Source organism: Pseudoalteromonas obscura (assembly GCF_030135505.1).
Classification (GTDB): Bacteria; Pseudomonadota; Gammaproteobacteria; order Enterobacterales; family Alteromonadaceae; genus Pseudoalteromonas; species Pseudoalteromonas obscura.
Genome location: NZ_JASJUT010000001.1, coordinates 59,143 through 289,828, shown reverse-complemented (window position 1 = coordinate 289,828; position 230,686 = coordinate 59,143). Strand labels below are relative to the sequence as shown.

At 40.5% G+C, this 230,686-nt stretch carries 204 protein-coding genes and 2 pseudogenes; 119 read left to right on the top strand and 87 right to left on the bottom strand.

The features are described 5' to 3' along the window. Nucleotides 1–107: 107 nt before the first annotated feature. Entirely contained in the window at nt 108–983 is an 876-nt protein-coding gene (locus QNM18_RS01295) for an NAD(P)-dependent oxidoreductase (RefSeq protein WP_284136084.1), read from the bottom strand. 155 nt (nt 984–1,138) lie between these two features. Beyond that, a complete protein-coding gene (locus QNM18_RS01290) occupies nt 1,139–2,473 on the bottom strand; it encodes a dicarboxylate/amino acid:cation symporter (RefSeq protein WP_211012276.1) in 1,335 nt (444 codons plus the stop codon). A gap of 209 nt (nt 2,474–2,682) precedes the next feature. Between QNM18_RS01290 and QNM18_RS01285 the strand changes: the two genes are divergently transcribed. The 5 genes from QNM18_RS01285 to QNM18_RS01265 all read left to right on the top strand — a co-directional run bounded on the left by QNM18_RS01285 (nt 2,683) and on the right by QNM18_RS01265 (nt 14,422). After that, nucleotides 2,683–7,908 (top strand): beta strand repeat-containing protein, encoded by a 5,226-nt coding sequence (locus QNM18_RS01285; protein ID WP_284136083.1) that lies wholly within the window; start codon nt 2,683–2,685, stop codon nt 7,906–7,908. A gap of 256 nt (nt 7,909–8,164) precedes the next feature. Next, on the top strand, nt 8,165–10,801 hold the full coding sequence (topA, locus tag QNM18_RS01280) for a type I DNA topoisomerase (RefSeq protein WP_211012274.1): 2,637 nt from the start codon (nt 8,165–8,167) through the stop codon (nt 10,799–10,801). Between the two features lie 261 nt (nt 10,802–11,062). Further along, on the top strand, nt 11,063–12,562 hold the full coding sequence (locus QNM18_RS01275) for an alpha/beta hydrolase (RefSeq protein ID WP_284136082.1): 1,500 nt from the start codon (nt 11,063–11,065) through the stop codon (nt 12,560–12,562). Continuing rightward, nucleotides 12,555–13,289 (top strand): ABC transporter ATP-binding protein, encoded by a 735-nt coding sequence (locus QNM18_RS01270; RefSeq protein WP_284136081.1) that lies wholly within the window; start codon nt 12,555–12,557, stop codon nt 13,287–13,289. The genes QNM18_RS01275 and QNM18_RS01270 overlap by 8 nt, the downstream gene beginning before the upstream one ends. After that, a complete protein-coding gene (locus QNM18_RS01265; RefSeq protein WP_284136080.1) occupies nt 13,286–14,422 on the top strand; it encodes an ABC transporter permease in 1,137 nt (378 codons plus the stop codon). The genes QNM18_RS01270 and QNM18_RS01265 overlap by 4 nt, the downstream gene beginning before the upstream one ends. A gap of 311 nt (nt 14,423–14,733) precedes the next feature. On the opposite strand, the gene QNM18_RS01260 is transcribed toward QNM18_RS01265, so the two are convergent. The 3 genes from QNM18_RS01260 to QNM18_RS01250 all read right to left on the bottom strand — a co-directional run bounded on the left by QNM18_RS01260 (nt 14,734) and on the right by QNM18_RS01250 (nt 21,152). Next, complete coding sequence (locus QNM18_RS01260; protein ID WP_284136079.1) at nt 14,734–16,719, bottom strand: diguanylate cyclase; 1,986 nt, start codon at nt 16,717–16,719, stop codon at nt 14,734–14,736. A 78-nt stretch (nt 16,720–16,797) separates the two neighbouring features. Beyond that, nucleotides 16,798–19,971: an efflux RND transporter permease subunit gene (locus tag QNM18_RS01255; protein WP_284136078.1), complete on the bottom strand. Its 3,174-nt coding sequence runs from the start codon at nt 19,969–19,971 to the stop codon at nt 16,798–16,800. A 5-nt stretch (nt 19,972–19,976) separates the two neighbouring features. Then, nucleotides 19,977–21,152 (bottom strand): efflux RND transporter periplasmic adaptor subunit, encoded by a 1,176-nt coding sequence (locus QNM18_RS01250; RefSeq protein WP_284136077.1) that lies wholly within the window; start codon nt 21,150–21,152, stop codon nt 19,977–19,979. A 319-nt stretch (nt 21,153–21,471) separates the two neighbouring features. On the opposite strand from QNM18_RS01250, the gene QNM18_RS01245 reads away from it, so the two are divergent. Then, nucleotides 21,472–22,074 carry a TetR/AcrR family transcriptional regulator gene (locus QNM18_RS01245; protein ID WP_211012267.1) on the top strand — a complete coding sequence of 201 codons (603 nt, stop codon included), beginning with the start codon at nt 21,472–21,474 and terminating at the stop codon, nt 22,072–22,074. Here the strand turns inward: QNM18_RS01245 and QNM18_RS01240 are convergent. The 3 genes from QNM18_RS01240 to QNM18_RS01230 all read right to left on the bottom strand — a co-directional run bounded on the left by QNM18_RS01240 (nt 22,058) and on the right by QNM18_RS01230 (nt 25,584). Then, on the bottom strand, nt 22,058–23,902 hold the full coding sequence (locus tag QNM18_RS01240) for an ABC transporter ATP-binding protein (RefSeq protein ID WP_284136076.1): 1,845 nt from the start codon (nt 23,900–23,902) through the stop codon (nt 22,058–22,060). The genes QNM18_RS01245 and QNM18_RS01240 overlap by 17 nt on opposite strands. A 167-nt stretch (nt 23,903–24,069) precedes the next feature. Next, complete coding sequence (locus QNM18_RS01235) at nt 24,070–24,531, bottom strand: DUF3010 family protein (protein WP_023398353.1); 462 nt, start codon at nt 24,529–24,531, stop codon at nt 24,070–24,072. A 51-nt stretch (nt 24,532–24,582) separates the two neighbouring features. Beyond that, on the bottom strand, nt 24,583–25,584 hold the full coding sequence (locus QNM18_RS01230; RefSeq protein WP_211012265.1) for an endonuclease/exonuclease/phosphatase family protein: 1,002 nt from the start codon (nt 25,582–25,584) through the stop codon (nt 24,583–24,585). A 235-nt stretch (nt 25,585–25,819) separates the two neighbouring features. Between QNM18_RS01230 and thrS the strand changes: the two genes are divergently transcribed. From thrS to rplT, 4 genes are all read left to right on the top strand, one after another. Beyond that, nucleotides 25,820–27,730: a threonine--tRNA ligase gene (gene thrS, locus QNM18_RS01225; protein WP_284136075.1), complete on the top strand. Its 1,911-nt coding sequence runs from the start codon at nt 25,820–25,822 to the stop codon at nt 27,728–27,730. Nucleotides 27,731–27,791: 61 nt separating this feature from the next. Continuing rightward, nucleotides 27,792–28,355: a translation initiation factor IF-3 gene (gene infC / locus QNM18_RS01220; RefSeq protein ID WP_081216365.1), complete on the top strand. Its 564-nt coding sequence runs from the start codon at nt 27,792–27,794 to the stop codon at nt 28,353–28,355. A 216-nt stretch (nt 28,356–28,571) separates the two neighbouring features. Beyond that, nucleotides 28,572–28,772 carry a 50S ribosomal protein L35 gene (gene rpmI / locus QNM18_RS01215; RefSeq protein ID WP_023398350.1) on the top strand — a complete coding sequence of 67 codons (201 nt, stop codon included), beginning with the start codon at nt 28,572–28,574 and terminating at the stop codon, nt 28,770–28,772. Nucleotides 28,773–28,787: 15 nt separating this feature from the next. Then, a complete protein-coding gene (gene rplT, locus QNM18_RS01210) occupies nt 28,788–29,147 on the top strand; it encodes a 50S ribosomal protein L20 (RefSeq protein ID WP_023398349.1) in 360 nt (119 codons plus the stop codon). A 110-nt stretch (nt 29,148–29,257) separates the two neighbouring features. On the opposite strand, the gene QNM18_RS01205 is transcribed toward rplT, so the two are convergent. Continuing rightward, nucleotides 29,258–30,085 carry an SDR family oxidoreductase gene (locus QNM18_RS01205; protein WP_211012263.1) on the bottom strand — a complete coding sequence of 276 codons (828 nt, stop codon included), beginning with the start codon at nt 30,083–30,085 and terminating at the stop codon, nt 29,258–29,260. Between the two features lie 141 nt (nt 30,086–30,226). On the opposite strand from QNM18_RS01205, the gene QNM18_RS01200 reads away from it, so the two are divergent. From QNM18_RS01200 to QNM18_RS01180, 5 genes are all read left to right on the top strand, one after another. Further along, nucleotides 30,227–32,017 carry a M14 family metallopeptidase gene (locus tag QNM18_RS01200; protein WP_417714758.1) on the top strand — a complete coding sequence of 597 codons (1,791 nt, stop codon included), beginning with the start codon at nt 30,227–30,229 and terminating at the stop codon, nt 32,015–32,017. A gap of 1 nt (nt 32,018) precedes the next feature. Then, a complete protein-coding gene (locus QNM18_RS01195; RefSeq protein ID WP_284136073.1) occupies nt 32,019–32,660 on the top strand; it encodes an MBL fold metallo-hydrolase in 642 nt (213 codons plus the stop codon). Between the two features lie 47 nt (nt 32,661–32,707). Continuing rightward, nucleotides 32,708–33,169: an Lrp/AsnC family transcriptional regulator gene (locus QNM18_RS01190; RefSeq protein WP_023398345.1), complete on the top strand. Its 462-nt coding sequence runs from the start codon at nt 32,708–32,710 to the stop codon at nt 33,167–33,169. 113 nt (nt 33,170–33,282) lie between these two features. Then, nucleotides 33,283–34,839 (top strand): SulP family inorganic anion transporter, encoded by a 1,557-nt coding sequence (locus QNM18_RS01185; RefSeq protein WP_211012260.1) that lies wholly within the window; start codon nt 33,283–33,285, stop codon nt 34,837–34,839. 143 nt (nt 34,840–34,982) lie between these two features. Further along, nucleotides 34,983–35,405 carry a cupin domain-containing protein gene (locus QNM18_RS01180; RefSeq protein ID WP_284136072.1) on the top strand — a complete coding sequence of 141 codons (423 nt, stop codon included), beginning with the start codon at nt 34,983–34,985 and terminating at the stop codon, nt 35,403–35,405. A 42-nt stretch (nt 35,406–35,447) separates the two neighbouring features. Here the strand turns inward: QNM18_RS01180 and QNM18_RS01175 are convergent, their stop codons facing one another. Beyond that, nucleotides 35,448–36,344, bottom strand: a complete 897-nt coding sequence (locus tag QNM18_RS01175; protein WP_211012258.1) for a LysR family transcriptional regulator — start codon at nt 36,342–36,344, stop codon at nt 35,448–35,450. Between the two features lie 141 nt (nt 36,345–36,485). Here QNM18_RS01175 and QNM18_RS01170 point away from each other — a divergent pair, with 141 nt between their 5' ends. Together QNM18_RS01170 and QNM18_RS01165 are read left to right on the top strand one after the other, a co-directional pair. Continuing rightward, a complete protein-coding gene (locus QNM18_RS01170) occupies nt 36,486–37,031 on the top strand; it encodes a cytochrome b (RefSeq protein WP_211012257.1) in 546 nt (181 codons plus the stop codon). Between the two features lie 43 nt (nt 37,032–37,074). Beyond that, on the top strand, nt 37,075–37,650 hold the full coding sequence (locus QNM18_RS01165; RefSeq protein WP_023398340.1) for a YceI family protein: 576 nt from the start codon (nt 37,075–37,077) through the stop codon (nt 37,648–37,650). Between the two features lie 511 nt (nt 37,651–38,161). Here the strand turns inward: QNM18_RS01165 and QNM18_RS01160 are convergent. Beyond that, nucleotides 38,162–38,740 (bottom strand): nucleoside deaminase, encoded by a 579-nt coding sequence (locus QNM18_RS01160; protein WP_284136071.1) that lies wholly within the window; start codon nt 38,738–38,740, stop codon nt 38,162–38,164. A 319-nt stretch (nt 38,741–39,059) separates the two neighbouring features. Between QNM18_RS01160 and QNM18_RS01155 the strand changes: the two genes are divergently transcribed. The 4 genes from QNM18_RS01155 to QNM18_RS01140 all read left to right on the top strand — a co-directional run bounded on the left by QNM18_RS01155 (nt 39,060) and on the right by QNM18_RS01140 (nt 41,809). Beyond that, nucleotides 39,060–39,212 (top strand): hypothetical protein, encoded by a 153-nt coding sequence (locus tag QNM18_RS01155; RefSeq protein WP_211012255.1) that lies wholly within the window; start codon nt 39,060–39,062, stop codon nt 39,210–39,212. A 221-nt stretch (nt 39,213–39,433) separates the two neighbouring features. After that, on the top strand, nt 39,434–39,751 hold the full coding sequence (locus QNM18_RS01150; RefSeq protein ID WP_211012254.1) for a DUF1330 domain-containing protein: 318 nt from the start codon (nt 39,434–39,436) through the stop codon (nt 39,749–39,751). Between the two features lie 122 nt (nt 39,752–39,873). Then, complete coding sequence (locus QNM18_RS01145) at nt 39,874–40,881, top strand: DUF2235 domain-containing protein (RefSeq protein WP_284136070.1); 1,008 nt, start codon at nt 39,874–39,876, stop codon at nt 40,879–40,881. Nucleotides 40,882–41,263: 382 nt separating this feature from the next. After that, complete coding sequence (locus QNM18_RS01140; RefSeq protein ID WP_284136069.1) at nt 41,264–41,809, top strand: hypothetical protein; 546 nt, start codon at nt 41,264–41,266, stop codon at nt 41,807–41,809. 256 nt (nt 41,810–42,065) lie between these two features. Here the strand turns inward: QNM18_RS01140 and QNM18_RS01135 are convergent, their stop codons facing one another. Beyond that, entirely contained in the window at nt 42,066–42,857 is a 792-nt protein-coding gene (locus tag QNM18_RS01135) for a tetratricopeptide repeat protein (RefSeq protein ID WP_284136068.1), read from the bottom strand. A 478-nt stretch (nt 42,858–43,335) separates the two neighbouring features. Between QNM18_RS01135 and QNM18_RS01130 the strand changes: the two genes are divergently transcribed. The 6 genes from QNM18_RS01130 to QNM18_RS01105 all read left to right on the top strand — a co-directional run bounded on the left by QNM18_RS01130 (nt 43,336) and on the right by QNM18_RS01105 (nt 50,897). After that, a complete protein-coding gene (locus tag QNM18_RS01130) occupies nt 43,336–44,589 on the top strand; it encodes an efflux RND transporter periplasmic adaptor subunit (protein WP_284136067.1) in 1,254 nt (417 codons plus the stop codon). Nucleotides 44,590–44,607: 18 nt separating this feature from the next. Beyond that, entirely contained in the window at nt 44,608–45,345 is a 738-nt protein-coding gene (locus QNM18_RS01125) for an ABC transporter ATP-binding protein (RefSeq protein WP_284136066.1), read from the top strand. Further along, nucleotides 45,342–47,774 (top strand): ABC transporter permease, encoded by a 2,433-nt coding sequence (locus QNM18_RS01120; protein ID WP_284136065.1) that lies wholly within the window; start codon nt 45,342–45,344, stop codon nt 47,772–47,774. Before QNM18_RS01125 ends, QNM18_RS01120 begins: the two co-directional genes overlap by 4 nt. A gap of 69 nt (nt 47,775–47,843) precedes the next feature. Further along, the gene (locus tag QNM18_RS01115; RefSeq protein ID WP_211012247.1) at nt 47,844–49,169 is read left to right on the top strand and encodes a sigma-54-dependent transcriptional regulator; all 1,326 of its coding nucleotides are present in this window, start codon (nt 47,844–47,846) and stop codon (nt 49,167–49,169) included. 2 nt (nt 49,170–49,171) lie between these two features. After that, nucleotides 49,172–50,482 (top strand): sensor histidine kinase, encoded by a 1,311-nt coding sequence (locus tag QNM18_RS01110; protein WP_284136064.1) that lies wholly within the window; start codon nt 49,172–49,174, stop codon nt 50,480–50,482. A gap of 67 nt (nt 50,483–50,549) precedes the next feature. Next, nucleotides 50,550–50,897, top strand: coding sequence for a VOC family protein (locus QNM18_RS01105; RefSeq protein WP_284136063.1), 348 nt, complete (start codon nt 50,550–50,552; stop codon nt 50,895–50,897). 196 nt (nt 50,898–51,093) lie between these two features. On the opposite strand, the gene QNM18_RS01100 is transcribed toward QNM18_RS01105, so the two are convergent. Both QNM18_RS01100 and QNM18_RS01095 read right to left on the bottom strand, forming a co-directional pair. Next, complete coding sequence (locus QNM18_RS01100) at nt 51,094–51,795, bottom strand: hypothetical protein (RefSeq protein WP_284136062.1); 702 nt, start codon at nt 51,793–51,795, stop codon at nt 51,094–51,096. A gap of 180 nt (nt 51,796–51,975) precedes the next feature. Further along, entirely contained in the window at nt 51,976–52,974 is a 999-nt protein-coding gene (locus QNM18_RS01095; RefSeq protein WP_284136061.1) for a ChaN family lipoprotein, read from the bottom strand. A gap of 204 nt (nt 52,975–53,178) precedes the next feature. Here QNM18_RS01095 and QNM18_RS01090 point away from each other — a divergent pair, with 204 nt between their 5' ends. Further along, complete coding sequence (locus QNM18_RS01090; protein WP_284136060.1) at nt 53,179–54,063, top strand: hypothetical protein; 885 nt, start codon at nt 53,179–53,181, stop codon at nt 54,061–54,063. 656 nt (nt 54,064–54,719) lie between these two features. Next, entirely contained in the window at nt 54,720–55,172 is a 453-nt protein-coding gene (locus QNM18_RS01085; RefSeq protein ID WP_284136059.1) for a hypothetical protein, read from the top strand. A 150-nt stretch (nt 55,173–55,322) separates the two neighbouring features. Here the strand turns inward: QNM18_RS01085 and QNM18_RS01080 are convergent, their stop codons facing one another. Next, nucleotides 55,323–56,306, bottom strand: a complete 984-nt coding sequence (locus QNM18_RS01080) for a response regulator (protein ID WP_211012241.1) — start codon at nt 56,304–56,306, stop codon at nt 55,323–55,325. Between the two features lie 210 nt (nt 56,307–56,516). Here QNM18_RS01080 and QNM18_RS01075 point away from each other — a divergent pair, with 210 nt between their 5' ends. Beyond that, on the top strand, nt 56,517–57,599 hold the full coding sequence (locus tag QNM18_RS01075) for a helix-turn-helix domain-containing protein (RefSeq protein WP_284136058.1): 1,083 nt from the start codon (nt 56,517–56,519) through the stop codon (nt 57,597–57,599). A 76-nt stretch (nt 57,600–57,675) separates the two neighbouring features. Here the strand turns inward: QNM18_RS01075 and QNM18_RS01070 are convergent, their stop codons facing one another. From QNM18_RS01070 to QNM18_RS01060, 3 genes are read right to left on the bottom strand one after another with little or no spacing between them, the layout of a single operon-like run. Beyond that, nucleotides 57,676–58,521, bottom strand: a complete 846-nt coding sequence (locus tag QNM18_RS01070; protein ID WP_284136057.1) for a hypothetical protein — start codon at nt 58,519–58,521, stop codon at nt 57,676–57,678. Between the two features lie 29 nt (nt 58,522–58,550). After that, nucleotides 58,551–59,345, bottom strand: a complete 795-nt coding sequence (locus QNM18_RS01065) for a hypothetical protein (RefSeq protein WP_284136056.1) — start codon at nt 59,343–59,345, stop codon at nt 58,551–58,553. 25 nt (nt 59,346–59,370) lie between these two features. Further along, the gene (locus QNM18_RS01060; protein WP_211012237.1) at nt 59,371–60,228 is read right to left on the bottom strand and encodes a hypothetical protein; all 858 of its coding nucleotides are present in this window, start codon (nt 60,226–60,228) and stop codon (nt 59,371–59,373) included. A gap of 307 nt (nt 60,229–60,535) precedes the next feature. Between QNM18_RS01060 and QNM18_RS01055 the strand changes: the two genes are divergently transcribed. Next, a complete protein-coding gene (locus QNM18_RS01055) occupies nt 60,536–60,895 on the top strand; it encodes a hypothetical protein (protein ID WP_284136055.1) in 360 nt (119 codons plus the stop codon). Nucleotides 60,896–60,984: 89 nt separating this feature from the next. Here QNM18_RS01055 and QNM18_RS01050 read toward each other — a convergent pair whose 3' ends face one another. Beyond that, on the bottom strand, nt 60,985–62,490 hold the full coding sequence (locus QNM18_RS01050) for a hemolysin (protein WP_284136054.1): 1,506 nt from the start codon (nt 62,488–62,490) through the stop codon (nt 60,985–60,987). A gap of 203 nt (nt 62,491–62,693) precedes the next feature. Further along, entirely contained in the window at nt 62,694–62,903 is a 210-nt protein-coding gene (locus tag QNM18_RS01045; RefSeq protein WP_211012234.1) for a hypothetical protein, read from the bottom strand. Nucleotides 62,904–62,981: 78 nt separating this feature from the next. On the opposite strand from QNM18_RS01045, the gene QNM18_RS01040 reads away from it, so the two are divergent. Next, entirely contained in the window at nt 62,982–63,461 is a 480-nt protein-coding gene (locus QNM18_RS01040) for a GNAT family N-acetyltransferase (protein ID WP_284136053.1), read from the top strand. 15 nt (nt 63,462–63,476) lie between these two features. On the opposite strand, the gene QNM18_RS01035 is transcribed toward QNM18_RS01040, so the two are convergent. The 9 genes from QNM18_RS01035 to ald form a co-directional block, all read right to left on the bottom strand. After that, entirely contained in the window at nt 63,477–63,722 is a 246-nt protein-coding gene (locus QNM18_RS01035; protein ID WP_211012232.1) for a DUF3862 domain-containing protein, read from the bottom strand. Nucleotides 63,723–63,735: 13 nt separating this feature from the next. After that, nucleotides 63,736–64,578 (bottom strand): CsiV family protein, encoded by an 843-nt coding sequence (locus QNM18_RS01030; protein WP_284136052.1) that lies wholly within the window; start codon nt 64,576–64,578, stop codon nt 63,736–63,738. Then, a complete protein-coding gene (gene mfd / locus QNM18_RS01025; protein ID WP_284136051.1) occupies nt 64,575–68,048 on the bottom strand; it encodes a transcription-repair coupling factor in 3,474 nt (1,157 codons plus the stop codon). The genes QNM18_RS01030 and mfd overlap by 4 nt, the downstream gene beginning before the upstream one ends. A 17-nt stretch (nt 68,049–68,065) precedes the next feature. Further along, complete coding sequence (locus QNM18_RS01020) at nt 68,066–68,956, bottom strand: carbon-nitrogen hydrolase (RefSeq protein ID WP_284136050.1); 891 nt, start codon at nt 68,954–68,956, stop codon at nt 68,066–68,068. Further along, nucleotides 68,946–70,001, bottom strand: a complete 1,056-nt coding sequence (locus tag QNM18_RS01015; RefSeq protein WP_284136049.1) for an agmatine deiminase family protein — start codon at nt 69,999–70,001, stop codon at nt 68,946–68,948. Before QNM18_RS01015 ends, QNM18_RS01020 begins: the two co-directional genes overlap by 11 nt. A 57-nt stretch (nt 70,002–70,058) precedes the next feature. Further along, on the bottom strand, nt 70,059–70,655 hold the full coding sequence (locus QNM18_RS01010; protein WP_211012227.1) for a PilZ domain-containing protein: 597 nt from the start codon (nt 70,653–70,655) through the stop codon (nt 70,059–70,061). Between the two features lie 87 nt (nt 70,656–70,742). Continuing rightward, on the bottom strand, nt 70,743–72,611 hold the full coding sequence (locus tag QNM18_RS01005) for a methyl-accepting chemotaxis protein (RefSeq protein WP_284136048.1): 1,869 nt from the start codon (nt 72,609–72,611) through the stop codon (nt 70,743–70,745). A gap of 123 nt (nt 72,612–72,734) precedes the next feature. Beyond that, nucleotides 72,735–73,577: an HDOD domain-containing protein gene (locus QNM18_RS01000; RefSeq protein ID WP_211012225.1), complete on the bottom strand. Its 843-nt coding sequence runs from the start codon at nt 73,575–73,577 to the stop codon at nt 72,735–72,737. A gap of 156 nt (nt 73,578–73,733) precedes the next feature. Next, complete coding sequence (ald, locus tag QNM18_RS00995; RefSeq protein WP_211012224.1) at nt 73,734–74,855, bottom strand: alanine dehydrogenase; 1,122 nt, start codon at nt 74,853–74,855, stop codon at nt 73,734–73,736. Between the two features lie 138 nt (nt 74,856–74,993). Between ald and lrp the strand changes: the two genes are divergently transcribed. From lrp to rmf, 7 genes are all read left to right on the top strand, one after another. After that, nucleotides 74,994–75,473 (top strand): leucine-responsive transcriptional regulator Lrp, encoded by a 480-nt coding sequence (gene lrp, locus QNM18_RS00990; protein WP_023398863.1) that lies wholly within the window; start codon nt 74,994–74,996, stop codon nt 75,471–75,473. A gap of 68 nt (nt 75,474–75,541) precedes the next feature. Continuing rightward, nucleotides 75,542–78,196, top strand: coding sequence for a DNA translocase FtsK (locus tag QNM18_RS00985; RefSeq protein WP_284136047.1), 2,655 nt, complete (start codon nt 75,542–75,544; stop codon nt 78,194–78,196). 1 nt (nt 78,197) lies between these two features. Further along, the gene (gene lolA / locus QNM18_RS00980) at nt 78,198–78,827 is read left to right on the top strand and encodes an outer membrane lipoprotein periplasmic chaperone LolA (RefSeq protein WP_211012222.1); all 630 of its coding nucleotides are present in this window, start codon (nt 78,198–78,200) and stop codon (nt 78,825–78,827) included. Then, complete coding sequence (locus tag QNM18_RS00975; protein ID WP_284136046.1) at nt 78,820–80,175, top strand: replication-associated recombination protein A; 1,356 nt, start codon at nt 78,820–78,822, stop codon at nt 80,173–80,175. Before lolA ends, QNM18_RS00975 begins: the two co-directional genes overlap by 8 nt. A 6-nt stretch (nt 80,176–80,181) precedes the next feature. After that, nucleotides 80,182–80,562 carry a fluoride efflux transporter CrcB gene (crcB, locus tag QNM18_RS00970; RefSeq protein WP_284136465.1) on the top strand — a complete coding sequence of 127 codons (381 nt, stop codon included), beginning with the start codon at nt 80,182–80,184 and terminating at the stop codon, nt 80,560–80,562. Between the two features lie 10 nt (nt 80,563–80,572). After that, on the top strand, nt 80,573–81,862 hold the full coding sequence (gene serS, locus QNM18_RS00965) for a serine--tRNA ligase (RefSeq protein WP_211012220.1): 1,290 nt from the start codon (nt 80,573–80,575) through the stop codon (nt 81,860–81,862). 525 nt (nt 81,863–82,387) lie between these two features. After that, nucleotides 82,388–82,558 carry a ribosome modulation factor gene (gene rmf / locus QNM18_RS00960; protein WP_023398857.1) on the top strand — a complete coding sequence of 57 codons (171 nt, stop codon included), beginning with the start codon at nt 82,388–82,390 and terminating at the stop codon, nt 82,556–82,558. A gap of 76 nt (nt 82,559–82,634) precedes the next feature. On the opposite strand, the gene fabA is transcribed toward rmf, so the two are convergent. After that, a complete protein-coding gene (gene fabA / locus QNM18_RS00955) occupies nt 82,635–83,150 on the bottom strand; it encodes a bifunctional 3-hydroxydecanoyl-ACP dehydratase/trans-2-decenoyl-ACP isomerase (RefSeq protein ID WP_211012219.1) in 516 nt (171 codons plus the stop codon). A gap of 191 nt (nt 83,151–83,341) precedes the next feature. Between fabA and QNM18_RS00950 the strand changes: the two genes are divergently transcribed. From QNM18_RS00950 to QNM18_RS00930, 5 genes are all read left to right on the top strand, one after another. Then, on the top strand, nt 83,342–84,196 hold the full coding sequence (locus QNM18_RS00950) for a 6-carboxytetrahydropterin synthase (protein ID WP_284136045.1): 855 nt from the start codon (nt 83,342–83,344) through the stop codon (nt 84,194–84,196). Then, on the top strand, nt 84,189–85,007 hold the full coding sequence (locus QNM18_RS00945; protein WP_211012217.1) for a M23 family metallopeptidase: 819 nt from the start codon (nt 84,189–84,191) through the stop codon (nt 85,005–85,007). The genes QNM18_RS00950 and QNM18_RS00945 overlap by 8 nt, the downstream gene beginning before the upstream one ends. Then, nucleotides 85,007–85,438, top strand: a complete 432-nt coding sequence (locus QNM18_RS00940) for an acyl-CoA thioesterase (protein ID WP_211012216.1) — start codon at nt 85,007–85,009, stop codon at nt 85,436–85,438. The genes QNM18_RS00945 and QNM18_RS00940 overlap by 1 nt, the downstream gene beginning before the upstream one ends. A 520-nt stretch (nt 85,439–85,958) precedes the next feature. Continuing rightward, nucleotides 85,959–86,252, top strand: a complete 294-nt coding sequence (locus tag QNM18_RS00935) for a hypothetical protein (RefSeq protein ID WP_284136044.1) — start codon at nt 85,959–85,961, stop codon at nt 86,250–86,252. 232 nt (nt 86,253–86,484) lie between these two features. Continuing rightward, on the top strand, nt 86,485–87,528 hold the full coding sequence (locus QNM18_RS00930) for a CHASE3 domain-containing protein (RefSeq protein ID WP_284136043.1): 1,044 nt from the start codon (nt 86,485–86,487) through the stop codon (nt 87,526–87,528). Between the two features lie 121 nt (nt 87,529–87,649). On the opposite strand, the gene QNM18_RS00925 is transcribed toward QNM18_RS00930, so the two are convergent. The 3 genes from QNM18_RS00925 to azu form a co-directional block, all read right to left on the bottom strand. Then, nucleotides 87,650–88,000 carry a hypothetical protein gene (locus QNM18_RS00925; protein ID WP_284136042.1) on the bottom strand — a complete coding sequence of 117 codons (351 nt, stop codon included), beginning with the start codon at nt 87,998–88,000 and terminating at the stop codon, nt 87,650–87,652. A gap of 145 nt (nt 88,001–88,145) precedes the next feature. Further along, nucleotides 88,146–90,089 carry a S41 family peptidase gene (locus QNM18_RS00920; protein ID WP_284136041.1) on the bottom strand — a complete coding sequence of 648 codons (1,944 nt, stop codon included), beginning with the start codon at nt 90,087–90,089 and terminating at the stop codon, nt 88,146–88,148. Nucleotides 90,090–90,272: 183 nt separating this feature from the next. Beyond that, entirely contained in the window at nt 90,273–90,722 is a 450-nt protein-coding gene (gene azu / locus QNM18_RS00915; protein ID WP_211012211.1) for an azurin, read from the bottom strand. Nucleotides 90,723–91,394: 672 nt separating this feature from the next. Between azu and QNM18_RS00910 the strand changes: the two genes are divergently transcribed. Continuing rightward, nucleotides 91,395–93,395 (top strand): S8 family serine peptidase, encoded by a 2,001-nt coding sequence (locus QNM18_RS00910; RefSeq protein WP_284136040.1) that lies wholly within the window; start codon nt 91,395–91,397, stop codon nt 93,393–93,395. 61 nt (nt 93,396–93,456) lie between these two features. On the opposite strand, the gene QNM18_RS00905 is transcribed toward QNM18_RS00910, so the two are convergent. Both QNM18_RS00905 and QNM18_RS00900 read right to left on the bottom strand, forming a co-directional pair. Continuing rightward, nucleotides 93,457–96,825, bottom strand: a complete 3,369-nt coding sequence (locus tag QNM18_RS00905; RefSeq protein WP_284136039.1) for a hybrid sensor histidine kinase/response regulator — start codon at nt 96,823–96,825, stop codon at nt 93,457–93,459. A gap of 203 nt (nt 96,826–97,028) precedes the next feature. Continuing rightward, a complete protein-coding gene (locus QNM18_RS00900; protein ID WP_284136038.1) occupies nt 97,029–98,123 on the bottom strand; it encodes a response regulator in 1,095 nt (364 codons plus the stop codon). 152 nt (nt 98,124–98,275) lie between these two features. Here QNM18_RS00900 and QNM18_RS00895 point away from each other — a divergent pair, with 152 nt between their 5' ends. Both QNM18_RS00895 and QNM18_RS00890 read left to right on the top strand, forming a co-directional pair. After that, nucleotides 98,276–98,971: a response regulator transcription factor gene (locus QNM18_RS00895; protein WP_211012207.1), complete on the top strand. Its 696-nt coding sequence runs from the start codon at nt 98,276–98,278 to the stop codon at nt 98,969–98,971. A gap of 246 nt (nt 98,972–99,217) precedes the next feature. Beyond that, nucleotides 99,218–100,207 (top strand): CHASE3 domain-containing protein, encoded by a 990-nt coding sequence (locus QNM18_RS00890; RefSeq protein ID WP_284136037.1) that lies wholly within the window; start codon nt 99,218–99,220, stop codon nt 100,205–100,207. Between the two features lie 131 nt (nt 100,208–100,338). Here QNM18_RS00890 and QNM18_RS00885 read toward each other — a convergent pair whose 3' ends face one another. Both QNM18_RS00885 and QNM18_RS00880 read right to left on the bottom strand, forming a co-directional pair. Then, nucleotides 100,339–101,406 (bottom strand): response regulator, encoded by a 1,068-nt coding sequence (locus QNM18_RS00885; protein WP_284136036.1) that lies wholly within the window; start codon nt 101,404–101,406, stop codon nt 100,339–100,341. Nucleotides 101,407–101,410: 4 nt separating this feature from the next. Continuing rightward, nucleotides 101,411–102,613: an EAL domain-containing response regulator gene (locus QNM18_RS00880; protein WP_284136035.1), complete on the bottom strand. Its 1,203-nt coding sequence runs from the start codon at nt 102,611–102,613 to the stop codon at nt 101,411–101,413. Between the two features lie 230 nt (nt 102,614–102,843). On the opposite strand from QNM18_RS00880, the gene QNM18_RS00875 reads away from it, so the two are divergent. Both QNM18_RS00875 and QNM18_RS00870 read left to right on the top strand, forming a co-directional pair. Next, nucleotides 102,844–103,794: an ABC transporter substrate-binding protein gene (locus tag QNM18_RS00875; RefSeq protein ID WP_284136034.1), complete on the top strand. Its 951-nt coding sequence runs from the start codon at nt 102,844–102,846 to the stop codon at nt 103,792–103,794. Continuing rightward, complete coding sequence (locus tag QNM18_RS00870) at nt 103,791–106,952, top strand: PAS domain S-box protein (protein WP_284136033.1); 3,162 nt, start codon at nt 103,791–103,793, stop codon at nt 106,950–106,952. The genes QNM18_RS00875 and QNM18_RS00870 overlap by 4 nt, the downstream gene beginning before the upstream one ends. Here the strand turns inward: QNM18_RS00870 and QNM18_RS00865 are convergent. Next, nucleotides 106,949–109,186 carry a TonB-dependent siderophore receptor gene (locus tag QNM18_RS00865; protein WP_284136032.1) on the bottom strand — a complete coding sequence of 746 codons (2,238 nt, stop codon included), beginning with the start codon at nt 109,184–109,186 and terminating at the stop codon, nt 106,949–106,951. The genes QNM18_RS00870 and QNM18_RS00865 overlap by 4 nt on opposite strands. A gap of 380 nt (nt 109,187–109,566) precedes the next feature. On the opposite strand from QNM18_RS00865, the gene QNM18_RS00860 reads away from it, so the two are divergent. Next, nucleotides 109,567–110,637, top strand: coding sequence for a sensor histidine kinase (locus QNM18_RS00860; protein ID WP_211012200.1), 1,071 nt, complete (start codon nt 109,567–109,569; stop codon nt 110,635–110,637). 4 nt (nt 110,638–110,641) lie between these two features. Then, a complete protein-coding gene (locus QNM18_RS00855) occupies nt 110,642–111,466 on the top strand; it encodes a LytR/AlgR family response regulator transcription factor (RefSeq protein WP_211012199.1) in 825 nt (274 codons plus the stop codon). Between the two features lie 90 nt (nt 111,467–111,556). Here the strand turns inward: QNM18_RS00855 and pyk are convergent, their stop codons facing one another. Next, on the bottom strand, nt 111,557–112,990 hold the full coding sequence (gene pyk / locus QNM18_RS00850; RefSeq protein ID WP_211012198.1) for a pyruvate kinase: 1,434 nt from the start codon (nt 112,988–112,990) through the stop codon (nt 111,557–111,559). Between the two features lie 436 nt (nt 112,991–113,426). Here pyk and gndA point away from each other — a divergent pair, with 436 nt between their 5' ends. Further along, complete coding sequence (gene gndA / locus QNM18_RS00845) at nt 113,427–114,800, top strand: NADP-dependent phosphogluconate dehydrogenase (protein ID WP_284136031.1); 1,374 nt, start codon at nt 113,427–113,429, stop codon at nt 114,798–114,800. 41 nt (nt 114,801–114,841) lie between these two features. Here the strand turns inward: gndA and ansA are convergent, their stop codons facing one another. Further along, entirely contained in the window at nt 114,842–115,852 is a 1,011-nt protein-coding gene (gene ansA / locus QNM18_RS00840; protein WP_036975831.1) for an asparaginase, read from the bottom strand. 84 nt (nt 115,853–115,936) lie between these two features. Further along, entirely contained in the window at nt 115,937–117,805 is a 1,869-nt protein-coding gene (sppA, locus tag QNM18_RS00835) for a signal peptide peptidase SppA (protein ID WP_284136464.1), read from the bottom strand. Nucleotides 117,806–118,044: 239 nt separating this feature from the next. Between sppA and QNM18_RS00830 the strand changes: the two genes are divergently transcribed. From QNM18_RS00830 to upp, 4 genes are all read left to right on the top strand, one after another. Next, on the top strand, nt 118,045–120,006 hold the full coding sequence (locus QNM18_RS00830; protein WP_284136030.1) for an NADPH-dependent 2,4-dienoyl-CoA reductase: 1,962 nt from the start codon (nt 118,045–118,047) through the stop codon (nt 120,004–120,006). A 114-nt stretch (nt 120,007–120,120) separates the two neighbouring features. Further along, the gene (locus QNM18_RS00825; RefSeq protein WP_284136029.1) at nt 120,121–120,810 is read left to right on the top strand and encodes an HvfX family Cu-binding RiPP maturation protein; all 690 of its coding nucleotides are present in this window, start codon (nt 120,121–120,123) and stop codon (nt 120,808–120,810) included. An 81-nt stretch (nt 120,811–120,891) separates the two neighbouring features. Next, nucleotides 120,892–121,440, top strand: coding sequence for an NAD(P)H nitroreductase (locus tag QNM18_RS00820; RefSeq protein ID WP_284136028.1), 549 nt, complete (start codon nt 120,892–120,894; stop codon nt 121,438–121,440). 19 nt (nt 121,441–121,459) lie between these two features. Beyond that, a complete protein-coding gene (gene upp / locus QNM18_RS00815) occupies nt 121,460–122,092 on the top strand; it encodes a uracil phosphoribosyltransferase (RefSeq protein WP_211012193.1) in 633 nt (210 codons plus the stop codon). Between the two features lie 54 nt (nt 122,093–122,146). Here upp and QNM18_RS00810 read toward each other — a convergent pair whose 3' ends face one another. From QNM18_RS00810 to QNM18_RS00800, 3 genes are read right to left on the bottom strand one after another with little or no spacing between them, the layout of a single operon-like run. Continuing rightward, nucleotides 122,147–122,806: a TVP38/TMEM64 family protein gene (locus tag QNM18_RS00810; RefSeq protein ID WP_284136027.1), complete on the bottom strand. Its 660-nt coding sequence runs from the start codon at nt 122,804–122,806 to the stop codon at nt 122,147–122,149. A 22-nt stretch (nt 122,807–122,828) separates the two neighbouring features. Next, nucleotides 122,829–123,224 carry a DUF2141 domain-containing protein gene (locus tag QNM18_RS00805; protein ID WP_284136026.1) on the bottom strand — a complete coding sequence of 132 codons (396 nt, stop codon included), beginning with the start codon at nt 123,222–123,224 and terminating at the stop codon, nt 122,829–122,831. 47 nt (nt 123,225–123,271) lie between these two features. Further along, complete coding sequence (locus QNM18_RS00800) at nt 123,272–124,006, bottom strand: SDR family oxidoreductase (protein ID WP_211012190.1); 735 nt, start codon at nt 124,004–124,006, stop codon at nt 123,272–123,274. A 193-nt stretch (nt 124,007–124,199) separates the two neighbouring features. Between QNM18_RS00800 and QNM18_RS00795 the strand changes: the two genes are divergently transcribed. The 5 genes from QNM18_RS00795 to QNM18_RS00775 all read left to right on the top strand — a co-directional run bounded on the left by QNM18_RS00795 (nt 124,200) and on the right by QNM18_RS00775 (nt 129,349). After that, nucleotides 124,200–124,718, top strand: coding sequence for a Crp/Fnr family transcriptional regulator (locus QNM18_RS00795; protein WP_211012189.1), 519 nt, complete (start codon nt 124,200–124,202; stop codon nt 124,716–124,718). Between the two features lie 497 nt (nt 124,719–125,215). After that, complete coding sequence (locus tag QNM18_RS00790) at nt 125,216–125,527, top strand: hypothetical protein (protein WP_211012188.1); 312 nt, start codon at nt 125,216–125,218, stop codon at nt 125,525–125,527. A gap of 1,153 nt (nt 125,528–126,680) precedes the next feature. Next, nucleotides 126,681–127,331 carry a hypothetical protein gene (locus QNM18_RS00785; RefSeq protein ID WP_211012187.1) on the top strand — a complete coding sequence of 217 codons (651 nt, stop codon included), beginning with the start codon at nt 126,681–126,683 and terminating at the stop codon, nt 127,329–127,331. A gap of 112 nt (nt 127,332–127,443) precedes the next feature. Continuing rightward, complete coding sequence (locus QNM18_RS00780) at nt 127,444–128,358, top strand: phosphatidylinositol-specific phospholipase C (protein WP_211012186.1); 915 nt, start codon at nt 127,444–127,446, stop codon at nt 128,356–128,358. A gap of 523 nt (nt 128,359–128,881) precedes the next feature. Then, nucleotides 128,882–129,349: a hypothetical protein gene (locus QNM18_RS00775; RefSeq protein WP_284136025.1), complete on the top strand. Its 468-nt coding sequence runs from the start codon at nt 128,882–128,884 to the stop codon at nt 129,347–129,349. Between the two features lie 41 nt (nt 129,350–129,390). Here the strand turns inward: QNM18_RS00775 and QNM18_RS00770 are convergent, their stop codons facing one another. Next, nucleotides 129,391–129,912 carry a flagellar protein FlhE gene (locus QNM18_RS00770; protein WP_284136024.1) on the bottom strand — a complete coding sequence of 174 codons (522 nt, stop codon included), beginning with the start codon at nt 129,910–129,912 and terminating at the stop codon, nt 129,391–129,393. A gap of 546 nt (nt 129,913–130,458) precedes the next feature. Between QNM18_RS00770 and QNM18_RS00765 the strand changes: the two genes are divergently transcribed. Beyond that, nucleotides 130,459–130,683 carry a hypothetical protein gene (locus tag QNM18_RS00765; RefSeq protein ID WP_284136468.1) on the top strand — a complete coding sequence of 75 codons (225 nt, stop codon included), beginning with the start codon at nt 130,459–130,461 and terminating at the stop codon, nt 130,681–130,683. Between the two features lies 1 nt (nt 130,684). Here the strand turns inward: QNM18_RS00765 and QNM18_RS00760 are convergent. Continuing rightward, nucleotides 130,685–131,683, bottom strand: a pseudogene (locus QNM18_RS00760) (integron integrase). A gap of 249 nt (nt 131,684–131,932) precedes the next feature. Here QNM18_RS00760 and QNM18_RS00755 point away from each other — a divergent pair. The 17 genes from QNM18_RS00755 (at nt 131,933) to QNM18_RS00675 (ending at nt 147,534) form a co-directional block, all read left to right on the top strand. Continuing rightward, the gene (locus tag QNM18_RS00755; protein WP_284136023.1) at nt 131,933–132,322 is read left to right on the top strand and encodes a hypothetical protein; all 390 of its coding nucleotides are present in this window, start codon (nt 131,933–131,935) and stop codon (nt 132,320–132,322) included. Nucleotides 132,323–132,453: 131 nt separating this feature from the next. After that, nucleotides 132,454–132,846: a hypothetical protein gene (locus tag QNM18_RS00750; protein WP_284136022.1), complete on the top strand. Its 393-nt coding sequence runs from the start codon at nt 132,454–132,456 to the stop codon at nt 132,844–132,846. Nucleotides 132,847–132,850: 4 nt separating this feature from the next. Continuing rightward, nucleotides 132,851–133,141 carry a hypothetical protein gene (locus QNM18_RS00745; protein ID WP_284136021.1) on the top strand — a complete coding sequence of 97 codons (291 nt, stop codon included), beginning with the start codon at nt 132,851–132,853 and terminating at the stop codon, nt 133,139–133,141. Between the two features lie 85 nt (nt 133,142–133,226). Further along, nucleotides 133,227–134,276 (top strand): SH3 domain-containing protein, encoded by a 1,050-nt coding sequence (locus QNM18_RS00740; RefSeq protein WP_284136020.1) that lies wholly within the window; start codon nt 133,227–133,229, stop codon nt 134,274–134,276. Nucleotides 134,277–134,354: 78 nt separating this feature from the next. Next, nucleotides 134,355–134,837 carry a hypothetical protein gene (locus QNM18_RS00735; protein WP_211012180.1) on the top strand — a complete coding sequence of 161 codons (483 nt, stop codon included), beginning with the start codon at nt 134,355–134,357 and terminating at the stop codon, nt 134,835–134,837. Between the two features lie 134 nt (nt 134,838–134,971). Then, nucleotides 134,972–135,142 carry a hypothetical protein gene (locus QNM18_RS00730; RefSeq protein ID WP_211012179.1) on the top strand — a complete coding sequence of 57 codons (171 nt, stop codon included), beginning with the start codon at nt 134,972–134,974 and terminating at the stop codon, nt 135,140–135,142. 438 nt (nt 135,143–135,580) lie between these two features. Continuing rightward, on the top strand, nt 135,581–136,078 hold the full coding sequence (locus QNM18_RS00725) for an RrF2 family transcriptional regulator (protein ID WP_211012178.1): 498 nt from the start codon (nt 135,581–135,583) through the stop codon (nt 136,076–136,078). Between the two features lie 66 nt (nt 136,079–136,144). After that, the gene (locus QNM18_RS00720; RefSeq protein ID WP_284136019.1) at nt 136,145–136,561 is read left to right on the top strand and encodes a DoxX family membrane protein; all 417 of its coding nucleotides are present in this window, start codon (nt 136,145–136,147) and stop codon (nt 136,559–136,561) included. A 99-nt stretch (nt 136,562–136,660) separates the two neighbouring features. Beyond that, the gene (locus QNM18_RS00715; protein WP_349774882.1) at nt 136,661–137,518 is read left to right on the top strand and encodes a transposase; all 858 of its coding nucleotides are present in this window, start codon (nt 136,661–136,663) and stop codon (nt 137,516–137,518) included. Between the two features lie 940 nt (nt 137,519–138,458). Continuing rightward, nucleotides 138,459–139,301: an alpha/beta hydrolase gene (locus QNM18_RS00710; RefSeq protein ID WP_284136018.1), complete on the top strand. Its 843-nt coding sequence runs from the start codon at nt 138,459–138,461 to the stop codon at nt 139,299–139,301. Nucleotides 139,302–139,341: 40 nt separating this feature from the next. After that, the gene (locus QNM18_RS00705) at nt 139,342–140,835 is read left to right on the top strand and encodes a flavin monoamine oxidase family protein (protein WP_284136017.1); all 1,494 of its coding nucleotides are present in this window, start codon (nt 139,342–139,344) and stop codon (nt 140,833–140,835) included. Nucleotides 140,836–140,871: 36 nt separating this feature from the next. Next, nucleotides 140,872–142,566: a thiamine pyrophosphate-binding protein gene (locus tag QNM18_RS00700; protein ID WP_284136016.1), complete on the top strand. Its 1,695-nt coding sequence runs from the start codon at nt 140,872–140,874 to the stop codon at nt 142,564–142,566. Nucleotides 142,567–142,620: 54 nt separating this feature from the next. After that, nucleotides 142,621–143,547: a hypothetical protein gene (locus QNM18_RS00695; RefSeq protein WP_211012172.1), complete on the top strand. Its 927-nt coding sequence runs from the start codon at nt 142,621–142,623 to the stop codon at nt 143,545–143,547. Between the two features lie 5 nt (nt 143,548–143,552). Next, a complete protein-coding gene (locus tag QNM18_RS00690; RefSeq protein ID WP_284136015.1) occupies nt 143,553–144,569 on the top strand; it encodes a hypothetical protein in 1,017 nt (338 codons plus the stop codon). A 243-nt stretch (nt 144,570–144,812) separates the two neighbouring features. After that, nucleotides 144,813–144,986: a hypothetical protein gene (locus QNM18_RS00685; RefSeq protein ID WP_211012170.1), complete on the top strand. Its 174-nt coding sequence runs from the start codon at nt 144,813–144,815 to the stop codon at nt 144,984–144,986. Nucleotides 144,987–145,839: 853 nt separating this feature from the next. After that, a complete protein-coding gene (locus QNM18_RS00680) occupies nt 145,840–146,616 on the top strand; it encodes an HTH domain-containing protein (protein ID WP_211012169.1) in 777 nt (258 codons plus the stop codon). A gap of 594 nt (nt 146,617–147,210) precedes the next feature. After that, nucleotides 147,211–147,534, top strand: a complete 324-nt coding sequence (locus QNM18_RS00675; RefSeq protein WP_211012168.1) for a DUF5992 family protein — start codon at nt 147,211–147,213, stop codon at nt 147,532–147,534. 124 nt (nt 147,535–147,658) lie between these two features. On the opposite strand, the gene QNM18_RS00670 is transcribed toward QNM18_RS00675, so the two are convergent. After that, nucleotides 147,659–148,870, bottom strand: coding sequence for a serine hydrolase domain-containing protein (locus tag QNM18_RS00670; RefSeq protein ID WP_284136014.1), 1,212 nt, complete (start codon nt 148,868–148,870; stop codon nt 147,659–147,661). 408 nt (nt 148,871–149,278) lie between these two features. On the opposite strand from QNM18_RS00670, the gene QNM18_RS00665 reads away from it, so the two are divergent. From QNM18_RS00665 to QNM18_RS00650, 4 genes are all read left to right on the top strand, one after another. Continuing rightward, nucleotides 149,279–151,744 (top strand): FAD-dependent oxidoreductase, encoded by a 2,466-nt coding sequence (locus QNM18_RS00665; protein WP_284136013.1) that lies wholly within the window; start codon nt 149,279–149,281, stop codon nt 151,742–151,744. 259 nt (nt 151,745–152,003) lie between these two features. Next, complete coding sequence (locus QNM18_RS00660; protein WP_284136012.1) at nt 152,004–152,933, top strand: alpha/beta hydrolase; 930 nt, start codon at nt 152,004–152,006, stop codon at nt 152,931–152,933. A 174-nt stretch (nt 152,934–153,107) separates the two neighbouring features. After that, nucleotides 153,108–154,001 (top strand): hypothetical protein, encoded by an 894-nt coding sequence (locus tag QNM18_RS00655; RefSeq protein WP_284136011.1) that lies wholly within the window; start codon nt 153,108–153,110, stop codon nt 153,999–154,001. A 316-nt stretch (nt 154,002–154,317) separates the two neighbouring features. After that, on the top strand, nt 154,318–154,503 hold the full coding sequence (locus QNM18_RS00650) for a YqaE/Pmp3 family membrane protein (protein ID WP_211012164.1): 186 nt from the start codon (nt 154,318–154,320) through the stop codon (nt 154,501–154,503). Between the two features lie 258 nt (nt 154,504–154,761). Here the strand turns inward: QNM18_RS00650 and QNM18_RS00645 are convergent, their stop codons facing one another. Beyond that, entirely contained in the window at nt 154,762–157,320 is a 2,559-nt protein-coding gene (locus QNM18_RS00645) for a TonB-dependent receptor (protein ID WP_284136010.1), read from the bottom strand. Between the two features lie 149 nt (nt 157,321–157,469). On the opposite strand from QNM18_RS00645, the gene QNM18_RS00640 reads away from it, so the two are divergent. Continuing rightward, nucleotides 157,470–157,994, top strand: a complete 525-nt coding sequence (locus tag QNM18_RS00640) for a YaeQ family protein (protein ID WP_211012162.1) — start codon at nt 157,470–157,472, stop codon at nt 157,992–157,994. Here QNM18_RS00640 and yfaE read toward each other — a convergent pair. The 5 genes from yfaE to QNM18_RS00615 all read right to left on the bottom strand — a co-directional run bounded on the left by yfaE (nt 157,986) and on the right by QNM18_RS00615 (nt 162,996). Further along, nucleotides 157,986–158,258, bottom strand: coding sequence for a class I ribonucleotide reductase maintenance protein YfaE (gene yfaE, locus QNM18_RS00635; protein WP_211012161.1), 273 nt, complete (start codon nt 158,256–158,258; stop codon nt 157,986–157,988). The two genes, QNM18_RS00640 and yfaE, sit on opposite strands and share 9 nt — an antisense overlap. Continuing rightward, a complete protein-coding gene (gene nrdB / locus QNM18_RS00630; protein ID WP_211012160.1) occupies nt 158,258–159,388 on the bottom strand; it encodes a class Ia ribonucleoside-diphosphate reductase subunit beta in 1,131 nt (376 codons plus the stop codon). Before nrdB ends, yfaE begins: the two co-directional genes overlap by 1 nt. A 631-nt stretch (nt 159,389–160,019) precedes the next feature. Then, nucleotides 160,020–161,999, bottom strand: coding sequence for a hypothetical protein (locus QNM18_RS00625; protein WP_211012159.1), 1,980 nt, complete (start codon nt 161,997–161,999; stop codon nt 160,020–160,022). Nucleotides 162,000–162,181: 182 nt separating this feature from the next. Then, nucleotides 162,182–162,649: a nuclear transport factor 2 family protein gene (locus QNM18_RS00620; RefSeq protein WP_211012158.1), complete on the bottom strand. Its 468-nt coding sequence runs from the start codon at nt 162,647–162,649 to the stop codon at nt 162,182–162,184. 41 nt (nt 162,650–162,690) lie between these two features. Further along, nucleotides 162,691–162,996 carry a hypothetical protein gene (locus tag QNM18_RS00615; RefSeq protein WP_247687479.1) on the bottom strand — a complete coding sequence of 102 codons (306 nt, stop codon included), beginning with the start codon at nt 162,994–162,996 and terminating at the stop codon, nt 162,691–162,693. 121 nt (nt 162,997–163,117) lie between these two features. Here QNM18_RS00615 and QNM18_RS00610 point away from each other — a divergent pair, with 121 nt between their 5' ends. The 3 genes from QNM18_RS00610 to QNM18_RS00600 all read left to right on the top strand — a co-directional run bounded on the left by QNM18_RS00610 (nt 163,118) and on the right by QNM18_RS00600 (nt 169,064). Next, entirely contained in the window at nt 163,118–164,698 is a 1,581-nt protein-coding gene (locus QNM18_RS00610) for a sensor domain-containing diguanylate cyclase (protein WP_284136009.1), read from the top strand. A 121-nt stretch (nt 164,699–164,819) separates the two neighbouring features. After that, nucleotides 164,820–166,226: a YfcC family protein gene (locus QNM18_RS00605; RefSeq protein WP_211012156.1), complete on the top strand. Its 1,407-nt coding sequence runs from the start codon at nt 164,820–164,822 to the stop codon at nt 166,224–166,226. 273 nt (nt 166,227–166,499) lie between these two features. Beyond that, nucleotides 166,500–169,064: a putative bifunctional diguanylate cyclase/phosphodiesterase gene (locus QNM18_RS00600; protein WP_211012155.1), complete on the top strand. Its 2,565-nt coding sequence runs from the start codon at nt 166,500–166,502 to the stop codon at nt 169,062–169,064. Between the two features lie 36 nt (nt 169,065–169,100). Here the strand turns inward: QNM18_RS00600 and hemH are convergent, their stop codons facing one another. After that, nucleotides 169,101–170,120, bottom strand: coding sequence for a ferrochelatase (gene hemH / locus QNM18_RS00595; protein WP_284136008.1), 1,020 nt, complete (start codon nt 170,118–170,120; stop codon nt 169,101–169,103). 226 nt (nt 170,121–170,346) lie between these two features. On the opposite strand from hemH, the gene QNM18_RS00590 reads away from it, so the two are divergent. Continuing rightward, nucleotides 170,347–171,897: a methyl-accepting chemotaxis protein gene (locus tag QNM18_RS00590; RefSeq protein WP_211012153.1), complete on the top strand. Its 1,551-nt coding sequence runs from the start codon at nt 170,347–170,349 to the stop codon at nt 171,895–171,897. Between the two features lie 300 nt (nt 171,898–172,197). On the opposite strand, the gene QNM18_RS00585 is transcribed toward QNM18_RS00590, so the two are convergent. Together QNM18_RS00585 and yddG are read right to left on the bottom strand one after the other, a co-directional pair. Then, nucleotides 172,198–173,406, bottom strand: a complete 1,209-nt coding sequence (locus QNM18_RS00585) for a tyrosine-type recombinase/integrase (RefSeq protein WP_284136007.1) — start codon at nt 173,404–173,406, stop codon at nt 172,198–172,200. Nucleotides 173,407–173,452: 46 nt separating this feature from the next. Then, a complete protein-coding gene (gene yddG, locus QNM18_RS00580) occupies nt 173,453–174,388 on the bottom strand; it encodes an aromatic amino acid DMT transporter YddG (RefSeq protein ID WP_284136006.1) in 936 nt (311 codons plus the stop codon). Nucleotides 174,389–174,562: 174 nt separating this feature from the next. Between yddG and QNM18_RS00575 the strand changes: the two genes are divergently transcribed. After that, nucleotides 174,563–175,075: a peptide-methionine (S)-S-oxide reductase gene (locus QNM18_RS00575; protein ID WP_284136005.1), complete on the top strand. Its 513-nt coding sequence runs from the start codon at nt 174,563–174,565 to the stop codon at nt 175,073–175,075. Nucleotides 175,076–175,367: 292 nt separating this feature from the next. Here the strand turns inward: QNM18_RS00575 and QNM18_RS00570 are convergent, their stop codons facing one another. Continuing rightward, nucleotides 175,368–175,709 carry a hypothetical protein gene (locus QNM18_RS00570; RefSeq protein WP_284136004.1) on the bottom strand — a complete coding sequence of 114 codons (342 nt, stop codon included), beginning with the start codon at nt 175,707–175,709 and terminating at the stop codon, nt 175,368–175,370. A gap of 555 nt (nt 175,710–176,264) precedes the next feature. Next, nucleotides 176,265–176,582 carry a hypothetical protein gene (locus tag QNM18_RS00565; protein ID WP_211012149.1) on the bottom strand — a complete coding sequence of 106 codons (318 nt, stop codon included), beginning with the start codon at nt 176,580–176,582 and terminating at the stop codon, nt 176,265–176,267. A 730-nt stretch (nt 176,583–177,312) separates the two neighbouring features. Here QNM18_RS00565 and QNM18_RS00560 point away from each other — a divergent pair. From QNM18_RS00560 to QNM18_RS00545, 4 genes are all read left to right on the top strand, one after another. Further along, entirely contained in the window at nt 177,313–177,651 is a 339-nt protein-coding gene (locus QNM18_RS00560; protein WP_023398774.1) for a hypothetical protein, read from the top strand. Between the two features lie 139 nt (nt 177,652–177,790). Then, entirely contained in the window at nt 177,791–179,791 is a 2,001-nt protein-coding gene (locus tag QNM18_RS00555) for a hypothetical protein (protein ID WP_284136003.1), read from the top strand. 250 nt (nt 179,792–180,041) lie between these two features. Further along, nucleotides 180,042–180,608 (top strand): DinB family protein, encoded by a 567-nt coding sequence (locus QNM18_RS00550; RefSeq protein WP_284136002.1) that lies wholly within the window; start codon nt 180,042–180,044, stop codon nt 180,606–180,608. A 480-nt stretch (nt 180,609–181,088) separates the two neighbouring features. Continuing rightward, nucleotides 181,089–181,484: a hypothetical protein gene (locus QNM18_RS00545; RefSeq protein ID WP_284136001.1), complete on the top strand. Its 396-nt coding sequence runs from the start codon at nt 181,089–181,091 to the stop codon at nt 181,482–181,484. 64 nt (nt 181,485–181,548) lie between these two features. Here the strand turns inward: QNM18_RS00545 and QNM18_RS00540 are convergent, their stop codons facing one another. The 5 genes from QNM18_RS00540 to QNM18_RS00525 all read right to left on the bottom strand — a co-directional run bounded on the left by QNM18_RS00540 (nt 181,549) and on the right by QNM18_RS00525 (nt 184,205). After that, the gene (locus QNM18_RS00540) at nt 181,549–181,905 is read right to left on the bottom strand and encodes a DUF1428 domain-containing protein (RefSeq protein ID WP_211012145.1); all 357 of its coding nucleotides are present in this window, start codon (nt 181,903–181,905) and stop codon (nt 181,549–181,551) included. A 274-nt stretch (nt 181,906–182,179) separates the two neighbouring features. Further along, complete coding sequence (locus QNM18_RS00535) at nt 182,180–182,395, bottom strand: hypothetical protein (RefSeq protein ID WP_211012144.1); 216 nt, start codon at nt 182,393–182,395, stop codon at nt 182,180–182,182. A 215-nt stretch (nt 182,396–182,610) separates the two neighbouring features. Continuing rightward, nucleotides 182,611–182,775 carry a BBE domain-containing protein gene (locus QNM18_RS27290; RefSeq protein ID WP_417714757.1) on the bottom strand — a complete coding sequence of 55 codons (165 nt, stop codon included), beginning with the start codon at nt 182,773–182,775 and terminating at the stop codon, nt 182,611–182,613. A gap of 12 nt (nt 182,776–182,787) precedes the next feature. Beyond that, entirely contained in the window at nt 182,788–183,012 is a 225-nt protein-coding gene (locus QNM18_RS00530; protein WP_284136000.1) for a hypothetical protein, read from the bottom strand. A 68-nt stretch (nt 183,013–183,080) separates the two neighbouring features. After that, a complete protein-coding gene (locus tag QNM18_RS00525) occupies nt 183,081–184,205 on the bottom strand; it encodes an FAD-binding protein (RefSeq protein ID WP_284135999.1) in 1,125 nt (374 codons plus the stop codon). A 116-nt stretch (nt 184,206–184,321) separates the two neighbouring features. Between QNM18_RS00525 and QNM18_RS00520 the strand changes: the two genes are divergently transcribed. From QNM18_RS00520 to QNM18_RS00505, 4 genes are all read left to right on the top strand, one after another. Continuing rightward, complete coding sequence (locus QNM18_RS00520; RefSeq protein WP_211012142.1) at nt 184,322–184,522, top strand: DUF1737 domain-containing protein; 201 nt, start codon at nt 184,322–184,324, stop codon at nt 184,520–184,522. Nucleotides 184,523–184,986: 464 nt separating this feature from the next. Continuing rightward, nucleotides 184,987–185,910: a GGDEF domain-containing protein gene (locus QNM18_RS00515; RefSeq protein ID WP_284135998.1), complete on the top strand. Its 924-nt coding sequence runs from the start codon at nt 184,987–184,989 to the stop codon at nt 185,908–185,910. A gap of 328 nt (nt 185,911–186,238) precedes the next feature. Continuing rightward, nucleotides 186,239–187,141 carry a tetratricopeptide repeat protein gene (locus tag QNM18_RS00510; protein WP_284135997.1) on the top strand — a complete coding sequence of 301 codons (903 nt, stop codon included), beginning with the start codon at nt 186,239–186,241 and terminating at the stop codon, nt 187,139–187,141. 4 nt (nt 187,142–187,145) lie between these two features. Beyond that, nucleotides 187,146–187,355, top strand: coding sequence for a hypothetical protein (locus QNM18_RS00505; RefSeq protein WP_284135996.1), 210 nt, complete (start codon nt 187,146–187,148; stop codon nt 187,353–187,355). Nucleotides 187,356–187,387: 32 nt separating this feature from the next. On the opposite strand, the gene QNM18_RS00500 is transcribed toward QNM18_RS00505, so the two are convergent. Then, nucleotides 187,388–187,723 (bottom strand): hypothetical protein, encoded by a 336-nt coding sequence (locus QNM18_RS00500; protein WP_284135995.1) that lies wholly within the window; start codon nt 187,721–187,723, stop codon nt 187,388–187,390. Nucleotides 187,724–187,788: 65 nt separating this feature from the next. On the opposite strand from QNM18_RS00500, the gene QNM18_RS00495 reads away from it, so the two are divergent. Beyond that, entirely contained in the window at nt 187,789–188,013 is a 225-nt protein-coding gene (locus QNM18_RS00495) for a hypothetical protein (protein WP_284135994.1), read from the top strand. Continuing rightward, nucleotides 188,010–188,330, top strand: a complete 321-nt coding sequence (locus QNM18_RS00490) for a hypothetical protein (RefSeq protein WP_284135993.1) — start codon at nt 188,010–188,012, stop codon at nt 188,328–188,330. Before QNM18_RS00495 ends, QNM18_RS00490 begins: the two co-directional genes overlap by 4 nt. Nucleotides 188,331–188,351: 21 nt before the next feature. Here QNM18_RS00490 and QNM18_RS00485 read toward each other — a convergent pair whose 3' ends face one another. From QNM18_RS00485 to QNM18_RS00470, 4 genes are all read right to left on the bottom strand, one after another. After that, nucleotides 188,352–188,873, bottom strand: coding sequence for a YcxB family protein (locus tag QNM18_RS00485; protein WP_284135992.1), 522 nt, complete (start codon nt 188,871–188,873; stop codon nt 188,352–188,354). A gap of 405 nt (nt 188,874–189,278) precedes the next feature. Further along, entirely contained in the window at nt 189,279–189,440 is a 162-nt protein-coding gene (locus tag QNM18_RS00480; protein ID WP_284135991.1) for a hypothetical protein, read from the bottom strand. 62 nt (nt 189,441–189,502) lie between these two features. After that, a complete protein-coding gene (locus QNM18_RS00475) occupies nt 189,503–189,994 on the bottom strand; it encodes a hypothetical protein (RefSeq protein WP_284135990.1) in 492 nt (163 codons plus the stop codon). Nucleotides 189,995–190,353: 359 nt separating this feature from the next. After that, nucleotides 190,354–190,656, bottom strand: coding sequence for a hypothetical protein (locus tag QNM18_RS00470; protein WP_284135989.1), 303 nt, complete (start codon nt 190,654–190,656; stop codon nt 190,354–190,356). 172 nt (nt 190,657–190,828) lie between these two features. Here QNM18_RS00470 and QNM18_RS00465 point away from each other — a divergent pair, with 172 nt between their 5' ends. The 5 genes from QNM18_RS00465 to QNM18_RS00445 all read left to right on the top strand — a co-directional run bounded on the left by QNM18_RS00465 (nt 190,829) and on the right by QNM18_RS00445 (nt 196,105). Continuing rightward, on the top strand, nt 190,829–192,025 hold the full coding sequence (locus QNM18_RS00465) for a Shedu immune nuclease family protein (RefSeq protein WP_284135988.1): 1,197 nt from the start codon (nt 190,829–190,831) through the stop codon (nt 192,023–192,025). A gap of 209 nt (nt 192,026–192,234) precedes the next feature. Beyond that, nucleotides 192,235–192,438: an AAA family ATPase gene (locus tag QNM18_RS00460; protein WP_284135987.1), complete on the top strand. Its 204-nt coding sequence runs from the start codon at nt 192,235–192,237 to the stop codon at nt 192,436–192,438. A gap of 7 nt (nt 192,439–192,445) precedes the next feature. Then, complete coding sequence (locus QNM18_RS00455; RefSeq protein WP_284135986.1) at nt 192,446–193,945, top strand: ATP-dependent nuclease; 1,500 nt, start codon at nt 192,446–192,448, stop codon at nt 193,943–193,945. Nucleotides 193,946–194,270: 325 nt separating this feature from the next. Further along, on the top strand, nt 194,271–195,890 hold the full coding sequence (locus QNM18_RS00450) for a tetratricopeptide repeat protein (RefSeq protein ID WP_284135985.1): 1,620 nt from the start codon (nt 194,271–194,273) through the stop codon (nt 195,888–195,890). Between the two features lie 5 nt (nt 195,891–195,895). Next, nucleotides 195,896–196,105, top strand: coding sequence for a hypothetical protein (locus tag QNM18_RS00445; RefSeq protein WP_284135984.1), 210 nt, complete (start codon nt 195,896–195,898; stop codon nt 196,103–196,105). A 32-nt stretch (nt 196,106–196,137) separates the two neighbouring features. Here QNM18_RS00445 and QNM18_RS00440 read toward each other — a convergent pair whose 3' ends face one another. Next, entirely contained in the window at nt 196,138–196,371 is a 234-nt protein-coding gene (locus QNM18_RS00440; protein ID WP_284135983.1) for a hypothetical protein, read from the bottom strand. Here QNM18_RS00440 and QNM18_RS00435 point away from each other — a divergent pair. The 5 genes from QNM18_RS00435 to QNM18_RS00415 are packed head-to-tail and all read left to right on the top strand — an operon-like array spanning nt 196,366 to nt 198,543. Beyond that, nucleotides 196,366–197,184: an AAA family ATPase gene (locus QNM18_RS00435; protein ID WP_284135982.1), complete on the top strand. Its 819-nt coding sequence runs from the start codon at nt 196,366–196,368 to the stop codon at nt 197,182–197,184. The two genes, QNM18_RS00440 and QNM18_RS00435, sit on opposite strands and share 6 nt — an antisense overlap. A gap of 47 nt (nt 197,185–197,231) precedes the next feature. Further along, the gene (locus QNM18_RS00430) at nt 197,232–197,567 is read left to right on the top strand and encodes a hypothetical protein (RefSeq protein ID WP_284135981.1); all 336 of its coding nucleotides are present in this window, start codon (nt 197,232–197,234) and stop codon (nt 197,565–197,567) included. Next, complete coding sequence (locus QNM18_RS00425) at nt 197,564–197,950, top strand: phage protein GemA/Gp16 family protein (protein ID WP_284135980.1); 387 nt, start codon at nt 197,564–197,566, stop codon at nt 197,948–197,950. Before QNM18_RS00430 ends, QNM18_RS00425 begins: the two co-directional genes overlap by 4 nt. Further along, complete coding sequence (locus QNM18_RS00420; protein ID WP_211012128.1) at nt 197,943–198,134, top strand: hypothetical protein; 192 nt, start codon at nt 197,943–197,945, stop codon at nt 198,132–198,134. Before QNM18_RS00425 ends, QNM18_RS00420 begins: the two co-directional genes overlap by 8 nt. Beyond that, a complete protein-coding gene (locus QNM18_RS00415) occupies nt 198,127–198,543 on the top strand; it encodes a Mor transcription activator family protein (RefSeq protein WP_284135979.1) in 417 nt (138 codons plus the stop codon). The genes QNM18_RS00420 and QNM18_RS00415 overlap by 8 nt, the downstream gene beginning before the upstream one ends. Before the next feature lie 331 nt (nt 198,544–198,874). On the opposite strand, the gene QNM18_RS00410 is transcribed toward QNM18_RS00415, so the two are convergent. Next, nucleotides 198,875–199,309, bottom strand: a complete 435-nt coding sequence (locus QNM18_RS00410) for a hypothetical protein (RefSeq protein ID WP_284135978.1) — start codon at nt 199,307–199,309, stop codon at nt 198,875–198,877. A gap of 157 nt (nt 199,310–199,466) precedes the next feature. On the opposite strand from QNM18_RS00410, the pseudogene QNM18_RS00405 reads away from it, so the two are divergent. Continuing rightward, a pseudogene (locus tag QNM18_RS00405) lies at nt 199,467–199,658 on the top strand (hypothetical protein); the annotation flags it as partial. A gap of 110 nt (nt 199,659–199,768) precedes the next feature. Here QNM18_RS00405 and QNM18_RS00400 read toward each other — a convergent pair. After that, a complete protein-coding gene (locus QNM18_RS00400) occupies nt 199,769–200,728 on the bottom strand; it encodes a hypothetical protein (RefSeq protein WP_284135977.1) in 960 nt (319 codons plus the stop codon). Nucleotides 200,729–201,223: 495 nt separating this feature from the next. On the opposite strand from QNM18_RS00400, the gene QNM18_RS00395 reads away from it, so the two are divergent. The 4 genes from QNM18_RS00395 (at nt 201,224) to QNM18_RS00380 (ending at nt 205,198) form a co-directional block, all read left to right on the top strand. Beyond that, nucleotides 201,224–201,706, top strand: coding sequence for a hypothetical protein (locus tag QNM18_RS00395; protein WP_284135976.1), 483 nt, complete (start codon nt 201,224–201,226; stop codon nt 201,704–201,706). A 4-nt stretch (nt 201,707–201,710) separates the two neighbouring features. Next, on the top strand, nt 201,711–202,325 hold the full coding sequence (locus QNM18_RS00390; protein WP_284135975.1) for a DUF3164 family protein: 615 nt from the start codon (nt 201,711–201,713) through the stop codon (nt 202,323–202,325). 1 nt (nt 202,326) lies between these two features. Beyond that, on the top strand, nt 202,327–203,469 hold the full coding sequence (locus QNM18_RS00385; RefSeq protein ID WP_284135974.1) for a phage head morphogenesis protein: 1,143 nt from the start codon (nt 202,327–202,329) through the stop codon (nt 203,467–203,469). Between the two features lie 766 nt (nt 203,470–204,235). Beyond that, nucleotides 204,236–205,198 carry an endonuclease/exonuclease/phosphatase family protein gene (locus QNM18_RS00380; protein WP_284135973.1) on the top strand — a complete coding sequence of 321 codons (963 nt, stop codon included), beginning with the start codon at nt 204,236–204,238 and terminating at the stop codon, nt 205,196–205,198. A gap of 263 nt (nt 205,199–205,461) precedes the next feature. On the opposite strand, the gene QNM18_RS00375 is transcribed toward QNM18_RS00380, so the two are convergent. From QNM18_RS00375 to QNM18_RS00360, 4 genes are all read right to left on the bottom strand, one after another. Then, nucleotides 205,462–206,034, bottom strand: coding sequence for a MiaE family protein (locus tag QNM18_RS00375; RefSeq protein WP_023397553.1), 573 nt, complete (start codon nt 206,032–206,034; stop codon nt 205,462–205,464). A gap of 70 nt (nt 206,035–206,104) precedes the next feature. After that, nucleotides 206,105–206,740, bottom strand: coding sequence for a sulfotransferase (locus QNM18_RS00370; RefSeq protein ID WP_211009955.1), 636 nt, complete (start codon nt 206,738–206,740; stop codon nt 206,105–206,107). Next, nucleotides 206,737–207,111, bottom strand: coding sequence for an MAPEG family protein (locus tag QNM18_RS00365; RefSeq protein ID WP_211009956.1), 375 nt, complete (start codon nt 207,109–207,111; stop codon nt 206,737–206,739). Before QNM18_RS00365 ends, QNM18_RS00370 begins: the two co-directional genes overlap by 4 nt. Nucleotides 207,112–207,180: 69 nt before the next feature. Continuing rightward, on the bottom strand, nt 207,181–207,879 hold the full coding sequence (locus QNM18_RS00360; RefSeq protein ID WP_284135972.1) for an SIMPL domain-containing protein: 699 nt from the start codon (nt 207,877–207,879) through the stop codon (nt 207,181–207,183). A gap of 280 nt (nt 207,880–208,159) precedes the next feature. On the opposite strand from QNM18_RS00360, the gene QNM18_RS00355 reads away from it, so the two are divergent. After that, nucleotides 208,160–212,302, top strand: coding sequence for a hybrid sensor histidine kinase/response regulator (locus QNM18_RS00355; RefSeq protein ID WP_284135971.1), 4,143 nt, complete (start codon nt 208,160–208,162; stop codon nt 212,300–212,302). A gap of 100 nt (nt 212,303–212,402) precedes the next feature. On the opposite strand, the gene QNM18_RS00350 is transcribed toward QNM18_RS00355, so the two are convergent. From QNM18_RS00350 to ggt, 4 genes are all read right to left on the bottom strand, one after another. After that, the gene (locus tag QNM18_RS00350; protein WP_284135970.1) at nt 212,403–213,209 is read right to left on the bottom strand and encodes a hypothetical protein; all 807 of its coding nucleotides are present in this window, start codon (nt 213,207–213,209) and stop codon (nt 212,403–212,405) included. Nucleotides 213,210–213,719: 510 nt separating this feature from the next. Beyond that, nucleotides 213,720–214,538: an ABC transporter substrate-binding protein gene (locus QNM18_RS00345; RefSeq protein WP_284135969.1), complete on the bottom strand. Its 819-nt coding sequence runs from the start codon at nt 214,536–214,538 to the stop codon at nt 213,720–213,722. A 342-nt stretch (nt 214,539–214,880) separates the two neighbouring features. Then, complete coding sequence (locus QNM18_RS00340; RefSeq protein ID WP_284135968.1) at nt 214,881–216,575, bottom strand: NAD-dependent malic enzyme; 1,695 nt, start codon at nt 216,573–216,575, stop codon at nt 214,881–214,883. Nucleotides 216,576–216,747: 172 nt separating this feature from the next. Next, nucleotides 216,748–218,511, bottom strand: coding sequence for a gamma-glutamyltransferase (gene ggt / locus QNM18_RS00335; protein ID WP_284136463.1), 1,764 nt, complete (start codon nt 218,509–218,511; stop codon nt 216,748–216,750). Between the two features lie 90 nt (nt 218,512–218,601). Between ggt and rrtA the strand changes: the two genes are divergently transcribed. Continuing rightward, entirely contained in the window at nt 218,602–219,198 is a 597-nt protein-coding gene (gene rrtA / locus QNM18_RS00330) for a rhombosortase (protein WP_284135967.1), read from the top strand. 213 nt (nt 219,199–219,411) lie between these two features. Here the strand turns inward: rrtA and QNM18_RS00325 are convergent, their stop codons facing one another. The 5 genes from QNM18_RS00325 to QNM18_RS00305 all read right to left on the bottom strand — a co-directional run bounded on the left by QNM18_RS00325 (nt 219,412) and on the right by QNM18_RS00305 (nt 225,210). Beyond that, on the bottom strand, nt 219,412–221,895 hold the full coding sequence (locus QNM18_RS00325) for a prolyl oligopeptidase family serine peptidase (RefSeq protein ID WP_284135966.1): 2,484 nt from the start codon (nt 221,893–221,895) through the stop codon (nt 219,412–219,414). A 280-nt stretch (nt 221,896–222,175) separates the two neighbouring features. Then, a complete protein-coding gene (locus QNM18_RS00320; protein ID WP_284135965.1) occupies nt 222,176–223,114 on the bottom strand; it encodes a YeiH family protein in 939 nt (312 codons plus the stop codon). Nucleotides 223,115–223,172: 58 nt separating this feature from the next. Beyond that, the gene (locus QNM18_RS00315; RefSeq protein ID WP_284135964.1) at nt 223,173–224,321 is read right to left on the bottom strand and encodes a 5-(carboxyamino)imidazole ribonucleotide synthase; all 1,149 of its coding nucleotides are present in this window, start codon (nt 224,319–224,321) and stop codon (nt 223,173–223,175) included. Nucleotide 224,322: 1 nt separating this feature from the next. Continuing rightward, on the bottom strand, nt 224,323–224,805 hold the full coding sequence (gene purE, locus QNM18_RS00310; RefSeq protein WP_023397540.1) for a 5-(carboxyamino)imidazole ribonucleotide mutase: 483 nt from the start codon (nt 224,803–224,805) through the stop codon (nt 224,323–224,325). A gap of 189 nt (nt 224,806–224,994) precedes the next feature. Next, the gene (locus tag QNM18_RS00305; RefSeq protein ID WP_284135963.1) at nt 224,995–225,210 is read right to left on the bottom strand and encodes a hypothetical protein; all 216 of its coding nucleotides are present in this window, start codon (nt 225,208–225,210) and stop codon (nt 224,995–224,997) included. A 136-nt stretch (nt 225,211–225,346) separates the two neighbouring features. On the opposite strand from QNM18_RS00305, the gene QNM18_RS00300 reads away from it, so the two are divergent. Next, nucleotides 225,347–225,871 (top strand): TetR/AcrR family transcriptional regulator, encoded by a 525-nt coding sequence (locus QNM18_RS00300; RefSeq protein ID WP_211009966.1) that lies wholly within the window; start codon nt 225,347–225,349, stop codon nt 225,869–225,871. Nucleotides 225,872–225,961: 90 nt separating this feature from the next. After that, nucleotides 225,962–227,749, top strand: a complete 1,788-nt coding sequence (locus QNM18_RS00295) for a sensor domain-containing diguanylate cyclase (protein WP_284135962.1) — start codon at nt 225,962–225,964, stop codon at nt 227,747–227,749. Nucleotides 227,750–227,786: 37 nt separating this feature from the next. On the opposite strand, the gene QNM18_RS00290 is transcribed toward QNM18_RS00295, so the two are convergent. The 3 genes from QNM18_RS00290 to QNM18_RS00280 are packed head-to-tail and all read right to left on the bottom strand — an operon-like array spanning nt 227,787 to nt 229,975. Beyond that, the gene (locus QNM18_RS00290) at nt 227,787–229,406 is read right to left on the bottom strand and encodes a PepSY-associated TM helix domain-containing protein (RefSeq protein ID WP_284135961.1); all 1,620 of its coding nucleotides are present in this window, start codon (nt 229,404–229,406) and stop codon (nt 227,787–227,789) included. Next, the gene (locus tag QNM18_RS00285; RefSeq protein WP_284135960.1) at nt 229,403–229,714 is read right to left on the bottom strand and encodes a hypothetical protein; all 312 of its coding nucleotides are present in this window, start codon (nt 229,712–229,714) and stop codon (nt 229,403–229,405) included. Before QNM18_RS00285 ends, QNM18_RS00290 begins: the two co-directional genes overlap by 4 nt. A gap of 6 nt (nt 229,715–229,720) precedes the next feature. Further along, nucleotides 229,721–229,975, bottom strand: a complete 255-nt coding sequence (locus QNM18_RS00280; RefSeq protein ID WP_284135959.1) for a hypothetical protein — start codon at nt 229,973–229,975, stop codon at nt 229,721–229,723. A 387-nt stretch (nt 229,976–230,362) separates the two neighbouring features. Here QNM18_RS00280 and QNM18_RS00275 point away from each other — a divergent pair. Beyond that, the coding region (locus tag QNM18_RS00275; protein ID WP_284135958.1) for a hypothetical protein at nt 230,363–230,686 on the top strand (324 nt) is incomplete at its 3' end.

The window sequence follows — 230,686 nt, the reverse complement described above, 5'->3', positions numbered from 1 at the left end:
GTCAATTTTATGTCAAGGGAATTTAAATTTAACCAAACGTACACAAATGATAGGTGAAGCAGGGCTTTAGAGAGAAGTGCCACGAGTGTGGCACAAAAAAGAAGAGTCTAAACAAGGCGCTTTAATAAGCTGGAGGTATCCCAGCGATTACCGCCCATCTTTTGAACATCTGCGTAGTACTGATCTACCAACGCGGTCACAGGCAAAGTGGAGCCATTCTTTTTTGCCTCATCAAGGGCAATAGACAGATCTTTTCGCATCCAGTCTACCGCAAACCCGTGTTCGTAATGGTCATCTAACATGCTTTTATGGCGGTTTTCCATCTGCCAGCTTCCAGCAGCACCTTTGGAGATTACTTCAATGACGGCTTCGCAGTCTATGTTGGCATTTTGACCAAACTGTAGTGCTTCTGCGAGACCTTGTACAACACCTGCGATACAAATCTGATTCATCATTTTTGCTATTTGACCTGAACCGACATCGCCGAGCAATTTAGAAAAGCGAGCGTAAGCGGCCATTACAGGCTCAACGGCCTTGTAGATGTCTGCTTTACCACCACACATAATGGTAAGCTGGCCGTTAACTGCGCCAGCTTCCCCGCCAGATACTGGTGCATCAACAAAGCCAATCTGCTTAGCTTCGCAGGCTTTGAACAATTCTCTGGCTACATCTGCGGAAGCTGTTGTGTGATCAACTAGTGTAGTATTTGCGCGCATAGATTGAAGAACGCCATCAGTTCCAGTGGTTACTTCTCTGAGGTCATCGTCATTACCAACGCAAATAAATACGATATCCGCATTCGCAGCTGCTAAAGCTGGGGTTGTAGCAAGTTGACCGGAATAAGTCTCCATCCAAGTTTGTGCTTTGCTCGTAGTGCGGTTGTATACAGTGACGTTATAGCCTTGATTTGCTAGGTGACCAGCCATCGGGAATCCCATTACACCAAGGCCAATAAAAGCTACATTTTTGTTATTTGATGTCATATTTAACAATCCAGTTGTGACAAGTGACTCGATTGTAACTTAAGTGGGGGAGTTTTGGCTGAATATTTTGCATGATAATGAACTGTTTTCATGCATTTATTTTGAAAGGTTTATAACAGAGTAACTTGGTGTCCAAGCTACTCTGTACTGTGCAATTAAACTTTAGAAGTAGTTAAGTTTTCTTCAAGGTCTTTTGCTGCGTTAGGGTCGTTAAACACATCATGATTTAACTCACCTTCAGATTTTGCGACGACACAAGTAACCATACAGTCACCAGTAACGTTAACAGCTGTACGGGTCATATCGAGTAGCCTATCAACACCCATGATAATAGCGATCCCTTCGACAGGAAGACCAACCTGGTTTAACACCATTGCAAGCATGATCAAGCCAACACCTGGTACACCGGCTGTGCCCACAGAAGCCAACGTGGCAGTTAAAATCACCATTAGGTAGTCGCTAAGAGTTAAGTCAACAGCAAATACCTGAGCGATAAAGACGGTAGCAACACCTTGCATAATGGCTGTACCATCCATATTGATTGTTGCACCTAAAGGTACCGTAAAAGAGGCGACGGTATTGTTTGCGCCTAACTTTTTGGTCGCGGTTTCAAGTGTGACAGGCATCGTTGCACTAGAGCTAGAAGTACTGAATGCAAACATGCAAGCATCTTTCATTTTAGTTAAGAAGGTCACAGGGTTAAGGCCTGTAAGCACTTTAAGTAAAATGGTGTAGTTTACTAAAGCGTGGAAAAACAGTGCCGCTACTACAACTAAAAAGTATTTTCCAAGCTCAACGATTAAACCCATTTTAATATCGGTAAACAGTTTTGCCATTAAACAGAACACACCATATGGCGCTAAGTTCATTAATAGAGTAACTAATTTTAAAATTACCGTATTTAAATCATCAAAAACAGCCGCGATTCGTTTGCCAGGCTCTCCACTTAATGCCATAGCAATTCCGAATAGCAAAGCAAATACGATAACTTGAAGCATATTGCCACTGGCCATTGCATCGATTGGGTTAGTTGGGAACATACCAATGATAACTTGAGCGAGAGTCGGGGCTTCTTTTGCATCAAAGCTACTTGTTGTTGGCATATCAATTCCTGCACCTGGACTCACCAGCAGAGCAAGAGATATTGCAACTGTGATAGCGATAGCAGTAGTTGTTAAGTATAGCAATATGGACTTACCACCTAAACGACCTAACTTTTTAGGATCACTTAGGCTACAGGTACCACAAACCAATGATATAAATACCAGCGGAACAACCAGCATTTTCAAACTGGCGATAAAGATTTGGCCACCGACGTGGAAAAGACCATCGACAAAGAAGCCTCTTAATGGAAAGTCGACAAATCCAAGGGGAATTAAGAACTCAGGCTCACCGGCAAGAATTTGTTGGAAAATTATACCCACACCAATACCCGCGATCATGGCTATCATGATACGTGTAGTCAGGCTAAATTTATTATTATCAGTCATTGTTTTGGACACGCCCTAAAACTATTCGTTGTTAAAATCGTTATAGCCTAACAGGATGGTTCAAAATGAACAAAAAAAAATGCCAAGACTACGAAAAAATTGTGATTTTTTATCTTGGTTTGGGTTAACATTGTGCAAATAACTCTAATTTTAAATTGTGCGAGGGAGAACTGCGGATGTTTTCAATGCGTTGGTTTAGCACCATATTTATGATATTCCTTCTAACAGCCTGTGGCGGAGGGGGGTCGATAGAAAAAGACACCTCCGGTGATGGTGGTAATGATACAGATGAATATGCAATTGCATTAAGTCTCAATTCTCAAAGTGGTTCCTCCGAACTCAGCGTTTCCAACCCGATTCAGGTCCAAGCCAAAATTACAAAAGATGGCCAAGCTCAAGCAGATAGGCTTGTTAAATTTGTAGGCGATGAATTTTCCGAATTTAATGGCTCAACGTCTGCGCTCACAAATAGTGAAGGTATTGCAACAGTTGGGATCGTTGCGAATAACAATCAAGGCGCAGGTACCATAACAGCGTCATTTGATGTTAATAGTGAAACACTGACCAAATCAATCGAATATGCGGCAATGGGCGATGGTGGTACTCAAATTGCGCTAGCTATCACTGATGCCAATGGTAATGCAGTCGACACAACCAATAGGCTAGCTGGTGAAAATCCAGCAACAGTTATGGCGACATTAACTAGCAACGGGACGCCCTTAACAGGCCAAATTCTGACCTTCACATTTGATGAACTAATCAGCACGGCAAGTAATGGCAAAATAGTCACAGATGCGAACGGGCAGGCTAGTTTTCAAATTAATGCAACTAGGCAAACTGGTGCAGGGTCAATCGTCGTTACTTATGGTGACATAACTAATAGCACGAACTTCGTTTCAGATGGATACGAATTCTTTGGGCTACAAGTCTATGCCTTATCTGTTGTCGGCTTAGACCAACAGGGCAATGAAACAAATGACTTGTCGTTTTCTTCGCCGATAGCTGTCAGAGCAACCTTAACACTAAACGGTAAACCGCTTGCCAATGAACCTCTTGTGTTTACCGTTAATAAGGCACTGATTGGTTCAGCAACCAATGTCTTGAAAACAGATGAGCAGGGTGTAGTCACCTTCAATCTGATTGACAACAATGAATCCGGCGTTGGACAGTTAAATGTGACCTATGAAACTCCGGGCACTGAAATCGAAGACGTTTCGTCATCTATAAGTTTTGAAAGTGAGGGTGACGGCGGTTTGCAGATGCAGGTGCAAATCACTGATCCTCAGGGTAATGTAATATCTGAACAAAACCCGTTAGATACAGGCAAAAACGGCTCGGTTTCAATTAATTTGTTAGATAACGGTCAGCCACTGTCTGGCGCAATTGTATCTGTTAATGCGGGCACAAAAGGCATTACATTACCATCGGATGGCCGCGTAGAGACAAATAGTAGCGGTCAAGCTACATTGGCACTTATTCCAAACATGGAGTCGGGCGTTGACACGCTAACGGTGACATATACGACTGAAACAGAGACTGTAACCAACACAGTTAATTATCACTCAAATGGAGATGAGTTTTTTGGTCAACAGACGTATGAACTTGCAATTGTCGGTGAGACGGCCGCAGGAGCATCTTCAAATCAATTATCTTTTGCGACACCGTTGACGGTAAAGGCGACACTTACATTAAACGGTTCGCCTGTATCAGGGCAAAATGTGAACTTTTCGGTTGATGACAAAGGTTTGCTGGCGAGCAGTGTGGTAGAAACTGGCTCTGATGGTATTGCTCCGGTTGTGCTAACTGAAAACAATGTAGACGGTGCGGGTGTAGTCACGGCAACTTATACGACTGAAGATAATCAGGTGATCAGTAAATCTTTCAGCTTTATTAGTGCTGGTGACGGTGGCTTACAGATGGTACTCACTGTTACAGATAAAGAAAACGGCGATCCAATTAGCCAAAGCAATCCGCTCAGTGGTACGACTAAAGGCTCGGTAGAAGTCACGCTTTCCAACAATGGTACATTGGTCAGTAATGCTATTGTCAATGTCTCTACGGGTGGTAAGGCAGCCACTGTACCCTCTGATGGCCAGGCTGCAACTCAGGCAAACGGTAAAGCATCATTAGAGCTGGTTGCTAACAATGAAACTGGCGTTGGGCAACTGTCAGCGACTTATACAGATCCAATGACATCTGAAACCGTGACACAGCAATATATCTACTACACCGAGGGAGATCCTGACTTTGGCGACTCGGCATTTGAGTTATCAATTGTTGCAAGAAATGCGTCTGGTCAAATAACTAATGAGCTGTCTGGTAATTCAGAGCTGACTTTGAGTGCAACGCTGTTACAAAATGGTTCTGCATTTGAAAATCAACAAATTCAATTCACGGTCAACGCGTTTGGGACATTAGACCCGCAATCTGGTTCGGTTTTAACTAATTCTTTGGGTGTTGCTACTATTCAACTTAAAGATAACTCCGTTAAAGGAGCTGGTAGAGTTACAGCGACGTTTACTGCAAGTAACGGGGAAGAAGTATCACGCAACTTCAACTTTAATAGCCAAGGCGATGGTGGCTTATTACTGATTATTGAATCTATCAAGGACGGCAACGGTACTGACATTAGCGAAGGCAACCTGTTGACAAAAGATAATAAAGCGGAAGTCATCGCTGTGCTTACAGAGGACGGCAGCCCCGTTCAAGGTGCTTTAGTGACTTTTACGGTAGATGATGTTGGGACAATGTCTCCGGAAAATGGCAGAGCGGTGACAGATAGCCAAGGTAAAGCTTCAATAGATTTATTTGTTACAACGGTGTCAGGCGTTGGAGAAGTTACGGCGGAATATGAGGGCATCACAACAAACCCAGCAGTGTTTAACTCTAAAGGTGATGCGGTTGTTATTGATGGCAATTATAGTTTTGACATTCGCCTATTAATCAACTGTGCACCTGATTGGGACGCAGTACGCAATGACACTTCCAACCCAGTTGACCCAAGTGATTGTACAGAAGTAACCAGTGTCGATTCCAGTGTAATTCCTGAACTATTTATTGAATTGGGTAAGGTGACCAGCGCCGGTGAGAGTGTAGAGAACCAAATTATCGAAGTTACGACGGATAAAGGACAAGTTCTGCCAAGCTCAGGAAAGGTATTGACGGATGTAAATGGCATTGCAATCTTAAAGCTGCAGCCCGGTGATAGTGACGGCGCTGGCACAATCAGTGTTAGCTTTGACGGAGAAGATGCAAGCGAAAATTTCTCTGTTGGTATACAGCAGCTTTACTTGCAGTTGTCTGCAGATTTACCCGCTTCGACTAACCCAGATCAACCTCTGCCTGAATTAGACTCCGGCGATAGCTTTATCGTGACTGCAAGAGTCTTTACAGATGAAGCTTTAACTAGCTTATATGAACAGCCTGTAGACATTGGCTTTTCGTCTATTTGCGCAAGCCAACAGCCAGCTGGTACATTGGCAACAATTGACAGCCCAGTACGAACTCAAGCTGGAGTAGCAACTTCTACGTATCGCGCCAGTGGCTGTAATGGCAATGACACTATAACAGCGAGTATTTCTGCCGCGGATCCGGTTAACTATGCTTTCTTTGTAAAAACAGCCCCTGTGCAATCATTGAAGTTTATCAGCGCAAGCAACCGTTTTATTGGGCTACCTCCTGCAACCGGCAGTGTGGCTGTTACGTCAACCATTACATTCCAGTTAATTGACACGGATGATATCCCGCTAAGGCAAAAGCAGATTGAATTCAGGTTTGCGGATTTAACGGGTGAGGCCAGCCTAAATACGTATAAAGGTAATACGGATAACGATGGTGAAGCAAAGACCTTGATCGAGGGTGGGGTTGTACCTGGAGGCTTAGTAGTAGAGGCTTGTTACCTTCCTGATGAAACAATCGCACAGGCAGCTCAGACCAACCTGTTTCCAACGTGCTGGCAGTCTAAAATTGATCAATGTACTGCGGACCCAAGTTTAGAGTTTTGCGAACTTCCTGCTGGTATTACAGGCTACACATTAATTCCAGCGAATGACCAGATCAACGCGGTGTCTTCTGGCGTTGTCCTATCGTCAGGTGTTCCTGATCAAGATAGCTTTGATGCGGCACCCGAGACGTATATTCTTAACACGCAAAATTATGTTGGTATAACCACGACCATTAATGTGTTCTTTGGTGATCAGTTTAATCAACTTTCAAAAGATGACCTAGTTGCGAATGTTCAAACAGAAGCAGGGGTTGTAGGAAATATAGATGGCTCGGGTGGAGATGAGTCTTATCAATGTTTTGCTGACAAAGGACGTTGTCAGGTCCAGTGGCGATCTCAAGGGGAGTTACCTTTTACCGCGGACAAGTGGCGCAATAAGATTAACGACGTGTGTGATACCTACCAAGGACAACCAGTCCCTTGTATTGGAGATTACCCTACCACGGTAACTGAGAATATTGACGGTGTTGATGTAACAAGAACGGTTGTACGTGGTGCTCGTGTTACGGTTCTTGCGACAGCAAAAGGCCAAGAAAACTTCCATGATAAGCCTTCGACAGATACCATTACGCGTAAAAATGGTTTATTCGATATCGGTGAATTTCAGCCACTAAACGACGATTTACCTGAAGCTTTCATTGATTTTAATGGCAATAACCAATTTGACGCTGTAGATTGTGACCCAAGTAATGGGGAAGCAAACGACCCATGTGAACCGACTTTGAGTAATGGTGGTCACAATGAACCTTATTTAGATGCCAACAATAATGGCCGCTACGACGGCTTACCTGCTGATCCAACAACTGGTATTTACAATGGTCTCTTATGTGGACAGGCTGCCGAAGAAGCCGGCCAATGTAGTAAAGATCTCGTTGATATTAGGAAGCAGTTTGAAATTGTTGCGTCAAGCGACGTAGTATATGCTCGTTTCGTCGTCAATAAATCACATATTGGCGGCGTTGGTGAAGCGTGCAGCAATCCAGTCGGTCCAATAGATCCTGAAGATCCTGATTCCGAAGTAGTTACGCTACCTGTCGAAGGTCTATTTGGACTTGAGGATACTGAAAACGCTAATTATTGCGATATAAATCGTATAATGATAGGGGACTTCAATGGTGATGGTGAAAATGAAACTGCGCAGGTGATGGTAGAGATATATTACTCTGATCTGTACGGTAACACGTTACCAGAAGGCACCACGGTGAGTATCTCGACTCAAAACGGCTCAATAACCGTACAGGAGTTAACTGGTACTATATATGCCAGTGGTGGTTTTGATCGTGGTAAAGCTGTCGTTTTAGTCACGCCTGAAAATGCAGCCAATAATTTAAGTTCTGGAAACTTAATAGTGACATTCACGATTCCAGATCCAAATAACCCTGGTGAAACTATAGTCAGAACCAAAACACTGACGATTCAAGATAATGGTTAAAATTTCGTAGTCAAAGGGCCTTTTTTAAGGCCCTTTTTTATTAACGCTTGAATTTCCTCACATATCCGCTATATTCGCCTCTTTAACGAGTCACAAAGATGTGATTGAGTAAAAATGAAGCAATAATTGCTTAATTAATCACTGTTCAGATAAAAGTTAGAATGAAAAGCTTGTAACAATAGGTGTTTGTGGATATACCTATAAATAATAACGCCCAAGAGGGCACAACAGACAAAATTAGTCAAAATAGGCAAATATGGGCAAATCGCTAGTAATCGTAGAGTCTCCCGCAAAGGCCAAAACTATTAATAAGTATTTGGGAAAAGACTACATTGTGAAATCCAGTGTAGGTCATGTTCGTGATCTACCAACGTCAGGAGCGGGTAAAACCAAAGGGGTTGCTACCAAGTCTCCGGCTGAAGTACGTAAAATGTCACCAGAAGAGAAGGCGGCATATCGCAAACAAAAGGACTACGCTAATTTAGTTGCAAGAATGGGTATTGACCCAGAGAAGGGCTGGGAGCCTCACTATGAAGTGTTGCCTGGCAAGGAAAAAGTTGTTCAAGAGCTTACAAAGCTTGCGCAAGATGCAGACCATATCTATCTCGCAACCGATTTGGATAGAGAAGGGGAAGCAATTGCTTGGCACCTTGAAGAAATAATCGGTGGTGATGCGTCAAAGTATAAGCGAGTGGTATTTAATGAGATAACCAAAAACGCAATTACACAAGCATTTGAGGCGCCGGGTCAGCTCAATACTGATATGGTGTATGCGCAACAAGCTCGCCGCTTTCTAGACCGAGTTGTAGGATTTATGGTTTCACCTTTGCTGTGGCAAAAAGTCGCGCGAGGGTTATCAGCTGGTCGAGTTCAATCGGTTGCTGTGCGTTTGCTGGTTGAGCGAGAAAGAGAAATTAAAGCGTTTATCCCTGAAGAATTTTGGGATATTCATGCCGATACAAAACTGGCAGCAAGCGATGTTCGTTTTGCTGTGACTAAGTATCAAGGTCAAGCGTTTAAGCCCGTTAATGAGCAAGAAGCATTAAAAGCAGTTGCGGATATTGAAAGCGCAAGTCTTTCTGTTGTTAAAGTTGAAGAGAAGCCAAGTAAGAGTAAGCCGAGTGCACCTTTTATTACTTCGACCATGCAGCAGGCTGCGAGTACCAGATTAGGTTACGGCGTAAAGAAAACCATGATGTTGGCGCAACGTTTGTATGAAGCTGGTTACATAACTTATATGCGTACTGACTCCACAAACTTGTCAAATGATGCCGTTGAAATGTGTCGCGAATATATTCAAGGGAACTTCGGTGACAAGTATTTACCAAAAGCACCTATAAAATATAGTGCTAAGGGAAATGCACAGGAAGCGCACGAAGCAATTCGACCGTCTGATGTAAATGTATTATCAGGACATGTCGAGGGCGTTGACGCGGATGCTAAGAAGTTATACGAACTTATTTGGCGACAGTTTGTTGCTTGTCAAATGACTCCTGCTGAGTATGACCTGACCAATATCACTCTTGGTGCAAACGACTACACCCTAAAAGCACGTGGACGTGTATTGAGGTTTGATGGTTGGACTAAAGTACAACCAGCAGTGCGCAAAAAGAACGAAGAAGAGCAAGCATTGCCTGCTGTGGCCGTAGGTGACAACGTTGACTTAGTGAGTCTAGATCCTAAACAGCACTTCACTAAGCCACCGGCTAGATACAGTGAAGCAAGCTTAGTTAAAGAATTGGAAAAGAGAGGGATCGGACGTCCGTCTACTTACGCGGCAATTATCTCAACAATACAAGAACGCGGATATGTACGTGTGGAAAACAGACGTTTCTTCGCTGAAAAAATGGGAGAGATAGTTACAGATCGCTTAGTTGAGAACTTTAATGATCTAATGAACTTTGACTTCACAGCAAAAATGGAAGGTCGTTTGGATGACATTGCTGAAGGTGAAAGGGAATGGACTCATGTTCTTGATAAGTTTTATGCGGACTTTTCACAGCAGCTTGAATTGGCAGGTCAAGATGAAGCCGAAGGCGGCATGCGTCAAAATGTGATGGTCGAGACAGACATTGACTGTACAACTTGTGGCAGAAAAATGGGTATTCGTACAGCATCGACTGGTGTGTTCTTAGGTTGTACCGGGTATAGCTTGCCACCTAAAGAACGTTGCACAACAACAATGAATTTGATCTCTGGTGATGAAGCCATTGATGCTGAAGATGTTGAAGATGCTGAAACAGAGAGTTTAAGACAGAAAAAACGCTGCCCAATCTGTGAAACGGCAATGGACTCATACCTGATAGATGAGACACGCAAGATCCATGTGTGCGGTAATAACCCTGCATGTGGTGGTTATGTTGTTGAACAGGGAACATTCAAGATAAAAGGTTATGATGGACCTGTTATTGAGTGTGACAAATGCGGCGCTGATATGCAGCTCAAGTCAGGGCGATTTGGTAAGTACTTTGGCTGTACAAAAGAAGATTGTAAAAATACGCGTAAACTACTGAAAAGTGGTGAGCCAGCGCCACCAAAAGAAGATCCAGTTCCGCTACCTGAATTGGAATGTGAAAAGTCGGAAGCACACTTCGTCCTGAGAGACGGTGCATCGGGCATTTTCTTGGCGGCGCATACATTCCCTAAATCGAGGGAAACTCGTGCGCCAAAAGTGGCAGAGTTGAAGAGATTTAGAGATCGAATTTCTCCTAAGTTTTATTATCTTGCGGATGCGCCAGAGCAGGATAACGACGGGAACTTAGCGGTAGTTAGGTACTCTCGAAAAACGAAGACTCAATATGTCATGACAGAAGTTGAAGGAAAAGCCACAGGCTGGAAAGCAACTTTTGTTGATGGTAAGTGGGTTGAAGAAGAGAAAAAACGTAAGAAATAACTAAAAGGCCAGCATTTGCTGGCCTTTTTATTGGACAGATGTTTTCAAAGTAACGTCAATCAAATAAACCTGCCGACGGGCAAATATCACAGTCATGCTGAATTGATGATTGCTCACTCTATGCATCTAAATTAGAAACGTGAACAGTTGACTTGCCACAATCGGCCCTCTATTCTAACGCCCTCTGTATTAATCGACTAATACAAAAAATATCAACAACGAATCTAAAAACAGGTGTTGATTTACATAAGGAAAACAGTAATGAATAAGTACGGCAGCCACTTTGTTAAGCTGTTTAGTTCTGGCTTAGCGACTCTTGCCATTGCCTGTTCTGGGATAGCCACTGCGCAACAAAATACACCTCTTGAAGCGTGTTATGTTGAAGGGCTTCAAGACCGATTAATGTGTGGCTCGGTTAGCCAACCGTTGTCAAAGAATTCGTCTTCGGAAAAAGTGGAAATTCATTTCGCCGTGATCCCGGCGATAAAACAATTGCACCCAAATGAGGCTGTATTAGCATTCGCTGGTGGTCCTGGACAATCAGCGATTGAAGTGGCGGCAATATTTGCACGTAACTTAAAGTATGCAAGAGAGAACAGAGACATTATCCTTGTGGACCAGCGTGGAACAGGAAAATCTCAACTTTTACAATGTGACAGTGGCAGTATAAAAGAGCAATTTGCATTCGACGATCAAGCCCTGTCGTTTATTACTTTTACGCAAGAAGAAACCAATAAGTGCAAAGCGCAACTACAAGTCGACTTATCAAACTTTACAACCGTAGCCGCCGCCAGCGATTTTGAAGCTGTGAGAATCGCGCTTGGGTATGACAAATTGCACCTGTATGGTGCATCTTATGGTACTCGCATAGCACAAGAGTATTTGCGTCAATACCCAGAGTCGGTCGCCAGTGCAACACTTGACGGTGTCGTACCGATGCAGCAAAGTTTAGTTGCGATCGGCGACGCTATTGATGGTGCGCTAAATGAAGTGTTTTTGGATTGCATGGCTGACAATGCGTGTTTAAAACAGTATCCAACGCTGGCCAATGACTATGCAGAGCTTATCGCGTCGCTTAAAGATAAACCGATTACTGTAAAAGTCAGGCATCCTCGCACCTTTGAAGAGATCAAACTTGTAATCACCGAAAGTAAACTGCGAGGCGCGGTAAGAATGGCTCTATATAGCCATACTACACGTTCATTGATCCCGCTGGTAATAGACTCGGCTAAGCGTGGAAACTATAGCCCACTGGCTGGATTACTTGGCAATGAAACAACATTAGGTGGCATTGCAATGGGTATGCACAGCGCTATCACATGTGGTGAAGACTGGCCAAACCTGACCGAACCCGACCGAATTCAATATAGCCAATCCTATTTTGGTAAAATGATGATTGAGTCGCTAGATGCCATCTGCCCAATATGGCAAGTAGAGCCAGTGGATGAGTCATTTTATAAACCAGTAAAAACAGATTTACCTATTTTACTTCTCTCTGGTGGGCTAGACCCCGCAACTCCACCAAGCTGGGCAGAGCTTGCCATGGTTAACTTGTCCAATGCAAAACATCTCGTAGCGCCATCTGCAACTCATGGCGTTGCGGCACAAACCTGTGCCAACAAAGTGATAGGGCAATTCATTAATACCTTGACGTTTTCTGAGCTGACTACTGATTGTTTAGATAAAGACAACCGAAAGCAGTACTTCATGAATATTAATGGCCCAGTTGCCAACCAGAGTAAAGGGAAAACTAATGATTGAAGTAACTGACTTAGAGAAAAAGATTGGCACGGTGCAAGCTCTGGATAAACTAAGTTTTCGCGCTGATGATGGCAAAATAACAGGGCTTTTGGGCCCCAATGGGGCAGGCAAAACCACATGCTTGCGAACTGTATTTGGCCTTCTTCAAGCCGATAGCGGGTTTGCCAAGATAGACAATATTGATGTGGCGGCCGAACCGATGCGTGCCAAGCAACAGCTAGGCTTATTCCCTGACCCGTGTGGTTTGTACGAGCGTTTAACCCCTAGAGAGTATGTCCAATTTTTCGCAGAGCTTAGTGGGATGGAAAAGCAAGATGCGATCACAGCTACAAATGATGTACTTGAAAAACTTCAAATGGAAGATATTGCTGATCGCAAGTGTCAAGGCTTCTCACAAGGGCAGCGTATGAAAACTGCGCTGGCCCAGGCCATTGTTCATCAGCCGACAAATATTATTCTCGATGAGCCTACCCGTGGGCTCGATGTGATGAGTACACGCATTTTGCGAGACTTGTTACTTATGCTCAAAGAGCAGGGACATTGCGTCTTGTTTTCTAGTCATGTGATGCAAGAAGTTGCAGCATTGTGCGACCATGTTGTTGTTATGGTCAGCGGAAAAGTGGTTGCCGAAGGGTCTCCACAAGCATTATGTCAACAGACTAAAAAAGAAACACTGGAAGAAGCTTTTATTGCATTAATAGGATCAGATGAAGGGCTTGCAGCATGATGAAACTCGTTCAAGTTCTGTATAAAAAAGAAATGCTGGATGCTAGTCGAGATAAACGCTCGGTAATGGCAGGTCTTTATTACGCGATTGGTGCGCCCATCGTGATGTGCTTGTTGTTTACTATATTATTGAAACAATTGAGCTCTCCAGAAGCACTCGAAATTACGATAGAAAACTCAGATGCTGCCCCTAGTCTTGTAAGCTATTTAGAGGCTTATGATATTAGTCATGGCCAAGAAGGCAATACAAAAGCGATTACACTCATCATAGATGAAGACTATGAGCTAGATATGTCTGAAGGTCGCAGTGCGCGTGTAACGATCGTTGCCGACAAATCTGATAATAAACTGATTAAGTCAGTTCGTCGATTAGAAGCAGCACTTGCTCGATATAATTCTGAGGTAGCAGGACTTAGGCTGATTAGCCGAGGCATTGACCCAAGTATTATGCGTGCAATCAATGTACAAACTCATGATCAGGCAACGCCAGATTCAAAAGGGGGTATGTTTTTAGGTATTGCAACTCTGTCTATAATCATTGCGCTATTCTATTCTGCGATGAACTTAGCCATTGACACCAGTGCAGGTGAACGAGAGCGGAATTCATTGGCGCTCCTATTAAGCCACCCATTGAGTAGCACGCAAATAGTGTTAGCAAAAGTGGCTGCCATCGCCAGTTATTCGATGATAGGATTGGTTTTAGTCTTGATTGTTTCCAAGTTCGCATATGGCATGGTGCCATGGGAGCAGCTTGGTTTTAGCATCAATTTAGACGTTATGTTTATACTATTTTGCACTATTATAGGATTACCTATTGCCTTGATGTCGGCGAGTCTACTTGTGTTTGTCTCCTTTATGGCGAAGTCGTTCAAAGAGGCTCAGTCTTACGTTGCTTTTGTGTTATTTGTACCCATCGGTTTGAGTATGATGACAACCTATGATATTGCGACCGACTATGTACAATGGATCCCCATTGCAGCGCAGCAGTACGCCATGATTGAGGTTATCAAGGGTAATGAACTCCCTCTGATGCAAGTGATATTATCGTCTTTTGGCACATTGGCCTTGTTTGCTATTTTCACTATGTTGAGCAGCAAAATGTTGAAGAGTGAAAAGGTTGTATTTGGCCTTTAATTAATATTGTTCTAAATGGGTTGAGCAAGCTTCAGTGCTCAACCCACTGCAGATCAGCACGAACAGTTTTAGTTTTGAACTCAATCACAACACCTGACGATGTGCCACAGATAACCAAGGCACAATGACTTGGAATGAGGCAATCACCACTTACTTTAAATGTATTTAAGTGCCCCAGTTTTTGTTGCTGTTTTAACGTGTTGACAGTGCGTTTTGTAGCGTAATTATTGTGCTCACGATACAATAGTGTAAGCCTGATTTATTCGCTCTGCGACAATAATTCATGTATGCCCTGTATGTAGCTATAAAAGCTAAAGTGCGCACACAACACGGTTTCTACCTGACTTTTTAGCTTGATAAAGCGCAACGTCGAGTTTGCTGTAAATTTTGTCTAGGCTTTGAGGTGAGTTTTGGTAATAGTAACTCGAAAAGCTTGCGGTTATGTTGATTTCCTCTCCAGACTCTGTATCTATTGGTGTGTTGCTAAGTTGAACTCTGAATTGCTCAATAATATCCACACAACTTGAACGCGCCAAGTTTGGAAGGAACAGCATAAACTCCTCTCCGCCAAAACGAGATAAAAGTGCGTTGCTTCCGAAAAATTCTTTTGCCAGCAATGCTGTTTGTTTTAATGCACGATCTCCTGTTGGGTGTCCGTACACATCATTGACTTGTTTAAAGTGATCTAAGTCGAATAATACAAGGCAGTGTTGTTTGCCGATCGCCGGCAAGTTTGTACGCGACACCACAGATAAAAATGCACTGCGAGTCAAAGCGCCGGTTAGGTTGTCGTGTTGCGCTCGGTATTTGTGTTTTGAGTATCCGCGCAAACTAATGAATAGAAGTAGCAGCGAGAACAAAATTATTATTGCTTGGAATTGTTGTCGCTCCTCTAACTGGGAGATCTGGTCCAACTGCAAATTATTATGCTTTTCTAAGCGAATATTTTCTAGCTGTTGTGCTGTCACTTCAAGTTCTGACTCGAGTGCAATCATCGCTTGCATCGTTCTTTGGCTATTAAATTGTTCTTTTTCAGTAATGAGTTGGTTTTGCAATGTATAGGCTTGTTCGTAGTTTGATTGCTGTGCATATAAGTCTGACAACAGTTCTAGACTTTGAATAAGGTGCGTTTTGTCACTGGCATTTCGAGATAGATCTTTAGCCTGAGAGGCTTGCTGAACAGCTTTCTCTATTTGGCCAAGTGCACGCATATTTTCTGCTGCCTGTAGTCTTATATCAGTGATTAGATTAATGTTATTCGACACGCTAATTTTTGACAGGGCGAGATCTAAGGCTTGTGTTGCGAGCTCTGTTTTCGCCGTGTTGGTATAAACTTTGGCTTTTTGAACAAGTGCGTAGGCTTGGCGATAGGCGTTATCAGACTGTACGTAGTATTGATATGCTTTATCTAACCATTGCAATGAGAGGTCATAATTTCCCGCTTTGTTGGCAACAATCCCTAAATTGAGCATGGCCAATGCAACTTTAAATTGGTTTTTTTGTGCTTTTCGTAGCATCAATGCCTTTTCCAAATACTTTGTGGCATCGTTATAATTTCCAATTTCTAGATACGTGAGAGCCAGGTTATTGTAATAGGGGGCTTTATTTCCTTCATATTTTGAGTTGGCAATAACTTGTTGATACATCTCAATTGCTAAAGCATGGTCCCCTAAAAAGTTAGCGTTCAACGCCTTCGCATTTTGTAAAGCGTTTAAGCCCCAAAATGGTTTTTTCAGCACGCTGGCATTGCGCTCAACCTCTTGGATATGATGGTCTAATTGAATGTAGTTCGCTAATGTGATTTTTGCATTGATATAAAAGAGCTCGACAGTAGCAGTGAGTGCAGGGTCCTCCATGGTGTACGCGCGTGTTATAGCCAGCTTAAAAGCCTGCATTGTTTGCTCGTATTCATTATTATGTGCACTTATTAGGGCCATAACCAGATGTTGCAAAATAACGTCGTACTCACTGTTGCTATACTCAATTAGCGTGTTTAAGGTTGATCCTTGCTTAAGCGCTAATGCCGTTCGAGTCAGTGTTGCGCCGATATAGACACGTTTTGCACTGGGCTGCGTAATGTTGACTTGCTCTACTAAATAATCAAATGCAGTACGAGTATTTTGTGCACGAAGTATATCGTAGGTTTGTTGCCAAGAACTTTGTGTTGAGCTGTAAACCGGGGAGGCACCAAATAATAATAGTGATAATGCTAGAGCAACATAAAAACGCAAAGAGATAGCCTTTGGGAGTAAATAATTGCGAATAATAACATAATAGTTTGGCGCTTTTACAGCCATTAAGGTGTTATGATTTGTAATCGAGGATCTACAGAAACAAAAAATGCCAGTGTTACTGGCATTTTTTATGTTTGAAAATTAAGCGAGGTCTTCCTGTGTATCGGTATGATCTCGTTTATGATGTGTCGCTATCTCATTGGCAAGTTCTTGTTTTGATCGCTTTTCTGTTAATTTCCTGGTGGTTAGCCAATAAAAAAACAGGGGAACAAAAAACACTGCTAAGAAGGTTGCGGCCATCATGCCACCCATAACGCCTGTGCCTACACTATGTCGCGCACCAGCTCCCGCTCCTGAACTTAACACTAGAGGTACAACGCCTAAGATGAAGGCCATTGACGTCATAATGATAGGACGGAATCGTAGCCGCGCCGCTTCGAGAGCCGCTGCACTCGCACTCCAACCTTGCTGATGTTTCATCAAGGCGTATTCAACGATCAGGATGGCATTTTTACTCGCAAGACCTAGCAGGGTAACTAGACCAATCTGGAAATAGACATCATTCGTTAATCCTGCAACCCAAATTGAAACCAGTGCACCAAAGGTACCAAACGGCAGTGCAAGTAGCACAGAAATAGGCAGAGACCAACGCTCATAAAGTGCCGCCAATATTAAAAATACCATGACAACGGCAAGCCCTAACGCAAGCCCTGTAGTGCCAGAACTACGCTTTTCTTGGAAAGCAGATGCTGTCCACTCGAAGGTCATGTCAGGTGGTAGCACTTCTGCTGCGATGCGTTCAATTTCTGCTATTGCTTGCCCCGAGCTGTATCCCGGTGCTGCGTTACCCATCAGCTTTACCGCTGATAAGTTGTTGTAGCGGTGTAAGCTTTCAGGCCCTCTAGAAAATTCAATGTCGGTGAAGGCAGAAATTGGAACCATATCACCTTGGTTATTCTTAACGTAAATGCGGCCAACATCTTGTGGCGTCATTCTAAATTGCGCTTCAGCGGACATAATGACCTGCCATGAGCGACCAAACTTATTGAAGTCATTGACGTAATAGTTACCTAGGTTTGCAGCAAGCGCATTAAAGGCAGAGTTGATATTGACGCCCATTGCACGTGCTTGCTCTCTATCCATATGAACTTTGAGCTGTGGAGCATCGGCTCGCCAAAGTGTTTGTAAGCCGCCTAAAATAGGGCTTTGTTGAGCGGCATTCATCATTAACTGCATGCCTTGCTTCAGCTTCTCAGGATCCGCACCAGTTTTATTTTGCAAGTAGAACTCAAACCCGCCAGTACTACCCAAACCAAATATAGCAGGGGGGTTAAAGGCTAGTACCAGTGCTTCTTTGATGTGCGCGGTTTTCATAAATAGCTCGCCAACCAGAGATTTAGTGTCTACCTCTCGTTCATCCCAATGTTTTTGAGTGATGAAAAGTGTTGCTGCGTTATTTTTGTAACCACCGCCTAAGAAGTCAAAGCCAGTAAAAGCAACAACATTTTCATTTGCCGGGTTTGACTGTGCAGCTTCTATAACTTGTTTTGTGACTTCAGTGGTCCTTTCTAAAGAAGTACCATCAGGTAAAAAGACGGCACTGATATAAAACCCTTGATCTTCGTCAGGAACGAGAGAACCTGGCGTTTTTTGCCACATAAACAGAGTCGCTCCTACCATAGCAGACATCAATAAGAAGCCGAGGGCACCGCGACGGATCATGAAGCTGACCGACCCAACATATTTACCTGTCATACGAGTGAACCAATCATTAAACCACAAAAAGAATCGGGCAGTTTGTTTGTGCTCGTGTTTTAGGATAAGTACGCAAAGTGCTGGAGTCATCGTCAAGGCAACAACACCTGATAAACTGACTGAAATTGAAATTGTAATCGCAAATTGTCTAAAGAGCTCGCCTGTTAACCCACCAAGAAACGCGATTGGGATAAATACTGAACACAGTACCAGTACGATAGCAACAACTGGACCACTGACTTCTTCCATAGCTTTATAGGCTGCTTCTCTTGCGCTGACGTGTTGCTCATGCATGATCCGTTCAACGTTTTCCAATACCACTATGGCATCATCGACGACGATACCAATTGATAACACCATGCCGAACAAGGTTAAGGTATTGATTGAGTACCCGAGCATATATAGGCCAGCAAATGTACCAAGTAGTGATACAGGCACTGCCAGTGTTGGGATTAAAGTTGCACGCCAGTTTTGCAAAAACAGATAAACCACGAGGAAAACAAGCACCATTGCTTCACCCAGTGTGATTAACACTTCGCGAATAGACACCTCAACAAAGCGCGTAGTGTCATAAGAGTTAATATGTGAGAGCCCTTGTGGAAACTGGGTTTTGAGTGATTCAATTTCCGCCTCAACCTCTTTCGCGACATCTAGGGCATTTGCGCCCGGTTGTAAGAAGATACCGAGCAGTACTGCATCTTTGCCATTGATGGTACCGTTGAAGTTGTAATCTTTTGATCCAAGTTCAACACGTGCAATATCCTTTAGTCGTAATGTTGAACCGTCAGTGTTAGCTCGGATGATAATATTGTCGAATTCTTCAGGGGTTGAGAGCCGCCCTTGTGCGGTGACACTGTATACCAGTTCTTGTGGGCTCGCTGAAGTGGGTGTTGCGCCAATGCTACCCGCCGCATATTGTGAGTTTTGTTCACGAATAGCACTAGTTACTTCTTCTACTGTAACTTTCAGCTGACTCATGATGTCTGGTCTTAGCCAAACCCGCATTGCATAATCACGCGCGCCAAATATCTGCACATTTGTGGTGCCAGGGATACGCTTAATATTATCCAATATATTCATAGTGACGTAGTTGGATGTCCACAAGCTCGAACGGCTATTGTCAGGCGAGTAAAAAGCATGAACTTGTAAGAAGCTTGATGAACCTTTAGCAACGACAACACCTTGACGACGAGTTTCTTCAGGCAATCGGGCTTCGACTTGCTTAACTCGGTTATTCACATCAACTGCGGCTTGGTCCACGTCAGTGCCAATTTCAAATGTCACCGTAATCGTCGTTGCACCAGCGCTACTGCTGATCGACTCCATATACATCATGCCCTCAACGCCAGTGATCGCATTTTCTATAGGTGCAGCTACCGTTTGCTCTAAGACATCGGCAGAAGCACCTGGATATACGGCAGTGACTTGTACTTGTGGCGGAGAGATCTCAGGATACTGTGCAACGGGCAGGGTACGCATAGCTGCAAGGCCCGCAAGCACAATAACTATTGAAATCACAAAGGCAAAAATAGGCCTATCTATAAAGTATTTTGAAAACATAGGGCTTACTCTCCTTCAGCCGCTATATTTACAGGCATGCCCGGAAAGAAAATTCGAGCCATACCTTCGACAATGACTGGCTGATCTGGTTGAAGGCCTGAACGAATAATCCACATGTTTTGGCCATTCAAATTCACCCATTCTCCAACTTCTACAGGGGCAGGAAGTGCTACTTTCATCCCTTGCTCATTGTCAGCGGCCACATACACGAATTTACCAGTACCATTGTCCAATACGGCTCTTTGAGGGACGACAATCGCTTGATTTCGGACTGCTCCACTGAGTTGCACACGAACAAACTGGCCTGGACGCAGCTCACCATTGGGGTTGGCAATTCTGGCTTGAAGCTCTGAGGTGCCTGTGAAACGGTTCACTCGGACATCAGAAAAGTTTACTTTGCCTTGCTGAGAGTAAGTTGAACCGTCTTGCAAAATGATGGTCGCGTCAAACTCGTTGTTGTTTGGCAAGGTCAGTTTGCCAAGCTCAACATCCTTACGCATAGCGAGCTGTTCTCGTTCTGAAAAACCGAAGCGTGCACGCATTGTGCTGGTGTCAGTTAATTCCGTGAGTAATACGGTTGGACCTGAAATATAGCTGCCTTGAGATTCTCTTTCTCGACCAATAATACCTGATACCGGCGCTTTGACTTGAGCGTAATCTAAGTCAAGCTTTGCTTCATTGAGAGCAACAGTTGCGGATTCTAGGTTTGCCAAAGAAATATCGTAAGCTGATACAGCATTGTCGAAGTCTCGTTTCGACACTGAGCGTTCATCTTTCAGTCTTTCTAATCTGTTTTTCTCTCGCTTTGCTTGGGCAACATTGGCTTCTGCTGCGTGCAAATCTGCTTGCGCTTTTTCTAACTCAAGTTCGAATGGTTTAAGTTCAATGGTAAAGAGTGAGTGGCCCGCCTTTACATATTGGCCTTCGTCAAAGTTTCTTGACTCAATAAGCCCGGGTACCCTTGCGCGGATCTCTACTTCTTTATCGCCCAGAAGAGTTGCTGGCAATTCGATGTTAAATGGTACACTTTGCGTTGAAACGTGTGTAACACTGACATTAGCAGGTTGCATACCAAAACCGGCCTGTTGCTGTGGTGCTTCCGAGCAAGCACTTAATGTACCTGCGGCAAATAGTGCCAAAGAGAGGTGTTTAACTTTGCTTTTGAATGATGCTGGATACATGAACACTCCAAATCCTATTTAATATCGTGCTTTCTAAACCGCTGCATTAAATCAATAATAACAGTTTAGCTTACTGCCTTGTATAAAATATTCCACTGGAAAAAAATAGCGGTCACTTTGTCATGTCATACCTTTCTCACACCAAAGCTAAGGTTATAAACTCGACAATTATACAAGTAAACGCTAGTGTATACTTATTTGAAATGAAGGTAAACGGATCCGTGTACTTTTTTGGGTTAAATATAAACGCTGTCGTATACTTTTTATTGTCCCTATTTTTAGTTAAACTTATGTTAATTATCAAAAGAGAGAAAGATTGATGACGCAATTGTCAGCCAAGCAGCAAGCAATACTGGGTGCTGCGATAGATCAGTTTGCGCTTATGGGCTTGCAAGCAACAACTATGGAGGCGATTTGCCAAAAAGCGGAAGTATCAAAACGGACTTTATATAAACATTACCCCAACAAAGAAGCTTTGTTTGATGCAGTGGTTATTTTACTTATTGAGAGAATTGAGCCTCTAACAGCAATTCAATTTATTCCAAATTATGACTTTGAAGTGCAACTAAAACATCTTGCATCAAGTGTGGTTGGCTTACTCTGTGACCCCGATTATATAAGACTTTCTCGAATTGTGATGATTGAATCTATGCGCAGTGAGGCTCAGGCTAAGCGTCTTAACGAAAAATTTAGCCATTGTGAACATTCTATGGTGGTGTGGTTTGAAGAAGCGTCATTGGCTGGGTGTTTAGGAGACCATGACGCACACTTTGCAGCTGCTTTTTTCTGGGGTGGCTTAAAAAGGCTTACCTTTTGGGAGATGGCTATTCGATGGCAACCACCAGTCGACGAGCAGCAACTTGCAGCCTTTATTGAGCAGGCGTGTAAGTTGTTTTGTGGGGGAGTTAATCCACGCCAATAAAGCCGCCTGTTTGGTGAGCCCAGAGCTTTGCATAAATGCCATTTTTTGCCAGCAACTCTCGATGAGAACCTTGCTCGACGATGACGCCTTGCTCTAGCACAATTAGTCGGTCCATTTGCGCTATGGTCGATAGCCGATGCGCGATGGCAATAACGGTTTTTTGTTGCATAAGCTCATCTAAGCTGGCCTGAATGGCATGCTCTGATTCGGAATCCAAGGCTGAAGTAGCTTCGTCGAGAATTAGTATCGGAGCGTCTTTTAACAGCACTCTAGCAATTGCTATGCGCTGCCGTTGACCACCAGAGAGTTTGACGCCGCGCTCTCCAACTTGTGCTTCTAAGCCTTGATTCCCGTGGCTATCTTCGAGATCCTTGATAAAAGTATCGGCTTGGGCTTTAGAAATGGCTTGCTTTAGCTCTTGCTCAGTTGCGTCTGGTCTGCCGTACAAAACGTTATCTCTAATACTGCGATGCAACAGAGCTGTATCTTGTGTCACCATCGCAATTTGCTTTCTTAAACTTTCTTGGGTTATATCATTGATATTTTGCCCATCTATAGAAATAGCCCCATTTTGAATATCGTAAAACCGCAACAGCAGGTTTACCAGCGTCGACTTACCAGAGCCAGAGCGCCCAACAATGCCTATTTTCTCACCGCTTTTAATCTTGAATGAAAGAGATGAGAAGACATTGTTAGGTAAATTCTCATCATATCGCTTGTAAGCAAAAGTTACGTTGTCAAAGCTGATGGCGCCAGCGGTCACGATAAGCTCGTTCGAATTTGGACTATCAGTTACCTCAACAGGTCGTGACAAGGTGTTCATACCGTCGACTACTGTGCCGATATTTTCAAATAAGCTGCTAATTTCCCACATGATCCATTGAGACATACCATTAAGTCTTAGGGATAGACTAATTGCAATGGCAATCTCGCCAGCGGAAATAACATTTTTCGACCAAAGGTATAAAGAGAGTGCAGCAATGGTGAAAACTAATAAATAGTTCAAAGCTTGAATACAGACATTGAGACTGGTTACTAGGCGCATTTGGCGGTAAACCGGTTGCATGAACACATCCATGCTGCTTTTAGCATAGTGTTCCTCACGGCGAGTGTAAGAAAAAAGTTTTACAGTTGAGATATTGGTATAGCTATCAACAATACGTCCGGTCATTTCAGAGCGGGCATTGGCTTGTTCCGCAGCGACTTGCTTGAGACGTGGTAAAAAATAAAACTGTAATCCGATATAAAGCAGTAACCAAACAAAAAGCGGCAATAATAAATTGAGGTCGCTACTGCCTATCAGCACCAATGTGGCACCAAAATACACCACGATGTATACCAATACGTCTAGCAACTTCATTACGGCTTCTCTAATGGCCAATGAGGTTTGCATGAGCTTGGTTGCAATTCTGCCTGCGTAGTCGTCTTGATAGAACGACATACTCTGTTTTAATAAATAGCGATGCGCAAGCCACCTAATAGACATGGGGTAGTTACCGAGTAAGCTCTGATGCAAAAATGCACTATGCACAAATACCAAAATTGGGATACCAATGACGGTTATTCCAGCCATCGCAATCAAGGCCTCACTTTTGTTGCTCAAAAGTTGGGATGGAGTCATGGTTTGCATCCAATCTACCAGCGTTCCCATAAAGCTGAATAACACGACTTCTAACGTCGCCAGCGATGCAGCACATATAGACATAATGATAAGTGGGTATTCCATGCCTCGGCTGTAATGACGACAGAAGGCATAGAGCGAATTGGGAGGTTGATCCGCATTGCGATTTGGAAATGGGTTAGTAATTTTTTCAAACAACTTATACATCAAATGTCCTTATAAATGCCCAAGTGTCTTATTAACCATATATAAGATTACGGACATTGACAGAAATTAATGTCTTTAAGTGTATTTTAAAAAAAGAGAAGTGTGTAAATGGTGGAGTAAGATTTCGACGGTGAGCAAGTTGACTCACCATCGCTAAGGCCGAATGTTTAAGCTTGTTCGTCTTCTACATCGTGGCCGTATGTTTTGCGCATGATAAGTACATAGGCGTTTGTAAACGCTTGTTGTTGGTACTTTCTCAAACCTGTCTCTTCATAGTCAACAGGCACAGGGTTACGCTTAAGTTGTTCTTTTACTTCAGTTGCATTTAAAAGGTGAACTTCTGTATTTGGAATTAATTGTAAAGCCGCTTCCATTTTGAAACCAGCAGCACTACCTGCAAACTTGCCTTTATGCGCTCTTTGACGAATCGCGATAGTGTCAATTTGGTAGTCTTCCACAAGTTTTGATAAGTCGAAGTGAAACTTGCGCATTGCTTCATGATCTTGGCCAATATTTGGCAAAGTGAAACGAGTTTGTCGAATATCCCTAATATCGAAAACGTCACTTTCTTTCGTTAAAAGACAAAGCATCGCTTCGCTGCCGGTAATTTCAACACCTAATGTTCTCATTGTATTTTCCAATCTATACCTAATGGCAGGGATAATAGCATAGCTTTTTTGTTAAATAGTAATTTCTATCGCAATTGCTGCATGATCTGAATATCTTATGTCCTCTTCATCTCTTTTTGGGTCCAAGTGGCTGGCGTAATTGTGATAAGTTAGCGAATTGACCTGCGAACTTGGGTGACGAGGAGAAAACTCTTTGGACGTTAAAATGTAGTCCAATACATTACCTTCTCCCTGAAAGTAATGAGTCGGGGGCTTGATACCTAGTTCAGGTTGGTTGTCTGCAATTGCAAAGCTCTCATACAGGCCGACACTTTCAATCAGACTGGATTCACTTGCAACGGGAAATTGCTCAGTCATAAACGACAGTGCTGGGCTTGTAATATGTGCGTTAAAATCACCCATCACTAAGGTCGCTGAGTTTTTTTCTCGCTGTGTTTTAAGTGCATCGTAATACACAATGGAGGCTTCAAGAGAGCGCGATATTTGAGATTGCATTGCGCCGACTGTTTGATTGAGCATAGTTAAGAAGGGATCTTCTTGATCTGGATCTCCGAGTAACTGGGCCATTGAATGAACTCGTTGGGATTTAAAATGAACTGCGTAGAGGGTTAATAAGCCAAAACCATCTAATTCAAATGTACACTTTATCGGTGTCCGGTTGAACTTGAAGTGGGCGAGGTTGTTTAAATATTCTAACAACTCGTGGCTGGGCTCTAACGGTTTACACTGTTTAAATGGCAGTTTAGATGCGATTGCTACAACTGGGTTAAAAAGTACATTGGAGTAGACAGCATCTGGCTTAGGTGAATCCACCGTGGCAAAGTGAGTGAGCCCTAAATCTTCACACAGTGATGCGAGAGTGTCTGGATTGAACACTTCTTGAAATACGATAACAGTGGGGTCAATGTGTTGGATCAGCCCTGTGATAAACTGTGTTTTAGTGGTCCATTGAGTGTCTGAATACATTTCTTCAGGTTGGTAAAATGCATACGGAGGCTCTGCAAAATTCAAAAGATTGAATGACGCAAATTTGAATGTTGTTCGCTGCTCCATATAATTCCCTCAATTTTCCATTAATAACGACTATTTTATCTTAGTCTTTTCCTTGCAACTCGTCACGCATCAGGTCACAATAGCGCCAGGATTGAAAGACCCCAGTCAAATTTAGCATATCACTGAATAACCAATGCTTATTCGTAAAAGCGTTGATGGGCAACACTAACACTTAAAATTGATAATAGATACATGTGACGCGGCGTAGGTGTCACCACTGTAAATAGGATTAAAAATGCCAGTAATTACTCTTCCTGACGGCAGTCAGCGTATTTTCGAAAACCCTGTTACTACTCTTGATGTTGCTAAAGACATCGGCCCTGGTCTTGCAAAAGCAACCATCGCTGGCCGTGTAAACGGTGAGCGTGTAGATGCATGTGACATCATTGAGCAAGATGCCAATCTTGAAATTATTACCGCAAAGGACGAAGACGGTTTAGAGATCATTCGTCACTCTTGTGCGCACTTAATTGGTCACGCGGTAAAGCAACTTTTCCCTGAAGCGAAAATGGCGATAGGCCCAACTATCGACAATGGCTTTTACTATGACATCGACATGGAGCATTCATTAACTCAAGAGGACCTTGATGCTATTGAAAAGCGGATGTTACAGCTTGCAAAAACAAACTACGATGTTGTTAAAAAGAAAGTAAGCTGGCAAGAGGCTCGAGACACATTTGAATCTCGCGGTGAAAGTTACAAGATGGAAATCTTAGACGAGAATGTTGCTAAAGATGACCGTCCGGGTTTATATCATCACGAAGAATACGTTGACATGTGTCGTGGCCCTCACGTACCAAACATGAAGTTCTGTCAACACTTCAAAATTATGAAGGTGGCAGGCGCATATTGGCGTGGTAATGCAGATAACAAAATGCTTCAGCGTATCTACGGAACCGCTTGGGCAGATAAAAAGCAGTTAAAAGCCTACCTAAAACGTTTAGAAGAAGCTGAAAAACGCGACCACCGTAAAATTGGTAAAGCGCTAGATCTATGGCACTGGCAAGAAGAAGCGCCAGGCATGGTATTTTGGCACAACGACGGTTGGAGCATATACCGTGAGCTAGAAGACTTTGTACGTGAAAAATTACGTGAGTACGACTACGAAGAAGTAAAAGGCCCATTGATGATGGACAGAGGGCTTTGGGAAAAGTCTGGTCACTGGGATAAATACTCAGATGCAATGTTCACCACAGAGTCTGAAAAGCGTGAATATGCTATCAAACCAATGAACTGCCCAGGTCACGTACAAATCTTTAACCAAGGCCTGAAGTCATACCGTGATTTACCGCTTCGTATGGCTGAGTTTGGTTGTTGTCACCGTAATGAGCCGTCAGGTGCACTACACGGTCTTATGCGTGTACGTGGCTTTACACAAGATGATGCCCATGTATTCTGTACAGAAGAGCAGATCATGGATGAAGTATCATCTTGTATCAAGATGGTCTACGATACATATGAAACGTTTGGTTTTGAAAAGATTGTTGTAAAACTTTCTACTCGTCCTGAAAAGCGTATCGGTGAAGATGAAATGTGGGACAAGGCAGAAGCAGCACTAGCTGAAGCGCTGAAGTCTAATGACATTGAGTTTGAATACCTACCGGGTGAAGGTGCGTTCTACGGACCTAAGATTGAGTTCACATTGTACGATTGCTTAGAGCGAGCTTGGCAATGTGGCACAGTGCAGCTAGACTTTGCGTTACCGGGTCGTTTGGGCGCTACATATGTAGCTGAAAATAACGAGCGTAAAACGCCTGTTATGATTCACAGAGCGATTTTAGGTTCGATTGAACGTTTCATCGGTATTTTAACTGAAGAGTATGCTGGTTTCTTCCCAACATGGTTAGCACCGAAACAGGTTGTTATCATGAATATCACGGATAAACAGGCTGATTATGTCCAAGAAGTTGTGCAAAAACTAAATAAACTTGGAATAAGAGCTTGTGCTGACTTGAGAAATGAGAAGATTGGCTTTAAAATCCGCGAGCATACTTTAAAACGTATACCTTATTTACTTGTTGTTGGCGATAAAGAAGTTGAGCAACAAGAGCTAGCAGTAAGAACGCGCAAGGGCGAAGACCTTGGCAAATTCTCTGTAGATGATTTTGTCGCTAAAATTAGCGAAGAAATTAAAAACAGAGCTTAACTTTTGAAACCCGTGCGGCAAACATATTTACAACAGTGCCGCACGTTTAATTTTGGATTTTTTGGAGGAACGTACCATTAGAGGCGGCAAAAAAGGGCAAACTACTGCTCAAAAGAATCGTATCAATGATGAAATCACAGCGAAAGAAGTTCGCTTAATCGATGCTGAAGGTGAGCAAGCGGGCATTGTCTCTACGAGAGATGCGCTAGCGCAAGCAGAAAACGCAGGTTTAGACCTTGTTGAAATCAGTCCAAACGCTGAGCCACCAGTGGCCAAGGTAATGGACTATGGTAAGTTCGTTTTTGAAAAAGCAAAATTACAAAAAGAACAGAAGAAAAAGCAAAAGCAGATCCAGGTTAAAGAAATTAAATTCCGTCCTGGTACTGACGAAGGTGACTACCAAGTTAAACTTCGTAACTTGCGCAAGTTCTTAGAAGGTGGCGACAAGGCGAAAATCACCATCCGTTTCCGTGGTCGTGAAATGGCTCACCAAGAAATCGCAATTGACATGCTTAACCGCTTAAAAGCAGATTTGGAAGAGATCGCTCAAGTTGAGTCTTTCCCAAATCGTGTTGAAGGTCGCCAGATGGTTATGATGATGGCACCTATTGCAAAAAAAGCATAAGTCAGGCATAATTCGCGCCGATTTTTGAAAGAATTTAGCACAGGTATACAAAGTACTGAGATTTTTAATCTTGAGTCACCTGTGTTAACCGGTTATAAGTAAGCATTTTGTTTTCATTTTGCTTCACCGGAACAGGGTGTAAGCTGGGCCTTAAAAGAGATGTTCGCATCCGCCTACTTGCATATATTAAACGCAATATCATTTGGAGTTATTGCAATGGCTTATAAGCTAAAAACACACAGAGGTGCTGCAAAGCGCTTCAAAAAGACTGCTTCAGGCGGTTACAAGCGTAAACAGTCGCATCTTCGTCACATTCTGACTAAGAAGTCTTCAAAGCGTAAACTACACCTACGTGCTAAGTCTATGGTTCATAAGAATGACCTAGGTCTTATCGATCGTATGTTACCATTCGCTTAATAGAGGATATCAGAAATGGCAAGAGTTAAACGCGGTGTTATCGCACGTGCACGTCACAAAAAAGTATTAAAGCAAGCTAAAGGTTACTACGGAGCACGTTCACGTGTTTACCGCGTAGCGTTCCAAGCTGTAACTAAAGCTGGTCAATATGCATACCGTGACCGTCGCGCTAAGAAACGTACTTTCCGTCAACTATGGATTGCACGTATCAATGCTGCAGCACGTCAAAACGGCCTATCTTACAGCCGCTTCATTAACGGCCTTAAAAAGTCGTCAATCGAAATCGATCGTAAGATCCTAGCTGATATCGCAGTATATGACCAAGTAGCTTTCACTGCTCTAGTAGAGAAAGCAAAAGAAGGTCTTGCAGCTTAATTTTTTAATTAAGTAAAGCGATGTTAAAAAGGAGCCTTTGGCTCCTTTTTTAGCTTTCAAACAAACTGTTTTTTCAATTTAGCCGACAAATTGCGTTTCCTAAAAATCTCTCAACGATTCTTAAGCAATAACTTATCCAGCCAACGTGAGCTTAAAACCCGCTTTAAATAACCCATTAAGTAAGTTGGAAAAGTGACATAGTATCTAGGTTTGGCTTTCGGCGCCTCAATGGCGTGGAGCAACTTATCATACACAGCCTCAGGACCAAGCGTAAATTTTTGCGGTGCTGTTTGTGCCTTTAACCTGGTTAACTGTGCTTGGTATTCAGCACTGTGATGGCTAGCAGTAATATCAATATGTGTTTCGAAAGCTTGCCGTGCATTTTTCCTAAATTCCGACAAAATTGGACCTGGCTCAATTAAGCTGATCTGAATGTCAGTGTCTGCAAGCTCCATTCTGAGTGTGTCGGTTAATCCCTCCAGGGCAAATTTACTCGCGTTGTAGGCACCTCGGTAGGGCAATGCAACTAAACCGAGTACAGACGAATTTTGTACGATACGCCCTTGCCCAATTGTTCTCATATGGGAGATCGCTAATCGGGTTAATGTGTGCCATCCAAAAAAGTTGACTTCAAATTGCTGCCTTAACACATTCGTAGGTAAATCTTCGACGGCACCTGGTTGTCCGTAAGCGCCATTGTTAAATAAGACATCCAATTGACCATCACATAATTGAAGTGCTTGTTCGAATCCTTCTTGTATTGATCTCTCATCTGACAAGTCTAGTAAGACGCAAGGGATATTAAGCTCTGTAAACTGTTCAAGGTGCTTTGGATTCCTTACTGAGGCAATTACTTTGTACCCAGAGTTATGCAAAGTTTTTGCACAATATAATCCTATTCCGGTAGAACACCCCGTTATTAATATGCTTTTACTCATTGGTTTAGTTAAACTTTCCTTAAATTAGCGACGCATTAGTGCGTTTAACTGTGAATTTTTGTTGAATCACCGCACATTGTAAGCCGTTAAATAAAATATTGATATAATCAACTTAATACAAAAAAGACACAAAGAATGTTTATGAGTTTAGGTATTGTTCTGCTTTCTGCAACACTTAATTTGAATAGTCATCTCCCTCCATTGCAGCCTTGGCAAGGGGAAAGTCAAAGCTTGATGCAACAAAATGGGCCTCTGACAACAGACTTTGAGTTAAGTGGCGGATTGGAGTCTCCGAATTACGAACAAACAAACGCATTTATCAAGCGATTAGTGGCGTCAAATCCGACTCAGTTTCAATCAATAAAGATTGGTACAAGCGATCAAGGTAGAGACATCAATATGCTGCTGGCTGTAGAAGGAAGTCAGTTTTCGCCAGCTATGATGAAAAATAATAATAAGCCGACAGTGTTAATTCAAGCGGGTATTCACGCAGGTGAAATAGATGGCAAAGATGCCATGTTTATGCTGCTAAGAGATATTGCTACAGGAAAGCGCCGCGACATCTTAAGCAAAGTCAATATCTTGTTTGTGCCGATTTTGAATGTGGATGGCCATGAGCGAAGCAGTGAGTTTAACCGAATAAACCAACGTGGCCCGTTGACTATGGGGTTTAGAACAAACGCACAAAACTTAAACCTTAATCGTGATTACACCAAGTTAGACACACCTGGTGTTCGTGCGATCTTGAAGGTCATTAACGACTACGATCCTGCGCTATACATTGATGTACATGTAACTGACGGCGCTGATTATCAATATGATGTCACTTATGGCTTTAACCCAAGCTTTGCTAGCGACTCGCCAGCTATTGCGAAGGTGTTAGAAGAGCAGTTTACCCCTATTATTGACGAAAAGCTGTCAAAGTTTGGTCATATCCCAGGCCCGCTTGTATTTGTTATGGATAAAAGAAACCTTGAAAAAGGGCTGGCGGGTTGGGTTGCATCACCAAGGTTTTCAAATGGCTGGGGAGATATTAAAGGGTTGCCAACTATCTTGGTAGAAAACCACTCATTAAAGCCTTATAAGCAAAGGGTGCTAGGGACTTATGTTTTTATCGATGGCGTGATAGATGCATTGTCGCAACAGCATAAGGCGTTAGAAAAAGCGGTCGAATCGGAAAAACACTTTTACCCAACCGAGCTGGTGGTTTCAAGAGAGTATAGTAAAGAGCCAGATTTCGTAAGCTTTAAAGGAATAAAATTTAAACGCTTTCAAAGCGCACTGTCAGGTCATGAAGAAGTTAAGTATCTGGGAGAGCCGATTCACTATGATAAACTCCCGGTCTTCTGGCAAAAGGAAGTTAAGTTAAAAGTATCTGTGCCGGAGGCTTACTTTATTCCTCCACAATATTCAGCATTGGTTGAAAAACTTCAACTGCATGGAATTGAGATAGAAAAGCTCGTCGACGGTGACGTTATGGCGGGGCTAACTCAGCTTAATGTAGATGACTATAGTTTCGCTAAAATGCCCTTTGAAGGGCGTTTTAGAGTCGATGCGACATTTAATCATCACCTGATAGAGCGTGAATTATCCCTTTCTGGCTGGACGAAAGTATCAACAAAACAAGCATACTCAGAGTTAGTTACACACTTGCTTCATCCCGCAGCGCCTGATTCATTTTTTGCATGGGGTGATTTTCATAGTATTTTCCAACGAACAGAATATGTTGAAAATTATGCACTTGAGCCATATGCTAGGAAAATGTTAAAAGAGAGCCCTAAGCTTGCTTTGGCATTCGACAAAAAAATCCGTGAAGATAATTCATTTGCTAAAAGTGATAAACAAAGGCTTGAATGGCTGTATGAGAAAACACCATACTATGATCAAGCGTACTTAAAATACCCTGTACTGATGTTTTATGCGAAGAAGTAACATGAAAGTTTTCACGATACCAGTTACACCATTTATGCAAAACTGCCGAGTTATAGCTTGCGACTTGACGGGAAAAGCTGCCATAGTAGATCCAGGTGGCGACGCAGAGAAGATTCTCGCTGTTGTTAAAGAGAAGAAGTTACAAGTTGAATTTGTGCTTTTGACACATGGGCATTTAGATCATGTGGGAGTGAGCAAGGTAATATCACAATCGCTCGATGTAGAGATTATCGGCCCCCATATTGATGATAAGTTTTGGTTAGACGAGTTACCTATGCAAGCTCAAATGTTTGGGTTTGCGCCTCATACTGCTTTCTTACCCAATCGCTGGTTGAGTGAAGGTGAAGTGGTAAAATTAGGTGAGCTAAAATTGCAAGTTAGGCACTGTCCTGGGCATACACCAGGACATGTAGTTTTTTATGAACCTGCAAGTGCGACAGTACTAGTTGGTGATGTGCTGTTTAAAGGTTCTGTGGGGCGCACTGATTTTCCTAAAGGAGATGCCGCACAACTTAAGCACGCTATTGAAACTAAGCTCTTTACCTTAGGTGATGAAACTCGGGTAATGAGTGGTCACGGAGAAGATACCACAATAGGGTACGAGAAGCGTAATAACCCATTTATGAGCGGTCGCTTTGGGTAACGCAACGTGAATAGCGTAAAATTTAACACTAAAATATAAAGAAAAATATGTCATTAAATCAAGTTGATCGTCAGATACTAGCGTTGTTACAGCAAGATGCGAGTTTGTCCACGGCTGAAATTGCAGACAAAGTAGGGTTGTCACAATCTCCGTGCTGGAGGCGCATCGCTAAATTGGAACAAGATGGATTTATAAAAGGGAAAGTTGCGCTGTTAGATGAAAAACAGCTTGGGTTTGATATGTTGGTGTATGCCCATGTAAAACTCTCAAATCATGGACGTAGCAATCTTGCTGAATTTGAAAAATTGATAATGAGCTATGATGAAGTGACAGAGTGCTACACCATGGCTGGTACAATGGACTTTATGCTGCGTATTGTCTCTAAAGGCATTGAAGGTTACGAGCTTTTCGTTCGTGATAATTTACTTAACTTGGAATATGTACAAGAAGTTCATTCTAATGTGACCATGACGTGCGTCAAACGCTCAACCGCATTACCAATCATTTAGTGTCATACAGACATCTCAAATTAACACTATAATGTATCATGTTTGTTAAAAGCGCTGGATTTTGTTAGGATCCAGCGCTTTTCTGTCGTAGTAAAAAACACTTGGGGATATAAATGTTTAATCTTATAGGCAAGGCGCCAAGCTCTGCTAAGAACGACGTGCTTTCAGGTTTAACAGTTGCATTAGCTCTGGTACCAGAAGCGGTCGCATTCGCATTTGTTGCACAAGTTGACCCGCTGGTTGGCTTGTATGCAGCATTTATCGTCGGATTGATCACATCAATTTTTGGTGGTCGTCCAGGAATGATTTCAGGTGCTACCGGGGCACTTGCAGTAGTAATGGTAAGTCTTGTGATTGAACATGGTGTCGAATACCTGTTCGCGACAGTGCTATTAATGGGTATTTTACAAATTTTAGCGGGTATATTTAAGTTGGGTAAATTTATCCGAATGGTACCGCACCCAGTTATGTTAGGTTTTGTGAATGGCTTAGCCATTGTTATATTTTTAGCCCAATTAGGTCAATTTAAAGTAATGGATGAAGCTGGTACTTTGCAATGGATGCAAGGCTCAGAGCTATATATCATGGCGGGGTTAGTTGCATTGACAATGGCTATCATTCATTTTCTACCAAAATTGACGACTGCGATCCCGTCAAGCTTGGCAGCGATTTTAGTTGTAACAGGTATTGTGATTGGTTTTGATTTAGACGCACGCAACGTACTAGATTACTTAAAAGACATGAGCGGCAATGCAGATGCAACTATAGCTGGTGGATTCCCAATGTTCCACATCCCTGATGTACCTTGGAACCTTGAGACACTGAAAATTATTTTCCCATATGCGCTAATTCTTGCTGCTATTGGCCTAATTGAATCATTACTGACATTAACACTTATTGATGAAATCACTGAAACTCGCGGCAACAGTAACCGTGAATGTGTTGGTCAGGGCGCTGCAAATGTAACGTGTGGTGTGTTTGGTGCAATGGGTGGCTGTGCCATGATTGGCCAATCTATGATAAACATTAACTCTGGTGGCCGTAGCCGTTTATCAGGTATTACAGCAGCACTGCTATTACTTGGTTTCATTTTATTTGCTGCCAGCTTAATTGAGATGATCCCACTTGCTGCTCTTGTTGGTGTTATGTTCATGGTAGTGCTAGGGACGTTTGAATGGTCTAGTTTCCGTTTAATGAAGCGTATTCCTAAGAGCGATGCATTTGTTATTGTGTTAGTTTCAGGTGTAACCGTTATCACTGACCTTGCAATAGCGGTATGTGTAGGTGTTATTGTTTCTGCACTTGTGTTTGCTTGGGAGCATGCAAAACATATCTATACCAACAATTATATAGATGATGACGGTTCTAAGGTTTATGAGTTACATGGTCCGCTATTTTTTGGTTCGGTGAAGAACTTTGCTGAGCTTTTTGATATCGCCAATGACCCTGAAGATGTTATTGTTGAATTTAAATATAGCCGTGTTGCAGATCACAGTGCAATTGAAGCCATTGATGCTTTGGCTGAGAAATACACGAAAGCTGGCAAAAAGTTGCATTTACGCCACTTAAGTCAAGACTGTAAACAGTTGCTAGATAAAGCGTCTGATTTGGTAGAAATTAACGTTATTGAGGATCCAAAATATAAGGTTGCCTCAGACAAGCTTGCGTAATTTTTACATTACTTAGTCTTAAAGCCCGCATTTCGCGGGCTTTTTGTTTTTCAGGCAATAGTCGTAATTATTTAAAATCTCATGGCTAATTTTAAACAGGTTGATTACAGTAAGGTCAATTAAAAATAAAATAAGCATGAATTATGAGTATAAGATCATCTTTAACAGCCTTGTCTTTGATTCTATTATTAGGCAACACGTCATCTGTATCTAGTAAGGAAGTAAGCGTAAAAACCTTAGCCAAAACTTCCCAAAGTTGGGATGGCACGGAATTGCCAGCATACCCATCTGGAAAACCAGAAATTACCGTACTGGATATTGTCATACCCGCCGGAACAGAGTTGCCAATGCACCTTCACCCAGTGATCAATGCGGGTGTCGTGATTACCGGGGAATTGCATGTAACCAAACAAAGTGGAGAGCAGCTAATATTAAAATCCGGAGACCCCATTGTTGAGTTAGTCCACCAGTGGCATAAAGGCAAAGCCGTCGGCAATGAAGATGTCAGGATCATCGTGTTTTATGCGGGTGAACAGGGCAAGGATATCACGGTTAAGAAGCACTAGTAGATGAGGTTTTTAGCCCTGTTCACTATAAAAAACGTGCGTTTACCCAGCGGCAAGGTGGCTGGTATGCTGCACCAAAACATCATATAACGCACGTATTTTAGCGTTTTGTTTAAGATCCTTGTGATAGGTATACCAAAGTGCCCCGACATTTTCTGAACTTAGCAAGGGGCACGCATCAAGTCTAACTAAATTTGGATATCTTCTGGCGTCGTTGTCAGACAGTGGGCCGATCCCCATGCCACTGACAACGGCGGATTGTATGTCAAGAAACTGGTTGCTGGTATAAACAATATTTTCATTGTGCAAGTGTTGAATAACCTGATTGATGAAAGGAATATGGTGCTTAGACTTGTCAGGCATAAGCCAGTGAAAGTTATTAAAATCGCTTTCATGCTTCGGTTGACCATGTTCTGCGATATAATCTTGTGATGCAAAATACGCCATTTTGAGTGATAAGACATGGCGAGCAATAAGGTCTGGCTCTTTGGGCTCAGGGCCAGCTCTGAGCGCAACATGGATATTTCCACTTTGCGCAGGAATGACTTCGTCAGTTGCCAACAACTCTATTCTAACTTTTGGATAGGTTTTCCTAAACTGATACATTGCCGGAGCAAGCATAGCTGAATATGATGTCACAGTTGTGACCCTGATTTTCCCGCTAAACTCCTGTTGAATACTTTGCAATTTATCTTCTAAGGCAATAAATTGGGTATCAAGATCCGTCAGTGTTTCAGTCATGATATGCCCGGCATCGGTGAGTTGATAACCCCGTTGATGGCGGATAAACAATTTAACGTTGAGTGCGTCTTCTAAGCGGTTAATATGGCGTAATACGGTCGTATGATTGCATCTTAATTGTGCCGCAGCTTTGGCAAGGGAACCCGCTTTTGCTACGGTATGGGCAACTTTGAAATCATCCCAATTTAATTTCTGCATAATTATAAATATAAATTATTCAACTTCGTCTAGTGTCTGAGTATATAGTTTTTTGCACATTAGTTCTTTACTTTATGCACTATGCATTTCACCTTCTACGCGGTAACCTAAGATCAGTAACTTATAGAAGTAAGGTGTCATATGCTGAAAAACAGCAATCAGAGTTATGGCTGGGTAAGTATCGCAGTGCATTGGTTAATGGCTCTGGCGATCTTTTTTATGTTTGGCCTTGGCTTATATATGGTTGAGTTAACATATTACGACCCGTGGTATAAAGGCTCTCTAGATTTGCATAAGTCATTAGGGATTATTTTAATGGGGCTGTGGTTGTTCCGTTTTGTGTGGCGATGTATCAACATTAAGCCACAGGAATTGCCAGGACCTAAGCTAGAGCAGCTAGCAGCGCGGCTTGGCCATCAAGTACTATATATCCTTATGCTACTGTTGCTATTGAGTGGCTACTTTATCTCCACGGCGGACGGTAAACCAATTAGCGTATTTGAGCTATTTGAAGTGCCAGCTTTGCCTTGGTCATTTGACAATCAAGAAGATATTGTTGGTGATATCCATTTTTGGCTTGCATGGGGTTTAATTGGGTTTGTAGCTGTACATATAATGGCTGCGCTAAAACATCAGCTTATTAATAAAGATGGCGGTTTGAGCCGGATATTAAAAGCATCTAAATAAAAATTAATTTTAAGAATCAAAGTAAATTATTAGAGGTTAATATATGAAAAAGCGTATCGTTAGTGCGATTTTAGCAACTGGTTTAGTGATGTCGGGCGTTGCAAACGCCGCAGAATATAAAGTAGATAAAGCGGGAGCACACGCTTTCATCAATTTTAAAATTAAGCACTTAGGATATAGCTGGTTGACGGGTAGATTTAACGATTTTGACGGCAAGTTTAACTATGACAAAAATAAGCCGAATGATTCAAAAATTAACATCGTGATCAATACAGCAAGTATTGACTCGAACCATGCAGAGCGTGACAAGCACCTTCGTGGCAAAGATTTTTTGAACGTCAAACAGTTTCCAAAAGCAACTTTTGAAAGCACTAAGTATGAGCAAGTTAGCGACACAGAAGCTAAGCTTACAGGCTTACTCGAGTTAAACGGTGTTAAAAGAACGATTACTTTCCCAGTCGAAAAAATTGGCGAAGGTAAAGATCCTTGGGGTGGTTACCGTGTAGGTTTCTCTGGTGAAACATCGCTAAAGCTAAAAGATTTTGGTATTGATTATAACCTTGGTCCTGCATCAACCCATGTGACTTTAGAGCTACATATTGAAGGCATTCGCCTTTAACGGCTGATGCCAAACTTGATGTCAGAGTTGATTGCTAGTTAACTCTGACAGCACGCCTTTTGTTATAAACCCATCCCAAACTTACTATAAACAGTTAGTTTGAGCAGCGTTTAAAAAAGATCATGGACCAAAGAGGTCCAAAGATAAACCACAATAATACGTTAAAGACAGGTATCTTAAACCATATGGTTAAAGCTTGTGTTTCGCTGGGTTATCGACAAAAGCAGTCATTAAGATAAGCAAAATATAAATGATCAACACTGCCAAGATGCTTCTTATGCCCCATGGTTTCATAGCTTAATACGATAAAATTGAAATACCGAATAAATGGCTTAACTTAGGCTTTTCTGTAGTGTGAAAGAGGGTAACCTAAAAGTATAAATGCCTTTAGGTTAATGAAACTGGAATTAAAAAACTTTCGTCATTTATCGTAGAATTGAGAGTTCAATTGCAACAAAATTAGCTGGACGACCAAAAAGGCCAATTTTGAAATATGTGCATTTGGTCTTAGTTACGATTTAGATATTGCGGCTAAACCTTGCCAGTCTTCTAGATCTTGGTTCGGCTTTTCCTTTCTGAACTGAGCGTATTGGCTTATGCCCATCTGGTCTTCAAGGATGTCGACAACAATGCCTTTTTCTTTCAATAGCCTTTCATTGCCACAGGCGTTGCTTACGTCGCCAACCACCACACGATTAAACCCACGCATATATAACAAGGTGGCGCATACATCACAAGGGCTTAAACTGGTGTATAGGGTCGTCTGAGAAAAGTCTATCCTGCCAGCATCTCTAATTGCAGAAGTTTCGCCATGGTTGTAAGGATGGGATTCTTGCACGAGTGTATTGTGTCCCTTACCCACAATTTCCTTTGTATGATTGTTGACAATTACTGCACCAATGGGGCAACCGCCTTCGTCATAACTTTTTTTCGCAAGCAGCACTGCGATTCGCATATAGTCAGTATCACTAAGCTTCAAGGCAAACTCGTTAGCCATTAAAGTTGATAAACTCGCTGTGGGCATATGGGCAATGACGTTGAGCGAAGCATCATTAATTTGGGTATCGTGTTTAAAGAGTGGCGCTATCATGCTTTTGTCCAAAAAAATACAATTACAGTACTATATAAAAGATCATTGAGGAGCAATTGTGAAGGTTGTGACAATAATACTCAGTACAAAATCTGGAATGGTGTATTTCGTTCATGACAGACTCTGTTTCCTAAATACGTGAACTTCAGACCTTTTGCGTGTTCAGATCAAATAAGCCGATAAATAATAAAAGGCTGAAGCAACAGTGAAAAATTCAAAGATAAATGTTGAAAATCAAAGAGTATCAAAATAACATTGACTTAAAATTAAACAAAAACATAATAAATCAACACTTTAAAAATAAACAAGGAATAGAAAAATGAAACCAGTATTAAAAAAAGCAAACTTAAAAAAGCTTGTAGTAGCAGATACACATTTAACCCCACAGGATACAAAAAAGATTGCAGGTGGAGCTGAGATAAAAGGCATTACTTCCATTTTGATCTTCTGTGATACAGACGTGATTAAATAAATACTTCGGAGGTGGTCTCACCTCCAATCTACCCCGGGAAATAGCACCAAGGTATTAATGTCAATTAGGTTTAAAGCAAGGAAAGTACTGTTTGGAGTCAATGTGATGAATGCGACGAACAGGCTAGGTAAGTACTAGATCAACAATAGTAATAGAAATCACCAGTTCGGCGAGTGTTTCTTTGCGCAGCAATACCGGGTTTGAACACAGAAGGAAAAAGTATGGCAATCTATGAAATGTTGGTAGGCTTAGATGTGAAGGACGATAACTTATATAGTGATTATCGTGAAGCGATGAAACCAGTTTTAGTGTCAATGGGTGGTGAATTCGGATATGACTTCCGCATTGAAGAAGTGCTAAAAAGCGAAGTTACGCAAAACATCAACCGTGTATTTACTATTCGGTTCCCAAATAAAAACGTCATGACATCATTTTTTAATGCGCCAGAGTATCAAGTCGTAAAGGCGAAGTATTTTACGCCATCAGTCAGAGATATCACCATTATTCGCGAGTACGAAATAGTTGAATCAGACGCATAGCATTGAATGTCTAGCGAGTTTGATTAATTTAAAGTAAAGGCGAAAATTGCCCTTTTTTATCAATGAGTTTAATTGTATCTTAGCGTCAATTCTTAATCGTGCTGATTTTAAAAGGAAAAGTGATGAAAAGATTGGTGTTGTGTATGGATGGGACGTGGAATAAGCCTGCGCAATATGATCGTGGTAAAAGAAAACCAACCAATGTTGTTAAGTTGGCCCGAGGTGTTGAACAAGTTTGTCCAAATGGCATTCATCAAGTTGTTTACTATAGTGAAGGCGTCGGTACACATTGGGGAATGGATAAAATTCTAGGAGGCGGTTTTGGCCTCGGCCTATCGCAAAATGTACTTCGTGCCTATCAATTTTTGGTTTTAAATTATCAGCCAGGTGATGAGATTTATGGCTTTGGTTTTAGCCGAGGCGCATATACCATTCGAAGCGTGATTGGGCTTATCAATAAAATAGGGTTGTTACCTAAAGACCACGCTTTTTATATGCCAGAAGCATACAGGTTGTACCGTAATAGGGCATCTGACACTGAAGTCGATGCATTCAAAACAGAACACAAATGTACAGACGTATCGATTAAGTTCGTAGGAGTTTGGGATACAGTTGGCGCGCTAGGTTTACCATTCGACTTTGATTTAATTAATCGCCGCTATCAATTTCATGATGTCAGTCTAACAGACAACATTGAGCATGCTTATCACGCTCTGGCCATTGATGAAAAACGAGGGCCTTTTAAACCTGCAATTTGGACATTGCCAGAAGGTTCAACTCAAACTCTGGAGCAAAAATGGTTTGCAGGTAGCCACAGTAATGTAGGCGGTGGGTATTCACAAGATGGGCTTGCTAACATCTCACTGCATTGGATCAAAGAGAGAGCGACTGAGCACGGTTTAGTCTTTAATGAACGATTTTTGTCTTACTATCGACCCTATCATTTAGATGAATATAGAGACTCAATGAGTTGGGTGTATAAAATTACAGAAAAAATACGCAAATTAGGTGTAGGGCAACGTACCAATGAGTCACTGCATGATAGCGTCTATCGACGCATTTGTGAAAGCGAATGCTACCAGCCTGTGAATGCAATTGAATTTATGGAAAAAACAAGTAATCCTAGCTAACAGCCATATATTTCGTACTCAAACCTATCATGATATTTGATAAATATTAAATAGATACTCCTTGCACATGTGTGGGGTATCTAATAAAAAACACGCATTTATCACCAGCAATTTATTTTTATTCTGTCAGTTAACATCATAATCACGAGTCACATCACACCTATAGCTTTCAGGTAATATCAAAATTTTATTGAGTAAAATCCAATTATTGCAATTTAAATTATATTGTTTTTTTTACAATGAAATTAATTAAAAAACATTTGGATATTGTATAAAATATATTTACTTGGCTTGGGTGTTTTGTTATTTTTGTTTTCCCGATTTTGGGATGAATTTATTAGCATAGTTAAACATGCTACTTATTGTGTATTTAAGGAAAATTATGACAACTAAGTACTTGGCAGGTGTTGCCTCTATTTTATTCACTGTTGGCGTGCAAGCAGCAACAATGGGCAATTACGTACCTTTTAGTCAGCAAGATTATATTAATAATGGTTACAACGGCCCTGGTGTAAAAGCGCCATTAAATGGTAATCAATTTGACCCTATGGTTTGTATTGATGGCAGACGTGTTCCGGGTGTAGTAAGTGCAGATGGCAACTGCTATGTAGAATACAAAAAAAATTGGCGTAACAGTGATTACTCAATTCTAATGGCGCCTAGCGGTGGCTATACATGGAAAAGAATAGGCCGAGGTTACAACTTAACAGGTAAAGAAATCACTGGTGGAGCGCGCGACTCTGGTGAGTATTCTTATCACTGTATGGCAGAAAAGTATATTAACGGTTATGGTAAAATCAAAGTAGTTGGTAAATATATCCCTAATCAGGATCGTTGTTATTTGACAACTGGTGAAAGGGAAGGAGACAGAACACATATTGATATTGACTACTGGCGTTCACCTGCTTGGATACTTGTGGCAAACTAACATATTTTCTAAGCAAAGCTATCTCAGCTTTGCTTTTTTACTTTCCTGAGCCTAGGCTCTTAAGCATTTTTTAACTTCGAAACCGCAATCTTTGTACCGTATGTTATTAGTGTGACAATGTATTGAGTAGGGAGAGTTCGAATTAATGTGTGTTCACTCTAAAAAGATTGCTTTTCATCTTCACTTTTTAAAGAAAACACACATCAAAAAATATAAATTTAATAAACGGTGTTTTTAGTACCTACCTTGAAGTCCCTTATTTTTTAGCCTCTTTTAGTACATCGAGTAAGAGAAAGTAGGTTTTCTCAAACGCTTCTTTTTCATCCGGGAATTGTTCCATTGTGTCTTTGTATAAACTCGCTGCAGCTTGATATTCTCGAAGCTGAATATAACATTGGCCCATATAGTAGCGAGCAGTGACATTATTTGGGTTAATAGAAAGGGAGTGATCAAAGTATTTGAGCGCTTCTGGACAATCGCCATTATCCATAAAAATAAAGGCAATGTTGTCAATGGCTTCATAAAAAGGTGGAAATATATCCAGCGCTTCTAGGTATAAAGATATTGCTTCATTAAACTTCTTTTGTTCACTAAGCGCGTATGCTTCTTTATATTTTATATTTGCTAAAGCGATCAGCTCGTCAACTTTTTGCCCGGTAACATGTGCATATTTTTGAAAGTTATTGTGTTTCAAATATTGATAGAAGTAGCCTAATTCTCTTTTACTTACTGGCTTATTTCCTATTGATTCCCAACCTTCAGCTAGTGCTGCTATTGATAAAGTCGTGTGACCCACTAAAACTCCGAGTTTTTCGACACTTGATTTGGTAGGCTTTTTTTCGGAATGTTCAAAAAAAGTGACATGTAATGTTATGTCGTCAGGGTTGTCATGATCAACATTGATTATTTTCAATGTTTCCCATTTATCTTTTTGTTTTATGTAAATATCACCCTCTTTATACAGGGTGTTCTTTGATGTTTCGTGCGCTTCTACAGTGGACAGCAAGGAACTAAACAAAAACAGGAGCGAGGTAAAAATCTTAGGCATTGGTTTCCTACTAGGTTAATGTCAAATCCGCGTGAGCGGCATGGCAGTGAAAACTGCATTTTAAGGCCACTCTTAAAAAATAGGACGCAATGCTAGACTAGCTTGCAATGTAAATAAAGAAACATTTTAGTTAATCCAATTAATAGTTGTTTTTTTACTCAATGCATGTGCAATAAGCCATGAACAATTAAAATTGCGCTTTTAAAGTAATCAAGTTTCTATAGGGGTGACAAAAAAGCCATCATAATTTGGTATTAGACTGTGTCAATACAAGTTCAAAACTTCAATATATTTGCAGGTGTTGTCGCGCCTTAAGTTCACTTATTCGCGTCGATAAAACCTATCCCAAAACTGAAACTAACTTCCCAAAAGTGGGAAGAGAACTAAGCTAACAAAATAAAAATCCTATTATAAATCATGGGTTTAATTTTGGCATGTAATTCGCCTTAGTGTTTTAAAACAACCACTAAGGTCAAATATGGACATAAAAGCATCCCTTGCGAAAAATAAACAGCGAAAATTTCCGGTTAAATCGCTAGCTATCGGTATTGCCAGCTGCGCCTTGCTAATAGGTGTCGCATTTATAGATGTTAAGAGTGAAGAGGTAGATGCTCCGAGTTTGGTTTTTGCGCAAGTTCAAAGCGGCCAGCTAAGCTTGGCTGTTTCAGGTTACGGTCAATTACGCTCCAAGCAAAGTCGCTTTATCACTGCAAGTCATCGCTCCCAAGTGGAAGAGATATTCCATTTACCCGGCAGCCGTGTTAGCCATGATACCGTTATTATGCGTCTTTCAAATCCAGATTTACTGCAAACCCTCAATCGTAGTCGCCTTGCACTAGCAAGACAAAAAGCCAGCTTCGAAGCGCTCAAACTCAGTCAACATAGTGCATTGTTGACCCAAAGGGGGCAGCTAACTTTACTTAAAAGCGAGCTTGCCAATGCACAGATCAGAGAAGAAGCTGAGGCAAAATTGATTGCCAAGGGGATCGTATCGGCCCTTGATCATAAGCGTTCACAGCTAGAAGTAAATCAGCTTACTGAGCGAGTCAAGCTTGCACAATTACAGCTGCAACAAACCAAAGCCCTTCACACTCAACGCTTACAGATTGAGCAAGAGTTAATGAGAGAAGTCGAGTTAAGTTACCAAGCTGCGGATACCGACGTTCGTAATTTACAAGTTAAAGCTGGAATTGACGGTATGCTCCAAGAGGTCAATATTGAGCAGGGCCAATCGGTACAAGTTGGTGCACCTTTGGCTTTAGTCGGCAGCGAGATGTCGTTATTGGCTGACTTACAAGTGCCAGAAAAACAAGCTAGTAGAGTGCAAATCGGTCAGGTTGGTATTATCAACACCTTCAGTGGAGAAGTTCAAGCTCGTGTTAATCGCATCGACCCAGTTGTTAGAGATGGGCGTATTGCCATTGAACTAGAGCTAACAGGCGCTTTGCCAGACAACGCTCGGCCTGCACTGTCAATTGAAGGGCGAATCATTACAGAAACGAAGGCTAGGGCGTTATCTCTGCAAAGGCCTAGCTACATAGCGGAACAAAGTACAGCGGCTTTGTACGTTCTCAATAAAGAAACAAATCAACTAGTTAAAACCCCAATAGAGTTTGGTACACTCGCCGGTAACGCCATCGAAATTCGAACTGGTGTAAAGGCCGGCGAGCAAGTTGTGATCTCGGACATGTCCGATTTTAAACATCTCGAACAAATAAAAATAACTCAATAAATTCAAAAGGACGCAATTATGGCTAATACACCTGTTATCGAGCTGACAAACGTTTCAAAAGTTTACGTCAGTGAAAATGTTGAAACACACGCACTTACTAACATCAATTTAAGTATTTACAAAGGGGACTATGTTGCAATAAGTGGGCCCTCAGGTTGTGGAAAATCTACACTGTTAAGTTTAATGGGCCTTTTGGATGACATCAGCTCGGGCTCATATAAAATTGAGGGTGTGGATACTCAAAGCTTGGACGCCGACACGCTTGCAGAGTTGAGAAACTTGCATATAGGCTTTATTTTTCAATCGTTTAATTTAATTGATGAGCTGTCGGTCTTTGACAATGTGGCTCTGCCTCTTATTTATCGAGAACAGCCTTTGAGCCAATCAGACATAACACAGCGTGTTAACCGCGCTTTGTCTCAAGTTGAAATAGATCATCGCGCCAACCATAAGCCCAATCAACTCTCTGGTGGCCAACAGCAGCGTGTTGCAATTGCAAGGGCATTGGCCGGAGAGCCCAGCATCCTCTTGGTTGATGAACCAACGGGTAACTTGGACTCTAAAAATGGTGATGCGGTCATGGCAATACTCGCCTCGCTGAATGAGCAAGGCACTACTATTTGTATGGTAACACACGACCCGCGTTATGCAGGTTACGCGAAACAGCAAGTTAAGTTGTTGGATGGAGAGGTGCTGCAAACTCAGTCTGAAGTGAACGACAGTGATAATGTGGCTGGAAAGAGGGAGATAGCATGAATACCATTCGGTTTTCCAATCAACTCAAATTGGCAATTCAGTCTCTTAGACAAGCAAAAGGGTTTTCTGTTGCAATCATACTGACGTTATCACTTACGCTGGCATGTTTCTTTGTTGTGATGAGTTTATTCAGCAACTATTTTATCAAACCATTAAATGTAGAACATGAAGATCGTTTGGTTATTGTCGAGCAAGACAATGTATTTGCCGATAAAAACAGCCCGGGATATCAAAGCTTTCAATCTATAGAGCGATGGTACAAAACACAGCAAGTATTTGAAAAAGCAGCAGCGGTGAGTACTGGCCAAGAGATTGTTACTAACTTACCAGGTCAGCCAAAAATAGATGTAACCTATGCCACAGATGAGTACTATGAATTATTTAGAGTGCCAGTGATTCTCGGCCGACATATCGCAAATGTGCAGGTTTTAGATGAAAAAGTACAGGAGGTGATGATCTCTTACCAATTTTGGCAGCGCTACTTTGACGGAAGTGAACAGGCCATAGGTCAAAGTATAACGATGGAAGGGATGCAGTTTACCGTTGTTGGTGTGGTTGGACAAAATTTTAATGACCCGTTTATGTTCAATGATGGCAAAGCACAAATTTGGTTTAAATTCAGCGCAGATAGACGTTATTTTCGAGAGGACGAGCCAAGCCCTTGGTACAACTTATTTGGCACACTTAAATTAATAGGAGTTTTAAAGCCGGGCGAAACCAACGCTACTGCAAAAACCCATTTACACCAATCACTGCAAGAAATAAAAGCGCAATGGGTTGAGGGTTTCCCGAATATCGTAGACTTAGTGCCCATTGTAACGAGTTTTCGTAAAGCTGAATTGGGTGACAACAATAAACTTGCTATTTTGTTACTAGCCGGTGTAACCGGGTTGCTTTTAATTGCGCTTTTAAATGTCAGCAATTTATTTGTCTCTCGAGCTGTTGTTAAACACAAACAGCTTGCGCTTCAAGCCGTTTTGGGTGCGAAGCGTCGCGTCTTGTTTCAAAGCATTTTGTTGGAAACTTCGGTTTTAATGACCGCGTCTGTGCTGGTGGCATTGTTTTTAGCTGCATGGGGTATAAAGCTCTTTGTTTCTTTAAGTACTGGATTTTTGCCTTTGATAGCTGACTTATCATTGGACAGTACGGTATTGCTCAGTGCTTTACTCGTGTGTGTTTTATTAGCTTGGCTATTTGCATTTATCACAAGTCGCCTTATTAATTTTACCAAATTGCGCGCTCAGGTTCAGTCATCAGGCAAAGGGGCAGTCAGCCAAGTAAGCGCAACAACTGTGAAGATGATGGTCGCCGTGCAGCTGTTTTTAGCTTCAACTTTGGTAATTGGCGCAACGATGGTGCTGAGCAAAACGCTGGAGACATTAAATCGCCCATTAGGTAGTAAAACCGAAAACTTCTATGCGGTGCACCTATTTATCCAAGATATGGAAGAAAGCATTGCTGAGCGCTATCGATTTATTGAAGCGTATAGAGAGGCGCTATACAAAATAGATGGCGTCGCGAAAGTGGCTCATGGCAGTAGCCCGGTGCAGTACAATACTCGAGCCAGTACAGTTACTGATATGGCAGGAAACGAAAGTGTGTTTATCCCTCAAGCTTGGGTTGGTATGGACTATTTTGATGTTACCGGATTAAAAATCATTGAAGGGCGTACGTTTAGTGAAGCGGCCATGCGTGGTGAAAAACATGAGTTTTTAGTGACTAAAGCAGTCAATGATTTACTCAAGCCTGGTGGTAGCTTGATTGGCGAAACTTTTATTAGCTTTGACCCCGACAACCCGGTAGAAGTGGTTGGCATAACAGAGAACTTTAATCATCCTAGATCATTCGGCAGACATCAAGGGCGGCATTTTTGGTGGGCCTCTCAACCTTTTGCTTTTCCATATATCGTCAAGATGGAAGAAGGGAAAAGTTTAAGCCGAGAGACTTTGTTTACAGCGGCTCGTAGTGTTGATCAACGCACAGGGATATGGCGCTTAACCAATTTGGAAAAGGAGTACGGGCTTATGACACACATGGAGCGGATCACTCGCAACTTATGTATTTTGCTCGCACTGTTTACGTTAGTGCTAGCGGGTGTTGGTATTTATGGTGTGTTAAGTTACAACCTAGGGTTACGTCGTTATGAATTAGGTATACGTATGGCTTTAGGTGCAAAAAGCAAAAGATTGTATCGACAACTATTTCAGGACACTATCCTACCATTGGCACTTGCTTTCATCCTAGCTGTCCTAGTCTGTGTATTAGGTTACACGTTTTTTGTTGAGCAAATTAGCGGCTATATGTTGGTTAATCCGCTGTGGTTGACTGCTGTGAGCGCAGGTATTGTTGTGTTTGCGTTATTCGCAACCCTATACCCGATGAGTAAAATATTGGGCGCGAAACCGATGGCTTCTTTGCGTCAAGAGTAATAGACAGTGGGCTTGGAAATAGATCCCAGGCCCACTTCCCAAACAATAATTGATAATTAGTAAGGAAATATGAAAACAGTTTTAATTGTCGATGATTTAATTGACGTTCGCCTCAGTGCGAGAATCGTACTTGAAAGTCATGGGTTTCATTGTTTAGAAGCCCAGCACCCGAGTGCCGCAATGACTTGCTTGGAGCAAAATCAAATAGATTTAATATTGCTGGATATGAATTTTAGCCAAGACACTACATCAGGACAGGAGGGGTTGGCTTTTTTATCTAAATTGCAATCGCTCAACTACACCATCCCCGTTATCGTGATCACGGCATGGGCCAAAATAGACTTGGCAGTACAAGCTATGCAAAAGGGGGCTTGTGACTTTATTGAAAAGCCTTGGAAAAACGCGCGTTTATTAGAAGCTGTGCAAGGCGCAACAATACAGACTGATTTACTGCAAACCACGTCGACACAGTCACATTTTTTGGCTTTCAGCGCGCAGAGTAAACAACTTCTAGAAAAAGCGCAGCGCATTGCAAAAACGGAAGCGAATATATTGATCACCGGTGAAAACGGTACTGGAAAAAGCATGCTAGCTGAATATATTCATAATGAAAGTTTACGAGCAAGTCTCGAGATGATCAGTGTGAACATGGCAGCGATACCAGAGAACTTATTTGAAAGTGAGCTGTTCGGTCATAAAAAAGGGGCCTTTACAGATGCGAAAGAAAATCGCACTGGCCGGTTTACACTGGCCAATGACTCAAGTTTATTTCTAGATGAAGTTGGCTGTTTGCCCATCGCTTTGCAGGCAAAACTATTGCGAGTATTGGAAAGTGGAGAATATGAAGAAGTAGGGTGCTCGACATCAAAACGCAGCAATGCGCGAGTGATCTCTGCAACCAATGCTGATTTAAATAAGCTCATCGAGCAGGGGGAGTTTAGGCGTGACTTGTTATTTCGGCTCAATACCTTAGTGATAGAGCTACCGCCTTTGCGAGAACGCTTGGATGAAATAGCTGCGTTTGCTGAGCATTTCATTGCAAAACACATGAATAGATACGGTCGAACGGATGTATCGTTGAGTGAGCAAGCTTATAAAAAGCTGAAGTCTTATCACTGGCCAGGCAATATGAGAGAGTTATCTCATGTATTAGAGCGGGCGGTGATCATGGCGGATACTAATGTCATTCAAGCTCAAGATGTGCAAATTCAACCTGGTGACGAATCATTATTGCCATTGCCTTTGATGACATTAGAGCAAGCAGAAAAAAAACTGATCCTCAAGGCAATTGATCACTTTGATGGCAATGTTGTTAGAGCGGGAGAATTTTTAGGTTTGAGTAAATCAGCGATTTATCGTCGCGTGGATAAGTTTAACATTCAGGTAAAAGACTAAAGATGAAAACCCGGCCAGCCTCGTTGGAGGGCAGCCTAATTTGGTTGTTTTTCATACCTATATGCACCATAACATTGTTTGCTGTTTGGGCGTCCATTAGTTTGGCGTTGGGTGCCTTGGCGTCATTCACGCTAATATTGGTTGTCTTGTTGCCTAGTTTATTCGCGCTTTATAAAGCTTACCAGCGCATCTTTGGATGCTTAGATGGTGTTGCGGTGCAACTGGATGGATTGGCAAATGAAGAGTTTACCGTATGGCATTTAGCCAAGTATAAACAAGGGCGCGTTGCACAAATTAAAGTCGACCTCAAGACGATTGCTGAGCGCATGAAAAATAAACGGCAAGAGTATTTGCAGAATGAGACTTTTATCTTCGATTTTATCAACGAACTAGACTTGCCGATAGTGGTGCTCGATCATCACTATCATGTTTATCATCACAATCGAGCGGCTGAGACATTTTACCATGGTAAAAACATCACTGGGTTTAGTACCGCCCAGTTGAAGTTGGAGCAAGTGCAAGGTAGGTGGCAAACTTTAAAACAAAATCAAAGATTTAAAGTTGTTGAACACAGTTTGTACCGAGGCCAGAGAAAGTACCAATTGATGGTGTACGTATCCATAGAGCAATCACTGCGACGCAATGAGCAGCAAGCATGGCAAAAGCTTGTGCGAGTACTTAACCACGAAGTAAGAAACTCTTTGACGCCTATTTATTCAATGGCTCAGTCACTAAAAGAATTATCGGACCAATCGAACGAAGAGCTCAGAGATACCATGTTGAATGTGATTGAAAAGCGCTCAGAGCATTTACTGAGCTTCGTTGCTAACTATTCGAAGTTGTCTCAATTACCTGTCCCACAAAAAAGCCACATCACAGCTTCTGGTTTATTGCTGCGTTTGCAGACGTTATTTCCTTCGGTTTGCGTAAAGCTTCTCTCTGGGCAAAATTTATCTTTATTTTGTGACGTTGAGCAATTGGAACAAGCACTATTGAATCTGGTCAAAAATGCGCAACAGGCCAATGAGGTAATAGGTTCTCAAAGGGTAGAATTGACATTACGCTTACAAAATGAAGTTTGTCAAATTGACGTTTTAGACAATGGTGAAGGGATTAGCAATACTGACAATTTATTTACGCCTTTTTATTCAACAAAAGAGCAAGGTAATGGGATTGGTTTGGTACTGAGTAGAGAAATTATTCGTGCACAAGGCGGAGAATTGACCTTAAACAGCAGAACAGATGCTGACGGGGCTGTTGCACGTATCGAGTTACCAAATGAGCTTAAAGAATCTGGCATTGTTTCGTCTTAATAGTATATAGAACCGCGTATTTGGCCTAGAGCTAGATATTGATATAACTTGGCCAGTAGGAGCAAAAATGAAGCTTGCAGCAATTCGAATACCCTGTAAAAACCTCAATGATGCATATGCTTTTTATGCCGATAAATTACGGTTAACCGTGTTATTCGGATCGCCATCTGAAGGTTTTGTTGGCATGCAACTGCAAAACGTTCAGTTAATTTTTGAGCCAGAAGAACAAGGCGAGTTTGAATGTGGACGATATCTTGGTTTTAGTCTTGCAGTCGAAAACATAGATACCTTCTATAGAGAGGCTTCTAAGCGAGGTGTATCGTTCTCTAACGAGCCAGAAAAACAAAGCTGGGGCGGTATAATGACTCACATAAGTGACAACAGTGGAAATATCTTTTCGGTTATTCAGAGTTAAAAAGTAACTGTACTTTCAAGCAACAATACCAGCAGAACGTCAACATTATTCACGTCGCCCCTAAACTAGATAGAATTAAATTTTTTGGGCTCTGCCTGTGAAGTGCTAAAAGTACATTGGTCAATCTTGGCTGACTTTTAATAGATGGATTGACGGCACAATGTATGTTTGTGCCATTGGCTCTAATAGGTGCTGCTTAAAGTTTTGGTGTGGCTTCAATATGTGATGTTAGTTTTGTTGCAACTTCACTTAAACCGGCGTTAATTGCTTTTAGTTCTGCTTTTCTCAATGTCTCGTGGAAATTTAACTCTTTAGCATCTCTATTTACAGTATATTGTTTGGTTGCAGTGAGTGTAAATGGCACAATTCCAGTTCTTGTGTCTATCAGCACAGCTTCAGTAGAGCAATATGAGCGCACTCGATCTTGTTCAAAAAGTCTTAGCTGTTTAAAGTTATCACATCCATTTTTGTAAACTAAGATAAGGTCCGCTTGATAGCGTGCTGCTGCTTCTCGTAAAAAGGGAACTGTTTTTTGTTGTGGTAACAATAATGTCGGTAGAAAAGAAGCGTCGTAAATCCTATGTGAGCTTTTGAGCTTATCAATAAAGTGCGTAATCATTTCATTGTCTATTTGTACGAATTCTTGTGAGTTCATTCGTGAATTATTTTTGGTCGATAAATTAACAATGGCGATGCGATTAATTTGAGGCAATGAAATTTGATGGGCAAGGGCATTTTTGATTTGAGCATCGCTCATACTGGGGCCGTCATTCGGAAACAAGCTCACAGTTGGTTGTGGCGCATTGGTTTCCACCTGATAGTCTGATGGCCTGTGTGTAGAGGATGTAGAGCAACCTGACGCAAGTAATGCACCCAGAATAAGAGCTATATATTTCATTGTTTTCCATAATTTTAATTTATAATCTCCTCACATTATGTCGGCGGCTTTCTTAATGACAGATTAATCTGTCATTAAGAAAGTAATCTTGCAGTTCGGTGGCTGAACATACTAAATAAGACGTAAGGGCTGAAAGAGTTTAGCCAATTACAGGAGGCAACACACTTTATACATTTTTGATTACAGCTCACATTGCGTTTCTTTACGCTTTTTCATCATTTCTTTGATAGCTTTGTTCAAGTTTTCTTTTTTTACGTAACGCTCAGGAAGTGCTTGTATTGTGTATATAAAATCACCCGTGTTCCAATCAATTGCATCATCGATAAATTGTGGGCTGATCACAGCAACCTTGAGTTGCGGATCCAGTCGTTTCAACGCATCAACGGTACCAAGATGATAATTACTATGAAATGCACCATTAAAATGAACAACTTGGTTTGCTGGGTTTGATTTGAGTGCCTTGTAAATAGACTCTGCCATTGTATTATCGCGAGCTAGTTGGGCGTAAAAACTATTACTTAGCTTTATCGGACCTGACTTTTTATCTGTTTTTGGAGCATGATGACTCATTGCCTCAATAAACTTGTCTTGATATGCCTGTGAGCTGGTGGTGATATCTTTTGCAACCCAGTTTTGGTGCTGTTTATCAAAGGTATTTATATATTCCGGCCCTTTGCGCGCGACGCAACGCACGACGCTCAATGGCGTATTGGCTGCGACAGTGGTCAGTTTGTATTGTTTGGCGAATTCAACCAAGGGCCGATAGTCACTTTGGTAGTTATCCCACGCATTGGCTTGTTTTATCAGAGTCTGCTCTCCAATTTCATTTTTTATGTACTGCTCAAGCACATATTGTTTATCGCGTGTGAACTGCTCAAAACTCAGTGTTAAGTTTGGATTTTGGCGATATATCAAGGGCAGTATATTGGCTTGAAGGCGGTGAGAAGCACTGTGGGTGTGATATTCGCCCACAAAGATAACGTCCGCGTTGTTTAGGTGTGATACGAGCTTTTTAATATCGATTTGCTGCTTTTTATTTGCATCATATAAAGTGTAGTCGTGCAGCGTGACAATGCTGTGTGAGAGCGTTTTATCTTGGTTCGTGGTAACGCAACCTTGCATCAAAAACGTTGAAGTGGATAGCAATAGTGCTGCTTTTAAGTGCATTGTTTGTATCATGAAAATTCCGATATTCTAATAAATTCTTGAAACCAATATTCAATTGAACTCCATTATAATGATAACCGTTCTCATTACGGGTGTCGAGCTTGGCTGGTTGTGCGGTTATGCCGTTGCTGTCTACATAAATTATTTGAAATAAATAATTTAATACCTCTAGGCGGTAGAATTTACATTATTCTATTAAAATAGGGATTTAAAATTTTGAAAAACGCTTTATTATCGTCGCTACTTCTGTCGACACTTGCCTACAGCAATGCTTCATTTTCTGAAGAGTATGATATTACAAAGGACTTTAACTATGCATCGCCGTACAACAATGTATGGACCTTCGGTTGGCAGCCTAAAGATTTTTCGTCATTTACTTTGTATCCCAATCAGGTAGATACAGGACAAATTCATCATTGGTTTGATGACGCAATTGATAGGGGTTACACACCCAATGTGGGGTTCAATTATTCTAATGTCGTAAAGTACGGTATTGCGCCTCAATCTCTATCTTTGCACCCTGGGCCAAAAGGTGAAGTTGCCGTCGCGCGATTTACATCTCCAGCGGGAGCTGACTATGCAATTGATGGTGCATTTCTAGCTGGAGATTCAGGCTCTATGACCGTAGCAATTAGAGTGAATGGTAGTTCGGTGTGGTCAAAAGCAAATGCCGGGGCATTTTCATTTGATGATTTAGCATTGCAACAAGGTGACACTGTTGATTTTGTGGTATACGGTGGTTGGAGCTACGGTAGCACCGGGTTGGAAGTTAAAATCAACGAGAATAATGCGATTTATGTTGATCATGAGTCGATTTCGGATCTTAATGAGAATGGGGCTGATGAACTACTTTTGCTGAGAAAGCGCAACTCAGGTACCGTACAAGTTGTTGTCAAAGATTCAATAACTCATGACACTTTGTCGAAAGTAGAGTTCGCTTCTAAGGATTATCAGCCTATCAGTGTCTCACCAGTCAAGCCCAGCCTTGACAGCACTGTGCCTAATATATCTGTTCTTTTGAAAAGTAACACGTCAAATCAGCATATCTTGGAAGTGCGCGAGTTGTATTCTGGTACGCTGGTCAGTCAAAAAACACTCTAAATCATTGTCCTAAACTTCAAAATAGCTTATCGATCAAAAGTCGTTAAGCTATTCGAAATAGGCCTGAATTGTCTTTTTCTACTCTCGTCAAAGTTGAGCCTATCTTAGTCGAGCAATTTGCAACTTCATTAAGTGGAGCTTAGACCGCCCACTTTTCATCGTGTAGATCGCAGTTATTTCGCTGTACTGAACAGCTATTCGAAAACAGCTTTTATATAACCAATAATATTATAGTGATACAGCCGCGATTCAATCTTGTATTTTGTGGAAAGTGGGATTATCCCTTCATAACCTTATTAAATTAATTTTTGCTTTTGTTCTTATGTTTATTTTCTAAAAAATCAACTGCATATGAAATGATTGTGGATTTTCAAACCTTATATTTTTCAATTCATTATTACTTTGGTTGACTTTTGTGTGAGGGAGCTGGCATTTTATTTTCGCCACTATTGCTGCGCACTGTAAAAGATATAATGGAGTAGCAATGGGGTGGTTAAAATTAAGTTTTATAGCACTGTTTAAATTTTGTTGTTCAACTCCAGCCTAGCTGCATTAAATCATGCGGCCACTTTAGGGGGGTGTTATTTAAATTTGCTATGCCATTTAATCTTTAAATAAAAATAATGAATTAAAAATATTAAAGGATGATATATAAAATGAAAAAACTTACTTTATTAGCTGCACTGGGTTTAGGTATGGCAAGTGTATCGGCGCAGGCTGCCGTAGTAGAGTGTTTGATAAGTGGTACACCTACACCTCAAGAGTTTACGCCTCAGTTTTGCTCTAGCCAAGCTAGCTCGCCTGCGACCGAGGTCATATTTAGGCTTACGTCGAGTAAGCCAATTGCAGAAGTAACGTGGAATTATAGCGGTACTTCTGGCCGTTGGGATTGCAGAAAAGGCCAGTACTGTGTATTTAGCAATAGCACAAGAGAGCCAAGTGGCAATGCAGAAGCATGTGCAACACGTGTTCTCTACAAAGATGGTACATGGGAAAACTTAAACTCTTGTGCATACGGTATGTTCTGGTATGGCAGCGGTCCTGTGATCACGCCGTTCACACATGATGTAACTGAAGAGCAATTAAACGCAAGTTCAGAACAATTTTAATTGAGTTAAACACATAGACTTATTTGTTTAATTTATAGAATAAAAACAGTGCTTTATAGTGCTGTTTTTTTGTTCTTTATATTTTAAATTGCTTATTGGTTTTATATTTTAAATGCTTTTTAACAATTGATTTATACTGGTTCTTATTTGTTAGAAAAATACCATGTCATCATTATCATCAGACAAATCTTTTTCAACTGTGATAGATTCGAGATCGTCAACCAACTCATTCAGCAAACTAAGGCTTTTGTCATCTTCTCGTTCTTTTAAATGCTCTTTTATTTCTTGAATGATTGAGTCCATATGTTGTAGTTTAGCTATTTCATTTAATCGAATATCAATAGCTTCAACAACATAGTGAAATATATCGACCAAAGACCCTTTACTATAGCTATCAGTAGGCATATTTTTAACAATAAGCTCCGCTTGCTGATATTTAAAAAATGTAGATTGACCAAATGATTGAACATTGGCGCTGTTTACTTCTAAATCGTTAAATAGCTCAAGCTCCATATCACAAATTGCTTCATCATTATTTTTAAAGTGATACTCAGTTCCGTCGGTTAGCTTCAGACGCGCAATGTAGTCTAGTTCCCAACTTTCCATTAATGAGGATAAATAGCCAGAAAATTTGCTGATATCATTGAGATTGAGACATTGACGATAGAAGTGAATAAGGGCATTGTGATCTAACTGCGTTCTAAATGTTCTATCAGTTTGAACTTTAGAATCATTTTTCGCGTGCTTTAGTGCGAGTAGACGATTAGCTTGATAATCCAGTAAGCTATCCAGCTTTAGTTTTAACAGCTCTTTTGAAATGTCTTTTTGAATATAATTCTCTGCGCCAGCCTCAAAGGCACGAAGTCGCCACTCCAAATCTGTTTCTCCACTAATGAACACTGTGATAGTGTCTTCCTTTTTGGGGGTATTTATACATCGACAAAACTCAATGCTGTCGCCATCTGGTAAATAAAGATCGAGTAGGTAGATGTCGAACTGCTGTGTTTTAATGGCCTCATTAGCGGCCTGTAGGTTTTTACACCAAGTAAATTGTGCTTTATCGCTACCTAACAGTTGTATTAGTTTTGCGTAGACATGATTATCTTCGACTAGGAGCACAGAGAATTTTTTCATGGTGGTCTGCCTATCGGCATCGTTTCGTTAAGTCTTGATATGTAAGTATGTGCGTCAATACGCCAAACGCAATATTTTAGTTTAGACGCTAAAACATTGCGTTTAAGTCTACAGGTCATTTTTCTTGTTAAATAAGTTGGTTTTATTTGTAACATTTGTGTGTTTTTCACGGTCTGCATGATAGCGCAAATTAAAATAAGGAAAATCAACATGTTTGAGCTACTCACTGATGTGATAAGAAACTTTTATATTTTAAGTTTAGCTTTGGCGGGTATATTGTGTTTGTTACTTCTGCTTTCTAAAACGAAAACGCTCGCATGTAGCCTTTTGAGCATATGGATAATGTTATTTATGGCGGAACTAGCGCAAGTCGCTTTCGTCATGGCTGACTTCATGACTTATGAGAACTATGTATCTTTTGACCCCTTCTATGGGCTAGTTTTTTATTTCTATGTACGCTTTCATATAGAAGCTAGAAAAGTCTCTTTCGAAGATGTTTTTCACCTATTGCCTGTTTTTGCAAGTTACCTGTTTAGCATGACCTGGGAATTCTGCTTTGGTGTGATATGTGCGTTATCTTATGCCGTGTATATATTGCGTTACCTGAATTCTCATAAAACAAAAATATCTTTTTCAGGAACGGGTCGCCAATATGATAATTATGCTTGGTTAGTTTTTATGGCCCGTTTTCAGCTGATATGTTGGGTGTTTACGTTATTATTACTATCTGTAAATGATATTTTTTCCATACCTATTAGCAAGCTGATCACACTTGCCAGCTATATTCCTATGAGTTTTTGGTTGTTTTATTTGTCTTACTTCAATCAAATAAAACCACTTTATGTACAAGGCGTATTGGCAGAGCCGATAGCGAAGGCACAGGCAATAAACTCACATCAAAATGAGCAAATAGTTCATCAGTTAAAACTGTCGATGCGAACTGACAAGCTGTTTTTAAACCCTCAGTTAAGTATTTCGGAACTAGCGGAACATATTGATGCCACGACTGCTGAGGTGTCCAATACACTCAATATGCACCTCAAGATGAATTTTTATGACTTTGTAAACCGATATCGCGTTGATGAAGCAAAGTTGCTGCTGTGTAATACGCAGCATAAGGTTCTAGCTGTGGCCTTTGATGCGGGATTTAATAGCAAGTCCACGTTTAATAAGTTGTTCAAATCCTATACTGGGTTAACGCCGAGTCAATTTCGCAAAGAAAAGTGCGGTTTGTTTGATGATGACAAGGGCAGTGGGTACCGTCGTGAGCTTAGCCATCTTTTAGTTGAATAATTTGAGTGGTCTAAAAAATAAGCCATCTTTAGGGATGGCTTAGACCGAACAATGATATAGATTGTGCCTAATAAACTTATTGATTTGAGAAGTAGTTACTTCCCGCTCTGTAGTCGTGCTTGCCTGATGTAGCGCGTTTGAACCCGCCTGCAACTGTTGAAGCTTCACCATTTGCTTCATTGAAGCGCCCGCCCAAGACGACCGCAGCAGCATTGCCTGATTTGTTGTCACTTCCGCCTACGACAACTGCATATGGCGCGTTAGCGGTTGTTTGGTTGAATTGACCACCACTGATAGAAGAGGCGATACCGTAGGCCGTATTGTGACGACCACCAACGATGCTTGCCAGTGGCGCATAAACTCTGTTTGATTCGCCACCCGAAATACTCGCCCATGTTGCATCGGAGTAGATGGTGTGATTAGTGCCGCCAAATATGACGCCATGATTTGCTTCAACAGTGTGATTACTGCCAGACATTATTGCCGATGCATTACCACTGATCTGGTTGTTTGCGCCAGCAATCACGGCAGATTGACCTGTTACGGTGTTGTTTTGTCCTGTAAGTAATGCGCCAGTAGATTGAAAGCTGTGGCCATCGCCTAAAATCACGTTGTGAGAGCCGCTGTGGTCAAGTTGCGGCGTTTGACTTCCATAGCGCACTGCATTGTATCCGAGAATTAAATTTCCGACGGCGTTGGCTGTGCTGACGCCATTTTTCTTATGTGTATAACCTGTACCATTTGAAATATGTAAGTTGCAGCCATTAATAACTAAAGTATTACCAACTTTAGTCATACACTGTAGGATGGCGCGCAGTGCTTGCTCCTCATTGATAGGGTCGTGGTCGTGTGAACTGGCAATAGTTGCGCTGCTCAGCAGGCTAAGGCTCATTAGTAGTACTGATTTTTTAAAGTTAAACATGTTGTAGCTCCAAAATATTTTTTATTAGATTATTTTTCTGAGAAGAAGTAGCCAGCTTGAAAGTCATCTTGGCCATTAACAGTTCTACTAAGACCGCCACCGATACTCGAGGTGAAACCATTGGTGCGATTGAACTCACCACCTAAAACAGCACTGAGCTCGCCATTGGCCTCATTATTACGGCCGCCGGTGATACTGGAGCTTGGACCCTGAGTAAAATTATTTTGTCCGCCTAAAATCATAGAGCTTTGACCTGTTGCTGTATTGTTTTCACCACCATAAATAGAAGCAAAGAAGTTACTTGCCGTATTGGATTTACCTCCAGCAATCAACGCAAAGTTATGAAAAGCAGGCGTGTGATTTTCTTGACCGCCTAATATCACCGAGAAGCTTGACTCAGCAACGTTTGACTCGCCACTCCAGACTGCGCTATGAAAGCCTGATACATGGTTATTTGCGCCTGCAACTGAGGTTGAGTTTGCAAAGGCAGCGTTGTTGTCACCTGCAATTACAGAGCCCACGGAGGTATACTGGTGACCATCTCCGATCACAAGGTTGTGCGAGCCTGTCGCAACTCGCTGCGAAGGTAGGGTCTGCGCGTTATAACCAATAATGACATTTCCTTTGCCATTTTTTTCTACGTTACCCGCAGAGCCGTTAACAACTTGAACATCACATCCTCTTACTACCAGCGTGTTGTCTACTCTTTCCAAACAAGAAAGAATGTCAATTAAAGCTGTTTGCTCTTGCTCAGTAAGCGCTGCATGGGCATTTACAGAAGCTGCCGATAGCGCGATAAAAGCGAATTTAGATAGTGTTTTCATTTTAGTTATCCTTCTAATTTATTTTTTAGTCGTTTGAGTTGGTTGCGTCAGCTCGATATGGGTCTTGAGAATTGAAGACGCCAGCTCTGAATTCGTGATCTGTTGTTGTCTGGCGCTCAGCTCCACCTGCAATGGTTGAACGGAACCCTTTTGCGATGTTGTTTTGCCCACCTAATATGGTGGCTGCTTCTCTGGCTGCTGTGTTGAATCGACCACCAGCAATTACAGTTTGTTGTACAGTTGCAGTATTGTCTTCACCACCAAGGATGTTGGCTTGTAGTGCTTTCACTACTTTATTTCTTACACCACCTGCAATAGTGCTGTATTGACCGTCTAGATCATTGTGTTGTCCGCCCAAAATAACCATAGCATGGGAGAATTGGTCAGAAATTGTATTACTGTTGCCTCCTAAAATTCCGCTTTGAAAAGCTAAGTTTTTATTGCCCAAACCACCTGCAATTGTACTTCTAGATGCGTTGCGACCCTCTGCTAACCCGCTAGAACCAGTTACAAAACTAGAGGGGGAGTGAACGGTATTGTTCGTCCCAGCAATGAAAGATCCAGAACGTGTATAGGTATGGCCATGGCCAATTACTAAGTTATGAGAGCCAGAGGTAGAAGCTGTAGGGGCTGATGGGGCAGAAGCACCATTATTGTAGCCAATGATTAAGTTGCCTGTACCATTGTTTGAGCTAGTCTCACCAAGTCCATTGGTGATTTGCAAATTACAGCCATGAATATGGACTGTGTCATTCGACTGCGATAGACAGCCGAGTATGCTTGATAACTTTGCCTGCTGATCTGGTGTGAGGTGATGGGCACTTGCAGTGATAGAAATGCAGGACAGTCCAGTTACAATGGCCATTTTTTTAAATGTGTTCATTTTAATTACTCCGATTTTAGGTTTTTCTACTTAGCTAATGTCATTAAAAAATGATTAGCTTGTTGAGTAGGTGTGCTTGTTTGCTAAGCACTGGAGCCACTTTATCGAGATAGTTTGAGCTGAGCGTCCATGTTTATTTAAATGGACTCTTTAATTACATTATTTTTTTAATTTATTGATTTTAAAGGTTAGATCTTAGGTGTGTATTAATGTGGACTAAAAATAGAGACTTTCCATAATATATTTGGCTGGCTTTATATAGAAACCCTTGGTTAAAGTAAGAAGTGAGTAGTCAAAAGGAGTAATTATGATTAGACCTGATTTTCTATATCTCACGTGCATAGTTGGAATTTCATTCAATACATCGGCGACACCTAGTTTTTCAGACTTTAGTGATAGGGTAGATATACCGAGTGCTAAATCGGTAGCGATTGAAAATACAACACAAAGCCGTTTTAACGACTATTTAGACATCAAGCATCATCAAAACAACTCTATCGGTGCTGTGTATTCAGCGCTTACACCCGATGAGCAGATAAAATATAAGTATCAAAAAGGCATTTTACGCAGAACAGTCACGTTTGAGTCCCTGCATAAACAAACTTACGATGTTACAACCTCATCTGGCCAAGTAGAGAAGCATACATACTATATTTTCTGGGAATAAGGGGCTGTGGCAGAGGCTGTACCAAAAAAGCGATTTGCTGTTAAGGCCAGTTAAGCAGCAAACCGCATAAAAGCTAGATTAAGTTAAGCTTAATCACATCCTTTTTGAATAGATGTTGTCCACACTCTAACTACAAAGTCATTGTAGTCATTGTCATTTTGATCTTCCCAATACTGTTTATCACCGTAAGCTGAATAATTGGTAGTCAGCTGGTTATTATTTCCATTGATTGCCAAAACGTAGTTGTAGTTGGCACCGACAAGTACATCATAGCTACCTGAACCACCATACTCATCAAGCAATTTCACATAACTGCCATTAACCTGCACGCCCCAATCATTGTTATATGCGGCACTTTCACTGATAAATTGATAGTTGATCCGGGTGTAATCGTCAGGGACACATGCTGGATCATTGTCCAAAACAGTACCAGGTAAAGAGGCTGAGCCAGTTACATTTTGATCGGCCGTAGCCTGAAGGGTAAATGTCTCGTTATCCTCATGATCTTGGTCATCAAGCGCATTTACAATGATGCTTGCTGTTGTATCACCACTGGCAATAGTGACGCTGCTAGCACTCAAACTAACATCGCTCGCACTAGTTGACCCGTGGACTATGTTTAGATCAATCGTAACATCTTGATAGTAGTCATTGCTTAGAGTGACTTGATACTCCAACTGACCACCTTCATTGGCTGAGTCTGTTATCGCTTCTAATGTAAATGATGGCAGTGGATCTGTTTCGCAAGTCGGCGTGGTATAGCAGGCAACCGCGTTGTCTGTATTTGTCGCTAAATCGTTAAGACGAACTGGAACTGTGGCTAACAGGCAGGTATTACCAGACTGGGGGTTTAATTTATATAATTTGGATTTGTTGACATGACCATAGTCATTAATTAGCGTGCGGCTGACCACGATTTCACCAGCTTGATTCAACGTAGCACCCGTTGCGGCTGTCAACGAGTGATTTGCGAGTTTAGTCACGTCATAAGTGTTTCTGTCTATTTGATAAACAGATCGGCTGGTGATCAAGTAGAGGTTGCCGTCTTGAATAACCAAGTCACCTCTAAATTTACCTTTCAGTGATCCTAAAGCACCTAGCTCAGTTGCAGCTCCAGAGTTTTTATTAATTTGGTACAACTTTTTAAAGTCAGTTCCAAGCAACACATCGTTATCCGCATCATACACAAGACTGAGTACCTGACTTGTCCTGTCAACGATAGTATGTGAATTGGTGTTAAAGTCATAATACGCTAAACGCAAGTACTTGAACCGACTTCCTTCTATCGGCAAGTGTTCCTTTTGCTCTGCGGTGAGTGCCAATCCGCTAACGTCCACCTTGTATTCGATGGGTCTTGGCGCAGAGATGTAGTACATTCGTTTGCTTTGACTATCATAAGCAAGCGCTGAAGCACTAAATTCGGCGAGGGTTTGTGCATATGCACTGTTGTTTTGCTCATTTAAGCCAAATAAGATCCCCACATCGCCACGACCAGCGTTGATGCCAAACAATTCACCGTGACAGGTGTTGGCAAACCCGAGGGAGGGCAATGACGCAGTTGCGAGGGTTAAAATGGTTAGTGATGTTTTTAGCATGGTAACAAACTCTGTTCGGTTTATCCTAAGCAAGCTAATACAACACAAAGTAATCACACATCTACGTCCACTGTACGACGTGCATTCTTAGTCCTTCGAGACAGACGCTTCCATTATTATCTTTGCAATCTAATTGTATCATGTCTCCTTATGAACAAAATTGCAACAATAAATTACGACAAATGGATGAAAATTATATCTGACTATTTGTTTTTCTGAGATTCCAAATAGTTAGGCAAGAGTTCGTCAACAATTAATTTTGCCGGTAATGTGTAGCGCACGCCCTGAAACATCACTGAAGTATGTTCATCTATGCCAGTGATGCCTGTTAGTGTCCAACCTTCCCCTTTTTCCGGGCAAAGTACCTTGGTAGTGGGGGGGATGACTTTAAATTCTGAGTTTTTTTCCGCCATATTTTTTTCTTCACTGGACTTTCAAATAAGATGGGGTAGTTTATACCAAAATAATAAAAAATCGACCAATTAAACCCAATGGAACTACTAACACAGAGACTTACATTGCGCGTGGTTTCTTATCGAGACAGCAATGTACTATTGCAGATCTTAAATCATCCTAAAGTGAGCCATTACAATGACTATGGCAAATCACTGACCCTACAGGATATCAAAGCAATGATCCAAAGCGATTTGGAGCTGTTTTACCAAGGCATTGGTGTGCGCTTTATACTATTGAAAGAAGGGAGTGTAATTGGGTCGATAGGGCTGTTTGACTATCAACAGAGCAGTGCTGAAATATCTATGGGTTATGAGTTATCACCGGAGCATTGGAATCAAGGCTATATGAGAGAAGCAGCAACTTGCTTAATTAACTCGCTGCATCATATCTTGCCGAAAGCGCTAATTGCACAAGTTAACGCGAAAGTTGCGCCAAAGAATGTTCGGAGTATTAATCTTCTCAAATATTTAGGCTTTGAACACAAGCAAGATAAATATAGGTTAAACTTGAGTTAAAAGCCTTTTTAATATTTATAAACCTTTTTTGCTGTATAACGTAACGCGATCTGACACCAGAGTCACAGTGATATTTTTGGTCTCGTTACCCCAAACACAATTAGTATGCAGCGTCTTTTCTTCACATGAGTCTGCAGAACCGAGTACTTGTTCCAATTCAGCTCGTTCCATACCTACGGATATTTTTTCATAATTTTCTATGTTCACTTTTGAACATGCTGTAAGTGAAAGCAAAGCAAGCATAACGCAAAATTTTTTCATGCTGTCGGTCCTGTTAGTGTTTATATTTTCTTATTTGGAAAATAATCCCCATTTTGGGGTGGTCTAAATAGTGTATGTCACCACTGTATACACGTGTGAACTGTGACATTCTCGCTGATTCTAGCTCACCTGAGTCGGACAGGTAGCGATAATCAAAGTTACTCGTCACATATAAATAGTGGCGAATATGAATTTTCATTGTGCCGTCTAATTCCCAGAGCGTTTCTCCGCCAGATTTAATACTTGGTTGCGGTGCGTTATTGAGCAAACTAATGAAGTTATCGCTGGGCTGTGCGCGATATATATAACTGGCTGGTTGCGCGAATTTTTTACCACCGTATACAACAACATTGGGCGCTCGTTTTTTACTTTGATCTGGGAATCGCCAACCAGTGTGTAATATCGCAGTATGTCCTTTACGTTCTAGTTTTTTTCTAATCGACTCGAACTTAAGCTGCTCTGGTGCAAGTAAGTACATCGACTGCATGTGTTCTAGAGGTTCGCTGACAGGCACAACGGGTAAAACGTCATACTTTTGAACGTAGTTGATGTCATCATCGCAATACCAAGAGCTTTGAGCTGTGGTAAATTGCTCTGTTACACTGCGCGGGTCATAGTTGGGGTTACCTGCTAAGCAGGCCTGATGGCCAACATTGTTATAGCCTTGTGTTAGCAAATCCAAACGCTTGTTATTTGGCAAAGGGGGGGTCTCAATGGAGAAATCCTCTCTAATTTGCGATGCATCTTTTTGCGCAAAAGCGATGAGCTCTACTTCAAACCAGCGCACTGCAAGTGCAGGCATTGTCGCTGTGGACAATGCCGCCAAAAGTCCCCATTTAACTAAAGATTGCTTCATGCAACAGCCTTTTTCTGAAAGTCATCCATCATGGCGTTAATGAGCTTTAAGCGCTCTTGACCATTTTTTTCTTCTATATTAAAGCGTAATTTGCTCGCGCCTTCCATACGATATATAGCAGGGTTGCTTTGTATCAACCCGATAATGAACGTTGGGTTAACACTGGTATTATTACTAAATTCAAAGTAACCGCCTTTCGGGTTGGCTTCTATTTTCTGGATACCAAGCTGTTGGGCTTTGCATTTGAGTAATTGTATTTCAAAAATGTTCTTCGCAGCGTCAGGTAGTAAACCAAATCTATCTATTAATTCTACTTTCAATTCATCAAGCTCGTTTTCAGACGCCAAACTGGCAATGCGTTTGTACATACTCAAACGGATGTTGACATCGTGAATGTAATCATCCGGCAACAGTGCTGGGATTTTAAGGTCTACTTCACTTTGCTGTTGCAGCAAGTTTTCTAAAGTTGGCTCTTTGCCATCTTTAAGCGCTTGGACTGCTTGCTCTAACATCTCCATATATAGCGTAAATCCAACTGTTTGAATTTGACCACTTTGATCATCACCTAAAAGCTCACCGGCACCACGGATCTCTAAATCGTGGGTCGCGAGGGCAAAACCTGCACCTAAGTCCTCAAGAGACTCGATGGCTTGCAGACGTTTCACAGCATCTTTGGTTAAGCTTTGGCTATTACGAGTGAGTAAATAGGCGTAGGCTTGGTGATGGCTTCGGCCAACTCGACCACGCAGCTGGTGCAGCTGAGCCAAACCTAATTTGTCAGCACGATCCATAATGATGGTGTTGGCCGATGGAATATCAATGCCCGTTTCAATGATTGTGGTACACACTAAAACATTATGTTTTTGGTGATAAAAATCACTCATTAAGTGTTCAAGTTCTCGTTCACGCATTTGACCATGCGCCACAGCAATATTTGCTTCAGGTACCAATTGCGCTATATCGGCTGCTGTTTTTTCGATGGTTTCTACGTTATTGTGTAAAAAGTACACCTGACCACCACGCTTAATTTCACGCAGAATAGCTTCTCTGATCAGCTCGTCATTGCGCTCGCGTACAAAGGTTTTAACAGCAAGGCGTTTCGCTGGTGGAGTCGCAATAATGGACAGGTCTCGCATTCCACTCATCGCCATATTTAGCGTTCTCGGGATCGGGGTTGCCGTGAGTGTTAAGATATCTACATCTGCTCTAAGCTTTTTGATTTTCTCTTTTTGACGCACACCAAAGCGATGTTCTTCATCGACTATAAGCAAGCCTAAATCTTTAAACTTAATGCTTTCTTGGATCAGCTTATGCGTACCAATTACAATGTCTATCTTGCCACTTTCAAGCGCACTGAGGGTTTCTTTTTGCTCTTTTGTACTGTTGAATCGTGATAAAACACCAACCTCTATTGGTAAGTCTGCAAACCTGTCTTTAAAGTTTTCAAAGTGTTGCTGAGCAAGTAACGTCGTTGGAACGAGCACCGCAACTTGTTTGTTGTCGTTGATGGCAACAAACGCGGCACGCATTGCCACCTCAGTTTTACCAAAACCTACATCACCACAAACCAACCTGTCCATTGCTTGGTTAGTTTGCATATCACCAATAACGGCCTCGATAGCATTGCGCTGGTCATCGGTTTCTTCAAATGGAAAGCTATTGCTGAAATCTCTGTACGACCCACCATCGAGTTTAAACTGATGGCCAGGCTTACTTTGACGTTTGGCGTAAATATCCAGCAGCTCTGCGGCAACATCTCGCACTTTTTCAGCGGCTTTGCGCTTGGCTTTTTCCCAAACATCAGAGCCTAATTTGTGCAGAGGTGCAGAGGCTTCTTCACCGCCTGAATAGCGACTCAACATATGAAGAGAAGATACTGGTACGTAGAGTTTGGCATCACCTGAATAAATAATTGTCACAAATTCAGTTGCAACACCCGCAGCATCTATGGTTTGCAATCCAAGATAACGTCCAACACCATGATCCAAATGCACAATAGGCTGGCCTTCTTTTAATTCAGCCAAGTTTCTAATTAGCGCATCTTGGCCTTGCTCGTACTTGTGCTTACGGCGTCTGCGCTGGGAAACTTTAATACCAAGCAGCTCTTGCTCGGTAATTAAAGTCAAAGGCTGTTTGCCATCGAGAAAAACTGAAGCCTCTAGAGGGCTCACAATAAGGCCTACATCTGTTCGGCCTTTAGCGAATTTTTCAAACGATTCGAACTCTTTTAATTTTAAGCCTGTGGGTTTTAGTAGCGTAAGTAGGGACTCTCGTCGACCGTCTGATTCAACGCTAAAAAGTACTTTGCCTTTTTGCTTTTTTTGGGCTGTTATATAGCTCAAAATAGCATGGTAGGGATCAGCTTGTTTGTGGTCAACGCGGACATCGTCAATAAGCGCAGAGTTTACATTGGTGTGGCCCGCTTTTGTTCCAAGTTGCGCTTCACTCAATCTAATTCTTGGATAGTGAGAAAATGATTCAAACAAAGATTCGACATTGAGGTATAGCTCTTTTGGTTCTAAAAGAGGCCTAAGAGGGTCGACTCGGCGGCTTTCATATCGTTTGCTAACATCCAACCAAAAATCACCTGCGGCATGCTCTATGTCTCCAAGGTGCATAAAAACGGCGTCATTAGGCAGGTAATCAAAAATAGTTGCAAGCTTGTCATAAAACAGCGGTAAGTAATATTCTATACCTGCTGGCCAATTGCCACGCGTAACTTGCATATAAATTGAGTCTTGCTCAGAGCTGGCACCAAATGTCTCTCGGTATTTTATGCGAAATCGCTCAATATCTGCGTCATTGGTCGGGAATTCATGGGCTGGTAATAAGTCAATAGACGAAATAGTGTCGCTTGAACGCTGGCTTTCAATGTCAAACAGGCGAATGCTATCTAACTCGTCATCAAAAAAGTCTAAACGGTAGGGGTGTTGGCTGCCCATGGGATAGAGGTCAATAATCGAACCTCGCACAGCAAATTCACCATGCTCCATCACCTGTTGTACATTTCGGTAACCAGCTTGTGTTAATGTTTCTTTTAGACCCTGTGCATCAAGTGTGTCACCTACTTTAAACTGTAATGCATTACCATAAATAAACTCTGGTGGCGCAGTTCTTAGCATTAAGGTTGCAACTGGAATTAGGAGCACGCCTTGCTGTTTTTTACGTAGTGCATTTAAACTCGCCAAACGTTGAGAAATAATATCTTGGTGAGGAGAGAAGTGGTCATAGGGTAGGGTTTCCCAGTCGGGAAATACCATTACATTGTCTTCACCGAGTAGATAACCTAGTTCGGTTTCCAAGCGCAGTGCACTGGGGGTATCTGGCGTCACCAATACAACGAGTGAGCTGTTGTTCTTCACGCTCTCGCTTACGGAAATTGCCAAACTACTACCTAGTAATTGACCCCAATGGATTTTATCCTTTGCCGATTTTACCCAAGGTAGCTCATTCCACTGCACTAACGCCATTCTTAACTCCTAACTACTTAATCTCTGTATATTTTACATAGGTCTTGGTAATGATCTATACGTCTGTCACGCAAATATGGCCAAATGCGGCGTACAGATTCACTGCGCTGCTGGTCGATGTCGACGACCAGTACTTCTTCTTGGTCTTCAGAGCCATGTATTAATAATTCACCTTGTGGGCCAGCTACAAATGAGTTGCCCCAGAACAATATACCGTCGCTTTGGCCGCTCGGATCAGTTTCGTGTCCGACTCGATTAACACTAAGTACTGGCACGCCATTTGACACCGCGTGTGCTCTTTGTGCAATCATCCAAGCGTCTCTTTGGCGTATTTGCTCTTCTTTATCATCTCGAGGATCCCAGCCGATGGCGGTCGGGTAAATCAATAATTCGGCACCAGCCATTGCCATAAGCCTTGCACCTTCAGGGAACCATTGGTCCCAACATACAAGCACTCCTAATTTACCAACAGAAGTTTGAATTGGCTCGAAACCTAAATCGCCGGGAGTAAAGTAGAACTTTTCGTAAAACCCTGGATCATCTGGAATATGCATTTTCCGGTATTTGCCTGCAATTGACCCATCTGATTCGATGACTACCGCAGTATTGTGATACAAACCCGTCGCGCGTTTTTCAAATAACGAGGCAACTATCACAACGTTTAACTCTTTTGCCAGCGCACTAAATGCATCTGTACTTGGGCCTGGTATAGTTTCGGCTAAATCAAACAGGTCAGTGTCTTCAGTTTGACAAAAGTACAGGCTGCGATGAAGCTCTTGTAAAACCACAAGCTTTGCGCCTTGTTGGGCTGCCTCTCTGATTCCATTGATTGATTTTTCAAAATTGCTTTCAAGGTTGTCGCTGTTACTGTGCTGAACAAGAGCGACCTTCAAATTATTATTGCTCATTTGGATCCCTATTTAAAAAACCTTTAGGAAGTTGCATGGTAATACAGTGTAAACTACCGAATTGGTGAATAATGGGCAGACAGTCGATACCAATGATAGTGCGCTCAGGGTGTGCTTTTTGCAATTGCGTAAGCGCCAAAGCATCTTTCTCGTCACCATATATTGGTAGCAAAACAGTTTCATTGATTATCAGGTAGTTTGCGTAAGTTGCTGGCAAGCGCTCGTTTTCTGTATTGTATTTCGCTTTAGGCCATGGCAATGGTACTAAATTGTATGGCTTACCTGTCGGCGTCACAAATGTTTGTAACTGAGACTCCATTGCTTTGAGAGCACTGTAATGTTCGTCTTCCTCGTCATCACATTGCACGTAAACAAGAGTGTCATTTGGCGCAAACCTAACTAAAGTGTCAATATGACTGTCTGTGTCGTCGCCACACAAGTAGCCGTGGTCAACCCATAAGAATGATTCAGCGCCGAGTTCTTGAGATAATTTTTCCTCAATTTGCTGTTTATTCAATTCTGGGTTTCTATTTGGGTTAAGTAAACACTCGGAGGTAGTGAGCAGTACTTTACGTTCGTTGATTTCAACGCCGCCACCTTCAAGAACAAAGTCGACTTTTTGTATTCTGTTCTTCTTATCAGTAACTTGTCGGCAGAGCGCAGTATTGATTTGCGTATCCAGGTCGCTTTGGTATTTATTACCCCAGCCATTGAAGACAAAGTCTTTGATGTTGAGCTCACCTTGGTCATTTGCTGTAGTCAATGGACCATGATCTCTCGCCCATGTGTCATTGCAAGGTGCATCTACGAATACAACTTGTTGCATATTGATACTCGCATCTAGGAGTAGGGTGGTGATATGTGCCTTGAGTTCTGAACTATGCGCGACTATAACAACTTTTTGAATTTGGGAGATTTGCTGACATAGCGCGACATAAACTGGTTCAACTTGCGCCAGTATGTCTACCCAGTCAGTTTGCTTATGTGGCCAAGTGACCATCACCGCGTCTTGCGGTGACCATTCTGGTAATAACGTAAAACTCATGACAATTTATTGATTTTTGATTGCTAGGGGCTAAGTGTATCACTGCACAACGCTGTGTCAGCTATTTTGATCACTTTCGTTATCTGATTGACGCTTTTTTAGTTGCCTAGTTTGTGCGTGTAGACTTGCTCTAACCAACAATTCTTGATCAGAATCTCTTATTTGGGTAAATGCCAAAGTATATTGTAAGGCTTCGTCTTCCTGTTTACTTATTTCTATAATTTGACTATAGCAAAAGATGGCACTGGCTTCGTGCTGTAGAAAAATTTTTGTCCTAAAGTTTTGGCCAATTTGAAACTTTTCAGCCGTAGTCACTTTAATGCCACCACCACCGTAACTATCACAGTAACTGCTTTCATCTTCAGGTTGTTCATTTGCCAAAATATGGCTCATGATCAAGTCAATTTTTCTAGATTGTGCTTGTAAATATGCGGCTAAGTCGGATGCGACATCACCGAGGTTACGCAGTGGTCTCAAAGCATTGAGATCGAGTTCGTTAATTTCGTTAGCGAGTCTAAATAATGGTGGGATAGCGGCTTCAAGTTGTGCTTGGTTTTTAGGCACCATATTTTCTTCAACTGGGAACAAGTTGATTTGGTTTGTCTCTTCTATTTGAAAATACTGTTCAAAATTTTCTTTTAAGTTTGTTTGCATTTATATGTATGCCAATATTCAGTGTAGCTAGAGTAGCAGTGTCTTATTCTCTCCACTCTAGCTATTTAAATCAAGGTGTTAACCAGTTTATACTTTAAATTGCTCTAACATTTCCTCTTGTTTCGCGATTTTATCAACTTGTGATTGCATTGTATGATCTACAACCTTTGCTTCATCAACCACAGTGTTGGATAAATTGCGTATTTCTGAGGCATTATGGTCTACGGCTTCAACAACCGCTTTTTGCTCTTCAAGCATGCTTGCAATATTTACATTGAGCTCGACGATATTGTCTATTGACTCTCTGATCGCATGCAAAGCGTCTTTTGTTTCTTGTGCCTTGACGACTGTTTTTTCGACAATTGTCTGACTTTGCTTCATGACGCCCACTGCATTTTCTGCGCCCGATTGAAGTTGGTCGATCATCGTTTTTATTTCAGTTGTTGCTTCTTGTGTCCGTTGGGCAAGTGTCCTAACTTCGTCAGCAACAACAGCAAAACCACGTCCTGACTCGCCAGCTCTGGCGGCCTCAATTGCGGCATTTAAGGCCAGTAGATTGGTTTGTTCTGCTATACCATTAATGACAGATAAAATCTGTTCTATCCCTGAAGAAGATACTTCTAACTCATTGACGACATCAACGGCACGTTCTATCTGGGATGACAACTCACCAATTGAGTTTGTTGATTGTTCAACAATCCCTTCGCCGTCTTGTGCAAGGCCATCGGTAGTTTTAATGGCTTCCGCCGCTTGCTGAGCGGTGTTCGCAACTTGTTGTTCGGTATTTGACATATTGGCAGTGGAGTTAACTAGCGAATTTAACGACTCGAGCTGTCTTTGGATGGCTTGAGTTGCGTGGTTTGCACCGGCAGAAGTCTGTTTGGCATCTGCGAGCACCTCGTGTCCCAAAGTCTGGATCTCTGCGATGATATTTTGCAGCCTTGATGTGAACCGGTTAAAGTTCTCTGCTAAGTCTGAAAACTCAGGTTCGCTCGAGGCTTGTAGCCTTGCGGTTAAATCAGCATTGCCCCGTGCGATATTAGACATTGCAGAGTTTATTGCTTCCAAAGGTTTGAGCAGAATATTGATCACGTAAGAAAGAGCTAAGAAACTTGCAATAACCGCGATGATAGACACAACAGTTGCATTGTATGTGAGAGTTTCCATGGCGGAAAACACTTTTTGTTTTTCAAGTGCGACACCAACATACCATTCGTATCCTTCTACAGCTTTAAACATAACAAGATAGCTGACGCCATCTATCTCAATTTCTTGAGAGGACTCTCGAACGACAGTATCCCCCAAAAATGTACGAGCTGGTTGGCCATTGAGTGAAATATCAGGGTGAGAGATGATGCTGCCATTAGAGCTCACCATAAATGCGAAGCCTGCATCAAACAAATTAAAGGAATTTATCATATTACCCAGCTTGGCTAGGCTGACGTCGTAAAATATAGCGCCATCAAAATTATTGCCTTTATATACAGGAGCACCAATTGATACGACAATTTCACCGCTGACCGCATCGGCATATGGATCCGTAACAACTAAGGTCCTTGCCGACTTGGCATCTTTGTACCAAGGTCTTACTCTTGGGTCCCATGTTGAACCCGGGTCCCAATTGGGGTCGCTGGCGACATATTTGCCACTGCTTTCTTTTCCGTACCCTATTAAGAGAAATTCTGACGTGAGTTTAGGTTGAGATATCATTGGCCTAGCGTCTTCAAGTTCGTTGACTTGAGAAACCAAACCAGTTGTAAGTGCAGCAAGGTTCATCGAGCCTTGCATTTGAGCTGTGACAGTATTACTGATCCCTTGGATCACTTCTTCCATACTATGTGTGACTTGTTGTTCTAAATTTTCTTTAAGCAGGAAGTATTGCTTGACTGAAAGCAAAAATAAGGCAAGCACTAATACACTAGCAGAAACGGCGACTACTTTATATTTAAACTTCACTGAACGTCTCCCGGATATGAGCTTATTATTAAAGGTAAATCATAAGCGAATAGTTGCAATGATTTCCTTTAGTTTAAAGGATTTATTTACAAATTTGCGACAAAATTATCAAAAACCGAGAATTTAGGCTGATTCTAATGAGCTATACAACTCATCTAACTCATCTTCAGACATATTAATAAAGTCTAAAACTTCATCACTGATAGCATGCCATTCTGGGTCTTGTTCAATAGAAGCAGTATTCTTAAATATGAAGTTACCATGGCGTGCAAGCTTTAAAATTGAAAGCAGCTCAAGGGCAATACCATCTAGCTCACCAGAGCGATAGATACCATTGGCATCGTGCTGATAGTAAATCACGTTTATCATGGGTTTTGGTAATTTCCATTGCTGGGCCAATAATGCCCCTATTGTTGCATGACTGGTGTTGTACTTATTGAATTCAAACTCAGTGGCTTTAGTCCACCCGTCAGATTTAGCAACTGCTAAAACTTCGTTGTAGTCTTCAAAATGCACGCACAGCAGTGGTATACCTACTGTATGAAATAGACCTAACATATATGCATGGTTTGCTAAAGCAGGCTTATTGAGGCTTTGACAAAGTGTTGAGCACAACTGGGCAATGTCACTTTGCTCAGACCAGAAGTTATCAAGTGCGGCTGGTGTATCCACAGTTGCTTTGACTGCAACAGCTTTTACAAGTGGGATCAACCTTTTTAACCCTAAAATCATAATGGCTTGTTCTAACGATTCAATTTCTTTACTGCGTCTAAATGCAGCTGAATTGACCACCTGTAATATCGCGGCACTGATTGCAATGTCACTTTGTAAAATTTGCGTAATTTTACTGATATTTGGTTCTGCGGATTTTGTTTCTTCGGAAAACTGGACTAACGCTTCTGGGCGCGGAGGGATTGAAATAGACCTAAGGATCTGTTTTTCTTGTTGGGTCAAAGATATGGCCATAACTTCTCGCTCACTGCATTATCTTATACAAATAAGAATAGCCAAAAATTATAAAAAACGAGAAAAATAGAGAAATGGCGACAAAGCACTCTTGAATGAAAATTAAAAAAGGCCTGCAAAGTTGCAGGCCTTTTTACTATTCATAGCTGATCGCGATTATGCGTTTTCAACAGCTGAACGAGGCTCAACAAATTCCATATTGAAACCTTCAGCAACTTCTTTACAAGTTACTTGGCCCTTAAGAACGTTAAGACCATTTAGGAAGTGCTCATCAGAAAGAAGCGCTTCTTTGTAGCCTAGGTTTGCAAGCTTGATGATATACGGCAGAGTTGCATTGTTAAGTGCAAAAGTAGAAGTACGAGGAACCGCACCAGGCATGTTAGCAACACAATAGTGAACAACATCGTCAACAATGTAAGTTGGCTCAGCGTGCGTTGTTGCTTTAGAAGTAGCGATACAACCACCTTGGTCGATAGCAACGTCAACAATAGCGGCACCCGGCTTCATTGCTTTGATATGATCAGCTGTTACTAGCTTAGGCGCAGCTGCACCTGGGATTAGTACGCCACCGATCACAAGGTCAGCTTCAACAACATGCTTCTCAAGTGCGTCAACAGTTGAGTAAATTACTTTAGCTTGGCTACCAAACTGCGCGTTTAGGCTACGTAGAACGTCGATGTTACGATCTAGGATAGTAACGTCAGCACCCATACCTACAGCCATTTGTGCAGCGTTACGACCAACCATACCACCACCGATAACGACAACTTTAGCTGGTTCAACACCTGGTACGCCGCCTAATAGCATGCCGCGACCTAGATTTGATTTTTCAAGCGCTTGAGCACCAGCCTGAATAGACATACGGCCAGCAACCTCTGACATAGGTGCTAGAAGTGGAAGACCACCACGTGCATCAGTTACAGTTTCGTATGCAATACAGATTGCGCCGCTCTTAATTAGATCTTCAGTTTGTGGAAGATCTGGTGCTAGGTGAAGATAAGTGAAAAGGATTTGATCTTCACGTAACATTGCACGCTCAACAGCCTGTGGCTCTTTTACCTTAACAATCATTTCAGCTTTTGCGAAAACGTCCGCAGCTGTTGGTAAAATTTCAGCACCCGCTTGGATATAATCTTCATCAGTGAAACCAATGCCGATACCAGCACTTGTTTCAACAATAACCTGGTGGCCGTGGTTTATTAGTTCACGAACACTTGCTGGAACCATACCAACACGGTACTCGTGGTTTTTAATCTCTTTAGGTACACCAATAATCATAATAAATCGCCTCAAAGTAAGAACGGATAACATTTTCGACTATTATAATTATGCAAAGCTAGTGTGTCCTACCTTTTTTGTGCTATTTTAAAGATGATAAATCTATAAAATACTAAAAAGCAGGATAAAACACTTTTCATGCATACTCAGCTAGATAGAACTGATAGAAAAATTCTAGTCGAATTACAAAAAGACGGCAGGATATCTAACGTAGAATTGGCAAAACGCATTGGGCTTAGTGCAACACCTTGCCTAGAAAGAGTAAAAAAACTCGAACGAGATGGCTTCATTAAAGGATATAAAGCTGTGGTAGACCCAGTAAAGTTGGGGCAGGGGTTGCTTGTATTTGTTGAAGTTACAATTAATAAAAACTCTCCAGATGTATTTGAACAGTTTAATGAAGCTGTCAAACAACACGATGAAATTATTGAATGCCACTTGGTATCAGGCAATTTTGATTTTTTATTAAAAACACGGGTTACTGACATGTCGGAGTACCGGGGCGTACTCGGTGAAATTCTTTTAAAACTGCCTAATATTAACGAAAGTCGTACTTATGTTGTAATGGAAGAGGTTAAAGGAGAGCAGGGGGAGGTTATAAAACCTTGTGCACCTTAAAGAATTTCTTGATATGGTGTAACCTATAATAGAAGTTTACAATAAAAGATAAATACAGGTTGAATGTAATGCGCTTAAATGGTGTTCAGCGCCTACTAGAAACGGGTCTTATTGTCAGCACTGCAGCTGCAATTTTTACGCTTTGCGCCTTGGTTTCATTTGATCCAGCCGATCCGGCATGGACACAAGCGGGTGAGTTTGTAAAAGTAAATAATATCACCGGTGCTGCAGGTGCATGGGTTGCGGATATTTTGTTACTGAGTTTTGGGTGGCTTGCCTTTTGGGTACCTGCTGCAATGCAGTTATTTGGCTATTTGCTATTTAAAAAACCGCACAAGATTTTCCAATTAGATTATACCACCCTTGGTTTACGAATTATTGGTGCAACGTTGCTTATTGCTTCATCCAGTGCGATAAGTAGTATCAATTTTGACGATATTTATACATTTTCTTCCGGTGGAGTAGTGGGGGACGTCGTGGCAGGTGCCATGATGCCGGCATTTAACTTTACTGGCACGTCTATTCTTCTATTGTGTTTTTTCTTTGCAGGGATCACTTTGTTAACGGGTGTTTCTTGGGTTGAGGCTGTTGATTATTTGGGCGAAAAAGTCGTTAAATTTATCAAGTTTGTTTTTGCTAGAATGACCAAGAAAAACGCCCCGATACAGAAAACAGCAGGCACAATGCCTCAAAGTGCGGCGGCAATCGAAGCGCCTAAAAGCGAAGCTTTTGTTGAAGAGATACAACTTGAATCAGAAGATAAAGAAGAAATTGAGCGCGCTCATAATTTTGAAGAGCCAAGCGCTCCGGTGGCTGAACCAGCAGTGCCTGACGAGGTCGAAAAGCCACTCAAATTGAAAGACAAGCTGTTTTCTGTTGTCGGCAAAAAAGAAGATAAAAAGCCACAAAGTGCTGAAACGGTTGAACCGATATTGCAGACGCAGCCACCTTTTGATGAACCAGTTGCAGCTGATGTATTTGATGAACTTGATCATATATTAGAGCAGGAAATCAATTTCTCAGCGATTGACGATGAGTCACTGGACACAGTAGCAGCATTGAACGCGTTGGATGATGCGGCAGTAAAAGAAGAGCCAGTAACAAAGGTTGTGTCGCCTGCGAGACCGTTAAAAAAGCCAGATGGTGAAGCAAATCAAAAAGCAGCATATCAGCCACCGCCTTCTGCAAAAGAACAATTCGAAGCTTTATTAGAAGCTGAACCTCCGGCCGATCCGCTTCCATCACTTGATTTACTTGATAGGCCAGATAAAGCAAAAAACCCGATTACAAAAGAAGAGTTGGAAACGGTATCTCGCCTTGTTGAGGCCAAGCTCTTGGATTTCAATATCCAAGCTGCGGTGGTCGGGGTCTATCCAGGGCCTGTTGTTACACGCTTCGAGCTTGATCTTGCTCCGGGTATTAAAGTAGCTAAGATAACCGGACTGGCAAAAGACTTAGCAAGATCACTGTCAGCGGTTAGTGTACGTGTTGTTGAAGTCATTCCAGGCAAAACTTATGTTGGCCTTGAATTGCCAAATAAAAACCGAGAGATAGTAAGGCTCTCAGAAGTTATCAATGCGCCAAAGTTTGAACAAAACGCTTCCCCATTAACCATGGTATTGGGTAAAGACATTGCAGGGGAGCCTGTGGTGGCAGACCTTGCTAAAATGCCTCACCTACTGGTTGCGGGTACAACTGGTTCTGGTAAGTCAGTTGGCGTTAATGTAATGATATTAAGCTTACTGTATAAGTCACCACCTGAAGATGTTCGTATGATCATGATTGACCCAAAAATGTTGGAGCTATCTGTATATGAGGGGATCCCACATCTGTTATGCGAGGTTGTGACGGATATGAAAGAGGCAGCCAATGCACTGCGTTGGTGTGTAGGTGAAATGGAGCGCCGTTATAAGCTGATGTCTGCATTGGGTGTGAGAAATCTCAAAGGCTACAATCAAAAAGTATTAGCAGCAAAAGAGGCCGGACAACCAATTCTGGACCCATTGTTTAAAGATACTGATGGCATGGCTGATGGCCCAGAAGAACTAGATAAATTGCCAAGCATCGTTGTGGTAATTGATGAGTTTGCTGACATGATGATGATCGTTGGCAAAAAAGTTGAAGAGTTAATCGCACGTATCGCACAAAAGGCGCGTGCAGCTGGGATACATTTGGTTTTAGCTACTCAAAGACCATCAGTTGATGTCATCACTGGCTTGATAAAAGCCAATATACCTACACGAATGGCGTTTCAGGTATCGAGTAAAATTGACTCCCGTACCATTCTTGATCAGCAAGGTGCGGAGAATCTACTAGGTATGGGTGATATGTTGTATTTGCCGCCAGGTACCAGTGTTCCAATCCGTGTTCACGGCGCATTTGTGGATGATCACGAAGTGCATGCAGTAGTAAATGATTGGAAAGCGCGAGGCAAACCAAATTACATCGAAGATATCTTATGCGGTGATGCAACAGAAGAAATTTTGTTACCGGGTGAACAGCCTGAAGGTGGCGATGAAGAATCTGATCCACTGTATGATGAAGCGGTAGGATTTGTGATTGAAACTGGTAAAGTGTCTGTTTCGAGTGTTCAACGTAAGCTTCGAGTTGGTTATAACCGTGCTGCACGTTTGGTTGAGCAAATGGAAATGTCTGGCGTTGTCAGTGCACCGGGTCACAACGGTGCACGCGAAGTATTAGTACCGAAAGGTGGAGCAAATTAAAATGAAGTTTAAAACAATAGCCTTAGTACTAGGTTTGTCATGCGGTTTTGTTTCGCAAAGCTTTGCGAATGAAGCTGAATCCTTAAAGCTAAAGCTCAGATCTCTAAATACATTTGAAGCGAGTTTTACTCAAAAAGTTAAAGATGAAGAAGGTACATTATTGCAAGATGGAACGGGCAATATTGCACTTAAATACCCATCAAAGATTCGTTGGCAGCAACTAGAACCAGATGAAACCCTGTTAGTGTCTGACGGAAATAAGACTTTTTACTTTGACAGCTTTGCTGAGCAAGTAACAGTAATGAATACTGCGGGTTTGATAGATACAACACCATTTATTTTATTAACTACTCAAGACAAAGCGCAATGGGAAAAGTACGATGTAAGCAAAACGACTGTAGGCTACCGGATTTCACCAAAGCCGAATGTCGAATCACAAGTTGAGCTGTTAGACATTGTTTTTGCAAGTGCAGGCGTTGCTATTGATTCATTAAGTATTAAAGATGCATCAGGGCAAACTTCGACGTTTAAGTTTTCGAATGCCAAAACAAATATTGAGCTAGACGATAAATCATTTACATTCAAAATCCCCCATGGAGTGGTCATAGACGACCAAACTGCCAGTGAGTAGTTTAGGTTTTGACTTTGCACCTGATGTTAGACCTTTGGCCGCTAGAATGCGGCCAAAGTCGTTACAGGGCTATATTGGCCAAACACACATAATTGCCAAAGATTCCGTTTTATATCGAGCAATCGAACAGGGTCGATGCCACAGCTTGATTTTATGGGGCCCTCCTGGGGTAGGCAAAACAACCTTGGCAGAGATCATTGCAAACCATGCAGATGCGCAATTGGCAAAACTGTCAGCAGTTACGTCTGGTGTTAAAGAGATCAGAGAAGTCGTACTAGAAGCAAAAAGTCGATTAGCCCAATCAGGTAGACGTACCTTGCTATTTGTTGATGAGGTACATCGATTTAATAAATCACAGCAAGATGCATTTTTGCCCCATATTGAGGATGGAACCTTTGTTTTTATAGGTGCGACGACAGAAAACCCTTCTTTTGCATTAAACAATGCAATTTTGTCACGAGCGCGAGTCTACACGCTTAAGCCATTGACTTTGGAAGAATTGGTTTTTGCACTAAAGCAAGCACTCAGTGATGACGAACAATTGGGCCAACTTGCAATTAATATTGAGGATGAAGCTTTAAATGCGCTGGCACAAGCCGCAGATGGCGATGCACGCAAAGCGCTCAACTTATTAGAGCAAGCGGTGGATTTGGGACATCGAAATGGCAGCAACGTAGACATTGATAAGTCTGTGTTGATGCAAATATTGCCTACACACCTTGCAAAATACGATAAGGGTGGCGACATCTATTATGACCTTATTTCGGCTTTTCACAAATCAGTTCGGGGAAGTAGCCCTGATGCGGCCTTATACTGGTATTGTCGTATTCTAGCGGGTGGGGGAGATCCCCTTTACGTGGCAAGGCGTTTGCTCGCTATTGCCAGTGAGGATATAGGAAACGCAGACCCTAGAGCACTGCAAGTCGCGCTCAACGCGTGGGACATTTTTCACAGAGTAGGCCCAGCAGAAGGGGAGCGCGCAATTGCACAAGCGACAATCTACCTTGCAAGTGCAGCGAAAAGCAATGCTGTATACACGGCATTCAAACAGGCTAAACGGGATGCTCAAACAGATGTAGATTTACCAGTACCAGAGCACCTTCGCAATGCGCCGACAAAATTAATGAAAGAAATGGGCTTTGGAGAGGAGTATCGTTATGCCCATGACGAGCCTGGGGCGTATGCTGCGGGAGAGAACTATTTTCCAGAATCTGTTTCTGATCGGCAATACTACTTCCCAACAGATCGTGGTTTAGAAAAGCAAATTAAAGAAAAGCTCAACTACTTAAAAAGCCTAGATAATACAAGTAACCAAAAACGGTATAATAAAAAACCGGGTCAAGCATAAATGGAAATGCTCAAAACTTATATAATGATAGCCTTTGGTGGTGCGTTTGGCGCCTGCTTAAGGTTTTTTATTAGTGATATTGTGTTAAAACTCATGGGTAAGGGATTCCCTTTTGGTACATTGACCGTTAATATTCTTGGTTCATTGTCGATGGGCATTCTTTACGGATTAATCGAAAAGCAAATAATAGCTGTATCTCCTGCCAAGGCTTTGATAGGTGTCGGCTTTTTAGGTGCTTTGACGACATTTTCAACATTTTCCATGGACAGCCTATTGTTGTTACAACAAGGCCAGTTTATGAAGATGGCATTGAATATAACGTTGAATGTCGTCGTATGTATATTTATGGCCTGGATAGGTCTTTGCTTAGTCATGCAAAAAGGTTAAAAGAACAAACATGTTAGATCCAAAGTATTTAAGACAGGACATCGAAGAAGCTGCTGCGCGCTTAAAAAAACGTGGCTTTGAGCTAGATGTTGAAGCAGTTAACGCGCTTGAAGAGCAGCGTAAAACTTTGCAAACAAAAACCCAAGAATTACAAAGTGAGCGAAACAGCCGCTCCAAGGCAATTGGTCAAGCGAAAGCAAAAGGTGAAGATGTACAGCCGCTGCTAGATGCGGTTGCAAATCTTGGTGACCAACTATCGGCTGCAAAAGCAGAGCAAGACAAAATTTTAGCCCAGCTACAAGACTTAGCATCAACATTACCAAACTTGCCTGCTGAAGATGTCCCTGAGGGTGCAGATGAAGACGATAACGTTGAAGTTTCTAAATGGGGTGAGCCTAAACAGTTTGACTTTGAAGTAAAAGACCATGTTGATTTAGGTGAAGCACTAGACAAGGGTCTTGACTTTGAAACAGGCGTGAAACTAAGTGGTTCGCGCTTTACCGTGATGCGTGGCGGTGTTGCGCGTATGCATCGTGCGCTTGTGCAATTCATGCTTGATACACACACTGACAAAAACGGCTACACAGAGATGTATGTGCCGTACTTGGTAAACAAAGCAAGCTTGTATGGGACAGGTCAATTGCCAAAGTTTGCGGCTGACTTATTCCATACAGAAGTGCTTGAAGAAGACCAAGATGGCTACAGTTTGATCCCAACTGCTGAAGTACCACTTACAAACTGTGCAAGAGATGAAATCTTCGACGAGAAAGAACTTCCAATCAAGATGACTGCACACACGCCTTGTTTCCGCAGTGAAGCGGGTAGTTATGGTCGTGATACACGTGGTCTTATCCGTCAACACCAGTTTGACAAAGTAGAACTTGTCCAATTGGTTAAACCTGAAGATTCAATGGATGCGCTTGAAGAGCTTACAGGCAGTGCTGAAGGCATCTTACAGGCGCTTGAACTTCCATACAGAAAAGTGGTTTTGTGTACGGGAGATATGGGTTTTGGTGCAGCTAAAACATATGATTTAGAAGTTTGGTTACCTGCTCAAAACACTTATCGAGAGATCTCTTCTTGTTCAAACATGCAAGATTTCCAAGCGAGACGTATGCAAGCACGTTTCCGCCGTGCTGGAGAGAAGAAGCCAGAGCTACTTCACACGCTAAATGGTTCAGGTCTTGCTGTTGGTCGTACGCTTGTTGCAATATTAGAAAATTATCAACAAGAAGATGGCTCGATTGTTGTGCCTAATGTACTTAAACCTTACATGGGTGGCTTAGAGGTTCTTAAGTAATCAGCCCAAGTGATTGATATCAGGCCGCTATCTAGCGGCCTTTTTTATGACAAAATAATGAATGTTTTTTTACGGTGTAACTTGCATCATTAACTCATAAAAATCTTATTAATCGTATTTATTATTTGTTTTATAGTATTTCAAGCATTAAAAAACCAATTTTTCAATTTGAGAAAAGTTCTTATCTATTCTCTATTGCATGTGATTTCAAACTATGGTTAATTGGAACCTGAGGTTTGGCCATTCCTTCTGAATAAGTTTTGCACGCACTGATACCAAGTGTGAGCAGATGTCTTATTGTTACCATTATTGCAAAATTTAAATTTGATTCTATCCAAGATAGTTGAGTGACATGTAGTGCCTGATTTGCGCGGCTTATATATTTTTCTGCTTAAAAAGAGGTTGTAAATAGCATTCGAGATTAAGACGCAAATATAGTTGCAAATTACAGTTGGGTTAACTATTTATTAAATGTGGATGTCGGTAAGACTAAGCAATCAAAAATTGAAGGTGAGGAATTTACCTATGAAGAGACAGAAAAGAGACCGTTTAGAGAGAGCACACTCACAAGGATTTAAAGCAGGTTTAGCAGGACGGTCCAAAGATTTATGTCCATATCAGCAAATTGAGCACAGATCAGAATGGTTAGGTGGCTGGCGAGAGGCCATAGACAATCGCAATATGTTTAAAACCTAAAACAGAATCAACAGAACCGAAGAGATAAAGTAAAGCCCCGAAAAGGGGCTTATTTGTTTCTATCGACTGATAGAAATTAAAACGCGCTAGTATCTTGGAAAAGACCCACTTTTAGATCTTTTGCTTCATAGATAACACGGCCGTCTACTTCAACAACACCATCTGCAAGACCCATAAACAATTTACGCTTGATAACACGTTTCATGTCGACACGGTAAGTTACCTTTTTAGCTGTAGGTAAGATTTGACCGGTAAACTTAACTTCGCCTACACCTAGTGCACGACCAAGTCCTGGGCCACCAGACCAGCCTAAGAAAAAGCCAACAATCTGCCACATAGCGTCTAAGCCAAGACAACCAGGCATTACAGGGTCACCTCTGAAGTGACAATCGAAGAACCACAGGTCAGGGTTAATGTCTAGTTCTGCAATGATTTGGCCTTTGCCGTATTCACCGCCGTCGTCATTGATTTCTACAATGCGATCCATCATTAACATGTTATCGATTGGCAGACGGCAATTGTTTTCACCAAACATTTTACCTTCAGCACAAAGGATTAGTTCTTCTTTTGTATAACTATTTTTAGGTTCCATAGTATTCATTCTTCATTTTCTAATTGCGGGTACTCTAGCGTACACTTGTACGCTAAACAACTCTGAACAGTTAAATTTTTATCTATATCATACGTCAGTAACATTAAAATCAATTCTCTTTGTGATTTACGCGATTTTTGGTTGAAAAAACTTTATAATCGGGTTGTTTGTTAGTAATTTAATGGAAATTTATGATCCTTTTTGTAGATGCCTTGACGGTAATAGATTTTTCTTACTTATGTGCTAAACGCGGCGCTGTTGGAGAAAGTTGGATAGTTGATATGACGCTGCATGGTCAACTGAATGAAGAGTCAATGGTTTTAGACTTTGCAAAAGTAAAAAAACAAATTAAAGCAATTATTGATAACACAATAGATCATAAATTGGCCATTCCCTCAGCGTTAGATTGTCAGTTAGATTTGAATGGCGGCAGGGTATCATTTGATTATGAGTTTGGTGGTCATCACCTTGCTATGAGTGCGCCAGATGAAGCGGTTTGTGTTGTTGAAGGTGAAAAGATTGACGAGCAATCTGTCATTGCCTTTTTAAAGCAACAAATTTTGCCTCAAATGCCTGACAATGTTAAAGACATTGAAATTGCTCTACGTCCAGAACAAACCAGTAGCTTCTATTATCATTACAGCCACGGCTTGAAAAAGCACGATGGTAATTGCCAACGCATTATTCATGGGCACCGCTCATTGATCGGCATATTCTTTGATGGTGTAAGTATGCCTAGACTACAAAAAGAGTGGTCTCAAAAGTGGGAAGATATCTATTTAGGTACGCAAGAAGACTTAATTGAGCATGCTCAATTAAAGTATATTTCAGCGAAACAAGAAGACTATTCGTTCGCATACGAATCATCTCAAGGCTATTTTGAAATGTGTATCAGCAAAGAGCGATGTGATATTTTACCGTGTGATACCACAGTAGAGTGTATTGCTGACTACTTAGCTAACAAAATTAAAACGACATACCCAGACAAAGAAGTAAAAGTCAGAGCCTATGAGGGTGTGGGCAAAGGAGCTATTGCTTATGCATAAATTGTTGCTAGCACTGGGCGCATGCTTTGCACTGAGTGCACAAGCAATTGAGTTAAAAGGCCACCTTACACAAGGAGGCATGGTGACTGGTCATTTAGAGGGCATAAAATCAGTGTCTCTAAATGGCAAAGAACTGAAAATAACACCCAATGGACAGTTTGTTTTTGGTTTTGGACGCGATGCAAAGAGCGAGCATAAGCTAATTTGGGTCGACAAAAATAACATTCAGCACTCGAAAGAGTTCTTTATAACCTCACGTGATTACGATATCGATCGAATTACTGGAGTCGCAAAAAAATATGTCTCCCCACCGAAAGAGGTATTGCAGCGTATTCGTAATGACTCTAAGAAAGTGAGTGCTGCGCGTGCCAAAAGCAGTACACTTGAGTTTTTTGATTCTCCAGTATATCGCCCCGCGAAAGGCCGTATTTCCGGTGTTTATGGAAGTCAAAGATATTTTAATGGCGAGCCTCGTCGCCCTCATTTTGGTTTAGACATCGCGAACAAAACCGGCACACCGATATGGGCGCCTTTGCCGGGTAAAGTTGTGCTTGCTGAAAAAGATCTCTATTACAGTGGTGGAACTTTGATTTTAGATCATGGCTACGGTATTACTTCCACCTACATTCACATGAGCAAGCTACACGTTAAAGTGGGGGACATGGTTTCCACAGGTGAGGTAATAGGTGATATAGGCGCAACAGGCCGCGTGACAGGCCCACATTTGGATTGGCGTTTCAATTGGTACGGTGAGAGACTGGACCCTGAATTATTAATGATAGATAAACCAGCAAACAAAAGCAGTAAATAATGACAGAACAAGATAGAGACGCAACCATTGCGAAACGTATTCATGACTCGATAACATCGGTAACCAAAACTGTATTTCCGGGTAGAACCAATCATCACAACACGCTTTTTGGTGGCGATGCGTTGGCGTGGATGGATGAAGTGGCGTTTATAGCGGCAACAAGGTTTTGCCGTAAACCATTAGTAACAATTTCCTCGGACCGTGTAGATTTTAAAGAAGCTATTCCCGCGGGCACGTTTGCTGAGCTTGTTGCGAAAGTTGTCCATGTTGGTAACACGAGTCTCAAAGTAGAAGTACAAATTTTCTTGGAAACGATGCACAAAGATGATAAGCACTTGGCTATTTCAGGCAGCTTTACATTTGTCGCAGTTGATGACAATCACAGGCCTACGCCTGTTGTATGTGAAAATATGTTGAACGGGTTTCAATAATACTTAGAGGGGGCGGTAGCCCCCTTTGTTATTTACTGAATGCTTATTGATGCAACTTCCTTTTATTAGCTACAGCTCATTCGCATTATTTGTCAATTCTCCTTATCACGTAACAGTTAACGGTCACTTGTTTACGATATGTGTTTTTTTCAATTCCGCTTTGGCATCATTATCTGTCCCGGCCAGTGCTTTTGGTACTCTGCGCTGAGCAGCGTGAAAGATTCCAACTATATTAATCTGACTCTATCCTCGTTTAATAGCAGTGAATCACTAAGGTGTAGCGGGTTATAAAGGCCAATTTGGTTAATTTTTGACAGATTAACTCTATGTGATATCTGCCTCAAGGGATCCTTGAGGTTTACCCAAGGTTGATAATTCATAAAAATTTAATATGTTCTTTTTTCACGCTGATTCCGATATTTGTGAAATATAAATCGCCACAAATCTAGATGGGGTATCACTATCTGACTAACCTGATCTACACTTACTTTTGGCTTAAACAAACAGTAAGGAGCTTGTGATGATTACTATACATAGAGAATATTGCTTATCTGGAGAAAGAAATTTACATGCCCATGTTGAAGTCTTCCCAACAGGTCAGCTGGATGTCGATATTGTTGAGCTTCATGAGCACCATTCAACCCAGTTTGATAATATTAAATATGAACACACTGGTGCCGACATTGTGATCACAGGTATTGAAGGCGCTACTAGCTGGCAGGTTGTACTCAAAGAGCGGGATGCAAGAGAGCTATCCCACCTTATTGCAGATGCAAATGAGGAGTATGAGATACTAATGCGAGATCTTGGTTAGTAAAGTCCTGTCATAACATTCACCACAAATATGTGCAGATACGTAGTAGTCATAATATTTTAGGTGCTCAGGTATGTGTTGCTGTAACTAAATTTAGATGAGCACCTAAGTAAAAACCATCCTTATACATTATCTATGTATGTGTAGAGAATTATCTCAATGATTTCTCACTGCATTTGTTTTTCTGACTACAATTTATATATACATGGATTCGCCAATATAGGTATTGATAGTGAGATACAGCCTCAAAACTGTGCTTACGGTTTTTATTTTAGCCAGTTTGATCACTGCATTGGTCAATCTGATCATACTCAATAGTAGCCAAAGCGTTAAAGACAAACATGAGTATTGGGTTATCCATACGCATGAAGTGATTGATTTAGTAAACCAACTCAGAACACAAATTAAAAATGCTGAAACAGGACAGCGTGGCTTCATACTTACTCGCAATGTTCTTTATTTACAACCATACAACACGGGTACCAAATTAACTTCCAAACTTTTTGAAGCGCTAAAAACAAAAACACGAGACAATCCAATTCAACAAAACAGGTTGTCAGAGTTGATTGTTGTGCTAAACGATAAGTTTTCTGAGTTAGAGCAAACAATTCAACTTGTCAAAAGTGGCCAAGAGCAGGAAGCATTAGAGCTTGTCAGAACAGATCTTGGACGTCATCTAATGGGAGAGATTGAAAATACGTTGCTGGCATTTGAAAAAGAGGAGAGGGTATTACTTGAAGCGAGAACATCAGAATATAAAGAGGCAAAAACGCTGTATCATATTTCAATCTGGTTGCTTGAAGCCATGTACTTGATCTTGATTATTTGGGTAATTTACACGATAAAATATAAGGTCATGGAGCCACTTCACTGCCTAAATAAATATATCAACAGCGATTTTTCAGATAACCCGATTTTGATTGCGCAGGGAGATAGTTGTCGCGAAGTAGAGCAATTAGCTAGCGACATAATAAAGCGCTGTACAGATAGCGAAGCAACTATTGTTAAATTGCAACACGCTCATACACTCGACGTTAATCTAATCAAAGCTCAAAACCAATTTTTAGTCGATTTGAGTCTGAAGACCAAATTACCAGCACACAAGGTGTACACTTCTCTTAAAAAGTTTAAGAGTGATTCAGCATCACTCAATAACAGCGATGAACTTAGTGAGCTAATATCAATTGCGCATAAGCTGGTTGAAGCCCCTGAAGAGATAGATAACTTCGTAAATAATGCGAAGCAAAGCGATACAAACAGTAATGTCGCCGATTGATATCTATCGTTTTTTATTCCAAAGAGCATGAAAGTTTTTCATTATTTGGAATGTTCCAAAAATGTGAAGTAATTTTACCGTATTCAGTATATAATTGCCAAAATGGAAACAAAAACTCACGTTAGTTTTCTTCATTTAAGTGTTTCAGTGGCGATTTTGGGTAGTAGATGCCGAGTTCTGTATTTTTCTTAATATTGTTAATTGGCACATTGCACCATTGGATCGGATACAAGCTTATTTTAAATAAAAAGGTATTGGACCGGGTCAAACCAAAACGCTTGTTTGGTCGCTTGTGTACTAAAACGGTGCTGTTGTCTGCATGGCATTTCTCAACAGCCTGCTGGTTTGGGTTTGGTGGTGTTATTTTTGTCTTTACGGTATTTGATAACCCATCAAAAGAAACGGTTTTATTTGTTGCGCTTTGTGTCTTTTCAATCAGTGGTTGGTTGTGTACGTATTCGCGTAACCACAAACTGATCTATTGGTGTATCTTTTTAATCATGTCTTCTATAAGTTTTATCGTTGCTAAACATTAATGCACAGCCTCACAATTTGTGTGAGTCTGTGCATTTGTATCATTTAGTTAAATGATGTGTTTGTTGCTAGAGAGCATTGAATTAGTAAAAGTATCTAGCACCATTCCATAATGGTGTGTTACCGCCGTCTAGACCGACAAATTTGATTTGTCCTTCAATCGCGTCGTCTGGAATTACATACTCGATAGTTTTACCTGAATTGCCGTAAGCGCTCGCTTGGATCCGCTGCATTTTTTGGCCGTTAAAGTACACATCTACAAACTCTGTATTAGTGACTTCGATAGAGAGTGTTCTATCTGTACCACTTAGGTCTGAAACGTGTGGTTGCAAGAACGTCACCGTTGATTTGCTTTGGCTTTGGTTAAGTAGATCTCTTGCAATCGTATCAAAGTTGCCAACACCGTTATCAAGTAGGCTATCAAGTGTTTGAGGTACTACTTTGTCTGATACGCAGCCAAAATCTTCTATTAGCGCATTTTTATTGTGGCCGTGGCGAACCATTTGTCTCCAAGATACTGTCATTTCTTGACCGTGAGGAAGCGCTTCAAAATAAGGCGCGCCAATATACTGTGCAAAAACAGAGTGTCTCATAACATTTGCACCACCTGCACCTGTGCGTGTGTGCTCACCGTAAACCTTAGCTACCCCGTTATCTTGAACCGCACAAGTGAATACGTCACCTGACGAGTAAGTTTTAGCATTAGACCACACACCGACAGGTTTGTAATAGTTTTGACCAAACACATTGTTTTCTGGAACAGTTATATAGGACGCGTTAGCAGTGTACCTTGCATTTGTACCAACAACATCAGCAAGTACTTTTTGCCAGTGTGGGCCGAATGTGCTGAAAATTGTGTCGTGAAGGATGTCATAGTTCAGCTGAGTATTGATAAATCTGAGTTCTGTTGGTTTAGCTGATTTGTTAGCAAACAATTGCACGAGTCTATCAGCATAAGTGATCAATCCACCAGGGTTATTTCGTACGTCAAATACCAATGCATCTGTATCTGCTAGCTGATTTTGAAGAAGGTCGATAAGCAGCCATAGTGAGTAATCGATTGAACCAACCACGCTAAAGCTATCAAGTTTGATATAACCGACTTGTTTACCGTCAACTTCACGAATAGCCCACGACACTTCAGGGTCTGCCGTCGGGTTCGTCACAAATGGGGTGCCTGAATCGCTGTCTAATTCAGCTTTTACTAATTCATGTTCAGCAGCTTCAATATTTGTACTTTCTGCAAGTAAATCTGCAATGGCTGTTTCATTGTTATTTGAAGCAGCAGAGTTAGCAGGAAGCCTTGTGATCCAAGGAATAGTAGTGGTATATGTTTCGCCAGTTATGTGAGATACAAACTCGATAGTAACATCATTTTGTTCAGGTACTAGAGAAACAGAGTGTCTTTTACGTGTGATGGCGCTCAGTGCTCGAATAAAGCCTGCATCTTCATTTGCGCCGTAACCTACGTTAAGGTTTTGCTCTACGACTTTGTGAATAGATACGCCATTATAAGACACAACCTTGTCACCAACTTCTGGCAAACGGCTGTCGGTTACATATGGCGTAATATTTTCAAGAATATTTGAAACACGCACTTCAGAATTACCAAACACATCTAGTGTTTTATCGAATTCAAATGGTAGGTAAGATGCATAGCTTCTCACAGGCTGAGGGTGCACATAAACTAAGTGCAAATCACGCTGAGCTTTAAAGATTTTTGTTAAGCGCGAGTGCAATTGATCAGTACTAAGGTTATCTAGCTCAGCAATGACTTTATGAATTTCTGAAACAGCATTTACATGTCCTGTCGGAGAAATGCCATAATAAATGTCTTTTGCGTATTGATGTACGTATAGATCTTCTAAGAAAATTCTTGCTTGCTCTACAACGCGTTCTTTTTCTTGTTGTGTATATTCAGGAGACTTAATTTGATCTCTCACTTCAGCTAGTGGCGCGTAGTTGTTTGCCAAAGTTGCTGAACTAAAAACAAGTGCTAATGTACTAGCCAGTAATGACTTTCTCATTTATATATCCTTACGGTTTTGTTGTAGTCAGATATAAAAACCGAAGTTTTTCTAAGAAATAACAAAAATGGACCTAAAATTTACACAAAAGAAACATCAGATAGGTTTGTAGGGGGAGGCGTGACAAATAAAAAATTAATTAAAGCCAGTGTAGTAAGAGTCACACTGGCAAAAAAGAGGGGGTTACACTATTTTGAATGAACCTTTCATAATTGCAAAGTGGCCTGGGAAAGAACAGAAAAAATTATATTCCAAATCTTTGCTCATACTTTTAGTCGAAAAAGTGATTGAAGTAGACTCTCCACCACCGATCACTTTGGTATACGCAAATACTCGAGGGTCATTTGGCTTTACATAGCTATTTTTTACGCCAGCTCGCATACCATCAGATGCGACGGCCTTTACATTCTTTTTCTCAGTTAAAACCCAATTGTGGCCCATGGCAGCAGCAGGTAATTTTCCCGTATGAACGAGCGTGAGCTTTACTTCTTTACATTTACTTGGAACAGACAAAGCTTTTTCAGAAAACTGCATCATGTCATTGGATTCTATGGTTAATTCACAGTCATTTGCTGAAGCTTGAAATGCTGAAATGCACAGTGCGGCAACTGCTACTTTGTTTATAACCTTCATTGATGTTACTCCTTAAATGGAAATTATTCGCATTATCGAGCAATTCGGTCTATTAGTAAATTGTTGGATACCTAAAAACGGTAACTTTAATCAAATTTAAGTGATTTGGATCACCCAACTATATATTTTACCAACATTTCTCCTATGTAAATTGCTTAATAAAGGCACTGTAAAATCGCCCCCTTAGGCCGATAAATTAACGAGTAAAGTCGAAGCGCATTAGAAAACTTGGGCGAGTTTTAAAGTAGGGGTAGGTCACCATAAGTTAAATTGGTTTTTATTGCCCGAGGTTTATATACAGCGTAACGCGTAAAGGCTAGCGACAAGTAGCCAGATTAATAAATACGACAACGCGCAAACTTTTCCTTAGATGGTGACGCGATAAGATTTTTTAATCTTGGTGTTATTTTTCTATATGTTGCCAGTTTGTATTTAAGTGTAATAACTAAATAATTCGCCTTAACCCCTGCTTTTTCTTGCCAGAATGGCAGTTGCTTAAAGACTTTTTTATTGCTTTTTTGTATTTAATGACAAAAAAATTAAAAAGTGTAAATAAAAGGTTGTAATTATAATTTTGTTTGTGTAGTTTGTTTTTAAACAAGGTACACGGTTAAATATTAAACAGGACACCACCGCATTGGATGCGGATAAGAATAATAATTAGGAATCAACATGAAAAAAACATTTAAGTTAACATCGGTCGCATTCGCAGTTGCTGCGCTTTCTGCAACGGTTGCTCAAGCTCAAGAGACAAAACAGTACATTCTGAAACAGAGTGATCTGAGTATTTTTGCTCCTGAGACGAGCCGTTTTTCTAGAGCAAATATTGCAGAGAGCTTTAGCGCGGAACCAACAGCAGAGGTATTATCTGCGGATTCCCAGGGTACGGTTGTGACTATGGAGCTAACACCAGAGCAGGTTGCAAAACTTAAAGCATCTGGTCAATATGCTTATATCGAAGAAGACATTGAATATAAACCTTTCACTCAAGACTTTACGGGTGAGGCATCGCCATACGGTTTAGCTGAAGTGCAAGCAAACTTATTGCAAGACACCAACGCGGATCTATTCAAAGTCTGTGTTATCGACTCTGGTTATGATTTAGGACACCCTGATTTACCTCAAAACGCGACAGGTTTCACCGACTTGCCTGGTGGATTAACTTGGTACCAAGACGGTTCTGGCCACGGCACACACGTAGCGGGTACTATCGTCGCGCTTAAAAATGGCAAAGGCGTTGTAGGTGTACTTCCTAACGATAGAGTAGGGATCCACAACGTTCGAGTATTTGATAACGACGGTAAACAAGGTCTGACTTCTCGTATTGCTCGCGCCGTAGATAACTGTGTAGAAAATGGCGCAAAAGTCATCAATATGAGTTTGGGTGGCGGTAGTCCAAGTCAATATTTCCAAGAGCGTCTGCAAGCCGCATATGACAAAGGAGTCCTACTCATTGCCGCAGCGGGTAACGATGGCAATGCAACGATGAGCTACCCTGCAAGTTACGATACGGTTGTTTCAGTTGCTAATATCGACGAAAACCGCGTGAAAAACCCATCTTCTCAATATAATGTACAGGTTGAAATTGCAGCACCAGGTACAGACGTGTTGTCTACTGTACCAAGAAGTTCAGGGATCCTAGCTGGTATAACTGCGGGCGGTAATTTTGTGGAAGCTGGTGGCATGACTCATTCAGTTGAAGGTACTGTCAGTGCAGACCTAGTTGATTGTGGTCAAGGCCTAACAGCGTGTGCGGCAACACAAAGTATTTGCTTGATAGAGCGCGGTGGTGCTTCGTTTAAAGATAAAGCTGCTAATTGTGAAGCTGGTGGTGGTGTTGCTGCAATCGTATACAATAATGCACCAGGTACATTCGGCGGCACTTTAGGTGATGCAAATCATGGTTTGACAATTCCAGTACTGTCTTTGTCTCAAGAGTCAGGTACTGCATTGAAAGCGTCAGTTGGCAGCAGCGTAAAAGTTGAGTTGAACGCCGTGCTAGATTACGGCCTTAAGACGGGTACTTCAATGGCAAGCCCACATGTTGCAGGTGTTGCTGCACTAGTGTGGTCTCAGCACCCAAGTTGTACAAACGTAGATATCCGTAATGCACTAAATGCAACCGCGATTGATTTAGGCACAGCTGGTCGTGATGATGAATATGGTTACGGCCTAGTTCAAGCTAAAGCTGCTTCAGACTATATCGCGACAAATGGCTGTAGCGGTGCACAAGACAACCAAGCGCCTGTTGCTGACTTTACATTTAGCTGTTCCGCACTAGCGTGTGACTTTGATGCAAGCTCAAGCCGCGATTCAGATGGTCAAGTAGTGAGTTATGACTGGAATGTTGGTGGATTTAATACAACGGGTGCAACAGTAGCGCATGCGTTTGCAAATGCTGGCACATACCAAGTTTCTGTAACTGTCACAGACGATGCTGGCGCAACGCACAGCGTAACTAAATCTGTAACAGTGACAGATGGTGTTGATAATACAGGTTGTGTAGGTCTGACTGAGTGGAACAGCGGTCAAGTTTACGTAGCTGGTACAGAGGTGTCTTACAATGGTAGCAAGTACCGCAGTAACTGGTGGAACCGTGGTGCAAACCCAGCACAAAACTCCAACGTTGGTAACGCATGGAAAGTATGGACTGACTTAGGTAAGTGTAACTAATTCCTTAAAACCTTGAGATTAAAGGTGCAAGGCGACATTTAATGTCGCCTTTTTTAGTTTTTCAATTGAAGATATCGATAATTTTTTCAATAAGCTGTTGCTTGTTGAAAGGTTTATAAAGAATACAATTTGTTGTTAAGTGCTCTATATCTTCATTGCCTATAAAGCCTGATATAAACATATATTTTAATTCTTTATTGTTTTTCAAAGCCGCCTGAATAAACTCTAGTCCGTCAATTTTAGGCATGATGACATCACTGATCACCAAATCAATGCTTTGTTCTGTCAGTATTGATAGGCCATCAACGGCATTGCTTGCTTCGACGACATTAACCTTAGTTCCTGTTAAAAAAGATTGAATTAAAAAGCGAATATCTTCTTCATCGTCTACTACGAGTATATTTTCAATCTGTTGGGGGAGGGACAATAACTGCTTCTGGTGAGTTAATGTTCCATTGGCTGATTTTTCAATCACAGCCGGAAAATAGACTGTAAATACTGTACCGATCCCGATTTCAGATGAAACATCGATTGCGCCATTTGAAGCTTTTACAAATCCATAACACTGTGAAAGTCCTAAACCATTTCCTGTCTCTTTTTTGGTTGTAAAGAAAGGGTCGAACACTTTATCAATATTTTCCGGCAAAATTCCTTCACCTGTGTCTTTAAAGCTGACTCTTATCGTTTTTTCTGTTTTAAGTTCGAGTGCAGCCATTTGTTCATCAGTTAACGTGACTTGCTGAGTTGATATTTTAAACTCTCCACCATTAGGCATCGCGTGCATGGCATTGATTGATAAGTTTAATAGGAGGTCTTCAAATAGGTTCTCTTCAATATGAGCACGGCTAATCAAGGGGTTGAGTTCCAATGTGAGTCTAATTTTCGAAGTCATTGCAGCTTCAAGTAATTTTTTATTTTTCTTTATTAGCTCATTGAGATCGGTATATACAGGCGTACTGGGGTTTTTCTTTGCAAAAGTAAGCAAATTGCCAGTGAGCTTTTGCCCTCGATAGCAAGCTCTTTCAATAGCTTGGACACATGAAGTAGGGTCTTTATCGTGATCTGAAATAAGATTAGTGTAGCCCAAAATGATACCTAGGATATTGTTAAAATCATGCGCAACGCCACCTGCAATATTACCTAGAGACTCTAGTTTTGAACTGCGGTTGATTAATTTTGCCTGTTGTTCATGCTCACTCATGTCTTGAAAGTTAGCGATAAAATGCAGTTCGCCTTGTTCCGTTAACGGCATACTTGCGACTGAAATACGAATAGGGAAAATATAACCAGTTTTGTGTTTTGCCTTCACGTCTCTTCCTAGACGGTTATTGATAATTTGAGACTTTCCTGACTTGATGTAGTTAGCTAGCTTTGCGCTATGCTGATCTATGCCATCGGTTAATTCATCAATATTGTGTCCAACAATTTCATCCTCTTGATAACCGAATATATTTTCGGCTTCGGGGTTAAAAGAAAGAATTGTGCCATGTGAATCTGTGGTAAATATGCCTTCTAGCAGTGACTCTATAATACGCTTTTGCTCAGCTTCTTTTAGCTCAATCAATTTCTGTTTGGATTCGAGCTCGGTAATGTCTTCGCCTTTGAAAATAAAGCCGATAATTTCCTTTTCACTTGAGTGGTAGGGAATATAGGAGACTCTTAGTGTACGCTCTTGTGGTGTCCCGACAAACAAACTTTCTTTAAACGTGACTGAATTACCTTTTATAGCATGGTCGATTTTGCTCTTTAGTTTTTTAAAAAGGGTGTTGCCTAAAATGTCAGAGACGGTATGGCCAACAACTTCTTCACGTTTTTTTCCATGCAATTTTAAATAAGCTTGATTAACTGTTTTAAATGTATACGTCAAATCAAGGAATGCGAACATATCACTCGAATTCTCAATAATTCCTTTGTATTGTTCGAGCTCTCTCATTTGCTTATATTTATCCGCTAGACTGACCACAAAAACGATGAACTCTTGACTGTCTTTATTGAAAATAGAACCACCAATTAATATCGGAACTTCTAGACCAGATTTGTGGAGATAAACCTTTTCGAATGGGGTCCAGTATCCTTTATCATTTGCTTCCTCTACAGCACGCAGATCAAGCGGCAAATACTTTTCTGGTGTCAGGTTCTTCCAATCTATTTTGCCATCAATTAATTCGTCTTGTGTATAGCCAATCATTTCAAGCAGAGTTGAGTTAGCATCGAGGATATTCCCTTTTGCATCTGAATGAATAATGCCAATGAAGTTTGATTCTTTCCACCGTTTAAAGCGCTCAGCCTCAGAGTCTAGTTGATGGTTTAGTTTGGTGAGCTCCTTGATGCTGTTATACAGGGCTTCTTCATTTTGATTGCGTTGTTGAAGCAGAAAATTAAGGGACTGCACGACCTCCTGGATCTCATGGATTGTATGGTGCTCAGTGATCGCTATGCGTTTTTCATTAACCGCTTTTGCTAAAACCTCGTGAATTATCAAAAAGGGTTTGGTGATCCAACTGATCAATATAAAAGAAAGCAAAGAAACCAAGCAAAGTGCGCCAATTACAACTTCTATTGACTGCAAATTTAGTTCTTCAACTCGTTTAAATGCCTCAGCTTTGTCAATTTTTACAACCATACCCCAATCAGTTTCTGGGATGTGATGTGAAATGGCCAATACGGGGACCTCTCTATAATCCACGTAGTCCGGAAATATGTCATTAGTACCATTGATCGCGTGTGTTATCGGGATTTCTAAGTTGCTTTTAGGCACAGTAAGGGAGAGGGCAACTGTTGGGTCGTTTCTTGTTGGAGTAAGAAAGAAAGCATCACCATTCACATCGCGCGAAGCCAGAACTATTTCTCCACTTTTACCTAAGCCTGTGTAGTCACTGACAATGGCTCTCAGTTCATCATTTTTAAATGCAACTTCAATATAGCCAATTAGTTGTCCATCCAATTCGATTGGTTCGATAAAAAGGAGTAATTGTAATTGGTCTGAAAACAGAATTTTTACGTTGTAACGTGAACTGTCTTTTTTTAAGTCACTTACATTGATGAGAGAGCGTAAACCTTCTCTCGAAGCATAAACAAGCTCTTTGCCATGATTGTAAATGGCGATGCCATAGATGCTTTCACTCGAAGAAATCGCGTGACTTATAATCTTATCTATTCGTGCTACATCCTCTTGAGCTGGATCGCGGTTAGATCGTTTTAATAGTTGTCTGAGTTGAGTTCGACTCTTTATTAGGGCCACTGAATTTTTTTTGTTCGCCAGTAGGCTCGTAATTCGTTTGTGGTTAATGTCTGCAACATCTTGCAGTTTTGCGATGGTTTCGTTAAGTAGAAGCTGTTTTTCGCTTGTTATGTTTAACAGGTGAAAAATGATTAAAGGCACCGTCGTGCAAGACAGCATAACCAAAAAAATTAATGTTCTCAGCTTCATTAAATTGTCTCAAACCAGCTAAAAGTGAGTGGGGTATTAAATCTGGCTACCACTGTGTTCTGTTGGTAGCGTGAACGGCATAAAGTTAATGAAAGTATAGTCAAAACGTGTGAAGTATGCGGGCTATGTATAAAGGATTAAATGCGTAATGCATGAGTTAATCTGTATCTATTGAGCATATGCAAGCAGGAGATACTTTGAAATTACTTTGAATATTTCAATAGCTCTGACAATTTTGATGTAGTGACTAAAATATTTTCACTTGCTGCGTCAATCTCTTGAATGGTGTTTTGTATTAATTCATTCAGTCTGAGGTTTTGTTCATTCGGGATGTTTAAAGACTGTAAATGCTCGGTGATTTTATAAGTCATGATGGTGAGCAATCTATTTGTATCGTTTTGATAGTCAGATATATTGAAACATAGCTCATCAAGCTTTCTAGAAAGGTCGCACGATGTTGGTGTTTTTTCCTCTAAGGCAGAAAGCGCGATTATTTTTGCATTCATCGCTTGAGCTATGTCTGAAACGGAATGTTTAATTTCCTTAAAGCTTAGGCTTTCGCACTCTATATTTTTGATTAAAAAGGAAACTTGCTCTTCGTTTACGAGCATTCTGTTCGCGAATTCATGTACTTGCCCTGTATGTCGAAGTATCTGAAAGATTTCTTCTTCGATTGGTGTTGGGCGAATATGGTCATCGCGTAAGCATTTAACATTGGGTAGCCTGAAACAAATTGATGTCTGTAAACCAAAATTTGACATTAATGAAAAAAACGCATCGGCAATATTCTGCAGGTTGGTACAACCAGATAAATAGTTGTAAAAGTGCATAATTTGGTTACATAGCGGCGCTTGTGTATTGTAGTGATTGAGAGAGTAGGTGTTTTTTAGAGGTTCTTCACGCAACTTTTGCTTGGTGATATGACGTTGAATGCTTGATGCGATTTTATGCTTGAGCTCTTCTATTTCAAAAGGCTTGCCTAAAAAGTCTGCTGCACCTAGTTCATAAGCTTTTAGTTTTTGTGCTATGTCAGTTTCACCCGAGACAAATATTATCTCGACATCCGTTAGTTCTCGTTTTGGTTGGTTGAGTTCATTGCAGAGTTCTATTCCCGAAATATCTGGCAAATGTAGATCGAGTATAATTGCCTGCGGGTTTAATGTGTTCACTGCCCCGAGCGCATCCCGTGCACATGTAAAAAAATGCACATCGAAGTGGGTGTTTAATACCTCCCTGTAGAGATTTAAATACTCTAAATCGTCTTCTACAATCATGACTTTGCCTGCTAACTGTTTCATAGAGATACCTCGAAGGGAGTATGGTTGTATAGGACGTTGCTTATGAAAACGTTTGTATCGTTAACATTTATAGCGTCCATATGTGTCTATACTTTGTCTAACATGTTTCTGAAATATCTCTGTACACAAAATTGATTAAATGAGGAAGCTTAGTGCACTCTTTACTCCTCATTGAGGATGATGAACAACTGGCCGAGGTGACTTGCGCATACTTGGAATTAACTGGATTCAAGGTAGATGTGGTCAACAGTGCAAAAACTTGTTGGGATGTTTTACAAACAAAAAGCTACGCGCTAATGATACTCGATTTAGGTTTACCAGACGAAGATGGTTTAGTTTTGCTGCGCAAATTGAAAAGCAATAATATTTCGACACCTATCATTATTTCATCTGGCCGGGGAAGTGATGAAGATAGAATTGCTGGTTTAGAGTTCGGTGCCAGTGACTATCTAGCAAAACCGTATACGGTTAAGGAGTTGTTGTTACGAATTAACCTCTTAATTGACGCAACTTCTATGCAGGCCATAACAAAGGGATTAATGTATCTTGCGGACAAAAAGCTAGATATCGACAATCAAATGTTATTGGCACACTCCGGTGAAGAGATCGAATTGACATACCATGAACAAGCAGTTCTGTTTTTGCTGGCAAAAAACGCGCCGCGCACATATTCGCGAGAGGAGATAATAGATGCGACTCGACTAGGTGAAGGCCCTGAATCTATCCGGGCTGTCGATACAATTATTTGCAGATTAAGGAAAAAAATCGAAATTAACCCAAGAAAACCTCAAGTAATAAAAACAAAAGTGGGCGTTGGATATAAAATCATTGTTAACGCACGCATATAGCCGTTGGGAGCTTCAACTTCATCCTCTAGCTATAAATTTTAGGGTGATCAGAGTCTTTTTAAAAATAGGACTGAGAGCTTATTTGTTGTCACTGTATTTTAAGCTTTAGTTTACTAGTTTGTACAAAGTGTTTTAAGTCAAATTGAAGCCAGTTACATCCTATCTTATTCGGTCTACAATTTATTGAGTTAATAAAAGGTGGATAGAGCTTTGGGTTATAGTTTAAAAAGTGTTCTTTTGATTTTTATGATTTTTAGCCTTGTCGCAGCAGGCGTGAACCTATCTATCATAGTGAGTAGTCATGCAAATAAAAATGAACATGAATATTGGTTAATACATACGTATGAAGTTATCGATTTAATTAGCCAGCTCAAAGTACATGTTAAAAATGCAGAAACGGGTCAGCGAGGGTTTTTGCTCACTCAAAATATGGATTACCTAGAACCGTTTAGAAAGGGAACAAATTTAAGCTTAAGCACTTTTGAGGTATTAGTGCGCAAAACGGCTGACAATCCGACACAACAAAAACGGCTCGCTGAGCTCGATGTCATTCTTAATAAAAAGTTTTCAGAACTAGAGCAAACAATCGAGCTATTACAGCATGCTACGAAGCAAGAAGCCGTTGATTTAGTAAAAACTGACTTAGGTAAACACCTAATGGAAGAGATAGAGTTGGTTCTGTTTGCTTTTGAACAAGAGGAAAGAAATTTACTTAGTAAACGCACAAGAGAATATCAAGATGCGAAAAGATTACTCTCTTCGTCCATCGTGATGTTAGAGCTTGTGTATGCCATTTTGATAATTTGGTTAATCTATTCAATTTGGTATAAAGTTCTTAAACCGATAAGTGTGCTGGTATCGTATATAAAACACTATCCAGAGGTAACCAAGTTTGAAATAGCTCAGCAAGACAATTGTGAAGAGGTAAGTGAGTTGGCGCGCGGCATTAAAAGTCGTTGCTCAGAATCTGAAGCAGTGATCTCGACGCTTCAAAAAAGCGAAAAAGAGGCAGTTGAAAAACAGCGACTAAACCTTCGGGGAGTAGCTGAATACAATGATGCAATCAAAACTTCGTTACAAAGCCTATTTGCAGCGCTGCACAAGCATAAAACTGACGGTTTGGGTTCGATTAGCAAGCAAGAAATTGAAAGTATGGTTAGGTTAGTGAACCAGCTCTTAGACTTGACGAAGGACCTTGATATTTACTTAAAAACAAGTCGCCAAAATTCCAATTGAGTTAGAAAAGCAAAACTGCTTTTCCCGTTACCCACCAAGGGTTATACAGAATCGCAATAGTAGTCAGAGTTAAATACCCATCGCAATGCGCAATGACCGCTTATTAGATAATTAAGATTTTAATCAAGATATCAAAGTTGGTGTTTTGGACTGTTAAACTGCTCAAGTATTTCTTGTAAGTCTGATTCGATCCCATAGCCAGCCTCCATCAATGTATCAGCTTTGTTTTGAGCGTTGGTTATCAAAGACAGTAGCTGGGTTTCTGTTTGCTGGGAAAGTTCATGGCCCAGTTCAAAAGACGCAAATAGCTGATTTAGCTCAGTCTCAAGGTGTTCTATGATCTCGACGATACCGGTTTTTATCACGGCATTTTGGTTTTTATAAGTGTCAAGGGTATTACCTAGGCTAATCTCCGTCTTTATTCTTAAAATACAACTCTCAATTCCATCCATTAAATAAGCGAGATAGTCTTTCATAACGCCACTGCGACTGTCATTGCGTGGCATGTTTTTGATCAACAAACTACAATATTGCCAATTAAACGCAGCTCGACTGCTACCGAACTCCATGATGCGCTGGGCATTTTTAAGAGAACTAAGTAAGCTAACGTCGATATTGTTAAACACTTTGTTGTCGAAAAAGACAATCTCTTCTCGGTTTACTCTAAAAACCAGCGAGGTACGTAGCCCAAAAGAGCGAGTTGTTTCAAAAATGGCACTGGCAAGTTGGCTATATGTTCTACATTGCTGGGTTTGTTTATAAAACTGAATGATTGTTCCAAGGGATGCTATGTCAGAAAGCGCTTGAATCGCGATATCTTCTGCGTCATTGCAAGACTGTTGTGCATACGAAAGAAGTGTATTAATTTTTTTAATTAGTTCGGTAGGCTCTGCAGGCTTTGCAATAAAGTCATTTCCTCCAGAATCATAAGCTTTTAACCTTTCTTCTATTGAGCACAAATTTGAAAGAAAAAGAATGGGCATTTGGTGTCCTGCTTGACGAATTAAGTAAGTTGCTTCGTAGCCACTTATGCCTGGCATTTGTATGTCCATTACGATTAAATCAGGTTGGTGCTTCTCTAAGTAGCTTAAGGCAAGTTCGCCGCTGGCAGCTGTTTCAACATCAAAATAATTTGATAAAGTATTTACTTGGTATTCGAGGGCAAAATCGTCGTCATCGACGATAAGTATTTTGTTCATATAGTCACCATGATTGTTTGTCATTTAGCCAGATAATGAGATCGTCTAAAGGCATAGGTTTAGACACTAAGTACCCCTGAGCTAAATCACATTGTAGGCTTTTCGCGAGATCCCAATCAGCCGCTGTTTCTACTCCCTCTGCAACAACTAACATATTCAACGTTTTAGCTAGATTAACACTCGACTCTATAATAGCTTTACTTGTGTTGTTGTTTGTGGCGTCGCAAATAAATTGTCTGTCGATTTTCAATTCAGTGAAGGGGATTTTCTTTAATTGCTCCAAGCTCGAATATCCAGTTCCAAAGTCATCAATGCTTAATCCAAACCCTTTTAACCTGAGGCGCAATAACACATCTAACGTTGAAATAAGGTTTTGTATTAATCGACTTTCTGTTAGTTCTAGTGTGATACTGCTGCAAGGAATATCATGCATGTTAGCGAGATCTTCTATTTGTTCCGGCAAATCGATAGCACATAGACTGTCAGTTGATAGGTTTATGGATATATTCAGATGACGACCAAGAATGTTGGCTAGCTCTTTAGATTGAGGTAAAGCTTGGCGAAATATACTGCGTGTGATGGCATCTATCATGCCTGACTCTTCGGCTAGAGAGATAAATGCAGCAGGGTTAATCGTGCCTCTTTCCGGGTGTACCCATCTGGCAAGCACTTCAACAGATTTGACTTGCTTAGTTGTAAATGCAACTTGAGGTTGATAGAAAGGCACAATCTCATCATTGGCGATCGCTACTTTTAATTCTTCCAAGCTAATTTTGTCTTTAACTTGCAAAGTATTAGGCTGTGATTCTGTAAAAAGCTTCTGAAGTTTTTGGGTCAATACGTCTATTGTAATTGGTTTAGGTATCGCGCCCAATACTTTAATATGTTGAGCTCCAGCCAGAGTTGCCGTAGTGTCTAATATACGTTGATCTTGTGCACTTAAAAGTAAAACAGCCCCCTTAAAATGATATTCAGAAAGGTGCCTGAGTACTTCCACGCCGTCCATGTCAGGCATGATTAAATCAATAATAATTAGATCGAAGCTTTCTCCGTTTTGAATTCTTTCAACGGCATGTTTACCAGTAGATTCCGTCTTGACATTATGAACACCGAGCTGACCAAACTCGTGTTTAAGCATGTCATGAATGAAGTCGTCATCGTCGATCACAAGAACACTGAGCGTTTTTAGTTGATTTTTAAGAGTCAATTATCAGTGTTCCTATTAAATGTTGGTTTGGCTTGTTGCAAAACAGGCGATATGTCTACGGCAAGTATCATTAAGACTAGGACACAGCACTTGATTTTTCCAAATTGCCGAAAATAAGTCAGGTGTGATTTCGTTGGTCTACACTAGTTTTAAACATCAGGGTATTACGGCAAGTAGACTTTTGAAACGGTGTTTGTTGACGCCAGAAACGAGGGCATGGGTGAAAAGATATGAAAACTAAGTATTTTTTATTGTCTTTACTTATTTTCACTATGGTAATTCAACTTGGCTGTTCTGATTTTGATAAAAAAACAATTAGAGTGGGCTCGAACGTATGGCCCGGTTATGAAACTTTACATCTTGCTAAGCATCTAGGGCATATTCCACACAATATAAAATTAATTGAGTTAATGTCCGCCACTGATGTCATGGAGGCTTTTCGTTTAGGGCGGCTTGAGATAGCTGCACTGACACTGGATGAAGCCATGACGCTTGTATCTGAAGGTATAAATCTAAAGATCTTTTTGGTTATGGATGTGTCACATGGAGGCGACATGGTTATCTCACGATCAACAATTTCTGACCTATCGGAGTTAAAAGGGAAAACAATAGCGTATGAGCAAACTGCATTGGGAGCACTGATGCTCCATGAAGCAATGCAGGCTGGAGGGTTAAATATTGACGATGTAAAGCTTGTTCACTTAAAAATTCACCAACAAATAGAAGCATTTAAGGATGGCTCCATAGATGCAGTGATTACGTTTGAACCTGTTGCAACTAAATTACTTCAACTTGATAGTAACGTTATTTTTGATAGTTCAAAAATACCAAATATGATCGTTGATGTGTTAGTTGCTAGAGACAATACACTTAAAGAGCACAGTCAATTAATTAAAATATTGGTTAACGGACAATCTGAAGCCTTAAAAGCAATAGATGAAAAGAGATATGAAAGTTTGGAAGTTATGTCGCAACGTATGGGCATATCCAAAGAGGAACTCAATACTGCAATGGCAGGTATTCACTACCCGAGTATGCAAGAAAATCAACAGCTACTGGAGCGGGGAGGGACGTTAAATAAAACCATTAAACGTTTAAATCGCATCTTGCATGAAGCAAGTATAATTCCCAAGCCTGTAGACGCAAAAATCTTGATTGATGACACATATGTGAAGCCATGAAAATTCCGATTTCAACAAACTCAATAATCATTTGGGTCCCATTATTTACAGCCTTGATATTTGTCATTTCTATCGCCACAGGGGCAAGCTTAACTTACTTGGGGAGCTTAAAAGTCGCACAAGAGAACAGCCTATCGCAAATCAGCTATATATTACTCTCTTTAAAAAATAAGGCTGAACAAGAAGTGTTTAGAGAAGGTGGGAATGTACTAAATCATGAAGCCTCGATCATAGGCACTATTCCAGCCGTAAATGATGTTGCGGTGACCGATGATGCGGGGGTTGTGTGGGCTTCGAATCACTACAGTATGAGAGGGAAACTGTTAACTGATAGTGCCTCTTTTTTAACAGATGAAGACTTGAAAAATACTCAAATGCATAAATCCATACAGATGCATTATTCGCCAGACAAGGAAGTTGTAGAAGCCACACTGAGTTTTATTTGGCCATCCAATAGAGAGGTAAGGTCTAGTCGCAGAGGCATAATTTACTTGAAATATGATTTTAGTTACGACAGATTTCACCTTTCTGAGTTTGTGTCAAACCAACTCATGTTTATCGGTTTATTAGGGTTGATGGTTATAGTACTTATGATGGTGCTGTTGCGTAATTTTTTTGTTGACCCTATCAAACAGCTTATCTTTCAAGCCACAGCACTTGCAGAGGGGGACTACAGCAAACAAATTGAAGTGCAAGGGGCAAAAGAGATACAAATGCTAGCGAAAGCTTTTATCCAAATGCGGTCAGCAGTATCGTTACATATTGGAGAGTTGGATGAAATAAGGGCACAGCTTGAAAAACGGGTTCAACAGAGAACTTTCGAGCTGAACAACGCAAATTTAAATTACAAATATGCACAAAACATGGCTATGTTAGGCCATTGGTCTCTCGAATTGTCAAGCGGTATTTGTGAGTATTCTAATGAAGCAAAGCGCATTCTCGGTTTAGATGAACCCGATACAACTGGTTATGCAGAGTGGTTATTTGGCGGCATAGAAAATATACATGAAGAAAAACGCGAATTGTTGCAAAACCTCCTAAACCCAAAGAAAGATTGCCGAGACTTTAACTACAGCATTAAAGTTAAAGGCGATTTACGCTATATACGCCTCGTTGCAGAGCATGTGTATGATTCCCAAAGTAAGCAAACGAAAATTACAGGTATCGTTCAAGACGTTACCGAACTGAGACAAAAAGAACTTTCTCTATTAGAAAGTGAGGCTAAGATGCGGGCTATTGTAAATACCGCTGCAGATCCAATTATTGTCATCAACACAGAGGGAATTATTCAGGAGTTTAGCCCTTCTGCAAGTCGAGTTTTTGGCTTCAGTAAGGCAGAAGTCTTGGGCTCCAATCTAAAAATACTCATGCCAGAACCGACTCGAAGCGAACATGATGGGTTCCTTGCTAGCTATGCAAAGACGGGTATACGAAAAGTTATTGGAAATAAACGGGAAGTTATTGCTCAAAGAAAAAGTGGAGAAAAATTTCCAATAGATTTGGCCGTCTCCGAGACTAAAATCGCTGGGAAGGCATATTACACCGCAATTATTAGAGATATAACGCAGCGAAAGGAAGCCGAGGAAGTGCTATTAGAAGCAATGAAAGCGGCGCAAAGTGCAACCGTTGCGAAGTCTACATTTTTGGCAAACATGTCCCACGAAATTCGCACACCTATGAATGCTATTGTAGGTTTGTGTAGCTTAATGTCAGGTACTCAACTGTCACAAAAGCAGCGTGGCTATTTAAATAAATTAACCCAATCATCAGATAATCTGCTCAATATTATCAATGATATTTTGGATATATCAAAGATTGAGTCCGGTAAACTTGAAATAGAAAAAACGTCGTTTCGTTTGGAAGATGTTGTTGAGTTAGCAAGCGATATTATTGCTTATAAGGCCCATGAAAAATGTATAGACTTTAGTGTGGATTTACCTAGCTCGATACCTACGGCTCTAGTAGGGGATCCTCTGCGTTTAGGGCAAATACTCATTAATTTGTTGGGCAATGCAGTGAAATTCACACCTAACGGGGGGGAAATTACCTTAGCGCTTAAGGCAAAGATAATATCGAAAGACGACGTTGCTATTGAAATATCAGTAACAGATACGGGAATTGGGGTCGCAAAAGAGCAACAGAGTAAGCTATTTTCAGTTTTTACTCAGGCTGATATTTCTACAACAAGGCAATTTGGAGGGACAGGCCTAGGGCTGGCAATTTGTAGCAACCTTGTGTCAATGATGGGGGGCGAGATTGATTTTGAAAGTGAGGAAGGAGTGGGCAGCCGTTTTTACTTTACTGTTAGCTTCTTACTTCAAAAGGGGGAGCCTTCGCCACGGGAACCAAAAGTAAAATCTATCGATAAAAGTTTGTATCTGAATAAAGCAAACTTGTTGAAAAACATTGAGGTATTGCTCGTTGAAGATAACGATATTAATTTGGAGATTGCTGTAGAGTTATTACAGGGAGTTGGTCTCAAAGTAGTTACAGCTACTAATGGAAGCGAAGCTATTAAAACGTTAAATCACAATCAAAATATTGGTTTGGTTATAATGGATTGCCAAATGCCGATTATGGATGGATATAAAGCAACTGAATTGATACGAAAAGACGAAAGGTTTAAGCAGCTCCCGATCATCGCGCTCACTGCGAATGTAATGACTGAAGACATTAAAAAAATTGAATCAAGCGGCATGGATGGCTATTTAGCAAAACCGCTTGATGTAGATAAACTTTTTAAACTTGTATTTGACGGACTGCGTCCGACAACTGAACAGCCAGCTGATAGCAATGCGGTCTTAGCAGAAATGACAGATTCACACATTAATTTTGAGCTAGGTCTTAGGCAAGTAAATGGTGATGTAGACTTTTTTAAAAAAATGATTGAAAAGTTTCGAGTAAAACAGTCTAACTTTGCACAGCGTCTGAAATGTCTAATTGAGCAAGCGGAATTTGAAGAAGCGAAGAGAGAAGCGCACACTTTGAAAGGTCAGGCTGCATACTTGGGATTTATGTCAGTTTCGAAACAGGCCGCTGTTTTAGAAGGGGAGTTGCCAAAAATACAAGGTTGGCTTGAAATTGAGCTAGATGTGACTAAAGCGGCCTCATTGATCACTCACTCAATCAATGAGGCTAATTCATATTTTACAGATTAAAAGCGATACTTTAGGTTTGCTGTAATTGTACGACGCTGGCCGTAGAAACAGTCACCGCGATATAAACAACTCGTTATTACAGTTTTGTCCGTCAAATTATCTATGTTCAAGCTTAATTCATAGTCGTTAAATTGATAGCCAACCATCATGTCATAGAGAGTAAAGCTGTCGGTAGTTAGTGCTTTGTGATAGTCAAAGCCACCGGCTGAGACAGAGCGGCTACCATCAAATGTTTTACCTACATAACGTATGCCAGCGCCAAACTTCAAGCCTTCCAATAAGTTATCTGCGCGATACGTTGCCCATACAGAAGCCAAATGCTCTGGCGTTGCAGATAAAGGAACGTCATCAGTACCAATTGCTAATACAGCTCCACCGATGATTGCTTGCTTTTGCGCAGGATCTTGCGTTTGTTGTGCGAGTAAACCTGCTTGTGTCATGATCTGATCAGCAGATAATGGAGTCGTATCTTGCTCTGATGTTGTATACGCATATGAAGCATAAATATCGAGGTTATCCCACTCTAGCTGCGCTTCTAATTCGAATCCGTCTACTGATACTTCACCATCTTGTACATGTTCAATGGGTGATATTTGGCGAACATGGTTTTTATCCGTGATATGGAAAACGCTAGCAGTGATTAAGTGTTCAGTGCCCTCCGGCTGGTATTTAACACCGTATTCGAACTGCTGACCTTCTTTTGGGTCATAACCGCCGCCTTGAGGCTTGGAACCATATAGCGGTTGGAAAGATTCCGAGTAGCTAGCATAAGGGGATAGCCCATTTTCGAATTGATAAAGTGCACCAACTCGCCCAGTTAAAGCACTCTGTGACTTTTCAACCTTAATCAACGAAGCAATGTCATCCACTTTTTCCCAGTTTGATTGCTCAACATCATCATGACGAAGAGCGGTATTTAAAATAAACCCTTGGTATTCAAATGTCGCTTGGATGTAACCACCAAGCTGAGTGTCAGTTTGCTCAGGCGCAATAACCGCTATTTCTTGCGGTAATGGGGCATTCTGGCCATAAACAGGATTGTAGAGATCTAATGGAGATGAGACTGCACCACGTAAGCGGCTAGTACGTGTTTCAGCATCTTGAAAATCAATCCCGGCTACGATATTGATTTCGATATCACTGAATTCAACATATTGATGAACTTGAATATCGCTTAAGAAGCTCTTTGATTCACCATCAGACATGCTAAAAATACGATTTACGCTGCGCTTATCGGCTTCAAACTTAGGTGGCCATGAAAAGATTGTACGGTATTCAGATGAGCTATCGCTGTAACGAGTTGACCAACGAACCTGAGTGTCATCAGATATACTGTGCTCTAAAATCGCTGTTAGGGCCATTTGCTCGGTATCGTATCTATCCCAACCAGGCTCACTGACAAAACGTTCACTTGGGATTTGGCCGTATTTGGCAGGTAGCAATGTTCCTTCGTGTGGGAAAAATTGAGTTGAAGAGCCAGACTCATTTTCTTGGAAATTAGTTAAAAGTGTAAAGCGCGTATCTTGGCTGATATCCCAAGCAAAACTTGGTGCAAACACCAAAGTGTTGTCTTCAACAAAATCTGTTTGAGTATCACTGTTGCGATATACACCAACAAAACGTGCTTGATATTGCTCATCTTGACCAAAGGCTGTGTTGTAGTCACCAGCAATTTGTGCTCGATCATAGTTGCCTAACTGCGCCCAAATTTCGCCTTGTGTCTCGCTGTGTGGACGTTTTGATACTGAGTTAATAATACCGCCAGTTGAACCTTGTCCGTACAATACAGAAGAAGGGCCTTTTAAAATTTCAACACGTTCCAACGTATAAGGGTTAGTACGAGTATTGTTGTAATGGCCAAATTGCATCTGAAGACCATCAATGTATGTTAATGGGTCTACACCGCGGATTTTGGACCAATCGCCACGAGTGTCTACGCCATAAGGACCATTATAAACACCAGCAACATAGCCAATCGCATCTTGTAATGTTTCTGCGCCTAAGTCAGAAATACGCTTTGATGTTAAAACTGACACAGAAACCGGGGTTTTTGTGATTGGTACATCTGATTTGGATGCACTGGCACTGACATAGGAAATAAGACCCTTAGGGCTTACTTCAATAACTTCTAATTCATTGCTCTTTTTTTGTGCGTCATCAGCAAGTGAAGCCCCAGAGAAGGCGATTGCGAGTGCTGAGACAAGCATTGGATATTTGGTTTTGAATGAGCGCATGATTTTCCCTAATTAAAAATAAACGCGCGAATATTATTGCAACTGAAAATGATTATCAATAATGTTGAGGTGTTTTTTCACTCAGATACATTTATGTAAAAAGTGATATAAATCATGTATGTGATAATTTATAAATGATTCACAAATGTACCTTTTATCGTGATTTTTAAGATTTTTTGTCCTAGCATAGAGCCGAAGCTCATAGCTGGTAATTCAAGCCGTACAGTGAATTTACTTTGGATGCATTTAACACTATTTCATGAAGATCCCATTCGCGAAAGGTTTGCGGTTAATTGTTGGAAATACAAGACTATTGGTAGTGCTTATCGGGTTTTCTATGGGATATAATCGAAGTTAAGTTATGAGAGGTAAGTATAAATTTGAATTGGCAAGCTTTAGTCGATAATCGACAACGATTTTTTTGGGTACTACAGATTTCTGGTTGGATAGGTTATGCACTAGTCAACTATATAGGCTCAAAGGTATTTGAAATGCGAGACATCTATGTTTTTGTCATCGTACTCAATGCTTATGCTGGCTGTTTGATGACGGTACCTCTTAGATATCTTTATCGACGGGTTTGGAATGCGAAGCCATGGGTGTTGATATTTGTTGTATTTAGCGTGTCTTATATCACTGGTACTTTGTGGTCAGTGGTCCAAAAATACAATTTATGGGAAATATACCGACACGGTTACCGGCCAGATGAATGGTTTTACTATCTTCAACAGGGCTTGGATTCGGTATACATTGTTTTATGTTGGAGTGGTCTATATTTTGGGATCAAATATTACCAACTATTACAAAGCGAGCGTCAAAAAGCACTCAAAGCAAATACAATGGCCCATGAAGCTCAATTAAAAATGCTGCGCTACCAGCTCAACCCTCACTTTCTATTTAATACGCTGAATGCGATTTCAACACTCATTTTGGTAGAGGAAAATAAAGACGCAAACCAGATGGTGTCGAGGTTGAGTGACTTTTTGCGTTATACGTTAAATACAGACCCAATTAAAAAAGTTCCGTTGGAGCAGGAACTTCATGCGCTTAAGTTGTATCTAGAAATAGAGAAGGTGCGTTTTGATGAGCGACTCGCTATTGAACTAGATGTCACTGAGCAAGCAAAGCATGCATTAGTGCCCAGCTTAATATTGCAACCGTTGATCGAGAACTCGATTAAATATGCCATCGCACATATGGACGAGGGTGGGAAAATCGAAATTAAAGCGCAAGTTTTCGCCAATGAACTATTGTTAGAAGTTGGTGACAATGGCCCTGGCGCAGAGTTGTCCGATGGTCAGTTGACTAATGCTGGTGGTGTTGGTATTGCCAATACACAAGACAGATTAAAAACACTGTATGAGAATAATTACTCATTTGTGTTATCAAATAATACGCCTTCAGGACTGAAGGCAAATATACGGGTTCCGTTTGAAAAGGCCGAGAAGTGAAGTAATGAGCAAGATTAAAACGATAATTGTTGATGATGAGCCACTAGCGAGAAAAGGCTTGGCTGTCAGATTGAGAGAATTTGAAGAAATAGAAGTTATCGAACTTTGTAACAGTGGACAAAAAGCCATAGATATTTGTCAGCAACAGGATATTGATTTGGTCTTTTTAGATATCCAAATGCCTGGCTTAAATGGTTTCGAGGTTGCGCGGATTTTAAGTGAAAGTGTTAAGCCTTTACCTGCCATTGTCTTTGTCACAGCGTTCGATCACTATGCAGTTAAGGCGTTTGAAATCCACGCTCTGGATTACATCCTTAAACCAGTAGATGACAACAGACTAAAACAGGCGATTGAAAAAGTGCAAAGCTATTTAAAGAACCAACAAGATAACGCCCACAAGAAAAAGCTCGCGAGCTTTGTTGCAGGGATCACAGGCAATAATTGTGAAGAAATACTTAAGAAACTAGCCACAGGCGACGCTATTGAAGATAAAAAGTTTCCTGAGTCATTAGCTGTAAAAGAGCAGGGTGAAATTATTCGCGTGTCGACAGCGACAATCCAGTGGATTGATGCAGCAGGTGATTACATGTGTCTTCACTGTGCAGATGGTCAGACGCATATTCTGCGCAAAACAATGAAAGAGCTGGAACAAGAGCTTGATCCAAAGTTATTTGTACGAGTTCACCGTTCAGCTATCGTAAACACAGGCCAGATTAGTAAGCTAGTTACACAAAGTAGCGGCGAGTATTTATTGGTTTTGGATAACGGTCAAGAGTTGAAAGTAAGCCGCAGCTATAGAGATAAAGTTAAGTCTGCACTGGCGAGCTAATAGGTAGCACTTAAAATCGTTTTGTCTGGAGCTCTGGTAAAAAAAGCCCAACTGATTGAGTCGGGCTTAGTTGTACTAGTGATTTAACGATTATACGGTGACAATTTTCAATGTATTGGTTGCACCAATGGTTTCCATTAAGTCACCGTGAGTAAGAATAACTGTATCGCCTCTCTCAAGTGCGCCGCTCTCAACAAGTGTATTTAGTGCATCTTTAACCAGCGAATCTGCTGTGCAGCTTGTTGAGTCAAAATACACCGGATATACACCGCGATATAGAGCCGTTTGGCCTAGTGTGTTAGCGTGACGAGAAAGTGAAAAGATTGGCAATCCCGAGCTGATCCTAGACATAAGTTTTGAAGTGTTGCCTGACTCAGTGAGGGCAACAATGGCTTTGACTGAATCTAAGTGGTTAGCGGCATACATGGCAGACAAAGCAAGAGTTTCAGACGTGTCTGCAAACATGCTGTCTAGTCTGTGCTTAGAAATGTGAGTCTCAGGTTGTGATTCTGCACCTAAACAAACACGTGCCATGGTCGCAACTGTTTCTTCAGGGTAATCTCCAGCAGCTGTCTCGGCTGAAAGCATTACAGCATCAGTGCCATCAAGGACTGCGTTTGCAACGTCCATAACTTCTGCACGTGTTGGCATTGGGTTGTCAATCATTGACTCCATCATTTGTGTAGCAGTAACAACTGTTCTGTTTAATGAACGAGCGCGGCTAATAATTTGTTTCTGCTTGCCAACAAGTGCAGCATCGCCAATTTCAACACCTAGATCACCACGCGCAACCATCACAGCATCAGATGCTAATACGATGTCGTCAATTGCTTCTACTGTTTCTACAGCTTCAGCACGTTCAATTTTTGCAAGTAATTGAGCATTCGAGCCCGCCTTTTCAGCAAGGCCTCTAACGTATCGCATATCGTCGCCGCTGCGAGGGAAAGATACTGCAATATAGTCAACGCCAATTTCTGTCGCGGTGATTAAATCTTCTTTATCTTTGTCAGTAAAAGCTGGAGCGGTTAGTCCACCACCTAGGCGGTTGATACCTTTATTGTTAGATAAGATACCGCCAACGGTGACAGTACAAATAACTTTTTTGCCAACAACTTCGTCAACTGTAAGTTGGATAAGGCCATCATTTAGAAGTAACAGGTCACCTGTATGAACGTCTTGAGGTAGTTCTTTATAGTCAATACCTACTGAGTCAATGGTGCCTTCACCTAAACCAAGTTCTGCGTCTAACGTGAACTTTGCACCTACAACTAGGTCAACTTTGCCTTCTGCAAAAGTAGACACTCGAATTTTTGGACCTTGCAAGTCTGCAAGAATAGATACATGTGTATCCAATTTTTTAGCGATTTCTCGAACAGCTTCTGCTCTGTCTTTGTGATCTTGCGCTACACCGTGGGAAAAGTTTAGTCGTACTACATTAGCACCGGCGCGAATGATTTTTTCTAAATTATTATCTCTATCTGTAGCTGGTCCCAATGTGGCAACTATTTTTGTGCGTCTTAGCATCAGATTCTCCTGTAGGCTGTTCTTGCTAGCATCTTTCTTTATCAAAAAAGTGGTTAAATAGTGGTCTTTCAAAGCCTAATTAAGTAAATATTCTCAGATAATTACGCTTTTATGTAAAGTTTTGCCCCTAAACCCTTTTTCATACACAAATTAAATTATATGATCTGTATGACGTGATTATGACACCGGTGTCAGTGGTCGTCAATCCAAGAGTGAAATTAAGATTGGATTTAACACCTTGACTGATAATGTATTTAACCTGTGTGTAAAGCAATCTTTTGCTTGTGTTAAACGACGTTATGAGTAAAAAGTACTAAACTTCAGTTTATTTGGTGCTTGAGGTGGCCCGAGCAGAATATTATTGATTGCTCAGGTATAATGTAGCGGACATCGTGTAGACGAATTTAAGTGTGGTTGTTACCGAGGAGGAAACTTAATGCAAGTTGCATTAGTTGGTTTAGGTGTAATGGGCAAAAACCTTGCACTAAACTTAATTGAGAAAGGTATGACGTTAGTCGCCTATGATAAAAACCCAGACGCAGGTGCTGAATTACTAAGTTGTGCACAGTCTTTGGGTGTAGAAGAGCGTCTCCATATCGTATCGGATCTCGGTGATATGGTAAGAAGGCTAGAGCCTCCTCGTTCGGTATTATTATTAGTACCTGCAGGCGAGCTTGTAGATGCTGTTTGCAATGAATTGATTGAAGCCGGCGTGTCAAAAGGCGACATCATTGTTGATTGTGGAAATAGTAACTACAAAGATGGTATTGCACGGAAACTTAAATACCAAAATAAATTTGAATTTGCCACTATGGGTATATCAGGCGGCGCAGAAGGTGCTAGACATGGCCCAGCAATGATGGCCAGCGGTTCTGAAGGTGGCTGGGAGCGCCTAGTGCCTTGGTTCGAAAAAGTAGCTGCAAGCTACAATAGTGAATCTTGTTTTGCGCGTGTTGGTCAATCTGCTAGCGGCCATTTTGTTAAAATGGTACACAATGGCATTGAATATGCGCTGATGCAATTAATCGCGGAAGTTTATCATTTACTTCGCATTGGTACTGGTCGTTCTCCTAAAGAAGTTGCTGAGATCTTTGAATCTTGGTCTGAAGGTGAATTAAACAGCTACTTATTATCGATTTCTCGTCATATTTTGAGTCTCGAAGATAGCAATCAGACGCCATTGGTTGACCTAATTGACAATAAAGTAGGTGCTAAAGGCACAGGTCTTTGGACTGCACAAAATGCACTCGAGCTAGGTATCGCGGTACCATCGTTGGTTGCAGCGGTACAAGCCCGTCACCTTACCAATACAATTAGTACGCTAGCTGCAAAAGAAATGACATACCAAGCGAAAGAAACGCAAAAGATTGATATCGATTTGGAAGAGCTCAAATCGGCGTTCTACTTTGCAAGCTTGCTGTGTTATCGCCAAGGTCTTGCACTGATCAAAGGCGCTTCGCGCTCGCATCAGTGGAAAGTGGATCTTGCTAAAACGTTACAAACATGGCGAGCAGGCTGCATTATTCGTGCAGATTATCTAGATGATATCGCCAAAGGCGTTGATTTTATCGACACCTTAGAGAATGAAGCAAAAGCGCTGCGCAGCATAACAGGTCAAGCAATTCAAACTGGTCTTGCATTCCCTGTGCTTGCTTCAACACAAACTTATATCGCTACGCTAAGTACACCTAGTAACGGACACCTTGTTCAGGCACAACGTGATTACTTTGGTGAACACGGAATTAAGACACACAGTGGTGAAACTTCTCACCTAACTGATTTGGTTGATCTACCTGAAAAGGTACGTTAACAGAAAAAGAAAAGGCCACACATTGTGGCCTTTTTTATTGTTTAGCGAGTTAGTTCGCCCCGCAAGTTATCTTGCATTAGGTGGCGTATCGTTTCTAATTCTAACTCTTGGCTAAAGAGATAATGTAGTTTGGTTAAGCATGCTTCTAACGTCATATCATAGCCGCTAATCACACCACAGTTCAGCAGTGCATTTCCTGTAGCATAACCACCCATATTAACCTGACCTTGAATACATTGTGTTAGATTGACAATGACAACACCACGATCTGATGCTGATTTCAAAGTACTCAAAATATCGTCTTGTTGCGGTGCATTGCCTACGCCAAAACTAAGTAAAATAAGTGCTTTTACATCATCTGACAAAACATTATCAACCATAGCTGCGCTTATCCCAGGGTAGAGGTGCAATACAGCTATTTGCTGGGATTGAATAGAGGTTACGTCCAGCTCTTGGTCAACATAAGGGCTCAGCTTGCCTTCTTGTAGTTGGATATTGATACCAACTTGCGCTAAAGGCGCCAAATTAGGAGAAGCGAATGCGTCAAAACCATCTGCATGTGCTTTAAGTGCGCGATTGCCGCGGAATAGTTTATTGTTAAAAAACAAGCTCACTTCAGCAATAGGGTAGTTGGCAGCTAAATACATAGCATTTAGCAGATTTACTTGACCATCAGATCGCAATTGAGAAAGTGGAATTTGAGAGCCTGTAACAATGACAGGCTTGGTTAAGTTTTCGAACATGAAAGATAAGGCGGATGCCGTGTACGCCATGGTGTCAGTACCATGCAACACAACGAAGCCATCATAGTCATTGTATTTTGCTTTAATATCTTCAGCTATAAGCTGCCAATGCTGTGGCGACATATCTGAAGAATCGATGAGCGGACAATATTCGTGAATATCGAACAGCGGCATTTCTTCACGCGTGAATTCGGCGTTATTTTTTACTGTTTCTGTCAAATAACCGGCAACGGGCACATAGCCTTTGCTCGATTGCTTCATCCCAATGGTGCCGCCAGTATAGGCAATGTAGATTTTTTTTCTTTTCATAAAAAAGCCCAGATACGAATCTGGGCTTAGTATACCAACTGCAGCATCACATTGCAGTTTATTCATTAACCTTATGGTATTGAATTATTGTGCCACATCACACATGGTGCACACGCTATATAGACTATTTGGGTCATTATATAGTTCAATCATGTTGGCACTTTGCTGAACTTTATATATTAAGTTACCAATACTTTGCTGCGACACTTTTTGTAATGTATCTGTTTGAGATGTCGTAGGCAGTAAAGATTGAGTGACTTTTGCACCAAAGATTTGTTGCATTAAGCGTTCTTTATCGGTCAGAGTCTGCTCAACATTAATGACGTCATAGTGCTCAAGGCTCGCAAGTGCAGCAGCTGATTCAATGGCTTGTTCTTTTGTACCTAGCTTGTCAATCAGGCCAAACTCCAATGCTTGAGGGGCTAACCAAACGCGACCCTGAGCAACTTCATTGACATCTTCTTTATTCAAGTTTCTAGCTTCAGAAATAACAGAGAGGAATTTGTCATACGCATCTTCGACACCCATTTGAATGATGTCGGCGTACTGAGGGTCGATACCACGTGAAATTGAAGAAGATTTAAGCTCTGTGGTTGCCACGCCATCTGAATACACCCCAAGCTCTTTTAAAGAGTTTTCGAATGTAAAGATAGTGCCAAAGATACCAATTGAACCTGTGATAGTACTGGGAGATGCCCAAATTTCATTCGCCGATGCAGCTATCCAGTAGCCACCAGAAGCAGCAACAGAGCCCATAGATGCAACAATTGGTTTGCCAGCTGCTTTAATCGCCAACACTTCATTGCGGATCTGCTCTGAAGCGAATACGCTACCACCGCCTGAGTCAATACGTAGTACAACAGCTTTAACATTTTCGTCAATGCGTGCTTTTCGTAGTAAAGCAGCTGTGGAGTCTCCTCCAATCACGCCTGCTTTGCGCTTACCGTCAACAATATGGCCTTTGGCTACAACTACAGCAACTTTATCCGAGAGCGGGTTTGGAATGGCTTGGAAACTTGTAATTGAAGCCAAGTATTCGCTGTACTTAACTTGCTTGTATTTATTGCCTTTGTTCTGAGTACCAACCAACTGAACGAGTTTATCATTGAACTCTTGATCAGTCTCAAGCGCGTCAACCCAACCATATTTCATCGCAAATTGCGCTGAATCACCTGAAACTGAAGCCATTTTCTCGCCAAGCTGGGTTAGGGTTTCGTCAAAATTGTCCGTGTTAAACGGACGTCTTGCTGCAACATCTTCTTTATATTGCTCCCAAAGGCTTGATAGCCATAGCTTGTTAGCTTCTTTTGCAGCGTCAGACATATCATTTCGGATAAAAGGTTCAACTGCTGACTTGTATGTGCCAACACGGAAAATGTGTTGAGTAACTTGTAATTTTTCTAGCGCATCTTTGAAGTACATTGGATAGGTTCCAAAACCTTTAATACTTACACCGCCATACGGATGCATGGAGACTTCATTGGCTGTAGACGCTAAATAATACTGAGTCTGAGTGAAGTAGGGACCGTGAGCATATACAGGTTTGCCTGATGCTTTAAACGCTTCGATAGCAGTTGTGATATCACGCAGCTTATCTAGGTGACCGTGATATAAGTTTCTTAGATCTAGATGAATCGCCTTAATACGATTATCGCGGGATGCGTTGTTAATGACTTTAATTACATCGTCAACAAGTATTTCCATCGGTTTTTCTTTTGAACCGAATGTGTCATCCAATGCGGCATCAATTGGATCAACATAGGTCAGTTGCTCTACCAGCTTACCCGATAGGTTTAGCCTTAACACGCTATCCTGAGGGACGAGGATTTCCTCTTCAGATGTCATCATAGCCACGACGAGGCCAATGATAAGTACAACAAATACCAAGTTTACAAGTAGCCTGCGTGAGAAGTTCAACGCATGCCATAAGCCTTTAAATAGTTTTGCGATCAGCTTCAATGTTATTCCTCTGGTTCTAGTACCGAAATGCTCTCATTAGTATCATAACTTAGTTGTGCAATGAGTGTTAACTATAAAACGTAACTAAGTATTACTTCGTTCACTTTAGTCGCAAAATACCATAAATATTATAAATTTATCCGGTTTTGAATAAATAATTTGTGCTTTTTACTTGCCAAAATCTATAAATTGGTTAATGTTCACAGGTAAGACCAGTTACATTGGGGCGAGCAATGTTAGAACAAAAACTACAACTTAAAAATTCTGAGCTACGTAACCGCTTGGTAATGGGATCAATGCACACGGGGTTAGAAGAGGGTTGGCATAATCGCAAAAGACTAAGAGCGTTTTATGAGCAAAGGGCAAAAGGGGGCGTCGGATTGATCATAACTGGCGGATATAGCCCTAATATTCGAGGAAAGTTGACACCTATTGCGTCTTCCTTTAACTCCCGCTATGACGTGATTAAGCACAAAGCGTATACTGAGGCAGTCCACCAGCATCAAGGGAAAATTTGCCTACAATTGTTACATGCTGGCCGATACGCTTACCATCCGTTTAATGTCGGCCCGAGTCAACTAAAAGCGCCGATCAACCCGTACACTCCAAAATCTATGTCCATTGGCATGATTAAAAGCACTGTAAAAGATTTTGCAAAGTCAGCTTACATGGCAGAGAAAGCAGGCTACGATGGTGTTGAGATCATGGGCTCCGAGGGATACTTGATTAACGAATTTATGGCGCCGCATACTAATCATCGCAATGATGAATATGGTGGTACACTCGAAAATCGCATGCGTTTAGCGATTGAGATAGTAAAAGCAGTAAGAGCGCGTGTATCAGCTCAATTTATCATTGTATTTCGGTTATCAGTGATGGACTTAGTACCGAATGGGTCAACCAGTGAGGAAGTCACAGTGCAGGCTCAGGCACTTGAAGCTGCTGGTGTGGATATACTCAATACGGGTATCGGTTGGCATGAAGCACGAGTACCAACCATTGCTAGTATGGTTCCGCCGGGCGCGTTTAGAGAGGCGTCTAAACGACTCAAAGATGTCGTCGATATCCCTGTGGTCGCGGTGAATCGAATTAATACCCCTGAACTTGCTAACAATATCTTGGATAATGGCGAAGCCGATTTAATATCCATGGCAAGGCCATTGTTGGCAGATCCGGACTTTTTTAACAAATATGCTGAAAACAAATCCGAGCAAATCAACATTTGTATAGGTTGCAACCAAGGCTGCCTTGATCACGTTTTTAAAGGTAAACGTGCAACGTGTCTAGTAAACCCACAGGCTGGGTTTGAGTTGGATTATCCATTAGATAAAACACAAAAAGCTAAAAATGTGTTAGTTGTGGGAGCGGGCCCCGCAGGATTATCAGTTAGCTGTTATTTAGCCAAAAAAGGTCACAACGTCACCCTCATTGATAAAAACGAACATGCCGGTGGCCAATTCAATCTGGCTATGCGGATCCCGGGAAAAGAAGACTTTAAGCTGGCACTCAAATATTTTTTAAACGAAGTAGAGCGGCTGGGCGTCAAGATGGAATTAGGGCAAGCTTATAACGATGATATGGCGACCAACTTTGATGATGTTGTGTTTGCAACAGGTGTGAGTCCGCGTATGTCAAAAATTGAATGTAGTGATGGCAAACGTGTTTTGGCATACGATGAAGTGATCCGCAAAGAGGTCCAACTTGGCGATAAAATTGCTATTCTAGGTGCTGGTGGGATTGGTTTTGATATGGTCGCCTTTTTAACCGAGCCAGAAAACCAGTCTATCGACGACTTTAAGGGTCAATGGGGCATTGAGCAAGACGTTGTACCATCGTCAGAGAAGCGAAAAATATATATGCTAAAACGAAGCGCTGGACGGTTCGGTTCAGGATTAGGAAAAACGACAGGTTGGATCCATAGAGCAGTTGCCAAACATCACCAAGTGGAGCAAATCGCTGGTTGCGAATATGTATCTTTTTCCAATGCTGGGTTGGTAGTTAAAATTGACGGCAAAGAGCAAACGCTTGACGTGGATACAGTAATTGCATGCATTGGTCAAACGTCTAATGAAAACCATTTTGACCGAGAGGGCCTTCCAAGTAATCATCACGTGATTGGCGGCGCGTTGCTGGCAAGTGCCATAGATGCTAAGCGCGCTATTTATGAAGCGCTGCAAGTCGCTAGAAAGATATAAAATACAATAGACTGAATAAATCGGCGCCAAAGCGCCGATTTTTTTATGCTGCAATAAAACTTCACGTGGTTCGGTCTACACTGTATGAATACTATCAAAGGTGTAAATCGTTCTATGATTAATAAAATTCAATCCATTTATCAAACTAGCATTGAAAAGGTCGATATTATGAGTGGCTTGGCACCACTTCTAATAAGGCTAATTGTTGCGCCTGTTATGATCATTGCAGGATACAACAAGCTGAATTTAAGTAAAGCAGACGCAGGTTTTTTCGAAAGTTTAATGGCAGATGAAAACGTTGTTGCGTGGTTTGGTAACCCTGACTGGGGACTGGGTTTACCATTTCCTGATTTTCTCGCATTTTTAGCTGGTTGGACTGAGTTTTTGGGTGGCTGGCTTATTTTACTCGGGCTGTTAACGCGTTTAGTATCCATTCCCTTAATGGTGACTATGTTCATTGCAGCGACGCAAGTCCATTGGCACAACGGCTGGTTTTCGGTCGCACCAGCTAATCCAGATACCAGTGCCGCTCAGGTCTTTGCGTGGTTAGGGAGTGAGACTGCTCAACAAAGCTTAGAAAATAGCCTTGAAGTATCTGAGCGTCTTGAGCGTATCAAGTCTATTGTATCTTCCCATGGATTTCCTGAGTATCTCTATGAAAAAGGTAACATAGTGATTTTAAACAACGGAATAGAATTTGCGGCTATCTATTTTGTAATGTTTTTAAGTTTATTTTTTACCGGAGGAGGACGCTTCTTTAGCGTTGATTACTGGATAGCGAAAAGGCTTTCGGCAAAGACCTAAAAAATATCAGGGAAAGTGCTAAACTTTCCCTGACACTTCACGTTACAATAATAAGTGTTTGTTTATTATTAAGGAATTTATATGGATGCCATCGAGCTTTTGCTGACACGTCAATCTGACAGCAATTTATCCTTTCCAGGTCCGAACGAATCTCAACTAGAAATCATAAAAAAAGCAGCGTTAAAAGTACCTGATCATGGCGGGCTTGCACCATGGAAGTTTATCGTTGTTAATGAAGATGCCCGTGACAAATTGGGGGAAATCTATTACAACGCAGCAGTCGAAGAGCAGCAAAATGAGCGCACCGTCTCGCGCGCTAAAGAATTGCCTCATCGTGCTCCTATGTTAATTATTGCAATCTCTCCTCACCAAGAACACCCGAAAGTTCCCCGTGTTGAACAAATTGAAAGTGCAGCATGTGCGTGTTTTGCAATGCAACAGGCCGCGTTTGCACAGCATCTGTCAGGTGTTTGGAGAACAGGTTATTTTGCACAGAGCCCGGCCGTGAAACGCGAGCTTGGTTTAAATGAAAAAGACGAAATAGTCGGCTATTTATATTTAGGTACTCCTACGGTTCAGTGTACTAAACCGGTTCGTCACGAACCAAACACATTTTTTACAGAGTTATAAATTACTTACGAGGCAACCTATGGCACTACATGTTGTTGAGCACCCATTATTACAACACAAAATTGGCTTATTGAGAGAACATGGCATCTCAACTAAAAAGTTTCGCGAGTTGGTCTCGGAAGTTGGCAATTTGCTAACTTATGAAGCGACAAGAGATTTACCAACAGAGACTACAACGATAAAAAGTTGGACGGGTGATGATTTAGATGTGCAAGAGATCAAAGGCAAAAAAATCACGCTAGTGCCTATTCTAAGAGCTGGCCTGGGTATGTTAGATGGCGTCATGCAGTTATTGCCAGCTGCGAAAATCAGTGTTGTCGGATTGCAGAGAAATGAAGAAACACTTGAGCCAGTATCATATTTCGAAAAATTAGTAGGTAATTTAGAATCGAGAAGAGCATTAGTCGTCGATCCCATGTTAGCAACAGGCGGCTCATTAATTGCGACAATTGATTTGCTCAAAAAGTCCGGTTGTAAAAACATTACGGCCATTGTTTTAGTCGCAGCACCAGAAGGGGTTGCAGCTGTTGAAAAGGCTCACCCAGACGTAGACGTGTATACAGCGGCCCTTGATAGTCACCTCAACGAAAATGGCTACATTGTGCCAGGTCTAGGTGATGCTGGTGATAAAATATTTGGCACTCAGGCCTAAGACTCTTTGGCTGACAAACCAATGTTTGTCAGCCTTGATAGATAAACCCCGTTGTCAAATTTGTCTAGGTTGAACAACTTTTTTGTTAAAAACCCACCAACAACTCCAGAAAAATCCGGTTAATCCAATTGCAGTGTAAATAGCTGGCTTTGGGTTTTCGAGGGTACTAATTGACCCTGCATAAGCTGCAATTAAAGCATACGGCAAGGTGCTGATCAGCCAATACGAAATAAAATGTTTAAATGGCATTTTAATCATTCCAGCCATGCATGCGGAGATTTCAGGCAAGATAGGTGTTGCTCTGGAAAGTAGGATAACCACTGGACCTCGTTTTTGAAATAGTGCAATTGCATCAGCTCGCTCAGCAGGATTCGTTACGAGTTTATCAAAGAGCTTATTGCCGTATTTGTAACTGATGGCGTAGCCTGTTATGCCTGCGAGTAATAATCCCACAATAGCACTGATGCCACCAATGATTGCCCCAAGGAAATAGCCAGCTAATAAAATGAGGGTAAGCGTCGGTATAGCAATAAACAAATCTAAAAAAAGCAAACCAATCACTGTGAATGCCACCAGATATACATTGAGTTGACTAGCTGTATTTAGCCAGGTTTTAATCTCATCAATACCGAGTAATCCACTCACTTTAAGCACAAAAAAAGTCGAGGCAAAGAAACAAAACAATATCAACATGATTTTTAAAAGGGGCTTCATAACAATGACTCCATCAAGTGAATTATGGGTAACTTATTGAGATTGAAATAGGCCTTTGTATGTCTGCAAGAGTGAGTTTTGCATCGTTAAATTTTGGCGGGCCACGCCAGCTAATTTTGGCTCCATTTGAAAACCCAAGACCTTCCGATGGGATAATCCCAGTCCAATTTTTAGAAGTCTTTTGCGAGTTGTCTTCATCATGTAAAACCTTGATAGCGAACTCTGGTTTGGTGGTTGTAAACTCGACAAGTAATGATGCTTCGGTAGGGCTATGGAACTGCGTTTGCACCGCTTTGTCATGTTTGACTGGGAACCCTTCTTTTTCAAATAACATCACCATAATTTGTCCGGGGCGATTGGTATCAATGTCAGTTATTTTTATCTGTACGTTGCTTGCAGCTACGCTTTTAGTTGCCATTAACATTATTCCTAAAGTGCTTAATTTAATTAAGGTGTGCATCATGATTAAGATCCTTTTAACAGGCGCTTGGCTAGTGCTGGGGTGAGGGCATTCAACACGCGTAGAAGCTTTATTTTACCGATATCATGCTGAGATTTTTGACGCTTCAAACCATCAATAATGGCTCTGGCCGCTGCCTCAGCAGATATTTTGTTGTCTCCTCTACCTTGGGTCATAGGAGTATCCACAAGTGGAATAAATGCCTGCAATACTTTGATATTTGTGTGTTCTAACTGGTAGTTTAAACTTTGTGAAAACAGATTAATGGCTGCTTTTGACGCGCAGTAAACGGATGCACTTTTTTTCGCAACAAAAGACAAGCCAGAGTTTATGTTTAAGATCGCAGCAGTGGGGCCGCTCTCGTTTAGCGCAGGTATAAGCAGATAAGAAAGCGAACATACAGCTGTGAAGTTGATATTGATCTCTCGTACAATTTGCTCATATTCGAAATTTGTGTCAGTAAAAAGGGGTTCGTTCTGGATAGCCGCATTATTAATTAAAACGTCTATCTTTGGAAACTCAGCCTGTATTCGTTCTGACAGCGATTTGTAGCAGTTGGGATCAGAGAGATCCGCTGCAACACATATCACATTTTTGTATCCTTTTTTTAATTGTTCGAGCCGATCACTATTTCGTGCAATGACAACAATTTTATTTTGTGCGTGCAATTGTTCTACAATTTGGCGGCCTATACCTGACGTGCCGCCTGTAATGACTATCACTTTATTGACTAAGTTCACGTATGTATCTCCAGTAGTGAATCTGGTTGATACTTTAAAAGTTCAAATGCATGGTGAGCATTAACCTATGTTAAAACTGACAATAAATTTTGGTGTTTATGACAATTTCGTAGAAGTTAGTAGGGCACTATTACGAGGAAAACAAGATCCCGTGGGCTGATCACTTCGTACCAACAAATAAAAAGGAGCTGAAATGGAATTGCAAAAATTTATTGAGACAAATGGCACCCTGATCCAAATTGAAAAAGGGGAGCAGGTCTTTGCTCAAGGTGAACTGTGTGATTATGTATACCTTGTTAAAACAGGTTTATTAAAAGCGTTCTACTTGACCGAGAATGGTAAAGAAACCATAAAGTCATTTGTTCAATCTGGCACAATCATTGGCAGCTTGAACGCCGCGCATTGCCACGTCCCAAGTACATTCAGTTTGCAAGCAATCGAAGCGTGTAAACTTATCCAAGTTCCATTTAAAGCGTTACTTACTTTGAGTAAAGAATCAATTTCGATTTCCCAAGAGCTCATCCAAATACTCTTGTCTTTATCACTTAAAAAAGAGCGCAGGGAATTCGAGTTACTCACTTTATCTGCAACGCAACGGTATGAAAATTTATGTAGCGCCGAACCTGAGCTTGTAAAAAACCTAACTCAGAATGATATAGCCAAGTACTTAGGGATAACACCTGTGGCATTGAGTAGAATTAAGAATAAGTAGCATACTAGTTAGCTCTTGCTTCTCATTTCCACTTTTAACCTTAATTTGCTTATTAATATTAAAATATATGGATGTACTTCTATTAGTTAAAATGTACATGTCACTAACTATTCGCTTTATAAGATATGGTTATCGAACTATTTTGAGCTAAAAGTTGACAGCTAACTTCGTATTTTTGAATGTTTTTTTCAGGATTCTAAATTTTGGCAAGGACATTATCAGCTTTTATTAACTGTAGCGTGTGCGTGTAATCATTAGCTATAACTTAATTTCGATTAAGTTATAATTAGCTTGTGTGGTAATGGGGATGTCATAGAATCTCATTATTATTCTTGCCATCGAATATGGAAAATTAAATTTTAGCTTGAGAAATACTTCAGTTGTTGTGTATGATCTTATCGCATTAAGCTCAAAGGTTAATTTCTTAACTCGATGGGCGAATGGCACCATTATAAGAAAAAAACAACTACTACCTAATAATTAAAGGAATAGAATTAATGTTTAAAAAAGTAATTACCGGTTTAATATTTGCTTTAGCTCTGCCAACTTTCCAAGCATCAGCCGCACAAAAAGATGACTACTCGACAAAAATTACACGTGTCTACATTAATTCATCTGATGAGCTGCTAATGAGAATTGACTCTAGCGATGAGTGGATGTTAATTGGTAAAGTGGGAAATAAGCGAGCTGAAATGATGTATTCAACAGCGCTTGCTGCTAAGTTATCGAATGCAGAAGTTTGGGTAAGGTACTGGGATCACACTGGCAGCAAATACAGTGACGTAAGAATTATTTCTATCCAAGGTTAAATTAAAGTAGCTGTTTGAATTTAATAATTGCTGCTTAAATACTCTACGTTTCGTGATGTATAATGAGCGGAAAGGTGCAAGTAGACTTGCCTTTAAACCTTACTTTAAACTGAAAGCACGGTTTTGATACCGTGCTTTTTTATTGTCTGAACCAACTGGCCCATAGGGTAAGAAAAAATAGAACCTATTTCATTAGACCTAAAAATTTTTGGTTTAAACTAGCTTTATGCACATTGATTATTTATACAGTTTTCATTCACCAAGGCTGAGGTAATTACCTAGCTTGTTTGACATGTCTAGACGATAGTATTTGGTAGGATTGAACTTTGAAAGGCTCAAAGTTAAAACTGAGTTCTTGTATAAAGACGATGATCAGTTCACATAGAGATTGGCGGTTGTCACAACTTTGATGCCGAACATATCAAAAGATGAGAAACCCAAAAAACTGCAATAAACATTCGTTCAAAGCTGGGGTCAGAGCGTATGGGGGAGTTACAGTTGCTCATGGGAAAACAATTGATTCTGAAGAAGCTGATTTAATTTTAATGAGGTCTGACTCTTTACTAAAAAAACTAGGCTTTTTGAGCGCGGTTTAAACATCCCGAAAAAGTGTCTGTCCTTTAATCTCATCTATCCATATATGCCATAGTGAAGCTCCTATCAGATTTGGGCGTCCTGAGTCGCTTGGTAGACCACTATTAACCAAAGCGTACCGTTTGTTTATGAACGAGCAACCGTTGTTTTAAATTTTCCTGTTATATTCTGGCTTCGTTGGTGTCCCAAGCAGGATTTAGACAATATGTTGGTACGTAATAATCATAGGTTTTTCTTTCAGTTCTTGGGTAAAAATGGAAAAGGAGCGTAAAAGTGCCTTTGCAATTTTACGGGTAATTTTATCTTGGCAACTAAACCGGTTAAAAATGAACTTCAGCTCTGTGTGACGCAATTGGAGGGTATTTTCGATCAATAGTACGCGCCTATCAGCGCTGGTTTAGAATATCAATGGCGCACTTCCTTTTAGAACATGGGGTTATAAAGTGTAATGGTGTTTGTCTTACTCCTAGCTAATAATCCTAGATGTATGGTAACTCGAGGGTAGTTATACATATTTACTCATGAGTATAACCGCATTACAAAATAAGGATAAGTGGACATGAAAAAGAAGTCGCACGATAATGAATTTACTTTCAATCTTGAGGGGCTTTCCAGCATTTCTTTCGTAGTTAAAGAGCATAAAGTCACCGAAGGGCAACCATATGACGGTGTTACTTGTGACGGCAGAACTATCACTGTAAAAGCCGGACGCCACAATTCAAGTGAGGTAGCTGTTTGGTTTAACGAAAGAATTAACATTGGAGGCATTGCTAAAACATACAGCAGCCACTCGCCATCAAGTCTTAACTTTGCTGTAACTGGCACCTTAGTATTCAACATGAAAAATGGTGTCACCTATACGTTTGATGACTTCGTTTTAGGTCAGGGCCATTATTCAGGTAACAATAACTGGTGGATTGGCTCTAAATACATGGTCGGCGTAACATGGACCAATGTAGATCAACAGTATGCAGTCAATTTAGTCTCAGACACTTTGAGCCTCGAAGCCGACATCATTACAGATGATCCAGTAGGTTCAGTCATCGATAGTGCTAAACTCATTGTTGATATTTTAAGTAATCGTCAAGTCGGCTCAGGCTCAATTGCGGCGCGAACAAGTGAATCAACAACTGCTGTCGAGTTATTCTTATTCCAGATGGACAATTCTGACACAGATATCAATATGACAGGTTTCTATAAACGGCCTTAAGTCTTGTCTTAAAAAAAAAGCCTGACGTTGAAGTAGTCAATACAAGGCTTTAATTCAGAGTAATATTTACCTTGTAAACAACTCCCAAATAACAGCGGGAACGGAGTATTTTATGGCATCTGTAAGCACAAAGAATTGGATGAGTACCCTGAGTAATAATTTAACATTAGATAAAATATCCATGCCAGGCACACATGATTCGGGTACTCAAAAAGCCCCGCCAGGAGGAGCTAGAACACAAAATTTTGATATTTCTACCCAGCTAAAAGATGGTATTCGTTTTCTCGATATCCGTGTAAAAACAAACGGAAACAAACAAGATCCACTAAATATTTATCATAGTTATTCAGATTGTGACCTTACATTTGGCACTGTCCTCAAAGAATGTAAGAGCTTTCTTTCAGAAAATACAGATGAAACCATCGTCATGTTAATCAATGCGGCAACAAGTGGTGTTAGACATGTACAGGAAAAGTTTAATTTTTATCTACAAGAAGACGCTTTTAAAAATTTATTTTACTTGGAGACTAAGATACCCACATTGCGTGAATCTCGAGGGAAAATCATCTTGTTTAGAAGGTTTTCAGGCAACCTTGGCATAGATTTATCCAAAGGTTGGAAAGATAATGCAACATTCACCCTAATCACACCAGAAGAACAAGTGTTTAGGATTGAGGATCAATATAAAGAGCACAATACGCATAAAAAAATGGCAGCTGTTCAATCTTCAATTAACAGCGCGGCTAATGCACCAGAGAATGGCGAAATGTATATTACTTACAATAGCATCGCATTTGCTTCACATACTCCTTATCAATATGCATGGGGGGGAGGAGCTGGTAAAGTGAGCCCCAAAATGAATCCCGGCCTAACAAAATATCTAAAAGATAAATGCCAAGGTAGCAGACTGGGCATTATTGTTTTCGATTTTTATAATAATGAAACTGGCAATATTGATAACGAAAATGTAAGACTTATTATCAATACAAATCATAATGTTAGTCTAAGTGGTATGGAAGCCACTTAGGAAATCAACAAAATGAGACAGACACAAATTCATAAGCGCTAGAGGCTTGTGACAAGTCTCATTTTAACTATCATAGGCTTTGAGCAAAGAACCAATTTGTTTTTCTCAAGAACACATCCAAGTACTCTTGTCTTTATCACTGAAAAAAAGGTGCGAAGAATTCGACATTCTCACTTTATTTGATGCAGCCGCGTATTCCCGAAGACAGGTGCGGATTTATCACAGGCTCCCAGCTAATCTTATCCAGACTTAATATCCACCCGGAAAAAAGTTATAGCTCACCACTAAGTTAACTATAGTGTTTAAAGAACCGAAGGGTAGGCCAACGCTAAGCAAACTAAAATATCTATGTTAACTGCTCTATCGATTAAAAAGCGGCAAAAGCACGCCCATGAGGCGGCATTAAATTTCACCAAAAATGCAGCCTAGTTAACATTTTAGCTTGTTGCGCTCACTGAACAAGTGCGTCCAAATGCTGGCTTAAAGCTTGCAGTGTTTATCATCAGACATAAGGAGATAAGTCATGATTTTAAACACTAACCCCCAACACGTATCAAACTACTCATCACAGTATTCATCAGCCAAAACGTTAAACACGGCTACGCCCTCAACACATGACACTCAAAATGCTCACTCTTCACAGATAAATCATGGTTGGGACACATTCACAAAGAAGGTAGAAGATGATCCTAAATTTGCAGAAGAAATGGCCGAAGCAATCACATTTATCCCCAATAAGATGATGGTCAACTTAAACGAAGCACCACCTCTTACAGATCCGGTTGCATTTAAAAATTGGGCCGATCGCTCAGTTGAATTTGATAAAGTTGCCGCGCAAGTGACAGAGCAGCGAATCGAAATATTTAATAGGATGAAGGGAGAAGGGGCATCAGATGCAGAGATATTTAAAGAAATTATCTCCTTTAACAAGTCTCTTCCAATGGACTATCAAGCTAAATCTGGGATGTTAAGTGTAGACCAATATGCATGAAGATATGGTATTGGGCCTTGTCAAAAGGCCCAAATATTTCATTAATCGTAATTAACGATTACTTGGCTTCTTTGTCCATATGCTGGGGGAGAAATTGCGCTGCCATTACCACGAACGCCGTAGGCGAAAATGAACTTTTTATTTGCGTCTAAACCAGCAAAGTTCGTTAATCTACCTGATTTGTTCGACGTAACATCGACGCACGCTGATGTTGAATTCCAACAAAGATATACAATCATACCGGGCGGAACTTTTGAAAAGCTCCAAGAATAATTCACAACATTTATCTTAGACCCGAAAGGTACAGAGCCCACCACAGGTAAATTTAATGTGTATAACAACCCTGAGTTTCTGATTGTTGGTGCTGTACCACTGCTTACCCAAGCGCCACCACTTATTGTGATTGGGCTTTCCACATTACTAGGTGGTATTTGCTCAGATGAAACAGAGATTGTCGGGGTGAGAAGTTCTTCTTGTTGTACTTCGGCACTGGAGATGCCAGTCCATAAAAGGACTGAAGAAGCCAAACAGGTCGTAAAGCATTTAGCGGTTTTTTTAAACATTTTCCTTTTCCTATTTTCCGTAAATTCGTTTAATTTTTATCAATCAGAGAAAGCTGTGTCAACATTATTGTATGCAATATATTATTTAGAGGTTGTTAAAGCATTACATATATAGCGGTCAAAAAGTGATTCACTAAAATTATAAGCAGAAAAGATTAAATGTTGAGTGCGTGTGTAAATGTGACTGAATGATCTCGATACAGCTTTAAAAGATCCAACGCGTGAATAAAAAGTGTGCTGAAACGTCTTAAACACAAGCCAAAGCTAAGTGTGGCATAGATAAATTAAGATCTAGGCATCAAAAATAGAGAAATGCGTAAGATGAAAAATCAAGTACTTTGATCATGCTAATAATTTTGATAAAGGGCTAGCTCAATTCAGGTTAATATTTATGTTCAGTAATTTTCTGCAACCCAAATGCGCTATTAAATGCATTTAGAGCGGTAACTGTAAGGTATCAAAAATTTAAACCCCCGAATTTAACATGCAAGTGCACCACATATAAAAACGAGATAGAAATAGGCACCTCTTAGCTTCTAGCGCATCATGCAATACAGCATTATGGGACAGACACAAATCATTTCTGGTCAGTGGTTAAGTTCAGGTCAACCCATTGGGACTTTGGACGATACAGGCAACGCCAAAGGAAAACCCGCTCATGTGCATTATTCTATCTTGTCACTTGTCCCGCTACCTTGGCTTGTAACACTTGAAACCCAAGGCTGGAAAAAGATGTTTTATTTAGATCCAAGTAAGGCTTTGGTGGAGTGAGTTATTTTACTTTGCTAAAGGGCGTTATTTGATCTGTGGCAACTTTACTCAATGGGCTTGTTACTCCTTGCGCGCCTTGTTGGATAACATGAGTATAAATTTGTGTTGTTCTAACATCTGTATGTCCAAGTTGAGCTTGCACAGTTCGGATATCCGCACCATTTTGGAGTAGGTGAGTGGCAAAAGAATGCCTAAGAGTGTGTGGAGTGACAGGTTTTGTGATCTTTCCCCTTGTTGCTGACGTTTTTACCGCTCTTTGAATTTGCCGTGGGTCCAAATGGTGACGGCGAAGTTGTTGTGTTTCAGGGTCGATACTCAATTTGTGAGAGGGTAGTAAATAATGCCAACCAAGTTGTTTGTTTGCGCTTTTATATTTATCTCTGAGTTTGTGTGGCAACCAGACTCCAGCATATTGCTTGTTTTGAATATCTCTTTGTAAATACGCACTGACGACTTTGATTTGTTGATGAAGTGGCTCTATGAGGTGAGCGGCAAGTGTAACCACTCGGTTTTTTCCTCCTTTACTCTGCCATATGCGAATACAATGGTAATCAAAATCAATATCTTGTACTCCTAACCTCAGTACTTCCATCAGCCTTAAACCACTGCCATAAAGCAAAGATACTGCCAGTAAATGTTGATGAGGGCAGTGTGTTAGCAGTGCTGCGATTTCCCGTTCAGTCAATACAATGGGTAGCTTTTGTTGGCGGTGGCTTTTATTAAACTTAAGCGATAGGCTCAATGGTTGTTTGATGATCTCTTTATACATATACACTAGTGCATTGAGCGCCTGAGCTTGTGTATTTGCAGCCACGTTTTGTTGGTTGGCTAGGTGACTTAAAAACTATTCTACCGCTTCCTCATCAAGTGTTTTTGGGTGCAATAAATTATGAAATCGAATAAAGGCAGTTATCCAATAGAGATAACATGAAATAGTACTTTTGGCATATCTTTGCGTATACATATGTTCCTGAATCATGGATAAAAATGGTGATTTCATATGCAGTTCCATTTTAAATTATTTATATGTATATATATACAGTACTTGGTATTTGTCAAATATCACTGTTATACGACAAGTGACATATATTAACCATTTCTAGTTTGGTGACATTTGCTTAACTTATTGTTATGGTTGAGGGTATTAAAGTGCGTATTTGAAAAGCTGTTGTTATGCGGCAGACATTACGCTGTTGTTATGCGACATTTGTCGTAGATAAAAATGTTAACTATACAAGGAGAATTACATATGACTTCAGCAGAAAGAATTGGTATTCCGATTGTCTTACTTAGTGGTCTTTGGGGCGTTTTTGAAGTTATTTTAAAAGCTTTTGAGTTATTGAATAAAAGTAGAGATTTATTTCTTAAAATAACTCCAGAAACACAAGCTACATTTGGTAAGCTAACTCCGAAACTGATTTTTTGGAATGACTGGCTCCCGCTCTGGGTTGCAACAGTTGCCTTTTTAGGGCTTTTCGCATTAGTTATGATAAAAATACCGAATTTTGTGAGCCCTGACACACCAATTATACAAAAAAATGTAAAAAGCATCTGCTATACAGCTTCAACATTACCTGCTTTTGGCTGTTTAGGTTTTTTTATTGGTGGTATCAGCGATATAGTTGCACTGTATAGTTAACAAGGCCTTAAAGTCGGATTCGCAATAGTTGGCTCGATTCCGCTTCGCTTCACATTTTAGCCAACAATTACTCACCGCTTAAGGCGGCGTTATGTTCTATATTGTTTTATCAAGGTTCAAGTGACAGAATTATGAATGATAAAGTTACTAAATGGTTGATTTTTGGAGCAGGTTTAGCGCTTGTACCTTTACTTGCGGTTTGGATTTGTAGGCTAATCTTTGGTCAAGATAGCAGCCTAGTAAATTTATTATCTCAGGGGGAGTTGCTTCTTATTACTGCAGGGCTTTGCGCTGCTGGGATTGGTGAACTTATTGGTTCAGGAGAGGATTATAAAATTGCAAAAATAATATCTGGAGGGATTTCCGTAGGCATGTTGCTTGTGTCAGCTCTTATATTCTCAATTGTGTCCAATCCGGCCATTTTAAATACCCCACCGAATGTAGATGTGATATCGACAGCATCAATTATAATTTACTGTTGTGCATTCCTTTCTAGCGGCACTTGTGCCTATTTAGCGGAGTAATATTATGTCATTTATTATAGAAGCTGCTGTTATCGGAAGTGTTGCAAGTACATTGGTTTCAGTTGTTACGGCCGTAATAGCTAAGCGTAATAAAAAACAAGAAAAAGATGAAGGTATCGATGACTTAGGTAAAGCTGAAGCAGATCTCCATGAAATAATAAAACAGTTAAAGAATAAGAAAGGCGATGAATCTCCCGAGATTAAAGAGCATTTAAGTAAACTAATAAGTGAAATAAAAGAGACAGAGGCGTTGCTTGAAGTCGAACATAACAAGCCACTCAAGCAGGACAAATAAAGTTTGGCTTTTGCTCCTACGTCGCTAATTATAGCCAAACTGTTATTTGCCTCTTAGTGGGGCGTTAGTTTTTTGAAGGAAGCGGATGGTTACTGCAACGACAGCTTTTAACGATATTCCGATAGAGTCATTTTTTGTTAATCGACATCGGGAATTAGAGCTTCTATCTGAACACAGTAAGAAGCCTGGAACTTGCATTGCCGTGACAGGCGTTGGTGGAATTGGTAAAACGGCGCTTCTTAGAGTCTTTGAAAGTAAGTATTCTAGTAGATTTTTGGGTGGTGTTTTTCACCTGTCCGGAGGAGAGGGATTACCCGACATTCAGCATCATTTGGAAGCGCTGAGAAATTCCGAGCATCACTCCTTAGTTGTTGTCGATGATGTAGAGCTGCTTAATGCATCAGAGGTAAGAAACATTTACGAAACTGTAGTAAATGAATCTCTATCAACACTAATATTCTCTGGTCGCCTAGTTCCGATAAATGAAATTCCAAACGCTAAGGTAATCACCCTTTCCAGTTTGAATGCGGCTGATTTAATCAAAGCGAGGTTAAAGATAGCGCCAGAAAGGGCTGATATTGATAAAGCCCTAGAAATAATTGAAGGTAATGCAGCTTTATTACAGCTTCTCGTATCTACGCCGCGCGAAATCATACAGAAGCTACATGATTCATTCGTTCCAGAATCTGTGCGTGTACCTGAAGTTAGTGAAGCGCGCATTCAAAATATAAGAGTCGATATAAATCAAGAAAAAGACTCTGGGCCAGATTTAATCAGCATTGTTTTATCTTTAATCCTTTTTCTCGCAGCACATGTTTCGTCACTTGAAACCGAAGAAAATATTATCAATGAAATACATGGGTTGCAGGAAGTACTAGAGGCTCAACTACCTGAGGAGAAGCGTGAGAGTGGAATCAATTGGCACTATGCCACGACATTTCTCAATTTAAGAAGTTCGCCGGAAGTAAAAAGCGATAACGTTGTTACTGTTTTGGATCCAAATCAAACATTTTCTGTATTTTCGGTAAATCGTGGTTGGGCTGAAATATCTTATAAGGACTACGTGTCATCAAGAGAATTGAAAGGCTGGGTTTATAGCAAATACATAAGGCCAGCAGATGAAAACAAAAACTAACAATCACATCCAGCCGACCCAAAAACCGCTGCGCGTTTTTCGGTCGGCTGATGTGAGGCGTTAGTTGCGAGTATTAGGATGACTCCAGACCTAGAAAAAAGATGGAAGGCCGGTGACAAACCATTCGATGGAGAAATACTCACATCTGCTACAGACAGTAGTATGGAAACGCTATTAAAAGTAATGAAATACTTCATGGATATGGTTGTTGATCCGTCAGAGAAGATATTTCTATATGATGACTGGCACGAGCATGATGGATTTATTACCAACAGTAAAATATTGTCTGTCGATGTTTTGAAGTCAAAAATTAACAGTAGTGAGGCCTTGAAAGCTAGTACGCATGGAGATTACGAAGTTCGTACAGCGGTATATTCTGAAAGTAATAACTGGCTTATGCGTTGGTGTATTGATTTAGAAGATGATGCGTATTGTGACTTCGAATTTTGTATTTCCAAGTCGGCAAATTGTAAACCATTAGAACTTATGCACTCAATAAACCGAGATGAGCTAAATAGAACTAACGCAAAAGACTACTTTGATCGTGCTTACGGCGGGTAGCAACTAACAAAGCTATTCACCGGAACAGCAGTCCTTCGTTGCAATTTATGCACTACGCTGCCGCTCCGTTAACAGAAATTACAACTACAGCCAGCTGTCCAGTGATAGCGGCGTTATATGCCAAAAGGATTCGGATGTTAACTTTAGAAAAAGATGAAAAAGCCGAGCAGGTGTTCATCCATGCCTCACCAGAAAAGCTTCGTTGGTTAGCATCTCGATTAGAGGCTATTGCAGCGCAAGCCGAAAAGTCAGGAAACAGCATTATGGGACAGACACAAATCAATTGTTTACATTGTGCTATTTAACACTGTTTAAATATCTAGGTTTTAAGTGGTGGTGAAGAGGGGTGACAAGAGCACGAAAGGCACTAATAGATTTGTCTTCAATGCCTTATATCATTCATTGGCACGGAGCGTACGATGTGCCTTTTTATGCGGAGAGGGTGAGTACATAGGCAAAAGCTTTGACCACAGACGAACGTGGCTGGTAGAGCGTATAAGCAGTGTATTTACGATATAAGTTGCAGTGTACGCCATCATGAGCACTGTCGGACAGACACAAATTCATTTTACCTATCAAATCGTGCCTATTTCATGTCAACTGTGTCCCATTAAACAAGCCCTACACGCTATGGGCACACAACAATCTTAATTAAAGATAAAAAATATCCATAATGCGGCTTGATATCTATTACAATTAAAGATAAATTTTGTCCATAAATGACAAGGGCAGATTTTAGCGATATGAAAATAGGAAAAGGCGTTGAATGGGCAGCGCATAGTTGTGCGCTGTTAGCTTTATTGCCTGCAAATGCAGCATTAGCTTTGGAAGCACTTGCAGATTTTATTGGGGTGCCTTCGCCTTATTTGGCGAAACAGATGCAGTTATTGAGTAAAGCAGGAATAGTAAAGGCAAAACGAGGTGTAGCCGGTGGGTATAAATTGGCGCGACTACCTGAAACTATTTCTTTGTGGGATATAACAGGGGCAATCGACGGTACAACTCCTAGTTTTCGCTGTACAGAAATAAGGCAAAAGGGTTCATGTGGCGCTTCTTCTGACGAAGTGCTTACAGCCTGTAAAATTGCAGCCTCTTTTAAACATGCTGAAGATAAATTTAGGCAAGAGCTAAATAATGTCAAGCTTCCAGAATTAGTCGCTGGGATCGCACAAGATGTCAGTGATCAACGAAAATCTCGAATTAAAACATGGATCGAGCAAAATGCCGCATTTTCTACTTGAGGGTAAGTAAAAATCTAGCCTTTAAATATATACAAATAAATCACCTGAAAAAATAGGAACATTTTAATGTTTGCCGACTACCGTTTACCTCATCATATCTCAATTAATATCTGCGCTCGCTTTCTTTTCACATCGTTATTTTTGCTGTCCGGCATTACTCACTTTACTAATGTACCTTATTATTTGAGCTTAATGCCCGAAGTAATACCATATAAAGTAGCCTTAATTTGGGTTTCTGGCATTGTGGAGTTGGCTGGTGCATTAATGATTTTATTTAACTGGAAACCTAAACTTGGTGGGTGGTTGCTGGTGCTTTTTTTACTTCCGGTAACAGTTGTTGTGCACGGATATGAGATGCTGTATGCAGAACATGAAACTATCCGCGCATTGCAACAGGCGCATTTCCTCAAAGGCTTTTCACTAATTGGTGCGGCTTTGTTAGTTACTCAGGTTGGAGTATCTCAAAAAGAGCAAAATAAATAGACTTGTTTGTAATCGCAATGAAACAGACACAAATTCATTGCTTAAACTAGGCTCTTTGACTACTGTTTAAATATCCAGTTTAAAGTTAAGGTTAAGGAAATGACAAGAGTAAGGAAGGGATTAATAGATTTGTCGTCGACGTCTTATTACCACTTAATAGCACGGTGTGTACGCCGTGCTTTTTTGTGCGGAGAGGATAAGTACACAGGTAAAAACTTTGACCATAGACGGACATGGATAGTAGATAGAATAAAACTGTTAAGTGGTGTTTTTACCATTGAAATAGCTGCGTATGCCATCATGAGTAATCACTATCATTTGGTTGTAAAAGTGAATAGGCAGCAAGCTCTGGGTTGGACAGAGGAAGAGGTGATAACGAGGTGGTACAAGCTATACAAAGGTAGTCCACTCATTGATAGATACCGACACGGTGAAACATTGAACGAGGCTGAGGAATTACTTAAATCTGAGCTGATTGAAAAGTGGCGCGCCAGACTGTACGACATTAGTTGGTTTATGAAAAGCCTCAATGAATACATAGCAAAGAGAGCAAACAAGGAAGATAACTGCACGGGTAAGTACTGGGAAGGGCGATATAAATCACAGGCTTTATTAGATGAAGCAGCACTGCTAAGTTGTATGGCATATGTGGATTTAAATCCAATCCGAGCGAATATGGCAAATAAGCTAGAGGGTAGCGATTTTAAATCGATTCAAGAGCGAATAAAGCAACTCAAAAGTTCCAAAAAAAACGTCAATCAGTTAAATAAAAATGAGACGAAACGTCAAACCAAACAACCCGTATCATTAATACCGTTTGGCAAAAGAGAGCAAGAACATACATTACCGATCTCACTATGGGATTACCTTGAACTTGTTGAATGGCGGGCCGTCATGTGTGCTCCGAAAAGAGAGGTTACATACAAAAAGGCATGCCCTGTATTCTTGCATCACTGAGAATTGAAGAAGCGACTTGGTTGGATAAGGTAAAAAACTATGGAACGCGCTATGGTAATTTTGTAGGTTCTCAAACCGTATTGAGAGTGCATGCGGCAAAAAATGACGTTAATTGGTATAAGGGGGTTGGGTAGTTAGTTTAAGTCTCTCTTTCTCCACTCTAAGCCTTCATCTGTTTAGTAAGATGAAAATATTCCTAATGGAACTTTATTTCTAGCATTAAAAGCACTTGATAGTTTTTCCTAGTACTGGCGGTAACACATAGGAATATATAGCTGTAATACGATTGGCTTTCAAAAATGCAAAATAATGTGCCTGTCCACTTTATTCCTTTTTACAAATGTGTCTGTCCAACTTATTACACAACTCATTACAACTTATCTAATACAAAATTTATCCGTTTTTTATTAAAGACCAACATGTCAGATGAGGAAAAGAATTAGAATGTGCATTTTTTAATCGGTTAAACTCAAAAAATTCAATTGGAAATAAAATTTTTTATAAAAAAACTATTTAGACTCATTCAATAGTCTTTTGAGGTTTAAATATTAAATGCTGCATAATTTTTTAGTGTGAATTGAGAAAAACTAATAGTTGACAGAGCTGGAATAATTATAATTTCAGCAATGAATCGCCCCTGTTTAAGGTTTTATGCAATTTTTTAATGACTAAATCGATTGCCAAAGTGGCATAGTGAAGGAAATTGTCGTGTTTATTCTACAAAAGTATAACAAACCAGCCCTTTGTATATTTTTGGGTTTTTAATCTGTTATTTTGAATAAAAATTCACGCCTGCTTTTGCGGCTTTCAGCGACTTTTTTGTTTTTTTAATTAATGAGTTGCAAGCTTTGATTTCCCTCGTTTTTTTGATGTTATTTTTCGTATTTTTTCTTGCTAAGATGCCCCCGTTTTTTACTTACAGAATTAGGAAGGACTTAGGATGAAGTTAAAAAATACATTCATATCTCTATGTACTGTTGCAAGTTTGGTTGCTTGTAATAGTGTCTCTTCAGACTCAAAACCACTTTCTGCAGGAAGTCTTTCAACTGAACGAGCTGAAACTGAATCAACTGTGGTATTTATTCATGGTGCACATTTACGAGGCTCAGCTTGGCAACCTGTTGCAACTGAATTAAAAAATGCTCAAATCGTACCACATATCTTAGACTTGCCTGGCCGTGACAATAAGGTCGCACCAAAAACCATAACCTTAAGCCATGCAGCTGAGGCATTGTGTAAGCGCACAAATGGCTTACCACAACCGCAGGTTTGGGTTATGCATAGTCAAGGTGGAGCCGTTGCTCATGAAGCACTCGCCTCATGCAATCGAGCTGAAGTGAGTCACTTAATTTATGTCAGTGCAGTTGCCCCATTCGAAGGTGCTAAACCTTTTGCGTTATTAAATAAAGATGATGAAAGCAACTACTTTAAAGGCGTGACTTACGAAGATGGTTGGATGAAAATCACTAATCAATCGGAGTACGTTGCTTCATTTACCAACACCAAATCAAAATCTTTACAAGCAAAGGTTTGGACACAATCTGTTGATGAACCAGCCGTGACGGGCGAAGGTAAAGTGCATCTAAATAAAGACAAGCTAGATACCATTCCAAAAGTGTATGTGTTTGCAAAAGAGGACAAGATCATTTCGTATACGACACAGCAAAAAATTGCTCAGTCTATTGGTGCGACAAAAACCTATAGCATTGAGTCTGGTCACTTACCTATGATCACACAGCCAGTAGCTTTAGCTGACGCAATAAAATCTGCTTTAAGACATTAACTTTCATAGAAATTTTATCTATCGTTAAAAGGACTTTTTAATGAAGAACAATACTCTTGCCCATAGTGGCAAGCCAATGACGCTATTAAATAGTGTCAGGGCACTTACTGCCAACAGTTTAAAGGGTGCACCATCTGTAACCATTATAGGGGCTGGCATTGCAGGTTTAACTAGTGCATACGAATTAGTTAGACTCGGTGCAAAAGTGACCATTCTAGAAGCAGATCCAGGTCATATTGGAGGCCGTGTAAGAACTTTGCGCGAGTCTGACACTCTATATGCCGAGTTGGGTGCCATGCGTATTCCAACGCACCATCAAGTTACGCGCCAGTATATTGCTGAAATGGGCTTAAATTTGCGTCCGTTTGTGCAAGATAATGTGCGCACTCATGCCATGATCCGTGGGAAAAAAGTAGCGCGCAGTCCAGAAGGCTTTGAACTTTTAAAAAGTGCTTTTGAACTGACGGCTAAAGAGCGTAGCATGAGCGCAGATAATATGTGGGACCTTGCGGTCACTGAGGTGTTGAATTCATTATCTGATAATGAAAAACAGGCCCTATATGAAAAAAAGTTAACTACTAAAAAACTCAAAGAGCTTGATGCAATGTCACTTAAAGATGCGTTTAAGCAGGCTGGGTTAAGCTCAGAAGCACTCGAATATGTATCTTCTATTTATGGTGTTTCAACTTTGCTGCATACCGCTTTTTCAGAGCATTTAAGAGAGCAACTTGAGCGTGTGTGGTTCGAAGGTTTTGACGAAGTAGTGGGTGGCACTGATCTATTGGCAAAACACCTACACCAACGTATTGCGGGTCAAGTGGACTTTTTGGCCGGAGCTAAAGCGGTAGAAGTTAAAAACCTGACAGACAAGGTGTCTATTTGTTATCAGTTGAGAGATAGAAGCAAACACACTATAGAGTCTGATTACGCAATTTGTACCCTCCCATTTGGTGTGTTGGGTAAAATCGATTTTCACAACAGCATAAACCCTAAAAAAGCACGCGCATTTGCACAGGTGCACTATGACTCTGCAACTAAGGTGTTGATCAGGACCAAAAACCGCTTTTGGGAGCTTAAAGAAAAGATATATGGTGGCAGTACCATATATGATGCAGGCCTTGGTCATACTTGGTACCCAGCCGACAATGCGGTAGCAAAAGATAAAGCCATATCGAATGCCGCGAGCTATCTATTAGCCTCCTATACTTGGGGCCAACACGCACGACGTGTTGATACCCTTAACAACTTTGAACTCAAAGAGCTACTTTTTACGGAACTTAAGAAAGTGCATCCCTATATTGAACGGGATGACATTTTAAGTGTATTGCGCTGGAGCTGGAGCAACCATACTCATTCAGCAGGTGCTTACGCGTTTTTCAACCCAAGGGACCATCAAGACTACTACGCGCTAATGAGCGAGCCCGAGCATCGCCTATGTTTTGCCGGGGAGCATTGCTCTGTATATCACTCTTGGATCCAAGGCGCATTGGTTTCAGCGCTTGAAGCCGTTCAATACATTCACAAACAAGCTTAAAATTTTAAAATTTGACTTTTGTAATAAGGAAATATGATGTCTTATACAGTCGCAGAGTTTATTACGCTCAGACTTAAACAGTTAGGTTGCCACCATGTTTTTGGTGTGCCAGGTACTTCTTGTTCTGATTTTATCGACAGTTTGGTCGCCGATCCGGATATGCACTTTATCAATACTGTCAACGAACTAGAAGCTGGTTATGCTGCAGACGGATATGGTCGACAAGGTGCACTTGGCGCTGTGTCTGTTGCTTATGGCGTAGGTACATTGAGCATGGCAAATGGCATTGCCAGCGCTTTAACTGAGCGCGTACCATTGGCGGTTATTAATGGTGGTCCAACTGACAAAGATCTCAGCCTTGAGGCCGAGTATGATGTTTTATTTTCCCATTCAACGGGGTTTGGTAAAACCGATTTACATGTCTTCAAAGAGTTGACTCTTGCTGCTGAGGAAATTCGTGATTTAGACGGTGCTGCTGATCGTATTGACCAATTGCTCATTACCGCATTAGAACAGTCTGGTCCGGTCTATATCGAAATCCCTCAAGATTTATGGAAAAAACCAATCGGACACTTTTCTGCAAATTTAAATTACACAGCAAGACGCCATAGGGCAGGTAGACGCCAATTTGTTCGTGCTATTAAAAACACACTGACTGATGCCAACAAGCCCGTCGTATTGCTTGGCGCTGAGCTCGTCCGCTTTGGATTAATTGATGAAGCGATGCAGTTTGTTGAGTCGCAAGGACTGCCATTTTATACAACGCTACTTTCGAAATCTTTAGTTAGTGAGTCACATCCGCTATTTTGCGGCGTATATGACAGTGATTTGGCACCTTCAACCATTACACAAGGCGTCGAGTCATCGGATTGCGTAATTGCACTTGGTTGTTTGTTTGGGATTGATCATCGCTTCATGGTAGTTTCCCTAAAAGATAAATTGATCCGTGTTGCATTTAATAAAGCGATGGTGGGCAATAATGTACTACGTAAACTCTCTTTAGGCACAGCATTAGAAGCCATCAATGCTCTCCCTAGACTCAATACGCAACAAAATTCCATACCAAGTGTCGCCGGCTTGAGCTATCAACAACGACGTGAACAATGGCAATCAAAATTCGAAAATGACCCATATTCAGGTGCTTTAGGTCATGACGGTATTTTTGCAGCCATCGGAGATTTTTTAAATACCACTCAATCTCCATACTACATCAGTTTAGATACCTGTTTGGCGAGCTTTCCGGGAGCGGATATTCCCGTTATGGACACTCAATGCTTCTTAGCAAACCCAATTTGGCTTTCTATCGGACAAGGCACACCTGCAGCGATTGGAAGCTATTTTGCTACGGGTAAACGACCGCTCATTGTCACAGGTGACGGTGGGTTCCAGATGGTCTCTCAGGCATTCTCTTCGTTTGTACAGAACAATATTCCTGCAATTATCGTTATTGTCGACAACGGTTCATATGCGATTGAGCAATTCTTGATTGATGGCACATTCTTTACTGAGCCGGGTAAAGCCCCGCTGGACTATGTAATGCTTAACGGTTGGAAGTACGAAAATATGCCTCATGTATACAACGGCGGTATAGGGTTAAGAGTAAACACCTATGAAGACCTGCTAGGTGCTTTACAGCACGCGCATGCGCGATCTGATCAACCTTGTGTGATTGCGGCACAGATCCCAATGAAAGATCTCCCCGCAGAAAACCGTGCCTTTTTGGGTATTTAACCAAAATTGGCCGGCAAAACATACAGCCGGCCTCGTTAACACAAGGGTATAATAATGACATTGTCACGACGCGCTTTTTTAAAAAGCGGTTTTGCTGTTGCTGGTCTGACTAGTGTTGATGCATTTGCTTCGCCTTGGATAAGGGCGCTGCTTAATGAGTCAAATAGTTACCATGCGTTATATCTCAATAAATATTTATTTAACGAGTTAACTGCTTTACTAGCGAAACAACTGCACCTATATCAAGACTCTGATGTACACATTCAAGCGCTTGAATGTGTATCTAAAATGCAGAATGAAGAGGTAATTTATCAGCGCTTATCAGCTATTTTAGCCAATAGTAAGCTCAACATGCAGCTACTGAATATGCATCGTTTGCAAGATCTGCAAGTGCGTTTCAGTCAATATTTAACCGAGTTTACGCAAATGCAAAACCTCTCAGGGTATCTCAGTTTTGGATTACCTGATAGCGAGTTTGATCCCATTAATCATCTACCGTTTTTTAATGGTCAAACTTATACCATGACACACGCACTAAATGAGTCATATTCTCCATTACAGAGGACTGATTTCTCTGGCGTAGTTCAACCAACAGAGTTAATTGGAAACACACCAAAAATCAACGCTTCAAGTGTGGAGCTGGCCGCTATTTACGATGGCCCTCACAGCTATTCAAGCGCTGAATTTATGAGCATGATGCTACGTATTAAACAGGTCATGCCCTCAGGTGGTAAGTTAGTAATGCCGCTCTTTAATGTGCAACAAACAACACATAAACATGTGGTATCAGTGTTTAATGATTGGAAAAACTTGTTGCATGGCCGTTCATGGCACGCTGCTCAAGCTCAAAGAAATCGGCTGCAATCTGTGGCTGCTTGGCATAAAGAAATGATGGTGTATGGCTATAAAGTGCATACCGTTATTCCGGTCGAAGAAAACACCATGCTTCCTGAATATCTCAGCATTTACGAAAAGGTTTAAACATAATGGAATCATTAGATAACAAAGGATTATCAAGACGCTCATTTTTAAAAGGTACAGGCGCTGGTATGGGGATCTTGGCCAGTAGTATGCCAAGTCTTGCGTTTGAAAACGTTTTTAATAATCACAATGGTGCAGTTGCCACTGGTCAATTAAAAAATGCAGGTCTGTTAGAACAAACGCAAACTAATTCACTGTTCACCCAATTGACTACCGCGCTCAACTTTAAACAGTCTAAAGGTGAGAAAGTACTCGTAGTACTAGGGCAAGTTAGTACTCAGGCATTTCCGCACAGCGTTGATCATAAGTTAGTCAGTGCTTGTTTGGCACACTTGCTAGAAAAAGGTTGCAATAGCCAGGACATAGCTATTGCTTATCACGCCCCGAATACACTAGCCAGCAATTCTCCTTTAGTCAGGGCTATCGCACCGCCTGAAGAAGACAGCAGGCTTCATAAGGCTCAGCTCGTTAACGTAGCGAATAGCGATGCTTGGTTAACAGTCGAAATGCCGAAATCATTACCAAAAGTGAAAATACTGGAGCAGGCTCAAAGCGCTGATCACATTATTTTCTTAGATCAACTAACTGATAAACATGGCTCGATAAACTGTCCATTAAAAGGATTAGCTAAGGTATTATTCGACTCTCAGTCATTTAGCAAATATAGCAATCAGTATGAAGACTTGTTTAATATGAACGAAATACATAATGCGATCTCGAAAAAGGTACGTTTACTTGCTTATAACACATCACGCTTCATCGCTAAATCGAATGGGTCTGATGTACAAATACACCATGTCCATCCAGGCATGCTCGCTATATCAAATGATGTAAAAAGCCATCAATTATTTGCTGAAAACTATCTGCATAGCGTACTAAATACAACACCAGAGTCGAAATATAGCGCTCAAGAGCTTACTTGGTTTCAATCTGGAGTAAGTCGTGACCCTATGACCATAGCGCATATAGAAAAGACGATACGTAAATCAGGTGCTTCTTTGAGCAAATTAGAGCTTGTATAAGCCCTTAGTTGTTACGATAAGTTATTGCTTTTATGCGATTTCACTGAAAAGCGACCGACACTCATAATGTAGGTCGCCATTCCCTTAGCTTTGTTTATGTCTCGCTTGAAGCGTCTAATGCAGCAACGCTTTGTACAATTGAAGCAGCTACATTGGTTACTTTAGATTCTTTCAATTTACACACAAAGCGCTTTGTGTGAAAAATATAGTTGAACACTTTTTAATCATGTGAAGGAAACTAAAATGAAATTACACCTCAATAAAAAGAATCTAAAAAACTTATGTAACAAGAAAGTAGTAGACTCGGAGCAAACGCCATTAATCGCAGGTGGTGGCAGCGCTATCCCTCCAACCAGAGTTCAAAAGGGTTGCCCTTATTTCTCATACTTTCCTGTAAACACTTGCTACCCTCGATAATTTAGGTGGCAAATGGGGCACGCAATATGCCCCATTTCAACATTAAAACAACCAGACTAATTGACATAAAACAGGCTGTATTTCACTAAAAAGTCAGGTATCTGGGTAATGTTCAGATTACCTTGTCTAAGCCTTGTCGAAGTTCACAAATTTCTTATAAAACTGTAAATAGGCCTTTGAAGTTGAGAGGCTTTGCTTTTTTTTAAAAGTATTCGGTACCCATGCTAAAATCTACGTGTTCTGAGTTTTCTCTTAATCTACCAATAAATACTACTCTAAAAGAGGCATTATATTTTATAAAAGTGCAGAATATTCATACAGCTGATAGTGAAGTCGAAAGAAACCCTTAAATCTCGCGGTCATGAGTTTAAGGACGATAGTTTGTACTATAGGAATGAAAATAACACTTTAGTTTTAGAGTTAGAAGATATCACTCATTTTCGTCTGTATTCAGTTAAATATGTGAAATATTTTTATTGTCAAATTGAGGTTGCCGCCAACATTGCGCTGAACTAATAAGTGAGATTTGAATGACTTCTCTCCGTCAACATAGGATTTAAGGTCGGTTCTCTTAAACATCGAAAAGTGGACACAGAATAATATTGCGAGTGAAGATAGGCAATGACGGCTTTGAAGAGAATATAAGCTTCATTGTTGCTCACGGTTTTATGAATACAGCTTTCGAAAGCTCTACCACATCATGGCCTTGCGGTGTTTTGGGACAGTCAGGTTGTACTCAATATGGTGACAATCTATTGAATTCTTGTTATTGTTATGCGTATTAAATTGTGTAAACAAGTGACCGTTACCAAGCGACATTTGTGTAGGATATAGAGAGAAATTAGGGTAGTAAATGACTAACAAGCCGTGGAAAAAAGCGATAATCGAAGTACTCAAAAATTCGGGTGTTGCTATGACTAGAACTGAAATTGCGGAGTCAATTGTTTCAGAAGGTTTGCGTGAAGACGTAGGGTCAACTCCGGCAAACACCGTAGTGTCATATATTAGCACTTCCATGTCTAAAGAAGGTGCTAAGTCTCCATTTTTGAGAGTCGGGCGTGGAGAATATGCCTTAAGAGAACTTGTAGAGTCTTGCTCTTCAGCGGAGCCAGAGAAGAAGCAGTCTAAAACTGAAAAAAGTGGCGCAATAAATGCGTTTGGCATGTTTTGGTCACGAGACCTAGTGTCATGGAAAAATAATCCGCTACTGTTGGGGCAACAACAACTCGGTGCGACGCCAGTTGATATGGGCCAGCAGTTTGGAATATATATTCTTTTTGATGGGCGTGATGTAATTTATGTAGGCCGATCTGTAGATAGGCCGATTGGGCAAAGGCTGTATGAGCACACTCAAGATAGATTACGTGCTAGATGGAATCGCTTTTCATGGTTTGGAATACATGAAATTCTAGAAAATGGAACCATGGACACAGAGCGTTATCATGTTGCTCCTGATGTATTTATTGCAATGCTTGAGGCTGTGCTAATAGAAGCAATGGAACCCGGACAAAATAGAAAAAGAGGCGATGATTTTTCAGGCATAGAGTTTATTCAAACTGAAGACCCTGAGATAGAAAAAAATAGAAAACTGGCTATTTTAAGTCAAATGAGAACAAATCTACTGTCTTAAATATTACTTATTTTGTATAGATACGAGAGCACATTATTGACGATAAAGTGTTGGTTGTTATTTCTGCTAACTTATGGAAAGAAGAGAAAGTAGAACGATTAAAAACGCGACTTATTGACGTGTTTGGTGATAAAAGTACAGATTCAATTTATTCTAGCTAAAATGGCTATAGTAAAGGTCTGACCCAGTGGCTAAAAACGTTTATTTTGCGCACCTAGTACAGGAGGATGGATAACCTATGAATACGCAAGGTCTTAAGCATGAATAAAGAGTCTTATTAAGCCTGCTCCTGACTTTAGGTGGTCTATACTCCTTACATCTTTTATGTTGATTAAATAAATTTGGTAGGTTAATAATTTTCTTGAAAAGTTACAAAAGGTTTTTGTTTTGTGATTTGTATGTTTATTTATTTGTGTGCCATTAGTTTTTTTAGACTCAAATTAATTGAAGAGGGTGTGTTTTTATTTATATTGTTTTTTAGAAAATGAATTCGATGTATAATTATGAATGTAAAGTGTATTTTTTAAACGCCTTTAAAACCCTACCAATTGGTTCAGCTGTTTATATGCAGTATATTCTTAACGAGGATTTATAATGAAGAAAATTATGTTTCTAGCTTTATTGGCATCGCCACTTAGCTCTTTTGCTGGAGAGTTAGCTTTGGATTCCACTGTTTTAAAAGTCAGAAACACGTCAAATAACTCAGATACGTTTGAGGTAGTGCTCGATAAAAACGTAAAGAATTGCTTCGGTAATGTGATTGCATTTCCTAGCTCAGCAGCGCCTAATAAAGAAACTCATGCAAGGGCTTACGCGTCGGCATTAACTGCATTGACCACAGGATTGAAAGTTCGAATTTATGCATATGCAGATGCAGACGAATGTAAAAAAGCATCCTACATAGAATTGACTAAATAACATATGCTTATTTGCCGCAGTTTCCTGAAGCGGCACTGACACAATTAAGAAAAGCCCTTGCATTAAAGAAAGGGCTTTTTTACATACTACTTTGTATCACGATCCATGTTTATCAATATTTTACTCAAATAAAAGCAGGTAAGAGCCTTTCGGCGATAATCTGTTTGTACTGGGGTTTGTTGTCGTGCGCTGTATGTACGATTAACAGATCTAGTTCATCAACAATCATGATGATTTGGCCATTGCCACCTTGAGCCGACATACCTAAATAACTTTTATCGCCTACTTTCATGTCGACACCCCACCAAAAATATCCATACCCCTGTTTTGAAATGTCTTTTCCGCCCCAATGTACGTCATCATCTCCCGTGAATAAAAGCCTGCTGGTACCATCTGTAATGAACTCTGCAGGAATAAGTTGCTCGCCTTGCCATTTACCCTTGTCCATCGCTAGGATACCAAACTTAATCATATCGCGTGATGTTATGCTACTGCGCCAACCTGCTTCAGGTAGGCCGGTAGAGCCATTTGTGCGCCATTTATAATTGGTGATCCCCATTTTGCTAAGTAGTTCATTTTTGATAAAGCTTTCTGCAGATCCGGGAACTACGGCCTCGACAACTTGCATCACAAGGGCTGGACCGTAGCCATATTTGAACGTTTGAGATTGTTTAGTGATCGGCGCGCTATTTTCAAGAATTGTTTGAATTTCTCCTTGACCCTTTAATTGATTTGGAAGTTTGTAAATCTTAGTTTTTTGCTCATCACTAACTCGAATACCAGAAGTCATCGTTAACGCGTGGCGCAGTGTTATTTTATCTGCACCTTTAACTAATTTGCTTTTGTCTAATTGCTTAAGAAAGTCAATAAACGGCTTGTCCAAATCATCTATTGAAAGGTAACCAAGTTGAATAGCACGGCCAAGGGCTAAGCCCGAGTAAGTTTTGGTCGCAGATGCTTGGTAATGAGGTAAGTTTACGCGGCCTTTTCCGTAATAGGATTCAAAAACAAGCTTTCCTTTGTGAGCAATGAGTAAACTGTCGAAAGTCCCATGTTTGTAGGCTGCAATCTCTTTAGCAAATTGAACTATCATTTTTTTATTACTTCCATCAGCGCCTAATTTACCTACGCGTATTCCATCTTGTCTATTCGCAGGAGAAGCATCGATAAAAGCATTTTCGAGGTAAGGGATCTCTGTATAAGTTAGCTTTGCTCCAGCAGCTGAAATTTCGGGTGCATGATCTTTACTTTGTTCGGTATTTTCAGAAGCGAAGCTGCTGTAACTGGAAACGAAAGCGGCAACTACTAAGCTTGTCACTGTTAATCTGATCGCCATAGGTATTCCTATTGTTATATTTATAATCAATACATGAAATGGACTCAGCTAATCTATTCAGATAGGAACCAATTCAAGTTATCTACTGACTGTCACTGTAGCCGAGCAAAAATTTATTGCTTGTGTTTCCTATGACTTTTAGATTACCTCGAACTGATATTTTATTATTTCCATACTTATCAAAAGTATAGGGGGGTAATTAACTACAAATGCTTTACGCTTTTTCTTGGTGATATCGTTAAATCATGAAAATAGTTACTTGGTTGGACAGCATTTGAACGAGGTATTGATAGCGCGATGAGCTGGAGTTCAGGGCTCAATTTGTAGAATGACGCATGTAATACTTTGTAATAGGCATAAAAAACTACCTTTCCTATAGTGTTAACTTAACCTACAAGGAGTGAAATCATGCCTTTTATTTCAATGCCAAGAAGTTTACGTTCTAAAACAATTACTGCTGATAATCAGGAGTTTGTACCTAACTCAATGATAGATACGCTTTTCGATTACAAAGCGTTTTTAGACCGTTCAGACGCAAATGGCTCGATTGTATCAAGCGCACCAAAACAACAGAAAAAAGTGGCTGTCATTGGTGGAGGGGCCTCTGGCTTGGTCACCGCTTATGAACTGTCAAAAATCGAAAATATTCACGTTACCTTGTACGAAGCAGCGGACCGCCTAGGCGGGCGCATGGATTCGGTTTACATTGAAGATGGTGACTTGAATCAAAAGGTTTTTGAGCTTGGATGCATGCGTTTTCCACCTACTTCATATACCTTGTATCACTACCTCGATAAGTTTGGCCTAAAAGCAACGCCTAACTTTCCAGATCCAGGGAAAGTACCGACCAAATTATTATATGAAAATCAGGTAATCAACTGGCCCAAAGACGAGCCGACGCCAGATAGCGACGATTTTAAAAGGATTGGTGATGATTTCGGTCGTATTATCAACTACTTGTTAGGTGATGTATCGGCTCCTAATGTAGAGAATCCGAGTAAGCTTTTTGATTACTGGGCAATATATCAGTCGGATCCTTCTGAGCAAACTAAACAAAAAGTGGTCGATGCATGGCAAAAAATTATTACTCAATATGCTGGCGTTACCTATTTTGATGCGGTTTTTGAGTTAGCACAAAATAGGGCACTCGCTACACCTCCATGGACACAAGAAGATATGAACAAGTTCGGTGCTTTGGGCGTAGGGGCAGGAGGGTTTGGACCATTGTATGGCGTTGACTTTGTCGAGATACTCAGGCTGTTTGCGAATGGTTGGGAAGATAACCAAGAGCTATTATTAGATGGAATTGGTGCACTAACGCAAGCGTTTGAATTTGCATTGCTAGATGCTAAAACAGCAGACGGAATTCCAAAGGTATCGATTGAGTTAAATGCCAAGATAAAAAGCATCGCTAAATCAGCTGACAAATATGAACTGTCGGTGAGTAACAATGGTGGTCGGATTGACATATCTCAATTCGATTCAGTGGTTGTTGCGACAACGACAAGAGCAATGGAGTACATGGGGCTCACTGTCCCGAATAGTATGAGTTCGCTGCAGGCCGGTCAATCACAAGACCTTATTCCTCAAAACGCAAAAGTTGCAATTAGAAACCTTCATTTAATGAACTCATCAAAACTATTTGTTACGACAGAGCGTAAGTTTTGGTATGCAGACAATAACCCAGATGGAAAAGAGTTGCCATTCAATATCCAGACAGATGAACTGATGCGCGGTCTATATTGCCTTAATTACGATGAAGATATTGATGGAGAACCAAACACAAAAGGCAAAGGCGTGGTGCTAATTAGCTACGTGTGGGGTGATGATTCTTCGAAATTGCTTGCGCTAACCCCAGAAGAGCGTTTTCAACAGTTCTTGCCTGCTATTTATGCTGTGAACCCTGAATTTGCAGCGTTGCTTGAAAAACAAGCGCAAAAAGTATCTTGTATTGACTGGGAAAGCACGCCGAATATTTATGGAGCCTTCAAGCTGAACTACCCGGGTCAGGAACAAAGCAACAAAGATGCATTTTTCCAATATCAGCAAAAAGAACAAGGCCTATTTCTTGCTGGGGATAGCATCTCTTGGGCGGGAGGATGGCTTGAAGGAGCGATGCCGACGGGAATTAATGCAGCATGCGCTGCGGCTCAATTCGTTGGCGCAACAATCATTGAAAACTCGCCACTAACAGGTATTTCCAAAGATATGTATGACTATGCACCAGGCGACAATACTGGGTTTTGCACATTGAAAGAGAGGGGGTATCTGGGGGCTTCCTCTATCTCTGCATACAGGTTTGGGCAAGGTGACTTCAGTATTGAAGCAACAATTCGCACTTCTAGCGCTGGCACTTTAGTTGGTAGTAAGTCGACACAAGGTGGAAGCGGCGGATATCTATTGGTTGTGCAGCCCAATGGTGCTATTAAATTTGCCACCGATAATGGTGAAACCTTCTATCAGACTATTAGCGAACCTGCAAAAGCAAATGATGGAGATTGGCACCAAATCGTGGCGGTTCGAGTACAGGGAGATTTAAAGCTATACTTGGATGGAAAAGTTCTTAAATCAACCCCCTCAGGTGCCGCAGAGCAAAGCCCCTTAAACGTTTCAAATTCTCTAGACGTATTTGTAGGATCTGTGCAGCAAGCGCAAGAACCTTATGCTCACTATACGGGTGACATTTCACAAGTGAGACTTTGGAGTCGTGGGCTTAACAGTCGAGAAGTTTCTATTCAATATTACCAAGGTAATGTAATTGCTGGAGATGGACTGGTAGCGCATTGGCCTTTGGCCGTAAATACCAATGATACTTCAAAAAATGAGAACAACCTCTCGATCCATGGTGACGTCAGCTTCTTGCCTGTGCCTTAAATCATCTAACGCTCATTTTGACGGCCAATCCTTAGCGGTGGCCGTCAAAGTGCTCACTTAAATGCTTCTCAACTAAATTTGGATAGGGTGTATTAGTTAAGCTGCTTCGATGATATTGAAGTTAAGATCCCTTGTAATAGATAAAGGTTATACATTTATATAATGCACTGAACACAGTTTAAAATAATACTTTAACTATCAATGTGCTTAGCCAAAATGGTATATTATTTATTGATTATATTAATAAATGAGTTAAATAATGACCAATTTTCTTGAAGCAGGGATTAGAGAGCTAGTCGACGAATTTCATGCCAATGGAAAGCCATGCCCTTCAACGCAAACCATCTCAGAAAGACGTACGGGCTATATAGCGAGCACAGCGTTGGCGGGTGAAAGCCCTAGAATAGGAGATGAATTTATAGATGTTATTAATGGCGTTCAGGTTAAAGTATACAAACCGAATGATCAGGTTAATTTACCAATAACTGTATATTTTCATGGTGGATGTTTTATTAGTGGCGGTTTTGAAACTCACGATATTCAGTTGAGACAAATAGCACATTTGTCCAATTCTATTGTTATCTGCATCAAATATAGGCTAGCACCAGAGCATACATACCCTGCGGCTCATGATGATGTTTACCAAGCTGCGCTCGGTATTAAAGAGTTTGGACAAAAATATGGTGGTGATCCGGCGCAAATAGTGTTTGTTGGTGATAGTGCTGGTGGTCAATTGGCATTAGCCACAACGCTTAGGCTCAAGCGAAATCAACAGTGGTTACCACGTCGTCAAATTCTAATTTACCCTATGTTAGACCCCAAGGGGAGTTCGGATAGCTACAGAGAAAATGGAGCAGATTATATTATCACAGCAAACATGCTGTTATCTGGTTTCCATTTATACGCAAATAGTGAAGAAGAGTTGAACGATGAGACCGAGCTAAACTTACTAGGTTGCAACTTTAGTGGATTGCCGAGTACAACTATTATCACCGCTGAGTTTGACCCTTTGCGTGATGAAGGGGAAAAGCTTCACAAGTTAATGCGCTCCCATGGAGTTGAAGCGTATTGTGAGTGCTATCCAGGTGTTATCCACGGTTTTTTCCAGCTTTGTGGTGTGAGTAGATCCGCACAAAGCTGTATTTTAGCAGTTGCAAACCAAATTAAAACCGAGGAACAAGCACGCTAGTAGGTGTATTGTCATTCACTGGTGAATTCCTAGTTAGCATGCTATGAATTCACCGAAATTTACAATCGCTTTAACTTATAATCGAGTAAAAACGGGCGAGTTTTGTACGCCGTAACTTCTTAATCTGTAAGCTGAACACAGCTTTTGTAGCAACTAATTTTAAGAGGTTATTGAATGACGGCTTATTATCACTATACGACACTTAGTCTTGCAGAAAAAATTAAAGACGGCGGTTTGTCCACCAACTATTTTCGGACCAATAAAAAAAGAGCGACGGCCGGTGGTAGCTTTGACATTGATAAGGCACAGAACTATGACAAACGGGTTTCTAGCCAACTAAACGATTTTGCAAGCTTTATTGCTCGAGAAACACAGAGTAATGATCCAAAGGGGCTACACGCGGCGCTGATACAACTAGCAAAAGAGCAAGCTGAACTATTAGAAAGCAGCTTGGCATTAGACCCTGTTCAACTACATAAACAGTATTTAATGAATCTAGAGTGCTTGCTAGGACAGGTGTATCACACGTCTGCTCCTGCAAAAAACATGGCTAGGGAGTTGGCATTATTGTTACTAAAAATTGAAGTGGTAGACAAGATATCTCATTCATCACTATTCAAAAAAGACATGGTCGCCAGCACCAAGCGTTTCACACTTAAACCGCAAACCAAACAGGAGTTAGCAGGGCTATTTTTAAAATCGGACAATCATCTCTACAAGTGGATAAAAGCGCTGGCTGTGGCGTATACAAAGTTCTATTACGACTCCGAGGAGATAGTATGCTCTACGCACATTTATTTTTTCGACCGTCACAGAGCTGAAAATGAAGGAACAGATTACATCAAAAGGCTTCGAAAGTTTGAAAACGACATTGTAATACTGAAAGTAGATCTTAAAAAAGAAGAGGTGATACTAGATGACGCTCAAGGCAACGCGTTCATGGCCGTAACACAGCATATTCCACCATCAAAAATAGAATTTCAGTATATTGCGTCCAATAAAGCGAGCTGGTCTGAAGGTGGGAACTGGGTGAATATCAAGAATCTTGGTAGTCTCTGCGCCATATAAGCTTTTCAGCAAATTGCATGCTTACGTGTGTCTTGTGCTATCTAGTCAAATCAATGGTGTGACGGGGAGTCGTGTATTATCTCGTTATTTGGTATGTGATGATGTATACATATCGTAATTTATTTGAAATTTAAAGGTTAGTACTTTTGGCGTTTTTAGCTATCTTTTATAACGGTAGCTGTGAGTATTCATTGGGCTCTATATTGGGCGCTTGAAATAAAGTCATAGTTTACAGCTACTCTAGTTGGAGAGATGACATATGGCTGGTTTGAATGTACTCCAGTCATGATAACTATATTGAAAATAGAGAGTAGACATGAGTTCAAACAACGTAAGTATTGTGAATCTAATTTTTGCTATTTTTCTACCACCAATTGGCGCTTTTTTACAAGTCGGATTTAGTGCGCACTTTTTTATCAATATTGTGCTTACGCTACTAGGCGGCCTACCTGGTATGATCCATGCCATTTGGTTGGTCGTTACGAATAAAACAGGTGATTAAAATTACTTTTTCTAAAATTGGCGAGTCAGGTTTAAAACCCAACTCGCCAAATACGTTTTTATCGACAGTGAGCTATATAAACTAATCGGTTTTACCACTCACTAAAGCATTCCGTTTTAATTTATCTAGATAGTGCTTAAAGTCTTTGAGATAAAACTGAATTTTACTAAGAGGGCAGCTCAGGTAAGTAGGGGGTTACAAATAAAAATGCTGCCACGAAGGACAGCATTTTGGGTCTCTATAAAAGAAAGGAACTGGTTAGAAGTAAGCTCTAATACCAAGCTTCACATTACGCCCAGGCAGAGGCGCTTGTTCTTTGATGAATGAACTATGTACGAAGCCCAACTCATCAGTAAGATTCTCTAAATTCAAGTAACCGACCATATCGACGCCTTGCACATCGAAATCGTAGCTCATGCTAGCATCGACCAGTGTATAACCTTTAGTAACGGTTTCGTATGATGTAATCTCGTCTTGCTCTAGGTAGCGTGTGATTGTCATATCAGCTGAGAAAGAGCCTCTCTCATACGCATAACTCACACCAAGTTTATTACTTGGAATACGTGGTAAGTTTTGTCCGTTGTCTAACTTGGCACGTAGGTGATCACCAAATACCTTGACTCGGTTCAATTCGTTGATTTGATAGTGTACGTCAAACTCTAAACCGTATAGTTTTGCGTCTTGGCTAACAAACTGATAAACATCACGTGCGCCTTCGTGCTCGTGATCAGCTACTTCTAATCCGTGTTCTGATGTGAAGAAGTAGTCAGTTTTTTCTTGGTAGTAGAAATCTGCAATATCGTTGTAGAAGAAGTTTACTGTGTATCCAAAATCACCAACAAAACGACGGAAGCTAATGTCTAAGTTAGTCGCTGTTTCTTTTTCGATGTCAGTGGGTTCGAAATGAATTTCAGTGCCTTCGATATGGTAACCTAGACCTAACTCATATGTGCTAGTTGCGATGTGCAAGCCATTAGATAACAATTCTGCCGTAAGTGGTGCACGCTCAGAGCGAGACAAACTCACTGCGACATTGTGACCTGGAGCATAGGTATATACGCCACCCACAGACGCACTAACATTGGTCATGTCTAACGTGTAATCAGAAATTCGAGTAGTTTTGACTAACTCTTCTTCGTGATCATGGTCGTGGCCGTGCTCGTCTTCGTCATGACCGTGCTCATCATGATCATCATCGTGACCAATATGCGTTTCTGTGATCTGACTACTTAATTCGTAGTTTTCAACACGTGCACCTAACTCGAGCGTAAAGTCACCAAACTCACGCTCTTCTAGTACGTAGAATGCGTGTGTTGTGGTGTTAGTCGCTGGAGTAAACGCTTCCGCGCCTTGCGCTTCATAGTCGCTATCAGAGTAGTGATATCCAAAGATACCATGCCACTGGCCGATACGGTGTTCGAAGTTAGTTCTTAGTTCTGTAGTTTCGTTTTTGAAAACTGTACCAACTGCGCCGGCTTCAATCTCCGCGTGTTCGTAATCTGTGTATCCAGCACGAATTTGAATCGATTCTAACCAGTTATTGTGAAGCGCGTAGTTGAATAATGCCTGCCAACGGTCTTGTTTAACGCGTGCAAACACGTTGTGATTTTCTTCGTCATGGCCGTGTGCATCTTCATCACCATGGTCATCGTGACCATCTTCATCATGTCCGTGTTCGTCATGGCCATGTTCATCATCGTGATCGTGCTCATCGCCGTGATCATGTCCATGATCGTGACTGTGAGCTGGAATACCATAGTCTGTTTCGATGCTACCGTAAGAAAAACCAACAGTCATGTGGTCTGACACATAGCTTGTGCCAATGTTGAATACTTCAGAATCAATGAATGTATTGTCTACTTTCTCAGCATATTCGGCTGCGTGCTCTTCACCTTCATGCTCGTCATGGCCGTGTTCCTCGCCTTCGTGTCCATGTTCATCTTCATGATGCTCATCATGATCGCCTGGCAGTTTAAAGTTTGGCGTATCGTAATCGCCACCTTTGCGTTTTACACCGTCAAAGTGGAAGTTGAACCCGTCATGGCCAGCTTCAAATAATGCAGCAACCGTGTTGGTGTTTGAGTTAGTGTCATGACTGTAATCGACAGCACCATTTGGTGTTTCAACGATATCTGTTGGAATACGATTATCAACCACGTTAACAACGCCGCCAATAGCGCCTGAGCCGTATAGCAGTGTTGCTGGACCGCGTAGAACTTCTATTTGTTCTGCACTTAGGGCATCGTTTGTATTTGCATGGTCAGGGCCGATGCGTGAAGCATCGCTACTGTCTAGGCCATTTTGTGTGATTTTTACGCGAGGGCCGTCCAAGCCACGAATGATTGGGCTTGATGATACTGGACCAAAGTAACTCGCATTGATGCCTGGAAGGTCCTTTAACGTTTCGCCAAGCGTTGGCTTTGCAGAATTTTTTAGCTTATCACCGCTGATTACAGTAACCGGAGACGCCATCTCCATATTGCTTTTGTGAAGCGCTGAAGCGTACACAACAATACTTTCAATAGAACTAGGTGTAAGCGTTACAGTAACGAAAGGAGAATCTGGATTAACGCTTAAACGTTCATCGATAAAATTGTTTTTTGAAACATGAAGCTCAGAAGCAGCGTCTACCGAAATGGTGAAGTTGCCATTTTCATCTGTTTTGATGGTTTGAGACTTACCGTGCAGATGTACGCTTGCATTGCCGACAGGGAGATTGTTTTTATCGACGACTTTACCGCTTAACTCACCAGCATGAGCTGATGTTGACAGCATAATTGCGCTGACACTTAGAGAAATCAAAGATTGCTTAAACATTGTACTTCTTTTCTTTATGTGATTGTGAACGTGTAATAATATAACACTGCAAAAAGCATAAAACAATGATGTTATACTATAACTTTATATTTGAATTATGGTTGTCTGTTCCTATATTTAAAATAATATGGTGTTTATAAGACGGTGATATGACAGGGCCATTTGTCTTTAAAGTACGGTTGAAGATTGCTGATTTGTTCCATCAGGCGAATCATTTGGAGTCTTTTACGACCGCATTACAAAAAACCGAGACCTTGCAGCACTTTGTGCTCAAGTTAATAGGCTATTGTGCATTGTCATATAAAGATGAAGTGCGATGGCTTAATAGCCGGGAGAAACATCACCCAGATGTGTGGCATGAACTGGAAAACGGCGAGATTGAAAATGCACTATTTGTCGAACTGCCAGATCTCGGTGAGCTACAAAAGTACACTAAGCTTTATTCGAAAACGATTATTTTCAATGTAGAGAATACAGAGTGGTTTCAAGATATCGAGCCTCATCTAGTCGCATTTAATAACGTTAAAATATTTGCTATCAAAGCACGCTTCGTTGATGAGCTAGTTGATGCGTTAACCGGAAGCTTACATTGGGATGTAATTATTGAAAATGGCGCCATTAGCATCAGTAACGGCGACGAGTATTTTCAAAGCGATGTCGTGAGATTACGTTAGTTTGATCACAATATTAGTCAGTGGCTTTGAGCAGCACAATAGCACCTCACCATCTCTCACAAATGCCAACGGCTCTTGATTATAGGCGACTTGACCTTCAAGTAGTTTAGCGCGACAGGCCCCACAATAACCTTCTCGGCATTGATAGGGTACTTCAATATTGTTTTTTTCTAACGTACAAAGTAGCGAAGGTGACTGAGCCGCAAAATTAAGCGGCTCATCATGGTCTTCTATTGAAATTTTTAGCTGTGGCCTTTCTTCCATTACAGGTCGAAATCACCAAAATCAGAAGCGCTGACTTCAGAATCAATCTGACCTACAAGGTATGAACTGATCTCTGCTTCTTGTGGTGCGACTTGTACATTGTCTGATACCAACCAAGCATTGATCCAAGGGATAGGGTTGCTCTTACTTTCAAATTGAGCCGGTAAGCCTACCGCAGTCATTCGAACATTTGTGATGTATTCAACATATTGACACAAAATATCTTTATTAAGACCGATCATTGAACCGTCTTTGAATAAATATTCTGCCCACTCTTTTTCTTGCTCTGCTGCTTCAACAAACATCTTAATTGCTTCTTGCTCACACTGAGCTGCAACGATCGACATTTCTGGGTCGTCTTTGCCTTCTTGCATGATGTTTAGCATGTGCTGTGTACCAGAAAGGTGGAGTGCTTCATCGCGTGCAATCAGCTTGATGATTTTGGCGTTACCTTCCATTAATTCACGCTCTGCAAAAGCGAAAGAACATGCAAAACTGACATAGAATCTGATCGCTTCAAGAATGTTTACTGACATAATGCAAAGGTATAGTAACTTTTTCAGTTCGAACAAGTTAATGTGCACTGTTTCACCGTTGATCTGGTGTTTGCCTTCGCCGTACATGTTGTATATTGAGACTTTCTCGATTAGCTCATCATAGTATTTAGTAACAGAATCAGCTCGCTCACTGATCTTCTCGTTTTCAACTATGTCGTCGAAAATAAGCTCTGGCTGCTTCGTTACATTTCTAATGATATGCGTATATGAGCGACTATGGATCGTCTCACTGAAAGCCCAAGTTTCGATCCAAGTTTCTAATTCTGGAATTGAGACTATTGGTAATAACGCAACATTAGGAGAGCGACCTTGAACACTGTCTAGCAATGTTTGATATTTTAGGTTGCTCAAAAAGATATGTTTTTCGTGCTCAGGCAGTGCCTGAAAGTCTAATCTATCTTTACTTACATCGACTTCTTCTGGACGCCAAAAGAAAGAGAGCTGCTTCTCGATTAGCTTCTCAAAAATCGGATATTTCTGTTGATCATAGCGAGATACATTAACAGATTGGCCAAAGAACATTGGCTCTTTTAGTTGGTCATTATGTTTTCTGTTAAACGTAGAATACGACATAAATAATACTCGACACCAAAAAATATGGCGGCAGCTAAAGTTAGCTAGAACCGCGGAAAAGTTTACAATTTATCATGACCTGAAGTAGTGTGAATCGGTCAAAGCGATGATTTTGATACTGCACCCAAATCAGCTCCTTACCACTTCATGTCATTAAACCCAGAGCGTGTTTTTCAATATACGAATGTATCACAGAAATAGATTTTTCACCGCAAATATATTTCAGACAATTGACGCTTATGTGTCTTGACAAAAGAGCATTGATAAGTGTAACAATGTATCGTTCATGGCAGGTGGGTTTAAATATAGCCTTTAATTACAGTGGGTTATGTTTTTATTTTTGGCATCTAGGTGCATTATTCGATCAGGAGAAACTTTATTTCAAATTGAAAGAAAGTGAGGTTTCGCATGCAGTCCAGCTCCGTTTGGTTATGAAGCTATAAATATCAATTTCATTAAAAACGCCATACTCTAATCCAATTGAATAAAACGTTTGCTCTTTGATAGAGCATAGGCAAAATTGCGTTTTTATGCGTATGTGTAAGTGAAGACACTGTGCAATGACTTTTTCTGAAGTGAAAGATTGCAAAAGGGCACTAAGGCCTTTTGCAATCTTTACAGTTGGCCTGAGCTAATTAGCACCAGTCGCGGAAACTACCGTGGTTACTATATCGATATTTTCACCGTTATTTCTGTACTGGATCATCTTAATGGATTGTTGATCCGAATTTAGGAATAACATAATAACGGGTCCGTCATCGTCGTTGCCGTAGTTAATTTGAATCCTAGGTTCATTTTCAATTGATCTTCTATCAAAAATTTCGACAATCATCGAGGGAGCAAAACTAACGCCGGAATCAAAATCTATCGTACCATCTGATTCAATAATCACCGTATTGCGACTATGGCCATCACCAGTCACAGCATAAGTATTTGCAAATGCAGTCACAAGCTCAAGATTAGGTATACTGCCGTCAGTCGCTTTCTCTGTAAACTGACCTAAGAAGGTGCCACCTTCCAGAGTACTTAAATTGATTTCGTGGAATTTTCCATCGAGGACAGAAACTTCATATTTAAATCCTCGTTCCTCATCTTCATAGATATACTTTTCACCGTCTTTTTCAAACTCATCAATTGTAATTTCAGAGCCATTATTTGCGTCTGGGTCCGGGTCAATAAATAGTGCACCAGAACCTGAGAAGGTAAACTGCACAACTTGTCCATCGCTATACGACGAGCCACTTTCACTCATAGTAAAGGTCAGGGTAAAGGATTTGCTTTTAAGGGCATCGGGTAATGAGTCACTGCCATCGTCATCTGAGTCATCGTTGTCTCCAGAATATCCAGGCATCCAAGTGTAAGTAAGGTCTGATGTTGAAGTCACGCCTTGTGTTGAGATGGTATATTGTACACTGACTACGACTTTGGTTTCATCTGCACTCACAAGCTTGAAAGAGAAATCAGAAACAGTAATACCTTGGGATTCTATTTGTGATTTAATTTGTTTTTCAATCTCAGCTAAATCTTCAGGGTTAGGTGCTGGGATATTTTCAAGCTTAATTTCAGGTAAATTCACAGAAATTCCCGCTGTAGTGGATGTACCAGTAATCGTTAAAGTTGGTGTTGTGTCATCATTGTCTTGATCATCGTCATCATCATCTCCGCCACCAGGTAATAATCCGCCAGGTATGAAATCAAAGTTTAAATCGTCCAAATCAAGGTCTTTTAAAATATCGTCAAGACCTTCTAGTGTTTTCTTTATTTCATCAAGTGAAAATATTCCAGCTATATCCGCGGATAGGGCAGATACCCCAAAACTATTTGCATATGCCGTGATTTGGCTAGACAAATCCGCTACAAATGTATCAGCATTGTAGATTGGATTTTCAAATGCTTTATCGCCAACTTTACCGTCTAGCACATTGTCTAAGAAATCCGCTTTTAAGCTATTGAGTATAGCAATGGCCGGATTGTCTTGGCTTTCACCAAGTTTAGCAAGCCCCGCGAGTGTCGCGGCATAGATCCCAGCTTGATCATTGTTAATTGATCCAGCTGCATTTTCTGAGACCAATTGTGGCACTTGTAAAATGTTATCCAATGCCGGTGCGAGCGCTTTTTTGATCTGTTCATTGACGGCATTGACTGAATCAGCATCGCTTACGTTGGCTGAGATAATCGAGTTGGCTGCAATTTCAGTTAATGTGGTTACGCCAACTTGTTCTTGTAGTGTCGCCATAACAGCGCGCAATGTAGTCGACGCTGGAAGCGCCATGAATTGGCCTTTTGATTCATCAAAATACTCAGACTCTGATGTTGGTTTAACTTCAACAATGAATGGTCCTGAGGTTCCGTTTGGCACTGTTATTGTTGCGCTACCGGATTCGCCGGTCGAGCCTGTTGCGCCTTCTACAGCTTGCTTATTTGCAAGTGTAAGTAGCTGAACATCCGCATTTTTTATCAAACCTAATGAGGGTGTAACGGTGACTTTAGTACTTTGATCGGTTGGGGGTGGAGTGGTAACTGGATCGTCATCGTCATTATCTAAACAGCCAGAAAGTGACAACAGGGCCAAACCCAAGCACAATCCTTGGAGTGGTTTATACATGTTCATAGCATTGCCTACAAGGTTATTTAAAACAGTTTTGCTATTGCATCTAACAATCTGCCAAATCCTTGTAATATACTTTTACAACCACTGTTTGCTCCCGGCCAATGTTGACTGCGCGATCCAATAGCTTAATAGAATGTAGCCTAAAATTGCTATTTTAGAAGTAATGTGAAGAAAACATGTCTCTAAAGAATGTCTACACGGTCAACCAGCACCTCGCGGTGTTTAAATTTACAAGTAGAGTCAGTCGCCTCTAATGTATCTAAATAGCGACCTGCAAGTACTTTAGTTTCGCTATCACTCGACTTGTTTTGCAAATATAAAATGAAGTTTGAGTATGCACTTAGTTTTTGATCCGCATCAGTAAATATACGGCTGCTGGTAAGTAAATGGATAGATTTGTTTTTGGCCCTAGCAGAGTCAAAGCGTTGCGCTAACTCTTGGTGGCCCGAAAGTGACACATTCAGCGCTTCAACGTTAAATGTGGCATCTTGAGTAAACAAATCTGTGTACTGTTTGGTTGTTCCTTTGTCTCTAATTTTTGTGTATTGATAGAGTGTTTGTTCGCAAAGTTGGTGCGTTTTTAGATCTAATGATGGAGTTGCAGAGCAGCCAGCTAATAAAATTACTGGGAGTGCGATAAGTTGTTTCATTGAATAGTCCTTGTTTTTCTATTTTGGCTTCCTTGTCGCCTTTATTTAGAAGTATGTTTACTTTTTTTCTTAATGGCGACAAAGCTAGAAGCAAGTGCGTACACAACATACACTAATACCAAAGAATTACCGAGCACCAATACATCTTTATCCTCTGCAAACAACCACAAAAAGGAGAGCGCAACGGCGGCAAGTGTGATGCGTGTTACTAGAGGGTTCGTTTTACTCTTTTTAGCCATCAAAGGTCCCAAAACCGAAAATGAAGGCTCATTATAAAGTGAAAGCATAGCATTAACCAGAATTTGGCTCACTTTTACATTCGGAGTCTTGTCAGAAAATATAGCCATTGCTGTTTCTGGGTATTTTGTATTGAATTGAACTATTTGTGGGCTTCTTGACTTAGGTTAAATTTTTACCTCAGCTGCAGATCTAAAATATAGCAATTGCAGGGAAAACATATAACTTTATATGGTTAAAGCAAATTTATCGAAATTACTAAAACGCCTTTTTAGAATTGATTTAAAAAAATTAATATTGGCATTAGCGACTTGTGGCGTCGTTTTAACCTCCATTAATACCTTGATTGCCAGCTACAATGTGCACAGAAACGTGTTCATTCAAGATACGTTGCATGCAAATAGGGTTTATGCGACAAAGCTTGCTGATGTGACCGAACTGTTTTTACAGTCAGTTAATAGCCAGCTGAATGTCAGTTCTTATCATATAGCTGGACACATACAAGAAGGAACAAACGTAAACAGTGAGTTGAAACGCTTATTGTCGCAAACAAATAGTTTTGATTCGCTGGCTGTTGTTGATGCAACAGGTACGATAGTTGCGGTCGAGCCGAGCTTACCGATCATTGGCAAACGTATATCAACTCCGCAGCTAGATCAGGTTAGCCTTCAAAAACCTGTGGTATTAGAGCCTTTTATCTCTCCAGCGGGCAATTTGATGATAAGCCCAACATATCCGCTTTTTTCTAACCAAGGTCAGTATTTAGGTTTTGTCGCTGGTGGGATTTATCTTCATGGTGAAACGATACTGAACACGCTCTTAGGCAAACATCACTATGCGGATGATTCATATTCCTATGTGATAGATAACAACAAAAAGATACTTTACCACCCAAACTCTCAACGGATTGGTGAAAAAATACGAAATAACATTGCCATAGACCTTGTATTGAGCGGCAAAGCTGGCTCTACAGAACTAGTCAACAGTGTTGGCAAGCCAATGTTGGCGGGTTATGCGTCTATTCCTATGACTGGCTGGGGCGTAGTGAGCCAAAGGCCTCTCAATTCAATATTGGAACAACTGGCGCTGACATATAGATCTGTTGTGTATTCTAGCATCCCATTTACGGTGGTGATTTTAGGCTTAATCCTGAGCGCCGGAATTTTGATCGCAAAGCCTTTAGCATTACTGGCCAAACAACTTGCAGCCCTAGACAAGCCAAATTTTGAAGCGACTAATGTAAGTGCTTGGTATTACGAAGTTGCCAATCTCAAATATGCGTTATTGCAAAGCAATCGAGCTGTTAGGCAGGTAATTAAATCTTTGGATATGGATAGAAAAACAGATCAACTTACATCTTTACATAACCGCTTGTCGTTAGAGCATTGGTTAGAATCAAGTATACATTCAGAAGCTGGCTTTTCGGTATTGGCAATTGACATCGACCATTTTAAAACGATAAATGACCGTTATGGACATTGCACTGGTGACAAGGTATTAAAAGAGCTCGCAAAATTAATGAGGCAAAACGCCAGAGTGAACGATTTTTGTTGTCGCGTTGGTGGTGAGGAGTTTTTGGTCTTTATGCCAGGCCAAACACTGAATGAGGCCATGCATACAGCGGAGCGTTTACGAAAGTTGGTATCCCAGCATGTTATGCCAGCAGGAATTAATATAACTGTGTCAATCGGGGTCTCTCAATGGCGCAGTAATGCAATGCGGATAGACACTGCCATCGAGATGGCTGATAAAGCGCTTTACGAAGCAAAACGAACTGGAAGAAACAAAAGTTGTTGTTTCGAAGCGGCATAAGCATACTTTTTGTGCATAAAAACGCATATCGTTTACAAACTTTTAGCTTAGGCAATGATCTTTGTCTTAAATGTGGGTAATATGCGCGCCAAATTATAATATTATTGATTTGGAGCAGTAAATGGGACAAACTTTGAAAGTACCACACACGCTCGTGCTGTTGCTCGGCATGATGGTGGTGGCCTTGTTAGCCACATGGGTGGTGCCTCAGGGCTTTTTTGAGACTAGCGTTACCGACAGCGGCAGACAAATGGTGGTCGCAGGTACGTACCAACTTGTTGAGCAAAAAGAGTTTCTTACTCCGTGGGATCTCCTCACTGCAATTCCTAAAGCGTTCGCACAAGCCCAAGATGTTATTTTCTTCGTATTAATTGTAGGTGGTGTACTAAGTATTGCGCGTGCAACAGGTACAGTTGATGCGTTGATCGGACGTCTGCTTGAAAAACACGGTACTAAACCACAACGTTTGATTTTTATGGTTGTATTCTGCTTTGCCTTAGCGTCTAGCACGATAGGCACAGCTGGCGAATATATCCCTTTTGTACTGATTTTGGTTGCACTTTGTAAAGCGATGAAACTAGATGCCATGACGGCAGTTGGTATGATCGTAGCCGGTTATGGTATTGGTTACGGTGTATCCGCATTTAATCCATTTACGGTGTTAATTGCACAACAAATTGCTGATATTCCAGTTTACTCTGGCATTGAATTAAGATTGGCTATATTTGTCCCCTTCGTGCTAATCGGTTTCCACCATGTATGGAGCTACGCTAAAAAAGTTTCAAACGATCCTAGCCAGTCCATGATGATTGGTGTGCCGTGCCCGCTAGAAGGGCAAGCAAAACCTAACTATCCAAAGTTGAATAAGCGTCATCAAACGGTTTTATTTAGCTTTATCATCACGCTGTGTATTGCTGTGTGGGGTATTGCGACGAAAGGTTGGTATTTATATGAGCTAGGCGGTTTGTTTGTTGCCTGGGGTGTTGTTATTGCAATTATTGGTAAACTATCAGCAGATGAAACGGCAGAGCGTTTTATTGATGGTGTATCAGAGCTTGTGACAACGGCTGTATTAATCGGTGTAGCGCGTGGTATTGCGTTGATTCTAGAAGACGGGCAGATTTTACACACATTGGTATATAGTCTTTCTTCACCACTGTCTCATGTTGCTGCAGAGATTTCAGCTGTAGGCATGTTAGTGATTCAAACTTTCTTGAATACCTTTATTCCATCAGGCTCAGGTCAAGCATATGTGACTATGCCATTAATGGTCCCGGTTGGGGACTTGGTAGGTGTACCAAGGCAAGTTGCAGTATTGGCGTACCAGTTTGGTGATGGTTTCTCTAATATGATTATCCCGACTAATGCAGTATTAATGGGTATTCTGGGCATGGCTGGGGTACCTTATACACATTGGTTCAGGTTCTGTTTGCCATTGATTGGTAAGCTATTATTAGCTGCGTCTGTTGTTTTAGTCCTTGCTGTTAGCTTCGGTTACGGGCTAGATGTTCAGCCAATTATTGAATAAACTAGACTTTTAGTTACAAAAAGCCGTCTTTAATAGACGGCTTTTTTGTTTTTTTAAATGGCATTTTTATGTCAGACATAATATTGTCTGTGTCTATAAGTGGTAAAGCTGGAATAAAAGTGTTGAGATATTGTTGATTATATATTTCTGATTCTTGTTATTGATATTTTATTGATCTATCTTCATATTCCTAAATGGTGATTAATTATCATTGCTAGTTGAATTCATTCCGGTTCATATTAATAACTATAATTATTACAAGATTGTTAAACGATGACGCTATCATTCAGTACTTTTTATAATTTGCCAAGCAGCGAAGCCCGCTATGAATTGGCATTAAACTTGATTTACGAGAAGTTTCAGCCTGCTCATTGTTTAATTGGTAAATTCATTGACTCAGATACGCGAGTAAAAACCGTGGCTTATTCAGTCAATGGAGAAAAGTCCAACTACATCATATATGATTTAGAAGGGACGCCTTGTAAAGACGCTAAAGACAGCCAAAGTGTTTGTTCTATTAGTTGTAATTTACAACAGATGTATGCTGAAGACGAAATATTAAAGATATTCGATATAGATGGTTACCTGGGCGTGACCTTACGTGCGCTAGATCATACTCCAATCGGTATTATGGTGTGTCTTTTCGACGAAAAAATAGAGATATCTAGTGACGATAAACACTGGTTTAGGGAACTAAGTTTACTAGTGGGCGCTGAGCTGAATCACAATTTAGAGCTAAGCGCGCAGGAAATTCTAGTTAGGCAGTTGGCAAAAGGGGAGCGTATTGCGAGACTAAGTTCATGGTCTTGGAATATCAGCAGGAATATACATAGCTTTAGCCAAGAAATGCAAACCTTGATAAATCTACCTGATCAGGAAATTGGATTTGAAGTATTTTGCGATAGCCTGAAAGAAAAAGACCAAAAGTCACTTCGTGTTTTAATGCAAAAAATCCGCAATGGACAAATAAGTCATATCGATATAAATGTCTCTCACAGTGACAGAAGCCAATTCAAAGGACTTTTTCGAGTTATCGGGCATGTTGAACGCTCAGATGAGCAAGAAGATGAGCGTATTTTCTGCGCGTCGGTGCAGGACATTTCGTATATCTATGCACTGAACAAGCAATTAGAGCTTACCAATGTCGTATTTGAACACGCTACTGAGGCCATCATGATAACCGATCACAAAAATCGAGTTGTGATGGTAAATAGAGCATTTGAACGGTTGACTGGATACTCAGATACTGAACTACTTGGCAGAAACCCGTCAGTGCTTTCTTCGGGGAAACACAGCTCTGAATTTTACGACAAAATGTGGACAAAGCTATGTAAAGAAGGCACTTGGAAAGGTGAGATTTATAACCGTAGAAAAAACGGTCAAATCTTCCCCGAAGAGCTAACGTTGAATATAGTACGCGACGAAGAAGGTGATATCGTCAACTATGTGGCCATCTTTCGCGACATCACGGACTGGAAGAGAAATGAAGCGCAGCTCACATTTTATGCAAACCATGAGCCGTTGACAGCCCTTATTAATCGTCGATGCTTTATGGATATTTTGGAAACCAGAATTTCGCAAACTCGAAGCACTTTGCAGCCTTGTTCATTGCTCTTTATTGGCCTTGACCATTTTAAAGAAGTGAATGACATTTATGGCCCCGAAATAGGCGATAAAGTACTCATATCGGTCGCAAAGCGGCTCAAAAATGGGCTAAGAAGGGCTGATACCATTTCTCGTTACGGCGGGGATGAATTTGCAATATTACTAGATGCAACAAACCAACAAAGTGCTCATGATATCGCCTCAAAACTATGCGATAAACTCAAACAACCCTATGTGTTTAATGAACTAACAATTGAGCTGACAGCCAGCGTAGGGGTTGCTCAATTGGATTGCAAATCACGAGTGACTGCGGCGAAATTTATCCGAAATGCAGCACACGCATTGGAAAGTGCTAAAAAGACTAACAGAGGGTCTGTTGCGCTGCATAACCAAGCAATCCAAAATGCTTATCTCAATAAAATCGCTCTGAGGGACAAGCTAAGACATGCAATCAAATATGAATTGTTAAGTGTCTACTATCAGCCAATCGTCGATCAATCGAGTGGTAGAATTGTTAAGTTTGAGGCGTTAGTGCGTTGGTTTGATGAAGAGCAGGGCATGATCTCACCTGGCGCCTTTATTCCCATTGCTGAAGAGTTCGGCTTGATACAACAGATCGGCCAGTTTGTATTAGAACGCGCTTGTATGGATTTAAAAAAGGTGCAATCCGTCGGGTATACAGATATCAGTATTTCTGTAAACAGATCAGTTAATGAGTTTAAGGTCAGTAACAATCAGTTTGACCTGATCTCGGAAGCAATTGAAAAATATGATATCCCATATAGCAGCATTACGGTTGAAGTGACTGAGTCTATGGCCACAAACCATTACACGTGGCAACTGCTGAGGGATTTAAGGGGTAAAGGCGTAAAAATTGCGCTAGATGATTTTTGTACAGGCTATTCTTCACTAAGTCACTTGATAGAAAACCAAGTAGATTACTTAAAAATAGACAAGTCTTTTGTTGACAGTTTGCTGCAAGATAAAAGTAAGCAAATAATGATTTCATGCTTGGTTGAAATGGCAAAACAGCTTGGCATAAAAGTCATCGCTGAGGGTGTTGAGTCAGAGACCCAGCTAAACGTATTAAATGATCTTGGTTGTGATCACATACAAGGTTACTACTACAGTCCAGCTAGGCCCATAGGGGCTTGTATTCAATTACTTGAAGAGTTCAACAGTGAAAAAAAAGCTGATTATGAATTATCTGCCGTGAAGGAAAGTAGAATATAATGAGTAAAAAGCCACCTAGTAGGTGGCTTTTCTATATCAAAGATGAGACTTCAAAATATCGTAGAACGCCACTATGTGGTCATCTCTATCATTGAGCGCAGGGATATAGTCGTATTGCTCACCGCCAGCTTCAATGAAATATTCGCGGTTTTCTTCCTCAAGTTCTTCGAGCGTTTCTAAACAGTCTGCACTAAATGCAGGACTTAATATCGCTACATGTTTTGTACCTGACTGTGCTAGTTCTTTCAAAGTGAAGTCGGTATACGGTTTTAGCCATTCAGCGCGCCCAAAGCGGCTTTGAAATGTTGTCATAACTTTATCCGTATCTAACCCCAACTTAGACACTACGGCATTAGTGGTGGCGTGGCAAAAACAATGATATGGGTCGCCATCTGTTAGAAACTTCTTTGGGGTTCCGTGGTATGAAAATAAGATTTTTTCTGGCGTGGGGTTATTATCAAGATACTCTTGTACAGAGTTACTCAATGCTTCGATATACTTTGCATTACCGTGATAACCGCTTACAAAATGCAATTCGGGTACCCAGCGCCATTTAGTAAGTACACGAGAGATAGCGTCATACGTCGACCCTGTTGTTGCACTCGAATATTGTGGGTACAACGGTAATACGACGATTTTAGTGATACCTTGTTCACGCAATGCTTCTAGGCCCGCTTCAATAGATGGGTTGCCATAACGCATGGCCATAACGACTTCTACATCATCATGATTATGTTTTGCTAGGTATTCTCGCAATTTTTGACATTGCTTTTTAGTTATGTCGATTAAGGGAGACCCTTGTTCGGTCCAAATGCTTTGATAAGCCTTAGCTGACTTGCTTGGTCTGACCCTTAGAATTATGCCATGCAGTATCAACATCCAAATGAATCTAGGGATTTCTACAATGCGCGGATCGGAGAGAAACTCTCGTAAATACACTCTAAGTGCTTTTGCAGTAGCGGCATCTGGGCTGCCTAAGTTGGTAACTAATACACCGACTCTGTTGTTAAATCGATTTTCATGGGGGTTATCAGTAATTGCTGAAAATCTGGACACTTAGCGCTCCTTGATGGCATTTTTATACGGGCAATATTTTACAGTAAAGAGTATACGTACAAAATCAATATTTAGATCTAACTTGTATATTTTTAACTTATATCATGCTTATACGTCTTAAAATTGTAGCGATATGATGAAAATAAGTTGCTTAAACGCGATAGAAGTCGTATGTTCCACTATCCAGCGTCGAGTTTTAATGTAATTTGCAGAGAGTTTTAGTTAAATGCGGGTTAATCAACCAGTTACAAATCGTGAACAGCGATTTGCACCAGAAGATAAACTCATTTCAGTCACTGATTTAAAAGGAATAATTACTGACTGTAATGAGCACTTCGAGAATATAAGCGGCTATTCAAAAGAAGAACTAATAGGCCAGCCGCATAATTTAGTTAGGCATCCTGATATGCCTGAACTTGCTTTTAAAACTATGTGGACCCAGCTTAAGGCTGGTAAGCCTTGGATGGGCATGGTTAAAAACCGTTGTAAGAACGGTGACTTTTATTGGGTTGATGCGTATGTAACCCCAATGACAGAAAATGGCCAAGTGATTGGCTATGAGTCTGTTCGAACTTGTCCAAGCCGAGAAAATATTGCGCGAGCTGAAGCGCTTTATGGCTCGATTCAAAGTGGTGGCAAAAGTAATTTTAAATTGCCAAAGCTTAGAACCATCTGGCCAATTGCTGCGTTTGCAAGTGCTTTAGGGTTGTATGCATTCGGCTCTGAGACTTCTGCATTTGCTTGGTTGATGGTGAATAGCGTCGCTATTTTTGGTTACAACCGATACCGAGACCATGAACAGTTAGAGCGAATAAACCAAATCCTAAAGCATAGTTTTTGTGATGAAGTGTCTAAACAGGTTTATTCTCCATGGCAGGGTAAAATGGCCGAACTGCACGTGAAGCTACTAAGTGAGCACGCTCATTTGGATACTGTGATCACGCGAATTGAACATGCTTCTAAACAAGTTACATTCGGCGCAGGACAAACTGCTGATAAGAGTCGTTCGACCACTGAACAGTTAACTCAACAACAGCAAGAAACGGAACTAGTTGCCACAGCCATGAATGAAATGGCTGCAACTATTCATGAAGTCTCACAAAATGTGCAATCGACATCTGCGGATGCAACTGACGCCCTTGAGTTGGCGAAAGAGGGAGCAAAAAGTTCAGAGGAAACTAAGACATCAATAGAAAGTCTAGGTTCAACGGTTATCGATATTAAAGACTCTGTTTTAGGGGTTGCTAGGCAAACGAGTAAAATCGCAGATGCAGCTCAAATTATTGAACAGATTGCAGAGCAAACCAATTTATTAGCCCTAAACGCTGCGATTGAAGCTGCAAGAGCCGGCGAGCAAGGTCGAGGGTTTGCTGTTGTAGCTGATGAAGTAAGACACTTAGCGCAACGCACGCAGGAGTCGACAAAAGAGATCCACGCCATTATTGATGAGTTGACACAAAGCACCCAAGAGTCAGAGGTGATTGCTCAACGTGGTGAAACTGAATCCCAACTTGGTATTGAAAAACTGAACGCTTCAACACAAAAAATAGAGCATATTTACTCTTTGATAGAGACTATGAGTGTGAACAGCATGCAGATAGCGGCCGCGGTTGAAGAGCAGGCTACCGTTTCGGAAGACATTAACAAGCAGGTGGTGAACATAGCTTCATTGGCTAACTCTAGCGTTACTAGCTCGTTAGAAAGCCAAGAGATCAGCGAGGAGCTAACACGCGTTGCTAATGATATGCATGAATTAGTGGTAAGATTCAAAAGATAACTGAATTTTCATAAAGGGCCTAGACGGCCCTTTCATAGATACTATAAAGAACACATCATACGTGGGTTTGAGCTAACAGTATTCAGCTTTTATTGTGTGTTTTATATATTTTTTACCGAAAGTGGTGCTTCTTTGCTGCTGTGTGACGTTCTTCTAATGGGCTTTTTCCTTAAAACACGTTCAAACACAATAGCAGTTGCTGCCATTTTATAAATGATATTTAGTGGGGTAGTGGATAGTCTAAGTTTAGTTGGGCCTAACCTAATTCATAAATGTTAGGCTCCAGGTTACGAGCGCCAGCTAGAGCTTTCTTTTAACACCTGATTTTGCGCGCTCTTTAATATTAGTTTGAATATAGATTTGGTCTGTTGTTGCAATTTTTGAGTGACCTAAATCTTCTGACAAATGCTTTAACGGTCTAGTCTGCGCATCGTGGGTTGCGCCAGTATGCCTTAGCCAATGGCTGGTTGCTGCTTCTAAGTTTTCAGACTCTTCGCTAAAGCCATCTTGTTTGAGTTTATCAATGGCCAAATCAAAGCTTTCTTGAACAATTCGTCTTAGCTGACGTACATTCATGCCTCCTTGCCCTCTCAATTTGTGAATGATGGGGTGAGGTTCATCGACACGGGGCAGGGAAGTGAGGCCGCGGGATTGACGATAACGTTTCAAATACTCAACAAATTCATCACTAAGCGTGACATCGCGTAGTTTATTTCCCTTACCCATAATTCTTAAAAACCAGAAGCCGTCCTGATCTTGCCAAAAATGACTCATGACTGGAGACCACTGAGGTCGCTCTGAAAGCTCAGAAATCCTCAGATATAACCCTTTTAAGCATGCGAGTGTAAATAGATTTCTTTCCAGCTTTGGGTTTTCCTCACACAGATCTTTCGTTACGCCAAACACATATTCCCACTGAAGATCGCTGAGTGTATCTGGTAACTTTATTTGTGATTGTACAACCAAATAAGGGCAATTCTTTTTTACCACAGGGACAAAATTTGCAAAGGATTTCTCCTCTAATATCGCAAACTTGTAAAATACGTTTAGGGCTGTGAACATAGAAGCAAGTGTTTGTTGGCTAACACCGTTTTCCTTGTGAACAAATGGCCGCCAATTGGGGTTAACTTGCCGCGTACCCTGGTGATTTTTAAAGCGCCACTGCACCGAGTCTGCAAGCCATGTTTTATCAGGTTCAACAACAAAGTCCACGTATGCCTCAATGTCTTCACGTTTAAGCTCAAAGACAGACTTTTCTTGGACTAACCAGCTCCAAAGGTGGAAACGTTCGATTTCATTCCTAAAGCGGTTGAATGTTGCTTCAGACTTTCGGCCATACACATAAAGAAACTGATACAAAAACTTCAGTTCGTCTAAACATATCTGATCACCAAGTCGGTTGCTATTTAAAAACTCAGACATAGCAGGGTATTCGCTATGTAATGTTTCGTCATCCAAATGTGCAATGAGATACCTAAGTTGTCTTAATGTATCGACTAGCGGCGTCATATATTGTTGATCCAATCGGCATGTTTGTAGCAAATTATATGTATATTTATTCAGTATTGTCTAGCACTGATTGTACCGAATTAGGTTGTTGATCTTTAAGGCGTGTCGACTGCCAACACAAAAGTGAGCCGATTGTGACTGAGACAACCCCAAGCCAAAACCCTTGCTGTAAATTGACACCTAAAATTAAGGCTGCAAACACACCTGAGAAAACAGGCGTAAAGTAAGAAATTGCAGCAAGTAAAATCATATTCCCACCGATAATGGCCTTATTCCATAGCCCATAGCCCAAGGCCATTCCTCCGCCCGCTAGTGCTAATAAAAATACGCTGCTAAATGAAAAACCGGAGGCAAACCCCGCGTCGAATAAATGCCATTTAAGCCACAATGTGCAAGCGGTAAATATAAAAAACAGGCTGATTGCATTTTCACCGTTGGCCATCGACTTGGTTAGATTACAATATACGGCCCAAATGATTGCGCCGCTAAATGCAAGAAAGAAAGCAAGTGGATTGCTAATGACGTTTGCTAACACACCATTGAACAAGTAACTTAAATCACCAGATACGACCAAACATACACCGGTGAAAGCCAAAAGGCTGCCAGGAACAAGTAATATCGGTTTGGCATTAGCTTGTTTACTTAGTAGCGCACCAATTATGGTAAAAAGTGGCCATAAGTAGTTGACGATTAGCACTTGGGCGGACTGGGTTCTAGAATTGGCAAAGCCAAGAGAAAGGGATAAACATAGTTCGTAGCAAACAAACAGTGTGCCGCCTATGACTATATAACGTTTGGGATAGTTTTTGATTTTTGGCAGGCCCGAAAACGCGACTAGAAAGAGTGCTGCATATGAGTACACAAGTGCGGCTCCTCCAATTGGCCCAAAGTCTTCGCTAACAATACGTACGACATGCAATACAGCGCTCCATAGTAGCACGGCGAGTACACCAAATACTGTAAACTTGACCTGAGTTTGCAAATTTTAGGCTCCACAAAAAACGAACAATTATATAGAGTCTGCTGTTTCATGCATCATATTTAGTCAATAAATAGGCTTAAAAAACAAATAAATTATCTTTTCTTCGTTAAACTTAAAAATCCATAACTATGATAAAGATTATTCAGGTTGTAATTTGAGAAATGGTGAACAACAGTGCTGGAACAAATAGGTCTAGGCGGGAGCTGCTATTGGTGTACTGAAGCTATATTTTGCTCATTGACTGGAGTGAAAAACGTACAGCAGGGTTGGTTGAATAGCTTCGATGATCAGGCATGGTTTTCTGAGGGAATTTTACTGCAGTTTGACACCCAATTAATTAGGTTAGATGAGCTGATTGAAATTCACTTGAACACCCACAGTGCTACATCAAACCATAGTCGTCGGGATAAATATCGTAGTGCGGTTTATTGTGAGAGTATGGCAAAAATTGAGGAAGCAAAATCTATTATAGCTCGTTTACAAGACGATTTTGACAAAGCGATAATTACACAACCGCTACTACTAAACGAATTCAGCTTATCTCCAGAGCAATACCAAAATTACTACTACAGCGATCCGACAAAACCGTTTTGTCAAAATCAAATAACACCCAAGTTACTTAAGTTGATAGAGCAATTCAATGACAAAGTCGACCATAAAATCATCAATAAAGCGCTAGATAAGTAAATATTCTATTTATGAGAATTTTAAGATTTAAAATCCCGTAATTATCTATACATACATTCTTATAATTAGAAAGGTTAGTGTGAATCTTGTTCAGGTTGAATATCAAAACATTATTAGATTTAAATTATGTTAAATTGATATTTTTATTATTTATTTCAGGGGTTGTTGGTGCGGTTTTTAAAAAGAGTCAGTAAAAACCCAATCAAGGAAATAAACAAGACTGGGTTTTGTTGTTACCCTGACATCACCTCTTATTAGGGAAGGGCAGCTCGCTTTATTTAGTTATTTAACCCTAACCATGATTTTCGTGAAAATGTTCACCATGTTGATGGTGCCAGTGACCATCATGATTGTATTCAACGCGCCCTTGCTCAATTCGCCGTTTGTGACCACTGTCTAATCCATGCCCGTGTTTGTGCTTGTTATGTACTTTGACTTTCGCTTCATGAACTTCACCTGCATGGATGTGATGGTCATGACCGCTATGATTATAGTCAAAATGATCTCCATGCCACTCAGCGGCATGACCGCAGTTGTATCCATGTTTATGTTCATGCTTATCATGCGACTTATGTTCATCAGCGATTGCTAAGCCACTCAAACTTAGCGATAGAACCAAAATAATTTCCTTCATAGAGTTTCTCCGATTGTGAGTATCAGATACTAAACTAGAATGAAATTAACATTTTAGCAACCTTGTTTGCGTGCTGAAGAAAGCTAAGGACTGTATATATGTTTTTTAACATATGCATTGTGCCAATTAACAGTAGCAAGGAGCATTACATAATTGCTTTGGGAGTACAATCTCTTGATTCTCTAGCATTGGCTTACGGTAGAGTTGTAACTACAATAAACATTAATCCTTCAATTCTTGATTCTGGAGATTTTACCTTAAACAAGATTCAGCGTTGCCAGCAACAGCTAAAATGCAAGCCATATTAGATATTAACCCTTTTGCTAGACATATAGTAAATATAGAAGGGTCAGCAGAGGAGGTAATATAAAAATACAAGATTAGCTATGAATAAATAACAATATTTCGAGTGTTTATTGCTAATTTTTACATTTTTTATGAAAAGGAATTTAATAAATTATGGGATTTAATTAGATAGCATTGTTTATATCTATTCTTTAGCCTAGCAAAGAATGCACTCACTAAGTAAGTGCATTGGGTGTAATCAAATGTTGCTTAGTTTACTCTTAAAATTTCATAAAGCGGGTAAAGTGTATTTTCCGTATCATGGCACTTATTTGAGTAACGTTCGCCGTTGTCAGACTTATATACAACAGTCTTGCCGGACTTCATTGCGTAAAACATGATGCCAAGAAATTCGTAAAATTTCGGATGAGTTGGCTTAAGTTCAATTGTTTCATGTCTGTCAGGCCAAATCCAAACAGAACCACTAGATTGCAAACTGATACTGTCAATTTTGTCAGAGCAAGTTACTTGTTTCGCTTGTACAAAGCTCGTCATTAATAAAAGAGATAGTAGAGCTATTTTTTTCATTTTTGATATCCTTATTTATTGTTCAAAAGCACCGTAATAAGTGCATAGATAACATACAACTTCTGTATGACAGTTCAGTATAATAAAATTTAAGAAACATAATTCTATTTGTGACTAGGTCAATAATTTTGAAGCAATTTATGAAGATATTTGTATCTTATTATTTTATTAATTTCATATGTATAATTTAATTTATGATGATGGGGTAATCTTCAATTCTGGGCTATTTTATGCGGAAATATTAATGGTGATCACAAGTTAACAAACTATAATCTTTTGATTGGTAGATAAAATATCGGTGCACGAAACTTAACTTGACTGGGAGCACCTGCTACTACTGAAATTTATACAAGGATATACATTAATTATTCTGTAATTTTAAGCGCTTACCTATCAAACCACCTGATTTTCTAGCCTTTACTCTGGTCACATTGTCGATACGTTTTTAAATATAATTCGCAGGTATATGGCCAATATTCCTAAACCAAAAATAGGAAGTATTTGATGCGGTGGGTAATTATTGTGCTAAGGCAGCGTTAAGCAGTTTGTTTATCTAAGTACTTGTAAGCCCCCAACACGTCACAGGTAACATATGGGCTAACCACATACTCATATATTGATAGAGTTTGCCGCTATCTTGGTTGAGTCACTTCATGACCCAATAGAATTTGCATTGGCACTAGGCTGAGCTAGATTTATATCGGACTTTATAAACAGAAGGAATAGACACATGTCTTGCTCACAATCCCACAAACATGCTGATCACCATACTCACGGCCCAAACTGTGGACACACCGCAATTCGACATGGCGGTCATGTCGACTATTTAGTTGAAGGGAAACTGCACCACCCACATGGCGATCATTGCGATGAGCACGTGATTGAAGTTAACGATGCTAACCCAAATGAATGCAATCATGCTGTTTCAGGAAATGGTCATGTTCATGGCCCAGGATGCGGCCATGAAGCAATTCAACATGGCGATCACGTTGATTATCTCGTGAATGGTCGCCTGCAACATCAACATGGTGATCACTGTGATGATCACGGTCCCGTTGAGTTAGCTTAAGTTTTTTGAGTCTCGATCACGCCATTGAGGCTCAAAATCAATCTGGTGTTATGTAATAGTGGCGTAATGGGAAACGCCCACCTCGTGCAATATGCTTACCACCCACTGACAAACTTCATACGGATCTGAGGACGACTCCATGGTTCAACAAGTTAAGATATATCCAAACGGTAAAAGTAACCCGACACTTGAACATTCTGACTCAAATAGAGCTAATTTAGGCATATGTTTTTCCGGAGGCGGTTCGCGAGCATTAACCTGTGCTTGGGGACAGATGCTAGGTCTAGACACCTTAAACTTGCTGAAAAAAGCGCGTTATATTTCCTCAGTATCAGGTGGTACGTGGGCGTCATCAATATATTCGTTCTTACCACAAAAGTACTCGGATGAGGGGTTGCTGGGTGAATATATTACCCCTGCAAACCTGTCTGTCAGTGAGCAAACTGGCAAGTTCAATATTAATCAGCTCACAGAGCATAGTTTTGGTAACGTACCTGCGGGGATGGGAATTGATAACTTATTGGTGACCGCTGGAGCGTTTATTGCTAAAAATAAAGCCGAAGACCATCAATGGTTGTGGACTGATATTGTTGGCCAGCATGTATTATCGGTATTCAATCTTCGGGCGCAAGGGGAGAAAACTTGGACCTCTACCAAGTCATTTTCTTTATCTGAGAGTTATGCTCAGCAGTCGTTTCCAGATCTAGTGCCTAGCGACGAAAACTTTTTTTATTTGCGAGCAGAGCGACCATTTATCATTATGAATAATAATATAATGCTCCCTGTAGCCTCTGTGGACGGGAATAAATCCAATATCGTGCAACTACCAAATCAAGCAACGGCTATTTCGGCTGGTGCGAAGGGGCAAACACCTGATGGCGCATTAGTCGGTGGAGGGCAAGTTGAATCCTATGCGTACGCGTCTACCTTGCAACAAGACAGTGCATCAGAGTCACCTGTTAAAGTCACAATATCTGAGCGTTATGCTTTGATAGATATTGTAAGTACGTCGAGTTCATTCTTTGCAAATACAATAGCGAGTGCTTTTTCTGCAAAGGTAAACGACCCTGTAAGCTTGGCCGAGCTAATTGATAAGGTTATGCCACTGCTATCCGACTCAGATCAGAAAAACTTGCTTGGTGAACTAGAAAGTAATATTGAAAAAGATGCAACTACAGATGTGGCTAAGGCAATTTCCAATAAGTTTAAAGGTTTTATAGCAAACAATAAATTAAATGATATCGCAGATTTTATTCCAAGGAATAACTATTGGCCAATTGGGGTGAATAGCCAAAATTACCCTAACACGCTTTACACGGATGGCGGTACATTAGATAACACAGGCATTATTGGCATTCTCTCTCAAACTGACACTGGTGCCCCCGAACAAGTGCCGTTAAAACTGGTCGTTTTTGACAACACCAGTACACCGCTTGTAAAAAAAGGTAAAGTCATTGCTGGCGGGCAAGCGGCCCCGCTATTTGGTATTGACTACGACAACAAGTCTGGAGATCACCAAGTATTCAATGACAGTCAAAAAGACCCAACTCACCCAGCTTTCAAGGCGACAAGCTTATTACAGGTATTTGAGAATAGCGACAATGGAGAGGGAGACACGGCATTTTCACAGCTTGTTAGTGGTCTTTATCAGACAAACACAGGGAAAAGCAATATAGCAAACTCGCAGCCTGCATTTCATCAAATGACGTTAACTACGGTAGAAAACACACTGGCAAGCATAAGTTCAGGGCGACAGGTTGAAATTCTGTATGTGCAAAATGCGAAAATGCTAGATTGGCAAAACAGCTTACAAGACGCAACGCTTAAGAGTCAGATTTTAGCAGGGCAAAAAGGCCTAGATACTTTTTCGTCTGATTTAGATGATGCCAAACTGTTTGCCGAAGCAATGTCTGGCTTGTATTGGGACTCAGACCCTGCATTGGAAAAAAAAGCTTTGGCATTATTGAAGCAACCGGCAATGCCTTTTGCGAACTTTCCTTACTATAGTACCTTTTTGAAAATAGGTTTAGAGCCAAAAGAGTCGAATGCTTTGTCGCAGATGTGGGCATGGGCTATTGCCGATAACGCAAGCACATTAAAAAATGTATTAGCGGCATTTATCAATGATGACGTAATTTAGAAAGAAGCTCCCCTAAGTCATTGCAGGACATTTAAATTGCTGAGTGAGAGGCACTCAGCAATTTATATTGAAACTGAACCGCCTATTGAAGTTAATACATCAGCTTTATTCGCGATATGCTCCCCAAAATTCATCTACCTAACATTCATTAGACGATAAAAATTGTTTGATATATTTTGTACTAGCGATAATTTATAAAAGTAGCAATCTAGTAGCAGATGTAATGTCGTAAACAAAATAGGGGTAAAAAATGAATTATCTATCACACTTTAAATTAATGGCGCAATATAATCTTCGCATGAATAAACAGCTCATTGAAGCAGCAAGTATGATAAGCCATGAACAATTAACATCAGACAGGGGGGCATACTTTGGCTCTATATTGGGCACTCTTAATCATATCATAATTGCTGATATAATTTGGCTGTTACGATTTGCTCAGCACGATAAACGCTATCATTCACTTTTAGATTTGAGTGATTTGCCAATTCCAACAAAACTTGATGATACTCTATATAAAGACTTTGCGCTGTATTCACCGGTTCGAAGCCGCATCGATAACGCAATTCTGTGTTGGATCAATGATGAAGTTGAAGAATCTGATTTCCACAAAACATTGGTTTATAGTGATACAAGAGGCCAAACAAGTGAGAGAGAGTTTAGTGAACTAGTAGCTCATTTATTCAATCACCAAACCCACCATAGAGGTCAACTTTCGACATTATTTAGCCAACTTGGGATAGACATAGGTATCACAGACTTTTTGATTGATATTCCTGATGCACAACTTAAAACTGAGTCTGACGAGCATTTGTAGTATTAATAGCTGTCTCGTCTACAGCCTTTATGTATTGTTCCAATTCAGAAAAACAAAGAGGGCAAAGAGCTTTTATATGCGATAGGGCTTTGAATATTATTAGGTAATAAGAATAGCGCTAGTCAAAAAAGTGTATCTACGGTTAAGTTTGGCGCGGAAATGCTATTTACCGCTACGCTTATTTTTACAAACCTCGGAGGTTCATCATCAATCGTCTATTTAGCAAATATGCAAATACACTTATCGCCTTAGTAATGCTGATATTATTTGGTTGGGTTATATTTAGCAGTGCAAGTTTATTCGCATTAGCTATAGGTGCTCTGTTTGTATTGTTTAGTTCTGAGCATATCTATAATTTTATTACTCGCTCAGAAAAAGCTCGCATACAAAAATTATCTAGCACAAAGCTTGCAGGGCCATTGGCAATATTAATTCCTAGCATGATGCTATTTTTTGTCCAACTTTTAGTAAGGTTACTTAATGAATCTGGCAATACACTTTAAAACCGACAAGTTTGATGTTGCAAAAGAGCAGGTAAACCCTATTAACCCAAATTATGGAGAGTCCTTATTAATTTGGTTAAAAAGTAAATTAAAAGGACAGTTAGATATCTCCGAGCCAGCCGCTGAAGACTGGGGGTGGTATAGTACACTAACGTTTGAAGACAATCGCTATTTGATTGGTGCAAGTGTGTTTTATTCACCTGAAGAAGACTCCGTTCAAGAGCTAGAGTGGGTGTTCCAAATTGATAAACATCGAAGTTTAAAACAAAAGCTTTTTGGCCAAAATAAAATGTGCCTGACAGATCCATGTTTTATATTTTTTCACGAGATTATTAGTAATTGCGGCGAGTTTAAAGAAGTGGAAGTTTCCTAGGATATTGGTGCTTTTCCCGAACTTAGTTTAGAACCGAGTTCGGGTCTTAAATCCGACAAACGGCTCAAGCATTCAAAATTACCTCAAACCCACCATAAATCAGCCTTTTACCATCAAATGGCATTGCACCTTCACACATGGCTTTCATTCGGTCGTCATTGTGACACTTTGCCATACCCTCATCTCTGATTTCTTTTGACGGCCAAAAGACCCAAGAGAAACACACCGTTTCTTCGGCTTCGCACTTAACTGCTAGCCCGAATGATGTCTGCTCACCATCTGGTACATCATCTCCCCAACATTCAACTACACTAAGCGCACCATACTCTTTGAATATCTCAGCAGAAAGCTGCGCCATGCGCAGGTATTCACTTTTATTTTGATTAGGTACTGCCAAGACAAATCCATCTACATAGGCCATTTTCATTCCAATTAATTTTTATTTATAGGTTAACTAATCGTAGTGCAAATCACCTGTTTTGCCATACCATGCATTTAAGGTGACTTAAGCATTTTCCAGTTAACATCAATACACCATAATCCGCACAAATAATTTCACAGGTTATTGGGAGAGGGGGGGTGAACGTAGATTGACCGGTTGCGCAATCAATATAAATATAAATAGCGATAATGGATGGGTGGTAATAGGCGCCGGACTTTACTTTTTCCGGCGACCTTGTTTTTCAGCGGTATATCTATAGCAAAAAAGAGCCAAGTTTAATAACTTGAATGATTGCAACTAATGACCCACACATGATAAGCAGGTTTGCTTTTTTTTCTATTTTCTTCGCGATTTCTGCGTCTTTATCGGCCATGTTTGCCTTCAAAACTTTGCCTTGAAATGCCATGCCTACTGAAACCAAAAGTAAAACTAAAGTTATGGTTAAATCTGTCATCGATTCAGGTGACATTGGGTAATCCTCTTAATAGCTTTGAGCTTATTCGCAATGATGAGCAAGCCGTTTTATTAGGCCCACACGAGAGAGTGGGGATCCTATAGTAAACAACTCTGCAAATAAAGGACCTAGTATAAATCAGAGCAATTACACTTGACCACTCATAACACCTGAAGCAGATAACCAAACATTCAAAGGGTTAATGCCCCTAACTGCCATTAACCCTTTGTTTACTTGTTGTTTTTAGCTTGACTTTGAGATTTGCTTTTAGCATTTTCGGTTGTTATCTCTTGGCAATAAGTTTGGACAATTTGCACATTGCCAAACCACCCCTTGGGGTTGTATCTTACTTTGACCTGTTTTAAGCGCGATAAGTTATCTCCAAAGTACAACATTAATGCATGCTCTTAACTCTCTGGACCTTTTTTAATTGACCCCAAATCCACATCAGGATAATTGTAATAACAACCGTCCACACCATCTGTGAGCCTCAGATCTTGCACACCACCAGAAACGGCATATATCGTTTTATACATAGTGTTTAGCCAATTGAGGTGGGCATCAGCTTGCGCTGTATTATCCAAACCAGGTGGCATTTTGTTATCCCAGTAGGTTTGATATTGCAGCTTCATAATAGAAGAGCGCTGAGCAATAGCGGAATCTTTTGACGCTACCGTGTTTATTTTTCCGCCATAACTGTCTACCTTAAAGAGCGAGCCATATCCGCTCGTGTAACATGTTCGCCATCTTGATAGGAGATAGGTTTTCTTAAAAATGCGTAGGCACTGTTGATCATGTCTTTGGTCCAACATTTGGTTAGATAGGCTGATTTATATTTGCCAAAGCTATTGGGGCCAGAAGGACTAACTTGCTGCGTACCATTGAGATAGGTGTAATCTCTTAAAGTATAGTTAAAGTCGCCTTTTGATAATAACTTTATCTGATTCGCTTTTTTGAGGATTGCGCTAAACTCATTGCGCACTTTTAATTCAAATGCTGCCCAATCACCATGAAACTGTGGAATGTAATAAACAAAAGCTGTGATTGATATATTTTTTGCATCTTTGTGATTGAGAAGCATATTGGCCCAAACATGCCAAGTTTGCGGGTCTTGGTCACAAAAAGACTCTTCTAATAAGCGAATTATTTGTGTGAACTGTTCTTGCGATAAATAGTCGCCGTTTTCGTCCTGCCAATCCCATGAAAAATTTATTGTGTACATTCTCTCTGGTGAAGGCGGTGCATCTTTAAATATCAATTTTGTGATAATACCAAATTGTCCTCCGCCACCGCCTTTAACGCCCCAAAATAGGTCACAATGCTGATCTTGGTCACAATATATTTCTTCGGCAACACCGCGCGAGTTTTGTACAACAATGTAAACGCCAATCAAGTAATCCATTGCAAGACCATACATTCGAGACAATAAACCGTAACCACCACCTGTAACATGGCCCCCTAGACCAACAGAATAGCAGCTTCCAGCGGGTAGGGTACGCTTATAAATATTGTTTAGTATGCGATACATTTCCCAATTGCTGAGGCCAATTTCCATTTCAATAGTATCGGGCTTTTTAGAGTAGTCGAAACCGTTTAGGCTCCCTACATCTATAATAGCTTTGGTTTCACCGTTATATACGAAACTTTCATAACAGTGACGACCGCAAGTGATTTGAACTTCATGTGGCTTAATTTCCTTAGTATCAATAATATCTTGAAAAGCCAACACCACATCCGCACGATTTGTCGGTCTATAAACCTTCAAATCTGCGTTATTTGCATCGAATTTGTACAAAACTTGAGAGCGATAAGCGACTTTTTGCACATACTATTACTATATGGGTTGATTTTTACCTTTTTTGCATACAATATACATAAAGAGCACTTCAACTGTCACTCCTGTAGAGTGAGCAAAAAATCATAGGAATAGGAAAGTTACATATGAAACTATATAGATTCGTTACAGGCCCTGATGACGAAGTATTTTGTATGCGCGTATCAAAGTCACTGAATGACGGTTGGCAGTTGCACGGTAGTCCGACCATAACATTCAACGGAAAAACCCCGATAGCAGGTCAGGCTTTAGTCAAAGATGTACCTGATGAAGAATTTCATGATGGGATCAATTTAAGGTCATACTGAAACGATGTTTCATCCACTGGTTAAATAACGCCCATCTTCGCCAAATAGTTTGCATCAACCATTAAACCTTGTATTGAATAAGCCTCACTTGAAGAAAGATGGACTAGAAATTTAATAAAAATAGACTAATTTTATAAACAAGGCTTTACAAAGCACACTGAATGCAGCGAGCCGCATATTGGAGTGGTGCTGCATTTATAATAATTTTGTTATTGAGAATAGTGCGATTTCAACAATTAATCTATTTGGCTAACTAGGCGTGAGCGATGCTTTGTTGGTAAATTCAAAGGTTAAAGAGTTTAGCTTTTCTATCTGTAATATTTACTCATAATTGAAATTCATCCGTTTTAAAATTAAGGGGTTAAATGAACATGGTAAATTTGCCTACCTTCACTAATTTCCAGCGACATCGTATCGAATTAAAGAAGTAAATTTAGGTCATTATTATTGGTAAGGGATTCTGAATGAACCATATCAAGCAAAGGTATCATGCTTTGGTAGCGGTAAAATGCCTTGAAACATATGATCTTATTTGCTCAGCACTTGACTCAATGAATGCGATGCGGGTAGACAGTATCAGTGCAATAGTTGAACACACCTTCGTTTTTACCCCAGATATTATCCTTGTAGACAACAGTATACTTGCAGATAACGATTACAATACATTGTCCTACATTAAGGGGACGCAAAAACTCAGTCGAATTCCCATCATCATTACTAGCTCTGAAATATCAAGCCGACGAAAATTATTAAAACTCCCATTGGTCGGGTTTGCGCCAAACCCTTTATGCTTCAAATCTTTGAATAAAATGGTTGGGAGGTATTTATCTTCAAGTAACACGCGAGCATTACCTACACAAAGTGACTATATTGATACACTCACATCTCTTAACAACAAAGATGTACTGAAAATTGAATTAGGAAAACTGATTAAACAGTCTGAAACTTTCGATGATCCATTTTCTCTTTTGCTCATTGATATTGATGACTTTATGGCATTTAACTATACATATGGATACCATGAAGGAGATCAAGTTATTAGAAAAGTTGCGCGCTGTACGCAGTTATCGATGATTGGAATGGCAGGGGATATATATAGATATTCAGGAGCCCAACTTGTCGCTCTTCTTACTGAAAGTGGAATAGAAGAGGCGGAGTTGTGTGGTGACGAAATATTAAATAAAGTAGAGCGGCTTGATATACGCAATACCAACTCAAGTTATAGAAAAATTACCATAAGCGTCGGTATTGTAACTTTGTCGTGCTACAAAACCATCAGCGAGTATACTCTCTTAGAGTGTGCGAATAAATGCTTGGAGGAAGCAAAGTATTTGGGCAAAAACTGTTTCTATTCGCGATTTTTGTCACCATTCAACAAACCTGATTGATTCGTCGGTTGTTTAATGCCTTGCTATTTTCTGTACATATTGAGCCAGTAAAACTGTGCGCAACTCACCCAATTAAAGTTATGTTAAATTAATTATCATTGGCACTCATCAGGAAGTAGATACTCAGATTCAAATGCCGCAGAGTAATTTTTATGGTAACGCGCGTTTCGAATTCGGATAAAAATACGTTTGTTTTTAGACACCTTCAAGTGAGTTAAAACCTTTCCTCAGTTACCATTTCATATCTGCATTAAATCTTTCATGTTTACATTGCTTTTAGTATCCAGTTAAGTAGAGTTGTATTGTGAAGCAATACAAGGATATAACGTTGATAGCATCTCTATTCAAAAAATTAAGCGGCGTATTCCAAACAGCACGCACTGATAACTCAACTGTGATCCAAATTGCAGGGGATAATTCGGGTGATATTGTCATCAATGATCCGATAGCAGTGAAAGCATTCGAGGCTTTAAAAGCTGAATTAGATAAAAAGCAAATTGAAATTTCTGAAAAGGGCATTGAAATTTCTGAATACAAGCAGCAGCTTCAAACTTACCGACATATCATCTTGAATTTGAGTGAAAGCAAACAAAATAACGAATTGCCCGCCGAAGATGTAGATGCCGCATTACAAGCAATCATAGATAGTGGCGACGTCAATAAAGCACGCGCGCTACTATCACAGCTGATTGATGAAAACGAAGACATCATTCTCAAACAGGCAGAATATTATTATCAGCGCGGTTCGTTGTCTTATCTTCACGAGTCTACACAAACACTTAAGGATTTTGTCAGGGCAACGCAATTAAACCCTGAGCATACAAATGCTTGGACTAGGGCTGGGCATATGTATAAGCGCATTGGTGAATTAGGCAGCGCATTGCAAGCTTATCAACATGTTTTAAGCTTGGCTGAAAAGGCCGATGATGATGAAGGTAAAGCCGTATCATATGGTAATATGGGAATTGTTTACCAAATAAAAGGCGAGCTGGATAAGGCGCTTGAGTACTATAAAAAGAGCCTTGAAATCAATGAATCTCTAGGTAACAAACAAGGCATGGCAAATCAGTATGCCAATATGGGCGTATTATCTGAACTACAGGACGACCTCAATCAAGCAAAAGCGCATTGGGAAAAGGCCTTGGTATTGTACGAGCAAGTGGGCGCAAAGCTAGAAATAGCGGAAGTGTCTAGCTGGCTTGAAGAATTAGAGAATACAAAGGAGTCATAATTTTATGATGGAATGGTTTACCTCACTTGGTACAGGAGAGCAAATTGGTGCCTTGACGCTGTTGGTGAGCATTATCGGGGTACTTGTCGCTATATTCAAAAAGTCAGGGCGCAGTGAGCCGCAAAAATCCGTTAACCAGAGCATATCGGGTAATAACATTGAAAACGCCGTACAAATAGGCGGGGATAATAAAGGTGAGCTGCCGAAAAAGTAGCAGCCACCATTTTATGTTAAATCAACCTGTTTTTACTTTATCCAGCCTAATGGCTCTACCAATTGAGCTGTACCACATAAAACCTCTTGGCCATTTGCATCTAACCGTGTTTGTTGGCCATCAATCATATGAACCGTGTTGTCGTCGCCCCAATTTGACCCGTTATGAATGAGTTGGGTGTACGCAAAGTTGATAAACACCTGATTGTTTCGCACCACAAAGTATGGAAGCGCTTTAACGCCTTTGCTGTTATTGCTCGGCGCGGTATGGCTAATCGGGGTGTGGGTGATACGGGATGAGGGGTCGAGAGGCATGCTGGTGATGGCATAATCAATCGCTTTATTGTGCGCCGTTGTTGATGTGCCCACTGATTTCGTCAGCGAATACAGTAAGTAGCGCCCCCCAGAATGAGAGTCATTAGAGGAATTAGACGATGGCTGAGCATGATTTGGATGCATTTTTGCTACCACATGGAGAAATTATGGGACTGGATGACGCGGTAAAAGCACTAAGCGAAGAGCAGGGCAACTTGTTTTTTATTCCCGACAAGCCAACGCCTAACCACGAATTTTGTAAGCGGTTTAGCGTTGATATTGAAAGGGCACTTAGTCACCATGCTGGCAGTACTTACCAAACCCCGAAGCTAGACAAGATTTGATTCAGCTGCGGAACATTAAACTAAGAGAGGAATTTAAGCAGGGCGCTTCTGTCCAAGATTTGGTTCGACGCTATAAGTTGACCAGACAAAAGATCAACTTAATAGTGACCTCCGAAGCCAATGGCGCACCGATATTAGTTGGTGATGCGCACAAGCAAATGGAGTTGAAGTTGCAGGTTTGTGCTCAGCCTTCGTTGTTAGGTGCGGGGGCTGTTTTCTTTGATTCTTACTTGAATGAGTTTTCATCTGACAGTCGCCGAAGTGCCAGAAATCGGACAATGGTAACGCTACTTGCGCGAAGCGTCCAAGTGAGTTGACGAACGAAATTGAGCAACTTGTTATACATATTTTTGAACAAGAGCCTTTAATTCATCTTTTTCGGCTTCACTTTCAAATGAATTTGCCGGAATAATTAGGGCCATCAATTTATCAACAAAGATGTATAGGTCACCTTTATTTTCTTCAATTGCCTCAACTGCATCCCACTTATAGAAGCAACTACCTAGATGGTGTGTTTCATTTATGCCACCTGATTGGAACTCTATTGTTTTTTCACCAATCATTACGCCATTTTCATTTGGGATTGAGAGTATTTTTATTTTATTAATGTTGTAGAGAAACACAACAAGGAATATTGAAAATGGAATCGCTGTGATCAATGCAGATTGCCAATGAAAATCAGAAAAGCTAACTGACTTGATTTGTAAAACTGCTAAAAAAATTACAGTCAAAAGAAACCAAATAATCATATTTCTGAGAAAGCCAGAGCTTTTTTGGTTTTTAGGAGTGCAAAGCCTCTTTACAACAAAGTCTGAGTAACCTAAGTAATCTTGCTTTGTAATAGTTACTGTTTTAATCATTAGCAGAGAATATCCATGTATGTATATCGCTTTAAAAATAGGCATAAAATTATAGGCTACACTGCTGCCCTGCGGCAAGCCTATTATTTTATGCCTTAATCAACTTGTTATTTGCATTTACTCTGAATTTTAGTTTGCAATGGAGTTTGACGATTCCGTTGCAGCAACTTGTTAGGCATATCTGAGTTCACGCTCACCGTCTTCTGTACGACATATTTACTGAAATACGGCAGCAGTGAAATTTAGACAAAGCTTGATATAGTTACCGCTCTTTCTCTCTGAAGTGACTATTGCTTCGTTAAGAGTTTTCCCTTTAAACCAGTTAGTCATTTCCTTGCATTCGATATGATCACCCATATCTTCAAACGACTCATCACTTATATATTTGTCGATTCCACAATACACTCAATCGATAAATACACGAAACCAAATTCCTGATGACTCTTGTAGCCAAAGTAGAACTACATCATCGCCATCCTTGTCGATGAATGCCTTTGCATGAGAAAAAGCGACTCCTGACAAGGCATCAACTTTTCCTTCGAAATGCTGAAATACTCTATCCATCATTCACTTGTGCCTAACGCCCAAATAGTGGGCTAAAATGGAGCGAAGCGAACTGCCCGCTGTTTTTAGTCCTGATTAATTTGCTTGTTAGCTTTTGATGATTTACACCAGCTACTTTTTTCATCCCGACCTCGATTCCATATAAGAAACTCCACAGAATCGACAGTATTTAGTATATTATTTCCTACGGTTTCGACGAGTATTGCTTCACATGCGTCGTCGGTTTTACCACCAACAATTAACCCATAACTTTTATCTGATTCAGGAATAAACCGAAAAGTAATAGGGCAAAAAGCGTAACCGCCAAACCCTTGTTTCCCTTCGACAAAAGCCGTTAATGCAATCTTTTTATCAGCCTCTATTTTCGTATAACTCCCATTATAAGGTACTTTATACCTATGAGAGCAATCATCTTCCTTTTTATATATATAAAATAACGCATCATCATTTATTACTTTTATTGATGATGTAGCATTAACTGATGGTGGCACGACATACATAGGAGTAGCACAACCAGATAACCAAATTAAAACTATTAATACACCTAAATACTTCACCTAAACTCCTAGAGAAAGCCAACAATTTAATATCGACCCAGTGGGTCGTTTATCCGATTGGTCCAGTTTTAACATAAATAATAACATGTTGCTACATATCACCATTTTATGGCCATGGTGTTTTACCAAATATAAAAACGACCCATTTGGTCGTTTCCATGACTACAGGGGCAAGTTGCTAGTTAAGGACCTAAAAAGCAACGTTCTCAAAAAACGAGGACTGCGGCTGCCAAATTTTTACTTTAGCCTAATATATCGGCTTTACTTCAAAGCACCGTAAAACATTTTACACCTAACTTCCTCCCCCTAATTTGCCAGACTAGCCATGTGTTCAACCACATGGAAATGGCATGGAAAAACTAAAACAACAGCTCATTGACCATGAAGGGTATGAACGAAAAGTTTATATGTGCCCTGGTGATTAATCGATAGTCAAAACACAAGAACTTGCCAACTGAACCACGACACTTGGCCAAGAACGCATCCAGCGCCAAGGCATCGGCCTCTAAAACATTGGTAAGCTCAATTTCAAACTCCCAATAGGCGCCTTCAAGGTCATAGACCTCAGAGGCATTATTGGCTTTACTGACATGCAAATGACTATTGGGAACCAGCCGAAAAACACAGCTTTTTGGGGGCTTAGGTAGGGGAAGGTGCTCCATATTTTTTATCGCTCTTTGCTTTACTGTGTGAGCGAGTTTAAAAAATTAGGAGCGGGGATTTAGGCGTAAAATGTTTTACGTTAAACCTTGAAACAATCTCAGTACCAACCGTATTATTGGTGATGATAAGTTACAGAAATATCGCTGATATTACATTGCTACAAGGAAGCGAATGTTAGAGTTTTACAAAGAAAATCAAAATGCAATTCTTCGTTACTCAAGTGAAGGTGTTGCTCCCCATTGGTTATATCCTAAATTACGAAGTTCAGAGGTTGTTAAAATTAGTAAGGTCTTTAACTTAACTAAAGAAGACCTCATTTCAAACATAGAACAATATGACACTCTTGGGGCTGTCGAATTCAAAATTGCCACACTTAGCGGGGATTACTACTGTTTCCCTAAGCAAATACTGAATTTAGACAATGACTTGTATGTCCACAAAAGTATAGAACTGAATAAAAAATTGTTTATTGCTGAAAGAGGCGTATCGATTTTTGGAAAGCTTGATAATTTAGTCTCGACCTCTATTTTTTTAGGTGGTGAAAATGAAAACTCGATACCAAAAGGTGTCTTCGAAAAACTCCAGAGAGATTTCCCAAACAGTTATGAATTGAATAAATATGCATCGGCACGCGTCAGTAGCATAATATCTTCGTATATAGAACTGGGAGATGATCATGAAGAGAAATATCAAACTTACATGAATAATAAAGTATCACTAAAGGGGGCTGATTTAAATTCTCAATTTGCCAAATTCGAGGTACAAAAATATAATTCACTGTTAGAAAAGCTTAACTACATGCTAGAAAATGAAATTGCATACTCAGAAGCACAGTGGCAAAAAGAACTATTACAAATAATACTCTTAATATACCCAAAATACATCCATATTTTCAAAGAAGCTCCTGTAAGAGACACATATAGCAATACAACTAAAAGCATAGATTACTTGCTTGTCGATTCTAGCGGTAATATAGATATCATAGAAATCAAGAAGCCCTTTGACAAATGCATAGTTACCTCTCGAACATATAGAGATAACCACATCCCCCTAAGAGAGCTTTCTGGAACATTAATGCAGATAGAAAAGTACCTATACTTCTTAAACAAATGGGGTAAGAAAGGGGAAGATTACCTTACCAAAAAGTATGAATCAAAGTTAGGAGTTAACTTTAGAATAAAGGTAACAAATCCTAGCGGAATTATTATCATGGGCCGAACTGACGGGATGAGCTTTGAGCAAAAACAAGATTTTGAAATTATAAAACGGAAATATAAAAGCGTTATTGACATAATAACCTATGATGATTTGTTAGAAAGGCTCAGATATACGGTTCAACGTTGGACGAATACTTCTCCCAAAAGCTGAAAAAGAGTAGCTTTTAATAGGGAACCTTGACTCTTCATGATTCACTCGCTTTGGTTACTGCTACTAACAAGCTTCCTTTTTTGTATGACGTTCGAACCTAGATCAATAAATATCAAAGTCACCATCTAATAGTCACTCAAATTTTTGACATATTGAAAACCAAGTACTTTGCTTATTTTTCGTGGCAACAACAAAGCAAAGGAAAGAGCATGCAACATTTTATTCAAAAATTAAACATCAATAATTTTAAGTCGTGTAAAGAGTTCGAAACTGAGCTTACAGCCTGTACTCCCATGGTGGGTTACAACAATGCTGGAAAGTCAAACGTATTGGAAGCGATTGAGTGGCTACTAAAAGACAAACTATTAAGTGCCGAAACATATTATGACCCAGCATTAGATATCGTAAACTGAAGATGTCTTGCAATTATTAGACAATGAGCATCGAGACCCTCTAAGACCTTATATTGAAAATGGCGACGTCAAAATAAGAAGAACACAGCCAGCCAAAGCAACAAAAAAAACTGATATAGTCTTAGAAATTTACAACTATGAAGATAATGAATTCAGAAAAAATCCACGGGGAATTTGGAATGCTATTAAAGGTATGTTTCCAGATCCAATAAAAATAGGAGCTATGGAAGATGCAAGTGAAGATGCAGCGCGAGCCAAGTCTACCTCAACTATTGGTAAATTATTGAAGGAATTACAACCATCAATAGAACAAAAACACACAGAATTAGTGAACAAGCACCTTAATGCTATTAGCCGCAGAATATCCGCTAATGGCAGCAAGCGCCCTGAACAACTTGCCAATATAGACAGCTCAATCAATTCGAAACTTCAAAATATTTTCCCTGGAATTAATATAAAGCTTCATTTTAACATTCCGATTTTCGATGAAATATTCACCAGTGGTACTCTAAAAGTATATGAGAACAATAACGAAGGTAGAGATATTAAGGATTACGGACATGGTGCTCAGCGCTCTATTCAAATGGCATTAATACAGCATCTAGCTGAAGTAAAACGGAGCGCTGATGCTAGATGCACAACATTATTACTAATTGACGAACCTGAATTGTATTTACACCCATTTGCAATAGAGCAGGTCAGGGAAGCACTAGGTATTTTGGCAAACAATGGATACCAGGTCATATTTTCTACTCACTCTGCACAAATGATAACCCCTGATACAGCTCAAAATACCCTTCTTATTAGGAAGTGCGCTGAACGTGAAACTTACACTAGACAACGGATCTCAGATGCGATTGCGCTGGTTGAACCCAGCACAGCTGCACAATTGGAACATCTTTTTTCATTAACTCAATCTACGCAAATACTTTTTGCAGAAAATGTAGTCTTAACCGAAGGAAAGACAGAATTGCGACTCTTACCCTTCATCTATAAATGTATATTCAATAAGACCCTTGGCCAAGACAACATTGCACTAATTGAAACTGGATCTGTTGATAATGTTGGTAAGACTTTGCGTATTTTAGATAAGATGGATTTACCTGCAAAAGCAATTGTTGATTTAGACTATATATTCAAGGGTGCCATACATAATGGTTACATCGATGAAGGTGATGGAAGCTTAGGAGTGCTAAGACAAATTCTGGAGGCTCTCAATGCTCAAGGTACCATTACAATGAAAGGTGATACCCCTAACTCTCAACATTGTGCCATTCTGGCACTGCAACCAGAAGCAGCGGGTCCGATTCAAGACCTGCATGATAAATTACGTGTACATAATATTTGGCTGTGGACTAAAGGTGCAATAGAAAAACATTTAGGAATAGAAAATAAATCTGAGTCTGCTTGGGCTGCTTTTAAGGCCAAGATAAAATCTGATGGAGTTGAAGCATCATGTACAGAATTCCAATCTATACTCGAGTGTTCGCAATGGATAAGTAACTAGCCTGTTGATTTCATAGCCCTAAACACAGCACCACGAGAGCTGACGCTCTCAACCACCACAGCCTCAATCTGCCGAGCAATGTTTGAACCAATCACATTGCCTTGCTCGGCATTGGCAGAACCTTCTACGGTGATCTGATTTGTAATGTTAATGTAACGCGCGTTTCGATTTTGGATAAAATTACATTTGTTTTTAGATATCCAAAAGTGAGTTAAAACCTTCTCCCGTTTACCATTTCATTTCTGCATTAAATCTTTCATGTTTGCATTGATTTTAGTATCCAGTTGAGTAGAGTTGTATTGTGAAGCAATACAAGGATATAACGTTGATAGCATCTCTATTCAAAAAATTAAGCGGCGTATTCCAAACAGCACGCACTGATAACTCAACTGTGGTTCAAATTGCTGGAAATAATTCAGGTGATATTGTCATCAATGATCCGATAGCAGTGAAAGCATTCGAAGCTTTAAAAGCTGAATTAGATAAAAAACAAATTGAAATTTCTGAAAAGGGCATTGAAATTGCTGATTACAAGCAGCAGCTTAAAACTTATCTAGACATCATATCTAATTTAAGTCAAAGCAAACAAAATAACGAATTGCCCGCCGAAGATGTAGATGCCGCATTACAAGCAATCATAGATAGTGGCGACGTCGATAAAGCACGCGCGCTACTATCACAGCTGATTGATGATAACGAAGACACCATTCTAAAACAGGCCGAGTATTATTATCAGCGTGGCTCGTTAACCTATCTTCATGAGTCTAAACAAACACTAAAAGATTTTGTCAGGGCGACACAATTAAACCCTGAGCATATAAGTGCATGGAATATGGCCGGCCATATTTATAAGCGCATTGGTGAATTAGGCAGCGCATTGCAAGCTTATCAACATGTTTTAAGCTTGGCTAAAAAGACAGGTAACAGTGACGGCAAATCTGTATCGTATGGCAATATGGGGCTTGTTTACGATATACAAGGCAAGCTAGATAAGGCGCTTGAATATTACCAAAAAAGCCTTGAAATTAATGAATCTCTAGGTTGCAAAGAAGGTATGGCCAATCAGTATGGCAATATGGGGATTGTTTACCAAATACAAGGCCTGCTGGATAAAGCGCTTGAATATTACCAAAAAAGCCTCGAAATCGAAGAATCTCTTGGCCGCAAAGAAGGTATGGCCTGTGATTATGGCAATATAGGGGTTGTCTACAAAACACAAGGCAAGCTAGATAAGGCACTTGAATATTACCAAAAGAGCCTTGAAATCAATGAATCTCTTGGTCGCAAAGAAGGTATGGCGATCCAGTATGGAAGTATAGGGAATGTACACCAAATACAAGGCGAGCTGGATAAGGCGCTTGAGTATTACCAAAATAGCCTTGAAATCAATGAATCTCTTGGTCGCAAAGAAGGTATAGCCAGTGATTATGGCAATATAGGGAACGTTTACCAAATAAAAGGCGAGCTGGATAAGGCGCTTGAGTATTTCCAAAAGAGCCTTGAAATCAATGAATCTCTTGGTCGCAAAGAAGGTATGGCGAACCAGTATGGGAATATAGGGGTTGTTTACCGAATCCAAGGTGAGCTGGATAAGGCGCTTGAGTATTTCCAAAAGAGCCTTGAAATCAATGAATCTCTAAGCTGTAAAGAAGGCTTCGCGCGCCAGTATGGTAATATGGGGAGTGTTTACCATATACAAGGCGAGCTGGATAAGGCACTTGAATATTACCAAAAGAGCCTTGAAATCAATGAACCTCTAGGTAACAAACAAGGTATGACCATTCAGTATACCAATATGGGGCTTCTATATGAGCAACAGGGGGACCTCAGTCAAGCAAAAGCACATTGGGAGAAGGCCTTGGCACTATCCGAGCAATTAGGTGCAAAGATTGAAATTGAGAAAGTGTCTAACTGGCTTGCAAAACTAGAGAACACAAAGGAGTAAGAACTATGATTGAGTGGTTTACTTCACATAGTATCGGTGAGCAAATTGGTGCATTGACACTGCTGGTGACAATTATTGGAGTGCTTGTCGCTATATTCAAAAAGTCAGGGCGTAGTGGGCCGCAAAAATCCGTTAACCAGAGCATATCGGGTAATAACATTGAAAACGCCGTACAAATAGGCGGGGATAATAAAGGTGAGCTGCCGAAAAAGTAGCAGCTACCATTTTATGTTAAATCAAGTTTTTTTCACTTAATCCAGCCTAATGGCTCTACCAACTGAGCTGTACCGCATAAAACCTCTTGGCCATTTGCATCTAACCGTGTTTGTTGGCCATCCACCATGTGAACTGTGTTGTTGTCGCCCCAATTTGAACCGTTGTGAATGAGTTGGGTGTACGCAAAGTTGATAAACACCTGATTGTTTCGCACCACAAAGTATGGAAGCGCTTTTATGCGGCGAGCCCAACTAAGTACTTGCATGACATATACGCCATTGTTGCCCCCGCAGGCACCGATGCCGCAGACGATAACGTTACGGATGACAGACCGATTATTACCATCCGATACGGTGAAGTGCCTTTTGTGCCAACCAGCGTGGCTAAGGTGATAACCATGGCGTGTGAGCATGCCAAAGCAAGACGGCGCTTTTCGGTTGTTGCGGGCCAAGCTGGCATTGGTAAAAGCAAAGGACTTGAGCGCTACTGCGAAGAAAACCCGCTTGCAATACTGATTGTTGGCAGTGAGCAAACGACCAGTAAACAAGTGATTGAATCACTATGCACCTCGTTAGGTTTACCCCGAAAGCCGAGTGTTGCCAAAAACATCGAGAACATTGTTAGAACAATCGAAAACACCGAGCGCATCATTCTGTTAGATGAGGCAGACAAGTGTAAGCCAAGTGCGTTAGACCCGCTTAGGACCATATCGGATGCAGCCAAGGTGGGTGTGTGTTTGATTGGCAATATTCAGCTCGTAGACAAACTGCAAACCAACGAACGTTATGAGCTGATCTATTCTCGTGTGTGTTTTTGGCCAAAGCCGATTGGAGAAGTACCCGTAGAAGACATTAAAAACCTATTCAATGAACTTACCCAAGGCACTGTGCCGCTTGAGTCCGATGACGAGCAATGGTGGCAGTGGTTACATAAAAGGGTAGAGGGAAATTCGAGGCTCCTAGTCGAAAACCTGCTCCCTCATATCCTGAGCCACAGCCGGAAAAACCCAAACAAAAAGTTAGACAAGCTCTTGGTGAACTCAATCTTCGCCAATGTACTGAATCAACAAGCTGTATAAAACAACGAGCCTAGCTGCAACTGGGCTCATTAATTAAGGAAAACACCATGTTAAGAGTAAAGATATATCACCATACCTTTGGCGGTCATTCCGACCAACACATGCTGAATGTTTTGGCCACAGTGGACCCAAGCGGCTCCATATTAGATGGCGTAAACGGCAATGTACCAGCGGCGTTTTGTATTTTCCTTGGGCAGAGGTTATACGAGTGCAAGCAATTAGCCAAGGTTAATTTAGAGGTAAGTTTTACCAAGGAATTTACCAACCGTTTTGGGCACATAGCGACTTTATGCATTGATGACTCCAAACCGTGGGACTTTGAACTGGAAAAGTTTGTGATATTCCCAGAGCACCGAGTAGAACGCGTGGAGGATGCAGCATGAACCCGATGATTAAAGCGATAAAAGCGGCGCAACGCGCAGCTGGCATTGATCAGGTATGCCATGTGAAAAACGTTAAACAGATAAGCAGTGGTCTCACAAATAGTTGTACTGGCCTTACTAAGAACCAGCAACGAGCACTGCTTAAACGCTATCAGCAAATGGCCCCTAGGCAAGAAATGCCAAAGCAATTAAAGCTGATTTATAGCCTCTGGGGGCAATTGGCCAGTGCAGGGAAAGTCGAAAAAGACTCAAAACAAGCATGTGATGCTTTTTGTGAGAAGTTTTGTGACGGTAAGCTCCTGTACAATGCACAAAGTCACTGGCAAGCAGTGATAGAGATTTTAAAGCAATGGCTACATCGTAAGGAGACGAATCATGCCTAGAGGTGAATCTATCGTGATCAACCCCGACAGACCGCTATATGAAGAGGCAGAGTACGACAACTTACCGCCAAGTATTAAGCGTATTGGCAAGCTAAGGACTAAATGGGACGAAACAAGAGAAATGCAAGCCGCATCAAATGAGTTCAGCATTGAGCAGCTGTTAGAGGAATTAGACGATGGCTGAGCATGAATTAGATGCATCTTTGCTACCACACGGCTTGCGTTTGTTTGTGGAAATTATGGGGCTGGATGATGCCGTAAACGCCTTAAGCGAAGAGCAGGGTAACTTGTTTTTTATTCCCGACAAGCCAACGCCAAATCACGAGTTTTGTAAGCGGTTTAGCGTGGATATGGCAAGGGCGCTTAGCCACCATGCTGGCAGTACTTACCAAATCCCAAAGCTAGACAAAATAATGATTCAGCTGCGGAACATTAAACTAAGAGAGGAATTTAAGCAGGGCGCTTCTGTCCAAGATTTAGTTAGACGCTATAAGTTGACCAGACAAATGATCAACTTAATAGTGACCTCCGAAGCCAATGGCGCACCGATTTTAGTAGGCGATGCGCACAAGCAAATGGAGTTGAAGTTGTAGGTTAAAATCAGCCTTCGTTGTTAGGTGTGGGGGCTGGTTTCTTTGAAGTTTTAACTTGACCTTTTAGACTCACGCCCTAACTCATTTTTGGAATAAACACGGAAGAGAAAGGGCTGCTGTGTGCCTGCAAACGTTTGACGTCATTTTTAATGCGCTTATTAGGTGCCAGTATATTATTGCTGAAATCCTCGTAACCAAACCAGCACTTAACTACATAATGAACATCATTGATTTTTGAATTGTATAGGGGCTGATAAATGCTTGGCTATACTTGTGAAGCGAAGCGAAACCGAGGCAGCTTTAGCAGTCCCACTTTATTGGCTTGTTATGTTTATTTCGGCTGCGGACCTAACCCCCCCTGTTCCGCTCGAAATTCAACTTCGAAGCTTTTTAGAGCCATACAGTCATTATTGTAAATAATTTCATTCATCGTAGCGACAAGGTAGCGTTTTGTTTTTAAGTCATGTTTAGAGTTATTTATTGCGGAAATCACTGTATCCACAGAGGGGCAAGTAGCTCGTTGTGCGTCATATTCTACTTCCTTTAATACTCCAATCAAAATGACTGACGTCCCGAAAAGCGAAAAGAATGTACCAGGAGCTCCTCGTTTCAAGATAAGTTTGTACTCATTCCAGTTAGCTATCAAGTCTCCCGTATTACCATAAATACCATTTACAAATAGTTTATATCCTAGGAAAACAATTAAAAAACCAACCCCAACAAGTCCTAGCTTATATAAGAGTGCTGAAACCAAATTTATATCCATATTCACTTTCCACCTAAGTCAATTATTAACTCATAAAAATAACAACTTAATATAGACCAGATGTGTCGTTTTTCTACCTCTAGTTGGGTCATTTTTCTGATTCATCCAGTTTTAATATAAATAACAACATGTTGCTACATATCACCATTTCCCAAAGCTAGACAAAATAATGATTCAGCTGCGGAACATTAAACTAAGAGAGGAATTTAAGCAGGGCGCTTCAGTCCGAGACTTGGTTCGCCGCTATAAATTGACCAGACAAATGATCAACTTAATAGTGACCTCCGAAGCGAACGGCGCACCGATATTAGTAGGCGATGCGCATAAGCAAATGGAGTTGAAGTTGTAGGTTATAAATCAGCCTTCGTTGTTAGGTGTGGGGGCTGGTTTTTGCCCGCGAAGCGGAATAGCGAAAAATGGCACAGTAAAACTTGTCCGATTAATCAAATTGTTAGAGCTTTATACTCCAAGCTTCTGCCGACCCTTTCTAACTAGTTCTTGATGTATTCCTACAATAGAACCTGCCGTTTCATGTAGCTTATTTACAACTTCAAAAAACAAATTCGGATTTTCATCCTCCCACTCTGGAGGAACCGTCTGCCGTGTATGGTCTCTTGCAGGAAATGTGTTAGTTGCAATCTGACCTAAATAGTCCCCTATAAGATGATGTAATTTTGAGCGGAGTTCTTCGAGTTCTTTATCTAAGAATTCATGATCTGCATCATTCCATTCGTAATAGAACTTTTCTAATTCCTTTATGCTATCCCTAGGCCATGAAAACCCCGCCATGTTTTGTTCATCAATAAAGCTAATACTTCCTTTAGATGGCATGACTTCTTTAAATTTAGAAAACAGCTTTATATCAATAGGCTTCACATGGTTGTCAACTTGCTCTTGAATCTTATTCTCACCATTATCTAAGCCGTGGTTTTCTAAAATCAATTTCAACGCTACAACAAGGGTCTTTTTTAGAGAATTCCTAGCAGGTGCTTTTTCCTGCGCGTCTGAAGCCACACTATATGTTAGAACTCTCTTAGACCTAAGATCGAATGGTAATGATTCGGGTTGCCCATACTCAATATTCATAATCATAATAATTCTATTCCACCCAAGAACTTTTATCGCGTAACCGAGCTCTATAAGTACATTTGGGTTGGGAGACGGCTTTTTAGCATCACTATCAATAATTGATACATCACATACAAAAGCTGATGCAGAATCAATTTTAGAGAAAATTGACTGACTAATATCTGGGGAGCCTGCTATACCTAGCGTATCACGATCTATAACCGGCTGTACTTCAACAGATTCATCATTTTTTAATTCTGAAATAGCCTTTTCTAAAGCACTTGAGATCAAATTTCGATTAGTATTTCCTGGACTATCTGACTGCCAAGAATAAAACACTTTTTCTGTCACTAAACCTCCGAAAGCTCAAACAATTTAATATTGACCCAATTGGTCATGTTTCTAATTGTACCAGTTTTATCACAATAACTAACTTGTTGCTACAGATATATTTTTCAATCATTACAGACATAATGGAAAGGATAAAAACGGCCCTATGGGTCGTTTTCTTGAATAAGGAAGAAACACAAAGCAACTGGACATAACATCAGTGCTTTAAAATAAACATTTCTAATGCCGCTATTCTTTTGAGGCATTTGACTAAACACGTTTTGGGGCAAGGAATGAGTTAGCCAAATATCCAATTTGGAGCCTTGCCAAACATTGTAATCAAAAAACTAGTGTTGCGACTGCTAAATTTTTACTTTAGCCTAATATACCGGCTTTACTTCAAAGCACCGTAAAACATTTTACACCTAATTTCCCACTCCTAATTTGCCAGACTAGCCATGTGATCAACCACATGTGGAAATGGCATGGAAAAACTAAAACAACAACTGATTGGCCATGTTAGAGACCATCCATAGGGTCAATTTCGACGGTGGCGAACCGCCGAAATATGTTTGGCGAGACAAGAAAGAAATCAACCTCGAAACCGTAAACGTGATTCGAGAATCGGCCCGTATGGTGCCCGTTTCCAAGGATTATGTGTACAAAACATTGGGTATTCCAGAGCCCCAAAAAGGCGAAGAACTTCTAGAAATCAAAGACGATGGACAAGGCATCGCAAGTGCGCCAAAACAAGACTTTTCAAGCGACAAACAGGGCGCTGATATCCCTAATTTTGACGAGTTTGACCAAGCAACAGACACCGAAATTAAGAAGATTTTTGAGTTTGCCAAACACGCAAACGACCTAGACGAACTAAAACAAAACATCCTTGATGAGTTCCCAAACATCTCAAATTCAGCCCTAGCAGAAGTCGCTGCAAAGGCACTTGAATTGGAAGTTTTAGAGGGAATGAACGAGGCAAATCAACAGGAGATTTAACCATATGAATGCGATACCTGAAGGCTTTTTAAAAGATGGTAAAGGCAATTTAGTAGCTCTCACGAACGTGAAGCAAACTGACCTGATAAAAGACGAATATGTCAAAAAAGCGATTGAACTTGCAGAGAAACAGCAACAACAACTCGCTGATTTTAAGCAGCAACAAATGGATGAAGCTGACGACTTTTTAGACCTGTTGGCACAAGAACATGGTGTGAATTTGGGTGGTAAAAAAGGCAATTTAACACTGCGATCTTTTGACCATTCGTTGTCTGTAAAAATACAAATTCAAGAACGCATTGAGCTTGGCCCTGAGCTACAAATTGCCAAAGAATTGATAGATGAATGCATTAGTGATTGGACCGAAGGTGGCAATCAAAACATCAAAGCGATCGTCAATAAAGTGTTCTCAACTGACAAGCAAGGCACTATCAATCCGCAGCGTATTTTGAGTCTTCGAAAGCTTGAAATTGATGATGAAACAGGCAAATGGCAAAAGGCCATGGACATCATTGCCGAGTCTGTGAACACAATTGATAGCTGTAGATTTATACGGTTTTACAAGCGCGATGAGCAGGGCGCTGATCAAGCAATTTCTCTAGATATAGCTAAACTCTAATATGTCCGATACCCCTACCATGTATGGCCAACTCGTAAAATTCGACGAGGCCATTTCAAATCTAAAATCAAAAGTTCAAATACCAACTGAGTCATATAAAGATTTACTTGGCCACATTCACGCAAGAGCGTTTACCGTTGCCGGTGCTACCAAAACAGAATTACTAGATGACTTATATAAAGATGTACTTGCTGCGATTGAAAATGGTGAGACGATCACTGATTTTAGAGCGCGCTTTGATAAAACCGTTTCAAAACATGGTTGGTCTTACAATGGAAAACGCGGTTGGCGAACTCAAGTTATTTATCAAAACAATAAAAACACCGCGCGTGCAGCTGGGCGATGGCAACAGCAAGAACGGATAAAACATCGTAGGCCATATCTTTTATATTTAACTGCAGGAGATTCGCGAGTAAGACCGCAACATAATGCGTGGAATTATATTCTTTTACCAATTGAACATAATTTCTGGCACACACATTATCCACCGAACGGTTGGAACTGTAGGTGTAAAGTCGTGAGTATGAGTGACGCTGACATCAAACGCATGGGAATAACTGTTACGCCAGATTCAGCACTTAAGAACTATCAAAAACCATTTACCGAAGTTGATCCAAAAACAGGTGAAGAACTAGAACGTTTACCGGGCATCGACCTCGGTTGGGATTACAATCCTGGTCTTGCATGGTTAGGCGCGGACAAGGCAACAGGCCAAATGCTAGCGAAACTCGATCACCAAATTCGAGAAGTTGCCACGCCAATTTTTAATGCCGCTATAAATGAAGGCAAAGATTATTTTCAATCTCAGGTTTCGACAGTTGCTGCAAAGCAAGCATTAGGAAAACCAGAGTCTGGGACGAAATTGACGCTAGGGCACTTGCATCCAATATTATTTAAAACAGTTTTAGATGTTGCGCCCGAAACCAGAAGCACATTGGTTGTCATTGATGAAGCAATGCTAAAAACTGCGATTCAAATTATCGGGTTTGAGCAAACGACTGAGTTAATGAAGTTGGTCCAAACCCAAGCTAATTCCACATTTAACCAAAGCGTTTTGCAGTTCATAGCCAATGGGATTCAGATCACAATACAAATCGACCCGGATATGAATCGAGTTGTTGAAGTTAAGCTTGTTGACGTTTAAACCGTATTTAAAGTCAGTTTAAAGGGCGTTTAAACATTTTTAAAAATGGCGATTTTTAGTCTAATTCTAAACGTATTATGAGCAGGAATGAGCGCAAAATGATATGGAATGAGCGGGTTTTGTCTAAAAACAAATGTATTTTTTGATTTTGTTAATTCGGCTCGAAATTTTCAGAGGTCCAGTATTTACGGGGCTTTCAGAGGAGTCGAAAGTTGAATTTCATGGTTTGGCTAAATCTAGAAATGAACGACCCCTTACACTTACAATCGTATGTCCGATACCGTCTAGTATTGGACATACCAGAAATATGGCGAACACAGCGCTACAAAAGCAGAGGTGTTATCTTTGATATATAGATAAAAACCTTATTTAACATAACGTAAATTATGGGATATTAAATGTATTCCAATTGATAATTCCCTGATTTTCATTTACCTGTTATTACCTAAACAAATTCAATAACTTGATAGCAAAACGCACAAGGATATTCGATGTTTATTACTTGCTCTTATTTATGGCTTTTTCTGACTCTCTAGGACCAATAACAGGAGTTCTTTTTCGCATTAAGTACAGTATCGTTATAACTAAACTCTATGTTTCAAGGCTACTGGTCACTTCTCTTTTTTGTTGATGTGTATACGAGAAAAGCCTCTTCGAAATAGTTTGCCAACTTAATTCTTAATTGACCTAAACATAGCCCATCTTGAAATATGGAAATCTCGTGTTATACCTACATGGTTGTTCACTAAACAGCAAGGATACCGTTATGGACTATTCAAAAGTTTCGAAAGATCAAGCTATCAAGCTTCAGCAACTCAATGAACGCATCGAGTTGGCTAATATTCCTTCTTCTTCACTTGATGAATCACTCAATGTTGCAACATGGAACATTCGAGATTTTGGTAAATCGCGTCGTTCAGATGATGGGATTTTGTTTATCGCTCAAATTCTCTATCAATTCGACCTGATAGCAATCACCGAAGTTAGAGATGATTTAACTGATTTTAAGCGAGTTTTAAATTTGCTTGGGCCTAATTGGAAATTTGTGATCAATGACTGGCAACCTGATAGAGCTGGAAATCGAGAACGCGTAGCTTTCTTATACGATGAACGAATGGTTACCTTTACTGGTTTGGCAGCTGAAGCTTCTCCAGCAAGGAAAAAAATTGATGGGGACTATTACTCAAGCCAAAGTTGGTGGCGCTCCCCTTACTTTGCAAGCTTTTCAGCTGGCCAATTTGATTTTATCCTAATGGCCATGCATGCCCGTTGGGGAACTACTGATGGTAGAATCGATGAATTAAATGGGTTTGGAAACTGGATAAAAAAACGATGGGAAGACAATGAAGACAAAGTATTTGATAAAGATTTAATTGTCGTTGGAGATTTCAATATTCCGTCTAATGACGACCGTTTTTATCAAGCTTTGACTGTCGAAAGTAAATTGAAAATGCCTGATAGTTTGAAAGGGATAAATGATACTGCAGCAGCACAAGGGACACCTAAAAATTATGATCAAATTTTACATCGCTGTGACCAAGTGAGCTTTTCAGGTAGAGGCGGCGTAGTTGATTTTTCTAAAGACCAATTCATGGAAACAGTATTATTTCCTGAGTTAACTTTCAAACAGGCAACATTTCAACTCAGTGATCACTTTCCCCTTTGGCTACAGATTAAAACAAACAATGATCAAGTTAGGCTCAAAAATATTATAGGTAGCGCCGTCTAGAGTTGAATCCTACAAACCATTTTTCTTTTGATTGGCTGATATCATCCCTACCCTGTGCTCCCAGCCAATCTATGCATTGAAAAATTAATGACTAGATTTAGTCAAAGTAATTTTTGTATTTAATTGTTTTTAACTAGAAAAGTTTGCAATAAAAATTATTTTACAAGTTTAGAGCAGGCCTTTGGTCTAGAAGACTTTAATAAATCACTCAATTTAACATAATAAAAGCACTCTCATAAAGAGTGCTTTTATTTAGAATAAGATTAATGTAATGCGGCACTAAATGGAATGCTCTCACATATTTGTGCTTCTGCTATCAATATCTCTTCCAGTCTCGCATCGATTATATCTTTATCGAAATATTCATAGCCTAATTCAACAAACAAGTTTTTATGTTTCTCTTCTGATTTGGCAATCGCAACATAAAAGTCTTTATCTTTGCCTTCCGGTAATGCTTGCGCGACCAAAGAAAATCGTTCATGTCCTCTGGCTTCAATAACGGCAGCAACAAGTAATCTATCAATTAAAAACTCATCACTACCTTGTCGAAATAAAGAGCGCATCTTTTTGATGTAAGGGTCTTGTTTATCATTTCCAAGTGCTAAACCTCGCTCATTAATAAGTTTAAGCACTTGTTTAAAATGAATCATTTCCTCTATCGCTAAGTCAGCCATCGCTTTTACAAGCTTAGTTCGATCAGGGTAATGCCCCAGCATTGACATGGCCATTCCAGAAGCTTTTTTTTCTGCGGCCGCATGGTCCTGTAAAAATGTTACAAAATCATCCATTACTTTGTGTGTCCACTCGAATGGAGTGTGATACTTCAATTCAAACATAGGTTTTTCTATCTCACTTACTACAACTGCTACATAAAGCAGAACTTTATCTATAATTTAATATCGGACATTAGTTGCAAAAATCATATAAGCTGACATCTTTATCAACTTTGCCAATTCTTGTCGACTCAATCTTTAGTGGATGCTTAATATCATTCCAAGCGGTTACCTTACCTTTTTTATTTAAATGAGGAATATTTACCATTGGCGCAGACATAAACTGTGAAAACGTTTCACAGGACAGGGAATCAGACAAGTTAATTGAGATATGCCCAACTCTTGAATCTTCGAAAAATGTAGAAACTCTCTTTTTATGCCGGTTGTAGCACTCGATTAGGTATTCATCGCAATGAATTTTCTCCTCAGATAGCTCTGGAAAAACGTTGAAATAGCAACGCTTTAGAGTATCGTTAAATCCGCCACTTTGATTTGCTAATTTAGGAAGCATTCTTAGTAACAGGCGACGAATGGAAGGGATCCATAGCTCATGTTCACGCTCCAAATAGATATATTTGGCATCAGGAAACTTCTCATGTAGCTGTGTGTAATCGTTAAAAACTGGGGTGTCTGCAATAAATTCAGCTGTTTGCAAGGTGTGCTGTGTATATGCCGTATGTGCCGTTTTAAGCCCAATATCAAGACTCGCGACACATAGGCTCGTCGTTCCGGTCCTGGGTAGACCTAAAACGAAATATTTCTTGTTCATATTATGTATAAATATGCGTTCATTAACGCCATTCCAATTAAGGATAAGAATGTACAGCCCATACCGACGACTCTCATTTTTATATTAGCTTTGGCTAAGGCCTGAGCATGTAAAATTCTTCCAACTAGAAATAGCGCAGCAAAAGGGATCAATATTGCTTCGCTAATCAACTGGTATTCAAGTATAAAAATTAAAATAACGGCAAGTGGTGTGTACTCAATAAAATTTGCATGTGCTCTAATACGAGCCTGCAAATCTTTATGCCCAGCATCACCTAAGCCAACTTGGTGACCCTTCCTCAATTTTATTACATCGAGGCTGAGCTTGATATAGAAAAGTGTACAAATTGCAGCAAACAATCCGCTGAACATAATAAAGTCCCCTATTCCTTTTTATACCGAACAGTATACGTTGTTTTTAAGGGACTTTAAAAGAGTCGATTAATCAATGTAATAAACAGCGTAGACCTCAGCGGTTAGCTTGGTATCTCCGGTGCTATACGCATCTTGCAAGCTCATAGATTCTGCCGCCATAACTTTGCCCCTTGCGTAAGGTTGAGTAGGCGTATTCATCGGCGAAAAAGACACTGAGTAGAGTCCCCCTACTTTCACTCCAAACCCTTCTGCCAGCTCTCGTGCACCGAGTTGTGCTTGCTTAATCGCAGTTTGATTGAGTTCTTTCATGATTTCGGCTTTGTCTTCTACAACAAACTGAGTATTGTTGAACTGGTTGATACCACTATCAACGAATGCCTGTAGTAACTCAGGGTATCTGTCGATGTTTTTTAACTTCAAAGTAATGTTTCTCGAAACTTTAAAGCCAGTAAACTCTTCCTCATTAGTACTTCTATTGAACCTAGTTTGCTTATATACGTTGAGTTGTTCCGCATGAATATGATTACTTTTCACACCAAAGCTCTTTGCTATATTTAACGCTTTGGCGACAACACGGTCGACATTTGATTTTGCATCTTTAAGATTTTTGCTTTTTTCGTTTATCGCCACATTGATAATTGCAGTATCCGGCTGTACCGAAACTTCTGAATAGCCTTTCACATATAAATGGGGAGTATTAGGAATACTTCCCGCAGCGGCAGAGGTACTTAATAAAACTGAGAAAACAGCTGTGAGTAAACGCATAAACTCTCCAAAATTCTTGAATTTGATGTTGGTAACGGACTTATTGAACCATATTAAAATTAATCATTACTGAATACTATATTTCATACTTGAATGAACAGTACATTTCAATTGGCCTTTTTGCACTATGAGTGCCCCGTTCGGGCTAACCTACTCAGTATCACAAGCAAATTAGGCACTTAATTTTTAACGATTTTCAGTATTGAGCGTAGAAATTGTTCACGATATAAACTAGCCTAATATGAGTAGACTTAACTCTCTCCGGTTAATTAAATTGCTTATGGGTAAACGGCTTATAGTATTTTACACCTTTTGGGTGATAGTAACCGCGGCCCCTTCTATCTGTTATGGGAATATTCCTGTACTGTCAAATCAATATTCAGTCAAAAAGCTAACTGCTGAAGATGGCTTTGTGTCTTCAGAAATCTACTCAATTATCCAAGACCAACAAGGGTTGCTTTGGTTCGGAACGGCTGAGAATGGCGTAATGCGCTATGATGGAAGAAAAGTCACACTGTTTGAATTTGATAGTGAGACTATGAACGGTTTATCCCACAATGATGCGGGTAACTTGATGCTAGATCGCAATGGAGATATTTGGATTGGTACCTGGGGAGGTGGCGCAAATAGATATGACCCAAAAACGGGCCAATTTGAAAACTTTATTCATGATTCCAAAAGGCCCGATTCGATTTCTGCGAACAGGATACAGTCATTACTACACGACTTAGATGGATCAATATGGCTAGGATCTTATGACAATGGCTTGAGTAGGTATTTAGGTGGCGATAAATTTGCACACATAAAGAAATCAACAAATACTTCAGAGGGTTTATCACACAATCGTATTTGGGATATTGAAAATCACGGGATACAGAGTCTTTGGATTGCAACAAGCTATGGGCTGAATCTATACAACAAAGAAAATAACACTTACCGCTACTATTTCCCAGACCCTAAAAATAGCACGCCAACTGGCGCCAATGAAATACGGCATGTAATAAAGTCCTCGAAGGGGCACATTTATGTTGGCACCCAACAAGGCCCCTTTATTCTAGATCATGAAAGCGGAACATTTTCAGAGATTGGCGTTACAAACGGCAAGCATCTCGGTCAAGTCAACTCGATGATAGAAGATCACGAAGGTTACATCTGGTTTATCACAAGCAGAGGAGCTTTTAGACTCTCTCAGAGCGATGGGCAGTTAGTTCAGCTAGATTTAGAACACAACAGTGGACTTCGAATTATATTCGAAGACAATGCAAATACAATCTGGATAACAAACGAACTTCAAGGGATTTTTAAACTTGTGCCTCACCGCAAGTTTAAGTCCATTGATAACCCTGAGTTAACAACTCCAAATGGAATTACCGTTAACCATGAAGGAGATATTCTTGTTGCAAATTCTAAATCTGAACTGTTTAAGTGGGATGTCACATCTCAGACTTTAGATATGTTAATTCCCGCAGTGTTTACTTCCGAAAAAGGCTTTAGTGAAAACCGCTTATTAGAGCGACCTGTTTTGTATTTAGATCAAGCGAACACACTATGGATGGCTCAGGATGAAGGTTTAGCGAAAATTAACTTAGAGACCAAAAAAAGCGAAATCATTACCTACCCAAAAACAGCTAAGAATCACGAACAATTTCGCGAGATCAGAGCTTTATGCGTCGATAATCAGGGAATGCTGTGGATTGGCACGTACAAAAATGGGGTCTATTTGTACGATTATGCGAAAAAGACTTTTAAGCATATGGGTACTTCATTTGGCTTATCTCACTTGGAAGTGCTTACGATCTATCAGGACAATTCCAATAATATTTGGGTTGGCACCGGGAATGGTGTAAACCGTTGGATTGAAGACAGAAAAGAGTTTCAATCATTTGTAAACAGTCCCTATCAGCCCAACAGCTTACTAGGCAGTATTGTTCAAGATATCTATGAAACCAAAGATGGGAGTATATGGGTAGCCACGCAACAAGGGCTCAATTTATACCAAGCAGATCAAGATAACTTTACTCACTTTAACATGCAAAACGGATTGCCAAGCAACCTAATAAGAGCGATATCGGATGATCGACAAGGCAATTTGTGGTTAACCACTAACAAAGGCGTTACTAAGTTTTCTCCTTCCTCTGGGCAAGTCATCAATTTCGATAGCCGAAACGGATTGCTCGGTTTAAATTACTATCCAAGTAGCCTTATCAAAGGAAAAAGTGACACATTATTCACAAACAGCCAGCGTGGTGTAGAGTATTTTAGCACGTTAGTTCAACAATCTACTCGTAGCGATCCCGGTATTGTACTCACCGGATTTAACAAGATGGGGCTACCAATAAACTTAGATACCCCCTATTCCTATGTTAAAGACATTCATGTTTCATACCTCGACTTCATTTTCTCTTTTGAGTTTTCTGTGCTGGACTTTCTTTCACCTAATAAGAATCAATATGCGTATAAACTAGAAGGTTATGACGACAACTGGATAGAAATAGGTAATCGAAATACGGCGTCGTTTACGAATCTAGATGGTGGAACCTACAGATTTCAAGTGAAAGCGACCAACAGCAACGGTGAATGGGGCTCCAAAACTTTATCAATTAATGTGCATGTGTCCCCTCCACCTTGGAAAACGTGGTGGGCCTATTCTCTTTATGTATTGTTGGTCGCCAGTAGTATTTTTACAGTCATATATTTACGTACCAAACTACAAAAAGCAGAAATCAGTAGACAAAAACAATTCGTCGTTCAGCTAGAGAAACAAGTGTCCGAGAAAACGGCTTCATTGGAAACTCAGGCAAGAAGGCTCGAGGAAGCATTGAAGAAAGCTGAGGAAGCAACACGTCTTAAGTCTGAATTTCTCGCTAATATGAGCCACGAAATACGAACGCCTATGAACGGAGTGATAGGTATGCTTGAGTTACTTAAAAAGAGCGGTTTAACTTCTACTCAAGCCCATTCCGTGAATATTGCTAGTACTAGTGCCCACTCATTGCTTTCGTTAATTAACGATATATTGGACTTTTCAAAGATAGAGGCAGACAAACTCGAGTTAGAGTATGTTGATTTTGATCTTCGACAGTTACTTGAAAATTTATCGGAGTCGATGGCATTATCAGCTCAGACAAAAGGAGTGAGCATCATTTTGGATTTTGCTGATCTCGACAGCGCAATTGTAAAGTCGGATCCTGGGCGAATAAGGCAAATTATTACCAACATAGTCAGCAATGCAATCAAGTTTACCGATCAAGGCGAAATAGTGCTATCCGCAAGGCTTGAGCCAGATGGAAAAAAACAAGGTTATATTTTCACATGTAAAATCCAAGATACCGGCATTGGGATCCCCGAAGAAAAGTTAACTACATTGTTCGATTCATTTATACAAGTGGACGCTTCCACAACAAGGAAGTATGGCGGCACAGGCCTTGGATTAAGTATTACTAAAAATTTATGCCAGTTGCTTAATGGTGACGTCAAAGTCTCTAGCACTGTTGGGGTTGGAAGTTGCTTTGAAGTAACTTGTGTCGTATCCAAAAGTGATGAACTAGGCCCACCAACAGTGACTTTATCTGGCTACAACATAACAGCCTTGCTTGTCGATTCTATCGCATCTAGTAACAAAGCAATTCGCAAGCAAATGGAGGTTTGGGGTGTCACAGTTTTTGACGCAACCAACGCCGACCAAGCACTGCGCTTAATCTCTAAGCGACAAATTGATATTGTTTTTTTTAACAAATCTTTACCTAGTATGGATGGTGAATTGCTGGCTAAAGAAATAAGAAAGCATGAGCAAAATAACAATGTTAAATTAGTTATGATGACGCTTTTAAAAGAACAGTACACAGCTATTGAATCTTGCACAGTAAAACTAGACGGTTATTTTTCTAAGCCAACCACTAAGCAGGATCTGCTTAATGCATTGTCAACTATTTGTGTTGATATTAGGCATTATTTAGATAAACCAAAGACCACAGAAGAAAGTAACAAGGGTGGCAACAATCAAGGAAGTTGGGTTGCAAACACCAAGATCTTGCTTGTAGAGGATAACAAAGTAAATCAAATGGTCGCTATGCGCATTTTAGATAGCATCGGATTGATGGTCGATATTGCAGAAAATGGACTTGAAGCACTTGAAAAAATTAAAGCTGCGGAAAGTGAACAACCCTATACGGTGATATTAATGGACTGTCAAATGCCTAAAATGGACGGTTACGAAACAACAAAAAATATAAGGGCGGCCAATGCAGGAGCAAAACAATCGAATATACCTATCATTGCGATGACTGCAAATGCTATGCAAGGTGATAGACAAAAATGCCTTGATGCAGGTATGGATGACTACATAACTAAACCTATTGAAACAGACAAGGTAATAGAGAAGCTTGAATATTGGGTCAACAACACCGGCAATCGTTCTGTCTGAATTTCCTATTCCAACATTTGAAGCGGTCAAATTATTTGACTAAAATGCATACACAACGATAAATGGGCCTGACGGCCCATTTATAAATCAGTGTTCTACATTATTTGTAGTTAACTTGGTCAATAACTAGGTTGATGTCATTTTCACCAGTAACTTCCCAAATAGTAACCTGCTCTGTGGTACCTGCTGGGTTTTGGCAAGAAACGGTTTGCCTAAATACACGACCGTTATAGTTGTATACTTCATTATTTAAAGCATAGTGATTGGTGTGGAATAGTGGTGTTGAGTCATAGCCATTGAATACTTTAGAAACTAAACCGTCGTTAATTTGAGAGGTACAGAAACCGTCTTCAGTTCCATTGTTCACTAGAATTGATGACGTATAGCTAAGTTGCTCGTACCAACCTGCGCCACCACAGTGCGAAGATTGGCCGCCACAAGCTGGAGACTGCCATTCGCCAACGCCAGTCAAAGTCGCATCCCAAGTGATTTTTGGTACCGCTGGGATTTTATGTTTTACAGTAAAGCTTTCCCCAGCTTCTGATTCACAACTTAGAGATAGAACACGAGTACGCTGTAGCTGAGCTTCAGTAAATTGGCCTTGTAATACGATTCTATCGATGTGCCAAGTATTGTGTCCAGCTGGCGCTATCGCTACATTTGCGATGAACTCGCCCGAAACTTCATCATATACAGCACCAGTTGAGCATGAACCATATGTATCAGCACGAAATGCCCAAGCGCCAAAAGTACGAGAATGGTCAGAGTCAGTTACGATACGGTCCATAAATCCACCCGTATACTTAGACTCACGGTCATAACCATCTACGTCATTAACAGTAACGCTTGCGACAGCGTTGTTCATTGCAACTAAAGATACTACAGCAGCGAGAAGTTTAATTTTCATTTTGATCCCTTTTTTACTTTGGTTGAATTAAAACTTACTTTCTAAATGAAAGGTAAATAAAGCATTTTTAACGGAGCCAATAAAAGTTTTTTATTTGCACCCGTCGTATTTCTCGCAACATAAGTTAGGGATTAAATTTGGGCTTGTAAATGCATTAAAATTCGTCATTCACGTATAAAAAAGAAGATGTTTATAATACATATAAGGATGGTGAAACTAAAAAACAACTGTACAAAAAGTGTAGAACTTGGGCTGAAAACAACTTAAAACCCTACATTTCAAAAACTTAAAAAACAAATAAGAACTCAATATGGTAAATTAATAGTGAGGCAATACTAATGAAAGTGTGGCGAACTGAAATTAATCATAATGGAATATAACTAAGGAACTAAATCACATTAAAACAACAATGCAAAATAATAATACCATTTATAATTAAGCAATGTGATTTGATAACCTTTATTTCGAATACAAGTCACATTTTTGTTAGAGATTTTAGATTTAGTAAGGCTAATTTTTAATATTAAATGCGGATTTGAGTGAATTACTAATAAACACTTCCTCTTGCGGTAAGAATAAATTTGCATGAGCTTGAATGATCAAATCTTGAATCGTTCGCTTTTGCAATGTTCTTTCGAATAAGTCCACTGCTGCTCGGCCTGTTCGAGAATCAGAGCAGGCAATATATCCAAAAATAGTTGCGGTAGTATCTCCAATTGCATGAAAAGATATGTCTTTAAGTACCTCCTCTGAAGGGAAATCGGTCACAAATACTGAACTGTATTCAATAATACCGTCAAGCCTGCCTTGTACCAACATCTGTCGTAATCGAAATGCACTGTCATTACCTTCACTTATAAACATTCTGTCCGTGTTAGCTTTAATAAAATCATCAATTTCTAACCCATACGAACGACCCTGTGTCACACCAATTCTCAGCCCCATGGACAAGGCATCTTTTAGAGAAACTTCGATTGAAACAAATTTCTTGTTCCTCAAAATCAATCTGTTTGAAGGGAACGCCATTAGAGGAAAAGACACAAATACACCCATCGCCTCTCGTTGTGGTGTTTTTACTTTATTGTACAAACACACGTTTTCTTGATTTTGCAATTCTCTCCATTCGCGCTCCCTGCTCGCCGGGACAAAATCAATTTTCATATCATTTTTTAGATTACGTGTAATGATGAGCAACAGTTGGGTCGCTAGATCTCCAGGTGCTTCACCAAAAGAAGGATTATAGTCTGAAACAATCTCGATTTTTATTGGGTTGGCAAAGCCGAAAAAAGACAAAAATACAATTACAACAAACGCAAATTTAGACAGCATATCTACTCCTACTGTATGCAGTCCTTGCGAAAAGTTATCTCTTGAGTATAGCTTTTATAAATTAGTTTTCTATGTAAAGAAGAAAAAACGGATTTCTTAAAACAACCAATCAATAACAAGCAGACAATAGAACGAATAGATTTCTGTTTTGAACGGGTGTTGGTTGCCGCTGCTTTTTAATGGCCTTACTGTAAGATTGTGTGCACGGGTGGGTATGTCATCTCTTTCAATAACAACTTGCACTTTAACCCTGAAAAAAGAGATTGACGGCCTACTTTGATAAAAAACGCCATAACCAAATATTTTGGTTATGGCGCTATATTTTTATTAAAACGTTTTAGACTAGATGCTACAACGTTTGTAGTTTCGATATTCGGGCATCCAATAGTTTTTGTCTATCGCAGCCCAAATTCGCTCATCAGGCATATCTAAAGTGACACCCTCTTCCATTGCTTTTTTGGCTACGGCAAAAGCTATACGCTTACTTAGTTGCTCAATTTCAACCAATGAAGGTAATAGGCTTCCTTTACCTGTATTTGCCCAAGGAGACGACTCAGCAAGTGTTTCACTGGCAACCATGAGCATAGACTCTGTGATACGAGATGCTTTCGCAGCTAAAACACCTAAACCAATACCTGGGAAGATATAACTATTGTTACATTGCGGTATAACATGTGTTTTACCTGCAAATTCTACTGGCTCAAACGGGCTGCCAGTCGCAACGATTGCATTACCTTCAGTCCATTCAATCACGTCTCTTGGATGCGCCTCAACTTGGCGAGATGGATTACTTAGAGGGAAAATAATAGGTTGTGAGCAACCTGAGTGCATCGCTTTTATAACTTGCTCAGTAAATAGTCCTGGTTGTCCAGATACACCGATTAGAATATCAGGTTGAGCACAATGCATAACATCCAAAAGAGATGCAAATTCACCACTGTAGTTCCAGCTTTCTAAGTTACTTGAAGACTGCACTAACGCAGCTTGGAAATCTCTTAACCCTTCCATACCTTCAGTAAGTAAGCCGAATCTGTCGACCATAAATACTTGGCTACGAGCTTGTTCATCCGAGATACCTTCTGAAACCATTTGTGCAATGATTTGCTCTGCAATACCACAACCTGCTGAGCCTGCACCCACAAAGACCACTTTCTGCTCAGATAGCTTAGAACCTTTAACGCGACAAGCGGCTAACAATGATCCCACAGTAACAGACGCAGTACCTTGAATGTCATCATTGAAACAACAGATTTCATCTCGGTATCGTTTTAAAAGTGGCATAGCATTTGGCTGTGCGAAATCTTCAAACTGTAGCAACACATTTGGCCAACGGCGTTTTACGGCTTTTATAAATAGATCTAAAAACTCGTCGTATTCTTCTTGGCTAATACGCTTGTGTCTCGCGCCCATATACATTGGATCGTTCAGCAGTTTTTCGTTATTTGTGCCGACATCTAACATGACAGGTAACGTGTATGCTGGGCTGATACCGCCACATACAGTGTAAAGCGCAAGTTTACCAATTGGGATCCCCATTCCGCCAATGCCCTGATCTCCAAGACCAAGAATACGCTCACCATCAGTAACAACGATAACTTTTACCTTGCCTTTTGTAGCATTACGTAAGATATCATCTATATTGTGGCGGTCTTCGTACGAAATAAACAGACCACGTGAACTACGATAGATATCAGAAAACTTTTCACATGCATCACCAACAGTAGGAGTGTAGATGATAGGCATCATTTCTTCTAAGTGATCTCTTACTAAGCGGTAGTAAAGCGTTTCATTGTTATCTTGAATAGCTCGTAAATAAATATGTTTGTTGAGGTTGTCTTTAAAACTTGAAAACTGTTGATAACAACGCTCTACCTGCTCCTCAATGGTTTCATAACGAGGAGGAACTAAACCTGCTAGGTTAAAGTTTTCACGCTCACGCTGGCTGAATGCACTTCCCTTGTTTAGAAGGGGCGTTTCTAATAACGTTGGGCCAGAATATGGGATGTAGAGGTAATTAGGATCGGTTTGTTTAGTCATATTTACAAGCTGTGACTCTTAATTTTTTGATATAAGGGATCATTATTGTCTAAGTACACAAATTTTCAATATATTTAATGCACATCAGACCAATAAAACGACCCTGTAAACGGGTGAGTGATCCGTAAACAGGGTCGTACATTATAACTGAATAATCTGTAATATCCTACGTTTACTCGCTAGATTCTCCAAGAGCGACGCCCTCTCTTCTTGGGTCAGCTCCACCAAATAAAAGTCCTTCTTTTATTTCTATTGCGTGAATACCAGAATTTAGATCTGAAATACGCACAACGTGCCCTTTTGACTCAAGCCAAGGCTTTATCGCTTTTAAGTCCGTACCTTTTTCAAGCGTGGTGTACTTATTTCTGTTTGTCACGCGAGGAAGGTTAATCGCTTGCTGTGGCGTTAGCCCCCAATCGAGCACTCCTATGATTGTTTGAGCTACATAATTAATGATACGACTGCCGCCTGGTGAGCCCACCACAAGCTTCAAGCTACCATCTTTGTTAAATACCATGACAGGTGCCATGGAGCTACGAGGTCGTTTATTCGGCTCAACCCTATTGGCAACCCATTTGTCACCAATTTTTGGTGACAAAGAAAAATCAGTTAACTGATTATTCAGCAAGTAGCCATTAACCATAACAGTTGACCCAAAACCCATTTCAATTGAGCTTGTCATAGATACAGCATTGCCCTTTCTATCGATAATTGAAAGGTGCGTTGTAGAAGGTAACTCATAGCTATCATCTTGTGCATAGGACAGCTTGCCCATAGACGGATCACCCACAGGAAAGCTCTGATTGTCTCTTTCACCAATGAGTTGGGCTCGAGATTTAAGATAAACCGGATTTAATAAGCCTTGTGTCGGAACATCTACAAAGTCTGGATCTGCAATGTAAAAATTTCTATCCGCAAAGGCAAGGCGAGATGCCTGAGTAAATAGGTGGATCGCTTGGGGTTCGTTTGGTTTGTATTGTGCTAGCTTTTTTCCCTCAAGCAATTTTAGAATTTGTAAAACCGTCAAACCACCGCTACTTGGCGGTGCCATAGAGCACACTTTATAGCCGTGATAAGAAGTACAAACAGGGTGACGCTCTTTACTCTGGTAATTTTCTAAATCAGTTAAAGACAGATGGCCTGGTGCAATTTTTGAGTTTTGGACAGCTTTGACCATATCTTCGGCGTATTTCCCTTCATAGAAGGCCTTTGGGCCATACTCAGCTATTTCCTTATACAACTTTGCCAGTTGTGGATTTTTTACAACAGTGCCAATCGCTAAGGGTTTACCATTAGGGTAAAAATACTCTTTTGCAGGGGAAAGTTTTGTTAAACCGGGGTTGAACTCTTTTTTGAGGAGCATATGCAACCGTGGCGATACCTTAAAACCTTTGTTGGCAAGCTCAATTGCTGGCTTAAATAATTGGCGCCACTTTAAAACCCCATATTTGTCGTGCGCTTGTTTCATCGCATGTATAATGCCAGGTACTCCAACAGATCGGCCACCGACAACAGCTTCAATCCACCTAACAGGTTTACCTTCTTTATCTAAAAATAACTTATGATTTGCCTTTTTAGGTGCTGTTTCACGGCCATCGAATGTAGTTAGATAATCATTACTTTTGTCGTAATGAAGGATGAAGGCTCCGCCACCAATACCTGAAGATTGAGGTTCCACCAATGTAAGGACTAGTTGAGCAGCGATTGCTGCATCGATTGCGCTACCGCCTTGTTGTAACATGATCTGTCCAGCTTTACTTGCATGCGGGTTAGCTGCAACCACCATGTATTTTTCTGAGATTTTATCTTTCTTCTCTGTAAAACCGGTTGCAGCCTCAGGTTCGCGCGCTTCTCGCTTTTTAGGGTCTGCTTGTTCTGCAGCAACAGGTAAGCTAGATGCAAATATTAACGCAATTAATGAGTGCTTAAAATTCAATGTATTCATTATTTCTTTTCAATCTTCGTTGGCATCATAAAAGTTAACAGGCACAATATACAAAAATACCTTTATTATTGTAGACATAGCATGTTTGGTTTCAACCTTCCAATAAGCCGCCAATATATAGTCCCACCAATTGTTTTAGCAACAATTGCTACTGTGTTAATGGCATTCGATATGCGAGATGCTCTAGAGTTTCACCGCCAATTGATCAGTGAAGGTCAAGTGTGGCGAATATGGAGTAGTCAATATATTCATACCAATTGGACACATTTGGCCCTAAATCTTGTCGGTATTCTATTTATATGGGTACTGCACGCGGAGCATACTTCAATACGCCGCTATTTTATTCATGTTTTATTTCTTGGCTTGTGGACAGGGATAGGTATTTGGCTATTTTGTCCCGACATCAGAGTATACACAGGATTAAGCGGATTGCTACACGGAATTATTGTTTGGGGGGCGCTAAAAGATATTCAGGTCAAAGAGCCAACAGGAATTCTTTTATTCTTAGGGATAGTTGGAAAACTTGCTTGGGAACAATATGCTGGACCAAGTACTGATGTGGGTAACCTCATTGACTCGCGTGTTGCCATCGAATCCCACTTAATTGGTGCCATAGGCGGTTTGGTTTTAGCATTACCGCTTATTAAAGGTAAACTGGGATTCGCAGTTAAACAGTAAAACTCTATAAACATCGGCCTGAAGAATATCAGGCCGTAATCAACAAATGCAATCTTACTGAACATTCCGGCCCTATCTGCATTTTCAATACATTGAGTCTTCGACACAAACTAAGCAATAAATACGTCATGTATAAACAGAGCGAAATCACGCAATGTTTTGTTCATGCAACATAAAAAAGGCCAGCTTAACGCTGGCCTAAAATTCTAGATTCTAAAGATTTTCTTTAAACAACTTATAAATACGACGGTATTCATCCAACCAACCCGAAGGCTGTACAAACCCGTGAGGTTCAACTGGATAGATGGCCGTTTCAAAGTTTTCTTTTTCTAACTCAATGAAACGTTGAACCAATCTCACAACGTCTTGGAAAAATACGTTGTCATCGATCATTGGCGCATTAATAAGCAGTGGTTTATTTAAACCTTCTGCAAAATAGATTGGTGAACTTCTTCTATAGGCAATTGGATCAACATCAGGTCTGTTAAGAATATTTGATGTGTATGGGTCATTGTAATATGCCCAATCGGTTACCGGACGTAACGCTGCACCGGCTTGAAATAGCTCAGGTTGAGTGAACAAAGCCATAAATGTCATGAAGCCACCGTATGAGCCACCATATGTACCTACAGATCCTTCATCTACATTGGCGTTCTGCGTCATCCATTTAACACCATCGGCCAAATCTTGAATTTCTGGCGTCCCCATTTGGCGATAAATCGCAGTACGCCAATCTCGGCCGTACCCTTTAGAAGCGCGGTAATCCATATCCATTACCACATAGCCTTCACTTGCAAGTAGTGAGTGGAACATAAATTCACGGAAGTACACTGACCAGCCCATATGCGAATTTTGTAAATAACCAGCGCCATGGTTAAAGATAATAGCTTTGCGTTTTTTACCTGATTCACCTGGTTTGTAGTCAGCTGGATAGTACACTTTTGCGTAGATAGGCTCATCAGTATGGCTTGATGGAACGGCAACAATTTTAGGTGCTATTAGTTTCTTATTTAAGAACTCATCCGACACCGTATTTGTCAATCGTTTAGGTTGTGCGTTCGGTTTTGCATCTGCAACATAAAGCTCAGTTGGCATCATGATCTTTGAGTGCTTTAGTAACACTTTTGACTCATCTGGGCTTAATACAAAGTCAGTCATACCATTTAAATCTGTAATAGCAGATTTCTCTTTCGTATTGACATCAACTGAATAGATTTCGTAGATACCCGGGTGCTCTACATTCGCTTTAAAGAAAAACTTACTATTGTCTTTTGTCAATTTTGGATCTGAGACTACAAACTTACCTGACGTAATTTGCTTAGCTTTACCATCAATTGGTTTTACATATAGGTGACTATAACCACTTTCTTCAGAAAGGAAAAATAATGCATCTTCGTTGTTCAACCAACCAAAGTCATTGTATGCATAGTTGACCCATGCTGTGTCATGCAATCTATGTTGAGGCTCTAGTTCGCCGTTTTCGAAATCTAATGTAGCAATCCAGCGATCTTTGTTATCCCACGCTTTAAACATCATGGCCACTTGGTCACCATTGCTATTCCACTGAATTGGTGATTGAGACCAATACCAGTCGCGCATCATTTTAATCGCTCTTGGTTCTTTTTTAGATGTGTATGATTCACCAATCGCAGCCGCATTCTCTTTTTTAACGTTTGCTAACACATCTTCGTCAAAGCCAGGTAATGTATCAAAGCTAATAGACTTGTGTGAATCAGCTTTTAAATCATAATAAAGTACTTCAACTTCGACAGGCTTATTGTCCGCCACACGGCTTCGAGCTGGCACTGGTACAATATTTCCATCTTGGCCGATGTAATTTGGCATCATGTCTTTTTTTGTTGATTGAGAAAAGACGTTGTCTTTACTTACAACCACAATTAGCTTGTCGCCGCTTGGAGAAATACTTGCTTCAACTAGGTTTTTTCCTTCGCCGATATAGATTTGCTTGTCAGCGATAGTTTTATTTTGAGACTCTAGTTGTGCCTGACGACCTTCTTTGTCTAGCGCGTTTTTATGTGTAAGCGCTACATAATCAATTAACTTGTGTTGTTCTTTGGCAATGTACGTACTTGGCTCTTGAGTACCTTGAGGTGCATTGCCTTCGTTTATCTTAACAAGTTCTTTGGTCAAGCCTGTCTCAACATTGACAGTAAAAAAGGTATCGGCAATACGAAACGCAAGCTCGCCAGAAACCATAAATTGGATAATTGTTTCTTTGTCACTTGAGCGTGTGATCTGCTTAGTTTGTTTAGTAACTAAGTTCTTGACAAAAATATTGCCTTGGAATGTATACGCTTGGTATTTACCATCTGCAGAATAAGTAGCATTGTTATTGCCAATCTCATGCAAGTTAGCCAAAGCTATTTGCTCTGTACCCTGGCTATTTATTGAAAATGTATCCCTGAGTTGATTTCCAACCTGCTTTTGGTTGAAATAAATGGTATTGCTATCTGCACCCCAAAATGCGCTTTCTGGCGAGCGGCTAATCCAATCCGGATCTGCCATCGCTTGCTCAAGAGTGATATTTTCACTACCAAAATCTAATGGAGTTTGTACGGCTTGCGAAACAACAGCTGAGTTGCTTGTCGCTTCATCAGTGTTTGAATGTTTGCTTGTTGTTTGACAACCAGTCAGCAGTAGGCCTGCAACGGCAATGCTCAATAGGGATTTTTTCATTAGAGCTCTTCTTTTAATTTATTAATCAGCGCAATTTAATCAAAAGATAGAACAATATTCGACAGGTTTTAGATAAACAACCAAAGTTTTTAGCTTGGTGGCGGGGGCGTACACAATTTAGCAACAATCAGGTATAAAAAAAGGCCAGTAAAGCTTACTGGCCAAATACTCTCTGCGCTCACATAGTCGTTGATGGACAACGAGTATGAAATGAGGCATATCCAAGCCTCAAATATTCAGACTGGCGCTTATTCGAAAGGTTCAAAAAAATTTAGTAAATTTATTGAATAAAACCGTCAATAATTAATAAAAGTATGACTGAACTTACAATAGCCCACAAAATTATCGCCATAACAAAGGGTTGCCACCCACATTGCTTAAGTACTGCTTTTGAAATACCCGCTCCAATTAAAAATAAAGTACCTACTAGCAAAGCTTTTGCGGACTCGTAGCCAATTTGCCACAACGGCTTGAATTCAGGAAGCCAAGTGTTGATAGCTGCTGCAAGCAAAAAACCGACAATAAATAGAGGGATACTCGCCTTCTCTTCTGAGCGCCAGAATACGCCAGCCAGTGCTGTATATGGCACTATCCACATTGCTCTCGTAAGCTTAATGGTTGTAGCCATAGCTAATGCAGCAGGACCATAAGCAGCCGCGGCCCCTACGACACTGCTCGTATCATGAATTGCTAATGCACTCCACAGAGCAAATTGGCTTTGGGTCAGCTCAAAATAGTGCCCCAGCCACGGGAATATGAGTAAACCGACTGCGTTTAAAGAAAATACGATTGCTAATGCTACAGCTATCTCGTCTTGCTTTGCTTTAATCACAGGCGCCATCGCAGCAATAGCACTACCGCCGCAAATTGCAGTGCCAAAAGAGATCAACGTGCCCGTATTTTTATTCAAGCGGAATAGTTGAGTTAATATTTCACCAAGTCCAATAATCGCAGTAATACTCACAATCGTTAATACAATTGAACTCCTACCAACTTCTAGGACATGCATAACATCAACATTGAACCCTAAACCAATAACAGATACTTTGAGAAGTAGCTTGGATAGTTGTGCACTTTGCAAGTCAAATGGGTTTCCAAATAAAAGGGCAAAAGAGATCCCCATGAACAATGCCATCGCAGAGCCAATTAGAGGGGTAATTGACACAATGAAACAAGCTATAAACAAGAGCTTAAGTACATTTGGATTAATATTAATCATATAAAAACTTCTAACGTATATGCTGCATAAAAAAGCCGAGCTATTGCTCGGCTTTTTTCTAATTTAATATTAATGCATGGCTGGTTTCGCTAACTCCTGGGTAATCCTCCTCAGGTAGCATTTCTGCCAGCTCTGCCAACCGCTCACCTAGCTGATGCAAATTAGCTGCTGAGACATTAATATGGCCCATTTTTCGGCCCGGCTTAGCCTCTTTTCCATACCAGTGACTCGTGCAATCTGCGACAGACAATACCGCTTGAGGAATTGATGGCTGCCCTAGTACATTTACCATAGCAGTCGGGCGCACTAATTGAGTACTGCCAATCGGTAAGCCTGTGATAGCACGCATATGGTTTTCGAATTGGCTAGTGTGCGCACCTTGTTGTGTCCAATGTCCTGAGTTGTGAACACGAGGCGCTATTTCATTCACTAGCAATTTACCGTCAACGTCGAAAAACTCAATTGCTAATACACCCACATAATTTAGCTCTGACGCCAAATTTTCGAATGCAGCTTCTGCTTGAGCTTGTATCGCTGCCTTTTCTTTTCCAGCAATAGATAAGGTCAGAACGCCATTTGTGTGCTGGTTCTCAGTTAATGGATACACTTTGCATTTTCCATCTTTATCACGCACACCTATGATAGAAACTTCTCTATCAAATGGGATCATTTTTTCAGCAATGATTGAGTGTGGTGCAGCCTCAGTGCCGGTATCAAGAAAGCCTTTCATCTCAGACCATACCTGCTCTGCGTCTTCAGCTGATTTCAGGCGCCATTGGCCTTTACCATCATAGCCCGCCTGACACGTTTTAATCACAAGTGGCAGGCCAAGCTTTTCGATAGCTTCAATAAAAGCACTTTTCTCTGTGATCAATGCATACGGTGCACACGGAACTTTAGCATTGTCTAAGAGTGCTTTTTCTTTACTGCGGTCACCACCGATAGAGATTGACTCTGCACCCGGGTAAAACTTACCACTTTGTTGACATACATTGAGTACGTCTTCAGGAATATGCTCAAATTCTGCGGTAATCGCATACGCCTGCTCTACTTCCTGCTCGAGTGTTGTGTGCTTCACTTCAAAAGTAACTGGGTTAATTACTTGTTTTGAACTTACATCGTAAGCTAAAACATCTATACCCAAATGAGTAGAAGCCAGACTCATCATTCGGGCCAACTGACCCGCGCCTAGTACTAATACTTTCATGTTATTCAGCTGGATTTGGGTTAGCTAAGATAGTTTCAGTCTGAGCTTTTCTAAACGCTTCAACTTTTTCAAATATTTCCGGTTGCTGACAACCCAATATTTGTGCTGCTAATAAACCTGCATTCGCGGCACCTGCATCGCCTATTGCTAATGTACCCACCGCAACACCTTTTGGCATTTGGCAGATTGAAAGTAATGAATCAACACCATTTAAAGTTTTCGATTTTACTGGTACACCCAATACAGGCAAACTAGTGAAAGCAGCCGCCATACCAGGAAGGTGTGCTGCGCCGCCAGCTCCGGCGATGATAACTTTGATACCACGTTCCGCTGCCGTTGTTGCATAATCGGCCAATAATTGAGGAGTGCGATGCGCCGAAACCACTTTTGTTTCATACTCAATGCCAAACTTATCTAACATATCTGCCGCATGTTGCATTGTAGGCCAATCTGACTTAGAACCCATGATAATGCCAACCGTCATAATAATTCCTCAATTCTAAATTAAACGATACTTACTACAGCGCTAAAGGGGTTGCGCCGAAATCGTGAGTATTATACCCGAGTGGTAGTTGAAAGCGAGCCTCAATACATAAAAAACCGCTTATAGCGGCTTTTATCTAGAAATATAACTTATTGCAAGCAATGGCTTTTTGAGTTGACCCAAGTAAAGCTAATTGACTTGCTTCACTGGCACATTTTCACACTCTCTTTGCGTTTTCGAAAATGCTTTTTGCCAATGTATTGAAAACTCATCGGGACCGAGGATAAAGAAGAACAACATCAAACCGCCTGGCACCAGTACGAGTTTAAGTACGGGCCCCAAAACGTAACTATAAAAAGCAATAAATGGAATAAACAGAATGTAACCAATTAACCGCGTAAGCATCAAACACCTCCTTAATTTATGAGCGCGCTCAATTAATTTAATGAGCACGCTCATTTTTGTCAAGTATGCAGATTACTTTGTCACTTTATCGTATTTTGTGGTAAGCTCTCTGGTGCGCTCAATATATTGATTTAGTATGAAAAAAAGAGAAATTACAGCCCAAAAAATACTTGACGTTAGTTGGCAATTATTCCAAGAACATGGCTACGCCGAGACAACTACTCGCCAAATTGCAATGCAAGCATCTGTTGCAACAGGCACAGTGTTCAGCCACTTTCCAAATAAAATCGACATATTAAAGCTGGCGATGCATCAACGCATCGATGAGGTCCTTAGATTAGCTCATCAAGAAAATGAGCAGACCAGTCCTAGACTACGACTCAGGCATTACGCAAAATTTCTTTACCGCTTTTACTGTGAGAACCGCCCTTTTAGTAAAGCGCTATTACAGGATTTAATGTGGCACAGTGCGTTTTTTGAAGACCAATTGAACGACTTTAAACATATGCTCTTTGAAGGCCATAAATATGATGAAATCAAAGCAACAGCTATGATGGATTGCTACTTTATGACCCTCATATACGGACTTAACAACGAACAGCTATCCCCTGTCGACTTGGTGTCATTGCTTACCGCTAAGCTCCAGATGATACATACATAAAACTGTATGATGTGTTCGTTTATATAACTTTGCTCTATCTTCTATACACTTCTAAGCTTTATATAGAATCACCATACGCATATAACGCTTGTGAAAACCCTGTTTGTGTTTTTATTTTGTTACGCTTCAATTGCTCATAGCGCTGGTCCAGACTTAACACTGACACACGAAAAGTACGTCAACTTAAGTGCTGGAAGCTACTATTTGTTGGATAACCAATTTGGCATTGTAGACGTAATGTCTTTACCGAATAATCACTGGCAAATCAATGAAACTGACAACTTTAACCTTGGATACACCCCCGAGACCTATTGGGTAAAAGTTAGTTTTAATTTGCCTCGGGACACAAACGGGTACTTTTTAGAAATAGCCTACCCGGTTCTGGACAGTATAAAGCTCTATTTGATGCAAGGAGATGAAGTACTTAGTTATTTAAAACTAGGCGATAAACAGCATTTTGAAGACCGGCAGATCAAGCATCATAATTTTATCCTCCCTATAGATGAAAACATTCAAGGGGCGCTCACCCTCTATGTTAGAGTGAATTCGACCAGTGCCCTACAACTACCTATCCGACTTTGGAGTCAGCCTAGTTTTTACGAAAGCGACCAAATAGCTACACTGTTTTTAGGGATTTATTTTGGCCTTATGAGTATTATGGCTATCTACAACGTGCTCATGTATTTTTCACTAAAAGATACAACCTTTCTTTACTACGTTGTTTACGTATCAGCCATTATTGCCTTCTATTTTAGCCTGTCTGGTCTTGGGTTCAGGTATCTATGGCAAGGAAGCTTGTGGTGGAATGACCAATCTATATTATTCTTTTTGCTCGCGGCTGTGCTTGCAGGTACTTCTTTTATAGTCAAATTACTAGAATTGCATAAAAATAGTAAAATTTTATATAGGGGCTGCTTGTTACTTTTCGCGATTGGAGTCTGCCTGCTATTTGCATCAATGTACTTTTCCTATGGCACCATGATCAGAGTCATTATTCTGTATGCGTCGTTTGCGTGTTTGTGGGGGGTAATTACAAGAACAATAAAACTGTTTGAGGGTACACACTTCTCGACATACTACTCATTAGCCTGGAATGCAGCACTTTGTGGCGGAATAATCCTTGCGGCCAACAAATTGAATTTTATACCCAATAATTGGTTTACTGAACATGCACTCACAATAGGCACCTCAATCGAGGTTGCATGCTTATCATTTGCAATGGCTGAGAGAATCAATTCAGAGAGAAAAAAGCGTTTTATAGCACAAGCTAAAAGCATGACCGAAATCCGCAAAGCAAACATGCAGCTCGAAGCAGAAGTAAACAACAGAACAAAAGAGCTTCAGACTGCTTATGACAAACTTAAACATATCTCTCGAATTGATGAACTCACTCAAGTGCTCAATAGAAGAAGCTTAAATGACGCTTTAAATACTGAGTGCTTGCGAGCAAAACGTTTTGGGCACTCCGTTAGTTTATTAATGGTCGATATTGATCACTTCAAAAAAATTAACGACACTTATGGCCATCAATGTGGTGATAAGTGTATTACGCATGTGGCCAGCGTTTTAAGAAAAACATGTACTCGTGCAGGCGATGTTGTAGCTCGCTACGGCGGTGAAGAGTTTTGTATTCTACTACCTGAGTGCAACGAGGGAGATGCATTTGACCTAGCGGAGCTGATCAGAAGACATACTGAAGCTTCTGTAGTTAAATTCGAAGACTCAATTATAAAACTGACAATCAGTGTTGGTATAGCAACTAAGTGGGGCGTTGACTTAGAACCTCATGAGCTTGTAAAACAATCAGATATGGCTCTTTATTTCGCCAAACAACATGGCAGAAACCAAGTCTCTCTCGGCTCAGTTTTAGATTCGTGAAATTGAAGTGGTCAGCACTTAGCTGACCACGAACACACTAACTGAAGCTTTCGACAACCTCTTTTTTACTGAGTTTAGAGCAATACCAAATACTGTTCTTTTCACCGTGATATACACGGCGTTTTACATGTTTCAAGGCATATAATGAGGCTAAAGCAAAACCTACAGCGCCAAGTTCAATCCCTAGATCACCAAGAGAGTCTGGCGCCCAAATACCAATTTCTGGGAGCATAAATGCTATCAAAGAGTTTGTCGGAATGAGCAAACACAGAACAGCTAAAATTTTTAAACTCAGTATGCTAAACCTTGCAGCACCATAAACGAATGCGCCAGCGAGTGTTACAAAAAACAGCAAATAATAAATCCACATATAGGCTATATTGATATTCCAACTAACTAGCGCTAACCATTTATTTGCTGCGAATGCACCAGCCATACCTATAGCGCACCCCAAAGATACACCTATGGTCAGATTAGCCATAAAGTGGCTTGAACGACTTTGATTCAAAGACTGTTTTTTGCGCCGTTTCTCAAGCCAAATCAAGTTACCACTATAAAACAAAAACGCACCGCCTAAGCCCATAACGAAATATAACCATCGACCAAGCTCACCTCCGTAGCTCCCAAAGTGAAGACCAAAAAAGCTCGTGACAACGGCAGCCCATATACTTTGCTCTCCACTTTCATTTCTCACGGTACTGGAGTCTATTTCTAGCGTAAAGGGATTCAAAAAAACATAGTCATTGTGTGGGCCACGCATCAAAGTTCTATCGCTTATGATAGATATGCTTGCGGAAGGATGTGCAGATGACAAGCCACTTAGCCTGATGCTATTTACTTCATATCCCGGAGCATAGTAATGAATCGTTTGTTTTATTTCATTTAATGTCGCTAGCTCTCTAATATCGTATCGAACCTCTTCATGTTTTTCTCCACCACCAAACATGGGGTTGTCTCCATATACTTGGCTTAATCCGCCGTAAAACAAGTCATGGAAAGAAAAAACAACTACAGTGATCGCAATTATGATATGAAAAGGCAAGCTCGCGATGCCAACCAAATTATGTGAGTCTAGCCAAAAGCGATTTGGTCCCTTTTCTTTACGAAGGGCAAAAAAACTTTTTACTAAGCTCGGTAAGAGAAAAATAACGCCGGACACTAGAGCAAGAAAATATAAAAATGCGGCAATACCTAGCACATACACACCCGCTTGATCGTGTCCAACCTCTCCGATAATCCCTGCTGAACGATGCAAATAATCTATTAACATTGATAACTCATTGACATGTCGTAATTCAGTTACCAGGTTACCTTGCTCATTCAACGTTGCATGCCAAACTTGATCATCCATTGAAAAGCCACGGGCAGACCCTTGTCCATACCAATGAATTGGTGAGCTATTCTCATCAAAGCTAACTGTGACAGCTTTGAGTGAATCCGGGTTTTGTGCTAACACTTGCTCAAGTAACAATTCGTACTGATCTGATTGAACCTGACCCAATTGGTAACCTGGAGGCGTGGCCCAATCATTAATGATATCGCTGAACATCGTCAGTGATCCTGCTAAGAACCCAATGAAAAGTAACAAACCGGCGGTGATCCCAGTCCAAGTGTGGAGAGATTGGTAAGTCCTTAGGATATCGCTTCTAATTTTCATAACTGGCTCCTTAGGAGATAAACAATAACGTTGGAAATCACAGCGCTAACGCCTAAGTACAGCCATGCCTGGCGCCCCGTTTTAAACATATAAACAAAACAGAGGATTAGAAGCCATATTGGCGTTATGATCCACATGTTAAATTGCGTTTTCCAAAGCCTTTGCTCTTCTGTGATCTGCTCAGTTAACCCCGTAGGCCCGAGCCACGCAAAAATACCGACAAGCCCAAGCGTTAAGAAGAAACCGCCAATCACACCCGCAAATGTTTTAATCCACCAATGAGGTTGAATTTTATTGTATTGAGCCATGGTTTTTTACTTCCTGTTGAGAAAGAGCATAAGTAAAGGCAGTGAAAATAATGCAGTCATTAACATCATAAGCGCAATAAAAAACCCAGCCGAGCCAATAAAGTAAAATGCACCTAAAACAATGGCTATGGCCACGGCCGCATAACCCATTCTTTGCATTGGTTTTGCCAAGGGCTTTTCCAACAACCTTTGATGTCTGTTTGATAAATATAAAAGAAGTGTACCGATGCCGATCAATAGCACCATTAGAAAAGAGTACAAACTTATGCTCCTGTCCTTAGCTAATTTAGTGTTCTGGGAGCAAGATTATAAACATAATAGGAACAACTTTACACTTTAAATTGTAATGAGAATTATTTTCAAAACTTAAGGCGATATTAAAGCTTTATTCCCAAACGTCCGTCACCCTGAATTTATTTCAGGGTCCACTTTGACTCATAAAGTTATGCCACTCTCACATGCGCTTAAAACATGGATTGCGGGGCAAGCCCACAATGACGGTATCTACGTATTTAATAACGGTATCGACTTGTTGACTAACAACCTAAGTGTCTACATTTTTAACAATAAAGTGAAGTATCAACAGGCCGCCTTCCCTAACATCCGTCATCCTGAATTTACTTCAGGGTCCACTTTGACTCATAAATTATGCCACTCTCACATGCGCTTAAAACATGGATTGCGGGGCAAGCCCACAATGACGGTATCTACGTATTTAATAACGGTATCGACTTGTTGACTAACAACCTAAGTATCTACATTTTGAGCAATAAAGTGAAATATCAACAGGCCGCCTTCCTTAACATCCGTCACCCTGAATTTATTTCAGGGTCCACTTTGACTTATAAAGTTATGCCACTCTCACATGCGCTTAAAACATGGATTGCGGGGCAAGCCCACAATGACGGTATCTACGTATTTAATAACGGTATCGACTTGTTGACTAACAACCTAAGTATCTACATTTTGAGC

What these genes read in the sequence shown, in the direction of transcription:
- QNM18_RS01015 (WP_284136049.1), bottom strand. Translation starts at nt 70,001, where the DNA reads ATGAGTTTTACGTTATTACCAGAATGGTCACCGCAAGACGCGGTGATG.
- QNM18_RS01135 (WP_284136068.1), bottom strand. Translation starts at nt 42,857, where the DNA reads ATGCCTAAGATTTTTACCTCGCTCCTGTTTTTGTTTAGTTCCTTGCTG.
- QNM18_RS01290 (WP_211012276.1), bottom strand. Translation starts at nt 2,473, where the DNA reads ATGACTGATAATAATAAATTTAGCCTGACTACACGTATCATGATAGCC.
- QNM18_RS00945 (WP_211012217.1), top strand. Translation starts at nt 84,189, where the DNA reads ATGCATAAATTGTTGCTAGCACTGGGCGCATGCTTTGCACTGAGTGCA.
- QNM18_RS00360 (WP_284135972.1), bottom strand. Translation starts at nt 207,879, where the DNA reads ATGCGTTTACTCACAGCTGTTTTCTCAGTTTTATTAAGTACCTCTGCC.
- QNM18_RS00465 (WP_284135988.1), top strand. Translation starts at nt 190,829, where the DNA reads ATGTTAGAGTTTTACAAAGAAAATCAAAATGCAATTCTTCGTTACTCA.
- QNM18_RS00615 (WP_247687479.1), bottom strand. Translation starts at nt 162,996, where the DNA reads ATGGCTATATTTTCTGACAAGACTCCGAATGTAAAAGTGAGCCAAATT.
- QNM18_RS00870 (WP_284136033.1), top strand. Translation starts at nt 103,791, where the DNA reads ATGAAAATTCCGATTTCAACAAACTCAATAATCATTTGGGTCCCATTA.
- QNM18_RS00460 (WP_284135987.1), top strand. Translation starts at nt 192,235, where the DNA reads ATGCAACATTTTATTCAAAAATTAAACATCAATAATTTTAAGTCGTGT.
- QNM18_RS01060 (WP_211012237.1), bottom strand. Translation starts at nt 60,228, where the DNA reads ATGAACACATTTAAAAAAATGGCCATTGTAACTGGACTGTCCTGCATT.
- QNM18_RS00655 (WP_284136011.1), top strand. Translation starts at nt 153,108, where the DNA reads ATGACGGCTTATTATCACTATACGACACTTAGTCTTGCAGAAAAAATT.
- ansA (WP_036975831.1), bottom strand. Translation starts at nt 115,852, where the DNA reads ATGAAAAGAAAAAAAATCTACATTGCCTATACTGGCGGCACCATTGGG.
- gndA (WP_284136031.1), top strand. Translation starts at nt 113,427, where the DNA reads ATGCAAGTTGCATTAGTTGGTTTAGGTGTAATGGGCAAAAACCTTGCA.
- QNM18_RS00590 (WP_211012153.1), top strand. Translation starts at nt 170,347, where the DNA reads ATGCGGGTTAATCAACCAGTTACAAATCGTGAACAGCGATTTGCACCA.
- fabA (WP_211012219.1), bottom strand. Translation starts at nt 83,150, where the DNA reads ATGGAACCTAAAAATAGTTATACAAAAGAAGAACTAATCCTTTGTGCT.
- QNM18_RS00470 (WP_284135989.1), bottom strand. Translation starts at nt 190,656, where the DNA reads ATGGAGCACCTTCCCCTACCTAAGCCCCCAAAAAGCTGTGTTTTTCGG.
- QNM18_RS00935 (WP_284136044.1), top strand. Translation starts at nt 85,959, where the DNA reads ATGATTACTATACATAGAGAATATTGCTTATCTGGAGAAAGAAATTTA.
- QNM18_RS00385 (WP_284135974.1), top strand. Translation starts at nt 202,327, where the DNA reads ATGTCCGATACCCCTACCATGTATGGCCAACTCGTAAAATTCGACGAG.
- QNM18_RS00660 (WP_284136012.1), top strand. Translation starts at nt 152,004, where the DNA reads ATGACCAATTTTCTTGAAGCAGGGATTAGAGAGCTAGTCGACGAATTT.
- QNM18_RS00480 (WP_284135991.1), bottom strand. Translation starts at nt 189,440, where the DNA reads ATGATGGATAGAGTATTTCAGCATTTCGAAGGAAAAGTTGATGCCTTG.
- mfd (WP_284136051.1), bottom strand. Translation starts at nt 68,048, where the DNA reads ATGGCGTTAGTGCAGTGGAATGAGCTACCTTGGGTAAAATCGGCAAAG.
- QNM18_RS01165 (WP_023398340.1), top strand. Translation starts at nt 37,075, where the DNA reads ATGAAAAAGCGTATCGTTAGTGCGATTTTAGCAACTGGTTTAGTGATG.
- QNM18_RS00905 (WP_284136039.1), bottom strand. Translation starts at nt 96,825, where the DNA reads ATGAAGCTGAGAACATTAATTTTTTTGGTTATGCTGTCTTGCACGACG.
- QNM18_RS01170 (WP_211012257.1), top strand. Translation starts at nt 36,486, where the DNA reads ATGCTGAAAAACAGCAATCAGAGTTATGGCTGGGTAAGTATCGCAGTG.
- crcB (WP_284136465.1), top strand. Translation starts at nt 80,182, where the DNA reads ATGCTCAAAACTTATATAATGATAGCCTTTGGTGGTGCGTTTGGCGCC.
- upp (WP_211012193.1), top strand. Translation starts at nt 121,460, where the DNA reads ATGGCACTACATGTTGTTGAGCACCCATTATTACAACACAAAATTGGC.
- QNM18_RS00920 (WP_284136041.1), bottom strand. Translation starts at nt 90,089, where the DNA reads ATGAGAAAGTCATTACTGGCTAGTACATTAGCACTTGTTTTTAGTTCA.
- azu (WP_211012211.1), bottom strand. Translation starts at nt 90,722, where the DNA reads ATGAAGGTTATAAACAAAGTAGCAGTTGCCGCACTGTGCATTTCAGCA.
- lrp (WP_023398863.1), top strand. Translation starts at nt 74,994, where the DNA reads ATGCATACTCAGCTAGATAGAACTGATAGAAAAATTCTAGTCGAATTA.
- QNM18_RS01190 (WP_023398345.1), top strand. Translation starts at nt 32,708, where the DNA reads ATGTCATTAAATCAAGTTGATCGTCAGATACTAGCGTTGTTACAGCAA.
- QNM18_RS00425 (WP_284135980.1), top strand. Translation starts at nt 197,564, where the DNA reads ATGAACCCGATGATTAAAGCGATAAAAGCGGCGCAACGCGCAGCTGGC.
- QNM18_RS00645 (WP_284136010.1), bottom strand. Translation starts at nt 157,320, where the DNA reads ATGTTTAAGCAATCTTTGATTTCTCTAAGTGTCAGCGCAATTATGCTG.
- ald (WP_211012224.1), bottom strand. Translation starts at nt 74,855, where the DNA reads ATGATTATTGGTGTACCTAAAGAGATTAAAAACCACGAGTACCGTGTT.
- QNM18_RS01115 (WP_211012247.1), top strand. Translation starts at nt 47,844, where the DNA reads ATGAAAACAGTTTTAATTGTCGATGATTTAATTGACGTTCGCCTCAGT.
- QNM18_RS00440 (WP_284135983.1), bottom strand. Translation starts at nt 196,371, where the DNA reads ATGCAAGTACTTAGTTGGGCTCGCCGCATAAAAGCGCTTCCATACTTT.
- QNM18_RS00555 (WP_284136003.1), top strand. Translation starts at nt 177,791, where the DNA reads ATGGTTCAACAAGTTAAGATATATCCAAACGGTAAAAGTAACCCGACA.
- QNM18_RS00345 (WP_284135969.1), bottom strand. Translation starts at nt 214,538, where the DNA reads ATGCTGTCTAAATTTGCGTTTGTTGTAATTGTATTTTTGTCTTTTTTC.
- QNM18_RS00820 (WP_284136028.1), top strand. Translation starts at nt 120,892, where the DNA reads ATGGATGCCATCGAGCTTTTGCTGACACGTCAATCTGACAGCAATTTA.
- QNM18_RS00825 (WP_284136029.1), top strand. Translation starts at nt 120,121, where the DNA reads ATGATTAATAAAATTCAATCCATTTATCAAACTAGCATTGAAAAGGTC.
- QNM18_RS01055 (WP_284136055.1), top strand. Translation starts at nt 60,536, where the DNA reads ATGATTAGACCTGATTTTCTATATCTCACGTGCATAGTTGGAATTTCA.
- QNM18_RS01035 (WP_211012232.1), bottom strand. Translation starts at nt 63,722, where the DNA reads ATGAAAAAATTTTGCGTTATGCTTGCTTTGCTTTCACTTACAGCATGT.
- QNM18_RS01270 (WP_284136081.1), top strand. Translation starts at nt 12,555, where the DNA reads ATGATTGAAGTAACTGACTTAGAGAAAAAGATTGGCACGGTGCAAGCT.
- QNM18_RS00810 (WP_284136027.1), bottom strand. Translation starts at nt 122,806, where the DNA reads ATGAAGCCCCTTTTAAAAATCATGTTGATATTGTTTTGTTTCTTTGCC.
- QNM18_RS00690 (WP_284136015.1), top strand. Translation starts at nt 143,553, where the DNA reads ATGGAATCATTAGATAACAAAGGATTATCAAGACGCTCATTTTTAAAA.
- QNM18_RS01185 (WP_211012260.1), top strand. Translation starts at nt 33,283, where the DNA reads ATGTTTAATCTTATAGGCAAGGCGCCAAGCTCTGCTAAGAACGACGTG.
- QNM18_RS00390 (WP_284135975.1), top strand. Translation starts at nt 201,711, where the DNA reads ATGAATGCGATACCTGAAGGCTTTTTAAAAGATGGTAAAGGCAATTTA.
- QNM18_RS00445 (WP_284135984.1), top strand. Translation starts at nt 195,896, where the DNA reads ATGATTGAGTGGTTTACTTCACATAGTATCGGTGAGCAAATTGGTGCA.
- QNM18_RS00535 (WP_211012144.1), bottom strand. Translation starts at nt 182,395, where the DNA reads ATGTCACCTGAATCGATGACAGATTTAACCATAACTTTAGTTTTACTT.
- QNM18_RS00780 (WP_211012186.1), top strand. Translation starts at nt 127,444, where the DNA reads ATGGCATCTGTAAGCACAAAGAATTGGATGAGTACCCTGAGTAATAAT.
- QNM18_RS00830 (WP_284136030.1), top strand. Translation starts at nt 118,045, where the DNA reads ATGTTAGAACAAAAACTACAACTTAAAAATTCTGAGCTACGTAACCGC.
- QNM18_RS01265 (WP_284136080.1), top strand. Translation starts at nt 13,286, where the DNA reads ATGATGAAACTCGTTCAAGTTCTGTATAAAAAAGAAATGCTGGATGCT.
- QNM18_RS00730 (WP_211012179.1), top strand. Translation starts at nt 134,972, where the DNA reads ATGTTAACTTTAGAAAAAGATGAAAAAGCCGAGCAGGTGTTCATCCAT.
- QNM18_RS01065 (WP_284136056.1), bottom strand. Translation starts at nt 59,345, where the DNA reads ATGAAAACACTATCTAAATTCGCTTTTATCGCGCTATCGGCAGCTTCT.
- QNM18_RS00300 (WP_211009966.1), top strand. Translation starts at nt 225,347, where the DNA reads ATGAAAAAAAGAGAAATTACAGCCCAAAAAATACTTGACGTTAGTTGG.
- QNM18_RS01140 (WP_284136069.1), top strand. Translation starts at nt 41,264, where the DNA reads ATGACAACTAAGTACTTGGCAGGTGTTGCCTCTATTTTATTCACTGTT.
- QNM18_RS01045 (WP_211012234.1), bottom strand. Translation starts at nt 62,903, where the DNA reads ATGGCGGAAAAAAACTCAGAATTTAAAGTCATCCCCCCCACTACCAAG.
- QNM18_RS01180 (WP_284136072.1), top strand. Translation starts at nt 34,983, where the DNA reads ATGAGTATAAGATCATCTTTAACAGCCTTGTCTTTGATTCTATTATTA.
- QNM18_RS01120 (WP_284136065.1), top strand. Translation starts at nt 45,342, where the DNA reads ATGAATACCATTCGGTTTTCCAATCAACTCAAATTGGCAATTCAGTCT.
- QNM18_RS00740 (WP_284136020.1), top strand. Translation starts at nt 133,227, where the DNA reads ATGGTTACTGCAACGACAGCTTTTAACGATATTCCGATAGAGTCATTT.
- QNM18_RS00320 (WP_284135965.1), bottom strand. Translation starts at nt 223,114, where the DNA reads ATGATTAATATTAATCCAAATGTACTTAAGCTCTTGTTTATAGCTTGT.
- QNM18_RS00855 (WP_211012199.1), top strand. Translation starts at nt 110,642, where the DNA reads ATGAGCAAGATTAAAACGATAATTGTTGATGATGAGCCACTAGCGAGA.
- QNM18_RS01240 (WP_284136076.1), bottom strand. Translation starts at nt 23,902, where the DNA reads ATGTATAAGTTGTTTGAAAAAATTACTAACCCATTTCCAAATCGCAAT.
- QNM18_RS01285 (WP_284136083.1), top strand. Translation starts at nt 2,683, where the DNA reads ATGATATTCCTTCTAACAGCCTGTGGCGGAGGGGGGTCGATAGAAAAA.
- QNM18_RS00315 (WP_284135964.1), bottom strand. Translation starts at nt 224,321, where the DNA reads ATGAAAGTATTAGTACTAGGCGCGGGTCAGTTGGCCCGAATGATGAGT.
- QNM18_RS00485 (WP_284135992.1), bottom strand. Translation starts at nt 188,873, where the DNA reads ATGATTAAAACAGTAACTATTACAAAGCAAGATTACTTAGGTTACTCA.
- QNM18_RS00520 (WP_211012142.1), top strand. Translation starts at nt 184,322, where the DNA reads ATGAAACTATATAGATTCGTTACAGGCCCTGATGACGAAGTATTTTGT.
- QNM18_RS00705 (WP_284136017.1), top strand. Translation starts at nt 139,342, where the DNA reads ATGAAGAACAATACTCTTGCCCATAGTGGCAAGCCAATGACGCTATTA.
- QNM18_RS00420 (WP_211012128.1), top strand. Translation starts at nt 197,943, where the DNA reads ATGCCTAGAGGTGAATCTATCGTGATCAACCCCGACAGACCGCTATAT.
- QNM18_RS00340 (WP_284135968.1), bottom strand. Translation starts at nt 216,575, where the DNA reads ATGACTAAACAAACCGATCCTAATTACCTCTACATCCCATATTCTGGC.
- QNM18_RS00515 (WP_284135998.1), top strand. Translation starts at nt 184,987, where the DNA reads ATGAACCATATCAAGCAAAGGTATCATGCTTTGGTAGCGGTAAAATGC.
- QNM18_RS00805 (WP_284136026.1), bottom strand. Translation starts at nt 123,224, where the DNA reads ATGGCAACTAAAAGCGTAGCTGCAAGCAACGTACAGATAAAAATAACT.
- QNM18_RS27290 (WP_417714757.1), bottom strand. Translation starts at nt 182,775, where the DNA reads ATGTTGTACTTTGGAGATAACTTATCGCGCTTAAAACAGGTCAAAGTA.
- QNM18_RS00605 (WP_211012156.1), top strand. Translation starts at nt 164,820, where the DNA reads ATGGGACAAACTTTGAAAGTACCACACACGCTCGTGCTGTTGCTCGGC.
- QNM18_RS00365 (WP_211009956.1), bottom strand. Translation starts at nt 207,111, where the DNA reads ATGTTCAGCGGATTGTTTGCTGCAATTTGTACACTTTTCTATATCAAG.
- QNM18_RS01020 (WP_284136050.1), bottom strand. Translation starts at nt 68,956, where the DNA reads ATGAGCAATAATAATTTGAAGGTCGCTCTTGTTCAGCACAGTAACAGC.
- yfaE (WP_211012161.1), bottom strand. Translation starts at nt 158,258, where the DNA reads ATGGAAGAAAGGCCACAGCTAAAAATTTCAATAGAAGACCATGATGAG.
- QNM18_RS01200 (WP_417714758.1), top strand. Translation starts at nt 30,227, where the DNA reads ATGAGTTTAGGTATTGTTCTGCTTTCTGCAACACTTAATTTGAATAGT.
- QNM18_RS00750 (WP_284136022.1), top strand. Translation starts at nt 132,454, where the DNA reads ATGAATGATAAAGTTACTAAATGGTTGATTTTTGGAGCAGGTTTAGCG.
- QNM18_RS00795 (WP_211012189.1), top strand. Translation starts at nt 124,200, where the DNA reads ATGGAATTGCAAAAATTTATTGAGACAAATGGCACCCTGATCCAAATT.
- QNM18_RS01275 (WP_284136082.1), top strand. Translation starts at nt 11,063, where the DNA reads ATGAATAAGTACGGCAGCCACTTTGTTAAGCTGTTTAGTTCTGGCTTA.
- QNM18_RS00355 (WP_284135971.1), top strand. Translation starts at nt 208,160, where the DNA reads ATGGGTAAACGGCTTATAGTATTTTACACCTTTTGGGTGATAGTAACC.
- QNM18_RS01095 (WP_284136061.1), bottom strand. Translation starts at nt 52,974, where the DNA reads ATGATACAAACAATGCACTTAAAAGCAGCACTATTGCTATCCACTTCA.
- QNM18_RS01195 (WP_284136073.1), top strand. Translation starts at nt 32,019, where the DNA reads ATGAAAGTTTTCACGATACCAGTTACACCATTTATGCAAAACTGCCGA.
- QNM18_RS01230 (WP_211012265.1), bottom strand. Translation starts at nt 25,584, where the DNA reads ATGGAGCAGCGAACAACATTCAAATTTGCGTCATTCAATCTTTTGAAT.
- QNM18_RS00680 (WP_211012169.1), top strand. Translation starts at nt 145,840, where the DNA reads ATGACTAACAAGCCGTGGAAAAAAGCGATAATCGAAGTACTCAAAAAT.
- QNM18_RS00715 (WP_349774882.1), top strand. Translation starts at nt 136,661, where the DNA reads ATGACAAGAGTAAGGAAGGGATTAATAGATTTGTCGTCGACGTCTTAT.
- QNM18_RS01175 (WP_211012258.1), bottom strand. Translation starts at nt 36,344, where the DNA reads ATGCAGAAATTAAATTGGGATGATTTCAAAGTTGCCCATACCGTAGCA.
- QNM18_RS00550 (WP_284136002.1), top strand. Translation starts at nt 180,042, where the DNA reads ATGAATTATCTATCACACTTTAAATTAATGGCGCAATATAATCTTCGC.
- QNM18_RS01125 (WP_284136066.1), top strand. Translation starts at nt 44,608, where the DNA reads ATGGCTAATACACCTGTTATCGAGCTGACAAACGTTTCAAAAGTTTAC.
- QNM18_RS01255 (WP_284136078.1), bottom strand. Translation starts at nt 19,971, where the DNA reads ATGTTTTCAAAATACTTTATAGATAGGCCTATTTTTGCCTTTGTGATT.
- QNM18_RS00775 (WP_284136025.1), top strand. Translation starts at nt 128,882, where the DNA reads ATGATTTTAAACACTAACCCCCAACACGTATCAAACTACTCATCACAG.
- QNM18_RS00640 (WP_211012162.1), top strand. Translation starts at nt 157,470, where the DNA reads ATGACAGGGCCATTTGTCTTTAAAGTACGGTTGAAGATTGCTGATTTG.
- QNM18_RS01110 (WP_284136064.1), top strand. Translation starts at nt 49,172, where the DNA reads ATGAAAACCCGGCCAGCCTCGTTGGAGGGCAGCCTAATTTGGTTGTTT.
- QNM18_RS01130 (WP_284136067.1), top strand. Translation starts at nt 43,336, where the DNA reads ATGGACATAAAAGCATCCCTTGCGAAAAATAAACAGCGAAAATTTCCG.
- QNM18_RS00285 (WP_284135960.1), bottom strand. Translation starts at nt 229,714, where the DNA reads ATGGCTCAATACAATAAAATTCAACCTCATTGGTGGATTAAAACATTT.
- QNM18_RS00620 (WP_211012158.1), bottom strand. Translation starts at nt 162,649, where the DNA reads ATGAAACAACTTATCGCACTCCCAGTAATTTTATTAGCTGGCTGCTCT.
- QNM18_RS00755 (WP_284136023.1), top strand. Translation starts at nt 131,933, where the DNA reads ATGACTTCAGCAGAAAGAATTGGTATTCCGATTGTCTTACTTAGTGGT.
- QNM18_RS00430 (WP_284135981.1), top strand. Translation starts at nt 197,232, where the DNA reads ATGTTAAGAGTAAAGATATATCACCATACCTTTGGCGGTCATTCCGAC.
- QNM18_RS00375 (WP_023397553.1), bottom strand. Translation starts at nt 206,034, where the DNA reads ATGTTTGAATTGAAGTATCACACTCCATTCGAGTGGACACACAAAGTA.
- QNM18_RS00765 (WP_284136468.1), top strand. Translation starts at nt 130,459, where the DNA reads ATGCAATACAGCATTATGGGACAGACACAAATCATTTCTGGTCAGTGG.
- QNM18_RS00290 (WP_284135961.1), bottom strand. Translation starts at nt 229,406, where the DNA reads ATGAAAATTAGAAGCGATATCCTAAGGACTTACCAATCTCTCCACACT.
- QNM18_RS01260 (WP_284136079.1), bottom strand. Translation starts at nt 16,719, where the DNA reads ATGGCTGTAAAAGCGCCAAACTATTATGTTATTATTCGCAATTATTTA.
- QNM18_RS00380 (WP_284135973.1), top strand. Translation starts at nt 204,236, where the DNA reads ATGGACTATTCAAAAGTTTCGAAAGATCAAGCTATCAAGCTTCAGCAA.
- rrtA (WP_284135967.1), top strand. Translation starts at nt 218,602, where the DNA reads ATGTTTGGTTTCAACCTTCCAATAAGCCGCCAATATATAGTCCCACCA.
- QNM18_RS00685 (WP_211012170.1), top strand. Translation starts at nt 144,813, where the DNA reads ATGAAATTACACCTCAATAAAAAGAATCTAAAAAACTTATGTAACAAG.
- QNM18_RS01080 (WP_211012241.1), bottom strand. Translation starts at nt 56,306, where the DNA reads ATGAAAAAATTCTCTGTGCTCCTAGTCGAAGATAATCATGTCTACGCA.
- QNM18_RS00410 (WP_284135978.1), bottom strand. Translation starts at nt 199,309, where the DNA reads ATGGATATAAATTTGGTTTCAGCACTCTTATATAAGCTAGGACTTGTT.
- QNM18_RS00720 (WP_284136019.1), top strand. Translation starts at nt 136,145, where the DNA reads ATGTTTGCCGACTACCGTTTACCTCATCATATCTCAATTAATATCTGC.
- QNM18_RS00505 (WP_284135996.1), top strand. Translation starts at nt 187,146, where the DNA reads ATGATGGAATGGTTTACCTCACTTGGTACAGGAGAGCAAATTGGTGCC.
- QNM18_RS01295 (WP_284136084.1), bottom strand. Translation starts at nt 983, where the DNA reads ATGACATCAAATAACAAAAATGTAGCTTTTATTGGCCTTGGTGTAATG.
- QNM18_RS00650 (WP_211012164.1), top strand. Translation starts at nt 154,318, where the DNA reads ATGAGTTCAAACAACGTAAGTATTGTGAATCTAATTTTTGCTATTTTT.
- QNM18_RS01160 (WP_284136071.1), bottom strand. Translation starts at nt 38,740, where the DNA reads ATGATAGCGCCACTCTTTAAACACGATACCCAAATTAATGATGCTTCG.
- QNM18_RS01235 (WP_023398353.1), bottom strand. Translation starts at nt 24,531, where the DNA reads ATGAGAACATTAGGTGTTGAAATTACCGGCAGCGAAGCGATGCTTTGT.
- QNM18_RS00745 (WP_284136021.1), top strand. Translation starts at nt 132,851, where the DNA reads ATGTCATTTATTATAGAAGCTGCTGTTATCGGAAGTGTTGCAAGTACA.
- QNM18_RS00900 (WP_284136038.1), bottom strand. Translation starts at nt 98,123, where the DNA reads ATGAAACAGTTAGCAGGCAAAGTCATGATTGTAGAAGACGATTTAGAG.
- QNM18_RS01070 (WP_284136057.1), bottom strand. Translation starts at nt 58,521, where the DNA reads ATGTTTAACTTTAAAAAATCAGTACTACTAATGAGCCTTAGCCTGCTG.
- QNM18_RS00585 (WP_284136007.1), bottom strand. Translation starts at nt 173,406, where the DNA reads ATGACGCCGCTAGTCGATACATTAAGACAACTTAGGTATCTCATTGCA.
- QNM18_RS00695 (WP_211012172.1), top strand. Translation starts at nt 142,621, where the DNA reads ATGACATTGTCACGACGCGCTTTTTTAAAAAGCGGTTTTGCTGTTGCT.
- QNM18_RS00305 (WP_284135963.1), bottom strand. Translation starts at nt 225,210, where the DNA reads ATGCTTACGCGGTTAATTGGTTACATTCTGTTTATTCCATTTATTGCT.
- QNM18_RS00560 (WP_023398774.1), top strand. Translation starts at nt 177,313, where the DNA reads ATGTCTTGCTCACAATCCCACAAACATGCTGATCACCATACTCACGGC.
- pyk (WP_211012198.1), bottom strand. Translation starts at nt 112,990, where the DNA reads ATGCTAAGACGCACAAAAATAGTTGCCACATTGGGACCAGCTACAGAT.
- QNM18_RS00985 (WP_284136047.1), top strand. Translation starts at nt 75,542, where the DNA reads ATGCGCTTAAATGGTGTTCAGCGCCTACTAGAAACGGGTCTTATTGTC.
- lolA (WP_211012222.1), top strand. Translation starts at nt 78,198, where the DNA reads ATGAAGTTTAAAACAATAGCCTTAGTACTAGGTTTGTCATGCGGTTTT.
- QNM18_RS01150 (WP_211012254.1), top strand. Translation starts at nt 39,434, where the DNA reads ATGGCAATCTATGAAATGTTGGTAGGCTTAGATGTGAAGGACGATAAC.
- QNM18_RS00545 (WP_284136001.1), top strand. Translation starts at nt 181,089, where the DNA reads ATGAATCTGGCAATACACTTTAAAACCGACAAGTTTGATGTTGCAAAA.
- QNM18_RS01205 (WP_211012263.1), bottom strand. Translation starts at nt 30,085, where the DNA reads ATGAGTAAAAGCATATTAATAACGGGGTGTTCTACCGGAATAGGATTA.
- QNM18_RS00790 (WP_211012188.1), top strand. Translation starts at nt 125,216, where the DNA reads ATGTTTAAAAAAGTAATTACCGGTTTAATATTTGCTTTAGCTCTGCCA.
- QNM18_RS01100 (WP_284136062.1), bottom strand. Translation starts at nt 51,795, where the DNA reads ATGAAATATATAGCTCTTATTCTGGGTGCATTACTTGCGTCAGGTTGC.
- QNM18_RS00665 (WP_284136013.1), top strand. Translation starts at nt 149,279, where the DNA reads ATGCCTTTTATTTCAATGCCAAGAAGTTTACGTTCTAAAACAATTACT.
- QNM18_RS00495 (WP_284135994.1), top strand. Translation starts at nt 187,789, where the DNA reads ATGGCTGAGCATGATTTGGATGCATTTTTGCTACCACATGGAGAAATT.
- purE (WP_023397540.1), bottom strand. Translation starts at nt 224,805, where the DNA reads ATGACGGTTGGCATTATCATGGGTTCTAAGTCAGATTGGCCTACAATG.
- QNM18_RS00725 (WP_211012178.1), top strand. Translation starts at nt 135,581, where the DNA reads ATGAAAATAGGAAAAGGCGTTGAATGGGCAGCGCATAGTTGTGCGCTG.
- QNM18_RS01050 (WP_284136054.1), bottom strand. Translation starts at nt 62,490, where the DNA reads ATGCTAAAAACATCACTAACCATTTTAACCCTCGCAACTGCGTCATTG.
- QNM18_RS00735 (WP_211012180.1), top strand. Translation starts at nt 134,355, where the DNA reads ATGACTCCAGACCTAGAAAAAAGATGGAAGGCCGGTGACAAACCATTC.
- QNM18_RS00415 (WP_284135979.1), top strand. Translation starts at nt 198,127, where the DNA reads ATGGCTGAGCATGAATTAGATGCATCTTTGCTACCACACGGCTTGCGT.
- QNM18_RS00540 (WP_211012145.1), bottom strand. Translation starts at nt 181,905, where the DNA reads ATGGCCTATGTAGATGGATTTGTCTTGGCAGTACCTAATCAAAATAAA.
- QNM18_RS00940 (WP_211012216.1), top strand. Translation starts at nt 85,007, where the DNA reads ATGACAGAACAAGATAGAGACGCAACCATTGCGAAACGTATTCATGAC.
- QNM18_RS00670 (WP_284136014.1), bottom strand. Translation starts at nt 148,870, where the DNA reads ATGGCGATCAGATTAACAGTGACAAGCTTAGTAGTTGCCGCTTTCGTT.
- QNM18_RS00530 (WP_284136000.1), bottom strand. Translation starts at nt 183,012, where the DNA reads ATGAAGCTGCAATATCAAACCTACTGGGATAACAAAATGCCACCTGGT.
- rplT (WP_023398349.1), top strand. Translation starts at nt 28,788, where the DNA reads ATGGCAAGAGTTAAACGCGGTGTTATCGCACGTGCACGTCACAAAAAA.
- QNM18_RS01085 (WP_284136059.1), top strand. Translation starts at nt 54,720, where the DNA reads ATGAAAAAACTTACTTTATTAGCTGCACTGGGTTTAGGTATGGCAAGT.
- QNM18_RS01105 (WP_284136063.1), top strand. Translation starts at nt 50,550, where the DNA reads ATGAAGCTTGCAGCAATTCGAATACCCTGTAAAAACCTCAATGATGCA.
- QNM18_RS00610 (WP_284136009.1), top strand. Translation starts at nt 163,118, where the DNA reads ATGGTTAAAGCAAATTTATCGAAATTACTAAAACGCCTTTTTAGAATT.
- QNM18_RS00770 (WP_284136024.1), bottom strand. Translation starts at nt 129,912, where the DNA reads ATGTTTAAAAAAACCGCTAAATGCTTTACGACCTGTTTGGCTTCTTCA.
- QNM18_RS00570 (WP_284136004.1), bottom strand. Translation starts at nt 175,709, where the DNA reads ATGAAGGAAATTATTTTGGTTCTATCGCTAAGTTTGAGTGGCTTAGCA.
- QNM18_RS00325 (WP_284135966.1), bottom strand. Translation starts at nt 221,895, where the DNA reads ATGAAAAAATCCCTATTGAGCATTGCCGTTGCAGGCCTACTGCTGACT.
- QNM18_RS00600 (WP_211012155.1), top strand. Translation starts at nt 166,500, where the DNA reads ATGACGCTATCATTCAGTACTTTTTATAATTTGCCAAGCAGCGAAGCC.
- QNM18_RS00910 (WP_284136040.1), top strand. Translation starts at nt 91,395, where the DNA reads ATGAAAAAAACATTTAAGTTAACATCGGTCGCATTCGCAGTTGCTGCG.
- QNM18_RS01245 (WP_211012267.1), top strand. Translation starts at nt 21,472, where the DNA reads ATGACGCAATTGTCAGCCAAGCAGCAAGCAATACTGGGTGCTGCGATA.
- QNM18_RS00675 (WP_211012168.1), top strand. Translation starts at nt 147,211, where the DNA reads ATGAAGAAAATTATGTTTCTAGCTTTATTGGCATCGCCACTTAGCTCT.
- QNM18_RS01040 (WP_284136053.1), top strand. Translation starts at nt 62,982, where the DNA reads ATGGAACTACTAACACAGAGACTTACATTGCGCGTGGTTTCTTATCGA.
- rpmI (WP_023398350.1), top strand. Translation starts at nt 28,572, where the DNA reads ATGGCTTATAAGCTAAAAACACACAGAGGTGCTGCAAAGCGCTTCAAA.
- QNM18_RS01145 (WP_284136070.1), top strand. Translation starts at nt 39,874, where the DNA reads ATGAAAAGATTGGTGTTGTGTATGGATGGGACGTGGAATAAGCCTGCG.
- QNM18_RS00950 (WP_284136045.1), top strand. Translation starts at nt 83,342, where the DNA reads ATGATCCTTTTTGTAGATGCCTTGACGGTAATAGATTTTTCTTACTTA.
- QNM18_RS00625 (WP_211012159.1), bottom strand. Translation starts at nt 161,999, where the DNA reads ATGAACATGTATAAACCACTCCAAGGATTGTGCTTGGGTTTGGCCCTG.
- serS (WP_211012220.1), top strand. Translation starts at nt 80,573, where the DNA reads ATGTTAGATCCAAAGTATTTAAGACAGGACATCGAAGAAGCTGCTGCG.
- QNM18_RS00785 (WP_211012187.1), top strand. Translation starts at nt 126,681, where the DNA reads ATGAAAAAGAAGTCGCACGATAATGAATTTACTTTCAATCTTGAGGGG.
- thrS (WP_284136075.1), top strand. Translation starts at nt 25,820, where the DNA reads ATGCCAGTAATTACTCTTCCTGACGGCAGTCAGCGTATTTTCGAAAAC.
- QNM18_RS01030 (WP_284136052.1), bottom strand. Translation starts at nt 64,578, where the DNA reads ATGAAGCAATCTTTAGTTAAATGGGGACTTTTGGCGGCATTGTCCACA.
- QNM18_RS01250 (WP_284136077.1), bottom strand. Translation starts at nt 21,152, where the DNA reads ATGTATCCAGCATCATTCAAAAGCAAAGTTAAACACCTCTCTTTGGCA.
- QNM18_RS00370 (WP_211009955.1), bottom strand. Translation starts at nt 206,740, where the DNA reads ATGAACAAGAAATATTTCGTTTTAGGTCTACCCAGGACCGGAACGACG.
- QNM18_RS00890 (WP_284136037.1), top strand. Translation starts at nt 99,218, where the DNA reads ATGATTTTTAGCCTTGTCGCAGCAGGCGTGAACCTATCTATCATAGTG.
- QNM18_RS00865 (WP_284136032.1), bottom strand. Translation starts at nt 109,186, where the DNA reads ATGCGCTCATTCAAAACCAAATATCCAATGCTTGTCTCAGCACTCGCA.
- topA (WP_211012274.1), top strand. Translation starts at nt 8,165, where the DNA reads ATGGGCAAATCGCTAGTAATCGTAGAGTCTCCCGCAAAGGCCAAAACT.
- QNM18_RS00710 (WP_284136018.1), top strand. Translation starts at nt 138,459, where the DNA reads ATGAAGTTAAAAAATACATTCATATCTCTATGTACTGTTGCAAGTTTG.
- QNM18_RS00395 (WP_284135976.1), top strand. Translation starts at nt 201,224, where the DNA reads ATGTTAGAGACCATCCATAGGGTCAATTTCGACGGTGGCGAACCGCCG.
- QNM18_RS01075 (WP_284136058.1), top strand. Translation starts at nt 56,517, where the DNA reads ATGTTTGAGCTACTCACTGATGTGATAAGAAACTTTTATATTTTAAGT.
- rmf (WP_023398857.1), top strand. Translation starts at nt 82,388, where the DNA reads ATGAAGAGACAGAAAAGAGACCGTTTAGAGAGAGCACACTCACAAGGA.
- QNM18_RS00885 (WP_284136036.1), bottom strand. Translation starts at nt 101,406, where the DNA reads ATGAACAAAATACTTATCGTCGATGACGACGATTTTGCCCTCGAATAC.
- QNM18_RS01010 (WP_211012227.1), bottom strand. Translation starts at nt 70,655, where the DNA reads ATGCAAACAAACTTAAAAGAAAATTTTGAACAGTATTTTCAAATAGAA.
- QNM18_RS00350 (WP_284135970.1), bottom strand. Translation starts at nt 213,209, where the DNA reads ATGAAAATTAAACTTCTCGCTGCTGTAGTATCTTTAGTTGCAATGAAC.
- QNM18_RS01000 (WP_211012225.1), bottom strand. Translation starts at nt 73,577, where the DNA reads ATGGCCATATCTTTGACCCAACAAGAAAAACAGATCCTTAGGTCTATT.
- QNM18_RS00565 (WP_211012149.1), bottom strand. Translation starts at nt 176,582, where the DNA reads ATGAAAAAAATAGCTCTACTATCTCTTTTATTAATGACGAGCTTTGTA.
- QNM18_RS01155 (WP_211012255.1), top strand. Translation starts at nt 39,060, where the DNA reads ATGAAACCAGTATTAAAAAAAGCAAACTTAAAAAAGCTTGTAGTAGCA.
- QNM18_RS00700 (WP_284136016.1), top strand. Translation starts at nt 140,872, where the DNA reads ATGTCTTATACAGTCGCAGAGTTTATTACGCTCAGACTTAAACAGTTA.
- QNM18_RS00875 (WP_284136034.1), top strand. Translation starts at nt 102,844, where the DNA reads ATGAAAACTAAGTATTTTTTATTGTCTTTACTTATTTTCACTATGGTA.
- nrdB (WP_211012160.1), bottom strand. Translation starts at nt 159,388, where the DNA reads ATGTCGTATTCTACGTTTAACAGAAAACATAATGACCAACTAAAAGAG.